At 53.1% G+C, this 184,793-nt stretch carries 156 protein-coding genes, 1 pseudogene, 1 riboswitch and 1 other annotated feature (1 of these 159 only partly in view); of the genes and pseudogenes, 95 read left to right on the top strand and 62 right to left on the bottom strand.

The annotated features are described in order from the left end of the window. Nucleotides 1–110 precede the first annotated feature (110 nt). Entirely contained in the window at nt 111–683 is a 573-nt protein-coding gene (gene yeiP / locus NMC31_RS08395; RefSeq protein WP_149462066.1) for an elongation factor P-like protein YeiP, read from the bottom strand. 150 nt (nt 684–833) lie between these two features. Between yeiP and NMC31_RS08390 the strand changes: the two genes are divergently transcribed. From NMC31_RS08390 to NMC31_RS08375, 4 genes are all read left to right on the top strand, one after another. Continuing rightward, nucleotides 834–1,088: a YkgJ family cysteine cluster protein gene (locus NMC31_RS08390; RefSeq protein ID WP_253897606.1), complete on the top strand. Its 255-nt coding sequence runs from the start codon at nt 834–836 to the stop codon at nt 1,086–1,088. 572 nt (nt 1,089–1,660) lie between these two features. Beyond that, nucleotides 1,661–6,931: a peroxidase family protein gene (locus NMC31_RS08385; RefSeq protein ID WP_253897597.1), complete on the top strand. Its 5,271-nt coding sequence runs from the start codon at nt 1,661–1,663 to the stop codon at nt 6,929–6,931. Between the two features lie 49 nt (nt 6,932–6,980). After that, nucleotides 6,981–8,723 (top strand): type I secretion system permease/ATPase, encoded by a 1,743-nt coding sequence (locus tag NMC31_RS08380; protein ID WP_253897596.1) that lies wholly within the window; start codon nt 6,981–6,983, stop codon nt 8,721–8,723. A 2-nt stretch (nt 8,724–8,725) separates the two neighbouring features. After that, nucleotides 8,726–10,051, top strand: coding sequence for an HlyD family type I secretion periplasmic adaptor subunit (locus NMC31_RS08375; protein WP_253897595.1), 1,326 nt, complete (start codon nt 8,726–8,728; stop codon nt 10,049–10,051). Here NMC31_RS08375 and setB read toward each other — a convergent pair. Next, nucleotides 10,048–11,229, bottom strand: coding sequence for a sugar efflux transporter SetB (gene setB / locus NMC31_RS08370; protein WP_253897594.1), 1,182 nt, complete (start codon nt 11,227–11,229; stop codon nt 10,048–10,050). The two genes, NMC31_RS08375 and setB, sit on opposite strands and share 4 nt — an antisense overlap. 371 nt (nt 11,230–11,600) lie before the next feature. Here setB and fruB point away from each other — a divergent pair, with 371 nt between their 5' ends. The 6 genes from fruB to NMC31_RS08340 all read left to right on the top strand — a co-directional run bounded on the left by fruB (nt 11,601) and on the right by NMC31_RS08340 (nt 18,866). After that, entirely contained in the window at nt 11,601–12,731 is a 1,131-nt protein-coding gene (gene fruB, locus NMC31_RS08365) for a fused PTS fructose transporter subunit IIA/HPr protein (RefSeq protein ID WP_253897593.1), read from the top strand. Next, the gene (gene fruK, locus NMC31_RS08360) at nt 12,732–13,670 is read left to right on the top strand and encodes a 1-phosphofructokinase (protein ID WP_108473649.1); all 939 of its coding nucleotides are present in this window, start codon (nt 12,732–12,734) and stop codon (nt 13,668–13,670) included. It begins immediately after the preceding gene. A gap of 16 nt (nt 13,671–13,686) precedes the next feature. Then, on the top strand, nt 13,687–15,372 hold the full coding sequence (gene fruA / locus NMC31_RS08355; protein ID WP_253897592.1) for a PTS fructose transporter subunit IIBC: 1,686 nt from the start codon (nt 13,687–13,689) through the stop codon (nt 15,370–15,372). A gap of 289 nt (nt 15,373–15,661) precedes the next feature. Next, on the top strand, nt 15,662–16,603 hold the full coding sequence (locus tag NMC31_RS08350) for a pseudouridine kinase (protein ID WP_253897591.1): 942 nt from the start codon (nt 15,662–15,664) through the stop codon (nt 16,601–16,603). Further along, complete coding sequence (locus NMC31_RS08345) at nt 16,591–17,526, top strand: pseudouridine-5'-phosphate glycosidase (protein WP_253897590.1); 936 nt, start codon at nt 16,591–16,593, stop codon at nt 17,524–17,526. The genes NMC31_RS08350 and NMC31_RS08345 overlap by 13 nt, the downstream gene beginning before the upstream one ends. Before the next feature lie 89 nt (nt 17,527–17,615). After that, complete coding sequence (locus NMC31_RS08340) at nt 17,616–18,866, top strand: NupC/NupG family nucleoside CNT transporter (RefSeq protein ID WP_253897589.1); 1,251 nt, start codon at nt 17,616–17,618, stop codon at nt 18,864–18,866. 22 nt (nt 18,867–18,888) lie between these two features. On the opposite strand, the gene NMC31_RS08335 is transcribed toward NMC31_RS08340, so the two are convergent. The 3 genes from NMC31_RS08335 to NMC31_RS08325 form a co-directional block, all read right to left on the bottom strand. Continuing rightward, nucleotides 18,889–19,983, bottom strand: a complete 1,095-nt coding sequence (locus NMC31_RS08335) for a sugar kinase (protein WP_253897588.1) — start codon at nt 19,981–19,983, stop codon at nt 18,889–18,891. A 2-nt stretch (nt 19,984–19,985) separates the two neighbouring features. Beyond that, the gene (gene nfo / locus NMC31_RS08330; RefSeq protein WP_253897587.1) at nt 19,986–20,843 is read right to left on the bottom strand and encodes a deoxyribonuclease IV; all 858 of its coding nucleotides are present in this window, start codon (nt 20,841–20,843) and stop codon (nt 19,986–19,988) included. Nucleotides 20,844–20,923: 80 nt separating this feature from the next. Continuing rightward, the gene (locus tag NMC31_RS08325) at nt 20,924–21,973 is read right to left on the bottom strand and encodes a YeiH family protein (RefSeq protein ID WP_149462479.1); all 1,050 of its coding nucleotides are present in this window, start codon (nt 21,971–21,973) and stop codon (nt 20,924–20,926) included. Nucleotides 21,974–22,091: 118 nt separating this feature from the next. Here NMC31_RS08325 and yieE point away from each other — a divergent pair, with 118 nt between their 5' ends. The 4 genes from yieE (at nt 22,092) to NMC31_RS08305 (ending at nt 27,076) form a co-directional block, all read left to right on the top strand. Then, nucleotides 22,092–22,961, top strand: coding sequence for a DNA-binding transcriptional regulator YeiE (gene yieE / locus NMC31_RS08320; protein ID WP_253897586.1), 870 nt, complete (start codon nt 22,092–22,094; stop codon nt 22,959–22,961). 164 nt (nt 22,962–23,125) lie between these two features. Next, complete coding sequence (locus NMC31_RS08315; protein ID WP_149462477.1) at nt 23,126–24,595, top strand: amino acid permease; 1,470 nt, start codon at nt 23,126–23,128, stop codon at nt 24,593–24,595. 337 nt (nt 24,596–24,932) lie between these two features. Further along, nucleotides 24,933–26,903 (top strand): catecholate siderophore receptor CirA, encoded by a 1,971-nt coding sequence (gene cirA, locus NMC31_RS08310; RefSeq protein ID WP_253897585.1) that lies wholly within the window; start codon nt 24,933–24,935, stop codon nt 26,901–26,903. Between the two features lie 17 nt (nt 26,904–26,920). Continuing rightward, nucleotides 26,921–27,076, top strand: coding sequence for a hypothetical protein (locus tag NMC31_RS08305; RefSeq protein WP_253897584.1), 156 nt, complete (start codon nt 26,921–26,923; stop codon nt 27,074–27,076). Between the two features lie 171 nt (nt 27,077–27,247). On the opposite strand, the gene fghA is transcribed toward NMC31_RS08305, so the two are convergent. Further along, complete coding sequence (fghA, locus tag NMC31_RS08300) at nt 27,248–28,084, bottom strand: S-formylglutathione hydrolase (RefSeq protein WP_253897583.1); 837 nt, start codon at nt 28,082–28,084, stop codon at nt 27,248–27,250. Nucleotides 28,085–28,222: 138 nt separating this feature from the next. Here fghA and NMC31_RS08295 point away from each other — a divergent pair, with 138 nt between their 5' ends. From NMC31_RS08295 to mglC, 7 genes are all read left to right on the top strand, one after another. Beyond that, the gene (locus NMC31_RS08295) at nt 28,223–29,359 is read left to right on the top strand and encodes a YbfB/YjiJ family MFS transporter (protein ID WP_253897582.1); all 1,137 of its coding nucleotides are present in this window, start codon (nt 28,223–28,225) and stop codon (nt 29,357–29,359) included. 114 nt (nt 29,360–29,473) lie between these two features. After that, complete coding sequence (folE, locus tag NMC31_RS08290) at nt 29,474–30,142, top strand: GTP cyclohydrolase I FolE (RefSeq protein ID WP_041686408.1); 669 nt, start codon at nt 29,474–29,476, stop codon at nt 30,140–30,142. Nucleotides 30,143–30,156: 14 nt separating this feature from the next. Continuing rightward, complete coding sequence (gene yeiB / locus NMC31_RS08285) at nt 30,157–31,314, top strand: DUF418 domain-containing protein YeiB (RefSeq protein WP_253897581.1); 1,158 nt, start codon at nt 30,157–30,159, stop codon at nt 31,312–31,314. A gap of 155 nt (nt 31,315–31,469) precedes the next feature. Continuing rightward, nucleotides 31,470–32,492, top strand: a complete 1,023-nt coding sequence (galS, locus tag NMC31_RS08280; protein WP_253897605.1) for an HTH-type transcriptional regulator GalS — start codon at nt 31,470–31,472, stop codon at nt 32,490–32,492. A 293-nt stretch (nt 32,493–32,785) separates the two neighbouring features. Then, nucleotides 32,786–33,784, top strand: a complete 999-nt coding sequence (gene mglB, locus NMC31_RS08275) for a galactose/glucose ABC transporter substrate-binding protein MglB (RefSeq protein ID WP_149462472.1) — start codon at nt 32,786–32,788, stop codon at nt 33,782–33,784. A gap of 102 nt (nt 33,785–33,886) precedes the next feature. Beyond that, nucleotides 33,887–35,407 carry a galactose/methyl galactoside ABC transporter ATP-binding protein MglA gene (gene mglA, locus NMC31_RS08270; protein ID WP_149462471.1) on the top strand — a complete coding sequence of 507 codons (1,521 nt, stop codon included), beginning with the start codon at nt 33,887–33,889 and terminating at the stop codon, nt 35,405–35,407. A gap of 15 nt (nt 35,408–35,422) precedes the next feature. Then, on the top strand, nt 35,423–36,433 hold the full coding sequence (gene mglC / locus NMC31_RS08265) for a galactose/methyl galactoside ABC transporter permease MglC (RefSeq protein WP_149462470.1): 1,011 nt from the start codon (nt 35,423–35,425) through the stop codon (nt 36,431–36,433). Between the two features lie 192 nt (nt 36,434–36,625). Here the strand turns inward: mglC and NMC31_RS08260 are convergent, their stop codons facing one another. The 9 genes from NMC31_RS08260 to NMC31_RS08220 all read right to left on the bottom strand — a co-directional run bounded on the left by NMC31_RS08260 (nt 36,626) and on the right by NMC31_RS08220 (nt 44,620). Continuing rightward, nucleotides 36,626–37,093 carry a DUF1097 domain-containing protein gene (locus NMC31_RS08260; protein WP_253897580.1) on the bottom strand — a complete coding sequence of 156 codons (468 nt, stop codon included), beginning with the start codon at nt 37,091–37,093 and terminating at the stop codon, nt 36,626–36,628. Nucleotides 37,094–37,139: 46 nt separating this feature from the next. Beyond that, nucleotides 37,140–38,375 carry an NAD-dependent dihydropyrimidine dehydrogenase subunit PreA gene (preA, locus tag NMC31_RS08255; protein WP_149462468.1) on the bottom strand — a complete coding sequence of 412 codons (1,236 nt, stop codon included), beginning with the start codon at nt 38,373–38,375 and terminating at the stop codon, nt 37,140–37,142. After that, entirely contained in the window at nt 38,369–39,610 is a 1,242-nt protein-coding gene (locus tag NMC31_RS08250; RefSeq protein WP_253897579.1) for an NAD(P)-dependent oxidoreductase, read from the bottom strand. The genes preA and NMC31_RS08250 overlap by 7 nt, the downstream gene beginning before the upstream one ends. A gap of 229 nt (nt 39,611–39,839) precedes the next feature. Next, nucleotides 39,840–40,298: a helix-turn-helix transcriptional regulator gene (locus tag NMC31_RS08245; RefSeq protein ID WP_253897578.1), complete on the bottom strand. Its 459-nt coding sequence runs from the start codon at nt 40,296–40,298 to the stop codon at nt 39,840–39,842. Nucleotides 40,299–40,656: 358 nt separating this feature from the next. Beyond that, complete coding sequence (sanA, locus tag NMC31_RS08240) at nt 40,657–41,367, bottom strand: outer membrane permeability protein SanA (RefSeq protein WP_015963741.1); 711 nt, start codon at nt 41,365–41,367, stop codon at nt 40,657–40,659. Between the two features lie 122 nt (nt 41,368–41,489). Next, nucleotides 41,490–42,374 carry a cytidine deaminase gene (gene cdd / locus NMC31_RS08235; protein WP_253897577.1) on the bottom strand — a complete coding sequence of 295 codons (885 nt, stop codon included), beginning with the start codon at nt 42,372–42,374 and terminating at the stop codon, nt 41,490–41,492. 126 nt (nt 42,375–42,500) lie between these two features. Beyond that, the gene (locus NMC31_RS08230; RefSeq protein WP_149462464.1) at nt 42,501–43,196 is read right to left on the bottom strand and encodes a CidB/LrgB family autolysis modulator; all 696 of its coding nucleotides are present in this window, start codon (nt 43,194–43,196) and stop codon (nt 42,501–42,503) included. Continuing rightward, nucleotides 43,193–43,591, bottom strand: coding sequence for a CidA/LrgA family protein (locus tag NMC31_RS08225; RefSeq protein WP_113857282.1), 399 nt, complete (start codon nt 43,589–43,591; stop codon nt 43,193–43,195). Before NMC31_RS08225 ends, NMC31_RS08230 begins: the two co-directional genes overlap by 4 nt. Nucleotides 43,592–43,696: 105 nt before the next feature. Continuing rightward, entirely contained in the window at nt 43,697–44,620 is a 924-nt protein-coding gene (locus NMC31_RS08220) for a LysR substrate-binding domain-containing protein (protein WP_253897576.1), read from the bottom strand. A 125-nt stretch (nt 44,621–44,745) separates the two neighbouring features. Between NMC31_RS08220 and mhbT the strand changes: the two genes are divergently transcribed. The 6 genes from mhbT (at nt 44,746) to dusC (ending at nt 50,728) form a co-directional block, all read left to right on the top strand. After that, nucleotides 44,746–46,104: a 3-hydroxybenzoate transporter MhbT gene (gene mhbT / locus NMC31_RS08215; protein WP_253897575.1), complete on the top strand. Its 1,359-nt coding sequence runs from the start codon at nt 44,746–44,748 to the stop codon at nt 46,102–46,104. Nucleotides 46,105–46,115: 11 nt separating this feature from the next. Further along, nucleotides 46,116–47,153 (top strand): gentisate 1,2-dioxygenase, encoded by a 1,038-nt coding sequence (gtdA, locus tag NMC31_RS08210; protein ID WP_253897574.1) that lies wholly within the window; start codon nt 46,116–46,118, stop codon nt 47,151–47,153. A 14-nt stretch (nt 47,154–47,167) separates the two neighbouring features. After that, a complete protein-coding gene (locus NMC31_RS08205) occupies nt 47,168–47,869 on the top strand; it encodes a fumarylacetoacetate hydrolase family protein (RefSeq protein ID WP_149462459.1) in 702 nt (233 codons plus the stop codon). Between the two features lie 8 nt (nt 47,870–47,877). Further along, nucleotides 47,878–48,522 carry a maleylacetoacetate isomerase gene (gene maiA / locus NMC31_RS08200; RefSeq protein ID WP_149462458.1) on the top strand — a complete coding sequence of 215 codons (645 nt, stop codon included), beginning with the start codon at nt 47,878–47,880 and terminating at the stop codon, nt 48,520–48,522. Between the two features lie 14 nt (nt 48,523–48,536). Beyond that, entirely contained in the window at nt 48,537–49,730 is a 1,194-nt protein-coding gene (locus NMC31_RS08195) for a 3-hydroxybenzoate 6-monooxygenase (RefSeq protein ID WP_253897573.1), read from the top strand. A 62-nt stretch (nt 49,731–49,792) separates the two neighbouring features. Further along, entirely contained in the window at nt 49,793–50,728 is a 936-nt protein-coding gene (dusC, locus tag NMC31_RS08190; protein WP_253897572.1) for a tRNA dihydrouridine(16) synthase DusC, read from the top strand. On the opposite strand, the gene NMC31_RS08185 is transcribed toward dusC, so the two are convergent. Next, on the bottom strand, nt 50,725–51,456 hold the full coding sequence (locus NMC31_RS08185; protein ID WP_253897571.1) for a class I SAM-dependent methyltransferase: 732 nt from the start codon (nt 51,454–51,456) through the stop codon (nt 50,725–50,727). The two genes, dusC and NMC31_RS08185, sit on opposite strands and share 4 nt — an antisense overlap. A 259-nt stretch (nt 51,457–51,715) precedes the next feature. On the opposite strand from NMC31_RS08185, the gene mdtQ reads away from it, so the two are divergent. Further along, a complete protein-coding gene (gene mdtQ, locus NMC31_RS08180; RefSeq protein ID WP_253897570.1) occupies nt 51,716–53,155 on the top strand; it encodes a multidrug resistance outer membrane protein MdtQ in 1,440 nt (479 codons plus the stop codon). Here the strand turns inward: mdtQ and NMC31_RS08175 are convergent. Beyond that, nucleotides 53,150–53,713 (bottom strand): DedA family protein, encoded by a 564-nt coding sequence (locus NMC31_RS08175; protein ID WP_149462453.1) that lies wholly within the window; start codon nt 53,711–53,713, stop codon nt 53,150–53,152. The genes mdtQ and NMC31_RS08175 overlap by 6 nt on opposite strands. A gap of 151 nt (nt 53,714–53,864) precedes the next feature. Here NMC31_RS08175 and NMC31_RS08170 point away from each other — a divergent pair, with 151 nt between their 5' ends. Then, complete coding sequence (locus tag NMC31_RS08170) at nt 53,865–54,452, top strand: Yip1 family protein (protein WP_149462452.1); 588 nt, start codon at nt 53,865–53,867, stop codon at nt 54,450–54,452. 179 nt (nt 54,453–54,631) lie between these two features. Continuing rightward, a complete protein-coding gene (pbpG, locus tag NMC31_RS08165; protein WP_015963756.1) occupies nt 54,632–55,576 on the top strand; it encodes a D-alanyl-D-alanine endopeptidase in 945 nt (314 codons plus the stop codon). A 266-nt stretch (nt 55,577–55,842) separates the two neighbouring features. Here pbpG and NMC31_RS08160 read toward each other — a convergent pair whose 3' ends face one another. Both NMC31_RS08160 and dld read right to left on the bottom strand, forming a co-directional pair. Next, nucleotides 55,843–56,391 carry a GNAT family N-acetyltransferase gene (locus NMC31_RS08160; RefSeq protein WP_253897569.1) on the bottom strand — a complete coding sequence of 183 codons (549 nt, stop codon included), beginning with the start codon at nt 56,389–56,391 and terminating at the stop codon, nt 55,843–55,845. A gap of 98 nt (nt 56,392–56,489) precedes the next feature. Next, the gene (dld, locus tag NMC31_RS08155) at nt 56,490–58,253 is read right to left on the bottom strand and encodes a D-lactate dehydrogenase (RefSeq protein WP_149462449.1); all 1,764 of its coding nucleotides are present in this window, start codon (nt 58,251–58,253) and stop codon (nt 56,490–56,492) included. Nucleotides 58,254–58,449: 196 nt separating this feature from the next. On the opposite strand from dld, the gene bglX reads away from it, so the two are divergent. The 7 genes from bglX (at nt 58,450) to osmF (ending at nt 69,309) form a co-directional block, all read left to right on the top strand. After that, nucleotides 58,450–60,747, top strand: a complete 2,298-nt coding sequence (bglX, locus tag NMC31_RS08150; RefSeq protein ID WP_149462448.1) for a beta-glucosidase BglX — start codon at nt 58,450–58,452, stop codon at nt 60,745–60,747. 435 nt (nt 60,748–61,182) lie between these two features. Next, nucleotides 61,183–62,520 (top strand): glycoside hydrolase family 28 protein, encoded by a 1,338-nt coding sequence (locus NMC31_RS08145; protein WP_253897568.1) that lies wholly within the window; start codon nt 61,183–61,185, stop codon nt 62,518–62,520. A gap of 66 nt (nt 62,521–62,586) precedes the next feature. Then, a complete protein-coding gene (locus NMC31_RS08140) occupies nt 62,587–64,146 on the top strand; it encodes an MFS transporter (protein WP_253897567.1) in 1,560 nt (519 codons plus the stop codon). Nucleotides 64,147–64,199: 53 nt separating this feature from the next. Then, on the top strand, nt 64,200–65,435 hold the full coding sequence (locus tag NMC31_RS08135) for an MFS transporter (RefSeq protein ID WP_253897566.1): 1,236 nt from the start codon (nt 64,200–64,202) through the stop codon (nt 65,433–65,435). A 232-nt stretch (nt 65,436–65,667) separates the two neighbouring features. Beyond that, complete coding sequence (locus NMC31_RS08130; RefSeq protein ID WP_253897565.1) at nt 65,668–66,864, top strand: DKNYY domain-containing protein; 1,197 nt, start codon at nt 65,668–65,670, stop codon at nt 66,862–66,864. A gap of 24 nt (nt 66,865–66,888) precedes the next feature. Then, entirely contained in the window at nt 66,889–68,298 is a 1,410-nt protein-coding gene (locus NMC31_RS08125) for a hypothetical protein (RefSeq protein WP_253897564.1), read from the top strand. Nucleotides 68,299–68,391: 93 nt separating this feature from the next. Beyond that, on the top strand, nt 68,392–69,309 hold the full coding sequence (gene osmF, locus NMC31_RS08120) for a glycine betaine ABC transporter substrate-binding protein OsmF (protein ID WP_253897563.1): 918 nt from the start codon (nt 68,392–68,394) through the stop codon (nt 69,307–69,309). A gap of 34 nt (nt 69,310–69,343) precedes the next feature. Here osmF and NMC31_RS08115 read toward each other — a convergent pair whose 3' ends face one another. From NMC31_RS08115 to NMC31_RS08090, 6 genes are all read right to left on the bottom strand, one after another. Beyond that, nucleotides 69,344–70,063 (bottom strand): fimbrial assembly chaperone, encoded by a 720-nt coding sequence (locus NMC31_RS08115; RefSeq protein ID WP_253897562.1) that lies wholly within the window; start codon nt 70,061–70,063, stop codon nt 69,344–69,346. Next, nucleotides 70,029–71,354, bottom strand: a complete 1,326-nt coding sequence (gene stbD, locus NMC31_RS08110) for a fimbrial usher protein StbD (protein ID WP_149462437.1) — start codon at nt 71,352–71,354, stop codon at nt 70,029–70,031. Before stbD ends, NMC31_RS08115 begins: the two co-directional genes overlap by 35 nt. 4 nt (nt 71,355–71,358) lie before the next feature. Continuing rightward, complete coding sequence (locus NMC31_RS08105; RefSeq protein ID WP_253897561.1) at nt 71,359–73,914, bottom strand: fimbrial outer membrane usher protein; 2,556 nt, start codon at nt 73,912–73,914, stop codon at nt 71,359–71,361. Beyond that, nucleotides 73,898–74,656 (bottom strand): fimbria/pilus periplasmic chaperone, encoded by a 759-nt coding sequence (locus NMC31_RS08100; protein ID WP_149462435.1) that lies wholly within the window; start codon nt 74,654–74,656, stop codon nt 73,898–73,900. The genes NMC31_RS08105 and NMC31_RS08100 overlap by 17 nt, the downstream gene beginning before the upstream one ends. A gap of 54 nt (nt 74,657–74,710) precedes the next feature. Continuing rightward, a complete protein-coding gene (locus NMC31_RS08095; protein WP_149462434.1) occupies nt 74,711–75,247 on the bottom strand; it encodes a fimbrial protein in 537 nt (178 codons plus the stop codon). 388 nt (nt 75,248–75,635) lie between these two features. Continuing rightward, nucleotides 75,636–76,466: a winged helix-turn-helix domain-containing protein gene (locus NMC31_RS08090; protein ID WP_253897560.1), complete on the bottom strand. Its 831-nt coding sequence runs from the start codon at nt 76,464–76,466 to the stop codon at nt 75,636–75,638. Between the two features lie 531 nt (nt 76,467–76,997). Between NMC31_RS08090 and NMC31_RS08085 the strand changes: the two genes are divergently transcribed. From NMC31_RS08085 to NMC31_RS08075, 3 genes are read left to right on the top strand one after another with little or no spacing between them, the layout of a single operon-like run. Continuing rightward, nucleotides 76,998–78,158: an ABC transporter permease gene (locus NMC31_RS08085; protein WP_253897559.1), complete on the top strand. Its 1,161-nt coding sequence runs from the start codon at nt 76,998–77,000 to the stop codon at nt 78,156–78,158. Continuing rightward, entirely contained in the window at nt 78,151–79,098 is a 948-nt protein-coding gene (locus NMC31_RS08080) for an ABC transporter ATP-binding protein (protein WP_253897558.1), read from the top strand. The genes NMC31_RS08085 and NMC31_RS08080 overlap by 8 nt, the downstream gene beginning before the upstream one ends. Beyond that, nucleotides 79,082–79,819: an ABC transporter permease gene (locus NMC31_RS08075; RefSeq protein ID WP_253897557.1), complete on the top strand. Its 738-nt coding sequence runs from the start codon at nt 79,082–79,084 to the stop codon at nt 79,817–79,819. The genes NMC31_RS08080 and NMC31_RS08075 overlap by 17 nt, the downstream gene beginning before the upstream one ends. Here NMC31_RS08075 and NMC31_RS08070 read toward each other — a convergent pair. Next, nucleotides 79,794–79,907, bottom strand: a complete 114-nt coding sequence (locus NMC31_RS08070; RefSeq protein WP_015963773.1) for a protein YohO — start codon at nt 79,905–79,907, stop codon at nt 79,794–79,796. The genes NMC31_RS08075 and NMC31_RS08070 overlap by 26 nt on opposite strands. Before the next feature lie 59 nt (nt 79,908–79,966). After that, nucleotides 79,967–80,698 carry a MerR family transcriptional regulator gene (locus NMC31_RS08065; protein WP_253897556.1) on the bottom strand — a complete coding sequence of 244 codons (732 nt, stop codon included), beginning with the start codon at nt 80,696–80,698 and terminating at the stop codon, nt 79,967–79,969. 209 nt (nt 80,699–80,907) lie between these two features. On the opposite strand from NMC31_RS08065, the gene NMC31_RS08060 reads away from it, so the two are divergent. Genes NMC31_RS08060 through NMC31_RS08050 form a run of 3 tightly spaced genes read left to right on the top strand, consistent with a single transcriptional unit; the run spans nt 80,908 to nt 83,825 of the window. Beyond that, nucleotides 80,908–82,593, top strand: coding sequence for a sensor histidine kinase (locus NMC31_RS08060; protein WP_253897555.1), 1,686 nt, complete (start codon nt 80,908–80,910; stop codon nt 82,591–82,593). Then, nucleotides 82,590–83,309: a two-component system response regulator BtsR gene (gene btsR, locus NMC31_RS08055; RefSeq protein ID WP_253897554.1), complete on the top strand. Its 720-nt coding sequence runs from the start codon at nt 82,590–82,592 to the stop codon at nt 83,307–83,309. Before NMC31_RS08060 ends, btsR begins: the two co-directional genes overlap by 4 nt. Before the next feature lie 45 nt (nt 83,310–83,354). Further along, nucleotides 83,355–83,825: a YehS family protein gene (locus NMC31_RS08050; RefSeq protein ID WP_149462426.1), complete on the top strand. Its 471-nt coding sequence runs from the start codon at nt 83,355–83,357 to the stop codon at nt 83,823–83,825. Nucleotides 83,826–83,910: 85 nt separating this feature from the next. On the opposite strand, the gene NMC31_RS08045 is transcribed toward NMC31_RS08050, so the two are convergent. Together NMC31_RS08045 and metG are read right to left on the bottom strand one after the other, a co-directional pair. Continuing rightward, nucleotides 83,911–84,423: a YehR family lipoprotein gene (locus tag NMC31_RS08045; protein ID WP_188016839.1), complete on the bottom strand. Its 513-nt coding sequence runs from the start codon at nt 84,421–84,423 to the stop codon at nt 83,911–83,913. A gap of 261 nt (nt 84,424–84,684) precedes the next feature. Further along, complete coding sequence (gene metG, locus NMC31_RS08040) at nt 84,685–86,718, bottom strand: methionine--tRNA ligase (protein WP_253897553.1); 2,034 nt, start codon at nt 86,716–86,718, stop codon at nt 84,685–84,687. Between the two features lie 135 nt (nt 86,719–86,853). Between metG and apbC the strand changes: the two genes are divergently transcribed. Next, entirely contained in the window at nt 86,854–87,963 is a 1,110-nt protein-coding gene (gene apbC, locus NMC31_RS08035; RefSeq protein ID WP_253897552.1) for an iron-sulfur cluster carrier protein ApbC, read from the top strand. A 42-nt stretch (nt 87,964–88,005) separates the two neighbouring features. On the opposite strand, the gene NMC31_RS08030 is transcribed toward apbC, so the two are convergent. Together NMC31_RS08030 and NMC31_RS08025 are read right to left on the bottom strand one after the other, a co-directional pair. Further along, entirely contained in the window at nt 88,006–88,320 is a 315-nt protein-coding gene (locus NMC31_RS08030) for an RcnB family protein (protein WP_149462422.1), read from the bottom strand. Between the two features lie 130 nt (nt 88,321–88,450). After that, on the bottom strand, nt 88,451–89,458 hold the full coding sequence (locus NMC31_RS08025) for a zinc-binding alcohol dehydrogenase family protein (protein ID WP_253897551.1): 1,008 nt from the start codon (nt 89,456–89,458) through the stop codon (nt 88,451–88,453). Between the two features lie 105 nt (nt 89,459–89,563). Between NMC31_RS08025 and NMC31_RS08020 the strand changes: the two genes are divergently transcribed. After that, nucleotides 89,564–90,472, top strand: coding sequence for a LysR family transcriptional regulator (locus NMC31_RS08020; protein WP_253897550.1), 909 nt, complete (start codon nt 89,564–89,566; stop codon nt 90,470–90,472). Here NMC31_RS08020 and crcB read toward each other — a convergent pair. The 4 genes from crcB to NMC31_RS08000 all read right to left on the bottom strand — a co-directional run bounded on the left by crcB (nt 90,469) and on the right by NMC31_RS08000 (nt 93,591). Next, nucleotides 90,469–90,843 carry a fluoride efflux transporter CrcB gene (crcB, locus tag NMC31_RS08015; protein WP_149462419.1) on the bottom strand — a complete coding sequence of 125 codons (375 nt, stop codon included), beginning with the start codon at nt 90,841–90,843 and terminating at the stop codon, nt 90,469–90,471. The genes NMC31_RS08020 and crcB overlap by 4 nt on opposite strands. 15 nt (nt 90,844–90,858) lie before the next feature. Further along, the gene (locus NMC31_RS08010; RefSeq protein ID WP_253897549.1) at nt 90,859–91,281 is read right to left on the bottom strand and encodes a universal stress protein; all 423 of its coding nucleotides are present in this window, start codon (nt 91,279–91,281) and stop codon (nt 90,859–90,861) included. 77 nt (nt 91,282–91,358) lie between these two features. Continuing rightward, nucleotides 91,359–91,426: riboswitch (Fluoride riboswitch) on the bottom strand. Between the two features lie 543 nt (nt 91,427–91,969). Continuing rightward, the gene (locus NMC31_RS08005) at nt 91,970–93,004 is read right to left on the bottom strand and encodes a YadA C-terminal domain-containing protein (protein WP_253897548.1); all 1,035 of its coding nucleotides are present in this window, start codon (nt 93,002–93,004) and stop codon (nt 91,970–91,972) included. Between the two features lie 173 nt (nt 93,005–93,177). Further along, the gene (locus NMC31_RS08000; protein WP_253897547.1) at nt 93,178–93,591 is read right to left on the bottom strand and encodes a hypothetical protein; all 414 of its coding nucleotides are present in this window, start codon (nt 93,589–93,591) and stop codon (nt 93,178–93,180) included. A 1,409-nt stretch (nt 93,592–95,000) separates the two neighbouring features. Between NMC31_RS08000 and thiM the strand changes: the two genes are divergently transcribed. Continuing rightward, nucleotides 95,001–95,786, top strand: coding sequence for a hydroxyethylthiazole kinase (gene thiM / locus NMC31_RS07995; RefSeq protein ID WP_253897546.1), 786 nt, complete (start codon nt 95,001–95,003; stop codon nt 95,784–95,786). Next, nucleotides 95,783–96,583 (top strand): bifunctional hydroxymethylpyrimidine kinase/phosphomethylpyrimidine kinase, encoded by an 801-nt coding sequence (gene thiD, locus NMC31_RS07990; RefSeq protein WP_253897545.1) that lies wholly within the window; start codon nt 95,783–95,785, stop codon nt 96,581–96,583. The genes thiM and thiD overlap by 4 nt, the downstream gene beginning before the upstream one ends. Nucleotides 96,584–96,774: 191 nt before the next feature. Here the strand turns inward: thiD and NMC31_RS07985 are convergent, their stop codons facing one another. Both NMC31_RS07985 and NMC31_RS07980 read right to left on the bottom strand, forming a co-directional pair. After that, a complete protein-coding gene (locus NMC31_RS07985; protein WP_253897544.1) occupies nt 96,775–98,118 on the bottom strand; it encodes an NCS2 family permease in 1,344 nt (447 codons plus the stop codon). Next, nucleotides 98,119–99,903, bottom strand: coding sequence for an adenine deaminase (locus NMC31_RS07980; protein ID WP_253897543.1), 1,785 nt, complete (start codon nt 99,901–99,903; stop codon nt 98,119–98,121). It abuts the gene before it with no gap. A 138-nt stretch (nt 99,904–100,041) separates the two neighbouring features. Here NMC31_RS07980 and NMC31_RS07975 point away from each other — a divergent pair, with 138 nt between their 5' ends. Together NMC31_RS07975 and NMC31_RS07970 are read left to right on the top strand one after the other, a co-directional pair. Continuing rightward, complete coding sequence (locus NMC31_RS07975; protein ID WP_253897542.1) at nt 100,042–100,959, top strand: LysR family transcriptional regulator; 918 nt, start codon at nt 100,042–100,044, stop codon at nt 100,957–100,959. Nucleotides 100,960–101,038: 79 nt separating this feature from the next. Further along, nucleotides 101,039–101,785, top strand: a complete 747-nt coding sequence (locus tag NMC31_RS07970) for a GntR family transcriptional regulator (RefSeq protein ID WP_253897541.1) — start codon at nt 101,039–101,041, stop codon at nt 101,783–101,785. On the opposite strand, the gene NMC31_RS07965 is transcribed toward NMC31_RS07970, so the two are convergent. Genes NMC31_RS07965 through NMC31_RS07955 form a run of 3 tightly spaced genes read right to left on the bottom strand, consistent with a single transcriptional unit; the run spans nt 101,759 to nt 104,996 of the window. After that, a complete protein-coding gene (locus NMC31_RS07965; RefSeq protein ID WP_253897540.1) occupies nt 101,759–102,715 on the bottom strand; it encodes a PfkB family carbohydrate kinase in 957 nt (318 codons plus the stop codon). The genes NMC31_RS07970 and NMC31_RS07965 overlap by 27 nt on opposite strands. After that, the gene (locus tag NMC31_RS07960) at nt 102,712–103,716 is read right to left on the bottom strand and encodes an ADP-ribosylglycohydrolase family protein (protein WP_149462410.1); all 1,005 of its coding nucleotides are present in this window, start codon (nt 103,714–103,716) and stop codon (nt 102,712–102,714) included. Before NMC31_RS07960 ends, NMC31_RS07965 begins: the two co-directional genes overlap by 4 nt. Then, entirely contained in the window at nt 103,713–104,996 is a 1,284-nt protein-coding gene (locus NMC31_RS07955) for a nucleoside permease (RefSeq protein ID WP_253897539.1), read from the bottom strand. The genes NMC31_RS07960 and NMC31_RS07955 overlap by 4 nt, the downstream gene beginning before the upstream one ends. Before the next feature lie 247 nt (nt 104,997–105,243). Between NMC31_RS07955 and fbaB the strand changes: the two genes are divergently transcribed. The 7 genes from fbaB to NMC31_RS07920 all read left to right on the top strand — a co-directional run bounded on the left by fbaB (nt 105,244) and on the right by NMC31_RS07920 (nt 112,952). Beyond that, nucleotides 105,244–106,296: a class I fructose-bisphosphate aldolase gene (fbaB, locus tag NMC31_RS07950; protein ID WP_149462408.1), complete on the top strand. Its 1,053-nt coding sequence runs from the start codon at nt 105,244–105,246 to the stop codon at nt 106,294–106,296. Nucleotides 106,297–106,580: 284 nt separating this feature from the next. Continuing rightward, nucleotides 106,581–107,735 (top strand): mandelate racemase family protein, encoded by a 1,155-nt coding sequence (locus tag NMC31_RS07945; RefSeq protein WP_253897538.1) that lies wholly within the window; start codon nt 106,581–106,583, stop codon nt 107,733–107,735. A 39-nt stretch (nt 107,736–107,774) separates the two neighbouring features. Further along, nucleotides 107,775–109,397, top strand: a complete 1,623-nt coding sequence (locus tag NMC31_RS07940) for an ABC transporter substrate-binding protein (protein WP_253897537.1) — start codon at nt 107,775–107,777, stop codon at nt 109,395–109,397. Then, nucleotides 109,394–110,431: an ABC transporter permease gene (locus tag NMC31_RS07935; protein WP_253897536.1), complete on the top strand. Its 1,038-nt coding sequence runs from the start codon at nt 109,394–109,396 to the stop codon at nt 110,429–110,431. The genes NMC31_RS07940 and NMC31_RS07935 overlap by 4 nt, the downstream gene beginning before the upstream one ends. Further along, nucleotides 110,428–111,333 carry an ABC transporter permease gene (locus NMC31_RS07930; RefSeq protein ID WP_149462404.1) on the top strand — a complete coding sequence of 302 codons (906 nt, stop codon included), beginning with the start codon at nt 110,428–110,430 and terminating at the stop codon, nt 111,331–111,333. The genes NMC31_RS07935 and NMC31_RS07930 overlap by 4 nt, the downstream gene beginning before the upstream one ends. Beyond that, nucleotides 111,305–112,168, top strand: a complete 864-nt coding sequence (locus NMC31_RS07925) for an ABC transporter ATP-binding protein (protein WP_253897535.1) — start codon at nt 111,305–111,307, stop codon at nt 112,166–112,168. Before NMC31_RS07930 ends, NMC31_RS07925 begins: the two co-directional genes overlap by 29 nt. Nucleotides 112,169–112,178: 10 nt before the next feature. Further along, on the top strand, nt 112,179–112,952 hold the full coding sequence (locus NMC31_RS07920; protein ID WP_253897534.1) for an ABC transporter ATP-binding protein: 774 nt from the start codon (nt 112,179–112,181) through the stop codon (nt 112,950–112,952). Nucleotides 112,953–113,040: 88 nt separating this feature from the next. Here NMC31_RS07920 and yegS read toward each other — a convergent pair whose 3' ends face one another. The 8 genes from yegS to NMC31_RS07880 all read right to left on the bottom strand — a co-directional run bounded on the left by yegS (nt 113,041) and on the right by NMC31_RS07880 (nt 126,789). Continuing rightward, nucleotides 113,041–113,940 carry a lipid kinase YegS gene (gene yegS, locus NMC31_RS07915; RefSeq protein WP_253897533.1) on the bottom strand — a complete coding sequence of 300 codons (900 nt, stop codon included), beginning with the start codon at nt 113,938–113,940 and terminating at the stop codon, nt 113,041–113,043. Between the two features lie 265 nt (nt 113,941–114,205). After that, a complete protein-coding gene (gene trhP, locus NMC31_RS07910) occupies nt 114,206–115,567 on the bottom strand; it encodes a prephenate-dependent tRNA uridine(34) hydroxylase TrhP (protein ID WP_149462400.1) in 1,362 nt (453 codons plus the stop codon). Nucleotides 115,568–115,775: 208 nt separating this feature from the next. Further along, complete coding sequence (gene baeR, locus NMC31_RS07905; protein WP_113857241.1) at nt 115,776–116,498, bottom strand: envelope stress response regulator BaeR; 723 nt, start codon at nt 116,496–116,498, stop codon at nt 115,776–115,778. Next, nucleotides 116,495–117,922 (bottom strand): envelope stress sensor histidine kinase BaeS, encoded by a 1,428-nt coding sequence (gene baeS, locus NMC31_RS07900; RefSeq protein ID WP_253897532.1) that lies wholly within the window; start codon nt 117,920–117,922, stop codon nt 116,495–116,497. The genes baeR and baeS overlap by 4 nt, the downstream gene beginning before the upstream one ends. Beyond that, the gene (locus NMC31_RS07895; RefSeq protein WP_253897531.1) at nt 117,919–119,334 is read right to left on the bottom strand and encodes an MFS transporter; all 1,416 of its coding nucleotides are present in this window, start codon (nt 119,332–119,334) and stop codon (nt 117,919–117,921) included. The genes baeS and NMC31_RS07895 overlap by 4 nt, the downstream gene beginning before the upstream one ends. 1 nt (nt 119,335) lies before the next feature. Then, nucleotides 119,336–122,413 (bottom strand): multidrug efflux RND transporter permease subunit MdtC, encoded by a 3,078-nt coding sequence (mdtC, locus tag NMC31_RS07890; RefSeq protein WP_253897530.1) that lies wholly within the window; start codon nt 122,411–122,413, stop codon nt 119,336–119,338. After that, a complete protein-coding gene (locus NMC31_RS07885) occupies nt 122,414–125,536 on the bottom strand; it encodes an MdtB/MuxB family multidrug efflux RND transporter permease subunit (protein ID WP_253897529.1) in 3,123 nt (1,040 codons plus the stop codon). Beyond that, nucleotides 125,536–126,789, bottom strand: a complete 1,254-nt coding sequence (locus tag NMC31_RS07880; protein ID WP_253897528.1) for an MdtA/MuxA family multidrug efflux RND transporter periplasmic adaptor subunit — start codon at nt 126,787–126,789, stop codon at nt 125,536–125,538. The genes NMC31_RS07885 and NMC31_RS07880 overlap by 1 nt, the downstream gene beginning before the upstream one ends. Before the next feature lie 277 nt (nt 126,790–127,066). Here NMC31_RS07880 and NMC31_RS07875 point away from each other — a divergent pair, with 277 nt between their 5' ends. After that, nucleotides 127,067–127,126, top strand: a complete 60-nt coding sequence (locus tag NMC31_RS07875; protein WP_253897603.1) for a type I toxin-antitoxin system Ibs family toxin — start codon at nt 127,067–127,069, stop codon at nt 127,124–127,126. Between the two features lie 108 nt (nt 127,127–127,234). Here the strand turns inward: NMC31_RS07875 and yegD are convergent, their stop codons facing one another. Beyond that, nucleotides 127,235–128,587 (bottom strand): molecular chaperone, encoded by a 1,353-nt coding sequence (gene yegD / locus NMC31_RS07870; RefSeq protein ID WP_149462392.1) that lies wholly within the window; start codon nt 128,585–128,587, stop codon nt 127,235–127,237. Nucleotides 128,588–128,720: 133 nt separating this feature from the next. On the opposite strand from yegD, the gene alkA reads away from it, so the two are divergent. Next, complete coding sequence (alkA, locus tag NMC31_RS07865; RefSeq protein WP_253897527.1) at nt 128,721–129,560, top strand: DNA-3-methyladenine glycosylase 2; 840 nt, start codon at nt 128,721–128,723, stop codon at nt 129,558–129,560. A 7-nt stretch (nt 129,561–129,567) separates the two neighbouring features. Here alkA and NMC31_RS07860 read toward each other — a convergent pair. Further along, nucleotides 129,568–132,150, bottom strand: a pseudogene (locus NMC31_RS07860) (diguanylate cyclase); the annotation flags it as partial. A 323-nt stretch (nt 132,151–132,473) separates the two neighbouring features. Here NMC31_RS07860 and udk point away from each other — a divergent pair. The 3 genes from udk to asmA all read left to right on the top strand — a co-directional run bounded on the left by udk (nt 132,474) and on the right by asmA (nt 135,650). Beyond that, nucleotides 132,474–133,115 (top strand): uridine kinase, encoded by a 642-nt coding sequence (udk, locus tag NMC31_RS07855; protein WP_015963820.1) that lies wholly within the window; start codon nt 132,474–132,476, stop codon nt 133,113–133,115. A 79-nt stretch (nt 133,116–133,194) separates the two neighbouring features. Continuing rightward, nucleotides 133,195–133,776, top strand: a complete 582-nt coding sequence (dcd, locus tag NMC31_RS07850; protein WP_253897526.1) for a dCTP deaminase — start codon at nt 133,195–133,197, stop codon at nt 133,774–133,776. 26 nt (nt 133,777–133,802) lie between these two features. Continuing rightward, nucleotides 133,803–135,650, top strand: coding sequence for an outer membrane assembly protein AsmA (gene asmA / locus NMC31_RS07845; RefSeq protein ID WP_253897525.1), 1,848 nt, complete (start codon nt 133,803–133,805; stop codon nt 135,648–135,650). Between the two features lie 121 nt (nt 135,651–135,771). On the opposite strand, the gene cbpM is transcribed toward asmA, so the two are convergent. The 3 genes from cbpM to NMC31_RS07830 form a co-directional block, all read right to left on the bottom strand. Next, nucleotides 135,772–136,065, bottom strand: coding sequence for a chaperone modulator CbpM (cbpM, locus tag NMC31_RS07840; protein ID WP_253897524.1), 294 nt, complete (start codon nt 136,063–136,065; stop codon nt 135,772–135,774). Beyond that, nucleotides 136,065–136,982 (bottom strand): curved DNA-binding protein, encoded by a 918-nt coding sequence (gene cbpA, locus NMC31_RS07835; RefSeq protein ID WP_253897523.1) that lies wholly within the window; start codon nt 136,980–136,982, stop codon nt 136,065–136,067. The genes cbpM and cbpA overlap by 1 nt, the downstream gene beginning before the upstream one ends. A gap of 162 nt (nt 136,983–137,144) precedes the next feature. Then, nucleotides 137,145–138,731, bottom strand: a complete 1,587-nt coding sequence (locus NMC31_RS07830) for a TerC family protein (protein ID WP_253897522.1) — start codon at nt 138,729–138,731, stop codon at nt 137,145–137,147. A 672-nt stretch (nt 138,732–139,403) separates the two neighbouring features. On the opposite strand from NMC31_RS07830, the gene NMC31_RS07825 reads away from it, so the two are divergent. From NMC31_RS07825 to wzzB, 33 genes are all read left to right on the top strand, one after another. Next, nucleotides 139,404–140,537, top strand: coding sequence for a polysaccharide export protein (locus tag NMC31_RS07825; RefSeq protein ID WP_253897521.1), 1,134 nt, complete (start codon nt 139,404–139,406; stop codon nt 140,535–140,537). A 6-nt stretch (nt 140,538–140,543) separates the two neighbouring features. After that, nucleotides 140,544–140,987 carry a low molecular weight protein-tyrosine-phosphatase Wzb gene (wzb, locus tag NMC31_RS07820; protein ID WP_149462384.1) on the top strand — a complete coding sequence of 148 codons (444 nt, stop codon included), beginning with the start codon at nt 140,544–140,546 and terminating at the stop codon, nt 140,985–140,987. A 2-nt stretch (nt 140,988–140,989) separates the two neighbouring features. Further along, nucleotides 140,990–143,152, top strand: a complete 2,163-nt coding sequence (gene wzc / locus NMC31_RS07815) for a tyrosine-protein kinase Wzc (RefSeq protein ID WP_253897520.1) — start codon at nt 140,990–140,992, stop codon at nt 143,150–143,152. 135 nt (nt 143,153–143,287) lie between these two features. After that, nucleotides 143,288–144,130 (top strand): colanic acid biosynthesis glycosyltransferase WcaA, encoded by an 843-nt coding sequence (wcaA, locus tag NMC31_RS07810; protein ID WP_253897519.1) that lies wholly within the window; start codon nt 143,288–143,290, stop codon nt 144,128–144,130. Between the two features lie 2 nt (nt 144,131–144,132). Beyond that, entirely contained in the window at nt 144,133–144,621 is a 489-nt protein-coding gene (wcaB, locus tag NMC31_RS07805) for a colanic acid biosynthesis acetyltransferase WcaB (protein WP_149462381.1), read from the top strand. After that, nucleotides 144,618–145,835 (top strand): colanic acid biosynthesis glycosyltransferase WcaC, encoded by a 1,218-nt coding sequence (gene wcaC / locus NMC31_RS07800; RefSeq protein WP_253897518.1) that lies wholly within the window; start codon nt 144,618–144,620, stop codon nt 145,833–145,835. Before wcaB ends, wcaC begins: the two co-directional genes overlap by 4 nt. Continuing rightward, nucleotides 145,810–147,033, top strand: coding sequence for a colanic acid polymerase WcaD (gene wcaD / locus NMC31_RS07795; RefSeq protein WP_253897517.1), 1,224 nt, complete (start codon nt 145,810–145,812; stop codon nt 147,031–147,033). The genes wcaC and wcaD overlap by 26 nt, the downstream gene beginning before the upstream one ends. Nucleotides 147,034–147,046: 13 nt before the next feature. Next, nucleotides 147,047–147,793, top strand: coding sequence for a colanic acid biosynthesis glycosyltransferase WcaE (gene wcaE, locus NMC31_RS07790; RefSeq protein ID WP_108473745.1), 747 nt, complete (start codon nt 147,047–147,049; stop codon nt 147,791–147,793). 15 nt (nt 147,794–147,808) lie between these two features. Beyond that, entirely contained in the window at nt 147,809–148,357 is a 549-nt protein-coding gene (wcaF, locus tag NMC31_RS07785; RefSeq protein WP_149462377.1) for a colanic acid biosynthesis acetyltransferase WcaF, read from the top strand. A gap of 27 nt (nt 148,358–148,384) precedes the next feature. Further along, nucleotides 148,385–149,506 (top strand): GDP-mannose 4,6-dehydratase, encoded by a 1,122-nt coding sequence (gmd, locus tag NMC31_RS07780; protein ID WP_253897516.1) that lies wholly within the window; start codon nt 148,385–148,387, stop codon nt 149,504–149,506. A gap of 2 nt (nt 149,507–149,508) precedes the next feature. Beyond that, nucleotides 149,509–150,474: a GDP-L-fucose synthase gene (gene fcl / locus NMC31_RS07775; RefSeq protein ID WP_253897515.1), complete on the top strand. Its 966-nt coding sequence runs from the start codon at nt 149,509–149,511 to the stop codon at nt 150,472–150,474. Nucleotides 150,475–150,477: 3 nt separating this feature from the next. Beyond that, nucleotides 150,478–151,017 (top strand): GDP-mannose mannosyl hydrolase, encoded by a 540-nt coding sequence (locus NMC31_RS07770; protein ID WP_253897514.1) that lies wholly within the window; start codon nt 150,478–150,480, stop codon nt 151,015–151,017. A gap of 59 nt (nt 151,018–151,076) precedes the next feature. Then, a complete protein-coding gene (gene wcaI, locus NMC31_RS07765; RefSeq protein WP_253897513.1) occupies nt 151,077–152,300 on the top strand; it encodes a colanic acid biosynthesis fucosyltransferase WcaI in 1,224 nt (407 codons plus the stop codon). A 3-nt stretch (nt 152,301–152,303) separates the two neighbouring features. Then, nucleotides 152,304–153,740: a mannose-1-phosphate guanyltransferase gene (cpsB, locus tag NMC31_RS07760; protein ID WP_149462373.1), complete on the top strand. Its 1,437-nt coding sequence runs from the start codon at nt 152,304–152,306 to the stop codon at nt 153,738–153,740. Nucleotides 153,741–153,847: 107 nt separating this feature from the next. After that, complete coding sequence (gene cpsG, locus NMC31_RS07755; RefSeq protein ID WP_253897512.1) at nt 153,848–155,218, top strand: colanic acid biosynthesis phosphomannomutase CpsG; 1,371 nt, start codon at nt 153,848–153,850, stop codon at nt 155,216–155,218. A gap of 138 nt (nt 155,219–155,356) precedes the next feature. Further along, nucleotides 155,357–156,751, top strand: a complete 1,395-nt coding sequence (gene wcaJ, locus NMC31_RS07750) for an undecaprenyl-phosphate glucose phosphotransferase (RefSeq protein ID WP_253897511.1) — start codon at nt 155,357–155,359, stop codon at nt 156,749–156,751. Nucleotides 156,752–156,760: 9 nt separating this feature from the next. Then, nucleotides 156,761–158,239: a colanic acid undecaprenyl disphosphate flippase WzxC gene (gene wzxC, locus NMC31_RS07745; RefSeq protein WP_253897510.1), complete on the top strand. Its 1,479-nt coding sequence runs from the start codon at nt 156,761–156,763 to the stop codon at nt 158,237–158,239. Between the two features lie 15 nt (nt 158,240–158,254). After that, the gene (gene wcaK / locus NMC31_RS07740; protein ID WP_253897509.1) at nt 158,255–159,535 is read left to right on the top strand and encodes a colanic acid biosynthesis pyruvyl transferase WcaK; all 1,281 of its coding nucleotides are present in this window, start codon (nt 158,255–158,257) and stop codon (nt 159,533–159,535) included. Further along, nucleotides 159,532–160,758 carry a colanic acid biosynthesis glycosyltransferase WcaL gene (wcaL, locus tag NMC31_RS07735; protein WP_253897508.1) on the top strand — a complete coding sequence of 409 codons (1,227 nt, stop codon included), beginning with the start codon at nt 159,532–159,534 and terminating at the stop codon, nt 160,756–160,758. Before wcaK ends, wcaL begins: the two co-directional genes overlap by 4 nt. Before the next feature lie 6 nt (nt 160,759–160,764). Further along, on the top strand, nt 160,765–162,156 hold the full coding sequence (gene wcaM / locus NMC31_RS07730) for a colanic acid biosynthesis protein WcaM (protein WP_253897507.1): 1,392 nt from the start codon (nt 160,765–160,767) through the stop codon (nt 162,154–162,156). Nucleotides 162,157–162,302: 146 nt separating this feature from the next. Beyond that, the gene (gene galF, locus NMC31_RS07725) at nt 162,303–163,196 is read left to right on the top strand and encodes a GalU regulator GalF (protein ID WP_253897506.1); all 894 of its coding nucleotides are present in this window, start codon (nt 162,303–162,305) and stop codon (nt 163,194–163,196) included. A 361-nt stretch (nt 163,197–163,557) separates the two neighbouring features. Next, nucleotides 163,558–164,928, top strand: a complete 1,371-nt coding sequence (wzy, locus tag NMC31_RS07720; protein ID WP_253897505.1) for an O-antigen polysaccharide polymerase Wzy — start codon at nt 163,558–163,560, stop codon at nt 164,926–164,928. Further along, nucleotides 164,918–166,150 carry an oligosaccharide flippase family protein gene (locus NMC31_RS07715; RefSeq protein WP_253897504.1) on the top strand — a complete coding sequence of 411 codons (1,233 nt, stop codon included), beginning with the start codon at nt 164,918–164,920 and terminating at the stop codon, nt 166,148–166,150. Before wzy ends, NMC31_RS07715 begins: the two co-directional genes overlap by 11 nt. Next, on the top strand, nt 166,138–167,121 hold the full coding sequence (locus NMC31_RS07710) for a stealth family protein (RefSeq protein WP_253897503.1): 984 nt from the start codon (nt 166,138–166,140) through the stop codon (nt 167,119–167,121). The genes NMC31_RS07715 and NMC31_RS07710 overlap by 13 nt, the downstream gene beginning before the upstream one ends. Nucleotides 167,122–167,125: 4 nt before the next feature. Continuing rightward, nucleotides 167,126–168,238 (top strand): glycosyltransferase, encoded by a 1,113-nt coding sequence (locus tag NMC31_RS07705; protein ID WP_253897502.1) that lies wholly within the window; start codon nt 167,126–167,128, stop codon nt 168,236–168,238. A gap of 22 nt (nt 168,239–168,260) precedes the next feature. Further along, the gene (gene fnlA / locus NMC31_RS07700) at nt 168,261–169,295 is read left to right on the top strand and encodes a UDP-N-acetylglucosamine 4,6-dehydratase/5-epimerase (RefSeq protein WP_253897501.1); all 1,035 of its coding nucleotides are present in this window, start codon (nt 168,261–168,263) and stop codon (nt 169,293–169,295) included. A gap of 1 nt (nt 169,296) precedes the next feature. Then, the gene (gene wbjC / locus NMC31_RS07695; RefSeq protein WP_253897602.1) at nt 169,297–170,403 is read left to right on the top strand and encodes a UDP-2-acetamido-2,6-beta-L-arabino-hexul-4-ose reductase; all 1,107 of its coding nucleotides are present in this window, start codon (nt 169,297–169,299) and stop codon (nt 170,401–170,403) included. Beyond that, nucleotides 170,400–171,530 (top strand): non-hydrolyzing UDP-N-acetylglucosamine 2-epimerase, encoded by a 1,131-nt coding sequence (gene wecB / locus NMC31_RS07690; RefSeq protein WP_253897500.1) that lies wholly within the window; start codon nt 170,400–170,402, stop codon nt 171,528–171,530. The genes wbjC and wecB overlap by 4 nt, the downstream gene beginning before the upstream one ends. After that, a complete protein-coding gene (locus NMC31_RS07685; protein WP_253897499.1) occupies nt 171,530–172,738 on the top strand; it encodes a glycosyltransferase family 4 protein in 1,209 nt (402 codons plus the stop codon). The genes wecB and NMC31_RS07685 overlap by 1 nt, the downstream gene beginning before the upstream one ends. Further along, the gene (locus tag NMC31_RS07680) at nt 172,729–173,136 is read left to right on the top strand and encodes a WbuC family cupin fold metalloprotein (RefSeq protein ID WP_253897498.1); all 408 of its coding nucleotides are present in this window, start codon (nt 172,729–172,731) and stop codon (nt 173,134–173,136) included. The genes NMC31_RS07685 and NMC31_RS07680 overlap by 10 nt, the downstream gene beginning before the upstream one ends. Before the next feature lie 117 nt (nt 173,137–173,253). After that, entirely contained in the window at nt 173,254–174,660 is a 1,407-nt protein-coding gene (gene gnd, locus NMC31_RS07675; RefSeq protein WP_108473768.1) for an NADP-dependent phosphogluconate dehydrogenase, read from the top strand. A 231-nt stretch (nt 174,661–174,891) separates the two neighbouring features. After that, nucleotides 174,892–176,058, top strand: a complete 1,167-nt coding sequence (gene ugd / locus NMC31_RS07670) for a UDP-glucose 6-dehydrogenase (RefSeq protein ID WP_253897497.1) — start codon at nt 174,892–174,894, stop codon at nt 176,056–176,058. A 169-nt stretch (nt 176,059–176,227) separates the two neighbouring features. Beyond that, complete coding sequence (wzzB, locus tag NMC31_RS07665; RefSeq protein ID WP_436649893.1) at nt 176,228–177,202, top strand: LPS O-antigen chain length determinant protein WzzB; 975 nt, start codon at nt 176,228–176,230, stop codon at nt 177,200–177,202. Between the two features lie 59 nt (nt 177,203–177,261). Here the strand turns inward: wzzB and hisIE are convergent, their stop codons facing one another. The 9 genes from hisIE to hisL form a co-directional block, all read right to left on the bottom strand. After that, nucleotides 177,262–177,861: a bifunctional phosphoribosyl-AMP cyclohydrolase/phosphoribosyl-ATP diphosphatase HisIE gene (gene hisIE, locus NMC31_RS07660; protein ID WP_253897495.1), complete on the bottom strand. Its 600-nt coding sequence runs from the start codon at nt 177,859–177,861 to the stop codon at nt 177,262–177,264. Beyond that, complete coding sequence (hisF, locus tag NMC31_RS07655; RefSeq protein WP_149462356.1) at nt 177,855–178,631, bottom strand: imidazole glycerol phosphate synthase subunit HisF; 777 nt, start codon at nt 178,629–178,631, stop codon at nt 177,855–177,857. The genes hisIE and hisF overlap by 7 nt, the downstream gene beginning before the upstream one ends. Then, nucleotides 178,613–179,350 carry a 1-(5-phosphoribosyl)-5-[(5-phosphoribosylamino)methylideneamino]imidazole-4-carboxamide isomerase gene (gene hisA, locus NMC31_RS07650; protein WP_253897494.1) on the bottom strand — a complete coding sequence of 246 codons (738 nt, stop codon included), beginning with the start codon at nt 179,348–179,350 and terminating at the stop codon, nt 178,613–178,615. Before hisA ends, hisF begins: the two co-directional genes overlap by 19 nt. Continuing rightward, nucleotides 179,350–179,940 (bottom strand): imidazole glycerol phosphate synthase subunit HisH, encoded by a 591-nt coding sequence (hisH, locus tag NMC31_RS07645; RefSeq protein WP_253897493.1) that lies wholly within the window; start codon nt 179,938–179,940, stop codon nt 179,350–179,352. Before hisH ends, hisA begins: the two co-directional genes overlap by 1 nt. After that, nucleotides 179,940–181,007, bottom strand: coding sequence for a bifunctional histidinol-phosphatase/imidazoleglycerol-phosphate dehydratase HisB (gene hisB, locus NMC31_RS07640; protein ID WP_253897492.1), 1,068 nt, complete (start codon nt 181,005–181,007; stop codon nt 179,940–179,942). The genes hisH and hisB overlap by 1 nt, the downstream gene beginning before the upstream one ends. After that, nucleotides 181,004–182,065: a histidinol-phosphate transaminase gene (gene hisC, locus NMC31_RS07635; protein ID WP_253897491.1), complete on the bottom strand. Its 1,062-nt coding sequence runs from the start codon at nt 182,063–182,065 to the stop codon at nt 181,004–181,006. Before hisC ends, hisB begins: the two co-directional genes overlap by 4 nt. After that, nucleotides 182,062–183,366: a histidinol dehydrogenase gene (gene hisD / locus NMC31_RS07630; protein ID WP_253897490.1), complete on the bottom strand. Its 1,305-nt coding sequence runs from the start codon at nt 183,364–183,366 to the stop codon at nt 182,062–182,064. Before hisD ends, hisC begins: the two co-directional genes overlap by 4 nt. Before the next feature lie 5 nt (nt 183,367–183,371). Beyond that, complete coding sequence (gene hisG / locus NMC31_RS07625) at nt 183,372–184,271, bottom strand: ATP phosphoribosyltransferase (RefSeq protein WP_149462350.1); 900 nt, start codon at nt 184,269–184,271, stop codon at nt 183,372–183,374. A gap of 33 nt (nt 184,272–184,304) precedes the next feature. Continuing rightward, nucleotides 184,305–184,425, bottom strand: a sequence feature (His leader region). After that, nucleotides 184,401–184,451 (bottom strand): his operon leader peptide, encoded by a 51-nt coding sequence (gene hisL, locus NMC31_RS07620; protein ID WP_113857321.1) that lies wholly within the window; start codon nt 184,449–184,451, stop codon nt 184,401–184,403. (Overlaps the previous feature by 25 nt.) A gap of 178 nt (nt 184,452–184,629) precedes the next feature. On the opposite strand from hisL, the gene NMC31_RS07615 reads away from it, so the two are divergent. Continuing rightward, on the top strand, nt 184,630–184,793 hold the 5' end (the start) of the coding sequence (locus tag NMC31_RS07615) for an SDR family oxidoreductase (RefSeq protein ID WP_253897489.1). It continues 661 nt past the right edge of the window; the window shows 164 of its 825 coding nt (coding positions 1–164); its start codon is at nt 184,630–184,632; its stop codon lies off the right edge, out of view.

Raw genomic sequence — 184,793 nt, 5'->3', positions numbered from 1 at the left:
TGCTCGCCGGGGGCGCTGCGCTTGCCCGGCCTACAAGTGAAAACAATTTGATGAATTGCACCGACCTTGTAGGCCTGATAAGCGAAGCGCATCAGGCGTAGGCATCGCGATTAGTCCGCGCGACCCATATAACGTTTTTCTTCAATATGAATACGGATTTTTTCGCCCGCGCTCAGGTATTCAGGAACCTGAATAACGAGGCCGGTGGTCAGCGTAGCCGGTTTGTTTCGTGCACTCGCAGACGCACCTTTAATGCCCGGTGCCGTTTCGACGATTTCCAGATCAACGGTCTGCGGCAGTTCCAGCGCCAGCAGCTGGCCGTCCCACAGCAGAACCTGCATATCCGGCATGCCGCCTTCAGGAATGAACAGCAGCTCTTCTTCAATCTGATCTTTAGTGAAGGTGTACGGGGTATAGTCTTCTTTATCCATAAAGACGTATTCGTTACCGTCAACATAAGAGAAGTCAACAAAGCGGCGGTTCAGCGTAACGGTATCGAGGATATCGTCGCCTTTAAAACGCTCTTCAACTTTCAGGCCGGTGCGCACATCGGAGAAACGCATTTTATACAGCGTTGCAGCGCCACGGGCGCTCGGTGACTGAATATCAATATCTTTAACAATCAGCAATTTGCCGTTGTAATTCAGCACCATACCTTTCTTAATTTCATTCGCTCTTGGCATTGCATTTATCCTGTGTACAAGGGTGTCAAAAATATCGCGTAAAAGTACTCGCGACGGGCCTTTCAGGCAAGAGGAATTGAAGGGTTTTGCTATCTTCCGCTAAAAGGTGATACTGTGCGCGCCATTGCGCCCCTGATAAGAGTCTACATTATGGAATGTCGCCCGGATTGTGGGGCCTGCTGCATCGCGCCGTCTATCTCCAGCCCGATCCCAGGCATGCCAAATGGCAAGCCTGCAAATACCCGTTGCATCCAGCTTGCGGATAATAATCTGTGTAAGATTTTTGGCATGCCGGAACGTCCTCTGGTTTGCGGGGGCCTGCAACCCGCGCGTGAGATGTGTAAAACGCATCGTGATGAGGCGATGGTTTATCTGCTCAAACTGGAAGAAGATACGCTGCCGTAACTAGATTGTTATGGAGCAATGCGTGTGTATCCCGCTCGTTTATTGAGAATATTTCTCGACAACATCAATAAATATATTCACCAAAAAAATGATTCAATCTCATTAAGTTAGCGCTCTGAAAGATATATGACAAAATGAGTATTCATCGCCCTTTTTTAATGAAAAAGTATGATACTAAGAAAGTAGTGAGCCTTCATATTTAATATTACAATAATAACGCGTGGCAACTATATTAGTCTGGTAATCAATATGAGCGATACTTTTTTATAAATTAACGTAATGACTGTTTTTTTACGTACTCACTTCTGTTGAGGCTTCAGTCTGCCTGTATATTTAATTTTCATCACCACTAGTGATTAAATATGACGGTTTCACTTAAGCATTTTGTCAGGAGATAACGCTTACCTCTCAATTATTATCTTGAGTTAACAAGATATTCATTAATGACAAAAGGGAAGTTGCAATAGTAACAGATAATTGATTTTATCTGCTCCCGCTCGCTCTTTTTCCGCCTGTCATTACACAGTGCAGGGAAAGCGCAAAACATGTTAATTAATAAAGAGGTAATGGTTATGGCCTCACAATATGATTTCACCGTCACACTGCACGATCTTGAATTTATTTTGAAGCAAATCAAGATCTCCGAAGCAGCAACCAATACTGATGGCAGTATCAATGGCGATCTCCTGCGCGACCTCGTCTCCAGCCCTCTGTTACCGTATGGGATACGCACTGTCGATGGTTCCTGGAACAACCTGTTACCGGGGCAGGAACTGTATGGTTCTGCCGATCAAACTATGCCGAGGCTGACGACTATCAACTGGGCGGATGCCGACGCAATGACCAGCTACACCCAGTTGAATGGTGCAACGGTTATTGACGCAGACCCACGTATTATCAGTAATCTGATCTCAGACCAGACCGACTCAAACCCGGCGGCAATTGAGGCGCATGAAGAACTTTCGGGTTCTCCTGGCGGCGGAACGGTATCAGATAATGGCAGTTTATCCATTCCTAACCTCTCGCCTGATATCGGTTTATCCCCGGCATTTAATGGCTGGATGACGTTCTTTGGCCAATTCTTTGACCATGGTCTGGATTTAATTCCCAAAGCGGGAAATGGCATTGTATTTATTCCTCTTCAGGAAGATGATCCATTATTTGTTCCAGGTTCCAGCACTAACTTTATGGTCCTGACACGCTCGCAGGTGGATGAAAATCATAATACCGTTAACCTGACCACGCCTTTTATCGACCAGAACCAAACCTATACCTCTCATCCTTCCCACCAAATATTTATTCGTGAATATGTCATGGTAGATGGGAAACCGGTTCCAACAGGTCATTTATTAGAAGGTGCCAACGGTGGCCTGGCGACCTGGGCGGATGTTAAACAGCAGGCAGAAATGCTGCTGGGCATTAAATTAACCGATCAGGATGTATTTAATGTTCCGTTACTGGCAACAGACCGCTACGGTAATTTGATCCTCAGTGAAAATGGGAAGGTACAAATTGTGACTACTGGCGGGCTGTTCGAGGCCAACGGCGGACCACTTCCAGCGGGAACATTGCGCACCGGGCACGCTTTCCTTGATGATATTGCCCACAGTGCGGTCCCTACCGCAGGGCTAACGGCCGATGCCGATACCGCTATTGGCGGTGCGCCGGTTGCAGGCACGTATGATGACGAACTTCTTGCCCGCCACTTTATTACCGGCGACGGACGTGGGAATGAAAACATCGGCTTAACGGCGGTGCACTCGGTATTCCATAGCGAGCATAACCGTTTGGTGGAAGAGTACAAAAACACGCTGCTGGCAACCAACGATGTCGATCTCATCAATCAATGGCTGATGCCGGATCATCAGATAACCGCGATTCCGGCGAATCTTACTTCACTGCAATGGAACGGTGAATACCTGTTCCAGGCCGCGCGCTTCGCCACGGAAATGCAGTATCAGCACCTTGTGTTCGAAGAGTTTGGCCGTACCGTGCAGCCTGCCATCGACCCGTTTGTCTTCTCGAACAGCGCGGATATTAACCCGGCGATTTTTGCCGAGTTTGCCCACGTGGTCTACCGTTTTGGTCACTCGATGCTGACGGAAACTGTTGATCGTACCAATATGGCGATGCAGGGGGATGATGTTGGTCTTATTCAGGCTTTTCTGAACCCGGTAGCGTTTAATGAATTTAATGGACAAATCATTTCTGACGACCAGGCGATTGGCGCCATTGTGCGTGGAATGTCACGGCAGGTTGGTAACGAAATCGATGAATTTATTACCGATGCGCTACGTAATAACCTGGTCGGCCTGCCGTTGGATTTAGGCGCGCTGAACATCGCCCGTGGGCGTGAAACCGGGATGCCAACCCTGAATCAGGCGCGTGAACAGTTCTATGAACTGAGCGGAAACAGCCAACTGCGGCCTTATACCAGTTGGGCGGATTTCGCCTCGTTCCTGAAAAATCCGGCGTCAATCATCAACTTTATGGCGGCCTACGGTCAGCATGAGTCGATCCTTGCCGCGTCAACCATTGAGGGCAAACGCGCGGCGGTGAATTTCCTGCTCTTTGGCAATGACACGACTTCGCCACCCGCCGATGCCATGGATTTCTTCAACAGCACCGGCGACTGGGCGACAAAAGAATCAGGCCTGAATAATGTTGATTTCTGGATTGGCGGCCTGGCAGAGCGGAAAAATGAGTTTGGCGGCATGCTCGGCTCAACCTTCAACTTTGTCTTTGAAACCCAGATGGAGATGTTGCAGGACGGCGACCGTTTCTACTACCTCAGCCGCACTCAGGGGCTGAATATGCTCAACGAACTGGAAGCGAACTCCTTCTCGGCGCTGGTGATGCGTAACAGTGACCTGGGTGCTGCCGGGTCGTCACATCTTCCGGCTCACCTGTTCCAGACGGCGGACTACATCTTCGAAGTGAACCGCGCGCTGCAAACGGATGCGGACCCGACCTGGGGCAATCCGCTGAAAGATTTGCTGACGCCGTTGCTGGTACGTCGTGCCGCTACCGGCGATGTGAATGGTGATGGAGCATCCGACGGTGCTTATCTGAAATACTCCGGTGACGGACACGTGGTGCTCGGTGGTTCCGCCGGGAACGATACCCTCATCGGCGGAAAAGGTATCGACAGCCTGTGGGGGGATGGCGGCGACGACCGTCTGGACGGGGGCGATGAAGCTGACGTGGTGCACGGGGGCGACGGAAACGACATCATTACCGACACCAACACGCCCATCGGCGGGGCAGATTTCCTGCATGGAGACGCAGGCCACGACGTTATCTTCTCCGGTAACGGAAACGATCTGATCTTCGGTGGCAGCGGCAGCGATTTCCTGTCGGTGGGCGAAGATGCACAGGAAGTCTTCGCCGGACGCGATAACGACTTCGTGCTTGGCGGCTCTGGCGGCGATGCCCTGTTGGGCAATGAAGGCGATGACTGGCTGGAGGGCGGCGATGGTTTTGATACTCTCACTGGTGAGAACTCTGAGCTCTTCTTCAACAGCACCATCATCGGCCACGACATTCTCAATGGTCAGGGCAACGACACCGACTACGATGGCGAAGCGGGTGACGACATCATGGTGCAGGGTGCCGGTATCCAGCGTAACAATGGCATGGCGGGGTTCGACTGGGCTATCCATAAGGGCGATCCTAATGGGGCGAACTCGGATCTCGGCATTCCTATCTTCGTAAACCAGCAGGAGTTTATTCTGCGAGACCGCTTCGACCTCGTTGAAGGGCTGTCAGGCTGGAAGTTCAACGACGTGCTGATAGGAACCGAACAACCTATTGGTACCGCACCTGTTCAGGGTGTGCCGCTGTCAAACAACCTGACTCAGGAAGGGGTCGATCGCATCAGCGGGTTACAGAGCGTTATCGGGGGGGCGCGAAGCAACAATCCGAATGCGGTGGTGTTTAACCCGGATAACGGCGGCGATATTCTGCTCGGCGGCGGCGGCAGCGACAGGATGATGGGTAAGGCTGGCGATGACATTATCGATGGCGATGCCTGGCTGAACGTCCGTCTGGCGGTAAGCGGCCTGGCGGGCGTCACCAGCGCCGATAGCCTGAATGAGCTGAAATCCTACATGCTGGCGGGCACCCTGAAACCGAACCAGATTACGATGGTGCGCGAGATTCTGCGTGAAGGCGCTGGAACGGAAACGGATATTGCGCTTTATCGGGACCTGAGCAGTAACTACCTCTTTACCCGCATGGCGGATGGCAGCCTGAGAGTGGACCATGCCACACCAGCAGCCGGGTTGGTCAACGATGATGGCGTCGACCGGTTGCTTAACATCGAAAAAGTGGAGTTTGGTGATGGCGAGCAACTGTGGGTCACTGCGCAGGCAGCGACCGGAAGTCTGGCCATCAGCGACACCACGCCTTCGCAGGGGGATTTACTGCGCGCCGACCTCACGAATTTGCGAGATGGTAATGGGATTGCCGCAGCGACCGTGGTCACCCTGACGTGGCAGGCACTGAGCGGAGGGCAATGGCTGGATCAGGCGACTGGCCCTGAATTCCGTGTACCTAACGGGTTACAGGGCGCGCAGTTACGCGTCGTCGCCAGCTTCACCGACCGTATGGGCGACGCCGAGCGGATTATTTCGTCGCCCACACAAGCCGTTACCCCGCGAAATCAGCCCACCACGGGGCTGCCGGTCATTAACGATTTGACCCCAACCGAGAGCCTGACGCTGACCGCCATTGTCTCCGGGATTGCGGACGCTGACGGCCTAAGCGGCGGTAACTTCAGCTACCAGTGGCGAATGAGCAATGGCAACGGCTTCGTCAACATTAATGGCGCAACCGCCGCGACCTATACGCCGACCCAGACGGTTGTTGGTCGGACGCTACAGGTGATGGTCACTGTCCGTGACGACGAAGGCAACCCGCCGGTCGTGCTGACGTCTGCGGCAACGCAGGTGGTCGGCGATCTCAACGTTGGCAACAATCAATCCAACAACCTCACAGGTACCGCAGGAAGCGACATTCTGCGCGGCGAGGGCGGTAGTGATGTGCTGTCAGGGCTGGGGGGCGATGACACGCTGATAGGCGGTGCCGGAAACGACACGCTCGATGGCGGTGCGGGCCGGGATATCCTGGAAGGCGAAGCCGGAGACGACACGCTGAACGGAGGGCTGGATGCCGACACTATGTCCGGTGGCACCGGTAATGATACCTATATCGTGGATAACCTGGGCGATGTTGTCAGTGAAGGCGTCAATGCGGGAACGGATGTGGTGGAAACCAGCCTCGTCAGTTATGTGCTGGCCGATAACGTCGAGCAACTGGTCTTCACCGGCAACGGTAACTACACCGGTACCGGCAATGCACTGGCCAACACCATGACCGGCGGAAATGGCAACGATTCGCTCTCCGGGCTTGGCGGTAACGATCTGCTGCGCGGTGGGAACGGCAGCGATCGCCTGGATGGCGGCGACGGTAACGATACCCTTCAGGGCGACGGCGGTACCGATACGCTGCTGGGTGGCGCAGGTAATGACGTTCTCACGGGCGGTGCAGGCAACGACATTCTTAACGGTGGGGCCGGAAACGACACCATGAACGGGGATGCCGGGAATGACACTTTTGCGTTCTCTGCAAGCTTTGGGCGCGACCTTATCTCCGGTTTCGACAGCAATGCGGCTGGTGGACAGGATTTCATCGACCTGCGGTTGTTAAACATCACCAACTTTGCGGCTCAGGTGCGTGTCACGACCGTTGCCGGTGATGCCACCATCACTATCGGGAACGATGTCATCACACTGGATGGGGTGAATGCCAATACCATGAGCGTCGGCGATTTTATTCTCTGATAACGCTTAAGGTACGCATCCGATATTAACCGGTTATAAGGAGAAGATTATGTCGGGCCAGCATACGCAATCAGAACTGAACAGGGCGCTGAAAGGAACTCGCTCCACTTTTACTCTGCTGCTGTTTTTTAGTTGTGTCATTAATATGCTTATGCTGGCTCCGGCAATTTATATGTTGCAGGTGTACGACCGCGTGCTGGTCAGCAAAAACACCACCACGCTGTTAATGCTTACCTTGCTGATATTTGGGCTATATATCGTCATTGGCCTGATTGAGTCGGCGCGCGCCAGCGTGATGGTGCGCCTCGGCAATCGGCTGGATGTAAAATTAAACCAGTTGGTTTTTAACGCCGCCTTTAAGCGCAAGATAATTGCCGGAGATAATAACCCGGCCCAGGCGCTGGCGGAGTTAGATCAGGTGCGCCAGTTTTTATCCGGAAACAGTCTTTTCGCGTTGCTGGATATTCCCTGGACACCATTCTATCTCTTAATCGCCTTCCTTGTGCATCCGTTGCTTGGCTACCTCTCTGCCGGGGGCATTATTATTCTGTTCGCACTGACGCTGTTTTCCGAAATATCAACAAAACGTGTGATTGAGCAGGCGCATGCGCTGACGATAAATAACGGCAGCAAACTCAATAAGCAGCTGCAAAATGCGGACGCGATTGAGGCGATGGGCATGCTCCCTACGCTGAAAAATCATTGGCTGGAGCAACACAATAAAGTGCTGGTGCTGCAAACGCAGATTGCGGATAAAATCGCGCACTTAAGCGGCCTGAGCCGGTTTGTGCGTATCCTGCTGCAATCCATCGCGCTGGGGGCCGGGGCCTTACTGGTCATTAAAGGGGAAATCACACCCGGCCTGATGATTGCCGCGTCGATCATTCTTGGGCGCGTGTTGAACCCGGTTGAACAGGTGATCGGTAGCTGGAAACAGTTTGTGCAGTTTCGCGGCGCGTGGCAGCAGTTGGCCACCTTACTGAAAAGCTATCCCGCGGCGAAAGCGGTGCTCACCCTGCCGCGCCCGACGGGCAAAATCAGCGTGGAAAATGTGTTCGCCGCGCCTCCGGGGCTGAGTTCGCCGACGCTGCGCAATATCTCCTTCCAGCTTGATGCCGGGGAGGTGCTGGGGATCATCGGCCCGTCGGCCTCGGGTAAAACGTCGCTCGCGAAACTGCTGGTGGGCGTCTGGGGTACGCTATCGGGCAAAGTGCGCCTTGATGGCGCGGATATCTGCCAGTGGGATAAAGCACTGCTCGGCCCGGCCATAGGCTACTTGCCGCAGGACGTCGAACTGTTTGATGGCAGCATCGCGCAAAACATCTCGCGTTTTGCGCTGATGGACAGTGAAAAGATCGTCGCGGCAGCGCAACTGGCGGGCGTTCACGAAATGATCCTCCGCTTTCCTCAGGGCTATGATACCCCGCTTGGCGTCGGCGGGTATCAGCTCTCCGGCGGCCAGCGTCAGCGAATCGGGCTGGCGAGAGCGGTGTATAACAATCCCGCGTTTATTGTGCTCGACGAACCCAATGCCAATCTCGACGATGCCGGCGAGTTCGCGCTGATTAAAGCCATTAATACCTTACGCAATCAGGGGCAAACCACGGTCATTATTTCTCATCGCCCGACGCTGCTTGGGGTGGTCAACAAAGTGCTGTTACTCAACGACGGGGCGATGCAGCAGTTCGGTACCCGTGACCAGGTGTTTGCCAGCCTCCGTCAGGCAAACGTTCTAAAACCGGTGGCTGAAATGGCTGAACCGTCTGCTAATAACGACCAACGCGAGGCCTGAAAATGAAAAAGCAGAACTCCGTAAACGATGATGACTGCGTTGATACCCGGATCTGGCCGCCGTTGCTGCGAGGGCTTGTGGTCATACTGTTCGGTGTCGGCGGTTTTTTGCTGTGGTCGGCAAAAGCGCCGCTTGATGCAGGGGTGGTGGCTGATGGCACGGTAACCGTATCCAGCAACCGGAAAACGCTCCAGCACCTGAGCGGTGGCCGCGTGACGGCTATCGACGTAAAGGAAGGCGATACGGTTAAGAAAGATCAGGTGCTGATACGGCTGGATAAAACGCCGCTGGAGATGCGCTACAGCGCGCTGGGCGCGCAGTATTTGTCAGCCAAAACCATTGAAGAACGCCTGCTTGCGGAACGTGATGGGCTAGAAGCCATCGTTCTTGATGCATCGCTGACACAACAGTTTTCGGGAAGCAAACGGCTGGTGGAGGCCCGCCAGCTTCAGGCGCGCTTGTTCGAAACCCGGCGCAAAACCGTACAGGACGAAGTGGCAATGCTTGAGGAAAATTTAGAAGGCCTGATCGGGCAGATAAATAACCTCAACAAAGTCAAAGGATTCCGCGACCATCAGTTTAGCCTTATCAGCCGCGAACTCGGCGCAATTCGTTCTCTGAGTGAGAAAAACTATTATCCCAAAGCCCAGATGCTGGTGCTGGAGCGGGAGGCGGCGGAAATCTCCGGCAGCATATCCGAGGATATTTTAAATATCGCCAAACTGAAGTCGCAGCAGAACGAAATCAAAATCAAACTCTACCAGGTGCGGCATGAATACGTGCAGGAGGTGGAGTCTGAATTAACTTCGAAGCAAAAAGAGCTTTCAATGCTTGAGGATGAACGTATTTCAACCCGTCACGAGCTGGATAATACGGAAATTCGTTCACCAATAAACGGTACGGTGCTGGATGTGAAGGTGAGTACTATAGGCGGGGTGATACAGCCTGGGGAACATCTGATGGATATTGTTGCGGCCGGGCAACCGCTGCAAATTGACGCACGTATACCGGTGCACGCGATTGATAAAATGGCGCCCGGATTAATGGTGGATGTTCTGTTCCCGGCGCTAAACCACGCGTTATTACCGTCAGTGCCTGCTCGGGTGCTGACCGTTTCGGCGGATCGCTTAATTGATGAAGCCACCCAGCAGCCGTATTACCTGGCGGAAGTTCAGGTCTCACGAGAAGGTGTAAAACTACTGGGAGACTACAAAATTAAAGCCGGTATGCCGGCAAGCGTCACGATTAAAACCGGCGAAAGGACCTTCCTGAGTTACCTCTTTAAACCGCTGCTGGCGCGCCTTGAGCTGGCTTTTAAAGAGTATTAAACATCTTTCACGCGCATCAGACAGCCGCTGGTGATGACACACATCACCAGCGCTATCCAGAACACCGCGTGATAACTCCAGATTTCCGCGACAACGCCCGCCAGCGACCCGGCGATGATCCAGCCGACGCGGGTCGTATTGGTGTACAGCGTGGTGGCTGAACCGGCCTGGCCTGGCATCAGATCCTGAAAATAGAGCATACCAATACCGGCGAGAATACCAATGTAGATTGCGTTAAGTAGCTGTAAGCCGAGCAGTAAAACGGGTGTGTGGACCGTCAGCATCCCGACGTAGAACAGTAATCCGCTGACGGCCGCGATACGCATTAAAAAGCGTTTGCCGAAGCGTTTAGCATAATATCCGGCAATCAACATGGTTGGGATTTCGAGGCCCGCCGCCGTGCCCATCATCACGCCCGCCAGTTTTTCAGGCAGATGTAACTCTTCAATAATAAACAGCGGCATATTAATGATGTACAGACTGTTGGTGCCCCACATCAGCGTGCAGATGGTAAACAGCAGCAGGGCATCACGACGGTTAGTGCGCGGCGCTTCTATGTGTCCGGCGGTGGTGCCTTTACCTTTATGCATGCTGGGCAGTAAAAACCAGACGATGATACCGCAGACAATAAACGCCATCGCCGCGCTGAGATACATCACCGTAAAGCCAAAGCCCATCGCCAGCGCATAGGCCAGCGGCGGGCCAATGACCCAGGCGAGTGACACCTGCGCACGTAGAATAGAGCTGAACATGACCGCTTCACGCCCTGTTTTATCTGCATGCTCGCGCGCAAGAGCGAACATTTGCGGGTTGGCGGTGGAGCCAAAACTGCTCAGAAAAACCCCGACAAACAGCAAAATAAAGTAGTTACGATTCCAGGCAAAGAGCAGGCAGGCGAGCACACCCAACAGGCAGCAAAACACGATCAGGCTTTTGCGATCGCCTTTGCGATCGGATCGCCCGGCCAGAAACTGGCTTACCAGGATGCCAATGATCGCGCTACCGGTAAAGAAGAAGCCCACCATCGCCGGGCGCGCATGAACTTCATTAGTCAGAAACAGGCTCAGGGTCGGCGTTTGCAACGCTCCGGCGATACCGGTTAAAAATGCAACAATCAGAAACGACGATGAGGTGAGATCAAACGAACGTCGGGGAGCGGCGGCAGAACTGTTTTGCATATCTCTTAATCGCTAGCGTGACAGGAGGCGGGAGTTTACGTCGCCACTCAGAAAATGAACAGTCATCTACATCAAATTCCGCACATAAAAATTAAAAAGCCATTTCAAAATAATTCTCACTCAAGCTGACGTTTTGCTGACGCCTGAAAACCTGGCGATTAAGGTGTCAGCAGTTGTGGTATTAATGCTAATAAAATGTGCTGTAGATCTAACTTTAAACATCAGAAATTCAACTTATCTTGCAGGCTGGTTAAGAAAGGCACAGACTCCATTGAAACGTTTCAGCGTCATCTGACTTTAATTCTGATATAAGGTGACGCCTTTTTTCTCATGTTGGCTGAAACGATTCAATTCAGCAGGAGAGGAGAACCATGTTCCAGTTATCTGTTCAAGATATTCATCCCGGTCAGCAGGCCGCGGATAAAGAAGAGGCTATTCGGCAGGTTGCTTCAGCACTGGTCAGTGCGGGCAACGTGGCGGAAGGCTATGTCGCCGGGATGCTGGCGCGTGAGCAACAAACGTCCACGTTTTTAGGTAATGGCATCGCCATTCCGCACGGCACCACCGACACGCGCGACCAGGTGCTGAAAACCGGCGTCCAGGTTTATCAGTTTCCGCAGGGCGTGACCTGGGGAGAAGGGCAAACGGCATATGTGGCTATCGGTATCGCGGCGAGCTCTGATGAACACCTTGGTTTGCTACGTCAGCTGACACACGTGCTGAGCGATGATTCCGTGGCTGAACAGCTGAAAAGCGCCACCACCGCTGAAGAGCTGCGTGCGTTGCTGATGGGCGAAAAGCAGAGCGAATCGCTGAAGCTTGATAACGACACGCTGTCGCTGGATGTTGCAGCCAACGATCTGGTGACGTTACAGGCGTTGAACGCCGCGCGTCTGAAAGAGGCCGGAGCGGTGGATAGCGCATTCGTTGCACACGCAATTAATGAACAACCGCTGAATCTTGGTCAGGGTATCTGGCTGAGCGATGGCGTGAACGGCAACCTGCGTAGCGCGGTGGCGGTTAGCCGCGCGGCAAGCCCGGTCAGCGTGGGTGACTCTCAGGCCGCGATGTTAATTACCGTGGCCATGGCTGACGATCAACCGACAGCCGTGCTCAGTCGACTGAGCAATCTGCTGCTGGAAAATAAAGCTGAACGTCTGCTGAAAGCTGATGCCGCCACCGTGCTGGCGCTGCTGACCAGCGACGACGCGGCAGCGGAAGACGTATTAAGCGAAGAATTTGTGGTGCGCAACGAGCATGGTTTACATGCCCGCCCGGGCACTATGTTAGTCAATACAATCAAACAGTTCAGCAGTGATATCACCGTCACCAACCTTGATGGCAGCGGTAAACCGGCGAACGGTCGTAGTTTGATGAAAGTCGTCGCACTCGGCGTGAAGAAAGGCCATCGCCTGCGCTTCACCGCTCAGGGGGACGATGCTCGTCAGGCACTGGACGCAATTGGAGAGGCGATTGCCTCTGGCCTCGGGGAGGGCGCATAAATGAGCAGACGCGTTGCAACAATCACACTGAATCCGGCCTACGATCTGGTTGGCTTCACGCCAGAAATTGAACGTGGTGAAGTTAACCTGGTACGTACCACCGGCCTGCATGCTGCAGGTAAAGGGATTAACGTTGCAAAAGTGCTGAAGGATCTGGGCATTGATGTCACCGTCGGCGGTTTTCTCGGGAAAGACAATCAGGATGGTTTTCAGCAACTGTTCAGCGAACTCGGTATCGCTAACCGTTTTCAGGTGGTGCAGGGCCGTACCCGTATTAACGTTAAGTTGACGGAAAAAGACGGCGAAGTCACCGACTTCAACTTCTCCGGTTTCGACGTGACTGCCGCAGACTGGGAACGTTTTGTGAACGATTCCCTGAGCTGGCTGGGGCAGTTCGACATGGTGTGCGTAAGCGGCAGTCTGCCAGCGGGCGTCAGCCCGGAAGCGTTTACCGACTGGATGACGCGTCTGCGCAGTCAGTGTCCGTGCATCATTTTCGACAGCAGCCGTGAAGCGCTGGTGGCGGGCCTGAAAGCTGCGCCGTGGCTGGTAAAACCGAACCGTCGTGAGCTGGAAATTTGGGCAGGCCGCAAGCTGCCGGAAATGAAAGACGTGATCGACGCAGCTCACGCTCTGCGTGAACAGGGTATCGCTCATGTGGTGATTTCACTCGGTGCAGAAGGCGCGCTGTGGGTGAATGCGTCCGGTGAGTGGATCGCGAAACCGCCGTCAATGGAAGTGGTCAGCACCGTCGGCGCAGGCGATTCCATGGTCGGCGGCCTGATTTACGGCCTGTTGATGCGTGAATCCAGCGAGCACACGCTGCGTCTGGCGACGGCGGTGGCGGCACTGGCTGTCAGCCAGAGCAACGTCGGCATTACCGACCGTACCCAACTGGCGGCCATGATGGCGCGCGTTGACTTACAACCGTTTAATTAACAGCAGGAGATAAATCATGAGAACGCTGCTGATTATTGATGCCGGACTCGGACAGGCTCGCGCCTACATGGCGAAAACCCTGCTGGGCGCGGCGGCGCAAAAAGCAAAGCTCGAACTGATTGATAACCCGAACGATGCGGAACTGGTGATTGTGCTGGGTTCAACCCTTCCGGCGGACAGCGCGCTGGTCGGGAAGAAAGTGTATCTGGGCGATATTAATCGCGCAGTCGCGCACCCGGAACTGTTCCTTGGGGAAGCGAAAGGCCATGCGCTGCCTTACGAAGCGCCTGCCATTGCGGCACCGACAACCTCCGGCGCGGTAAAACGCATCGTGGCGGTAACCGCATGCCCGACCGGTGTTGCGCACACCTTTATGGCGGCAGAAGCAATTGAAACTGAAGCTAAAAAACGCGGTATGTGGGTGAAGGTTGAAACCCGTGGTTCCGTGGGCGCAGGCAATGCCATCACCCCGGAAGAAGTTGAGCAGGCCGATTTGGTTATCGTAGCGGCGGATATCGAAGTGGACCTGGCGAAGTTCGCCGGTAAACCGATGTACCGTACCTCGACCGGCCTGGCGTTGAAGAAAACGGCGCAGGAGTTTGATAAAGCCGTTGCCGAAGCGAAGCCCTATCAACCGACCGGTCAAACTCAGGCTGCGGCCAGCGCGAAGAAAGAGGGCGGCGGCGCTTATCGTCACCTGCTGACCGGCGTTTCTTACATGCTGCCGATGGTGGTCGCGGGCGGCCTGTGTATCGCACTCTCCTTTGCCTTTGGTATCAAAGCGTTTGAAGTGCCGGACACGCTGGCAGCCGCGCTGATGCAAATCGGTGGCGGTTCAGCCTTTGCCCTGATGGTTCCGGTTTTAGCGGGCTTTATTGCTTTCTCGATTGCTGACCGTCCTGGCCTGACGCCGGGTCTGATCGGCGGTATGTTAGCCGTGAGCACCGGTTCCGGCTTCATCGGCGGTATCATTGCAGGCTTCCTGGCCGGTTATGTGGCGAAAGCCATCAGCACGAAGCTGAAACTACCGCCGAGCATGGAAGCGTTGAAACCGATTCTGATCATTCCGTTGGTGTCCAGCCTGATCGTCGGCCTGGCAATGATCTACCTGATTGGTAAACCGGTTGCCGGCATTCTGGCAGGCCTGACGCACTGGCTGCAAACCATGGGTACGGCGAATGCCGTCCTGTTGGGCGCAATCCTCGGCGGTATGATGTGTACCGACATGGGCGGCCCGGTGAACAAAGCGGCTTATGCGTTCGGTGTGGGTCTGCTCAGTACGCAAACCTACGCGCCGATGGCGGCAATTATGGCCGCAGGCATGGTGCCACCGCTGGCGATGGGCGTAGCCACGCTGGTTGCGCGCAATAAGTTCGATAAAGGTCAGCGTGAAGGTGGTAAAGCGGCGCTGGTGCTGGGTCTGTGCTTCATCTCCGAAGGGGCAATTCCTTTCGCAGCGCGTGACCCGATGCGTGTTCTGCCATGCTGTATCGTCGGCGGGGCCATCACCGGCGCTATCTCCATGGCGGTGGGTGCAAAACTGATGGCGCCGCACGGTGGTCTGTTTGTTCTGCTGATCCCTGGCGCAATCACCCCGGTTCTGGGTTACCTGCTGGCGATTGTGGCGGGTACACTGGTGGCGGGCTTGTCCTACGCGGTGCTGAAACGTGCTGACGCGGAAGGGGTAGCGAAAGCGGCGTAAGGTTTTATCTTCTTGTTAAAAAGGGCGGAGATTATCTTCGCCCTTTTTTCATGCCTCAAATAATTGTGTCCTAAATCCCATTTTTTTCTACTACATAACGCATATTGCTAATATATTTGTGATTCACTTCATATCTTTTCCATAACGCTCCTGTTGATAGCTTTACTTTGCATTCATACCTGGCCAGGATAAACACATGTTCGACAATGAACATGTGTTTATTTAATGTATTTTACGGCGTTAATAACGAACTCTGCATGAAAAGGACGAATGTGTCCGGGGGCGTTCTATGCTTGAAGATAATTATATTGTTACGATTGGTTCTGCGAACATGGATGTCGCTGGATATTCGCAAAATCAATTGAATTATGCTGATTCAAATCCCGGGAAGATAAGGTTTACACCGGGAGGTGTGGGTAGAAATATTGCGCATAATATTGCATTGCTTGGTAAAAGTTCCTGGCTTCTGACGGCTGTTGGAGATGATTTTTATGGCAAGTCTTTGCTTATGCAAACAGAATTATCAGGTGTACATGTAGATAAATGCCTGAAAGTATCTGATGAAAGTACCTCCAGTTATCTTTCCCTTCTGGATAATACCGGCGAAATGCTGGTTGCTATTAATGATATGAGCATCTCTGAATGCTTATCACCAGAATTTCTGGTGCAACATCGGGAATTTATTCGGGGAGCACGAGTTATCGTTGTTGATTGCAACATCAGCGAGGCGGCCCTGGCGTGGATTATGAGAAATCGGGGTGCAACGCCGATTTTTGTCGATCCTGTATCCGCGTGGAAGTGTGTGAAAATCCGTGACTGGCTACCCCACATCCATACCTTAAAACCGAACCGACTTGAAGCGGAAACATTGAGTGGTATACCTCTTGTCTCACGCCATGATGTCACTGCTGTCGCGGCATGGTTCCACCAACAAGGGCTACAACGACTGGTTCTGAGTATGGGGGGCGACGGCGTTTATTACAGTGACATGCAGGGTGAATCTGGCTGGTCATTGCCTCTGAAAACACACGTTGTGAACGTTACGGGCGCCGGTGATGCCATGATGGCAGGGCTTGCTGCATGCTGGCACGAAGGTTTTTCATTACCTGAATCCGTTCGTTTTTCCCAAGGATGTGCCTCGATGGCGCTCTCATCTGAATATACCAATAACCCTGAATTGTCGTTTTCTAACGTATTAGCTTTAGTGGAGAGAAAAGAATGTCAGAATTAAATATTTCATCTGATTTATTACAGATTTCACCGGAAGTTAAGCAAGCACTTGCGGATAATAAACCGGTCGTGGCACTGGAATCGACGATTATTTCCCATGGAATGCCATTCCCACAAAACGCACAAACGGCCATTGAAGTGGAAGAGACAATCCGCAAACACGGTGCGGTTCCTGCCACTATTGCTATTATCGGTGGCGTTATGAAAGTTGGGCTCAGCCCGGAGGAAATTGAATTATTAGGTCGTGAAGGGCATAGCGTAACAAAAGTAAGTCGCCGTGATCTACCTTTTGTCGTAGCCGCCGGAATAAATGGTGCAACCACCGTTGCGTCAACCATGATTATTGCTGCTCTTGCTGGTATTAAAGTTTTTGCCACGGGAGGCATTGGCGGTGTTCATCGCGGCGCCGAACATACCTTTGATATTTCGGCCGACTTACAGGAACTCGCCCATACTAATGTTGCGGTGGTTTGTGCCGGTGCGAAATCTATTCTTGATCTGGGTTTAACAACCGAATATCTCGAAACATTTGGGGTACCGCTTATTGGCTATCAAACAAAATCGTTACCCGCCTTTTTCTGTCGTACCAGCCCGTTCGAGGTGAGTATCCGTCTGGACACACCGGAGCAAATCGCACGAGCGATGGCGGTGAAATGGCAGTCCGGCCTAAACGGTGGTCTGGTTATCGCCAACCCTATCCCTCAGGCTTATGCCATGCCAGAAGAGCAGATCAATTCGGCCATTGATCGCGCAGTGGCCGAGGCGGAACAGCAGGGTGTTGTCGGGAAAGAAAGCACGCCGTTCCTGCTGGCGCGCGTTGCCGAGTTGACCGGCGGCGACAGTCTCAAATCCAACATTCAACTGGTCTTTAATAACGCGATTCTGGCCTGTGAAATTGCCAAAGAGTATCAGCGTTTGCAGTAAATCAGCGTCGGGCAGGAGGCAGTCGCCCGTCACTCTGTTTTTGAAAACCTGGCCTGTGCCAGGTTTTCTACCAGGTAAGGGTATTCATTATGGATATTATGAGAAGTGTTCTGGGAATGGCGGTACTCCTGATCATTGCATTTTTACTCTCGGTGAATAAAAAACGGATTAGCCTGCGCACTGTGGGGGCGGCGTTGGCTTTGCAGATTGCCATCGGTGGCATCATGCTCTATTTCCCTCCAGGAAAATGGCTGGTAGAGCAGGCGGCAATGGGTGTTCATAAAGTGATGTCCTACAGCGATGCCGGGAGTGCATTCATTTTTGGCTCACTGGTTGGGCCTAAGATGGATGTGCTTTTTGATGGGGCTGGGTTTGTCTTTGCGTTCCGCGTTTTACCCGCCATTATCTTTGTGACTGCCCTGATAAGCCTGCTTTACTACATCGGCGTGATGGGATTGCTGATCCGGATTCTTGGCGGTATTTTCCAGAAAGCACTGAATATCAGCAAAGTTGAATCGTTTGTCGCGGTAACAACGATTTTTCTCGGCCAGAATGAAATTCCGGCAATCGTGAAGCCGTTTATTGAGAAGTTGAACCGCAATGAACTGTTTACCGCTATCTGTAGTGGTATGGCCTCGATTGCCGGATCGATGTTGATCGGATACGCCGGGATGGGCGTGCCCATTGACTATCTTCTGGCAGCGTCATTAATGGCAATCCCCGGTGGCATATTGTTCGCCAGACTGATGAGCCCGGCGACGGAGGTGTCACAGGTAACGTTCGAGAATCTTTCCTTCACCGAAACACCGCCAAAAAGCATTATTGAAGCGGCGGCGAGCGGGGCCATGACCGGGCTAAAGATTGCCGCCGGTGTGGCGACTGTCGTCATGGCATTTGTGGCGATTATCGCGTTGCTGAACGGCATTATCGGGGGCATTGGCAGTTGGTTTGGTTTTGAACATGCGTCCCTTGAAGGAATTTTTGGCTATGTTCTGGCACCGCTGGCGTGGATTATGGGCGTTGACTGGAGTGATGCTACGCTTGCAGGTAGCCTGATTGGGCAGAAACTGGCAATCAACGAGTTTGTCGCCTATCTGAGTTTTTCACCCTACCTGCAGGCAGCCGGAACTCTGGACGTAAAAACTATCGCCATTATCTCGTTTGCCCTGTGCGGATTTGCTAACTTCGGTTCGATTGGCGTCGTAGTCGGGGCATTTTCGGCAATTGCCCCCCAGCGGGCACCTGAAATCGCGCAGTTGGGCGTAAGAGCGCTCGCCGCGGCAACGCTTTCTAATCTGATGAGTGCGACCATTGCAGGTTTCTTTATTAGCCTTGGGTAATGACAACTGTTAACAGCGCACATTACTGTGCGCTGTTTTTAAGTAGATACCAGGCGTTGTCTACTGAGAGCGTTGGGTTGTTGATACTAATGCTGGCACGCGCTAAGGCCGCGCAGGCAATGGCAAATTGTGCGCCGTCCCTGAATTCGCTTCCGTCGAGGAAGCTATAAAGCAGCCCAGCCATCAATGCATCATCAGCGCCAAAACTGTCCACCACCGGATGCGCAGGCGGCGTCAGCGCAAAGGCTTCCCCCTCTTTTTCACTACAAAAGACCGACTCGTCTTCCAGACATACGACGATGCGCTGTACGCCCTGAGCGTGCAAATCGTTAACCGCACATCGTAGCTCCTCATCATTATTGATAGCGTTTCCCCACAGGATCTCCAGTTCTCTACGTGTCGGTTTTAACGTGTGAATGCGGCCCAGCCAGCTTTTAACTTTTTCCGCTTTGAACTCTGATACCGTATCAACAAAGACTGGAATATTTCCGGCCAGCGTAAAGACCCACTCCAGCGCTTGTGGCGTCAGATTACAGTCCACGAGGATCACTCCTGCATGCGTGATCAGCTCCCGCGAGGCGTTGAGAAGTTGTGGTGTTAGCGCATCAAGTAAATGCGTGTCGTTGATGGCCAGGACCGTTTCATCTTGTGGATTGGCAATGGATAAATAGGTTGATGTATTTTGCCCATGCAAGCGAATGCAGTTCTGGGTATTCACGCCGGCCTGACGTGTTTGCTCAAGCAACGTATCACCATAAAAATCGCTACCCACCGCGGAGAGTAAATGAACATCCCGCCCCAGCAGTGCGAGATTGTGGGCGATATTACGTGCCACACCTCCGGCAGAACAGCGAATATCGCCGGGTTGGGAGGCCGCTTGCGGATAATGGATATCAGCGATCCCACGAATATCCATATTGATTGCGCCCAGCACCACGCAGTAATCCTGTTCAGTCAGAATGTAGCCTTTACCTTTGATTAACCCCTTGCGCGTGAGATCCATAATATGTGCCGCGACGCGGGAACGGCTCACCTGCAAAATGTCGGCGATTTCGTTTTGCTGGATAAGCGGGTTGCGGCGCAGAATGTTGAGGATCTGCTTCTCCCTGTCAATCATGCTTACGCCACCTCTTCAGCAACCTGCTGCGCTTTCAGCCACGCAATCTCTTCCGCCCAGATATCCGGGTTTGTGGTTTCCAGAATCAGCGGAATACCGTCAAAACGGTTATCCTGCATAATCCAGCGGAAGGCATCGTGGCCGATATTGCCTTCGCCGAGGCTGTTATGGCGATCGACACGGCTGCCGAATGCGCTTTTCGCATCATTGAGATGCATGCCGCGCAGGTAGTTAAAGCCCACGATACGTTCAAATTCGGCAAAGGTTTTCGCACATTCGTCAGTGGTACGCAGATCGTAACCGGCGGCAAAGGCGTGGCAGGTATCAATGCAGACGCCGACGCGGGATTTATCTTCTACGCCGTCGATGATGGCCGCGAGATGTTCGAATTTAAAACCGAGATTACTGCCCTGGCCGGCGGTGTTTTCAATCACGGCGGTCACGCCTTCGGTTTGCGCCAGCGCGATGTTGATGGATTCAGCGATACGTGCCAGACACTTATCTTCATCAATTTGCATCAGGTGGCTACCGGGGTGGAAGTTCAGCAGGGTCAGGCCAAGCTGCTGACAACGGCTGAGCTCATCGATAAAAGCTTCGCGGGATTTTTCCAGCGCCTCTTCCACAGGGTGGCCGAGGTTAATCAAATAGCTGTCGTGGGGAAGGATCTGCGCGGCGGTGTAGTGGTATTTTTCGCAGGCCGCTTTGAAATCATCAATCACTTCGGTTGTGAGGGGGGCGGCGCGCCACTGGCGCTGATTTTTGGTGAACAGGGCGAAAGCGGTCGCTTCTAATTCTGCTGCACGAATGGCGGCGTTGGCTACGCCGCCGGAGGCGCTCACATGCGCTCCAATGTATTTCATAACGACTCCTGTTAAACCCGCCAGAGGAGGGGAAAGCAAACCGTAATCATAGCGGGTTAACAGGGAGAAGTCGTGATGGATTATGCCATCAGGGCGTGTACCGCAAGGTTGATAGCGCCACCGCCGACGATTAACCAGATGAACAGCACCAGCGCCATCAGCATCGGTTTCGCGCCCGCTTTTTTCAGTGCACTTACGTGGGTGGTTAAGCCCAGTGCCGCCATCGCCATCGCCAGTAGTACCGTATCCAGTGTCACCAGTACATCAACAAGCGCTTTCGGCAACAGGTGGAAGGAGTTGAAAATCGCAACCACAATGAACAGTACCGCAAACCACGGAATGGTGATTTTGCTTTTCTGACCACTGCCTGCCGGAGCCAGTTGTTTTACGCGAGCTGCCAGAATCAGCAAGAACGGAGCCAGCATCATCACGCGCAGCATTTTCGAAATCACCGCCGCGTTTTCAGCTTCCGGGTTAATCGCATGACCTGCCGCAACCACCTGCGCCACTTCGTGCATGGTAGAGCCAATATAGATGCCGTACGTTTCCGGGCTGAACCAGTGTGCCAGCAGCGGATACATTGCCGGGTAAAGGAAGATTGCCAGCGTACCGAAGATAACGACGGTCGCCACTGCCACGGTCACTTTACTCGCCTCTGCTTTTACTACCGGTTCCGTCGCCAGTACGGCCGCCGCGCCACAGATACTGCTACCCGCGCCAATCAGCCAACTGGTTTGTTTATCCAGGCCAAACACTTTTTGTCCCAACCAGCAGGCCAGTAAAAAAGTACTGGTCAGCGTAAGGGCATCGGTGGCAATCCCGCTGACGCCCACTTCAGCAATTTGCGAAAACGTCAGTCGGAAGCCATAAAGAATGATACCGAGCCGCAGCAGGTGCTGTTTAGCGAACAGTACACCACCATCGCAGGGCTGCCAGATTTTAGGATAAACCGTGTTACCGATGACCATCCCCAGCAGGATTGCCAGCGTTAATGCACTGAAGCCTGCACCTGAAATAGCGGGAATGCTCCCGGCCCACAGTGCTGCCCCGGTGATGATCGCGCTAAGCGCCAGCCCCGGGAGATAATGTCTTACAGAACGATGAGGTTCGCGTAATGTGATTTCTGCCATAACCTTCTCCTTTGTCTGGGCAAAAGATTACGCCGTGCTGGTTTAAAAATAAAATTGATTATATATTTATAATTAATCGTAATAACTGGTAAGCATTGATTGAACAGGCAGGAAAGATATGCATATCACGCTGCGACAGCTTGAAGTGTTCGCGGAAGTACTCAAAAGCGGCTCCACTACCCAGGCCTCACAGATGCTGGCATTGTCGCAGTCTGCGGTCAGCGCGGCGTTGACCGATCTCGAAGGGCAACTGGGCGTGCAGCTTTTCGACCGCGTCGGTAAACGGCTAGTGGTCAACGAGCACGGGCGTCTGCTTTACCCGCGCGCGCTGGCATTGCTGGAGCAGGCAACCGAGATTGAGCAACTGTTCCGGGAAGATAACGGTGCTATCCGCGTCTACGCCAGTAGCACAATCGGTAACTATCTTTTGCCGGAGATGATTGGTCGCTATCGCCGGGATTTCCCCGATTTACCGATCGAACTCAGCGTAGGCAACAGTCAGGATGCCATTAATGCCGTGGCCGATTTTCGCGTCGATATTGGTTTTATCGAGGGGCCGTGTCATTCAGCGGATATCGTGGCGGAGCCCTGGCTGGAAGATGAGCTGGTGGTGTTTGCCGCACCGGATTCGCCACTGCTGGAAGGGGAGGTGACGCTCGCACGTCTGTCGGCACAGCCGTGGATTTTGCGTGAGAAGGGCTCCGGTACTCGCGAAATAGTTGATTATCTTCTGCTTTCCCATTTGCCGCAGTTCCGCCTGGGCATGGAGCTTGGCAACTCTGAAGCCATTAAACATGCGGTGCGCCATGGCCTGGGCATCAGCTGTCTGTCACGCCGGGTGATTGCCGAACAGCTGGAAAGCGGAAAACTTGTGGAAGTGAAGGTGCCGTTGCCGGGGCTGAATCGCACGCTGTGGCGCATTCATCATCGGCAGAAACATCTTTCTAATGCGTTACAACGTTTTCTCTCGTACTGCACCATCTCATAGGCTGTTGCCAGCTGGCGAGAAACTCGCCAGTCACAGCATGTACTGCTTTACTTATAATTGGCCGCTAATCATGAAGGTCTCTTATAACTGCGCATTTCTGCCAGAAGACGCGCTTATCGTCTGCTACAATCGCGCCTCAATTTTTGGATGGACAGTATTTTCAAATGGTTTCCGAAACTAAAACCACACAAGCGCCCGCGCTCCGCCGCGAACTCAAGGCGCGTCACCTGACGATGATCGCCATTGGCGGTTCAATCGGTACAGGTCTTTTTGTCGCATCAGGCGCAACCATTTCCGCAGCAGGCCCCGGTGGGGCGTTATTCTCATACATTCTGATTGGCCTGATGGTCTACTTCCTGATGACCAGTCTGGGCGAACTGGCGGCCTACATGCCGGTTTCCGGCTCGTTCGCCACCTATGGCCAGAACTATGTCGAAGAAGGCTTCGGCTTCGCGCTGGGCTGGAACTACTGGTACAACTGGGCGGTGACTATCGCCGTTGACCTGGTGGCCGCACAACTGGTGATGAGCTGGTGGTTCCCGGATACGCCGGGCTGGATCTGGAGCGCCGTGTTCCTGTGCGTCATTTTCCTGCTCAACTATATTTCCGTAAAAGGCTTCGGCGAAGCGGAATATTGGTTCTCACTGATTAAAGTCGCCACCGTTATCATCTTCATTATTGTAGGTGTGATGATGATTATCGGCATCTTCAAAGGCGCTCAGCCAGTGGGCTGGAGCAACTGGACGACCGGCGATGCACCGTTTGCTGGCGGCTTGTCGGCGATGATTGGCGTGGCGATGATTGTCGGCTTCTCCTTCCAGGGTACCGAGCTGATTGGTATCGCGGCAGGTGAATCTGAGGATCCGGAGAAAAACATTCCGCGTGCGGTGCGTCAGGTGTTCTGGCGAATCCTGCTGTTCTATGTATTCGCAATCCTGATTATCAGCCTGATTATTCCGTATACCGATCCGAGCCTGCTGCGTAATGATGTTAAAGACATCAGCGTGAGTCCGTTCACCCTGGTATTCCAGCATGCGGGTCTGCTCTCTGCGGCAGCGGTGATGAACGCCGTTATCCTGACGGCGGTACTGTCTGCGGGTAACTCCGGGATGTACGCATCCACGCGTATGCTTTACACCCTGGCGTGTGACGGTAAAGCGCCGCGCATCTTCTCTAAGCTGTCCAAAGGCGGTGTACCGCGCAACGCGCTGTACGCGACGACGGTGATTGCGGGGCTGTGCTTCCTGACCTCTATGTTCGGTAACCAGACCGTTTACCTGTGGCTGCTGAATACTTCCGGGATGACGGGCTTCATCGCCTGGCTGGGAATTGCCATCAGTCACTATCGCTTCCGTCGCGGTTACGTAATGCAGGGCAATGATATTAACAATCTGCCTTACCGTTCCGGATTCTTCCCACTGGGGCCGATCTTCGCGTTCGTTCTGTGCCTGATTATCACCCTGGGTCAGAACTATGAAGCGTTCCTGGCCGATACCATTGACTGGGGCGGCGTTGCTGCCACCTATATCGGCATCCCGCTGTTCCTGATTATCTGGTTCGGCTATAAGCTGAGCCGTGGAACACGCTTCGTTCGCTACAGCGAAATGCACTTCCCGGAGCGCTTTAAGAAATAATTAACGCTCATCCTAAGAAGCCCTCTTCACGCAAAGAGGGCTTTTTTTTACTCAAAATTACACCTCACCTAAGATTATTCCTGTATTGATAGAATTAAACGATTACATATTGACATAACTTTAAATAACTTAATTGATAATTGTTATCATTCTCTTTATCATCACCCGCGTTAATACTGGATGAAGCCACTCCCTCTCTTACGGTAAATCGTGACCGACATGAGGCGACAGCCACATCTGCATAAAAAAATAAGCGCTGAAGGTCAGCAGCGTGAAGCAGTCAGTGTGAGCAGTACCCTTTTGAAATAATTACGTATTCACCTCATGGAGATTTGGAATGTTCAGGTTAAACCCCTTCGTCCGGGGCGGGCTCTGCGTGTCCGCTTTGTCACTGGCGCTGCCGGTTACCGCCGCCACTGAAGGCGAACAAATGGTCGTCACCGCTGCTGCAACTGAGCAGAGCGTCAAAGATGCCCCCGCCAGTATCAGCGTGATCACTCAGGAAGATCTGCAACGCAAGCCGGTGCAAAACCTGAAAGATATCCTCAAGGAAGTGCCGGGCGTACAGCTCACCAACGAAGGCGATAACCGCCAGGGCGTGAGTATTCGCGGCCTCGACAGCAGCTACACCCTGATTCTTATCGATGGCAAACGCGTGAATTCGCGCAATGCCGTTTTCCGTCATAACGACTTCGACCTGAACTGGATCCCGGCAGATTCCATCGAGCGTATCGAAGTGGTGCGCGGGCCGATGTCTTCGCTCTACGGTTCCGATGCATTGGGCGGCGTGGTAAACATCATCACCAAAAAGATTGGTCAGAAATGGACGGGCAGCATCACAGCTGATACCACCATTCAGGAAAACCGCGATCGCGGCGATACTTACAACGGCCAGTTCTTTACCAGCGGCCCATTGGTAGATGGCGTATTGGGGGTGAAAGCCTTTGGTAGCCTCTCCAAACGTGAGAAAGATAAACAGGAATCGTCCACCACCAGTGCGACCGGTGAAACGCCGCGTATCGAAGGCTTCACCAGCCGCGATGCCAACGTCGAATTTGCCTGGACACCTACGGATAATCAGGACATCACCGCCGGTTACGGTTTTGACCGTCAGGACAGAAATTCAGATTCGCTGGATAAGAACCGTCTTGAGCGTCAAAACTATTCCCTGAGCCATAACGGTCGTTGGGATGTCGGTAACAGCGAACTGAAGTTCTACGGTGAAAAAGTCGATAACAAGAACCCTGGCAACAGCAGCCCTATTACTTCCGAAAGCAATACCATCGATGGCAAATATGTCCTGCCGGTGGGGGCGATTAATCAGTTGATCACCTTCGGTGGTGAGTGGCGACATGACAAACTGAAAGATCCGATTAACCTGACCGGCGGAACCAGCAGCGAAACGTCAGCCAGCCAGTACGCCCTGTTTATTGAAGATGAGTGGCGCATTTTTGAACCTCTGGCGCTGACCACCGGTATTCGTATGGACGATCACGAAACCTATGGCGATCACTGGAGCCCGCGCGCTTACCTCGTTTACAGCGCAACGGATACCGTCACGGTGAAAGGCGGCTGGGCGACGGCCTTTAAAGCCCCGTCATTGCTGCAATTGAGCCCGGACTGGACGACCAACTCCTGCCGTGGCGGTTGTCGTATCGTAGGGAGCCCTGATCTGAAACCTGAAACCAGCGAAAGCTGGGAAATCGGCCTCTACTATCAGGGTGAAGAGGGCTGGCTGGAAGGCGTACAGGGTAGTGTTACCACCTTCCGCAACGATGTGGAAGATATGATCAACATTACGCGTACTCCTGATGTTAGCGCCGCACCAGGCTATTCCAACTTCGTCGGCTTTGATTCCAGCGGCAAGCCAATTTTCGCCTACTACAACGTGAATAAAGCACGAATTCAGGGTGTGGAAACCGAGCTGAAAGTCCCGTTTGGCGAGCAGTGGAAAGTGACGCTGAACTACACCTATAACGATGGTCGCGATCTCAGTAATGGCGGGAATAAACCGTTGCAGGAACTGCCGTTCCATACAGCCAACGGTCGCGTAGACTGGACGCCGGTACAGGACTGGTCGTTCTATCTGGCGGCGCGTTACAACGGAGAACAGCGTGCGGTGAGCGCAACCTCGAAAACACCGGGCGGCTACACGACGTGGGACATGGGCGGTGCATGGCAGGCTACGCAAAACGTTAAGCTGCGTGCGGGTGTGCTGAACCTGGGGGATAAAGACCTGAGCCGCGATGACTACAGCTATAACGAAGATGGTCGTCGCTACTTTATGGCGGTGGATTACCGGTTCTGATTGCGCGGTAATGTCGGATGCGGCTACGCCTTATCCGATCTACGCGTGATGTGAATCCGGGTAAATCCACCAACCGCTCCGATCGTGCGGTAATGTCGGATGGCGGCTACGCCTTATCCGACCTACGCGTTGATGTGCATCCTGGCAAATCCATCGACCGCACGCACTCGTAGGCCGGATAAGCGCCAGCGCCATCCGGCAATCTCACCAACCGCTCCGATCGTGCGGTAATGTCGGATGCGGCTACGCCTTATCCGACCTACGCGTGATGTGTCTTCGGTAAATCCACTGACCACACGCACTCGTAGGCCGGATAAGCGTTAGCGCCATCCGGCAACCCACGCTTACTTCAACAAATACTGCGCATGGAAGCGCAGATGATCCTCAATAAACGACGCAATAAAGAAGTAGCTGTGATCGTAACCCGGCTGAATGCGCAGAGTGAGCGGCCAGTCTTTTTGCCGCGCTATTTCCGCGAACACTGCAGGCTGCAGTTGATCGGCCAGGAACTGATCGTTGTCGCCCTGATCGATGAGCATCGGTGTGGCCGCGTCAGCCTGGCTGGCATGTAACAACGCACAACTGTCCCATTGCGACCAGGCCGATTGATCCTCGCCCAGATACGCTGTAAACGCTTTCTTTCCCCACGGCACATTGCCTGGGTTCACAATGGGCGCAAAGGCTGATGCGCTGACATATTTACCCGGATTTTTCAGCGCCAGCAATAGCGCGCCGTGCCCGCCCATTGAGTGTCCGCTGATAGCACAGCGATCGCTGACATTAAATTTATCCTGAATCAGTGCCGGCAGTTCATCGCGAATATAGTCATACATCCGGAAATGCGCAGCCCACGGCTGCTGCGTGGCATTCAGATAAAAACCCGCGCCCTGGCCCAGGTCATAGCCGTCATCATTGGGGACATCCGCGCCACGTGGGCTGGTATCGGGCATCACCAGCACAATACCCAATTCAGAGGCAACGCGCTGCGCGTTGGCTTTAGTGGTGAAGTTCTCGTCTGTACAGGTCAACCCCGACAGCCAGTAAAGTACCGGCGGCGGCGTTGTCCCATGCGTTGGCGGTAAAAAAATGCTGAACGTCATGACACAGTTCAGCGCAGTGGAGTCGTGCCGCCAGCGTTGTTGCCAGCCTTCAAAACAACGATGTTCTTCAAGCAATTCCATGCAAGGCTCCTTATATTCACAATCAGAAATACTGGGATCATCATACAGATAATTCATTGCCGTTGAGTAACTTTCACTTCCGCATTATCTTGATATGCCGCATCATGCATATAACTTATTGTTAACAATTGGGGCGGTATGGCCTTACGAATCGCATTCAGCGGCTTTATAGTCTTAGTGGTTATCATGGGGATAGGGCGGTTTGCCTTTACGCCCCAGGTGCCATTAATGATTGCCGATAACCAGCTCACACTGACCAGTGTCGGGCTGGTGGCGGCGATGAACTATCTGGGCTATCTGATTGGTGCGTGGGATGCCATGTGCGCGCAGCGACACGTCGAGACGCGCCTGTATCTTGGCATTGCCGGGGCGGTGGTATTCACGTTGCTTTCCGCGTGTGCCGATAATGCCTGGCTGCACGGTGTGCTGCGCCTGATTCTGGGATGTATGAGCGGTTGGGCGCTTGTGCTAACCGCTGCCTGGACCAACGAACGTCTTGCGCAGTTGGGCCATGCCGGGCTGAGTGCTGCAGTGTTCGCTGGGCCGGGCGCGGGGATTGCCCTGAGCGGCCTGCTGGCGGTGTGGATCCATTCTCAGTCGCTTGCCGCGTCGCAGGGCTGGCTGCTTTACGGCCTGCTGGCGTTAGTACTGATTATCCTGGTCGCGCGCTGGTTGCCGCGGCCCGGCGCGCTGCATCCGTCGGGCATAAAGCCAGAGCCGCTGCATCTTACCGCCGACCTTAAACGTCTGGTCTGGAGCTACAGCCTGGCAGGATTCGGCTATATTTTGCCCGCGACCTTTCTCTCGCAAATGGCCGCGCAGCGCTTTCCCGGTAGCCTGTTTGCGCAGTTTGTCTGGCCGATATTTGGCCTCGCGTCGGTCATCGGTATCGCCCTGAGTATTGCGATGCGTCATGTAGGGCAGAGCCACCACCGGCTGGCGGTGGTCCTGTGGTTACAGGGTATTGGCGTGTTGTTTGCCTGGCTGATACCTGGCTTGCCGGGCCTGGCCATGGGCGCAGCGCTGGTGGGCGGCGGTTTCCTGTGCGCGGTGCAGCTTTCGCTGCTATACGGGCGGGAGCTGGCGCCGCGTCACGCCCGCTATATGGCCGGATTGCTGACTACCGGTTATGCAGTAGGTCAATTGGTTGGCCCAATGACCTCGGCGCTGTCGACCTGGCTTACGCATCGCCTGGACCCTGCGCTAGGGGGCGCGGCGCTGGCGCTGTTTATCGGCGGCATGCTGGTATGGCGACCGGAGCATGCAAGGCAGTAGCAATTGCAATAATTATCGTTACGAATACTGGATTATGTGCGCGGCCTCACGCACAATAAGTGCAAACTTTGCCCCATGAAGGGCGAAGCGCCCCACCTGCTGGAGAAAGAAAAGATGTCATCACTGAGTAAAGAAGCTGCACTGGTTCATGAAGCCCTCGTGGCCCGTGGACTGGAAACGCCGTTGCGCCCGCCGGTGCGCGAAATGGATAATGAAACCCGTAAGCGTCTGATTTCAGGGCATATGACCGAGATTATGCAGTTGCTGAATCTCGATTTGAGTGATGACAGTCTGATGGAAACTCCGCATCGCATTGCCAAAATGTATGTGGATGAGATTTTCTCTGGCCTCGATTACGCCAATTTCCCGAAAATCACCGTCATTGAAAACAAAATGAAAGTGGATGAGATGGTGACAGTGCGTGATATCACGCTGACCAGTACTTGTGAACACCACTTTGTGACCATCGATGGTAAAGCAACGGTGGCGTACATCCCGAAAGAGTCGGTGATTGGCTTGTCCAAAATCAACCGCATCGTGCAGTTCTTCGCTCAGCGCCCTCAGGTGCAGGAGCGCCTGACGCAGCAAATTCTTACTGCGCTGCAAACCCTGCTGGGGACCAACAACGTGGCGGTTTCCATTGATGCGGTGCATTATTGTGTGAAAGCGCGCGGTATACGCGATGCTACCAGCGCGACCACCACGACGTCGCTTGGCGGCCTGTTTAAATCCAGCCAGAATACCCGTCAGGAATTCTTGCGCGCCGTACGCCACCACAACTAAGCGGAGCAGGATACATGGAACGAAATGTCACCCTGGATTTTGTGCGGGGCGTGGCTATCCTCGGTATCCTGCTGCTGAATATTAACGGCTTTGGCTTGCCCAAAGCCGCCTATCTTAATCCCGCCTGGTATGGCGATATCACCTCACGCGATGCCTGGACCTGGGCGGTGCTCGACCTCTTTGCGCAGGTCAAATTCCTCACGCTGTTTGCGCTGCTCTTTGGCGCAGGGCTGCAATTGCTTCTGCCTCGCGGAAAACGCTGGATCCAGTCGCGGTTAACGCTGCTCGCTTTACTCGGTTTTATTCACGGTTTGCTCCTTTGGGATGGCGATATTCTGCTGGCCTATGCGCTGGTGGGATTAATCAGCTGGCGTTTAATCCGTGAAGCGCGCGATGTGACATCACTGTTTAAGACCGGGGCGATGCTGTACCTGGTGGGCGTCGGCCTTTTGGTGCTGTTGGGTTTGATTGCTGACTCGGGGCAGAGCCGATCCTGGGTGCCGGATGCTTCTACGCTGCTTTACGAACACTTCTGGAAGGTGAATGGCGGCAGGGAAGCTATCAGCAACCGTGGAGACATGTTGTCCGCGAATCTGCTGGCGCTTGGTGCACAGTATGGTTGGCAACTGGCGGGGATGATGCTGATGGGCGCTTCACTGATGCGCAGTGGCTGGTTGAAAGGACACTTTAGCCTGCGGCATTACCGACGAACTGGCGCATCGCTGATTGCTATTGGCATGTTGATCAACCTACCGGCGATTGTCGCGCAGTGGCAGCTGGGCTGGGATTATCGCTGGTGTGCTTTTCTGTTACAGGCACCACGCGAACTGAGCGCGCCGCTGCAAACGCTGGGCTATGCGGCGCTGGCGTGGGGCTACTGGCCGCAAATCTGTCACTCCAGGCTGGTCATCGCTATCGCCTGCGTCGGGCGGATGGCGCTGTCAAACTACATTCTGCAAACGCTTATCTACACCACGCTGTTCTATCGGTTTGATCTGTTTATGAAATTTGACCGCCTGACGCTGCTGGCATTTGTCGTGCCGGTCTGGCTGGTTAACATTGTCTTCTCACTGCTGTGGCTGCGTTATTTTCGTCAGGGGCCACTCGAATGGCTGTGGCGTCAGCTTACTGCACGCGCTTCCGGTGTTTCCTTACGTAAAACATTCAGATAACGATCTGGATCACAATCATTAACAAAACGGATGTAACCGTTTCCAGCCGTGTGACCTCCTTCACGTAGCGCTGGTGCATTCGTTGCCAGAATAGCGCTCTTCCCAGACAGAGGGTTTGGCTATGAATGGCAGCAATGCACAGCAGGGCGGTGGCGATGATCACCATTCGTGATGTGGCGCGTCAGGCGGGCGTATCGGTGGCAACGGTTTCTCGCGTTCTGAATAACAGCGCGCTGGTCAGTCCGGACACACGCGAGACGGTAATGAAAGCGGTTGCGGCGCTGGGCTATCGGCCTAACGCCAATGCGCAGGCGCTGGCGACGCAGGTGAGCGATACCATCGGGGTGGTGGTAATGGACGTCTCCGATCCCTTTTTTGGCGCGCTGGTAAAAGCTGTCGATACCATTGCCCAGTTGCAGCAAAAATATGTCCTTATCGGCAACAGCTACCATGAAGCGGAAAAAGAGCGTAATGCCATCGAGGTATTGATTCGCCAGCGGTGCAGTGCGCTTATTGTGCACTCAAAAGCCCTTAGCGATCGCGAGCTGGGTGATTTTATGGATCACATTCCGGGAATGGTGCTGATTAACCGCATCGTGCCGGGATATGCGCATCGTTGCGTGGGATTGGACAACGTGAGTGGCGCGGTAATGGCAACGCGCACATTGTTGAATCACGGGCACCAGCGCATTGGTTATCTTGCCTCCAGCCATCAGATTGAAGATGAAGACCTGCGTCGTGAAGGCTGGCAACGCGCATTACGCGAGCAGGGCATCACGGCACCTGAAAGCTGGATAGGTACCGGGTCGCCGGATATGCAGGGTGGGGAAGCCGCAATGGTTGAACTGCTGGGGCGCAATCCGGGCCTGACGGCGGTGTTTTCCTATAACGATAATATGGCTGCTGGCGCACTCACTGCGCTAAAAGATAACGGCATTGCGGTGCCACAGCAGGTTTCAGTGATCGGATTTGATGATATTCCGCTGGCGCGCTACACCGATCCGCAACTCACCACCATTCGCTACCCGATTGTTTCCATGGCAAAACTGGCGACTGAACTGGCTTTACTTGGCGCGGCAGGCAAGCTTGATGCGTCGGCAACGCATTGTTTTATGCCTACGCTGGTGCGACGTCATTCGGTTGCTCAGCGGCAATCTGTGCTGCCCGTCACTAACTGATTTCATCATGCGATGTAACCGTTTTCAATCTGTGAGTGATTTCACAGTATATTAACATTGTGCTGACTATGATGTCAGCGTTTGTAAAGGCCAAACGTTACGTCACGGTGATTAATCACTTTTTCTATAGCAGTAAAGCCGAAAGCAAGCAATAAAACGCACTATGGCGCGTTATCGACCACGGAAGAGTCATTTTACTTAAGAATAAATTTCGTCGTGCAGTAACGTTTATTTAACACTGACCGTCGACTTTTCCCATACGAACTACCCTGCATAATAAAACCGGAGATACCATGAATAAGAAGGTGTTAACCCTGTCTGCTGTGATGGCAAGCATGTTATTCGGTGCCGCGGCGCACGCTGCTGATACCCGCATTGGTGTGACGATTTATAAGTATGACGATAACTTTATGTCCGTGGTCCGCAAAGCTATCGAGAAAGACGCCAAAGCAGCGCCGGATGTGCAACTGCTGATGAACGACTCTCAGAACGACCAGTCCAAACAGAACGATCAGATTGACGTGCTGCTGGCGAAGGGCGTTAAAGCACTGGCGATCAACCTGGTTGACCCGGCAGCGGCAGGCACCGTGATTGAGAAAGCACGCGGCCAGAATGTGCCTATTGTTTTCTTCAACAAAGAACCTTCCCGTAAGGCGCTGGACAGCTACGACAAAGCGTTTTACGTCGGGACCGACTCCAAAGAGTCCGGCATTATTCAAGGCGATCTGATCGCCAAGCACTGGGCGGCTAACCCGAACTGGGATCTGAACAAAGATGGTCAGGTACAGTTTGTACTGCTGAAAGGCGAGCCGGGGCACCCGGATGCAGAAGCCCGTACCACCTACGTTATCAAAGAGCTGAATGAGAAGGGGCTGAAAACTCAGCAATTGCAGTTAGATACCGCCATGTGGGATACCGCACAGGCTAAAGATAAAATGGACGCCTGGCTCTCTGGCCCGAACGCCAACAAAATCGAAGTGGTTATCGCCAACAACGATGCGATGGCAATGGGTGCAGTTGAAGCACTGAAAGCACACAACAAGAGCAGCATTCCGGTATTCGGCGTCGATGCATTGCCAGAAGCGCTGGCGCTGGTTAAATCCGGCGCAATGGCCGGTACGGTTCTGAACGATGCGAATAACCAGGCCAAAGCCACTTTCGATCTGGCAAAAAATCTGGCCGATGGTAAAGCCGCGGCGGAAGGCACGAACTGGAAAATCGAAAATAAAGTGGTTCGCGTGCCGTATGTTGGCGTAGATAAAGAAAATCTCAGCGAATTTACCAACAAGTAATTTTATTATCTTTGGGCGCACGTGAGTGCGCCCTTTATTACCGATAAAGACCATGGCTATTTCGCGTAAATAGCCATTAAAAACCAGCAGCCAGGTAAAACTATGGTCAGCGATAATAGAGAGTCGTCGGGCGAATTCTTGTTGGAAATGAGTCATATCAACAAGTCGTTTCCAGGCGTTAAAGCACTCGATAATGTCAATTTAAAGGTCCGCCCGCATTCTATCCATGCGCTTATGGGGGAAAACGGCGCCGGTAAATCGACGTTATTAAAATGCCTGTTTGGGATCTATCAAAAAGATTCCGGTAGCATTATTTTTCAGGGCCAGGAGATTGATTTCCATTCGGCGAAAGAAGCGCTGGAAAATGGTATATCAATGGTTCACCAGGAATTGAACCTGGTACTGCAACGCTCCGTGATGGACAACATGTGGCTGGGTCGTTATCCGGCAAAAGGCGTGTTTGTCGATCAGGAAAAAATGTACCGCGATACCAAAGCGATTTTTGATGAACTGGATATCGATATTGACCCGCGCGCGCGTGTCGGCACGTTGTCCGTTTCACAAATGCAGATGATTGAAATCGCTAAAGCGTTTTCCTATAACGCCAAAATCGTCATCATGGATGAACCCACGTCCTCTCTGACTGAGAAAGAGGTCAATCACCTGTTTACGATCATTCGTAAGCTGAAAGATCGTGGCTGCGGCATTGTCTATATCTCTCACAAAATGGAAGAGATCTTCCAGCTATGTGATGAAATTACCGTTTTGCGCGATGGCCAGTGGATCGCCACCCAGCCGCTGGAAGGGCTGGATATGGACAAAATCATCGCCATGATGGTGGGCCGCTCATTGAATCAGCGCTTCCCGGATCGTTCCAATACGCCGGGTGAGGTTATCCTGGACGTGCAGAATCTGACCTCGTTGCGTCAGCCGTCGATTCGTGATGTATCTTTCCAGCTGCGTAAAGGTGAAATTCTGGGTATCGCCGGGCTGGTGGGGGCAAAACGTACCGACATCGTTGAAACGCTGTTTGGCGTGCGCGAAAAATCGTCCGGTACCATCACGCTGCATGGCAAAAAAATTAATAACCACAACGCCAATGAAGCCATCAATAACGGCTTTGCGTTGGTGACCGAAGAGCGTCGCTCAACCGGTATTTATGCTTATCTGGATATCGGCTTTAACTCGCTGATCTCCAATATCAAAAATTATAAAAACAAAGTCGGGCTTCTCGATAATTCCCGCATGAAGAGCGATACCCAATGGGTTATTGATTCCATGCGCGTGAAAACGCCAGGGCATCATACACAAATTGGCTCTCTCTCCGGCGGTAACCAGCAAAAGGTGATCATTGGCCGTTGGCTGTTAACGCAGCCTGAGATTTTAATGCTTGATGAACCGACCCGCGGAATTGACGTCGGCGCGAAGTTTGAAATTTATCAGCTGATTGCTGAGCTGGCGAAGAAAGATAAAGGGATCATTATTATTTCATCCGAAATGCCGGAACTGCTGGGTATTACCGATCGTATTCTGGTAATGAGCAACGGTCTGGTTGCCGGAATTGTTGAAACAAAAACAACAACGCAAAACGAAATTCTCCGTCTTGCGTCATTGCACCTTTAAGATCAGGGGCTCGACATGAGTGCGTTAAATAAAAAAAGCTTTCTCACTTATCTGAAAGAGGGCGGTATTTACGTCGTTCTTTTGGTTCTGCTGGCAATTATTATTTTCCAGGACCCCACCTTCTTAAGTCTGCTGAACTTAAGTAATATTCTGACTCAGTCCTCGGTGCGTATTATTATCGCGCTCGGCGTGGCGGGGTTGATTGTCACTCAGGGGACTGACCTGTCCGCTGGTCGCCAGGTGGGGCTGGCGGCGGTGATTGCCGCGACGTTGCTGCAATCAGTCGAAAACGCCAACAAGGTCTTCCCGGAAATGGCGACCATGCCAATTGCGCTGGTTATCCTGATTGTTTGTGCGATTGGCGCGATTATTGGCCTGATCAACGGCATTATCATTGCTTATCTGAACGTGACGCCGTTTATTACCACCCTTGGCACCATGATTATTGTGTACGGGATTAACTCACTGTATTACGACTTTGTGGGAGCGTCGCCGATTTCTGGCTTTGATAGCGGCTTCTCTACCTTTGCGCAGGGCTTTATTGCGCTCGGCAGTTTCCGCCTGTCGTATATCACCTTCTACGCGTTGATTGCCGTGGCGTTTGTCTGGGTGCTGTGGAACAAAACCCGCTTCGGGAAGAACATTTTCGCAATCGGCGGCAACCCTGAAGCCGCTAAAGTTTCCGGCGTAAACGTGGCGGTAAACCTGCTGGTGATTTATGCGCTGTCAGGTGTGTTCTATGCTTTTGGCGGCCTGCTGGAAGCGGGGCGTATCGGGTCGGCGACCAACAACCTTGGCTTTATGTATGAGCTGGATGCCATTGCAGCCTGCGTGGTGGGTGGCGTTTCCTTCAGCGGCGGCGTGGGTACCGTGCTTGGCGTGGTGACCGGTGTGATTATCTTTACGGTTATTAACTACGGCCTGACCTATATCGGCGTTAACCCGTACTGGCAGTACATTATTAAAGGGGCGATTATCATCTTCGCCGTGGCGCTGGATTCACTGAAATACGCGCGTAAGAAATGATTCGGGTTTAATATTGCTGACAAAGTGCGCTTTGTTTTTGCCGGATGCGGCGAAAACGCCTTATCCGGCCTACAAAATCGTGCAAATTCAGAAGATTGCAGAAATCCCGTAGGCCTGATAAGCGTAGCGCATCAGGCAATGTTGCAGTTGTCATCAGCCGCAAGGCCGGTGCAAAAACATGTCGGGCTTTTTTTATGACTTTTTCGGCTGGGGCCAACGTTCGGCGAGTAATAAACCGCTATTTTTCATCGCGTAACCAAATAGCAGCCCCACTAAAAGTGACGGGGATACCGCCTGCCAGTCACCCTGACCAGCGAAGGTAGAACACGCGCCAATAAATGTGCCCGGAACAAAAGAGAGCCACTGGCTTTTCGCCTGAATACACATCACGAAAGCCACGACACCTGTAAGTAAATAACCCAGCATGGCCCACTCAGGGGATAGCTGACTGCCGTAGATAATCACTTCTGCCCAAAACACACCACTCATTACAGTACACAGAGATATTCCCAGACCTTTCACTCCGTCCTGAGGGCAGGCGAAATAGGCAGTACAACCCAGAAACCCTGCCCAACTGAGCAGGCTCCATGTCACGGCGACCCAGCCCCAAATTCCCGACAAAATACCGGTAGTGAGGGCAATAGCGACAAGTGTACTCATGGTTAATCCCGGCCTGCATGAACAGGCCGGTCCTCGTCCTTAGAGGTTAAAGTGAAACGGCGTGCTCTTTCTCGCCAGGCTTGAACTCTACGCGTCCAGGGCTGATACACGCTACCGGACAAACATGACCGCAGAGCAGGCAGCCAACGCACTTCTCGGTGTCACAGTGCGGCGTACGGGTATCTTCATTCCATTCCATTGCCTGGTGGCCGCCGTCGTAGCAGGAAATATAACAGCGCCCGCAGCCCACACATTTATCTTCCGCAATATGTGGATAAACGATATAGCTGCGATCCAGTTCTTCCGCCGGAACAATATTGGCGTTCGCCAGACCTAACATCTCATCGATCGAATCAAAGCCCTGATCGGCCAGGTAGTGCGATAGACCGCTGCTCATATCTTCTACGATGCGATAGCCATACTGCATGATGCCGGTTGTGACCTGAAGCGTGGCCGCACCGAGGAGTAAAAACTCAGCTGCGTCTTCCCAGGTTTCTATCCCGCCGATACCGCTGATCGGGAAATCACGCAGTTCAGGATGCATGCGCATTTGCTGTATAAAGCGCAGAGCGATCGGTTTCACCGCTTTGCCGGAATAACCGGAAATGCTCGATTTGCCGTTGACCACCGGCATCCCGATTTTGCGATTCAGGTCGATATTAGTGATCGATTTCACGGTGTTGATTGCCGCAATACCGTCCGCACCGCCGCGTTTTGCCGCCAGCGCTACGTCGCACATATCACCAATATTCGGCGTCATTTTTGCCAGCATCGGCAGGGAGGAACCGCGTTTCACCGCGCGGCAATATTTTTCCACCAGTTCCGGGCTTTGACCGACATCGCTACCCATCGCATGAGAGGTCATCTGCGGGCAGGAGAAGTTACACTCGATCATATCGGCACCGGCTTTCTCAACCAGATGCGCCAGATCCTGCCACTGCTGTTCGTTTTCTCCCATGATCGAGGCGATCAACACTTTATCGGGGTAATCTTCTTTCAGCCGACGAATGGCTTCGAGGTTTTCCGCCAGCGGATGCTCAGCAATCTGCTCCATATTTTTGAAGCCGATAAAGCCGGTATCCTCTTTGGTTAAATGATCGAAACGTGGCGAAACTTCATTGGCAATAAAGAAGCCGATGGTTTTGAACACCACACCACCCCAGCCGGTATCATACGCCTTGGCGCACATTTCATAGCAGTTGCCGACCGGTGAAGAAGAGAGGCAGAACGGGTTAGGAAATTTAACGCCGCAAAAGGTAACAGAAAGATCTTTCGTTAACATGAGCACGCTCCCTCTAAATAGTGGTGAATGGACTGTGCGGCTTCCTTCCCGGTTTTCACCGCATAAACCACCGTTTTATCTCCCTGAACAATATCGCCCGCAGCAAATAGCGTCGGGTCAGATGTCTGATAATCTGTTGTTTCCACTGTATTACGCTGCACGTTCAGATGATTAAAGGCGGTAAACTGCGCATGCTGGCCGACGGCGAGAATGATTTTCTCTGCGTGCAGTTTCAGTTCGCCCGGTAAGCTAACGTGCTGGAAGGTGACCGAATGACCTGCGACGTCAATCGGTGTGAAGCCGTCAATAATGGAAACACCCAGTGCCTGAGCGCTGGTAAACTCTTTATCGCTTGCCGGGAATGCATCCAGCGTTTCACGCGCGACGCAGGTGACAGAAGGGCAGCCCAGCATTTTCAGCGTGGTGGCGACATCCATCGCCACGTCGCCGCCGCCGATAATCAACGCACTTTGAGGAATGGCAATTTCACCGTTTGCGCGGCTGGCGCGTTGTAAAAAGTCGACGGCGATTTCAACGTCTTCAGCATCATCAAAGAGTGAGAGGGAAGAACCCTGCGATAAACCAACGGTCAACAGTACCGCGCGGTGGCGAGCTTTCAGCTCTTCCAGCGTCAGGTCTTTACCCACTTCACTGTTGCATTTGATGGTTACGCCCATATCGATGATGCGCTGAATTTCGTTATCCAGCACGGCCTGCGGTAAACGGAATTCCGGAATACCGTGGCGCAACCAGCCACCGGCCTGCGCCTCTTTTTCGAAGAGCGTAACGTCATAGCCCAGATGAGTAAGCGTGACGCTCGCCTGTAAGCCCGCCGGGCCGGCCCCGACAATCGCCACTTTACCGAGCGTTTTACTGCCCGGTTGATAAACCTGCATACCCGTTTGCTGCTCAAAGTCAGTCACAAAGCGTTGCAGGCGGGCGATGTCGATTGGTTTATCGATCCCCGATCGCGAACATTCTGCCTGGCATAATTTTTCGGTTGGGCAAACACGCGCACATACGGCACCCAGCGCGTTATTTTCGCGTATGGTTTCGGCTGCGCCTTTAAAATTACGGAAATAGATGGAGCGGATAAATTTACCCGGGTCCGTTTGGGCTGGACACCCCTGGCTGCAAGGCGCATCGTGGCATAACAAACAACGCGAGGCCTCCTTTATCGCCAGCAATGGCGTAAAGGCCGGAATTAGCTCATCCAGATAATTTTGTTGCGACATATAATCTTCCTTAATGATTAGGTAAATTAAAGCGAGCGCATAACGTTATAAATAATAAAAATAACCTGTTAGCAAGGCTATGCCTGGGGATGAGCGTATTCTGTGAATCTATTCACACATAGGTTAAATAACGGGATGATTTGCAAGGGATAGCAGTAAATACTTATGCGCAAATAATAACCATTATCAAAATGATAACTGGTTATTATTTGCAATGATCTACTCACATTTATTTTTCTGCGGAATTTAACAAGCTTATCAGTCGTTGTGGCGAGGTGGGGATTAATCCTAATTGCAGGCCGAAGGGCTTAAATACTTTATTGAGTGTTTCAATCGAATTATTTATTTTATTATTTTCAATATCGGAAATGGTTTTACGTGATACGCCAACAAGCCGGGCATAAGCATCCTGTTTCATTCCCACCAGGTTGATACGCATTCGTTTCAGGGCTTCTCCCTGCGTGATATTCCCCATGAGAAGTTGCAAACTGATTGCATTCATCAGCGCGTTTCTCTCTGCGGTATCTGTTCTTTCAATATTCTCCGTAACACGAGTACGCAGCAATTTTTCCTCCTGGGCCTGTAGGTTCGGCGCTGCTACACCTGACGTTGAATAGGGTTGTCGGTTTTGCTCACGTAATCGGGCAATGGTTTTTTTGATATCGCCGTCTCTGTCATTATCTGTCATAGCAAACCCCAGCGATGTAATTTATCAGCAATAAATTGGAATCCAATGGATGGCATGGACATGATTTGTTCCGGCACGCCGCGTTCTCTGAGTACACTCCAGATACTCAATGGCATAGTCTGACTGATAGTGTAACTCGGTTATGCGCCAGTTGTTTTCATCACTGCGGGGGAATGAGATCTGGGCAATGTCGACCCACTCGCGTTGCAAAAACGCCTGTATCGTTAAATTCTCCATGATGACTCCCGAGTGACATAATGAGTGATATTTTACGCATTAATGCCATATTTCGTAATTAATGCGTAAATATTTACTCGTTAACGGGCGGTTTGGAAGGTAATGCGTAACATTCCACACATTACGGCTTCTGCAATTTCAACAATTGCTCTGGCGTGACAGCCGGATACCCCTGCGCATCCTCCGGCACTTCATGCTGTGTCGGAATCGGAATGAGTGGACCTAAAAAGCGGGGTTCGCGTTTGAAGACATACAGGTCAGCCAGTGCGCCAAACCGCGCGCCGAATTCGCGCAGGCGAACGTTCCACATATCTTTCGGTGAGGGAACAGCGTAGCACTGGGCCTGAATACCCATATGTAGCGCGATAAACAGCGCGCGTTCGCAGTGAAAGCGTTGGGTGATAATAATAAAATCGTTGGTATCGAAGACTTTACGCGTACGGACGATGGAATCAAGCGTACGGAAACCGGCGTAATCGAGCACGATATCCGCCGGGTCGACGCCGGCGGCAATGAAATCTTTGCGCATGGTCATCGGCTCGTTATAGCTTTGTAGCGCGTTATCGCCGCTCAGTAGCAGATAATTCACTTTGCCGCTGTTATATGCATTCAGTGCGCCCTGAATACGATAACGGTAATACTGGTTAATCACGCCTTTGCGGTAATACTTGGCAGTGCCTAATACGACACCCACCTGGCGGTAAGGGAGATCCTGCAGATCGTCGTAGATATACGGCGCCGTTTTCCAGCTCATCCAGCGATCGAGACCTAACACGGTCAACAGCAGCAGGCCGAGCAGGACTAACAGGCTGTAAAACACGCGCTTCAACATAAAAGGCTCAATGATGGTGAAAAGGAGTCTTCAGGCTACTTTACCCGCCGCTTAAGAGCAAGAATCAGCGTCTTAATTGCAGGGAAATTCGCCAGTTGCGGGCTCTCGCCCGCACTGAAAGATTAACCGAGAAGGACGCGGTCGATGTTCTGGCAGCCTAACGCTTTCAGCGTCGCCACCGTCGCATCCCACTGGATGAGCGGCGCATCGGCGCGTTCGGCAAGCATCGCGCGGGTAATGGCAGGATAATCATAACCATGCAGGCTTAACAGATTCAGTGCGCCCTGCAATGGCGGTAGCGTTGGGTTGAAGGCCGCGTTTTCAGCGTAGCTTCCGCTAAAAATTGTGCCGTCGGCCAGTTCCAGCGCCACGCCGGAAGGCGATTTGCTGTATGGCGTATGACTTTTATTCGCGGCTTTTATGGCAGCCTGAGTTAACGCATCACCTTCCAGTGAGTAACCGTGATTCTGCTCATCCATCAGTAACGTTTTGATGTCGAGATCTTTCGGCCCAAACGCATCGGGTAAATAATCTTTCAGCGTATGGGGCGCACGGCCCGGCAGGTTGATACGCAGCGCCAGCCCGCTGTTCAGTTCATTCATAAACTGACGGCAGTGGCCGCAAGGGGTGTAGTTGACGGTGATCGCTGCGAGAGCTTTTTCACCGCGCAGCCAGGCGTGGCTGATCGCGCTTTGTTCGGCGTGGACGGTTTGCTGCATGGTCGCGCCCAAAAATTCCATATTGCCGCCGAAGTACCAGGTTCCGCTTACGCCGCGCGCAATAGCGCCAACGTTGAAGTGGGAAAGGTCGGCGCGCGCGCAGGCAGCAGCCAGCGGCAGAAGCGCGAAGGCCAGCGCGTCTTCGTCCAGTCCTGTCGCGTTAAGCAGCGATGAGACCTGCCCGGCGCTCAGCATCGCGGAGAAATGCGCATCAGCCAGCACAGGAGCAATGGCTGTTTGCAGGTCCGCAGGCAGTTGCGAAAAAGCAGATTGAAAACGTGGGTGCATGGCGTTGCCTCGTAACAGTGTAAGGGTAAACAGTGTACGTGCCGATTACGCTTAAATGAGTGATCTAAATCTCATTATTTATGCAACACATGCAATCGTTTTGCAAAATGTGTGACTTATCGCATTTTAGCCGACGACAGAGAGAATAATCGGGAACAGGAACGGGGCGACGAGCGAGGTAATAATCCCGCACAGCACCAGCGCCAGCGAACTGAATGCGCCTTCCTGATAATCCACTTCCGCACAGCGAGCAGTCCCCAGGGCGTGCGACGCGGTTCCCATCGCCAGACCACGCGCGGCTTTGGTATTAATGCGCATCAGGTTCAGCAGGGTATGGCCAAAGACCGCGCCCAGGATCCCGACGAAAATCACGCAGACGGCGCTAATGGCTGGAATACCGCCAATACTGCCTCCGACGGCCATCGCGATAGGCGTCGTGACCGATTTCGGTAAAATAGAGGCGGCAATTTCGGGCGATGCGCCCATCAGCAGCGCCACCGAGGTACCGGTCACCATCGCCACTACGCTGCCGAAAAAGCAGATGGTGATAATGGATTTCCAGCGCGCGCGGATTTGATGCAGCTGTTCATACAGCGGAAAGGCGAGGGCCACGACCGCCGGTTGCAGCAGATCGTTAAGCACTTTACTGCCCTGGAAATAGTGATCGTAAGGCGTGCCGGTCAGCAGGAGGATGGGAATAATCACCACCATCGCCACTAACAGGGGATTGAGCAGCGGAAATTTTACCCGTGCAGCCAGCCAGCGCGCGGCAAAAAAGACCACCAGCGTCAGCGGCAACGACCACCAGATATAATGCATCATTCATCCGTTCCTTTTTGACCAACGACTTTGCGTTCGCCATGAATAATGTGCGAACTCCAGCTCACCACCAGGAAAACAACGAGCGTACTGATCGCGCAGGAGACAACAATAGGGCCAAACTGGGCGCTGAGCAGGTCGTAATATTGCATCACGCCAACGCCGATAGGCACGAACAGCAACGCCATATAGCGGATGAGAATGTAACAGCCCGGCAAAACCCACTTCGACGGCAGGATTTGCAGAGCCAGTAAGACGAACATAATCAGCATCCCGATAATACTGCCGGGGATGGTGATCGGTAGCAGCGAGGCGATAAAAATTCCCGCATACAAACAGGCGTATATCAGGACGAAAGCACGCAGGTATTGCCAGATAATATTCAGCGATTTGCTCATGTTGGTTACCCTTGATGGAACGCATTCATCATACAATTAAAGCCGGAAATGTGCTACTGATCACATCATGAATTGTGAGCATACCTGACATAGACAAGCGGAACATCAGGCATCTGACTGAAGCGGATGTGATAAATGATAAAGAAAGCGACTCAGGGCCTGCGAGGGCTGATCGTTTTTTCTCCAGAATACGCCGACGCTGCCTTTCTGCTCAATCTTCGGCAACGCCAGAATCGTGAGCTGTCCCTGTTGAGCGTAGCGTTCTGCCAGACGCAGGGAGAGAATAGAAATCATCTCGCTGCTTTGCAGCAGGTTGACGCTGACGTTCATTGACGCCGATTCAATGGTGTTCTCCGGCAGCATCACGCCGTTATCAACCAGCGCGTTATCAATACTCTGGCGGATGGGCGTGCCGGTGGGCCAGACTATCCAGCGCCAGGGTTCCAGATCCTTCCAGCTTAATCGCTCGTACGCGGCAAGCGGATGATCGGTGCGGGCAACGAAACAAACGGGTTCCGTATATAACACCTGATAATTCAACGGCAGCTCCAGCGCCCGTCCGCCGATACGTCCGACCACCACATCCACCACGCCTGATTGCAAATCATGCAGCAGTGGCGTCATCACTTTCTCTTCGATATTCAGGTGCAAAGAAGGCATTTCTTTTAGCAGAGGAAAAATCGCCTGTGATACGCAATCTGTCGCCACCGGAGAGCAGCCGATTTTCAGGCTGCCGACCAGGCCGCCCTGTTTGAAACGCTCCACCTCAAACTGGGAACGTTCGAGATCGTTGATTAACCGTTGAGCATGCTGGAGCAGTAGTTTTCCGCCTTCAGAAGGGCGTAAGCCTTTGCTGTGACGCTCGAAAAGTGTGATCCCGACCTCTTCCTCGAACTGTGTCAGCCACTTGGAAAGGGCGGGTTGGGTGATATGCATCTGTTTCGCCACCTGGGTCAGATTGCACTGCTCGCCCAGCGCGACCAGCATTTGCAGGTGATGAAGCTTCAGTTTTTGCGTCCAGTTTGCCATCAGCAATAACCTCCAGGTTATGACTCTGCATGGAAAGCCATTGTACAACGCATTTCAATTACCACAAACTTGCTACATACAAACAACAAATACAACATCTACCCTACACACCTGAGGCATATACCATGACTCAACGACGTGAACTACAAGCTCTGATTGATGCAGCCCCCATCGGCGCGCTCCAGTGGCGTGTCATTATCTGCTGTTTTCTGGTGGTGATGATGGATGGATTCGATACGGCGGCAATTGGCTTTATCGCCCCCGATATACGTGGACACTGGCAGTTAACGGCGGCAGAACTGGCCCCGTTATTTGGTGCAGGCCTGGTTGGGCTCACCGCCGGGGCGCTGCTGTGTGGACCGCTCTCCGATCGCTTTGGTCGCAAACGCGTCATAGAGTGGTGCGTAGCGTTTTTTGGCATCCTCAGTCTGCTATCCGCCTTTTCACCAGACCTTGAAACGCTGGTTATCCTGCGCTTCTTAACCGGCCTTGGGCTGGGTGGGGCGATGCCCAATACCATCACCATGACCTCCGAATACCTGCCAACTCGCCGTCGCGGCGCATTGGTAACCCTGATGTTCTGCGGCTTCACGCTCGGCTCCGCTTTTGGCGGGATCGTCAGTGCGCAACTGGTGGGCATGATTGGTTGGGCGGGCATACTGGTGCTCGGCGGCGTGCTGCCGATGATCCTGTTCTTCTATTTGCTGGTTGCATTGCCGGAATCGCCCCGCTGGATGGTGCGTCGTCAGCGCCCTCAGCCGCACATCGCGCAGTTGGTCAGTGAGATGACTAAAGAGCGCTATGACGACACCACTTTCTGGCTCGATGAGCCGACCTCGGTCCACAAGGGCAGCATCGGTCAGCTTTTTGCCGGACGTCAGCTTGCCATCACGCTGATGCTGTGGGTGGTGTTCTTTATGAGCCTGCTGATTATCTATTTACTCTCAAGCTGGATGCCGACGCTGCTAAACCATCGTGGTATCGACCTGCAACATGCGTCATGGGTGACGGCGGCGTTCCAGATTGGCGGCACGATGGGCGCAATTCTGCTCGGCGTATTAATGGACAAATTCAATCCTTTCCGGGTGCTGGCGGTGAGCTATGCGCTGGGCGCGGTGTGCATTGTGATGATTGGCCTGAGCGAAAACGGCCTGTGGCTGATGGCGCTGGCGATTTTCGGCACCGGAATTGGCATCAGCGGCTCGCAGGTCGGGCTGAACGCCTTAACCGCCATGCTCTACCCGACCCAAAGCCGCGCAACAGGCGTGAGCTGGTCTAACGCGGTAGGGCGCTGCGGTGCGATTGTCGGCTCGCTTTCCGGCGGGGTGATGATGGCGATGAACTTCTCTTTCGACACTCTTTTTTACGTGATTGCCGTCCCGGCAGCCATTAGCGCCATCATGTTGACGTTACTGACGTTAGCTGTTCGCCGGACGACAACGGTACCCAACCCGCTGCCTGCTACAGGTGTGGTGAATAAATAAGGAGAATAACAATGAGCCAGTTAAATCCGGACGTCAAAAACGAACGCCAACAATATTACCAGCATATTTCCGGGCAGAACCTGACGCCGCTGTGGGAATCACTGCATCACCTGGTGCCACAAACGCCGAACCCGACCTGCGCGCCAGCACACTGGAGTTACCAGGAAATTCGCCCGCTGCTGCTGGAAAGCGGCAGCCTGATTGGTGCAAAAGAGGCGGTTCGCCGCGTACTGGTGCTGGAAAACCCGGCGCTGCGTGGACAGTCTTCCATTACCTCATCGCTGTACGCCGGTTTGCAGTTAATTATGCCGGGTGAAGTTGCCCCGAGCCATCGCCACAACCAGTCAGCATTACGTTTCATTGTTGAGGGTAAAGGCGCGTTTACCGCCGTTGATGGCGAGCGCACTCAGATGCATCCGGGCGACTTTATCCTCACCCCGCAATGGCGCTGGCACGACCACGGCAACCCCGGCGATGAGCCCGTAATTTGGCTGGATGGTCTGGACTTGCCGCTGGTGAACTATCTTGGCTGCGGCTTTGCAGAAGATTACCCGGAAGATCAGCAGCCCGTCACCCGTAAAGAAGGGGATTATCTGCCGCGCTACGCCGCCAACATGCTGCCGTTGCGCCATCAAACCGGTAACTCATCACCGATTTTCAACTATCGCTATGACCGCAGCCGCGACGCGCTGCACGACCTGACTCGCCTGGGCGATGCCGATGAGTGGGATGGTTACAAAATGCGCTACGTGAACCCGGTAACGGGCGGCTACCCGATGCCATCGATGGGCGCATTCCTGCAACTGCTGCCGAAGGGCTTCCGCTCCCGTCAGGCGCGCACCACTGACAGCACGATTTATCACGTGGTGGAAGGCAGTGGCCAGGTCACCGTCGGCGATCAGGTGTTCAGCTTTAAAGAGAAAGATGTCTTTGTCGTGCCGACCTGGCACAGCGTGTCGTTCGATGCGCAGGACGAGACCGTGTTATTCAGTTTCTCGGACCGCCCCGTTCAGGAAGCGCTGGGCCTGTTCCGTGAAGCACGCTACTAATCAGGAGAAGAATAATGAGCAAATATGTTTTTGAACCCCAGGCCCCCGTTGCGATCCCGGTTGTTGGTAGCGAGGAACAGTTCCCGGTCCGCCGCGTCTATTGCGTAGGCCGTAACTACGCCGCCCATGCCCGCGAAATGGGCTTCGATCCGGATCGCGAACCGCCATTCTTCTTCTGCAAACCCGCTGATGCGGTTGTTCCGGTTGCCGCAGGCGAAACGTTGAATCTGGCCTACCCGGCCCAGACCGATAACTATCACTATGAGATTGAGCTGGTAGTGGCGATTGGCAAAAAAGGCAGTGATATTCCGCTGGAAAAAGCCCATGAATACGTCTGGGGTTATGCGACCGGCCTGGATATGACGCGCCGCGATCGTCAGATGGAGATGCGCCAGATGGGCCGCCCGTGGGAAATCGGTAAAGCGTTCGATAACTCCGCGCCCATTTCGCCGCTGCATAAAGCCGCTGACGTTTCCGGCGTCGATAACGCACCCATCTGGTTGCAGGTCAACGGGGAAGATCACCAGCGCAGCGATATTAAACATCTTATCTGGTCAGTGAATGAAACCATCAGCTATCTGTCGGGCTTCTTCGAGCTGCAACCGGGCGATCTGATTTTCACCGGCACGCCGGAAGGCGTTGGGGCAGTTGTGAAGGGCGACACGATTACCGGCAACGTGGACGGTTTAACACCTATCGCCGTGAAGATTGTTTGAGGTGACGGATGAAGCTGTACAGTTTTTTCAATAGCTCGGCCTCCTATCGGGTGCGTATCGCGATGGCGCTCAAGGGAATCGATTATGACACCGTCGGCGTCAATATTCGTATTGGCCAGCAAAACGCGCTGGAGTACCGCAGGCTGAACCCGGTTGGGTTGGTGCCCGCGCTGGTAACGGACGATGGCGAATCGCTGGGGCAATCACTGGCGATTATTGACTGGCTGGACCGCCATTTTCCGCAAACCCCGCTGCTGCCGGGTAACGATCCGGCGCGGATGCGGATTCTGGAAATCGTCTACGCCATTTGTTGCGATATCCACCCCATTAACAACATGCGCGTCCTGCGCTACCTGAGCGATGAGCTGAAGGTGAGCGAAGAGGATAAAAAACGCTGGTATGCGCACTGGGTCCAGCAGGGGCTGAGCGCGGTGGAGCAACTGCTGCGCCACAGCCAGTCGGGGCAATTCTGCGTGGGCGACACGCCGACGCTGGCCGATTGCTGCTTAGTGCCGCAGTGGGCGAATGCGTTACGTATGGGTTGCGATCTTAGCGGGTATCCCCGCTGTAAAGCCGTGTATGAAGCCTGTTCCGCGCTGCCAGCGTTTGTCGCTGCCGCACCCGAGAACCAACAGGACAAAATCCCGGCATAATAAGGAGAGTTATCATGGCAAAAGTGACGAGTGCAATTATTGTCGGTGGCGGGATTGGCGGCGCGGCGACCGCGTTGTCTCTGGCGCGTCAGGGCATCAAAGTGATGCTGCTGGAAAGAGCGCATGAAATTGGTGAAATTGGCGCGGGCATTCAGCTTGGCCCGAACGCGTTTTCGGCGCTGGATAGCCTGGGCGTCGGCGAGGTTGCTCGCCAGCGCGCGGTATTTACCGATCATATCACCATGATGGACGCCGTTAACGGCGAAGAAGTGGTGCATATCGAAACCGGACAGGCGTTCCGCGACCACTTCGGTGGCCCGTATGCGGTGATTCACCGTGTCGATATTCACGCTACCGTATGGGAAGCGGCGATGGTGCATCCGTGTGTCGAATACCGCACTTCAACGCACGTGGTGGATATCCGCCAGACCGACCATGACGTCACCGTGTTTGATGATAAAGGCAATAGCTGGACGGCAGATATTCTGATTGGCTGCGACGGCGTGAAATCGGTGGTGCGTCAGAGCCTGCTGCACGATACCCCGCGCGTTACCGGACATGTGGTTTATCGTGCGGTCATTGACTGCGACGATATGCCGGACGATCTGCGCATCAACGCCCCGGTACTGTGGGCAGGCCCGCACTGTCACCTGGTGCACTATCCGCTGCGTGGCGGCAAGCAATACAACCTGGTGGTGACCTTCCATAGCCGCGAAACGGAAGAGTGGGGCGTGAAGGACGGCAGCAAAGAAGAGGTGCTCTCTTACTTTAAAGGTATTCACCCGCGTCCGCGCCAGATGCTCGACAAACCGACCTCCTGGCGTCGCTGGTCTACCGCTGACCGTGAGCCCGTGGAAAAATGGGGCAACGATCGCATTACCTTAGTGGGCGATGCGGCGCACCCGGTGGCGCAGTATATGGCGCAGGGAGCGTGTATGGCGCTGGAAGATGCGGTCACCATCGGCAAAGCGCTGGCGCAATGTGACGGCGATGCGGCAGAAGCCTTCGCGCTGTATGAGTCTGTGCGCATTCCGCGTACCGCCCGTATTGTCTGGTCGACGCGCGAAATGGGGCGTATTTATCACGCTGCGGGCGTTGAGCGTCACGTGCGTAACCTGCTGTGGAAGGGCAAAACCCAGGCCGAGTTCTATCGCGCGATGGAGTGGCTCTACGGCTGGAAGGAAGATAACTGCCTGCAACCCCGCTAACAGGCTTTTAACCGATGAAAAGAGGCGCTAACATAGCGCCTCTTTTTTTACCGGGTATCAATATGCGTGTTTTACTGGCGCCAATGGAAGGCGTGCTCGATTCGCTGGTGCGAGAGCTGCTGACCGACGTGAATGATTACGACCTCTGCGTCACTGAATTTTTGCGCGTGGTGGATAAACTGCTGCCGGTAAAATCATTCCATAAACTGTGCCCGGAACTGAACAACCACAGCCGCACGCCGAGCGGCACGCTGGTGCGCATCCAGCTCCTGGGCCAGTATCCCGAATGGCTGGCTGAAAACGCCGCCCGCGCGGTGGAGCTTGGCTCATGGGGCGTTGATCTCAACTGCGGTTGTCCGTCCAAAATGGTTAACGGCAGCGGCGGCGGGGCGACGTTGCTGAAAGATCCCGAGCTTATCTATCGCGGCGCGAAAGCGATGCGTGAAGCGGTGCCAGCGGATCTTCCCGTAACCGTCAAAGTGCGGCTGGGCTGGGACAGCGGCGCGCGCCAGTTCGAAATCGCCGATGCGGTGCAGCAGGCGGGCGCAACCGAGCTTGTGGTGCACGGTCGCACTAAAGAAGATGGCTACAAAGCCGAGCGCATTAACTGGCAGGCCATTGCTGACATTCGCCAGCGCCTGACTATTCCGGTAATCGCCAACGGCGAAATCTGGGACTGGGAAAGCGCGCAACAGTGTATGGCGGTGACCGGGTGTGACGCGGTGATGATTGGGCGCGGTGCGCTGAACGTGCCGAACCTGAGCCGGGTGATTAAGTATAACGAACCGCGTATGCCGTGGCCTGAAGTGGTGAGTTTGCTGCAAAAATATTGTCTGCTGGAAAAACAGGACGACACCGGGCTGTATCATCTGGCGCGCATCAAACAGTGGCTGGGCTACCTGCGCAAAGAGTACGAGGAAGCCACGGAACTGTTTATGGCGGTACGGGCGCTGCAGGACTCCGCGTCAGTGGCGCGCGAAATCCTGCGCTGGCGTTAAGCTTTTCGGGCGCTCAGAATAAAAATCATCGGGCGCTCTTTCTCTTCATCCAGCGCCGGGTTAGCGGCGATTTGCTCAGCCGTCGGTCCCCATTCGTCCAGCGCTTCAATGATAAATCCAGCCTCAATCACTGCATTAATCCAGGTCGCGAGCTTACGGTGTTGCTTCTTAACGCCATCGGCAAACCAGTTGCTGATGCGCTCACCTTCCTGTTGATACTGGCTCACCGGCCAGTGTTTATTTCCCTGATTATCCACTACCCATTGTTGATTCGCCGGGGCGGTATAGACCGGATGCTCTGCGGAGAAAACCAGTTTGCCGCCGGGCTTGAGTGCCTGATGCAGGGTGCGGAATAAACGGTCGATGTCTATTAGATAGTGCAGAGCCAGCGAACTGTAGGCCAGGTCGAAGGTGCTGGCTGGCAGAACAAACGTTTCCAGATCGGCACGCTGCAAGGTGATATTTTCACCGGACGTCATCTCCTGCGCTTTCGCGAGCATTTTCTGCGAAACGTCCAGACCCAACACCTTCGCCGCGCCGTTATCGCGCGCCCAGCGGCAGAACCAGCCGTAGCCGCAGCCTAAATCAACAATGGTTTTACCCTGGATTTCAGGCAGTAGCGTTTGAATTTTCGGCCACTCCGGCGCGCCGTCTAAGCCTTTCACTGAGCGATCCAGCGTGGCGTAACCGGCAAAAAAGTGCGGATCGTCATAAATATTTTGCGTCATTGATAATCCCTAATTCATTCATGCAATAAATAATTATGCCCATATTTAAGCTTAAATTAAATGAGGTCGCGCGTTGTAATTCGATCTCAATCAAAAATTAAGCACAAAAGTATTTCGAAATGTAGATGACGTATTTACTGGGCGCATAAATAACATGATGTGATCACTTTATCCTGGTCATTCTTCCACACGGGTTACTAAAGAAAATGGTTTGCTTTTCTCTATTATTTGCGCCTCTTTTCAGACGCACGCAAATTCCATGAAACATTCTGTCAGAACGTTCGCTGTATTAAGCTTACCGATTATTTTTACACTTTGCGCCTGCGCGCCATCGCATGAAACCGAGGCGCGTCTGGCAAAAACGCTGCCCGTTTCACATATTGAATCGTCGCTGCCCGTGGCGCTGAAAAACGGCTGGCCGCAGTCCACCTGGTGGCACGACTATCACGATCCGCAGCTTAACGCGCTGATTGAACGCGCGCTGCGCGATGCACCGGATATGGCCGTTGCGCAGCAGCGTATAAAACTTGCGGAGGCACAGGCTAAGCTGGCCGAAGCGAAAGGTGGGCCGGAGGTGAATTTCTCCGCAGATCTGGAACGCCAAAAAATATCAGCGGAAGGGCTGATGGGGCCATTTGCTTTTGATGATCCGGCGGCGGGCACCACGGGGCCGTGGTATACCAACGGCACCTTCGGCTTAACGGCGGGCTGGAATATCGATTTGTGGGGAAAAGATGCTGCACAGGTAAGCGCGCGAATTGGCAAAGTGAAAGCGGATATTGCCGGGATGGCGCAAACCCGCCAACTGCTGGCAAGCAGTGTGGCGCGGCTATATTGGCAGTGGCAAACGGAATCGGCGATTCGTCAGCAGCTTGAACAGATTCAGAAAGAACAAAATCTGATTGTGTCGGTGGATAAAAAACTTTATCTGGCCGGTATTAACGACTCGGTGGAAGGCGTTGAAAATGATATTAATGTTGGCAAAACCGCGCAGCAACTGGCGGATATCGACGGTAATCTGAAAGAGATAGAAGCACGATTGATGGCGCTCACCAACGCGCAATCCACGTCGTTGTCGTTGAAGACGGTGCCGCTACCGGCGGTGACGTCACAATTGCCATCGCAACTGGGTTTTGAGCTGCTTGCGCGTCGCCCGGATTTACAGGAAGCGCGATGGTTGGTGGAATCCACCCTGAGCGATGTTGATGCGGCGAAAGCGGCCTTTTACCCGGATATCAACATCATGGCGTTCCTGCAACAGGACGCTCTGCACCTGAGCGATTTGTTCCGCCACTTCGCACAGCAGATGGGCGTCACGGCAGGGCTAACGCTGCCCATCTTTGACAGCGGCAGATTAAACGCGAATCTGGATATCGCCAGCACGGAGAATAATTACGCCATTGCCCGTTACAACAAAGCGGTGGTTGAAGCCGTTAACCAGGTAGCGAAGTGCGCCAGCCAGATGGAAACGCTGGCCGCGAAAAATCAGCAGCAAACTCACGTGCAACGTGATGCCGGGCGCGTGGCGGCACTCGCGCAGGCGCGGCTGAAGGTGGGGATTATTTCCAGTGCGCAGTACAGCCACGCGAAGCTGCCGGCGCTGCACGAGCAGATTACAGCTTTGAAGTTGCAGGGCGAATGGCTGGATGCCTCCATCCAGCTGACTTCTGCGCTCGGCGGCGGGTATCAGGCGTTATGATTTATCCGCGCGGCGTTTAAACCACCAGCGCAACGCCAGCACGACGGCGACGGCCAGGATAACCCAGATCCAGTGTTTTAAATGGGCATCGAGGTCATGCAGCCACGGCGCAATCACTTCACCGCCCACATAACCGAGGGTGGTGAAGATAAGCGCCCACAACAGTGCGCCAACAATATTGAGCGGCAGAAAGAGTTTCGGTGGTATACGACTGGCGCCAATCAACAGCGGCCCGATAATCCGAAAACCGTACATAAAACGGCTGCCAATGACGAAGAGATAAGGATGACGCTGAATCAGCCGTTGCGCTTTGCGGATTTTGGTGTGCTGACGTGAGTAGCGCTTCAGCATGCGCCCGCCAAAGTGGCGACCCAGCAAATAGAGCACCTGATCGCCAATCATCCCGCCAAGCGCGACCGAAATCACCACCAGCGGGAAGCGCAGTAACCCCTGATGTGCCGCCACGCCACCCAGTAGCGTCACCGTTTCGCCTTCCGCCATACTGCCCAGCACCAGCACGGCATAACCATATTGTGAAATCAGAGCCGGTATATCCATCGTTATCTTCGTTTCCTTTGAACATCTCCTTTAAGCATACACCTCTGAGCCGAAGCCGGGGGCGACGTTATTTTTTTCCTGCTCAAAAAATAATCTATTAGTGTGAATTATACTTACGTTACGTGGTACGAAGCCGTGTCGAGGAGGCGTTATGAACCATGTCTGGGGTCTGTTTTCCCATCCCGATCGAGAAATGCATGTCATTCGGAGTGAAAACGAAACTGTTTCACACCATTACACTCACCATGTTCTGTTGATGGCCGCGATTCCTGTTATCTGTGCATTTATCGGAACAACACAGTTGGGCTGGAATTTCGGCGATGGCAATGTGGTTAAACTGTCACCTGTGACGGGTTTAATCCTGGCCGTACTTTTCTATGGGGTAATGCTCGGGGGCGTCGCAGTGATGGGACGTGTAATCTGGTGGATGGCGCGTAACTATCCGGAGCGTCCGTCGCTCAAGCGCTGTATGGTGTTTGCCGGTTATGTGGCGACGCCGATGTTCCTGAGCGGTATCGTGGCGCTCTATCCGTTGGTCTGGCTCTGTGCACTGATCGGTACGGTTGCGCTGTTTTATACCGGTTATTTGCTTTATGTCGGTATCCCGACGTTCCTCAACATTGAACGGGAAGAGGGGCTGAGCTTCGCCAGTTCAACCCTGGCGATTGGCGTGCTGGTACTGGAAGTGCTGCTGGCGATCACCGTCATTCTGTGGGGTTATGGTTACCGATTGTTCTGAACCGCTCTTATGCATTGCTGGTGTGAATTATTTCGCGCCAGCAATGCAGCATTTATTCACTATTCTTTTCTGGTAGGTGCCTTGCGCTCCGCGCTATGATGACGCCCTCGCTGCATTGTCTTAGTACGCGCGGCGTCCATATTCCATACAGTGCGTAAATAACCACCAGAAAACACATCATGCAGAAATTTCGCGTTTCCCTGCTCAGCCTGGCGTTAATGCTGGCTGTGCCTTTTGCGCCTCAGGCGAGTGCTAAAACGGCGGCGACGGCCGCAGCCTCGCGCCCGGAAATTGCTTCCGGGAGCGCGATGATTGTCGATCTTGAAACCAATAAAGTGATCTACGCCAGCGAACCGGATCTGGTGCGCCCGATTGCGTCCATCACTAAAGTGATGACCGCGATGGTGGTGCTGGATGCGCGCCTGCCGCTTGATGAGATGCTGAGCGTTGATATCAGCCACACGCCGGAGATGAAAGGAATTTACTCCCGCGTGCGCCTGAACAGTAAAATCAGCCGTAAAAATATGCTGTTGCTGGCGTTGATGTCGTCGGAGAACCGCGCGGCGGCAAGCCTGGCGCATCACTATCCTGGCGGTTACGATGCCTTTATTCGCGCCATGAACGCGAAGGCTAAATCGTTGGGAATGACGCACACGCGCTATGTGGAACCGACCGGGTTGTCGATTCACAACGTGTCAACGGCGCGCGACCTGACCAAAATGCTGATTGCTACCAAACAGTATCCGCTGATTGGTCAGTTGAGCACCACGCGTGAGGATATGGCGACCTTTGCTAACCCGGCGTACACGCTGCCGTTCCGCAACACCAACCATCTGGTGTACCGCGATAACTGGAATATCCAGTTGACCAAAACCGGCTTCACCAATGCGGCGGGTCACTGTCTGGTGATGCGTACGGTGATGAACAAACGTCCGGTGGCGATGGTGGTGATGGATGCGTTTGGGAAATATACCCATTTCGCCGACGCCAGTCGTCTGCGTACCTGGGTGGAAACCGGTAAAGTGATGCCGGTTCCTGCGGCGGCGCTGAGCTATAAAAAGCAGAAAGAGTCGCAGATTGCGGGCAACCTGGCGCACGGTAAAGTGACGACCCAGGAAGATTAAGTTTAGTCGGCTTCGGCGCAGTAACGCCGGATGGCGGCTACGCCTTATCCGGCCTACCAAACCTCAGCACCACCCCGTAGGCCGGATAAGCGCAGCGCATCCGGCACAACCCGCACCGCCCCGAAGGCCGGATAAGCGCAGCGCATCCGGCAAACCCCAGCACCGCCTCCGTAGGCCGGATAAGCGCAGCGCATCCGGCACAACCCGCACCGCCCCGTAGGCCGGATAAGCGCAGCGTCATCCGGCAAACCCCAGCACCAAACCTGCTACTCCGGCAGCGTCCAGTCGCCATCATTGAGCGGGCGCTGCATGATCAACGTATCCCGCCAGTCACCCAGTTTATAACCCACACTACGTAACTGCCCGGCAATCACAAACCCGAGTTTCTTATGCAAATTCAACGACCCCGGGTTGTTGTGGCCATCGCCGACCACCGCCAGCATTTGTCGCCACGGCCCCTGTTCGCAAATCTCAATCAACCGGCCCAGCAGTGCGCTGCCAATGCCGAGCCCAGTCATGGTGGTATCCAGATAAATCGACTCTTCCACCGTATAACGATAGGCCGGGCGAGGGCGGTAGGGTGACGCATAGCAATACCCAACCACGACGCCGCGATAAAGCGCAACCAGCCACGGCAGACCGTGGTCATTGACCTTCTTCATGCGTTCGCACATTTCATCAATGGACGGCGGGGTTTCTTCAAAGGAGGCTCGCCCGTTCAGCACATGCCAGGCGTAAATAGCGGAAATTGCGTGGACGTCATCAGGCTGGGCTAAACGAATTTCAACATCAGTAGCGGCTTCGCGCGCGGACATACTCAGGTTCCTTGTGAAAAAAATCGCCGGAGAAACGTTCCTCCGGCGTCATTCACTCACTCTAATACGGCGCGAACCTGAATAACAATCCGTCTCTCTTATTTCACGGCGGGCTCGTCGGTTGGGGCCGAAACGCCAGGGTTCTGCGGTTTTCCTTCGCCCCAGTATTTCTGTTTACTGGTTTTACCGATGCCGGGGTTCATGCTGTTCGTCGGATCGTTTTCACGATAAAAACGTTTTAACGTGTCAGCGGCTTCGTACAGATGCCCAACGTTATGCTCCGCCGGATACTGCGCGCCGCGTTCGCGAAGCAGCACCAGCATTTTTTCTTTTAGCTCGTGTGCGTCCACGCCTTTTTTGACGATGTAATCCTGATGGAACACGTGGCACATAAAGTGGCCGTAGTAGAGCTTATGCACCAGTTGGCTGTCGATTTCCGGCGGCAGATGCTCAAACCACTCGGTATCATTACGACGCAGGGCAATATCCAGCGCAAGGATATCTTCGACTTCATCGGCGTGTACCGCCTGATAGCGAATGGCCGCGCCCGCCGCCGCGAAACGATGCAGGAAGGCTTTGCTACCCTCTTCGGCGGTACAGACAAAATAGCCGCCTTCCGCCTGTTTAAAGTACTCTGCCAGCCAGGCCTGCGCTTCTTCAATACCGTCGCCCGCCATTTTTAGCAGCAGGTGATGCTCATATTTATCGCGCCACTGCTTCATACGTGCAGGGAGGTGCGCCGGGAAAACGTGGCCGACTTTCTGCATAAAACGGTCGGTAAAGTGCGGCTTAAACAGCGACACTTTTTCCAGCATCGCGTCGGTGCGACCCTTCAGAGTGAAGAAGAACGGCATTTTGTCGGTGCCGAGTTTGTCGATCATCAGGAAGGTGTCTTTGCCGTACTGCTCGGCGATATCGTAAATATCACGATGCATATATTCGCCCGCCACCGGCAGGTTCTTGAATTCCGCCAGAATGTGGCGGCGAATTTCGGTCAGCACGTCCGGTTGATTCGTACCAATGTAGAAAACCTGCTGACGTTTTTCCGCCGGGAAGGTGTCCAGACGCACGGCGAAAACGGCCAGTTTACCTGCGCAGCCGGAGGATTCGAACAGGCGTTCCGGGTCTGCGTTGTAGCGGGCTGGGGTGTCGGCTTCAACATCACGTACGCGAGTGACGTAATCGTGATCGTGCGCGTGGCGGCCATCGTGGCGCACGTCGCTGTCTTTCACGCGTTCATCATCGAGTTTGCTGAGGATCTGCTCCGGCGTTTCACCCAGATCAATGCCCAGGTGGTTAACCAGCATCAGCTTGCCATTCTCGTCAATACGCGCAAACAGGGACATTTCGGTATACGCCGGGCCGCGCTGCACCAGCGACCCGCCGGAATTATTGCAGATCCCGCCGATAACCGATGCACCAATGCAGGACGATCCAATCACAGAATGTGGCTCGCGTCCCAGCGGCTTAAGCGCTTTTTCCAGAGAATAGAGTGTGGTACCCGGCCAGGCCAGCACCTGCTCGCCTTTATCGAGCAGGTGCAGCTTATCAAGACGCAGAGTGCTGATGATGACAATCTCACGATCGTAATCATTACCGCTCGGCGTAGAGCCTTCGGTCAGGCCGGTATTCGCCGCCTGCATCAGAATGATTTTATCCGCATTCACGCAGGCGTTGAGTACGCGCCACAGTTCAAGCAGTGAACCAGGGAAGACAACGGCCAGCGCGTCACCGTGACCGGAGCGGAAGCCCTTGCGATAGCGGGCGGTTTTCGCCGGATCAGTCAGCAGGTGAGCATGACCGACCAGACGGGTGAGTTCGTTAATTAGCGCTTTATTATCAGTGGTGGCTTGTGCAGACATCATTCCACTCCTTGTGGTGAGACTAATTTGTCGTCCCTAAGAATAGCGCTTTGCGGATTTATTGGGAGTACGAATGTTTCGAAAATTCAGAGAATAACCTTCGCTTTCTGCTCCTCAGCCGTTTAGGCTTATGGCAAACTGCGGTTTTTCATCAACTTTCGCCGATTGACTGGCATGGAATAAAGAGACTAACAACATGAAATGGTTATGTTCTGTAGGCGTCGCTGTGAGCCTGGCGCTACAACCCGCGTTGGCGGACGAGCTGTTCGGCAATCACCCGCTGACACCTGAAGCGCGGGATGCGTTTGTCACAGACTTACTCAAAAAGATGACGGTTGATGAAAAAATCGGCCAGCTTCGTCTGATAAGCGTAGGGCCGGATAATCCAAAAGAAGCGATTCGCGAGATGATTAAAGAGGGCCAGGTTGGGGCTATCTTTAACACCGTCACCCGCCAGGATATTCGCAAAATGCAGGATCAGGTGATGGAACTGAGCCGCCTGAAAATTCCACTGTTCTTCGCCTACGATGTGCTGCATGGCCAGCGTACCGTCTTCCCGATAAGCCTCGGGCTGGCGTCCAGCTTTAACCTTGATGCGGTGCGCACCGTTGGCCGCGTGTCTGCTTATGAAGCGGCAGATGATGGCCTGAATATGACCTGGGCACCCATGGTTGACGTCTCGCGCGACCCGCGCTGGGGCCGTGCTTCAGAAGGCTTTGGCGAAGATACCTATTTGACCTCAATCATGGGTAAAACCATGGTGGAAGCGATGCAGGGCAAAAGCCCGGCGGATCGCTATTCGGTAATGACCAGCGTGAAACACTTCGCCGCCTACGGCGCAGTTGAGGGCGGGAAAGAGTACAACACCGTTGATATGAGCTCGCAGCGCCTGTTTAACGACTATATGCCGCCGTATAAAGCGGGGCTGGATGCGGGTAGCGGTGCGGTGATGGTCGCGCTGAACTCGCTGAACGGCACGCCTGCAACCTCGGATGCGTGGCTGCTTAAAGAGATCCTGCGTGATAAGTGGGGTTTCAAGGGCATCACCGTTTCCGATCATGGTGCGATTAAAGAACTGATTAAACACGGTACGGCTTCTGACCCGGAAGATGCGGTACGCGTGGCGCTGAAGTCCGGCATCAACATGAGTATGAGCGATGAATATTACAGCAAGTACCTGCCGGGGCTGGTGAAATCCGGCAAGGTGACGATGGCGGAACTGGACGATGCCGCGCGTCACGTGCTGAACGTCAAATATGATATGGGATTGTTTAACGACCCGTACAGCCATCTTGGTCCGAAAGAGTCTGACCCGCAGGACACCAACGCCGAAAGCCGTCTGCACCGCAAAGATGCACGTGATGTCGCGCGTGAAAGTCTGGTGCTGCTGAAAAACCGTCTCGAAACCTTGCCGCTGAAAAAATCGGGCACTATCGCCGTGGTGGGGCCGCTGGCAGACAGCAAACGTGATGTGATGGGAAGCTGGTCGGCAGCTGGCGTGGCAGATCAGTCTGTCACCGTGCTCACCGGGATTAAAAACGCGCTGGGTGATAAGGGCAAAGTGGTTTACGCCAAAGGCGCGAATGTCACCAACGATAAAGGTATTGTCGACTTCCTTAACCAGTATGAAGAAGCTGTGAAAGTCGATCCGCGTTCCGCACAGGCCATGATTGATGAAGCGGTAGCGGCAGCGAAACAATCTGACGTCGTGGTGGCCGTCGTGGGCGAGGCGCAAGGGATGGCACATGAAGCCTCCAGCCGCACGAATATTGACATCCCGCAAAGCCAGCGCGACCTGATTGCCGCGCTGAAAGCGACAGGCAAACCGTTGGTGCTGGTGCTGATGAACGGGCGCCCGCTGGCGCTGGTGAAAGAAGATCAGCAGGCGGATGCGATTCTGGAAACCTGGTTTGCCGGGACCGAAGGCGGCAATGCTATTGCCGACGTGCTGTTTGGTGATTACAACCCGTCCGGTAAATTGCCGATGTCCTTCCCGCGTTCAGTGGGGCAGATCCCGGTTTACTACAGCCATCTCAACACCGGTCGCCCGTACAATGCGGATAAACCAAACAAGTACACCTCTCGCTATTTCGATGAAGCCAACGGCCCGCTTTATCCGTTTGGCTATGGCCTGAGCTACACCACCTTCACCGTTTCTGACGTGAAAATGTCAGCACCGTCAATGACGCGCGACGGCAAGGTCACCGCCAGCGTAGACGTTACCAACAGCGGTAAGCGTGAAGGCGCGACGGTCATTCAGATGTATTTGCAGGATGTGACAGCGTCAATGAGTCGCCCGGTAAAACAACTGAAAGGCTTTGAGAAAGTGACGCTGAAACCGGGTGAAACGCAAACCGTCAGCTTCCCGATTGACGTAGAAGCGCTGAAGTTCTGGAATCAGAGCATGAAATACGATGCAGAACCGGGCAAATTTAACGTCTTTATCGGCGTGGATTCGGCGCGTGTGAAGCAGGGGGCGTTTGAGCTGAAGTAAGCCCTCACCCTAACCCTCTCCCGCAGGGAGAGGGAACAGATCGTGCCAATCTGCCTGTTCTGCGCTGGTTTTCCCCCTCTCCCTGCGGGAGAGGGCCGGGGTGAGGGGCTAAACCCACCGCACCAACCAAAAATCAATCCCCATCTCCCATCAATTTCCTACTTCCGTGAACATCATCACCTTCAGCGATAACATTTCGTCGTCACCCCCGTTTTGCGCGTTCTTTTATTCCTCATCGCACATGAAAATGTGACGTTCAACGCATTCCTCTTTCCACGACCGCGTTGATTTTGTGCGCGCCATCAAAAGCTATTTATCCCCCGTCTGGCGGACGTGATGATTTTCACTATTACGTAAAAAAGCCTGGATACAGCGCGCGAGCAAAGGGCGAAAACTTCGTTAAATGCGGCTATCGAAAATTAAACAGGTAGCGCAATGAAACTCTCCCTCGAACAGGCCGGGCTCGATAACACCGGCACGCGTCCGGTTACGGCACAGTTGCAGCAGATGATTGATACCCTGGCGGCGGCTGGCGGCGGCACGCTGACCATCCCGCCCGGTATCTGGTTGACCGGCACGCTGGTGCTACCTTCCCATTTTACCTTGCACCTGGAGGCCGGGGCCTGCTTGCGCGCAAGCCCGAACGTGGCGGATTACCCGGCAGACCTGACGCAGTCTATGGCCGAGTTGTCACATATGGCGCTGTTGTACGCCCGCAATCAGCAACAGATTACCCTCAGCGGGGAAGGGCGCGTGGAAGGCAATGCGGCTGCCTGGTTTGCGCCGCAGGCGGATGCGCAGGGTTATCGCCAGCCTGCCGCGCAGCGCCCGCGTCTGCTGGTGCTGGAAGGTTGCGAGCAGGTGCGCCTTTGCGATATCACGCTGGCGGATTCGCCGATGTGGACCGCGCATCTGGTGAGCTGCAAACATATTTTCATTCATCGCTTAACGATTGATAACGACCTGGCGCTCTCTAATACCGACGCGCTGGATCTCGATAGCTGTCAGTTTGTGCATATCAGCGACAGTTACTTCAGCGCTGCCGATGACGGCATTTGCCTGAAAACCACCCGTAAAGCGCCTGCATTACAACAGCCAACCCGCCACGTGGTGGTGAACAACTGCATCATTCGCTCGAAAAGCTGCGCCATTAAAGTGGGTACTGAAACGGCGGCGGATATCAGCCATATCGTCGTCAGCAATTGCACCATTTTTGAGTCCAATCGAGGCATCGGCCTGGTGTCGCGCGATGGCGGCGTGTTCAGTCAGATGAGCTTCAGCAACATTCTGTTCGATTGCAGTCACGGTCATCCATGCCATTGGGGAAAGGCTGACCCGGTGTATCTCTCCGCCCGCCGTCGCGACCCGCAGGTTGCCGCCGGGCAGATTCAGCACATCACCTTCAGCAATATTTCCGGCATCAGTGAAGGGGCAATCAACCTGCACAGTGAAACCGCAGGCGATATTCATGACGTCACGTTCAACGGCGTTCAGCTACAGCAGGTGCAGGGCGATGCGCAGGAGCAGGGCTGCTTTGACGTTCGTCCACCGTGTAACCCGGCGAAACCGACCGGGATGGGGCTCGATAATGCCTATCTGGTGAATCCGGAAACCGGGCGTGCATGGGGCGTCGAGCTGTATCCAGGCGGGCTCCCGGCGTTGTATGCCGATGGCGTTACTGGGCTGGTGCTGCGTGAATTCAACGCTGTGCGCCCGACGCCGCTGCCTGCGGGCTGGCATTCGCAGGACGTCGTGATAGTGAACGGAAAATAAGCATTCAGAGCGGCGGCGCGGCTCTGGGGCCGCTATCGCCGGATGTCAGTTTAAGGGGATGGAAAAATGATAAAAAAAGTCAGGGAGATAAAACTCCATAACTATGTCTGTTACGGCCTGGCGGATGTGATTGGCTCGGGAGCCTTTACGCTGGTCAGCGCCTGGTTGCTGTTCTTCTTAACCACCTTCTGCGGCCTGACGCCAATTGAGGCCGGGTCGCTGTTTGCGGTCGCGCGTATTGTCGATGTGATCATGTGCCCGCTAATGGGCTACATTTCCGATAACTTCCACAAAACCTGGCTGGGCCGCCGCTTTGGCCGTCGCCGCTTCTTCCTGCTGCTCAGCATTCCGCTGGTCTCGGTGTACAGCCTGCTGTGGGTTGAAGGCTTCAATTACTGGATGTATCTGCTGGTCTACATTCTGTTTGAAATCGTCTATTCGATGATTTTGATTCCGTACGATACCCTATCGGCGGAAATGACCTCCGATTTCACCAAACGGTCGAAACTGACCAGCGCGCGTATGTATATCGCGCAGTTTGCAGGATTTACCGCTGCGTTTCTGCCAGGGCGTCTGATTAACTATTTTGGTTCCGATTCAGCGGATTCCTTCTTTTACGCCGGGGCAATTTTCACGGTGTCGTTTATGGTCGTGCTGTTCTTCGTCTATTTCGGCACCTGGGAACGCTCACTCGAAGAGATCGAACAAAGTGAGCGCACCATCGACGCCGCCGAGAAACTGCCGCTTTCCACGCGTATTTTCAATATCTACTACGACTTTGTTTCTACGTTAAAAATCAAAACATTCCGTTCCCACCTGGGTATGTATCTGGGCGGTTCCGTGGGGCAGGATATCTTTAACTCCGTCTTCACCTACTTCGTGGTGTTTGCGCTCTCTACCTCGTCGATTGTGGCTTCAAACTTGTTGAGTGCGATTAACGGCCTGCAATTCTTCGGTGTCGGCGTCGCCACCTGGCTGACCCTGCGCTACTCGCCGTCTCGCGCGTTTGCCACCCAGGCCAGCATGGCGTTAATTGCCTTTGCTTTGTTCACCTTTACCTACCTGAGCGGATCAACCAGCATGGCGCTGCTTTATCTGGCAGCAGGGATTGCGGGCCTGGCGCGCGGCGGTATCTACTCCATTCCGTGGAACAACTACACCTTCGTGGCGGATGTGGATGAAATTCTTACCTGTAATCGTCGTGAAGGGATTTTTGCCGGCTTTATGAGCCTGCTGCGTAAAGCTTCTCAGGCGCTGTCTATCTTCCTGGTGGGCGTAGCGTTGCAGATGTCCGGTTTTGTTACCGGTCAGGCGAGCCAGCCACAATCAGCTATCAACATGATCCTTGCCATTATGATTATTCTCCCGGTGATCCTCACCGCGTGGGGTATCTGGTCTGCCTTCCAGTTCAAAGTGAATGGTCGTACCCATGCGATTCTCAACGATGAAGTGGCGCGCCTGAAACAGGGGGGCAGTAAAGCGACAGTCACCGCCGAAACCAAAGAGGTTATTGAGTCGCTGACCGGCATGCCTTACGAGCAGTGCTGGGGAGATAACACCGTCGGCTGTGTAAACCGCAGCCTGATGAAAGCGAAAGAAAACGCGGTGCAGTTGAAGAGCGCGTAATTATTGACCCGCCCGGCGCACTGTGCGCCGGGCTTACTTTTTGGCTGATATTTATGACTGAACATAGCGTGTACCTTCAACAAGGGATCTGGGCGCGAATTGGCCTTCCTCGCCAGCTGCTGTGGGGCTTTATTGGCGTCTTTTTGTTTATTACCGGCGCGACTATCGAGCAAAGTTGGCTCGCGTCGCTGTTGCAACAGCGCGGCTTTGACGCACGCGACATCAGCATGATGTCGTCGGTCTTCGGCCTGTGCGTGGCGCTGGTTTCCTGGTTCTCCGGGATTGGCGCAGGCGTGCTGGGGATTCGTCGCCTGATGTGGGCGGCGACGCTGGTTTATTTTATCGGCTCGGTGCCGTTTATCTTCTGGGCGCTGCCCAACGGTGACTATCCGTTGATGGTCGCCAGTTATGCGCTGCGCGGGGTGGCGTATCCACTTTTTGCCTACTCGTTTCTGGTGTGGATTAACCAGTGCTGTGAAATGCGCATTCTGGGACGGGCGGTTTCCTGGTTCTGGATTGCTTTTGGCGTGGGCATGACCATCGTCGCACCGTGGTTTTCGGGCTTTATGATCCCGCACAGTGGGGAAACGGCTACCTTGTTGATTGGCTTCGTTTTTGTGCTGGCGGGCAGCGGATGCGCGCTGGTGCTTAACCGGGCACAGCCCGAGCGCGAGTCAGATAGTAAAATCTTACCGGCGCTGGGCGAAGGGCTGATGGTGCTGGCGCGCGAGCCGAAAATGCGCCTGGCAGTGCTGGTAAAAACCATCAACGATATCGGTAAATTTTCACTGGTCATTTTGATGCCGGTTTACCTGCCGCGCTTCGGTTTCAGCATTCAGGAGTGGCTGACTATCTGGGGGCTGGTCAATGTGCTGAATATCTTTGCCGGATACTTCTTCGGTTGGCTGGGCGATACCATTGGCTGGCGTAAAACCGTGGTCTTTTTCTCCGGCACGCTGTGCGGCGCAGCGTCGCTGGCGGTGTGTTACGCCCCTGTACTGTTCGGCAATAGCGGAGTGGCGTTGTTTGCTGCGCTGGCTATTTACGCCATCGGCCTGGGCGCATTCGGCCCGCTGAGCGCGCTGATCCCCGCGCTGCTGCCGGAAAACAAAGGAGCGGCGATTTCCTGCCTTAATTTAGGATCTGGCCTAAGCAACTTCGCCGGGCCGCTGATTGTCACGCTATGCGTCGACCCGCTCGGCGTGGAAGGTACGCTGTGGGTGATTGCGATACTTTATTTCGCCGCCAGTGTGCTGGCGATACCGTTAAAGGTGCCTCAGGAAAAATAAAGTCACTCACCTTGCTGACACAGTGCGCTTTGCCCTTGCCGGATACGGCGTAAACGCCTTATCCGGCCTACAAAATATAAATCGCGTAGGCCTGATAAGCGTAGCGCATCAGGCAATCTTGTAGCTATTACCCGGCGCGTTTGATGAATTCCTAAAAATTCTCAGCGCGCTGGATTTTCATACAACGTTGCGCCTATATATCCGCATCAGGAACGACAGGATAAGGCCAGCTATGTTCAGACAAGGATGGTTATTCGCGGGGATGTGCTTACTGGCAACCTCGGCCAGCGCTGCAGAATACGAGTATCAGTTAAAGGATGGCGAAACCGTTTATCTTTATGACGGTGATGTGCTCTCTCATTTGCCCGACGTCAATTATGTTCGGCTAAGCCGTATTGCCGATTTATCCCGCCCGGAAAACAAAGCTCCTCTGGTAAAAATTAACCCGGATTACTGGTATTGCGAAGAGAGCTGCGAGCACGCCTATGTCAGCGATGGCCACTATGTATTGTGGGCCGGAAAGATACTCCGTAACCCGGAAAATACGCCACGGGTTGACGCGGCTACGTTTCAGGCCTTCGGTGAGTTTGCGGCGGATAAAAAGTCGCTCTATTTTAACGGCGAGCGCACTGACAACAATCTCGGCGATAAGCGTGTCGATATGGCGACGCTTGAAGCCACGGAGATTTACGGGCTACTAAAAGACAAAAATAATCTTTACTTTATGGGGCGCTGGCTCGCAGACGCAACGGGATTCGAAGTACTGGCGTGGCGCGACGATGCTGAACAGGGCTCTTTACTGTACGATCCGGCACGGCATCGCGAGGTGAACGATTCTCTTGCCCGCACGGCAACCCAGGTTTTTGTTAATGGTATACCTATCAATACGGATGCGGACACTTTTCAGGTGGTGCGCTGGATGCCCGGTTCTCTGCTGATTTATCGCGATAAAAACGGCGAGCATGAATATACCATCGGCGATGAAGAGAAAAACTGCCGGGTATTTGATATTCGCTCGGATAGCGTGACCTGGCTTAAACGCCGCTCTACCGTTGGTACTCGCCATGACTGCGTGGTCGAGACGCTGGAGGGCGTCGACCCGGAATATTTTTATCGGCTGAATGAGCGCGTGGGAATTTATAAAGATCGTGTCTATCTGGTGAAATTTAGTTCACTGGAACCGGATGCGAAACTGAGCATTGTTAGCCCGAAAGAGTTTGCTGAGATTAAAAATGAGTATATTACTCCGGAGGAACGTTTTGATCTTCGTGTTTTTCTAAATGCAGATGGGCAGTTATTTCGTCAACCCCTTGGTGCGCGCGATGGCGAAGGGCTTTTACAACAATACATTCCAACATCAGGTCAATGGATACCACTGCGGAATATTACCAATGAAGAGATTGAGTTACTTATTAAAAGCTCTCGTTAACACCCGTAAAATCAGGATGATGTCATGTTAAGAAAGTGCCTTTACCTTACCTCACTGATGATGCTAATCCCAGGTGTGGCGCAGGCCTGTTCCGGTGTTTCATATTCAGCTTTCCTCTATCAAAAATCGGGTAATGGAACGAAATATGTCGTGGGAGAAAGTCGGGATGATTACAATATTCATTTCCCGGATATCCTCTTACCGCAGGTAACATTCAGTCAGTTGCGGCGGGTACCTGATGTAATTATTCATAGATTTGATTCACCTAAAAAGATTAATAACGATTTTATTATGGCCTCGGTCTATTCGCGTGAGCTGAAGCATGGCGGTTGGCGTTTTGACTGGCTAACTGATGGGCAGCATATTTTATGGGCGGGTAAAATTGTGCAAAACCCGCCGGATGCGCCGAAGGTGGATGCTGCCACGTTTCGTGCCTATGGTCGCTTTGCCGCAGACAAAGATAGCCTCTATTTTGATGGTGAGCGCACGGATGATAATCATGGTGAGAAACAGGTGGACTTTGCTTCACTTCAGTCCGTTGGCGGGATCCCTGAGGCTCAGGATGACGCCGATGTGCTGAAAGATAGTCATAATCTGTACTATCGAGGCCGCTGGATAAGCTCAGCCAAGGGTTACGTCATCCTGGGCGTAAAAAGCTGGGAGCAAAACGGGCCGATACGGCCCCGTACCACCTGCGATACGCGATATAACCCCGGCCCGTGGGATACGCTTTTCCGCACCCCAACGCAGGTTTTTCTTAACGGTAAAGCGCTGCCGACCGACCCTGATTCTTTCGCTATCGTGCGCTGGATGCCGGGTACGCTGCTTATCTATCGCGATAAAAACGGCACCCATCGTTATGCCTTCGGCAAAAATTGCCTCGATACCTTTGATATACAGAAAGATAAAGTGACCTGGATAACGCGCGACGCGTCAACCAGCGGCGACGACTGCCGTATTGAAACGTTAGAGGGCGTGGACCCTGAGCATTTTACACGTCTGAACGATAACACGGCGCAATACAAGGATTCACTCTATCAATTTACGTATCGCTCTCCGCTGGATAACACCCTGATTGTGACCAAAATTATCGACCCCGAGCTACAGCTGGAAAGGGGGTTAAATCAATATGGCCAACGTCTCTATTTCGTCGGACGCGATGATGTGCAGACTTTTGATACCGTGGGCGCACTGGTCTGGCTGAAAAAACCCGACGGAACACCTTCCGATACTTTCGCCCGTGATGATCGCTATCTCTATTTTATCTCCGACTCTATGGGAGAGATGGCGCGTATGGAAACGCGTGACCTGGATGCGGCCTACCTCAGTAAAGGTAATCATGATTTAGTCACCGTCGAAGGTAATTATGATTGGCTGAATAATCACTTTACGCCGGTCAGTGAGCTTGACGGGGAAGGCTTGAGCAGTGAGTAGCCGTTTCTGAATCTTTCGGTAAAGATGATTTTTATCAACTATGCTTTTTCCTTAATTCTCTGAAAACAACAGTAAAAGAATGAGGAAAGTATCATGTCTCACGTCAAGCTCTGGGCAGGTTCACTGGCATTTCTGGCTGCCGTGAGCCTGCCGCTTCAGGCGGCGTCTCCGGTAAAAGTCGGCTCGAAAATTGATACCGAAGGGGCGCTGCTCGGTAACATCATTTTGCAGGTGCTGGAAAGCCACGACGTTAAAACGGTCAACAAAGTGCAGCTTGGCACCACGCCGGTTGTGCGCGGCGCGATCGCTTCCGGCGAGCTGGATATCTACCCGGAATATACCGGCAATGGCGCCTTCTTCTTTAAAGATGAAAACGATGCGGCATGGAAAAATGCCCGGCAGGGCTACGAGAAAGTCAAAAAGCTCGACGCTGAGAAAAATCATCTTATCTGGCTGACGCCTGCGCCTGCCAACAATACCTGGACCATTGCCGTGCGTCAGGATCTCGCGGATAAAAACAAACTCACCTCACTGGATGACCTCAGCCGCTATCTGAAAACGGGCGGAAGCTTTAAGCTTGCGGCGTCCGCTGAGTTTATCGAGCGCCCGGATGCGCTTCCGGCCTTTGAGAAAGCCTACGCGTTTAAACTTAACCAGCCACAGTTGTTGTCACTGGCGGGCGGCGATACGGCGGTAACGATTAAAGCCGCGGCCCAACAAACCTCCGGCGTGAATGCGGCGATGGCCTACGGCACCGATGGCCCGGTCGCTGCGCTGGGATTGGTCACCCTGAGCGATCCGAAAGGTGTGCAACCGATTTATGCGCCAGCACCGGTGGTGCGCGAAGCGGTGCTGAAGGAATATCCGCAGCTGGAAAACTGGTTGAAACCGGTATTCGACAGCCTGGATGAGAAAACCCTGCAGCAGCTTAATGCCCGCATTGCGGTAGAAGGCGTCGATGCTAAAAAAGTGGCGGCGAACTACCTGAAAGAGAAGGGGCTGGTGAAATAACATTCCAGGGCGTCTGTGATGACGCCCTGAACGTTTACCCGCCTGTGGTAAGGTTTGCCTGATAGCGGCGATAGTTGCCGTCATCGGTTATCACATCATAAACCAGACGACTTCCTGAATGGAGGGAAGCAGGCCGGCTTATCTGTTCTTCGCCGTGAGGCGCAATCATCATACTGGTTGGTTTCTGCTGGCCTGGAAGATGAAGCGATAAGCTCATAAACCAGGGGGAAGGGTTCGCCACCCGCAACGTCTCTGGGCTCACGCTAAAGCGCAGCCCGCGTTCATCTTTTTCCTCTGGCGGCTGCAAGCCCGCCGGGCGAACGAATATCTTCATGCGCAATCGTAGCGGCAAAATCACTTTTTGCCCTTCGCGGCCGCTTGCCGCGTTATCGGGGGCAATCTGGTATATGTTGAGCCAGAAAAGTGTTTCCCTGTCCTCAGCCAGTCCCTGGCGAGAGGCGAGCATCAGTTTTAAAGACCGAAGCTCGCCCGGGAGCATCTTAAAGACCGGAGGAATGATCACCACCGGCGTAGGGTTCACATCCGGCGTGCTGGCAGGATTGCCATCGTCCGCCCATACCTGAATCACCATCGGCATCGCCCCATCATTAGACAGGTTCAACGAGCGGGCGACATCGCCAGCGCTAAATACGAGCCGTGTGCGATCAACGTTAACTGCGGCGCTCACCTGAGCCGAAAATACCAGCATTAACGCCACCTTACTGAAAACTGACCACCACCTGTAATTGCGCATTGACTGTTCCTGCGGTCACTGTTTGACCGCTAATGGCCTCAAGAGAGGCAGTGAAATCGCCCGTATAAGTTGTCACGGTGTCCGAGGAAACCAGCGTGGTCAGATCTTTATAGGCATACCAGCCCCGCGTATTTCCGGTGCCCATACTGGATTGATCCGGCAACAGATTCAGCGGCGCGCCGTTGCTGTTATAAATCTTAATACCCACACCTGAGGCGACCCCTTTACTGCCGTACTGTGTATCCAGCAGCCATGTCAGGCCACCGCCGGAGGTCACCAGCTTCAGCGTTCGCGCGGCAGCCACCGCGGCGGGCTGATTGACCAGAAAGCCCATGGCTACGTTGGCGGCGCTGGCGGTTGAGGCGCTGGTACTTGATATCGCGCCGGATTCACACTGCAGGCTAACGCTGAACGGAGCCTGGCTGACGTTTCCGGCCTGCAACTCGGCGACGCTTATCGTCGGTAACGGCACGCGCGCGGGATAATCACTGACCTGGCAAATCGCCCCGCGAATATAGGTGACGCTGCCGTAGCTGCCCCATGCGCCCGGCCAACCGGTATACCATCCTGAATAGTTGGAGAGACTATCCGCGCCGTCGGCCAGTGCAGGGGAGATGCCTGGCCCTTTAAAGGCGATATAACCCCGTGGTTGGGTATACGTATCGACGTAGCGCTTTGAGCCTTCGTAACCGTAGGTGGTTGAGGTGATTTTAAACATCTCATAAAGCACGTTACTGAACGCGCTGGCCGGGATGTATATATAGGTTCCGTCGTTGTACCAGTCGCTGGCGGTAAATTTGCGCGATTTCCAGTATCGGCTGTAATACTCACCGGTAGTCAGGTTGGTCATGCGAACAGCAACGTTCTTCACGAAGTCATAGTAAGCGCCGCTCACTTCAGAGGTGGTATAGGCCCCCGCATAAGTTGAGTCGCCGTTGGTAGCATAAAACTCATACAGACTGTCGGCATCCGCAACGGCGCAGCGGAACAGAATCTGATTGGCGGTATAGGGCTTATTGGTGGCGGCGGTCAGGAAACTCCCCACACCGCTACCCAGCAGTGTGCCAGAAGGCTGAAAGTTGGTGCCGCTATTCAGGCTAATGACTGCCGGAAGGCCCACGTTGCCGCTACAGGTATCGCACGCCCCTATCCAGTCAGCGGCCGTATAGCCAGCACTTTTGGCGGCTGCGGAAAGCGAACTCGCAGTGGTCACACGGTAGCAGGTGGCCCAAAGCGACGAACTGAAGAGAATACCAACGAGGATGCTCAGAATTTGAAGCCAGGCGCGCATGATGTTATTCCTTCTCGCAGCGTTGATTTAAGGTAATGATTTGCTTGTCGTCATCGGTGGGAAGTTGATATGTCACGCGGCACCGCTGATGAGCATTCTCGCCCCAACGCACCAGCAGCGAACCCGAAGCCACCGGAATTCGTGCGTAAATTTGCCCGCCCTGGCCTACCATGCCTATCAATGTGCCTTCGCCATCAAGTACGTCGGCCCCCATCGGCGGCAGAACGCCGTTGCCTGTATTGAGGTTTATCAACACCGCTTTTCCTTTCAGAGTATTGAAATTCACCCGCGCGATAGCACCGGAATAGGGCACTACGCGCTGGCTACCGCCGGTAAGCTCGGCATCCGCAGTCATTTGCTGTGTATCGAGGCTCACGTTATTAACACGATACGGTGCCAGTGAAGGCAGAATGGCGTAGCCGAAGCTGTCGACCACTGCGCCCTGGCCGTTCTGTACGCGGGCACCCTGCGCGCCATCCGCATGGATAAGCGCAAAAGTATCGCTGGTGTACGGCCCGAGTGTCACGCCGCCAGGATGCAGAACGATCGTACCCGAGGCACCCAGCCCGGTCTGACGGTAGTTATTTCCCTGGTCATAATTGGCCCGCAACGCGCCGATGCGGGTATTTTCCTGAACACCGGCACCGAACGTTGCGGAACTGCCGGTGCTGCCATCGCGATAGCGCTCATATCCGCCATACATGGACCAGGAGAAATCACCCCCTTCTCCTGAGGAGCCGGTCATCGAGACGGTGGAAGAGCGGCTTTGGCGCGTCTGGTTATAGTTCATGGCGACAGACGAACGGCTTTGCCCCCAATCGAGCGGGATGGAAACAGTCATCGAGACGGTGGTTTCGGTATACTTTTGACGGCTGCTGTCATCATCGGGATCGTTTACGCTGCTATAAAAACGCCCGTAGTCCCATGATGTGCGCTGGCGCGCAACGTTAAAGCCATAGCTGATACGCTGCCATTGATTACTGTAGCCAAGCTGCAACTGCGTAATGCGCGACTGATTATTGTAATAATCCGCTGTGCTGGCGCTCATGTTCAGCGTGCCAAAACCCCATAAGGGCTGGCTTACTGTCGCTGACAGTCGGTTGCGCTGATGCAACGTATCTGAGTAGTAATCTTCACCACTTTTGTTTTCCCGGCGAACGCCCAGCACATCCTGGAGATCGCGAAACCCGCTGGTGGAATAGCGATATGCCGCCAGCACCAGATTCGTGCCGGACGAAAACGTTTTGCTGTAGCTCAACTCGCTACGCCACCCTTGCTGACGATCGCCATTTTCAACCTGCGCATTTGACCACGTAGCGTTCATGCCAAATGCGCCGAGGTCGGTTGCCCACACGCCACCAGCCAGCCATGCCTGATACTCTTTAGCGATACGCGCCCCGGCGTTGAGCGTAAAGTTGTTATTGATGCCGTGTTGCAGCGTGCCTTCAAGAAAGTTGTTATTAACGCTGTAATACTGACGCACGCGTCCCATCGAGAGGGAATAGTGCCAGTTTCCGGGGCGGACCGAGTCGGGCACGGCAGAGTAGGGCACCGTGAAGGTCGATGTTTTACCGTTGGCTTCAACGACTTCAACCTGCAGATCCCCCTGGTTTCGGGTGTTATAGAGGTCGTTAATAACAAACGCACCGGGCGGAACGTTTGTTTCATAGATAGTTTTGCCCAACTGGCTGACGATGACTCGCGCGCTGCTCCCTGCAACTCCCCGTACTTCTGGCGCATAGCCCCGTTTGCCCTGTGGCCACATTCTTTCGTCGGTGGCAATCTTGATACCATTAAATGACAGACTGCCGAAGAGGCTGCTGTCGGTATAGCTATCGCCAAGTGTCATGATGCTTTCAAGCTGCTCAATCGGGCGTTGAACCCAGGTACGCACGCTGTTATAGCGATAAGCCCTGCCGGTTTGGTTATTATCGACATAGCGCAAATTGCCCTGATGGCGTAATTGCCACAGGCCCAGGTTGGTACCTGCGTTAATCCCGCTCCACAAATATTGATAGCGGTAGTGACTGTCGGTATTTTCATTAACCGTATAGCTGGTGTTGTGGCGTAAAAATATCGCTGTTGCGCCACTATCCCACTCTTCTGGCGAGATATAGCCGCGCGGATTGCGCACCAGTTCGGTCATGGGAATGGCGAGCTGTAACCGTAGAGTGGACGACTCGAACTGCCAGCTACCGTCTGGCACCCAGACGGTAAAGGGTTTGCAGGTTGTGGGCTCGTCGTCTTCCGACACGGTCTTAAGCTGTGCGCTTTTCATCAATGAAGCCGTCAGACAGGGTTCCGGTGCACTGTCGGTACCTTTATCTTCAAAGGTCACTTTGACCCCTGTTTTCACCAACGTGTTGTTCACATAAACATCTACCAGGTAGTTCCCTGGGGAAATATGCTGCTGATTAAACTGGCCGATATTTTGACCGTATGCCGACCCCTGAAACAGGGCCGGATTAAAATAGTAATCATCAGCTTGTGCTGCTCCTGCAACAATCAAGGCAATCAGCGAGGTAAGCCGCTTTAAGGGAAAATCAGGGGTACGTGACATCGTAGTGCTCACTGATCCTGGCGCCCTGATCATTAATCGCCGTAAGGATGACGTTGCCCCGACCCGGCAACGGTGCGCTTTTACCGTTCAGCCAAAAGGTTTCACTGGAGAAGGGCGAAACCATATCCACGTTAACCGGGATTTTGCTGCCGCCTGCTTCGACGGTCATATTGGAGAGTGATGCAAACCAGGATGATGTATTTTTTACCTGAATTCCTACGCCTTTATGACCATCGCGTACGGCCGAAACTTGCAGGCTTTTGGTGATATCTCCCGGCGCGGAGAGACCTTCCGGGCGATAAAACAGCTTCACCCGGGTACGTAGCATGATCAGCATTTTGTTTTGCTTTTGATCGCCCGCAACGTTACTCGGAGGAACCTGTAAAAAGTTGAACCAGAAAACGGATTCTCTGTCCTTCGGCAGGGGTTTCGCGCCGTTGTAGACAATGCGCACAATTTGCCCTGCTTTCGCCTGAATGCGGAAAACCGGAGGCGTCGATAAAAAGGGAACCGCATGGCTATTCTGCGGGTTAGCATCGACATTACCTTCATCAAACCACGTCTGTACAACGTAGGGATAGGTGTCGTTGTTTTTCAGTTGAACGTCTACGGAGGAAGCCTTCGCATTGTAAATAATGCGACTACCTAACATGGTGACGCTGGCGTGTGCAGTAGCAATACCGATCACGCTAATGGCTAATAGCCACAGCAAATTGCGATGAAAGACGCGCATTGAAGTCATGGATTCCTTCCGTCAAAAAAAAGGCACAGCACGGGCTGCGCCCTGAAAAGAAAGTTATTGATAAGAGACGGCGTATTGCATGGTCGATTCAACGGTACCTGCGGTCGCTTTACCGCTTGCGTAGTACTGCGCGGTATAGGTTGCAGACGCCTCTTTCTCACCCGCCGCTAGCGTGAGGTCTCCGGTGCCAGTGAATCCGTTGGTCAGGTTAATTTCGGTGCCTTTGGTGTCCAGAATTTGGACTTCAACATTGGCGGCGGTGCCGGTATTGCCCAGATTACCGTTAGTGGTCACCTGATTTCCGACGAACACGGTGGAAATTTTGGTGGCGTTTGTGGTGTCGCCGGTGCAACCGGTAAGGCCAATATCAAAGGTCACCGGGCCTGCGGTATCACCGCTCGCGGCCAGATCGCTGCTGCTCACTGTGGGCAGCAGGACAACGGGCGTCGCCTGGTTACCGTTAATGGCCACGGAACAGGTTTCGTCCGTAACTTCGCCCTGGAAAGTGATGGTGTTATCTGAAAGAGCCATTGCGTTGGCGGATACCAGCAGAGAGCCTGACAGCATAGCTAAGTAACATTTTTTCAACATGATGCGTTTCCTGTTAATCCTGAGTAGACCTGATTGCGTGTTCCATGGCTTCTGCGGGTAGCTTTAAACGCGGGTAAACGAGGTGTTGCAAACCAGCAGTAACATGTACGCAAAGGTTAAGATATTTCCTATGCTGTGTAATCATTAACTATTAACAGGTAAGTATTAAGATTAATATTCTGTTAATAATGCGAATTTGTACGTGGGTATGGTTTTTTACGCTGGAAATGTCAGGCGTCATGTTGTTGGTTAGTAAAGGTGACTTAGGTAAAATCGGCAGTGATAACGACCTGTTTGGGGAGGGATCGCCTTTCTGCTCTCGATTTAAAAGTGGAGAATTTGATCTGAGACAAAAAAGGGCAGCCAGGTGTACTGCCCTTAGGGGAAATTAATGGCTGGGCGAAGGTTTTGGTTCGTTCAGGCTCCAGCATACTTCCGCTTTATTCTCACGAAGCGAGCCGCACAACATCATATACAGGCGGGAAAGATCGTTACTGTATACTCGGAAGGTATTACTCTTAATGACCAATACATACTGGTCGCTACGACATTGCGGGTTTAACGATTGTGCATAACTCAGAATGCCCTTTTTTAAACTCTCTGTATTGGTGTTATTCGGCAAAGGGACGGAGACCATGACATCACAGTTTCCCGCTTCGCCGATGTAAATTTCCCGACGGTCTTCCGGACGATGCTGATACCAGACAGCGAGCGTCATACAAAGCGCAAGTATTGCGCATAAAAGCGTAATGATGGACAGGATTTGGATTTTCCCCGGCGAGAGGGGCGTTTTTGCCGCGACAGGCGGTACTGCCGGTGAGTCATTGTTTTTACTCATTGAAATATCATTGAAAATTTCAATGGGAGTATTCTTCTCAGGTTCGGGAAGCAGTTCAACCATGACCTGTTGATGGAACATAAAGCCCATCTTAGGTACGGTCGTGATGACCTCATCTTCCAGACCAAGGTTACGGAGTATTCGACGTAGTTTACTGATGCAATGATTAAGGTTGTTATTACTGGAAACCATCCCAAAGTCATCCCAGACTTTTTTAAATATTATCTCGCGGTTAATTACTTCCCCTTGATGGCATGTGAGTAATAGTAATAATCGCTTAGTTGGATTAGATATTTGGACCGCGTCTTCGGGAGTCTCTGCAAGAAATAATGTTCCAGAATCTGCATCAAAGATAACTTGTTTGTTAAATAAAAATCTCATAATCAGAACTCATTAAAGGTTTTCTCTTAATGCAAAGAAGAATCATCTCCTTCTGGTAGTAAAACAGTGAAAAGTCTGGCTGTTTATTTTAAATTGTAAAGTGTCTGGTTGGTATCTTAAGTTTCGGTAAGTTCGTTAGATAGACAAAAATATCATATCTGCAACATTTGTTGGCGAAATTTACTGTTTGCATGAAAAAATTAACATTTTTGTGTGGAAAAAAAAGAAAGCTTAATGGTGTTTGTTATGTAAATAAGATTTTTCTATAAATATTAAGGGTTTAATTTTTTAGTTTTGTAAATTATTAAACCGCAGGGTCAGGTGGATTTGCCATATTTTTTCTACTACGCCCAGGAGAGATTAAACAAAATGACCAGGCTAAATCTGGTAATGCGTATAAACTGAAAACTCATCATACGCGGAGTATCGGGAGGCAAGTTTGAAGTCAAAGGGAGAACATCTGTATCATTGGGAGCGACTGCTGCCCAAAAAGGCGTTGCCTGGCACCCACAAAAGGATATGACCTCTTCAATGACATCACCTTTTTGCCACAACCGCGTTCAGTTTCTGCTTGTTGTGCTGATAACAGTGGCTGTTCTGCTACCTTTCGTTAACTACGCACCTAACCGTCTTGTTTCAGGGGAATCCCTTGCGCTGTGGCAGACTGACGGGTTTCGACCGCTATGGTTGTTTGCTTTCCCCCTGCTGCTGTTTGTCCTGAGTTTTATCCCCGGGCGAGGGGCCGTTATCTCAAGCTTTGTGTTGGGGCAGGCGCTATTCACTCTGCTGGTATGGGCCGCTGGAGAAGCGGCAAGCTCTCTTGCGTCAACGGGAAGTTCCCTTGCGCGAACTTCACCCGGAAGCGGGCTCTGGCTTTGGATGTTGCTGACGTTACTTATTTGTAGTGACACATTACGCCGGTTAACATTCAGCACGCTCTGGCGCTGGATTATGCAAATACAGATTTGGCTACTGCCGATAGTGCTACTGTGGATGGGGCAGCTTGACCACCTCTCTTTGTTAAAAGAGTATGCCAATCGCCAGGATGTATTTAATGATGCGTTTTCGCAGCATCTGGTACTGTTATTCGGCACACTGCTGCCCGGTCTGCTGATTGGCATTCCTTTAGGGCTGTGGTGCTGGCGTCACCCGGCGCGCCAGACCAAAGTCTTTGCCATCCTGAATATCATTCAAACCATTCCCTCTGTGGCCCTGTTTGGTCTGCTTATTGCGCCGCTGGCCGGTCTCGCGCAACAGTTCCCGTGGCTTGCCCGTCTTGGCATTGCGGGTACCGGGCTGACGCCTGCATTAATTGCGCTGGTGCTCTACGCGCTGTTGCCGCTGGTTCGCGGCGTGGTGGCGGGTATGCAACAGGTTCCCCAGGATGTACTGGAAAGCGCTCGGGCAATGGGCATGGGGCGTGGGCAGCGTTTCTGGCAGGTGCAGTTTCCACTGGCATTGCCGGTTTTATTACGCAGCCTGCGGGTGGTCGCGGTGCAAACGGTCGGCATGGCGGTGGTGGCAGCGTTGATCGGCGCGGGCGGTTTTGGCGCGCTGGTCTTTCAGGGGCTACTCAGTAGTGCGCTGGATCTGGTGTTATTGGGCGTCATCCCGGTGGTGGTATTAGCGGTTATTACCGATGCGCTGTTTAGTTTGTGCATCGCGTTAGTGAAAGGAGAGCAGGGTGATTGAGTTTCAGCAGGTCAGTAAATATTTTGGCGACCGGGCAGCGGTAAAAGATCTCACACTGCATTTCAAAGAGGGCGCTTTCACGGTGCTGATTGGTACGTCCGGCTCCGGGAAATCGACCACCCTGAAGATGATTAATCGCCTGGAAGCCCACGATAGCGGCACCATCCGTTTCGCCGGAGAGGATATTCGTCAGCAACCGCTGCTGACGCTACGCAGACGAATGGGCTATGCCATTCAGTCTATCGGCCTGTTTCCTCACTGGACGGTAGCGCAGAACATCGCCACCGTGCCGCAGCTGTTGAAGTGGCCGAAAGCGCGTACTCAGGCGCGTATTGATGAGCTGATGGTGTTGCTGGGGCTTGAAGCCGGGCTACGCGATCGCTATCCACATCAGCTTTCCGGTGGGCAGCAGCAACGCGTCGGTGTGGCGCGTGCGCTGGCGGCAGATCCGGAAGTGTTGCTGATGGATGAACCCTTCGGCGCGCTGGACCCGGTGACGCGTGGCGCTCTCCAGCAGGAGATGCGTCGCATCCACCAGTTGCTGGGGCGCACGATTGTTCTGGTGACGCATGATATCGACGAAGCCCTGCGCCTGGCAGACCATCTGATTTTGATGGATAACGGCAAAGTCGTCCAGCAGGGTACGCCGCTCGAGATGCTCACGCATCCAGCCAGCGCGTTTGTGAGAACCTTCTTTGGCCAAAGCGAGCTGGGCGTACGTCTGCTTTCGCTGCGTCAGGTCGGGGATTATCAGCGTCGTGGCGAGCGGGTGCAGGGGGACGCTTTGCGGATATCCATGTCGCTGCGAGAAGCGTTATCACAGTTTGTGGCACAGCGGCGTCTGGCGCTTCCTGTGATGAATGAAAACGGTGAGATTAGCGGTGCGCTGCACTTCGCCGATCTGTTACGTGAGGAGGGCGACGGTGAAATTCCTGCGTGACCCTTTGCTCTGGCTGGTGCTGTTTTTCCTTGTGCTCTTACTCGGCTTGCCGCACAGCGAGCCCTTTTTTCATGCGCTATTCCCGGAACAGTCACGCCCCCTCTATCAGCAGGAAAGCTTCGTCTCGTTGACGTTGGCGCACTTCTGGCTGGTGGGCGTCTCAAGCCTGGTAGCGATTGTGTTGGGCACCGGCGCAGGCATTGCGGTGACGCGTGACGCGGGCAAAGAGTTTCGCCCGCTGGTCGAGACCATTGCCGCAATGGGCCAAACATTCCCGCCCGTTGCCGTACTGGCGATTGCCGTTCCGGTGATGGGTTTTGGCCAGCAGCCAGCGATTATTGCATTAATTCTCTACGGGGTTTTACCGATTCTTCAGGGCACGCTTGCCGGGCTGGCATCCGTTCCCGCCGGGGTAAGCAGCGTTGCGCAAGGGATGGGGATGAGCAGCGCTCAGCGACTGCTGAAAGTGGAACTGCCGTTGGCCGCGCCGGTGATGCTGGCGGGTATTCGCACGTCGGTCATTATTAACATCGGCACGGCAACGATCGCCTCGACCGTCGGCGCTAACACGCTGGGTACGCCAATTATCATTGGGCTAAGCGGTTTTAATACCGCCTATGTGTTGCAGGGCGCGGTACTGGTGGCTCTGGCGGCGGTCATCGTAGACCGCGCGTTTGAACGTCTGAGCCACAGGCTTAGCCGATACCGCCGCGAACAATGAACGAGTAGCCGGCAAGCATCACGCCGCCAATTCCGCTCACGGCCATAAACAGAAATAGCGCCACGACGGCAAGTTTAGCTGGCTTCATAGTGTGCTCCTTATGTTAATTAAAGGATTATACTGCGAAGCATGCTTGTTAATGAACCATTAATTTGTACACAAACGAATCGCGTAGCCCTGTTCCTGCCAGCGCTGAATCTGCAAAGTCTGCTGCGGAGCGGAAACGGCGCCGCACCACACCAGCAGCGTCTGTTCCGGAAAGAGGCCCGGTTGCAGTTGTGGGAGAGAATGCGCCAGCACATCAACCCGCCAGCCCTGTTCGCAGGCGACCCACCCCTCAAGCCATAACGGCGTGATATCGTTAACGTTCCAGCCGACGACCAAGGCATCCTGCCCTGGTTTTTTACGCGATGCGGCCAGAATGAGCGAAATAGTATTGATCAGCACGCCATCGAGAATACCCAGCATGGCGCAGAACGTCGATTGCGAACCGGCCAGACGCTGGCGTAATGGGGTGATGAGTTGATTCACCAGCGTGCGAGCAGGATAGTGACGCGTGCACTCTTTCAGCCACTGTCGTAACCGATCGATGCGCCCGCTTTGCAGGTAGCGCAGTGCTTCTTCCTGGCGCTCCCGCCAGTCCTGTTGCTGCTCCTTGCTACCTTCGATTAACAGCTTTTTGACTTTACTGACCTGAACGCCTGTATCCACCCAGCGTTTAATTTCGCGGATGCGCTCAATATCGGATTCGGTGAACAAGCGGTGCCCGCCGTCGGTACGCTGGGGCTTAAGCAGGTCATAGCGACGCTGCCACGCGCGGAGCGTCACCGGGGTGATGTCACACAGTTGCGCCACCTCGCCAATCGTATACCACGCCATGATAACTCCCGGGATGAATATATCCTTTTAACTGTAGACGGGTTTTCCTTCTTGCTCTGGGGTGATGGTTTTTTAGCCATTACTTAACCGCAGGAGAGAGTAAAAATGTGATTCTGACCGCTATTTCAGCTTTTTTTGCATAGCTTCAAAGAAAGTTATGTTCACTCGGTGTATGTTACGCAGCTTCATGGGTCTTGTGGTTTTCGGGTATGTACGAATTTGATCTGGTGTTGCTGCTGCTTCAGCAGATGTGTGTGTTTCTGGTCATAGCGTGGCTGATGAGCAAAACGCGCCTGTTCATCCCGCTCATGCAGGTGACCGTGCGCCTGCCGCATAAGCTGCTGTGCTACGTGACCTTCTCAATTTTCTGCATCCTCGGTACCTATTTTGGCCTGCATATTGAAGACTCTATCGCTAACACACGCGCCATTGGCGCCGTGATGGGCGGCCTGCTTGGCGGGCCGGTGGTAGGGGGATTAGTGGGGCTAACCGGAGGGTTGCATCGCTACTCCATGGGCGGCATGACAGCGCTGAGCTGTATGATTTCTACCATCGTAGAAGGCCTTCTGGGCGGGCTGGTACACAGCATGCTGGTGAAGCGAGGCCGACCAGATAAAGTCTTTAGCCCGTGGACCGCCGGGGCGATCACCTTCTTCGCCGAACTGGTGCAGATGCTGATCATTTTACTGATTGCGCGTCCGTTCCAGGACGCCTTTCATCTCGTGCAAAGCATTGCCGCGCCGATGATGGTGACCAACACCGTCGGGGCAGCGCTATTTATGCGTATTCTTCTCGATAAACGTGCAATGTTTGAAAAATACACCTCGGCCTTTTCCGCCACTGCGCTGAAAGTGGCGGCATCGACGGAAGGGATTTTGCGCCAGGGGTTTAATGAAGAGAACAGCATGAAGGTGGCGCAGGTGTTGATCCAGGAACTGGATATTGGCGCGGTGGCGATTACCGATCGTGAACGCCTGTTGGCCTTTACCGGGATCGGGGAGGATCACCATCTTCCCGGTAAGCCTATCTCTTCCAGTTATACCCAAAAAGCGATTGAAACCGGCGAGGTGGTGTATGCCGACGGTAACGAAGTACCGTATCGCTGCTCGATTCACCCACAGTGTAAGCTCGGCTCAACGCTGGTGATCCCACTGCGCGGCGAAAACCAGCGTATTATTGGCACCATTAAACTGTATGAAGCCAAAAATCGCCTGTTCAGCTCGATCAACCGCACACTGGGCGAGGGGATCGCCCAACTGCTGTCGGCGCAAATTCTGGCAGGGCAGTATGAGCGGCAAAAAGCGCTGCTTACCCAGTCGGAAATCAAACTGCTGCATGCGCAGGTGAACCCGCACTTCCTGTTTAACGCGCTTAACACCCTGAAAGCGGTGATTCGCCGCGACAGCGAACAGGCAAGCCAACTGGTGCAATATCTCTCGACCTTTTTCCGTAAGAACCTTAAACGCCCGTCGGAGATTGTGACGCTGGCCGATGAAATTGAGCATGTGAATGCCTATCTGCAAATTGAGAAAGCGCGTTTCCAGGAAAATTTACAGGTTCAACTGCATGTGCCTGACACGCTGGCGCATGTCCGTCTGCCGGCCTTTACGCTGCAACCGATTGTTGAGAATGCTATCAAGCACGGCACATCGCAGTTGTTGAGCGTGGGCGAAATTCGTATCAACGCCAGCCGTGACGGGCAACATCTGCTGCTGGCAATTGAAGACAACGCCGGGCTGTATCAACCGGACGCGCAGGCCAGTGGGCTGGGTATGAGCCTCGTGGATAAGCGCCTGCGCACGCGTTTTGGTGATGACTGCGGGATCAACGTAACCTGCGAACCCGATATTTTCACCCGTATCACCCTAAGGCTGCCACTGGAGGAGAACGCATGATTAAAGTGCTGATTGTCGATGATGAACCGTTGGCGCGGGAGAATCTGCGGGTGCTGTTACAGGCGCAGCCGGATGTCGAGATTGTCGGCGAGTGCGGTAACGCCGTGGAAGCGATTGGCGCGGTGCATAAGTTACATCCCGACGTTCTGTTCCTTGATATCCAGATGCCGCGCATCAGCGGGCTGGAGATGGTCGGTATGCTCGACCCGGAACATCGCCCTTACATCGTTTTCCTGACTGCCTTCGACGAGTACGCGGTCAAGGCTTTTGAAGAGCATGCGTTTGATTACCTGCTTAAACCGATCGAAGAGAAACGTCTGGAGAAAACCCTCGCGCGTTTGCGGCAGGAACGTAATGTGCAGGATGTCTCCGCGCTCACCGAGAATCAGGAAGCGTTGAAGTTTATTCCCTGCTCCGGGCATAGCCGTATCTGGCTGTTGCAAATGGATGATGTGGCGTTTGTCAGCAGCCGAATGAGCGGTGTTTACGTCACCAATCATGAAGGGAAAGAAGGGTTCACTGAGCTGACGTTAAGAACGCTTGAGCAACGCACGCCGTTACTGCGCTGCCATCGACAGTATCTTGTTAACATGGCGCATCTGCGGGAGATTCGCCTGGAAGACAATGGCCAGGCCGAACTGTTGCTGCGCAATGGGCAAACCGTACCGGTCAGCCGACGCTACTTAAAAAGCCTGAAAGAGGCGTTGGGACTGTAAATCGTGTTAAACTAACCGACCGCATTTTTCATTACCGAAGGCACTATGGTCAGTAACGATATTTTACGTAGCGTGCGCTACATCCTGAAAATGAACAATCAAGATCTGCTGCGTATTTTTGCGCTGGGCGACACCGTGGTCACCGCCGAGCAGCTGGCACCCTGGTTGCGCAAAGAAGATGAAGAGGGGTTTGTACGCTGCCCGGATATTATGCTGTCCTGCTTCCTGAACGGGCTGATTTACGAAAAACGCGGTCGCGATGAATCTGCGCCCGCACTGGCGGTTGAACGTCGGGTAAACAACAACATCATGCTCAAAAAGCTGCGTATCGCGTTTTCCCTGAAAACGGATGATATCCTCGCTATTCTTACCGAGCAGAAATTCCGCGTCTCGATGCCGGAAATCACCGCCATGATGCGCGCGCCGGATCATAAAAACTTCCGCGAATGTGGCGACCAGTTCCTGCGCTATTTCCTGCGCGGCCTGGCAGTACGTGAGCACGCAGCGAAAAGCTGATTACGCTTGCTGAGGTGATTACGGCGATTATTCGACTCATGTTTTGAGTCGAATAATCGATAAAATTGTGGATACCGTTTCCTGCCTACTCCTGCTTCTTAAACCCCTGTTTTAACACCATCTTCTCGGACAACAGCATTGACAGATACTGCGCATTGCAATCGGTCATTGATGTACCCGGGAGCTTACACAGCTCGCCGATATTCGCTTTGGTGTAATCAACGACGATGTTCTCTGTAACATAATCGTCCTGGTAATCAATGGTCTCCGTGACACCTGCCGCGTTTTTGTACGCGTTACTGATCTGTTCAAATCGCCGCTGTGCTTCTTCTTTATTGCTCACGCCTGCGCTGGCATAAGTCATTTTGTTGTGAACGTCCTGGCGAAGGACGACATCCCCTTTGTAGTAATAGGTCACTTTCACCTCAACGCCATTTGCGGCATTAAAAAACGTGGCTTTTTCCTCCGGCGTGTTACTGGCGGCAATGCTCTGCACATAGGTCTGCGGCTCTTTGGGTGTGTCTTTGTTGTCGCAGCCAAACAGGCTACCCGCAAGGCAGAGGGTGATAAGTGTAAGAGTAGGACGGAGTTTGCGCATGAGAGTTCCTTTTAGCAAATGCAAATTATTATCATATAGGCTAAAAGAAAAAAGCATAGCAGTACGGCATTTTTTCAGAATTCATAAAAAAAGCGCTGCCGGAGCAGCGCTGAGACGATTGATAAACGCGTCATTGCCTGATGCGCTGTGCTTATCAGGCCTACAAGATTTCTGCAATATATTGAATTTGCAATGTTTTGTAGGCCGGATAAGGCGTTTACGCCGCATCCGGCAAGAACAAACCGCGCTTTATACGAAAGGTTATTTTACCTGCTGACCCGGTTTTGCACCGTTGTCCGGGCTTAACAGGAAGATATCTTTCCCGCCAGGGCCTGCAGCCATCACCATTCCTTCAGAGATGCCGAAGCGCATTTTACGCGGTGCCAGGTTAGCGACCATTACCGTCAGGCGGCCAATGAGGGCTTCAGGTTCCGGGTATGCGGAACGAATGCCGGAGAAGACATTGCGTTTCTCGCCGCCGAGGTCCAGCGTCAGGCGCAGCAGTTTGTCAGAGCCGTCAACGAACTCGGCGTTTTCAATCAGCGCCACGCGCATATCCACTTTGGCGAAATCGTCAAAGGTGATGGTTTCCTGAATCGGATCGTCCGCCAGCGGGCCGGTGACCGGTGCCGCAGCGGCTTTCACTTCTTCTTTCGACGCTTCAACCAGCGCTTCAACCTGTTTGGTTTCGATGCGGTTGTAGAGCGCTTTGAAGGTGTTCACCTTGTGCGACAGCAGCGGCTGGGCGATGGCATCCCATTCCAGCGTGGTGTTGAGGAACGCTTCAGCACGTTCGGTCAGTGAAGGCAGTACCGGTTTCAGCCAGGTCATCAGTACACGGAACATGTTCAGCCCCATGGTACAAATAGCCTGCAGATCGGCATCGCGGCCTTCCTGTTTTGCGACCACCCACGGTGCCTGTTCGTCAACGTAGCGGTTTGCCACGTCAGCCAGCGCCATGATTTCACGAATCGCTTTACCAAACTCGCGGCTATCCCAGGCTTCGCCAATCGCGGCAGCCGCGTCGGTAAAGGTTTTATACAGTTCAGGATCGGCCAGTTCAGCAGACAGCACGCCATCGAAACGCTTGTTGATAAAGCCGGCATTACGCGATGCCAGGTTAACCACCTTGTTGACGATATCGGCGTTCACGCGCTGGATGAAGTCTTCCAGGTTGAGGTCAATATCATCGATGCGTGAAGAGAGCTTGGCGGTGTAATAGTAGCGCAGGCTATCGGCATCAAAGTGGTTCAGCCAGGTGCTGGCTTTAATGAAGGTGCCGCGCGATTTTGACATCTTCGCACCGTTCACCGTTACATAACCGTGCACGAACAGGTTAGTTGGTTTACGGAAGTTACTGCCTTCCAGCATGGCAGGCCAGAACAGGCTGTGGAAGTAGACGATATCTTTACCGATGAAGTGATACAGTTCGGCATCGGAGTCTTTCTTCCAGTAGTCATCAAAGCTTGTGGTGTCACCGCGTTTATCACACAGGTTTTTGAAAGAACCCATGTAGCCGATTGGCGCATCCAGCCAGACGTAGAAATATTTGCCCGGCGCGTTCGGAATTTCGAAGCCGAAGTATGGCGCATCACGTGAGATATCCCACTGTTGCAGGCCGGATTCAAACCACTCCTGCATTTTGTTCGCCACTTGCTCCTGCAACGCGCCGCTGCGGGTCCACGCCTGCAGCATCTCGCTGAAGGAAGGCAGATCAAAGAAGAAGTGTTCCGATTCACGCATCACCGGCGTCGCACCGGAAACCACCGATTTCGGCTCGATAAGCTCGGTTGGGCTGTAGGTCGCGCCGCACACTTCGCAGTTATCGCCGTATTGATCCGGTGATTTACATTTCGGGCAGGTGCCTTTCACAAAACGGTCCGGCAGGAACATGCCTTTTTCCGGATCGTAAAGCTGAGAGATGGTGCGGTTTTTGATAAAACCGTTCTCTTTCAGGCGACCATAGATAAGCTCCGACAGCTCGCGGTTTTCGTCGCTGTGCGTCGAGTGGTAGTTGTCGTAGCTAATGTTGAAGCCAGCAAAATCGGTCTGATGTTCCTGACTCATTTCGGCAATCATCTGCTCCGGGGTAATCCCGAGCTGCTGAGCTTTCAGCATGATCGGCGTGCCATGTGCATCGTCCGCGCAGATGAAGTTTACCTGGTGGCCGCGCATTCGCTGGTAACGGACCCAGACATCAGCCTGGATATGCTCCAGCATGTGGCCGAGGTGGATTGAGCCGTTGGCGTACGGCAGAGCGCACGTTACCAGAATTTTCTTCGCGACTTGAGTCATAATGAACATTACTTCTTATGTAGTGAAAAGGGTTTTCGATATTACCAAAAGGGGCATTATTAAGTAAGCACAAACCGCGGTCTTTCAGGTAAACTTGTTCAACGAAGTTTTACTCACAAGAACAAAGGAGTCGGGATGAGTTCTCAATCCCAGGCCACATCCCCCGAGCGCCTGCGCGCGATGGTTGCCGGGACGCTGGCTAATTTTCAGCACCCAACATTGAAGCATAATCTCACCACGCTGAAGGCGTTACATCATGTGGCGCTGCTGGATGGCACCGTGCACATTGAGCTGCAAATGCCGTTTGTCTGGAACAGCGCGTTTGAAGAACTGAAAGAGCAATGCAGTGCTGACCTGCTTCGTATTACCGGTGCGAATGCCATTGACTGGAAACTGACCCACAATGTCGCCACGCTGAAGCGCGTTAAAAACCAGCCGGGCGTGAATGGTGTGAAAAACATCATTGCCGTCAGTTCTGGCAAAGGCGGAGTCGGGAAATCGTCTACAGCCGTTAACCTGGCGCTGGCGCTGGCAGCCGAAGGGGCGAAAGTCGGTATTCTCGATGCTGACATCTACGGCCCGTCAATTCCGACCATGCTCGGCGCGGAAAATCAGCGTCCGACTTCACCAGACGGCACCCATATGGCGCCGATAATGGCTCACGGTCTGGCAACGAACTCTATTGGTTATCTGGTCACCGACGATAACGCGATGGTGTGGCGTGGCCCCATGGCCAGCAAGGCGCTGATGCAGATGTTGCAGGAAACCTTATGGCCGGATCTCGATTATCTGGTGCTGGATATGCCGCCGGGTACCGGTGACATTCAGCTGACGCTGGCACAAAACATTCCGGTCACCGGCGCGGTAGTGGTCACTACTCCGCAGGACATCGCGCTGATTGACGCCAAAAAAGGCATCGTGATGTTCGAGAAAGTGGAAGTGCCGGTGCTGGGCATCGTTGAAAACATGAGCATGCATATTTGCAGCCAGTGTGGTCACCACGAACCTATCTTCGGTACCGGCGGCGCAGAGAAACTGGCGGAGAAATACCATACCCAGTTGCTGGGTCAGATGCCGCTGCACATCAGCTTGCGTGAAGATCTGGATAAAGGCACACCAACGGTGGTGAATCGTCCGGACAGTGAGTTTACCCTTATTTATCGTCGACTGGCGGATTTAACTGCTGCCCAACTTTACTGGCAGGGTGAAGTGATCCCCGGCGAAATTGCCTTCCGCGCGGTATAAGCGATCAGGCGCATAACCCTGGCGGGTTATGCGCCCCTTTCATTAACGGTGATAGAAGATTTCGCCGTCGTAAACTTTACTGATTTTCCCGTCCGTGTCAGAAATCAGCACGTAGTTACCGCCCATGTAGGTCCAGTGCGTTCCCGCGTCTGGCGCGGGCAGGTTACGCTGCTGCCACTGCTTGATGTTGTACTGGTCAGTACGGTACATCTCCGGAACGGCGTCCCCGATGTTAAAGTGGGTGAAATCCGCGACAAACTCTTTCAGTTCATACTTCTGAATGCCCGTACCTGGAGCGGCGAAGGCGGTTCCTGCGGCCATCAGGCCAGCCAGAAGCCATAATTTATATTTACCCATTCTTTCTCCAACGATAACCAGAATGCTCAAGGGTGTAGAGTCTGCCTTTTTCTCTTAAAATTGACAGGCAGATCGACGTTCTTTTGTATCACAGAATGGGTTTTTTCGTAAAAAATGTAACAGATCGGCCTTAAAAGCCTTCCAGCACCAGTTTACCCATCGTTTTACCGGTCTCAAGCTGGCGATGTGCCTGACGAATATTCTCGGCGCTAATCGCACCTAACTTCTCGCCCAGCGTGGTTTTGATTACGCCGTCATCAATCAGCGAGGCCACGCGGGTCAGTAACTGATGCTGAGCAATCATATCCGGCGTTTCAAACATCGAACGGGTATACATAAATTCCCAGTGCAGCGAGATGCTTTTGGTTTTTAACGGACGCGCATCCAGGGTTTCAGGATCGTCAATCAGCGCCAGTTTCCCCTGTGGGGCGAGCGCTTCAATCAGCTGCAAATAGTGCTTATCCGTGTGCGTCAGACTGGCGACATGCGTCACCGCCGGAATACCGATGCGGGTAAGTTCTTCGGCGATCGGTTTGCTGTGGTCGATAACATAATGAGCCCCGGCGTCCGCTACCCATTTCTGCGTTTCAGGGCGCGATGCGGTGCCGATCACCGTCATTTTAGTAAGCTTGCGCGCCAGTTGGGTCAGGATGGAACCGACACCGCCCGCAGCACCGACAATCAGCAGTACGTCGCCTTCATTTCCGTTTTCCTGAATGCCTAAACGGTCGAACAACAGTTCCCACGCAGTGATGGAGGTCAACGGCAGGGCGGCAGCAGAAATGTTATCCAGCGAACGTGGCTTGAGCGCGACAATTCGCTCATCGACCAGCTGGAATTCGCTGTTACTGCCGGGACGTGTTAACGCCCCCGCATACCAGACTTCGTCGCCAGTTTTAAACAGAGTGACGGCTTCACCAACGGATTTCACCACACCGACAGCATCCCAGCCCAGCACGCGCGGTGTGTCGCCGCTAAACCCGGCACGCACTTTGGTATCGACCGGGTTAACGGAGATGGCTTTCACTTCTACCAGCAAATCATGGCCTGCCGCCACGGGGACGGGCAGGGTAATTTCTTCTAATGCATCAATGTTGCCGTGCGCGCCAGCCGCCTGAGTAATCGCAATTGCCTTCATAACACACCTCTGTGATGTTGAGTAAACAGTAAGAATGATACTATCCAATGATATTTGCCGGAAAAATCCATTCACGGCGACAGGACTTATCGTTGAGGAGTGAAAATGCTCAGGCTGGAAGATTTAACCCTGTTCGTGCGTGCGGCGGCATTGAGCAGTTTCAGCGACGCGGCGCGCGAGGCGGGTCTGCCACCTGCCCAGGTGAGTTCCGCCATTAAACGTCTTGAGACGGCGCTCAATATTCGCCTGTTTGCCCGCTCAACCCGTAGCCTGCGCTTGACGCCAGAGGGTGAAACCTGGCTGCCTTACGCCACCCAAATGCTGGAAACAATGCAGGCCGGGCTCCAGCAGATTCAAACGCCGGATGATGAAATTCGCGGTACGTTGCAAATTGCGGTGCCTTCGGACCTCGGGAGAAACCTGCTACTCGGTATTTTCCGCCAGTTTCGCCTGCGTCATCCGGCGCTTAAGCTGCGCATTCTTTTCTCGGACCAGGTGACGGATGTGTTTAAAGATCCGGTTGATGTCGCATTTCGTTACGGCACCAATGAGGATGCGTCGTACGTTGCGCTGCCCATCGCACCGGATAATCGCCGCGTGCTGGTCGCATCGCCGGCGTGGATCGCCAAAAATGGTGAACCGACAACGCCCGCTGATTTAGAAAAGTGTGATGCGCTGACCTATGTGCTGCGAGGTCGTTTGTTTGATCGCTGGACGCTTACTGCGAAGGGGGAAACCCACGAGGTGCAGGTGAATGGCACGATCATCAGCGATGATGCCGAAGTCATTCGCCGTCTGGCGATTGCCGGGGAAGGCATTGCCAATAAGTCCTGGCTCGACGTCAGTGAAGATGTCTTCCAGGGCCGTCTGAAATTGCTGCTGCCGGATTACGAAGGTGAATGCGTGCCGCTGAATATGATTTGTCCGCATCGCAAGCAGCTCTCGCCTGCGGTGCGGTTGTTGTATGAGGCGGTGAAGGAACGCTGTGAAGCGCTGGTGCAGCGCAGGGGCTAAACCAACGTCATCAAAAAGAATCCGGCAGCGGTCATCAGGAGCGATCCCACCACGTGAGTCATCACCGATATCATCGCCCACAGATAGTTGCCGTTTTGCAAAAGGGTGACGATCTCCGCCGAAAAGGTGGAAAAGGTCGTCATCCCACCGCAAAGACCGGTAGTGATCAGTAACTTCCATGCCGGGTCCAACTGCGGCTGGCGCAAAAAAAACGCCAGCGCCGCGCCAATAATAAAACCACCGACCAGATTAACCACCAGCGTTCCCGGCGGCAGGCTGGGGAAAAGGCTGTTGAGCTTCATCGACAGCCACCAACGAATGACACACCCGGTAGAGCCGCCAATAATAACGGCCAGTAATGAACGATACATCACGCGCGTAAATCCTTATGCTAAATGTTTGATCAGCACATCCACCGTCAGATGGTTGATGTACTCAAAGGAGTGGGAGGCGAGCAAGCCCAGCAGGCGATTGTGGTGCCCGGCGATGACCAGATCGATACGGCGATCGCGGATACAGGATTCGACATCCTCAAAGTGACGGGTCGTGACCAGTTCCAGCGTTTGTACCGGTAGCGAAACGGATTCCGCCAGCTCGCTCAACAGGGCTTTGGCCTGAATGACTTCCTGCGAAACCACATCATCCATCAGGCTGTCGGAGACATAATTGAGGGCGCGATAATCGGTGCTGATGTGCGCGATGGTTATCGTCATCGCGTTCTCCTGCGCCATTTTTGCGGCGTGATCAAGCAGGGGAATGCCATCAAGACTGCTGTTGATCAGCACCAGAGCATGGTTGTAAACAGGCATAAAAAAACCTCGTCAGGTTGCGAGGTATGCGCGGGTCTTCGAACGACAGACGGCCTGACATACCTCCATGTTAAGAGGGTATACCAGGCGTCATCAGCCCCAGCAGGGCGGTTGGGAAAGGTGGAACGCCATCACCTTTGTGAATGATTGTGGGCCGATGCCAGGGGGAATGCAAATGGTTTGTGCAGCTTGCCGCCAATGATTAGCGAGTATCGAAACGATCTCTTAAAACTGCTGAAGCTTCATGCCTGATAGATTTGCTCAATCCTCTTATCTCGGGCTTTAAGACTGGCAAGGATGTTACTCACTAAACAACCGCGAAAATATACTCACTTACGAATAATGGAGTTTAAAGAACGCATGAGTTTCTTAGATGTCTTGCTAGCCACGTTAAGCACCTTATCAAGGTTGTTTCAATATTTGCTATCTTACACTAACAACAAATGTAGTCAGGGGGGGTATTGATTTTTATTTTTGAACGTTTCAATAATCTTTCTTAGTTTAGAAGCATTATTATTCAATGGTTAAAAAAAACAGTGTAGTCTGAATGGTAAATTAAATTTGTGTGATCTGTCTTAGCAGGAGACTATCTGATTTTTCTTTTATTGGATGACTACCTGACATCACAATTACTTATTAAGATTTCTTTATTAGAGCCTCTAATTAAGAGGCCCTAAAAGAGTTTTTATTAGAAGCCAACACCAACACCAACAGAAGCACCCATATTAGAAGCAGTATCAGCAGAGAAACTGACTTTACCTACAACGTGATCATTAAAGTTAACGCTACCACCAACAGCTAAAGCGCTTTCACTTTCGTAAGTGGCAGCACCAGCACTAAACATGAATTGCTGATTGGCTTGTACTTGAGGTAAGCCAGCCATTGCCATAGCACCAGAGATACCTGCGTTTGCTTGCTTCTTGTTATTATCAACCTCATCTTTGAGTGAAGAATATTTGTTATTAGTGGCATTAAGTTTATTAAGTGCCTGGTGAACAGCTTTCAAATCAGCAGCGTTATTAGCTGTAGATGTGCTGTTACGTTTAACAATGCGTTGAGTGGCTTTGTCCTCCTGTATTTTAGTAACGGTGGTCGTGACGCCGTTCCTCCCGTCTAATCCGTTCTTACCATTACTACCGTTAACACCATCTTTACCTGCTTTCCCGTCTTTCCCATTCACGCCATTCTTACCGGCAGCGCCTGTAGCCCCGTTTTTACCGTCTATACCATCAACACCATTCCGGGGCTTGGGCTGATTCTCAAGCTGGCTAATGCGCGTTTCATGATTGGTAAACGCTGTATCATGAGCGTCTAAACGTGATTCATGTTGATGTAAAGCAGAGGTTTGCGCTGCATCATTTTTACGTTGCTCATCTGATACATCCTGAATCTGGTTTTGCAAGTCGTATCCCTGGCGTTGACGCATAGAGATTTCATCACTAATAGCAGAATAGTTAGAATTAGCTTGTTTATAAGCCTTATCTGCCGTGTCTTGTGCGTGTTGCGCTTCACCTTCTACGTGATATAGGGATGTAGCAGTTTGGGTATTATACGCATCCTGAGCGGTTTTATTGTCTTGAATTTGTTTGAAAGCCCCGTTGCTATTGATAACCAAAGAATCAATTGCAGCATCTTGTTGCTGATCGTAACTTGTCGCAGCAGCGTTAACAGAAGATACAGAAAAAGCAGTTGTAATGATAAAAGCAAGAATTGAAGTTTTCATTTTTAACAAGTCTATTAAGTGTTGAGGTTTTAAAATTAACGGTTTGTTCCACCTCCATGTGGCGAATAAATTACTAACTACAAATGTAGTTATAATGATTTTTAGAATGATACGGTCAAGGCATACAAAAATGCTCAACTGTTTTTTACGATCAGAGTTTATTTAATGGGGTTTTACTCGCCGTCACCCTTAACAACATTTAAACCGCCGTTAATTTTCGAATGAGGCTTACCCCATGACGCAGACATAAAACCGTTTGCATCCAGATAGACACCAACGATATAACCTTGTCCCGTAATTTCGTAGAAGGTAGCGTTCTTACGCTTAATCTTTGCGGGTTCATCGTTAATCATGGCTTTGGTATAACCATTGCCGATCTTCACGCTAAGCGGTTTATCCTTCCCCTTAACGTAATCATTGCCTACCAACTTAATAGCGTGAAGGGGATCAGCCACACCAGGCGCAGCCTGTTGTTCTACCTGTGAAGATTGAGCAGTCTTAGCACCTGTTTCATGATGTGGCATAGCGATAGCGCAGCCAGAAAGCAGAGCAGCAGAAACAAGAACAGCAATAATAGCATTTTTCATTTTACCTTTACCCTTTATTTAAAGAGGCTTCATGAGCCTTAATGATTTTGTAAAACCCTATATGTTGTGCCACCAACCAAATATGCGATGATTGGTAACACAACGAGAACAATACATAACGCTACACGTTCCATAACACCCTTTATACATTTTGAAAAAAGCCCTCTGTAGAGTGTAAGGGCGCTTGAACAACAATATGGGCTAGATATCATCACGGCATGATGAATCTTTAACAAACTGATAACTTATTTCGAATTGTAAATTAAGTTTACGCAGATGATTACTTACCGGTTGTAATTAGTCAACGGTCACATAGTGAGAATATTTCAATTGCTTTCTAAGAAAAACCCTATTAAAGAAAATCTTATTTCATCATATTGAGCAATACAGTAATGATAATTGTTATCGTGAAAGTGGACTAAAACGCCGGTTCTCATTACTGTTTTTTATTTTCCTAACAAATCATAAGTTTAGGTATTCGATTAAACTCTCTACAGCCCTGAGTAATTCGGGATCTTTAAATGTTATGGTGTCAGGCGTCATGCTGAAAGATTTACATTACTTATTAGTATCAGAAGTGTTCAGATATTTAATAGCGATAGGTAAAGTAACGTTTGCTTCCAAATTTTCCTTTAAGTCTTTATTTGCATAATTATATTTAATGCCCTGGTGAGTATTCTGGATTGTATATTTCAATGTGTGGCTAACCGTTAAAGTGTTAATAAATGATTTTAACTCGGTTTATACAGGGGTGTTATTAGTGAAATAGAAAGGTATACTGATTTTTGTGATGTTTCTTACAGCGCGCGCATGGGGGTTTCTCAATCAAAACAAATAGTTGTAATTTCGTGTTTAATGGGGTTATTAGCGCTGTAATTTTTAACTTTAACGCTGCTGTGTGTATGATTGAGAACAGCGAATTTATTCATTTTCGGCAATCCCGTTAAGTTGGTGTATGTGCATAGCAAGAATGGCGATAGTTGTATGCAAAAGTGGATAAATATTTCTACTAACTTTTTAGACTATATGGCATTGCTACATGTGAGTTAGTTCCTGCGATGGGAAACAGTAAATCTTCGGGCACTGGACGCATAAATAAATATAAATACCACTGCGCCTTTGCGCAGTTTTTTTCCTTTTTCACGTCACTGTGCCTCAGGAATATCATCACTTACGCCACAATTACATGGCGAAAATGATCAGGGCTAAAGCCAGGATAACTTTTTCATTCGTTCCTGCCATGCGTGAAGTAGCAATGATCGAAGGCATAGGATTTTCTCGTCAAATCCGGTACTTACCTACGCTCTATAATCCTGATAAAATAAATTAAAATATCTTTTGTAATGCCAGTGCAGGGAAGTCAGAGACCGTCAGGTCATTGCTTCTGGACGTTCTGGCAGGAGCAAACCATGCAAGCTGAGCCGCTTAGCCCTGCGCAAATCGCGCATTCGTTACATCTTTTTCGTCATCACGCCCCCCTTGTTCACTGTATGACAAACGACGTCGTGCAGACCTTCACTGCCAACGTACTGCTTGCGCTCGGCGCATCTCCGGCGATGGTGATTGATGCGCAGGAAGCTGCGCAATTCTCTGCCATTGCTGATGCGTTATTGATAAACGTTGGCACGTTAACGCAGCCGCGCGCGCAGGCGATGAAAGCCGCTGCGTTGAGTGCGAACGCGGCGGGTAAACCCTGGACTCTCGACCCTGTCGCCGTGGGGGCGTTAACGCTGCGCACGGAATTTTGCCACGATCTGTTGACCTTAAAACCTGCCGCCATTCGGGGGAATGCCTCCGAAATTATGGCGCTGGCCGGAATGAGCGCGGGCGGGCGCGGTGTGGACACCACCGATACTGCCGCCGCCGCGTTACCTGCGGCACAGGCTCTGGCGCGTCAGAAAAATACCCTCGTGGTGGTGACGGGCGAAGTGGATTACATCACCGATGGACAACGCGTTGTCGCGGTAACGGGCGGCGACCCGTTGATGACCCGCGTAGTGGGGACGGGCTGTGCATTGTCTGCGGTCGTCGCGGCAAGCTGTGCGCTACCGGGCGACAGGCTGGATAACGTTGCCTCTGCCTGCGCCTTGATGAAACTGGCCGGTAGTCGTGCGGCGGTCGATAACGGACCGGGCAGTTTTGTCCCGGCATTTTTAGATGCGCTATATGCACTGAATGGGGAGGCACTGGCATGAAACGGATTAACGCATTAACGATCGCGGGTACCGATCCAAGTGGTGGGGCAGGGATTCAGGCTGACCTGAAAACCTTCTCAGCATTGGGTGCATATGGCTGTTCGGTGATCACCGCGCTGGTGGCGCAAAACACCCATGGTGTGCAGTCCGTCTATCGTATTGAACCGGATTTTGTCGCCGCGCAGCTGGATTCCGTGTTTAACGATGTGCGCATCGACACGACCAAAATCGGTATGCTGGCAGAAACCGATATCGTTGAAGCCGTAGCGGAGCGATTACAGCGCCATCGGGTGGAAAATGTGGTGCTGGATACGGTCATGCTGGCCAAAAGCGGCGATGCGCTGCTATCGCCCGCGGCGGTTGAAACCCTGCGTCAACGTCTGCTGCCACAGGTCTCGTTAATTACGCCGAATCTGCCGGAAGCGGCGGCACTGCTGGATGCGCCGCATGCGCGTAATGAGCGTGAAATGCTGGAACAGGGGCGCGCGCTGCTGGCGATGGGGTGTGGCGCAGTGCTTATGAAGGGCGGTCACCTGGATGATACGGAAAGCCCCGACTGGCTGTTCACCCGCGACGGCGAGCAGCGTTTTACCGCGCCGCGCGTCATGACCAAAAACACCCACGGAACCGGTTGTACATTATCAGCCGCGCTGGCGGCACTGCGCCCACGCCATAGCAACTGGGGCGACACGGTGCAGGAAGCGAAAACCTGGCTTTCTGCCGCGCTGGCCCAGGCCGATACGCTGGAAGTTGGTAGTGGTATTGGCCCGGTGCACCATTTTCACGCCTGGTGGTAATAGCACATTGAAAAGCCCGTATTTGGACGGATAGCAAATGCAAAATTGCCTGATGGCGATACACTTATCAGGCCTACAGAGTGTGCACAATGCATTGAATTTACAATGTTTTGTAGGCCGGATAAGGCGTTTGCGCCGCATCCGGCAAATACCCGCACGACACCACCAAAACGCGCTTGATGAATGCCTGATTAATGGCGCACCAGCGTGGCGAAGTAATACACCAGCGGTACCGCCAGAATCCACAAGCCGAGAGGTATTTCACGCCATTTCCCGGCAATGGTTTTAATCATCACATAGAACAGCAACCCACCTGCGATACCTGTCCCGAAGCTATTAGCGATAAGCGTAATCATCACCATCATCAGTACCGGTAAGCCGTCAGTGAAATTCGCCAAATCCACCTTGCGCAGGCCGCTAAACATATTCAGGCCAATCAGGATCAACGCCGGGGCAGTGGCTTCTTTGGGGATCATCAGCGCAACGGGGGTGAACAGCAGCATCAGCAAGAACATGATGGCGGCGGCAAGCGCAGTCATGCCGGTTTTACCGCCTGCTTCCGCCGAGGCTGAGGACTCAATCAGCGCCGTTGCGGCCGGAATGCCGACCCAGGGGCCCAGCGCGGCAGCGATGGAGTCAACCATAAACGGGCGGTTGATGTGCGGCATGTTACCTTCTTCATCCAGCAGTCCCGCTTCACCGCCGACGGCAAGCGTGGTGCCCATGGTTGAGAAAAACTCCGAGGCGAAAAAGACAAACAGATAAGGCAGGAAAGCGATATTCAGTGCACCGATGATATCCACTTGTGCAAAGACCGGTGTTAATGAATGGGGCAGGGCGATAAAGCTTGATGGCAGGTGCGTGACGCCCGCCGGGATACCCACCAGCGTCGCACACAGAATCGCCCACAGGATAGCACCAGGAATACGACGTGCCTGCAGGGCAATTGCCAGAAACAGCCCGCACAGCGCCACCAGCGCACCCGGCGAAAGAAAATCGCCCAGCATCAACGCGTTGTTTTTGGCGCTTGCCAGCACCAACCCGGCATTACGAAAACCGAGCAGGGCAACAAAAATACCGATAGACGCCGTCAACCCCAGTTTGATGGATTGCGGCACCGAGCGGGTAACCACTTCACGCAGGCCAAAACGGGTGAGCAGGAAGAACAGCACGCCGGACCAGCAGGCAATTCCCAGCCCAATCGGCCAGCCAATTCCGGCGTTCCCGGCCAGCGATACGCCGACTAAGACCGAGCCGCCAATCCCCGGGCCAACTATAAACGGCAGATTGGCATAAAACGCCATCAGCAGCGTGCCGACAACAAACACCAAAATGGTGCCGGTGGTCGCCGCGCCTTTGTCCATCCCGCCCGCAGCCAGCAGTCCGGGGATCACCACCAGCAGATAAGCGGCGGCAAGAAACCCCGTGATACCCGCCAGACATTCGGTACGTGCAGAGCTTCCGCGAGCGCGTAGGGCAAAACAACGTTCCAGCCAGCTCTCAGAGGCAGGCGTATTGATTGAGTGGTCGGCCATTTAGTCGGCGCTCCTTTCCTGATGCGAAGAGTGAATAACGGGGTCAACAATCTGACGCGTTGCGCCATCGGTGAGCCCCAAATCCGTCAGATGTGGCCCGGCGTTACAGGCCAGGCAGGTGCCCTCAATGGCCTTAAATACCCGATACGGCGGCTGCCAGTCGGCAATGTCACCGCTACGCTCGCGCAGATCTCGGAATGCGGCCGCCAGGTCAGGGGCCGGTAGATCGGAGAGCATCCCGGCAATCGGCATCGCCACGTGGGCAACTAACTCGCCATGCTGCACCAGTGCCATCCCGCCGCCGCTGGCAATCAGGGTATTGGCTGCCAGCGCCATTTCTTGCGGGCAGCGTCCCAGCACCACCAGATTATGTGAATCGTGAGAGTAGCTGGTGGCGATAGCCCCCTGAAGTTCGCCCCAGCCTTCCAGCAGGGCGATTTGCGGTTTTGCCTCATGACGGCCATGGCGATGCTGAACCCAAATCAGGCTGAACCCGGTTGGGAGCACGACGCGGCCCTCGCGGATTTGCACATCAACTTCACCCCATTCGGTAAAACGTGCGCCGCGAATATGTTTCAGCCGCGCGTCGCCATGTTCAACGTCGGCGATGCGCAGGGCAAAATCGTCCGCGCTGAGCGGCGCAAGATGCATGGTATCTGGCAATGCGGGGTGACTCGCCGGCGACAGCGGCTCAATCATTGCACCATCGCGGGCAAGCAGTTTCCCGCCGACGTAGACCTGGCGTGGTCGAATCGTTTGCAGGGAATCCAGCACCACCAAATCCGCGCGGCGACCAGCAGCAATCAACCCTAAATCATCGCGCTTAAGCCGCAAAGCACCGTTGAACGTCGCGAAACGCAGCGCATCGACGGCGGGTAAACCGTGCTCAATCAACAGATTCAGCAGCGCCACGATACCGCCTTTTTCCAGCAGCATATCCGGGGGCACATCATCGGTGCAGAGAGTAATCTGCGAGGAGAGATGCGGGAGCGTCTTCAGCGCCGCCACGATATCCGGCAGCAGATAAGGATGCGAACCCCGGATTTCCAGCGTGAGACCGGCACGCAGTTTTTCCAGCGCATCGTCGGCGGAGGTGAGTTCATGATCCGACGTCACGCCCGCTGCGAGGTAAGCCTGTAACCCGGCCCCGTTCAACCCGCGTGCGTGGCCTTCAATTAGCTTTCCGCTCTGTAAGCCACAGCTAAGGATCTCCTGCATCCGCGTGCTGCCATTCAGCACGCCATGCATATCCATCACTTCCGCGACACCACGTACTTCCGGCCAGTTGAGCATGGTTTCCATCTCCGCGCCGGCGAAATCGGCTCCTGACATCTCCAGCCCTGGCGTGGAAGGGACGCTGGACGGTGCGGCGATCATCACCTGCAAAGGAAGATTGCGGCTGGCATCAATGGCAAAACGCACGCCTTCCACGCCCAGCACGTTTGCCAGCTCATGAGGGTCCCAGAAGACTGCCGTAGTGCCCTGCGCCAGCACGATTTCCGCATAACGAGCGGGAAGAAGATGTGAACTTTCCAGGTGTACGTGGGTGTCGATAAAACCCGGTGAGAGGTAAGCGCCTGCCAGCGAGTGCGTCTCGGCGGCGTCGCTTCGGCTACCGCGCGGATGCACGCTGGCAATCATGTCACCGACGATACCCACATCCGCTTCGCGAATTTCGCCGGTGACCATATCCACAATGCGGGTATCGGTAAGCAGGAGATCGAAAGGCGCGTCGCCTTTTGCGGCGTCTATCGCCCGGCGGCGAGGGGAGGCAGTAGTACACATAAATATCGTCCGGTCATTCAATATGGGCGCTACTTTACGAAGTGTGGAAGATGATGGCAAACGTTTGCCTCGCTGAAAAAATTTATCACCTGATAAGAAAAGGTTATTCTGCGACAAACGAACAATGCGAAACCTATCATGACTGAACCCTGGCAACGGCTTCCCGCACTCTCTTTAAAGCAGCTTCAATATTTTGTTACCCTGGCCCAATTGCGTCACTTCACTGACACCGCCAGTAAGCTCGCGATAAGTCAGCCGGCATTGAGCAGCGCGCTGCGGCAGATTGAAACGGTGCTGGGCGGTAAGCTGGTGAACCGGACCGCCGCCGCCGTGACGCTGACGGAGTTGGGCGTTGCCATTCTTCCTCATGCCGAGCGGGTACTGAACGTCGCTCAGCAGGCGTTCAGCGATATGCGGAAAATTGTCGAATCCGGGGGGGACGGCACTCTGCGTATTGGCCTTGTGCCGTCGGTCAGTTCGCTGTTGTTCCCGACCGTGGCTGAACGGCTGGCGCAGGCTTTTCCCCGGATGAAGGTGGAGTTTCACGATCTCACTAACGATGCGTTGGCAACGCAGATAGTGAACGGGCAACTGGATTTCGGCATTGGCGCGCTGGACAGTTCTGTCTCTCCGGCATTGCAGGTTTTCCCGGTGCTGGAGGACCCCTTTGTCGCTGTATTGCATACCGACGATCCCCTTGCTCAATCGGCACATCTCCCATGGCAGCAGCTTGCTGGCCGCGATGTGGCCGTCTTTTCCAAAGGCAATGTTCAGCGGCTGGTAGGGGCGCTGGACGAGAGTCAGCGTCTCAAGCTACATATTCGCTATCACGTTGATTACATTGAAACCCTGTACGGCCTGGTGCGCTCCCGGCTGGCGGCGGCCATTTTGCCGCAGCTTTATACCGCGCATCTCTGCGATCCACAGCTAAAAGTGTTGCAGCTTCAGCAGCCGGAACTCACGCGTACCGTCGCGTTGTTGCGCAACGCAGCACCGTTGCCGCCGCAGGTCGAGCAGGCCTTTACATTATTACAGCAAGCTGTGCGGAATGAATGAACACCATTTCCGCGTCGGGAGTAGTCTTCCGGCGTAGCGCCACCTATACTGGCTCGGGGCCCATTGCAGGGAAAGATAAATGGAACAAGCACATACACGTCTGATTGCGCAAATTACTGAGCGTATTGCTGCGGCAGATAACACGCCGCTGTACCTGAAGTTCGCAGAAACAGTGAAAAATGCCGTATGCAGCGGAATACTCGAGCATGGCAATATTCTGCCGGGCGAACGTGACCTGAGCCAGTTAACGGGCGTGTCGCGTATAACGGTGCGTAAAGCGATGCAAACGCTGGAAGATGAAGGCGTGGTCACGCGCGCGCGGGGTTATGGCACGCAAATTAATAATATTTTCGAATATTCCCTGAAGGAAGCGCGCGGATTTTCCCAACAGGTTGTGCTGCGGGGGAAAAAGCCGGATACCTTATGGGTGAACAAGCGTATTGTGCCTTGCCCGGAAGAGGTGGCTTCACAGCTGGCTGTTGCGCCGGCAAGCGACGTTTTTTTGCTTAAACGTATTCGGTATGTGGATGAAGAAGCCGTATCCATTGAAGAGTCCTGGGTTCCCGTCCAGTTGATTCATGATGTGGATGAGATAGGCGTTTCTCTGTACGACTATTTTCGCAGTCAGCATATCTTTCCACAGCGCACACGCTCAAGAGTCAGCGCGCGGATGCCGGATGCCGAATTTCAGTCGCATATCAAAATGGATGAAAAAATCCCGGTGTTGGTTATCAAACAGGTTGCGCTTGACCAGCAGCAGCGGCCGATTGAGTACAGCATCAGCCACTGCCGCAGTGATTTATATGTTTTTGTGTGTGAGGAGTAGTTCTTCGCGCGTTGGGCTGCAATCGCCGCCCCGGTGACCGACCACCCAGGACGCCACCGCGTTTCCGAGCAACACGGATTCGCCGAGCGTCCAGCCAGAAGCAAGACCCGCCAACGTGCCGCCCGCGTGGCTGTCGCCCGCGCCGATAGTGTCAACAACCGTCACAGGAAACGGTGCTGCCAGCCCCTGTTCCTCCTGGCTGAAGTACCATGCTCCCTCTTTATCATGTCGCACGATAAGCGGCGTGCCAAACGTCGCAAGCCATGCGTGACCGAACTGCCGGGTTTCCGTTGGTAAATTAAAGCGTGTGGCGGCGATTTCGGCTTCCTGGCGATTAAGCGAAATAACCGGCTTGCAGGCAATAATGCGAGCCATCAGTGCATCGGGAATATCGGCAATGCGTGGGCCAAAATCGATAAATGGCGTGACGTCTCGCAGACTTTCAAGCCAGTTAACAAGCAACTCCCCGCACGGTGACGCAAGCTGATAACCTGAAAGCGACACCAGGCTTTGTGGTGCAACTGACAACTGCGCCAGCCAGTCGTGAGTCCACTGATTTTCAACGCCGCTGAACGACATAAACGTGCGCTCGCCATCTGGCTCAACCAGCGCCAGACACCAGCCGTTATCGCCCTGAACACCGTCAATGCAACTGACAAGCCCCTCGCGGGCCAGACTATTGCGGATGATCTCAGCCCAGACACCCTGGCCGACGGGCAACGCATTATTTGCCTGCATTCCCAGACGTTTCAGCGCCACCGCAATATTCAGCGCACAACCGCCAATATTGACCCCTTGCTGGTGCAGCTCGATATCGCAGCCGCGCCAGGGAAGGGCATAAGCATCGGCAATCACGTCGATCACCGCCGCGCCGACAACCGTGATCGGCCGTTGGTTGCCTAAGGTGGCTAAACGTGACGCGAATTTCATAATGCCTCCCGTTGCTCGCGATACTGCGCCAGCGCGGTTGCATAGCGGTTAAAGTCGAGTTGGTTGACGTCATCAAGTTGCTGTTTTAGTGATGGGTCAATAGCGGAAATGCCGCCCAGTGCGCCGCAAATCGCGGTTGCCATCGCCCCGATCGTATCCGTATCACCCCCGAGGTTGGCGCATAAAATGGCACAACGGTTAGGGCAGCCCTGCGCCAGTTCAACCATTGCGATGGCGCACGGAACGGATTCAATCGTGCTGGTTCCCGCGCCGACCACCTGGTAAAGCTGCTCGCTGGCGGATTCCGTACCCTTAGCCGTGCGGACAATATTTAAGGCCAGTTCCAGACGCGCGGCGAGGGAGGCGCTAAAGGTGGTCACGCGTTTTTCTTGCGCGTGGCGAGCCACTGAAGGCAGCGAATCGACAATGGTCTGCCAGCTATCGCCGTCGATGGCGCGTGAGACGGCCCAGGCCACCACCACCGCACCGGCGACCGCAAGATCGGACTTATGCGTTGGGCTGGAAGCAAGCGCCACATCATCAATAAACTCATCGAGATTGCCCGTGGGCAGTAAGCAACCCAGCGGCGAAACGCGCATTGCCGCGCCGTTGGTGACGCCGTTGTTTTCCAGTTCGCTAACAGGCTTACCCTCACGAATCGCGTTAAGCGCAATTTTGGAGGTTGGGCCCAGCACGTTTTTGTTGAACGCGTCGAAGCCCTCCGCCCAGGCCAGAATATTACGGCCAATAAGATCCGGGTCGATCTTCCCCTGACGCTCAAGAATGGCATCGGCGAGGCACAGCGCCATCGACGTATCATCCGTGAATTCCGCGCGATTAAAGTAGCAGGCCGCATTGTTCTCGGCGGGTCCCGGCAGGAAACGGTCAATCCAGCCAAAATGCGCCTTCACGCGTGAGCGAGGCCAAAGCTCTGAAGGCATTCCCATCGCATCGCCCAATGCCTGGCCGTACAGCGCGCCAAGAATACGTTCTGTTTTCATTTCACTTCCCCTTGTGTCAGTGCAGTGTCGCGTGGGTCGTTTTGCACCTTAATGGTGGTGATCTCTTTGTCCGACTCGCGAAAGAAAATCATAAACAGCACGGCGATAACGGCGATCATGATGGCGCCGAAGCCCCACATGCCCGCCCAGTTGAAGGTCAACCCATTCACCGGCTCTTTATAAGCAAACATTTTTTCCATCATCACGCCGCCCAGACGGTAGCCGAGCAGGCTGCCAAAACCCTGGCAGCAGAGAGTGATAAGCCCTTGCGCGGCAGTTCGCATGTGTACCGGCGCTTTTTTATCCACATAGATGTAGGCCGTCACGTAATAGAAATCGTAACTTACGCCGTGGAGCAAAATACCGAGGAACAGCAGGGCGTAAGTGAAGTATTGCTCTGCACCACCGTAGACGAAGAAACCATAGCGAATTGCTGCGGTGATAAGACCAAGTAATAATACCTTTTTAATGCCAAAACGTTTGGTGAAGAACGGCAACGCCAGCATAAAGAAGATTTCAGAGAACTGCCCCAGCGTCATCCAGCCGGTCGCATTTTGCATACCCACTTCGGTGAGATACCCATTGGCAAAGATGTAGTAGAACGCCAGCGGCATCGCGAACAGGAATGAACAGAAGAAAAAGACGAGGAAGTTTTTATCGCGCAGCAGGATCAGCGCATCCAGGCCCAGCATCACTTTGAGGTCCAGTTTTCCTGTACTTTTCGGTGGGGTATCCGGCAGCATGAAGGTGAAAATCCCCAGCAGCAGCGAGCTCCCCGCCGTGATCAACAGCGGAACGTTGGTCGGTGAAATATCGTTATAGCCCATCATTTGCGGCAGAAAACCGCACACCAGGCCGGAGGCTATCCAGCCAATGGTGCCCATGACGCGAATGCGCGGGAAGTCGCGCTCGACGTCCGGCACGTTGGCAAAGGCAATGCTGTTGGTGAGCGCAATGGTCGGCATATAGGTGAGCGAGTAGGCGAGCAGCAGCGGGAAAAACCCGGCAAACGTGGTTTGCTGTGCGGCAAAATACATCAACACCGCGCCAACGAACATCAGCACCGCGAGAACTTTCTGTGCGGAGAAAAAACGGTCCGTCAGCGAGCCGACCAGAATCGGCGAGAGGATCGCCGCAATGGCCGTACAGGCGTAAGACCAGCCAATTTCGCCTGCCGTGAATCCACTCTTATTCAGCCATAGCCACAGGGGAACAAACCACGCGCCCCAGATAAACCACTCAATGAACATCATGAACGACAGCTTTACTGTAGTTTTCATCTTTAAATCCTTCATGACAGGTAAGGTACGTAGAGACAATACCACCATGTAATACCTTTTAAATACCTTTAAGGTGAAACTTTGACCGGTGTAACACTTTGCCGTCCATGAATCGTGCCAGCAGATTGCGCTTAAAAGTGGCGAGAGAATGGAAAATTCCCGTATCCACGGCCAGACTTATTGCTGCCCAAAAATTCCGGGCAGGAAATTCACGCCGACACGACGTTGGCATTACGGGAGCATCGCTATGACTGATATTACGCAATTGCTTGGCAAAGACGCCGACAGCCTTTTACAGCATCGTTGTATGACTATTCCAGCCGATCAACTCTACCTACCGGGTCACGATTACGTTGACCGGGTAATGATGGATAACAACCGTCCGCCTGCTGTACTGCGAAACATGCAGACGCTTTATAATACCGGACGTCTGGCCGGAACCGGCTACTTATCGATTTTGCCCGTTGACCAGGGCGTGGAGCACTCTGCGGGGGCGTCGTTTGCCGCTAACCCGCTCTATTTTGATCCGAAAAATATCGTTGAGCTGGCGATTGAAGCGGGCTGTAACTGCGTGGCGTCAACCTATGGCGTGCTGGCTTCCGTCTCACGTCGTTACGCGCACCGCATTCCTTTCCTCGTTAAGCTGAATCACAACGAAACCCTGAGCTATCCCAACACCTTTGACCAGACGCTGTATGCCAGCGTCGAGCAGGCATTCAATCTGGGGGCGGTTGCCGTAGGCGCCACCATCTATTTCGGCTCCGAAGAGTCTCGTCGCCAGATTGAAGAGATTTCCGCGGCCTTTGAACGCGCGCACGAATTGGGTATGGTTACCGTTCTGTGGGCCTATCTGCGTAACCCGGCGTTCAAGAAAGATGGCGTGGATTACCACGTTTCCGCAGACCTGACCGGTCAGGCCAATCATCTGGCTGCGACCATCGGCGCGGATATTGTGAAGCAGAAAATGGCCGAGAATAACGGCGGCTATAAGGCGGTGAACTTTGGCTATACGGACGAGCGCGTCTACAGCAAACTCACCAGCGAGAACCCGATTGACCTGGTGCGCTACCAACTGGCGAACTGCTATATGGGCCGTGCCGGGTTGATTAACTCCGGCGGCGCGGCAGGCGGTGAAACCGACCTTTCCGACGCGGTGCGTACGGCGGTTATCAATAAACGCGCGGGCGGTATGGGCCTGATCCTGGGGCGTAAAGCATTTAAGAAATCAATGGCCGATGGCGTGCAGTTGATAAACGCGGTTCAGGATGTCTATCTGGATGGTAAAGTCACCATCGCATAATGACCTTTCCCGGTGAGTTTTTGCCTCGCCGGGTTTACCTTTTCTCGTAACGATCCCCCTCACATTTCTTCATCCTTTTGTGAAAACAGTCACGTCCTCTCGTGCTTATGCCCAAAAAACAGTCAATCGTTAGCGGGATTTGTCCGAGGCAGGCCTCATATTTTGTGCTTAGATTATCCAGTGAAACGCTTTTTCAATTACTTAAAACCGGCTTGCCGGGAAGTGTAAGTCACAGGGTTGTGGCATCCGCAATGCCCACTATTTTGTTGTACTAAGGACACATAATGAAAATTGAATCTGTAAACGTCACTGTTTTTCAATACCCTACACGTCGAGTTTCCGACAGCGCAGGCCATTCGCACCCGGGTGCAGAAAGCCTGGCAAAAATGGCGATGCTCACGATTACGGCTGATGACGGCACTCAGGGTTTTTCGTTTGCCCCGCCGGAAGTGGTACGCCCGTTTGTGGTGAATACCTTTTTCCGCAAGGTGCTGGTCGGGCAGGACCCGTTTAACCGCGAGCGTATCTGGCAGGATTTAGTGCACTGGCAGCGCGGGAGCGCACATCAACTGACCGAGCGCGCGCTGTCGTTTGTCGAGCAGGCTCTGTGGGATTTAATGGGCCGCAAACTCAACATGCCGGTGTATAAACTGCTGGGCGGCTTTCGTGACAAAGTTCCGGCCTACGGCAGCACCATGTGCGGAGACGATCTGAAAGGCGGGCTCTCCACGCCGGAAGAGTACGCAGCGTTTGCCGAAACGCTGGTGGCGCGCGGGTATAAGGCTATCAAACTGCACACCTGGATGCCGCCGGTTTCTTTTGCGCCGAACCCGAAAATGGATATCAAAGCCTGCGCCGCCGTGCGGGAAGCCGTCGGCCCGGACATCGACCTGATGATTGACGGCTACCACTGGTACAGCCGCACTGAAGCGCTGTGGATTGGTAAAGAACTGGAAAAACTCAACTTCGCCTGGTTTGAAGAGCCAATGGAAGAGGACAGCATGTCGTCTTATGCCTGGCTTGCGGAAAATCTTTCTATTCCGGTGATTGGCCCGGAAAGCTTTGGTGGGAAGCACCACAGCCGCGCCGACTGGGTAAAAGCCGGAGCCTGCGACATTCTGCGTGCGGGCGCTAACGGCGTCGGTGGCATCACGCCGACCATCAAAGTTGCGGCGCTGGCGGAATCCTTCGGCATGGATTGCGAAGTGCACGGCAACGGTGCGGCAAGCCTGGCGGTGGTGGGGGCGATTCGCAACTGTCGCTGGTACGAACGCGGCCTGCTGCATCCATTCCTGAATTACGATGAGCCCGCGGCTTACCTGAACTCGATTGTGGACCCTATGGACGCCGATGGTTTTGTGCATCTGCCGCAGGGGCCGGGTCTCGGGGAAGACATTAATTTTGCGTATATCGAAGCCAATACCGTCAGCCACGACTGACAGATAAAAATACTTCAACCCTACAAACGGTATACACAGATGAAAAAATCTTCCCTTGCGGGCGCGTGTTTACTCGCGCTGTCGCTGATGATGGGGAGCGGGGCGGCGCTGGCGAAAACGCCCCCCGATCAGCTCATCATTGGTATGAATATGAACAACCTGCTGACCCTCGACCCGGCGGCGATGACCGGGAACGAGGTGGTGGGTATTGTCGTTAACCTTTACGACTCGCTGGTGGAGCTGGATGCCAATCAACTGACCAACGTGAAACCGGCGCTGGCGAAATCCTGGGATATCAGCCCGGACGGCAAAGTGCTGACGTTTCACCTGCGTGATGGCGTAACGTTCCACTCCGGCAACCCGCTTACGGCTGACGATGTGGTGTGGTCGATGCGCCGAATTTTGCACCTGAACCTTGCGCAGGCATCGGTGTGGAAATCCTATGGCTTCAGTAAGAAAAATATCGATAACCAGGTGAGCGCGCCCGATCCCTACACGGTGCAAATCACGCTGCCGAAGGCCAACGATCCGCAGCTGGTTATCTACTCCCTCGGCGCGCTGGGCAACCTGGGTGTGCTCGACAGCAAAACCGTACAGCAGCATGAAGCCAATAACGATTGGGGCAATCGCTGGCTGACCACCAACGAAGCCGGTTCCGGCCCCTTCATGCTGGAAACCTGGCAGGCGAAAGATGTGCTGCGCATGAAGCGCAACCCGCACTACTGGCGGGAAGAGGCCAAAATGAGCCGGGTGGTGCTGCGCCATTTTCAGGAGTCGCAAACCCTGCGTCTGATGATTGAAAAGGGCGATCTGGACGTCGCCAATAATATGGCCGTGTCTGATATCAATGCTCTACGTAAAGACCCTGACCTGACGGTGGAAGCGGTGCAGAAAGGCACGGTGTATTACGTGGCAATGAGCATGAAAGAGGCCCATTTTGCCAACCCGAAAGTGCGTGAAGCGGTACGCTATCTGATTGATTATCAGGGGATAAACAAAGCGCTTATGCCGGGATACGGTGTGCTGCACCAGCGTCCTATCAAAGCCGGTATGCCGTCAACGCTACCTGACCCTGGCTATCAGCTCGATATTCCACGGGCAAAAAAACTGCTGGCGGACGCCGATTATCCCAACGGATTTGACACCACGCTGCGCGTGCTGGCCGATCAGCCATTCCTCAATATTGCGATTGCCGTTCAGTCAACGCTGATGCAGGCTGGCATTAACGCCAAAATCATTACCGGCACCGGTAACCAGATTTATGGCGCGATGCGCGAACGCAAATTTGACCTGCTGGTGGGGCGCGGCGGCAGTGGGATGGAACCGCACCCGCACTCCAGCCTGCGTGCGCTGGTGTACAACCCGGACAACAGCGATGAAGCGCGGTTGACCAACTTTCAGGGCTGGCGCACCGGTTTTTACGACAAGCAACTGAACGAGATGATCGATACGGCGTTGCTTGAACGCGACCCGCAAAAACAGCAGGCCGACTATCAGGCAATCCAGACCCGTTATGACCAGCTCATCCCGGCGCTGCAACCGCTGTCGCAGATGGTGGATTCGGTGGTGGTGCGTAATGAAGTCAAAGATTTCCAGTCGCACCCCTCGGCCACCACGTTTTTGCGTGAAGTCTATAAAGTCAGCGAAGGAGATAAAGGATGAGTATGGTCATACTTGCGTCAGGCTCGCGCGCCCGGCGATTCTCTAAGCGATTGATGCAGGTCGCAATTACGCTATTCGGCCTGCTGTTACTCACGTTTTTCATCGGGCGCGTGATGCCCATCGACCCGGTGCTGGCGATTGTCGGACCCGATGCGGATCAAAGCACCTATCAGCAGGTTTATCAGCAACTGGGCTTTGATAAATCACTGGCGGCGCAGTTTGGTATCTATTTCAGCAACCTGCTGCACGGTGATTTAGGCAACGCATTGCTCACCGGCAAACCGGTGCTCGACGATATTATCCGCGTCTTCCCGGCCACCATGGAGCTGGCGACGATGGCGATCATTGTTGGCGCCGGGCTCGGCATTCCACTGGGCGTACTGGCGGCGGCGCGTCGTAACAGCGTTTCCGACTATGTGGTGAGAATTATCAGCCTGGCAGGCTACTCCACGCCTATCTTCTGGGTTGGGATGATGGGGCTGCTGGTGTTTTACGCGTGGCTCGGCTGGGTGGGCGGCGCAGGGCGCGTGGATTTAGGTCTGGACGGCCTCGTGCCGCGTCGTACCGGGTTAATGACCGTCGATGCGTTACTGACGGGCAACGGTACGGTGTTCTGGAATGCGATAAACCATCTGATCCTGCCTGCCGCGCTGCTCGGTTTCCATTCGCTGGCCTACATCAGCCGGATGACCCGCAGCTTTATGCTGGCGCAGTTATCGCAGGAATTTATTATCACCGCCCGCGTGAAGGGGTTAACCGAACGTCAGGTTATCTGGAATCACGCGTTTCGCAACATTCTGGTACAACTGCTGACGGTCGTCGCGCTGGCCTACGGCTCACTGCTGGAAGGCGCAGTGCTGATTGAAACCGTTTTCTCATGGCCGGGTTTTGGCTCCTATCTTACCGGCAGCCTGCTGCTGGGTGATATGAACGCGGTGATGGGCTGCGTGCTGGTGGTCGGGGTTATTTTCGTGATGCTCAACCTGCTTTCCGACATGCTTTATCAACTCTTTGATCCGAGGACAAAATCATGACCGTTTCTCTGGATACGCCGGTACGTGCAGGTGATGGTGAAGGTGCGGCGCGTATCAAACGTGCGCTACAGCGTACGAGCGGCTTTATCGGCAAGATGGCGCGGAACCCGCTGACCGCTATTGGCGGCGGGATTATTTTCCTGCTGCTGGTGGTAGCGATTTTTGCGCCGCTCATCGCGCCGTATAACCCGTTGGTGCAGGACCTCAATAACGCACTTATCGCGCCCAACGCGCAGCACTGGTTTGGTACCGATGAGTTTGGTCGCGATATTTTCAGCCGTCTGGTGTACGGCTCGCGCATCACGCTTTACATCGTACTGCTGGTGTCGGTTACCGTCGGCCCTCTGGGGCTGCTGCTCGGCGTTACCGCAGGTTATTTTGGTGGAAAGGTCGATATGGTGTTGATGCGCGTCACCGACATTTTTATCTCCTTCCCAAGCCTGGTGCTGGCACTGGCGTTTGTCGCTGCCTTAGGGCCAGGGCTGGAGCATGTGGTTATCGCGATAACGTTAACCGCCTGGCCGCCGATTGCGCGCCTGGCGCGTGCCGAAACACTCTCGCTACGTCAGGCTGATTTTATTTCGGCAGTCCGTTTGCAGGGCGCATCACCGGTACGCGTGCTGTGGCGACATATTGTGCCGCTGTGCCTGCCGTCGGTGATCATCCGTATCACCATGAATATGGCGGGGATCATCCTGACCGCCGCCGGGCTCGGCTTCCTCGGCCTTGGTGCGCAGCCGCCAGAGCCGGAATGGGGGGCGATGATTTCCAGCGGTCGCACCTACATGATGGAGTGCTGGTGGGTGGTGACAATCCCGGGGCTGGCGATTCTGATTAACAGTCTGGCATTCAATTTCTTAGGAGATGGCTTACGTGACATCCTCGATCCTCGCAGCATGTAATACGCCGTTGCTTGATGTGCGCGACCTGCACGTCGAGTTTGTTAACGGCCAGGCGGTGACCCACGCGGTGCGCGGTGTCTCCTTTCAACTGGGACGCGAAAAGCTGGCGATTGTTGGCGAATCAGGTTCGGGTAAATCGACCGTCGGGCGTGCGCTGTTGCATCTGCATCCGAAAAAATCCCGTATTACCTCCGCGCGGATGCAGTTCGGTGATATCGATTTGCAGCATGCCACGGAAGCGCAGATGCGCGGCATTCGTGGTAAGCGAATTTCGATGATCATGCAGGACCCGAAATATTCGCTCAACCCGGTGGTGTGCGTCGGCGATCAGATTGCTGAAGCATGGCTGACGCACCATCCCGGGCGTAAAGCGGAGGCGAAAGCCAAAGCGATGGAGATGCTGGAGGTGGTGCGTATTCGCCAGCCGGAGCGCGTTTACGCGCTCTATCCCCATGAAATTTCTGGTGGGCAAGGGCAGCGCGTCATGATCGCCATGATGCTGATAACCGACCCGGAACTGGTGATTGCCGATGAACCCACCTCGGCGCTGGATGTCTCGGTGCGCTTACAGGTGCTGGGTTTGCTTGACGATCTGGTGAAATCACGTGGGTTAGGGCTGATTTTTATCAGCCACGATATCAACCTGGTGCGCAGTTTTTGCGACCGCGTGCTGGTGATGTACGCCGGGCGGGTGGTGGAATCGATAGCCGCGAAAGATCTCGATAAGGCGCAGCATCCCTACACGCAGGGGTTGATCAACTCGCTGCCGGATATGCATCAGCGCCGCCCGGTACTGCCGGTGTTGCAGCGCCAGGCCAACTGGCTGACAGAATAAGGAACGCGTCATGATTGAAGTGAATAACCTGAATCTGGTGTTTGGCGAAGGTGAGAAGCGTAATCAGGTGCTGTATGACGTGAGTTTCCACGTTAAGCCGGGTGAGATTTACGGGCTGGTGGGGGAGTCGGGGTCGGGTAAAACCACGGTGCTGAAGTGCCTTGCCGGGCTGTTTACCCACTGGCAGGGCGCGCTGGCGATTAACGGCCAGCCGCTGGATCACAGCATCAGCCGGACGCGCTGTCGCCAGGTGCAAATGGTGTTTCAGGACCCCTACGGTTCGTTGCATCCGCGCCATACCATTGGCGATATTCTGGAGGAGCCGCTGCAAATCCACGGCATCGCCGATCGCGACCGACGAATCAACACGCTGCTGGATCGCGTGGGGTTAAACCGCGCCTTTCGCGATCGCTACCCGCATCAGCTCTCCGGCGGGCAGCGTCAACGCGTGGCGATTGCCCGCGCGTTGATTCTGGAGCCGCAGGTGTTGCTGCTTGATGAGCCGACGTCGGCGCTGGATGTGTCGGTGCAGGCGGAGATTTTAAACCTGCTGGCGGAGTTGCAGCAGGAGTCGGGGTTGACTTATCTGATGGTGACGCATGACCTCGGCGTCCTCGCCCACTTATGCCAGAAAGTGGCGGTGATGCAGTACGGTAAAATCCTCGAAACGCTCACCGTTGACGATTTGGTTGCCGGGAAAGCGCAAACGGATTATACGCGGATGCTGGTCAACGCCAGCCAGCAGTACACCCGCGAGATGGCGCGGGAAGTGGCAGCGTATTGAGCCATGCCGGGGGCGCTGCGCTTGCCCGGCCTGTGGGGGAGTCATTGTAGGCCGGATAAGGCGCAGCCGCATCCGGCATTATTGCAGGCTAGCGCAATAGCTGACAATCTGGCGGCAGGCGCGCGCGGAACGCATCCGATAAAATATTGATGCGAAACGTCTGCCCGCTAAGCGGCTCACCGTCAAGGTTAAAGGTCATCGAATGCGGCGAGGTGATTTCTATCCAGTCAGAGCGCCCGCGCACCAGATGCGGGTTCTCTTCCTGCTGTGTAATGGTGGTGAAAATGGCAGGCAGCAGTTCTTCCCCGGTAATCACCAGTAAATCCAGCAGCCCATCATTAATCAGTGCGTCAGGGCAGAGTGGCTGTCCACCGCCGGCCTGACGCCCGTTACCAATGCCAATCACCAGCGCATCGCCCTGCCAGTGGAAATTCTCACCGCGAATTTCACAGCGGTCAGGTTTCAGCGTGTCCATCCGCATTAACCCGTGAATCAAATAGGAAACGCCACCCAACGCCGCTTTCAGTTTTTCCGGTGTTTCGGTGGTAATGCGCGTGCCAAATCCCCCCGTTGCCATATTAATAAAGCAGGTTTTATCGTTCACGCGCGCAGTATCAATCGGCACATCGCGCCCGGAAATCGCCAGACGCAGAGCTTTCTCCAGATCCATCGGAATACCGACGCTGGTGGCGAAATCATTAGCGGTGCCGAGGGGCAGAATCCCCAAAGCCGGAGCATTATCGTCTTTCAGCTCAATCAACGCGGTGGCGATTTCATTAATGGTGCCGTCGCCGCCGCCGGAAATTACCGTGGCGACGCCAAGTTGCAGCGCTTCCTGGATATAGCGCGGCGCATCGCCTTTTTCCCAGGTGACGCGAACATGAAGTTCAGCGCCTTCTTTACGAAGGGTATCAACCGCCTGACGCAGCTGCGGATTGTCCGCGCTCTTGCCGTTGAGGATCAATAAGCTGGCGGGAAAGTTGGTCATCCTTTTTCCTCATTATTCAACGTAATAAAAGTATATGGCAGAAAAAGTATAGCGGGATAAGAAGGAGCTGATTTTCAGAAAAGGAAGGCAACAGATAAAAAATTAGCCTGCGTAAGGGAGATTACGCAGGCCAAGGAGGTGGTTCCTGGTACAGCTAGCATTTATGGGTTATGTTTTTCAGCGAAGCGATAATACCCGGAATAAACAATTAGGTATGTGATCCAATTCTAAGATTCTTCTCGCTTGCGAAATTACCCACTATGAACTACTTGCTGTGCGGGTTACGCGTCGATTCGCCGTTGAAATTGCGCATCAGCAGCGCGTAATCCAAAGCGATATCTTCCGGTACCGGCAGCCAGACAATATGACCGTCGCCCGGTGCGACCGGTTTATCGGCACCTTTGGCGTCGACCATCTGCTCCAGCGTAAAGTTTACGTTACCCTGGGGGGTCATCAGTTCCAGGCTATCGCCGACGGCAAATTTATTCTTCACCGCCACTTCCGCCAGCGCGCCTTTGCGCTGACCGGTAAATTCGCCGACAAACTGCTGGCGTTCAGACACAGAGAAACCGTATTCGTAATTCTGGTAATCGTCATGCGTATGACGACGCAGGAAGCCTTCGGTATAACCGCGATGGGCCAAACCTTCCAGGGTTTCCAGCAGGCTGGTATCGAACGGTTTGCCTGCGGCGGCATCATCAATTGCCTTGCGGTACACCTGCGCCGTGCGCGCGCAGTAGTAGAAGGATTTAGTACGGCCTTCGATTTTCAGCGAGTGCACGCCCATTTGCGTCAAACGTTCGACGTGGGCAATGGCGCGCAGATCTTTCGAGTTCATGATGTAAGTGCCGTGTTCGTCTTCGAAGGCGGTCATGTACTCGCCCGGACGCTGCGCTTCCTCAATCATAAACACTTTGTCGGTTGGCTCGCCGATGCCCAGCGTCGGCTCAACGTTCTGCACCGGAATCGGCTCATATTTATGGACGATATTACCCACCACGTCCTCTTTGCCTTCCTGAACGTTGTATTCCCAACGACAGGCGTTGGTGCAGGTGCCCTGGTTCGGGTCGCGCTTGTTAATATAGCCAGAAAGCAGGCAACGGCCAGAGTAGGCCATGCACAGCGCGCCATGAACGAAGATCTCAATCTCCATTTCTGGCACCTGTTGGCGAATTTCTTCAATCTCTTCCAGCGACAGTTCGCGGGAAAGAATCACGCGGGAGAGCCCCATCTGCTGCCAGAATTTCACCGTCGCCCAGTTCACGGCGTTCGCCTGTACGGAGAGGTGAATCTGCATATCCGGGAAATGCTCACGCACCAGCATGATAAGACCCGGATCGGACATAATCAGCGCATCCGGCCCCATATCCACCACCGGCTTCAGGTCACGAATAAAAGTTTTCAGCTTGGCGTTATGCGGCGCGATATTCACCACCACATAGAATTTTTTACCGAGCGCATGGGCTTCGTTAATGCCGAGCTGCAAATTTTCGTGATTGAATTCGTTATTGCGAACGCGCAGGGAGTAACGCGGTTGGCCCGCATAAACTGCATCCGCGCCATAAGCGAAAGCGTAACGCATATTTTTCAGCGTTCCCGCCGGGGAAAGGAGTTCCGGTTTAAACATGATTTTCTCGTTCTGATGACAGGTCAGATCCGCGTCACGGTGTGCGCGGCAGGGAGGGTTCCCATACTTTTAGGGCGGGCATTGTAGCGCTGCGGGGAGCAGGAGTAAACCTTCCCCCTGTTGCCGGATGGCGGCGACGCCTTATCCGGCCTACAGGTGAGCGGCGTCAGAACTGATAAGCACAGCGCCATCAGGCATTATGCGAGGATTACGCCATTCGGCACGCATCTGCTTCCCAGCGATATCCCACGCCATACACCGCGCGGATAAACGACTGTTCGGCGTCGAGCGCTTCCAGCTTGCGGCGCAGGTTTTTGATATGGCTGTCGATGGTGCGGTCGGTGACCACGCGATAGTCGTCGTAAAGGTGGTTAAGCAGCTGTTCGCGCGAGAAGACTTTTCCCGGCTCTTGCGACAGGGTTTTCAGCAGGCGGAATTCTGCGGGGGTTAAGTCCAGAAGACGATCGCGCCAGGAGGCCTGAAAACGGTTTTCATCGACAATCAGCGGGCTTTGCGCATCCAGCGCCTGAATATCCCGACGCGGTTTGCAGCGGCGCAGGATGGTTTTCACGCGCGCGACCACTTCACGTGGGCTGTAAGGTTTGCAGATGTAATCATCCGCGCCGATTTCCAGCCCCAGCAGGCGATCAATTTCTTCGATTTTGGCGGTGACCATCACAATAGGCACTTCTGAAAAACGGCGGATTTCGCGGCACAGCGTCAGGCCATCGGTACCCGGCAGCATGAGATCCAGCAGGATTAGGTCCGGCGGCGTATCGTGCACAAAAGGCAGAACCTGATCACCGTGGCTGATAAGCGTTGGCGCGTAGTTGGCCGCCAGCAAATAATCAATCAGCAACTGCCCGAGCTTGGGTTCGTCCTCAACAATCAAAATGCGCGGGGTGTTTTCATCTATCGGTAACTCAGTCATAACTCTCTCGATGTGTCGCGATCCAGCGGTAATTCTACTTTAATGCTTACCCCACCAAAAGGCGAATGGGCGGCATCAAGCCTGCCGCCGTGGGCGGTAACAATATTCACGCAAATCGCCAGCCCGAGGCCGGAGCCGCCGCTGGCGCGGTTGCGCGATCCTTCCGTTCGGTAAAAACGCTCGCACAGCATGGCGAGCTGTTCATCGCTGACGCCCGGCCCGCTGTCGGCGAACTCAACCGTCACGTTTTGCAGCGTTTTCCTGGCGCGGATATGCACGTCGCCGCCGCTGTCGGTGTAACGCAGGCTGTTTTCCAGCACGTTATTGAACAACTGCATCAGGCGGTCGCGATCGCCGAAGACCATCGCGCTATCGGGCAATGAAAGATGCAGCGTTAAGCCGCGGCTGGCTAAACGCTCGCGGAAAGCGCCCGCGGCAATTTCCAGCAGCGAAACGAGGTCAACGGGCGCTTTTTGATAAGCCAGCGCGCCTTCGTCAGACATCGAAAGCTGATGCAGATCGTTCACCAGTTTGGTCAGCGTGGCGACTTCCGCCTGTAAAGAGGCGACCGATTCCGGGGTGAACTTACGCACGCCATCCTGAATGGCTTCCAGCTCACCGCGCAGTACCGCCAGCGGGGTGCGCAGTTCGTGGGAGATATCGGCCATAAAATCGCGGCGCATCTGCTGATTGCGATCGAGCGTGCTGGCGAGCTGGTTGAAGTCCTGCGCCAGCCTGCCGAGTTCATCGCTGCCGCGCGCGTCAACGCGCGTTGAGAAATCCCCCGCCGCCAGTTTATGCGTGCCTTCCACCAGCCGTTTCACCGGAGCCAGCAAACCGCGCGCCAGCGGGAAGGTCGCCAACGCGGCGAGTAGCGTTGAAAGCGCGACTATCAGCCAACTGGTGCGGCGCTGTTGTTCATCGAAATTAATATCCGTATTACGCGTCAGCCGCTCTACGGGTGAGGCGATAACCGCGCCGACGGCCAGCCCATCGACGACGATCGCGCGGCGTGTGCCGTCCGGGGGAACGGGCTCGCGTGGGCCAACCAAAACGCGTTCGCGCTGATCGACAACCCAAAACTGCGTTCGCCAGCCGTGCGGCGGCATGGAAGGCCCCGGCGGCCCTGGCGGGCCCGGTGGGCGATGTTCATCATTATTATCATGCTCGAATGAGCGCAAAATCTGGAAGATGAAGCGATCGTTATTACGCAGAAAACGCCAGTTACCGTGCTGCGCATACTGCTCTGCCAGCGCGTCGCTCAGCAGTTCAAGGCGCTGCTCGTTGCCGTGCTTAATGTAATCAATAAACCCGCGCTCAAAACTGATGCGCACCGCCCAGTGCATCGTGATAAGCAACACGATACAGGTGGCGAAGATGGCGAGGAAAAGTTTTCCGGTGATCCCCGGACGCCATAATTTCACTGTTCACTCCTTTTTCGTCGGGCGATAACCACGTTTTTGGTGACGTCGTCAGGTACGCGGGCAAAAATCAGGGCGGGCAGGGCGATAATCAGCGCCATGCACAGATAGGTGTACATAAAGACCTGATGCGTGGTGCCACTGTCGGCAGCTATGTGCTGCTGGCCGAACATCCCCAGCAGTAAGCCCGCCACGGTGACGCCAATACTCATCGAGAGCTGCATGATCATCGACAGCAGGCTATTGCCGCTGCTGGCGTGTTCATCGGGCAAATCTTTCAGCGTCAGCGTGTTCATCGACGAAAAGCGGCTGGAGTTAACCATCCCCTGAATAAACAGCACCAGCGGCAGTGCGTAATACCAGCCTGCCAGCGCCGTGGCCATAAACACGAGGCTTACCAGCGCGAGGCCAATCGTGGTGGTGACCAGTACATGGCGATAGCCAAAACGGTTAACCACCTGCACCACAATGCGTTTCATCCCCATGCTGCCGAGCACCATCGGGATCATCATCAGCCCGGCGTGGAACGGCGAAAATCCAAGGCCGATCTGCAAAAAGACCGGCGTCATAAAGGGCAGCATTCCGCTACCGATGCGTCCGGCGAAACTGCCCGCCAGGCCAAGGGAAAATGTTGGCGTGCGGAAAAGCTTCAGGCTAAACAGTGCGTTGTCGTTGCCTTTGGCGTGCCAGAGATAAAACAGAATCGAGGCGACGCCGACGGCGACCAGAATCCCCAGCGTCAGGCTTGAGATGCCGAGCCCTTTCTGACCATCAAGCGCCAGCGTCAGCACCGCCATGCCCAGCGCCAGCACAATGAAACCGCTCAGATCAAAACGGCGAGTTTGCAGCGTGTAGTTGGGCATCAGCATCAGGGTAGCGATGCCGCCGATAATGCCGACTGGAATGTTGATCAGGAAGATCCAGTGCCAGGAGGCGTATTCCACCATCATGCCGCCGAGCGCCGGACCCAGCAGCGGTCCAACCTGGCCGGGCAGAGTGACGAAGGTCATCGCCGCCATATACTGCGAGCGTGGCACGATTTTCATCACCGTGAGCCTGCCTACGGGTACCATCATCGCGCCGCCCACGCCCTGCAATACGCGCGCCATCACCAGCTCATTGAGCGTGCTCGCCAGTGAGCAAAATAGCGACCCGGCGGTGAACAGGACAATGGCGGTGAAGAAGATATTGCGCACGCCCACTCTGTCCGCCAGCCAGCCGGAGGCGGGAAGCATCACCGCGACGGTCAGCACGTAAGAGACCACCACCATATGCATATGCAGTGGGCTCTCGCCCAGGCTTGCCGCCATAGAGGGGAGGGCGGTATTCACGATAGTGGTGTCCAGCGACTGCATAAAGAAGCCGAACGCCACTATCCACAGTTGCCAGCGCACGCTGGCGGGGAGTTCTGTCATTTTACTCGGTTACCGATTGTCGGGATTGACGCGAAAAACGCAGGCGCAGACGATCGAAGAACAGATAAACCACCGGGGTGGTGTACAGCGTCAGCAACTGGCTGACGGCTAAACCGCCGACAATTGTTATCCCCAGCGGCTGGCGCAGTTCCGAGCCGTCGCCGCTGGAAATCACCAGCGGTAAAGCGCCAAACAGCGCCGCCAGCGTGGTCATCATAATCGGGCGAAAACGCAGCAGGCAGGCCTGGAAAATCGCTTCTTCAGGCGACAGATTGCCGTTTCGCTGCGCCTCCAGCGCAAAATCGACCATCATAATGGCGTTTTTCTTCACGATGCCAATTAATAGCATAATCCCGATAAGCGCGATTAGGCTGAAGGGGGCATTGAAGAGTTCCAGCGCCAGCAGCGCGCCGACGCCCGCCGAGGGCAGCGTGGAGAGGATAGTCAGCGGGTGAACGTAGCTCTCGTAAAGCATCCCCAGCACAATGTAGACGGTGGCGATGGCGGCGATAATCAAAATTATCTGCGAGTTCATGGTCTCCTGGAACACCTGTGCGGTACCGGCGAACGAGCCGCGCACTGTAGACGGCACGCCAAGCTGAGTCATCGCGCGGTCAATTGCATCGCTCGCTTCCGACAATGATTTCCCGGTTGGCAGGTTAAACGACACCGTCGACGCCGCCGATAATCCCTGATGGTTCACCGAGAGCGGTGCATTAGCGGGCTGCCATTTGGCGAAGTAAGAAAGCGGAATCGCTTTGCCTTCGTTGTTAATGACGAACATTTTATCCAGCGCGCTGACGTCCTGGGTGTAGACCGGATCGACTTCCATCACTACTTTGTACTGGTTAAGCGGTTGATAGATGGTCGAAATCTGCCGCTGACCAAAGGCATTGTTCAACAGACTGTTGGCTGCCTGAACGCTGATACCGAGGCGCGACATGGTTTCCCGGTCATAAACCAGATCCATCTCGGCGCCGTTATCTTCCTGATCCGAGTTCACGTCCGCCAGTTCCGGCAGTGCCGCCAGCGCTTTACGAATTTTCGGTTCCCACTCGCGCAGGGCGCTCAGGTCGTCAGACAACAGGGTGTACTGATAGCTGGCGTTAGACTGACGCCCGCCGACGCGAATGTCCTGCACCGCCATCAGAAACAGGTTAGCTCCTGGCTCTTTCGCCAGCTTCTTACGCAGGCGGTCGATCACCTGTTGTGCTGAATCATGCCGTTCACCACGTGATTTCAGGGTGATAAACATCATCCCGCTGTTCACGCGCGAGCCACCGGTAAAGCCGGTCACGTTGTCCACCGCCGGATCTTCACGGGTAATTTTCATGAAGTCCTGTAATTTTCCGCGCATCGCCTGGAAAGAGATGCTCTGGTCAGCCTGAATACCGCCCATCAGCACGCCGGTATCCTGCTCCGGGAAGAAGGTTTTTGGGATGGCGATATAGAGCCAGACATTCAGCGCAACGGTTGCGAGGAAAACCAGACCAACCATCCGCGAGTGTTTCAGCACCCAGTGCAGGGATTTGCCGTAACCCTGTTGCAGGCCAACCAGCAAACGCCCCAGCCCTTTATTACGGGTTGGCGTATGGGCAGGCTGGCGCTTGAGCATCCAGCCGCACATCATCGGCGTTAAGGTCAACGATACCGCCAGCGAAATACCAATTGCCACCGACAGCGTCACCGCAAACTCGCGCAACAGGCGGCCCGGAAGCCCGTCCATCAGCAACAGCGGCAGGAAAACGGCCACCAGCGACACACTCATCGACAGCACCGTAAACCCGACTTCCCGGCTCCCCTGAAGGGCGGCCTGCATCGGTTTCATCCCGGCTTCGATATGGCGCGAGATGTTTTCCAGCACCACAATGGCGTCATCCACCACGAATCCGGTGGCGATAGTGAGCGCCATCAGCGACAGGTTGTTCAGGCTAAAGCCACAGAGATACATGGCGGCAAAGGTGCCTATCAATGAGACGGGAACGGCGACGGCGGGGATCAGTGTCGCGCGACCGGATCGCAGGAACAGGAATACCACCAGAATCACCAGCGCCACGGAAATCACCAGCGTTTGTTCAACTTCTTCCAGCGAGGCGCGAATCGTTGGCGAGCGATCCTGCGCAATTTGCAGGTCAATCGCCGCCGGAATGGTCTGCTGAAGTTCCGGCAGTTCGGCGCGGATGGCGTCCACCGTTTCGATAATGTTGGCTTCCGGCAGTTTGCGGATCATCAACAAAATCGCGGGCTTGGCATTGGTCATCCCGGCGTTACGTACGTCCTGCACGGAGTCAGTCACCGTGGCGACATCGCTTAGACGCACCGCCGCACCGTTGTTGTAATGGATGATTAACGGTTGGTATTCCGCCGCCGTCTTCAGTTCGTCGTTGGTCTGAATCTGCCAGCGATGAGCGTTATCTTCCAGCGCTCCCTGTGGTTTACGCACGTTGGCGTTGCTGATGGCGGTGCGCACATCATCCAGCGACACGCCCTGATTAAACAGCGCCTGTGGGTTTAGCCCCACGCGCACGGCTGGCAGAGAACTGCCGCCGACATCGACATCGCCCACGCCGTCGATCTGCGCGATGCTTTGCGCCAGTTGCGTCGAGGCGAAATCATACAGCTCACCCTGGGAGTAGGTCTCCGAGGTCAGCGTCAGGATCATTATTGGCGCATCGGACGGGTTGGCTTTACGATAGGTCGGACGGCTGGGCATGCCGCTTGGCAACAGGCTTTGTGCAGCATTTATTGCGGCCTGCACATCGCGCGCGGCGCCGTTGATATCACGATCAAAATTAAACTGCAAAATGATGCGCGTACTGCCGAGCGAGCTGCTGGAGGTCATTTCGCTAACCCCGGCAATGCGCCCGAGCGAACGCTCCAGCGGCGTGGCGACCGACGACGCCATGGTTTCAGGCGACGCGCCAGGCAGCGAAGCACTGACCATAATGACCGGGAAATCAACCTGCGGCAGCGGGGCCACCGGCAGCAGTCGGAAGCCCAGCACGCCACAGAGGGTGATGGCGATAGAGATTAAAATCGTCGCCACCGGGCGGTAAATGAAGAGTGCGAAAAACTTCATTTACGCCTCCTCCTCATGTCGCGGGAAGCGTTTTTTCAGATGCAGCGCCAGGCGGTCAAACAGCAGATAAATGACCGGCGTGGTGAACAGCGTCAGCACCTGGCTGACCAGCAGGCCGCCAACCATACCAATCCCTAACGGGCGACGCAGTTCCGCGCCGACGCCGGTGCTCAGCATCAGCGGCAGCGCGCCGAGCAGCGCAGCAAGTGTGGTCATCAGAATCGGACGGAAACGCAGGAGACACGCCTGATAAATCGCTTCATGCGGCGGCATGCCCTGTTCACGCTCTGCCGCCAGCGCGAAGTCGATCATCATGATGGCGTTTTTCTTGACGATGCCGATAAGCAAAATGATGCCGATGATAGCGATCACATCCAGTTCGCTGCCGGCAATCATCAGCGCCAGCAACGCCCCTACGCCTGCGGTCGGCAGGGTAGAGAGGATGGTAATCGGGTGAATAAAGCTTTCATACAGCACGCCAAGCACGATATACATCGCCACCACTGCCGCGACGACCAGCCAGACGGTGCTGCTGAGCGCCGACTGGAAGGCCAGCGAACTGCCCTGGAATTCGGTACGAATATCCGTCGGGAAGCTGAGCGTCTTTTCGGCGTTCATAATCGCATCGACCGCATCGCCCAATGAATAGTCGCCCGCCACGTTGAACGAAATGGTGGTGACCGGGAACTGGTCCAGATGGTTGATGGAGAGCGGGGCAAAACGCTGCTCGACTTTGGCGATGGCCGTTAAAGGCACCACACCGCCGTCGCTGCTGGTCAGACGCACGTTATCCAGCGCAGCTAATCCAGGCGTCGCTTGTGTGTCATGTTCCAGTACTACGCGGTACTGATTGGCCTGGGTATAAATAGTGGAAATAAGGCGCTGGCCGAAGGCGTTATACAGCGCGTTATCCACGTCTGCCATGGAAATACCCAAACGGCTGGCACTATCGCGATCCACGTTAACGTAAGCCACCAGCCCCTGATCCTGCCAGTCACTGCTGACGTCAGAAAGCTGCGGCAGGGTTTGCAGTTGCTCGACCAACTGCGGTACCCACAGACTCAGGGCATCGAGCGAGTTCGCCTGAAGCGTGAACTGGTATTGCGTGCGGCTCACGGTGGTATCGATAGTGAGATCCTGCGTCGGTTGCAGGTAGAGTGAGATACCCGGTACGCGGTCGACATTCTGTTGCAGGCGCTTAATCACGTTCTGCACGCGGTCATCACGCTCATCCAGCGGCTTGAGGTTGATTTGCAAACGGGCGCTGTTCAGCGCCGGGTTGGTACCGTCCACACCGACGTATGACGTCAGGCTTTCGACAGCTGGGTCCTTCAGAATGATTTCAGAAACCTGCTGCTGGCGCTGCACCATATTGGCGAAAGACGCCGATTGTGGCGCCTGCAGCGTGCCCTGAATAATGCCGTTATCCTGAATCGGGAAGAAGCCTTTCGGAATCACCACCCACAGGATAATCGATAACGCCAGGGTGCCCAGCGCCACGCTGAGCGTCAGCCACGGATGTTTCAGGACGCGGGCCAGCATATGCCCGTAACCGGCAATCACGCGGTCGAAGAAACGTTCGCTGGCGCGGGAAAAGCGGTTCTGTTTACGCAGGGATTCATGGCTGAGCATGCGCGCGCACATCATCGGTGTCAGGGTCAGCGACACAATGGCGGAAATGAGTATCGCCACCGCCAGCGTCACCGCAAATTCGCGGAACAGGCGACCGACAATATCGCCCATAAACAGCAGTGGGATCAGCACCGCAATCAGCGAGAAGGTGAGGGAGATAATGGTGAAACCGATTTCGCCCGCGCCTTTCAGCGCGGCGGTCAGCGGTTTTTCGCCTTTCTCGATATAGCGCGAGATGTTCTCAATCACCACAATGGCGTCATCGACCACGAAACCGGTGGCGATGGTGAGCGCCATCAGTGTCAGGTTGTTGATGGAAAAATCAAGGAACACCATCACCGCAAAGGTACCAATCAACGACAGCGGCACCGCCACGCCGGGAATAATGGTCGCCGGGACGTTGCGCAGGAACAGGTAGATGATCATTACCACCAGCGCAATGGCGAGCATCAGTTCGAACTGCGTATCGGTGACCGAGGCGCGAATATTGGTGGTGCGATCGGACAACACCTCAACCTTCACCGATTTCGGCAGGCTTTCGGTGAGCTGCGGCAGCATCTGACGAATGCTGTCGGCGGTAGAGATAATGTTGGCGCCAGGCTGACGCTGGACATTCATCACAATGGCGTGTTGATTGTTGGCCCATGCGCCAAGCCAAGTGTTTTCCGCACCCTGCTCAATGGTGGCGACATCGCCCAGACGCACCGGGGAGCCATTCTGATAAGCGATAATCAGCTTGCGATACTCTTCCGCTGACTGCATCTGGTCGTTCGCGGATAACGTCACGGCGCGGGTCGGGCCGTCGAGGCTCCCTTTGGCCGAGTTAACGTTCGCGCTGGTGATCGCGGTGCGCACTGTTTCACTGGTTAATCCTAACGCGGCAATGGCCTGTGCATTCAGTTTGACCCGCACGGCAGGGCGCTGACCGCCCGCCAGCGTCACCAGCCCGACGCCGGAAACCTGAGATATTTTCTGTGCCACGCGCGTTTCGACCATATCTTCCACCTGCGTCATCGGCATGGCGGAAGAGGTGACGGCGAGCGTCATGATTGGCGGGTCTGCCGGGTTCACTTTGCTGTAAACCGGCGGGTTAGGCAAATCGTCCGGCAGCAGGTTAGTGGCGGCGTTAATCGCGGCCTGCACTTCCTGCTCGGCCACGTCCAGCGGTAACGTTAACTGGAATTGAAGAGTCACCACTGACGCCCCGCCGGAACTCTGGGAGGACATCTGTTTCAGGCCGGACATCTGGCCGAACTGGCGCTCCAGCGGTGCGGTGACGGCAGACGTCATGACGTCCGGACTGGCGCCAGGGTAAAGGGTGACCACCTGAATGGTGGGGTAATCTACTTCTGGCAACGCCGAAACAGGCAGGAAGCGATAGCCGATGATCCCGGCAATCAGGATCGCCACCATCAGCAGGGTGGTGGCGACCGGGCGCATGATAAACAGGCGGGATGGGCCGCCCGTGTTGCTCGGCGGTAAAACGTGCATCAGGAGCGTGCTCCTTTATGGCCCGCGGCGGTCGCGGGTTCTGCCGTTTTGCTATCGCTGGTGGCGCTATGTGCTTCCACCACTTCCACTTTCGCGCCTTCGGTCAGTCGGTCGATACCGTCCGTTACCACGCGATCGCCTGCCGAGAGCCCGGCGCTGATCACCACTTTCTGGCTGTCCTGAATACCTGGAACCACGGTATGTTTGCTGACTTTATTCTCACTGTTCAGCACCCAGACAAAGTGACCGTCATTGCCCATTTGCAGGGCCGCAGCCGGAATCACCACCGCATCCTGTTGAGTATCCACCAGCATCCGCGCGTTAACGAACTGATTCGGGAAGAGGGCATCATCCTGGTTGTTGAAACGCGCCTTCAGCTTGATGGTGCCGGTGGTGGCGTCAATCTGGTTATCCAGGCTCAGCAGCACACCATCGCTCAGTTTCTGTTTGTTGGTGCGATCCCACGCTTCGACGGTCAGCGGTTTACCTGATTTCTGCGCATTCACCACGGTGGCAATGTCATTTTCCGGTAGGGTGAACACCAGGTCGATCGGGTGTGTCTGGGTGAGCACGACAATACCGGTGGTATCGCCGCTGGAGATCTGATTGCCGATATCAACCTGCTTCAGACCCACCCGCCCGTCTACCGGGGCGGTGATACGGCTCCAGTCGAGCTGGAGCTGTGCGCTGGCAACGGCGGCTTCATCGGCCTTAATAGTCCCCTGCGTTTCGCTGACCAGCGACTGTTGGGTATCGAGCTCCTGGCGTGAAACCAGATTGGTTTTCACCAGTTGTTGATAGCGGGCAAGATCGCGACGGGCGTTAGCCAGTGTCGCTTTGTCTTTCGCCAGTTGCCCCTGCGCCTGAGCGAGGGCAACTTTGAACTGGCTCGGATCGATTTCCGCGAGCAGATCGCCTGCTTTTACCTGCTGTCCTTCCTGAAAGTGCAGCGCCATCAACTGACCGTCTACGCGGCTGCGCACCGTCACGGTGTTGGCGGCGGTGATGGTGCCTAATCCACTCAGATAGCGCGGTACCGCTTCGCTGGTTGCTGTCGCGGCCTGAACCGGCGCAAGCGTTGCGCCGAAGCGGCCACCATGACGTCCACCGCCTGCCGGGCGCTCTCCCTGAGCAGCGGCTGCCGGGCCTGCGGATTCTGGTGTGCGATTCATCAGCCAGTAGCCTGTCACTGCGCCGGCCACAATCAGCAATGCCAGCACAACCAGCCAGCGGGATTTGTTACTGCCTTTCATTTTAATGAGTTTCTCGTCCTGAACCATTTCGCGGAATGATACTAGTTTAGTGATCGGATGGTCGGAAAAAATGGAGGAAATATGAAACACAGGGACGAATCGTCCGAATCACGGCCGCTTTGCGAGGCCGCTCGGGGAATTGACACGCAGGAAGCACAGCAGAAGGAGGCTGCGTTAGAGTGCATCCTGAATTGCTGCATTGCAGAAAAGGTGTTCAGCAGGGGGCTGAAAAGGGAAAGCCCCTCCCGAAGAAGGGGCCTTAAATAAGGAAAGGGTTATGATGAGGTCAGTCATCATACTGGTGATTCTCTTAGTGATTAGCTTCCACGCTTACTAAGACACCAGGGGGAGGGGGAAACCTCTCCCTAACCCTCACTCCTTAATTTAGGATTGCATCCAGTGGAAGTCAATGCCTGTGCGAGCCACTTTGCGACATGGCGAGCAGTTAACTAAACACCACCTGCGCCCAGCGGGCCAAACCAGCGGTGACCGAGCCAAAATCATCGCCACCGGCAATCGGAATTCCAGGCAGTTGCTCCGCCAGCGCTTTTTTGATCAGCGGAGAACGGGCACTGCCGCCGGTCAGATAGATGATATCCGGCTTTTCTGCGCTTGCGTTTAACGCCAGATGTACCTGCTCCATAATGCGCGTCAGCGGTTGGTCCAGCGCTGTCTCCAGCCCTTGCTGAGTGATAGCGGTGGCGAGTTCATCGCTGATAAACGGCAAGGTCGTTGCCACTTCCGGGCGATCGGAGAGCGCGATTTTGCTTTCTTCGGCGCTGCGCACCAGGCGGTAGCTCAGACGCTGCTGCCACACTTTGTAGAGCAGGGCGACTTTCTCTGCATCACGGGCGTCGCGTGCCAGGTCGCGCAGCATGCGGCCATTGGCGCTGCTGTAGAAATCGGTCTGCGCTGGAACATCGTTAATCGCCACCGCATTCCACCAGGGCAGAATCGGCAGGGCGATGCCTTTTTCAGTTTCGCCGCCCATACCAAGTAATGGCATCAGGCTTTTGAAGGCCAGCGCGATGTCGAGGTCGTTCCCGCCGACGCGGCAACCGCTGTGGCCGAGCAGGCTTTGTTCGCGATCAAGCTTCTCACGCCATTGTGGGCCCATCAGCAAAACGGAGCAGTCAGTGGTACCGCCGCCGATGTCGACAACCAGCACGCGCTGCTCTTTATCCAGCGTAGCTTCGAAATCGAGCCCTGCGGCAACGGGTTCATACTGGAATACCACATCGCGAAAACCAGCACGTTTCGCCGCGCGTTCGAGAATACCCTGCGCCTGCACGTTAGCGTCGTCCCCGCCGAGCCCCTGGAAGTTAATGGGGCGACCAATGACCGCCTGATCAATGCTTTCAGGTAGTTGACCCTGCGCTTGCTGGCGAATATGCAGCATCATCGCGCACACGAGGTCTTCGAATACGGCTACCTGCTGCGGCTTCAGCCCGCTGGCGCCGAGGAATGATTTTGGCGATTTGACGAAGTAGACCTCTTCCGGGTCATCGATGTACTGGCGCAAAGACGCCAGTCCGAACTGCACGCTGTTGCTCAATACGTCGATATCTTCGTCGCGATTATAGTTGACCGCCCGGCGCAGCAAGGCCTGGGTTTCATCTCCCGTGGCGGGTACCTGATGATGGCGGTAGAGCCATTCGCTGACCGCTTCGCGGGTGGGGGCACAGAGCATCGAAGGCAGCAGCGAACTGCCGTTTTCCAGGGTCAACAGATGAGGTTTTCCCTCCTGCATCACCGCCACTGAACAGTTTGCCGTACCGTAGTCAAAACCAATAAACACCTTTAAATCCCCATGCCGGTGAAGAAGGGGGGCGACTTTACTTGCATTTTTTCCTGACGACAAGTCGGAATATGATAGCAAGGAACAAAAGCCGGTTTGCCGCTATGCTGTAGGCGCAAACCGGGGAGAAAATATGTTCGAATTAACGTGGCAGGCACCTTACGACTGGCCGTGGATGTGGGGTTTTTTACAGGCGCGTGCGGTGGCAGGCATCGAGCGTTTTGAGGAAGGGCGATACACGCGCAGTTTTGAATACAACGGGCATTGCGGCGTCATCACTATGACGCCGGATGAAACGCGGCAGGTGCTGTGCGTCACGCTTTCAGAAGGCTTATTACCGGTAGCGCAGCCTTGCCTGACGCGAATCTCTCACTTGCTGGATCTTAAATGTGAGCCTCAGACAATTAATGATACGCTTGGCACGCTGGCGAGCGCGCGACCAGGGTTACGCTTACCGGGCGCGATGGATGCGTTCGAGCAAGGCGTCAGGGCGATACTCGGCCAACTGGTGAGCGTATCAATGGCGGCAAAATTAACCGGCAAAGTGGTCGCCGCGGTGGGTGACCCCTTGCCCGATTTTACCGACTTTTACCTTTTCCCACGTCCGGAACAGTTGATGAATGCCGATCCCCAGCGGCTTAAGGCGCTGGGTATGCCGCTCAAGCGGGCGGAATCGCTTATCTATCTGGCAAGGGCGGCGTTAACCGGCGAGCTGCCGCTCAACGCCCCCGAGGATATTGAGCAGGGAATGAAAGCACTGCAAAGCTTCCCCGGGATTGGTCGCTGGACGGCGAACTATTTTGCCCTGCGTGGCTGGCAGGCCAGCGATGTATTTTTGCCGGATGATTATTTGATCAAGCAGCGTTTCCCCGGCATGACGCCCGCGCAGATCCGCCGCTATGCCGAGCGCTGGCATCCCTGGCGCTCTTATGCGCTGCTGCATATCTGGTATACGGAAGACTGGGCCCCGTAAAGGCTTACTCTTTTTGTGAGAAGCGGTTTTGGACGCGCGGCATGGCATCCGGGTGCGTGCCGTAAATCGTCACCCGTCCGCGGCCATTGTTTTTCGAGGCATAGCAGGCGATATCCGCTTGCGATAACAGATCGGTCAGAGAGGTATTATTCCTGTCGATAAAGGTGATCCCCACGCTGGCACCAATATGGTGCTCGCGGCCTTCCCAGGTAAAGTGGTAGTTATTCACGCCGTCGACAATGCGCTGCGCAATATCGTGCGCGTCCTCTTCTTTACACTCCGGCAGCAGCAGGCCGAACTCATCGCCGCCAAGGCGGGCAAGAATATCGCCTTTTCGCACAAGGCTGAGCATCAGGGCTGAAATCTCGCGCAGCAGGGCATCACCGGCGGCATGTCCCGCGTTATCGTTCACAGACTTAAAGCGGTCAAGGTCAATAAACACCAGCGCATGACGTTCCTGCGCGTTATCAATGTTGAGCAGATGGCGTTTGAGATGGCTTTCAAAACTTGCCCGGTTCGCCAGATGGGTCAGCACATCATGTGAAGCGCTGTAGCTGAGCTGACGCAGCATCTCACGTGAATCGGTTATATCCTGAATTACCAGCACAGAACCGATATTTTCGCCATTCAGCGTGCTGAGTGGCGTAATGCTGTACTGAATATCAAAACTGCCGCCGTTTCGACTGTGCAAAACCAAATCGTCCTCAATATCGCTTCGGGAGAGATCTCCTGTATGGAAGTTTCCTATCAGCGGGCCATGGTCGCCGACACTGATGTGGAATACGGAGAGCAGCGGTTTATTCAGCGCATCCTGCTGGAACCACCCGCTTATTTTTTCTGCCACCGGGTTCATAAAGGTGATATTCATGTTGCTATCGGTGCACACGACGGCTTCGCCGATGGAGTCGAGCGTGATATGTAACCGCTCTTTCTCCTGGAACAGCGCTTCGTTCAGCTCTTTCACTTCGGTCATATCAATATTAATGCCGAGCAGGCGTTCTACTTCGCCCTGCTTATTCAGCACGCGGTTCGCCAGCGATCGAATATGACGAACTTTCCCCTTCAGCTTAACGCGAAACTCGAGCATCAGTGGTGCGCTGGATTTGAGCGAGTTCAACACCTTGCGGGTCGCGTTTTCGCGATCTTCCTCAAGCAGGCAGGATTCCCAAACCTGCCAGGTGGGTTTCACATGTGAAGGAACGCCGTAGAGTTCAAACATCCGTTTATCCCAACTGATTTTGTTCGGCTTGAGATCCCACTCCCAGATACCTATGCCGCCCGCTTCATTGGCAAGCGTAATGCGCTCCATCAGTCGCTGGTTAATCAGCTCGGTTTTTTTCAGTTCGTTAATGTCTTCAATCTGGGCAATAAAGTACAGCGGGGTACCGTCCGGGTTGCGTACTAATGACACGGCGAGCAGCGCCCAGACTACTTCGCCCTGACGGGTGTAATAGCGCTTCTCCATGGTGTAGGTGTTGATGTCGCCGCGCACCAGACTGTCGCGTTGACTCAGGTCGGAGTCTAAATCCTCCGGTAAGGTGAGTTCCTGAAAGGTCAGCTCGCGTAACTCATCCGGGCTGTATCCCAGAAACTGGCACAGGGATTTATTGACCTGTAACCACTGGCCTTCCGTTCCTACCAACGCCATGCCAATGGCTGAATATTCCATCGCATTGCGAAAACGCTCTTCACTTTCAACAATATGCTTACTTTCGGCGCGAAACGCGTACATCACCATGGTCATGACGTTCGCCGGAAGCAGAATCATCACAAATGGCATCCACGACGCATTGGTAACGGTATACACAACCGAGACGTGCTGCGAGAGCGTGGAGTCCGACATAATCAGCGACACCAGCATCACCGTGCACAGAAAAACCATAAACGCTTCCATACGCGGTAAGCGCACGGCGCTCCACATCAGAAATACGATGATGCAGGTATAGGGCCAGGGCATATAAATCATCGACAGTGCGCTAAGGGCGAGGGTCACGGCCAGCGTCAGCAGCGTTTCCAGCAGCAGGCGCGGGTTGCGGTGACGCAGCAGGTAATGCGGCTTAAACAGCAGCCCTAGTGGCACCAGCGCCAGTGCGCCAATGGCTTCGGAAAGCGTCCAGACAATAAACGACTGCAGCGGGTTATCACCCGGCACAAGCAGATACACCATCAGCCCGCCGACCAGCGGCGGAATCAGCGCGCTGCCAATGGCAAGGCGGATCCAGTCATGAAGATTTTGCAGCGGGTTATAGTGGGGTAAGAGCTTACGCAGCAGCAGGCCGCCCACGACGGCTTCGGCGGCATTAATCCCGGAGTAAATCAGGTTTAGCTCGTGCAGCGGAAAGAGCACCAACGATGCCGCCACATTACCCAGCGTACAGACAATGGCAATGGCGGGCCATAAGCGGCGGCTGTGGCGATAAAACGCCACCATCATGACCGACGTCGGGAACCAGAGCGGTGCCAGAAGCGCGCCAAGTTGCGTCAACTCAAGTGAAAAAAGGGTGAAAATAAACGTCACCAGACCCAGACTGGCCAGACGTAGCACAGGGTGAGTGGGAACAACGAAGACTGGCTGGGATACTTTTTTCATTACCATTTTCGCGAAGAGTGCCGCAGGGTGGTTTCAGATTTATCTGATAGTGGATGTTGCCATGCTAGTACAAAGCATTAAGAATTTATATGGGGGTAGCACATAAATAGATAGCACTGAGACCCTGCTTGCGCAACCTGACGGAACGGAAAACGTACGCTTTCGCCCCTAACGCGTGCGTGGCAGAGGAACTTTTCGCTGCCGACCCGCGCAATCCCGCGCATACGACTGGTATCGCGGTCGCGAAATCCCTATAATTGCCGCGTTTGACGCTCTGGCGTCGTCCTTCCTTATCATCCAGGTTAATCAGGTCGCAAAAATTTATGACTGATAAGTCTCATCAGTGCGTCATCATAGGCATCGCCGGCGCATCGGCTTCGGGTAAAAGTCTTATCGCCAGCACGCTGTATCGCGAATTGCGTGAACAGGTTGGTGATGAACATATTGGCGTTATTCCCGAAGACAGCTACTACAAAGACCAAAGTCATTTGTCGATGGAAGAGCGTGTTAAGACCAACTATGACCATCCAAACGCGATGGATCACAGCCTTTTATTGCAGCATCTGCAAATGCTCAAACGCGGCGAACCTATCGAATTACCGGTCTACAGCTATGTAGAACATACCCGCACCGCCGAGACGGTTCACGTCGAACCGAAAAAAGTCATTATTCTTGAAGGTATTCTGTTACTGACGGAAGCGCGGCTGCGTGAAGAGATGAGCTTCTCAATTTTCGTTGATACCCCGCTGGATATCTGCCTGATGCGCCGCATTAAGCGCGACGTTAACGAGCGCGGCCGTTCGATGGACTCAGTGATGGCGCAGTATCAGAAAACCGTTCGCCCGATGTTCCTGCAGTTTATCGATCCCTCCAAACAGTATGCCGATATCATCGTGCCGCGTGGCGGGAAAAACCGCATTGCAATTGATATTCTGAAAGCGAAAATTAGTCAGTTTTTTGAATAACTCACGCGAATTGTGTAACGTGCAGTAATCGCCTCCGCGTATCTTGTTATGGGGGCTGGTTGTACCAAAGGAGAATGGCATGCGTCTGTGTGACCGAGATATTGAAGCCTGGCTGGATGAAGGCCGACTGGCAATTAACCCGCGTCCTCCCGTCGAGCGTATTAATGGCGCGACGGTTGATGTGCGCCTGGGCAATAAATTTCGTACCTTCAGCGGTCATACTGCCGCCTATATTGATTTAAGCGGCCCGAAAGCGGAAGTGAGCGCGGCGCTCGACCGCGTGATGAGCGAAGAGATCGTTCTCACAGAAGGTGATGCGTTTTATCTGCACCCGGGCGAGCTGGCACTGGCGGTGACGCTGGAATCGGTGACGCTGCCTGCGGATTTAGTCGGCTGGCTTGACGGGCGTTCCTCCCTGGCGCGTCTTGGGCTGATGGTTCACGTGACCGCGCACCGTATCGATCCGGGCTGGTCCGGTTGTATCGTTCTTGAATTCTATAACTCCGGTAAATTGCCGCTGGCGCTGCGTCCGGGAATGCTGATTGGCGCGCTGAGCTTTGAGCCGCTTTCTGGCCCGGCTGCACGCCCTTACAACCGTCGTGAAGACGCGAAGTACCGTGACCAGCAGGGCGCGGTCGCCAGTCGTATCGATAAAGACTGAGTTAACGCTGGTCTGGTGAGGATGCCATGAGACGTATTTTAACGACGCTGATGATTCTGCTGGTGGTGCTCATCGCCGGCCTCTCGGCGTTGGTTCTGTTGGTCAACCCGAATGACTTCCGCAGCTATATGGTGCGGCAGGTCGAGGCGCGCAGCGGCTATCAGCTTCAACTGGATGGCCCGCTGCGTTGGCACGTCTGGCCGCAGCTCAGCATTTTGTCCGGTAGAATGCGTCTCACCGCACCGGGGGCAACGGAGCCGCTGGTTCGCGCCGATAACATGCGTCTGGATGTGGCGCTGCTGCCGCTGCTTTCGCATCAATTACAGGTTAAGCAGGTGATGCTCAAGGGCGGGGTGATCCAGTTAACGCCGCAAAGTGAAGCCGCACCGGTTGAACATGCTCCCGTTGTGCCGAAAGAAAACACCTTGCCGCTGGTGCCGGAAGATCGTGGCTGGTCCTTTGATATCTCTCGTCTCAAAGTGGCCGATAGCGTGCTGGTATTCCAGCATGCTGATGATGAACAGGTTACAGTACGTGACATCCGTCTGGAGATGGAGCAGGACGAACATCACGTGGCAACACTCGATTTTTCTGGGCGCATCAATCGTGATCAACGTGACTTAGCACTGGCGCTGACCGCACGTATCCAGGCTGGCGATTATCCACATCGTCTGGACGCGCAGCTCTCGCAAATCACCTGGCAACTTCAGGGCGCTGATCTGCCTTCGCAGGGCATCAGCGGTGCAGGTAGCGTGAATGCGCGCTGGCAGGAAGAGCAGAAAACCCTGAGCTTCAGCGACATCAATTTTACAGCTAACGACAGCTCACTGCGCGGCTCTGGCAGCGTGGTCTTGAGCGACCATCCGGTATGGACGCTCGATTTGCAGTCTGACAAACTCAATCTCGATAACCTGTTAACCCGTAGCGCAGCCATGACCGACGCCAACGGTGTCCAGCAGGCGCAGAGTGCGCCAAAACAGGCGCGTCCGGTTATTGCCGACAGCGACAGCGTTCCGCAATACAGCGGCCTGAAAAGCTTTGATGGCGCGATTTCGCTGGTAGCAAAACAACTGACCTGGCGCGGAATGAACTTTACCAATGTGGTGCATCAGGCGACCAACACGCGTGGTCTGTTGGATATTACCCGGCTTGAAGGCACGCTGGACGGCGGAAAGCTCTCACTGCCTGGCCAACTGGATGCCCGGGAATTAACGCCTGCGGCGGAATTCCACCCGCAGCTTGAGAATGTCCAGATTGGCAGCCTGCTGAAAGCCTTTAATTATCCTATTGAACTGACCGGGCGCTTAACGCTGGACGGTGAGTTTGCCGGTACGGCCATTGACGCTGAGAGCTTCCGTCGCAACTGGGAAGGGAAAGCGGATATCTCGCTGAAAGACGTGCGCGCGGAAGGCCTGAACTTCCAGCAACTGGTACAGCAGGCGGTTGAGCGCAGCGCCGATGTTAAAGCGCAGGAAAGCTACGACAGCGCCACGCGGCTTGATAACCTGACGACGGCGTTCAGCCTGGATCACGGCAAACTGACCCTGAGCGATATGCAGGGCGAGTCGCCGCTGCTGGCGGTTAATGGTAAAGGTCTGCTGGATCTGGTCAAAGAAGAGGGCGACATGCAGTTTAACGTCCGCGTAGTTGACGGCTGGCAGGGCCAAAGCTCGCTGGTTCAGATCCTCAAAGAGACGGCCATTCCGCTACGTGTTTACGGCAAGTGGCAGGCGCTGAATTACAGCCTTCAGGTGGATCAGGCGCTGCGTAAGCATCTGCAAAGCGAAGCGCGCCGCCGCCTGAGCGACTGGGCGGACAAAAATAAGGACAGGCAGTCAGGAAAGGATGTGAAGCAGTTTTTAGAGAGTCATTAAGACATACACCCCTCACCCCGCCCTCTCCCACAGGGAGAGGGAGAAAACCCGCGCAGAACATGTAGATTAGCACACTCTGTCCCCTCTCCCTGTGGGAGAGGGTTAGGGTGAGGGGGGAGTTCTACCATCGCTCCAGCCTTTGTCTCAGCAATTCATTTTCCCGCGCCAGCCGCGCATTCTCATCCAGCAGCGTCAACGCCACGGCGATGCCAGGCCAGTCGAGTTCCAGCTCATGACGCAGGCGCACGGCGCGATGTACCACCACCGCTGCATGGTCATCAAACAGCCACTCCTGTGCTTGCGAAACGCGCGGTTCAATCATCCCCAGCCCGACAATTTCATCCAGCTCTTCGGTTGACACTCCCGTGCGCAGACAAAATTCAGTGACGGTTAAGGTTACGGTAACGGTCGTCATTATGCTTTCCCCCATGTTTTACGCGGGTCGAAGCTGACCTGACTCTCAGCCAGTTGTTGCCACAGCGTGCGCGTTTTCTCATCCGGTTTCGGCGGCATTACAATTTTAATCACCGCAAACAGATCGCCGGTGACGGTTTTACTGACCAGCCCTTTGCCCTTAATGCGTAGCCGTTGTCCGGCCTGACTGCCGGGTGGAATGGTCAGCAGAATGCTCTCTTTTAGCGTAGGTACTTCAACTTTGGTACCCAGCGCAGCTTCCCATGGTGCCAGCGGGAGTACGATCTCCAGATTATGGCCGACGATATCAAACAGCGGATGCGGCGCGATGTGAATAATCATCCACAGGTCGCCGTTTGGCCCGCCATTTTCGCCCGGCGTGCCCTGGCCTTTGAGGCGAATACGTTGCCCGTCGCTGACCCCCGCAGGGATTTTCACATTCAGCGTTTTCGGCAGTTCCTGCTCAACCATGCCGAAGACGTTATACACCGGCACTTTATAGCTGATAGTACGCTGCTGCTCGGCCAGCGTCTCTTCGAGGAACACCGCCACTTCAATTTCCAGATCCTGGCCGCGCGACGCGCGCTGGCGGCGGGCGTGATGCGCCTGCTGACCAAACATCGAAGAGAAAATATCGTCAAAATCCTGTTGATTGTAGCTCTGCTCGTGGCCCTGCTGCTGGCGGCCAAACTGCGGATCGTTACGATGCGCCCAGAGCTCGTCATATTCGGTGCGCTTCTGCTCGTCTTTCAACACTTCCCAGGCTTCGGCGAGATCTTTAAAGCGGGCTTCGGCATCGTTTTCTTTACTGACATCGGGGTGATATTTGCGCGCCAGACGGCGGTAGGCGGTCTTGATGGTCTTCAGATCGTCCGTTGGTTTAACCCCCAGAATCGCATAATAATCCTTTAATTCCATAATGTTATCTCATTAATGAATGCGGTGGTCATGGCCCACCTGAAAAAGGGCTCGTGTATAAGCGTAGGGCAAATGTGCGCGGTAGGGCAGAAGAAATGTGCGGGAAAATTGATAGAAGACAAGAAGGTAAAAGGGCTGATTAATAATCAGCCCTTATGTGCATTACACCTCGAAGTTCAGTTCATCCTCTTCCTGCGGCGGTGGGATAATCTGGACCTTTTGCACGCGGTGGCTTTCAACCTGCAACGTTTTCAGCGTGAAGGGGCCAATTTGCACCTCTTCTCCCGCTGTCGGTACGCGTTGCAAATGTTCCATCAGCAGCCCGGCAATGGTGTGATACTCACGTTTGTCGTCCAGCGGCAGTGGAATGTACTGCACCAGATCTTCCAGTGGCATATGCCCGTTCGCAGTCCAGGTACCGTCCGGATTGCGCTGAATATCGTGGCGGGCGTCAATCTCTTCCACTTCGTTCGGCAGGTTGCCGGCGATGGTCTCCATGACGTCACTGAGCGTCACAATACCTTCCACCGAACCAAATTCATCGACTACGAAAGCGAAGTGGGTACGGGCGTTACGGAACTGTTCCAGTGCGGAGAGCAGCGGCAGCGTTTCCGGGAAGACCAGCGGCTGGCGGATAAGCGCGCGCAGGTCCAGCGGCTCATTGCGCAGGGACTGTTGCAGCAGATCAATCACGTGTACCACGCCTAACAGCTCTTCTTCATCATCGCCGCCGGTGATAACCAGACGCGTGTGCTGGTTTTTCTCCAGCAGCGCGCGGATTTCGCTTTCCGGGGCGCTGAGATCGATATGCTCAATATCGTGGCGCGAGGTCATAATACTGCTGACGGTACGTTGGTTGAGGTTGAGCACGCGCTCAATCATCATCCGTTCCTGCGGCTCGAAGATAGGATCGTCCCGATGGTCGGCAATCATGGATGCGCTATCGGCATCCAGCTCGGCGTCCTCTTTTCGCCCACTCAGCAGGCGCATCACCGTTTCGGTCGTGCGCTGGCGCATCGTCAGGTTTGCTGTCAGGAAGCGACGACGGTTGAAGATGGCCAACTGGTTCAGCGCCTCAATCATCACCGAGAAGCCAATCGCCGCGTACAGATAGCCTTTCGGAATGGCAAAGCCAAAGCCTTCTGCGACCAGGCTGAAACCAATCATGAGCAGGAAGCTGAGACAAAGAATAACGATAGTCGGGTGGCTGTTCACAAAGCGCGTGAGAGCTTTACTGGCGAGCAGCATCAGGCTGATGGCAATAATCACCGCCGCCATCATGACCGCCAGATGGTCAACCATTCCGACCGCCGTGATCACCGAGTCGAGCGAGAAGACCGCGTCCAGCACCACAATTTGGGCGACGACGCCCCAGAAACGCGCGCCGCGCCGCTGGGTGGGGTTATCGCTGTCTTTACCTTCCAGCCGTTCATTGAGTTCGACGGTGGCTTTAAAGAGAAGGAAGAGGCCGCCGAAGAGCATAATGAGGTCACGCGCGCTGAAGCTTAAATCGCGGAACACAAAAAGCGGTTTAGTGAGCGTAACCAGCCAGGAAATCGAGGCCAGCAGCACCAGACGCATCAGCATTGCCAGAATCAGGCCGGTGACGCGTGCGCGGTCGCGCTGCGCCGGAGGCAGTTTTTCTGCCAGGATGGCGATAAACACCAGGTTATCAATCCCGAGAACGAGCTCGATGACCACAAGCGTGATAAGACCCGCCCAGATTGAGGGATCGGCAATCCATTCCATACGTTGTTTAATACCTTAAGTCATATGACATTTGTCACACTTCGATCATGGATAAAGCCGGGGCAAATTGCAATGTTTCCCTGAGATTTGTCTGACGAAAAATGCCAGGTCGTGGATAATTAAACCTTATGTTTTCTCTTGTTTATTATAGCGAGTGCCAATACTTGCTGAAATAACATACCGACATTTATGATAATTCTTTTATGTCAATATAAATAAAATCCTAAAAAAACGTTTTTGTGGTGCTTAATATTATTCTTAAAAACTATTTTTAAGCCGTCGTTACCTTGCCTGCTGTTTGCATTGCTGTAACAATTCTTCCGGCATTGAATGTTAAAAGGCATGGGAACGTATCCGGCAGATATTTATGCGCCGAAAAGTTTAATGCCAGGAATAATCTTTATTCAATGTCGAAAATGTAGACTTATTTCTAACATTCTGAATTTTAGGTGATTTGGTAGCTTAAAGCCAAGGGCGGTAGCGTGCCTGAAGGCGAGATAATCAGCCTCGATTATTCTGTCAATAGCCTGCGGATGAATACAATCTTTTTTAGGATATATGCCATTTATATTCACGCACGATTAAATGCATTCTGAATGCTCAGGTAATAGAGATGTTCGGGTTTATTTAATTCGCACAGGATAATTTCTCTGCCAAAGTGATAAATAATCAATGATGAAATCCAAACTAAAATTGATGCCATTATTGGTGTCGGTAACCTTTATGAATGGTTGCACTGTCTTTCCTGGCAGCAATATGTCTACCTACGGGAAAGATGTCATTAAACAGCAAGACGCTGATTTTGACATCGACAAGATGGTGAATGTTTATCCGCTGACCCCGCGACTGATTGAACAATTGCGCCCACGACCCAATGTCGCACAGCCAAATACCTCGCTGGATCAGGAGTTAAGCAATTATCAGTATCGCGTGGGGCCGGGTGACGTGCTGAACGTCACCGTCTGGGATCACCCGGAACTCACCACCCCGGCAGGCCAGTACCGCAGCTCCAGCGACACCGGGAACTGGGTGCAGCCTGACGGCACCATTTTTTACCCTTACATCGGTAAAGTTGAGGTGAAAGGCAAAACCCTCTCGGAAATCCGCCAGGTTGTCAGCCAACGCCTGGCCGCTTACATCACCGACCCACAAGTTGATGTGAACGTCGCCGCGTTCCGCTCGCAGAAAGCGTATGTGTCCGGGCAGGTGAATAAATCGGGGCAGCAGGCGATTACTAACGTGCCGCTGACCGTTCTGGATGCCATTAACGCCGCAGGCGGCCTGACCGACATGGCCGACTGGCGCAACGTGGTGCTGACGCATAACGGGCGTGAAGAGCGCATCTCCATTCAGGCGCTGATGCAGAACGGCGACCTGAAACAGAACCGACTGCTGTATCCGGGCGACATATTGTTTGTGCCACGCAACGATGACCTGAAAGTGTTCGTGATGGGTGAAGTGAAGAAACAGAGCACCCTCAAAATGGACTTCAGCGGCATGACGCTGACCGAAGCGCTGGGCCAGGCGGAAGGGTTGGATCTCACCTCCTCGAACGCCAGCGGTATCTTCGTGATCCGCCCAACCAAAGAGGGCAACAACGGCAAGATGGCGAACGTGTACCAGTTGGATATGTCCGATGCCACTTCGCTGGTGATGGCGACCAACTTCGTGCTGCAACCGTATGACGTTGTTTACGTCACTACCGCGCCGGTTACCCGCTGGAACCGTTTGATTAACCAACTGTTGCCGACCATCAGTGGCGTTCGCTACATGACGGACACGGCAAAAGATGTTCATACGTGGTAAGCCGACATGTTTAACAAAATTCTCGTGGTATGCGTGGGGAACATTTGTCGTTCCCCTACGGGGGAGCGTCTGCTGAAAAGCCATTTGCCGTCGGTAACCATTGCGTCCGCAGGTTTAGGCGCGCTGGTGGGGAAGGGGGCAGATGCCAGCGCGGTGAGCGTGGCAGCAGACCATCAACTCTCTCTTGACGGGCATTGCGCCCGCCAAATTTCCGGCGCGATGTGCCGGGAGTATGACCTGATTCTGGCAATGGAACGCCGCCACATCTCGAAACTGCATGACATCGCGCCGGAAATGCGCGGCAAGGTAATGCTGTTTGGGCACTGGGATGATGAACGCGACATTCCCGATCCCTATCGCAAAAGCCGTGAAGCCTTTGAAGCGGTATATCAGTTACTCGACAGGTCTGCTCAACAGTGGGCGCAGGCACTGAAAGCTCAGCAGGGATAACAATGACAGAAAAAGTAAAACAGATAGCCCCGCAGACCACGGGCAGTGATGAAATTGATATTGGTCGCCTGGTGGGCACGGTCATCGAAGCAAAATGGTGGGTGCTGGGTATTACCGGCGTGTTCACGCTGGTCGGCATTATCTACACCCTTTTTGCCACGCCGATTTACAGCGCCGATGCGCTGGTGCGCATTGAACAAAATCAGGGCAGCGCGCTGGTGCAGGATATCAGCAGCGCTCTGAGCAATAAGCCGCCCGCGTCTGACGCGGAGATCAGAATGATCACCTCGCGTCTGGTGCTGGGCAAAACTGTTGACGACCTTGACCTCGATATTTCGGTTGAGAAAAACACCTTCCCGCTGATTGGCGCAGGGTGGGATCGCTTGATGGGGCGCAAAAATGAAACGGTTAAAGTCAGCACTTTTAATCGCCCGCAGTCGATGGCGGCAAGCACCTTTACGCTGGAAGTGCTGAGCCCGACGCGCTATCAACTGAGCAATGATGATGGCTTCAGCGCCCAGGGCGAAGTAGGCAAACCGCTGGAGAAAGGCGGCGTGTCACTGTTGGTGACGGCAATTGCCGCCCATGAAGGCGCATCGTTTACCCTGACGCGATTCTCCACGCTCGGCATGATTAATTCGCTGCAAAACAGCCTGAGCGTCACGGAAGATGGTAAAGATTCCGGCGTGCTGACCCTCAGCATTACCGGCGAAGATAAAGAGCAGATCCGCAAGATCCTCGATAGCATTGCGCGTAATTACCTCGAACAGAACGTGGCGCGCAAATCCGAAGAAGCGGCGAAAAGCCTCGCCTTCCTCGATAAACAGCTGCCGGTGGTGCGCCATAATCTGGATGTTGCGGAAAACAACCTTAATGCCTATCGCCAGCAGAAAGACTCCGTCGACCTGCCGCTGGAAGCGAAATCCGTGCTGGACTCGATGGTTAACATTGACGCACAGCTCAATGAACTGACCTTTAAAGAAGCGGAAATCTCTAAGCTCTACACCCGCATTCACCCTGCGTATCGCACGTTGCTGGAAAAACGTCGGGCGCTGGAAGAAGAGAAAGCACGCCTGTCGAAACGGGTGACCGCGATGCCCAAAACGCAGCAGGAAATTGTGCGTTTAACGCGTGATGTGGAATCCGGGCAACAGGTGTATATGCAGCTGCTGAATAAACAGCAGGAGCTGAAAATCACCGAAGCCAGTACCGTGGGTGATGTGCGTATTGTCGACCCGGCGATTGCACAACCGGGCGTCGTGAAGCCGAAGAAAGCGCTGATTATTCTCGGCAGTCTGATCCTCGGCCTGATGCTCTCTATCGTTGGCGTGCTGCTGCGCTCACTGTTTAACCGTGGTATCGAAAGCCCGCAGGTGCTGGAAGAGCATGGTATTAATGTTTATGCCAGCATTCCGCTGTCGGAGTGGCAGAAAGCACGTGACAGCGTGAAAACGGTGAAAGGCGTTAAACGCTATAAACAGAGCCAGCTGCTGGCGGTCGGTAACCCAACGGATCTGGCGATTGAAGCAGTGCGCAGCCTGCGAACCAGCCTGCACTTTGCGATGATGCAGGCGGGTAACAAGGTGCTGATGATGACCGGCGTCAGCCCGTCTATTGGTAAAACCTTTGTCTGCGCCAACCTCGCGGCGGTGATAAGCCAGACCGGCAAGCGCGTGCTGATGATCGACTGTGATATGCGTAAAGGCTATACCCACGAACTGCTGGGGACCAGCAACGATAACGGTCTGTCAGAAGTGCTGGTCGGGAAAGCCGATATTGCGTCCTGCGCGAAGCGCACTTCGATTAACAACTTCGATCTGGTACCGCGCGGTCAGGTACCGCCTAATCCGTCGGAGTTGCTGATGAGCGAGCGATTCAGCGAACTGATGAGCTGGGCCAGCGCCAACTATGATCTGATCCTTATCGATACGCCGCCAATCCTGGCGGTCACCGATGCCGCCATTGTCGGTCGCCACGCGGGCACCACGTTGATGGTAGCGCGCTACGCGGTCAATACCCTGAAAGAAGTGGAAACCAGCCTCAGCCGCTTCGAGCAAAACGGCATTGAAGTGAAAGGGGTGATCCTGAACTCCATCTTCCGTCGCGCGACGGGCTATCAGGATTACGGCTACTACGAATACGAATATAAATCTGATTCTAAATAAGGTGTGTTTGCCCTCACCCTAACCCTCTCCCACAGGGAGAGGGGATCGTACGGTGCTGGTTTTCTCCCTCTCCCTGAGGGAGAGGGCCGGGGTGAGGGGGAAAATGCCATGACTTTGCTTCTCCGGGGGATCCTCATGACCACAGAAAATCCATTGATCTCTATCTATATGCCGACCTGGAATCGCCAGCAGTTGGCTATCCGCGCCATCAAATCGGTGCTGCGCCAGGATTACCCGAACTGGGAGATGATCATCGTCGATGATTGCTCCGAATCATACGAACAGCTTCAGCAATTTGTCACCGACCTGAATGATCCTCGCCTGTACTACATCCATAACGACGTTAATTCCGGCGCGTGTGCGGTGCGTAACCAGGCGATTATGCAGGCGAAAGGCCAGTTTATTACCGGTATTGATGATGACGATGAATGGACGCCAAACCGTTTGTCGGTGTTTCTCGAACAAAAGCACCAACTGGTGACCCACGCGTTTCTTTATGCCAACGACTATCTTTGCCAGGGCGAAGTCTACTCGCAGCCGGCGAGCCTGCCGTTGTATCCGAAATCGCCGTTTTCCCGCACGTTGTTCTATAAACGCAACATTGTTGGCAATCAGGTGTTTAGTTCGGCGTGGCGTTTCAAAGAGTGCCTGTTCGATACGCAACTGAAAGCGGCGCAGGATTACGACATCTTCCTGCGCATGGTAGTAGCCTACGGCGAGCCGTGGAAAATCGAAGAAGCGACGCAGATTCTGCACATCAACCACGGCGAGATGCAAATCACCAATTCGCCGAAAAAGTTTTCCGGCTACTTCCATTTTTACCGCAAACACAAAGACAAATTTGATCGGGCGAGCAAGAAATACCAGCTCTTCACCCTGTATCAGATCCGCAATAAACGCATGAACTGGCGCACGCTATTAACGCTGTTTTCAGTGCGCAACGGCAAACGCCTCGCCGACGGACTGCGGGGGAAATAATCATGCTGGAAGATTTACGCGCCAATAGCTGGAGCCTGCGCCCATGCTGCATGGTGATGGCCTATCGCATCGCCCATTTTTGCTCCGTGTGGCGCAAGAAAAATGTGCTCAACAATCTGTGGGCCGCGCCAATGTTGTTGCTCTATCGCTTCGTGACCGAGTGTCTGTTTGGCTACGAAATTCAGGCCGCCGCGACGATTGGTCGCCGCTTCACTATTCACCACGGTTATGCCGTAGTCATCAATAAGAACGTGGTGGCGGGCGATGATTTTACCATCCGTCACGGTGTCACCATCGGTAATCGCGGCCCCAACAGCCTGGCGTGTCCGGTTCTCGGCAACGGCGTTGAACTCGGAGCCAACGTGGTGATTATCGGCGATATCACGATTGGTAATCAGGTCACCATCGGTGCAGGCAGCGTCGTCCTGGATAACATCCCCGACCATGCGTTGGTGGTGGGTGAGAAAGCGCGGGTGAAGGTACTGAAATGAATATTATGCAATTTAACGTTCGCCTGGCAGAGGGCGGCGCGGCAGGCGTGGCGCTGGATCTCCATCAGCGCGCGCTACAGCAGGGAATGAACTCGCAGTTTATCTACGGCTATGGCAAAGGCGGCAAAAGAAGCGAAAGCCATGACCGTTATCCGAATGTGATTAAGCATACGGCGCGTGCCACTTCGATAGCGAACCTGGCGCTGTTTCGTCTGTTTAACCGCGACCTGTTCGGAAATCTGAACGGGCTGTATCGCACAGTGACGCGCACAACCGGACCGGTAGTGTTGCATTTTCATGTGCTGCACAGTTACTGGCTCAATCTGGCGGAGGTCGTGAAATTCTGCCAGCGGGTGAAAGCACATAAACCTGACGTCACTTTCGTCTGGACGCTGCACGATCACTGGAGCGTCACCGGTCGCTGCGCGTTTCTTGACGGCTGTGAAGGCTGGAAGAGCAACTGCACGCAGTGTCCGACCCTCAGTAACTACCCGCCGGTGAAGGTCGATCGTGCCCATCAGCAGGTCGATGAAAAACGCGCGCTGTTTCGCCAGATGTTGGCGCTGGGCTGCAACTTTATTTCGCCCAGCCATCACGTGGCCGATGCCTTCAACAGCCTTTACGGCGCAGGCCGCTGTCTGGTGATTAACAACGGAATTGATGTGGCCACGGAAACCATTCTGGCCGACCTTCAGCCCAAAGTGGCAAATGCGCAGCGGCCAAAAATCGCCGTGGTAGCGCATGACCTGCGTTACGACGGAAAAACCAATCAGCAACTGGTGCAGGCGCTGATTGCCCTCGGCGATAAAGTGGAAGTACATACCTTCGGTAAATTCTCCCCGTTCAACGCGGATAACGTGGTGAATCATGGTTTCCTGACCGATAAACGCCAGCTGATGGGCAAACTCAACGGTATGGATGCGCTGCTGTTCAGTTCTCGCGTCGATAATTATCCGCTGATTCTGTGCGAAGCGCTGTCGATTGGCGTGCCGGTTATTGCGACTCACAGCGATGCCGCACAGGAAGTGTTGAGTAAATCAGGTGGGCGTACGGTCGATGACAGCGACGTTCTGCGTCTTGCGCAGCTGTCGAAAGTGGATATCGCTCAGGCTATTTTTGGGACCACGCTTACGCAGTTTAGCGCCCGTAGCCGTCAGGCCTACAGTGGCCAACAGATGCTGGAGGAGTATGTCTCGTTCTATCAGAATCTGTAGCTATCTGCTGCTACCGTTAATCTACTTGCTGGTTAACGTTAAAATCGCCCAGCTTGGTGAGAGCTTTCCGATAACTATCGTTACTTTTCTGCCGCTGCTGCTTTTACTCTACGTTGATCTGATTAACCTGAAAAAACTGATGATTGCACTCGGCGCGGGGGCAGGGCTGACGCTGTTTAACTATCTGTTCGGCCAGTCTTACGATGCCAGCAAGTACGTCACCTCGACGATGCTGTTTGTCTACATTGTGATTATTGTCGGCATGGTATGGAGTATTCGCTTTAAGGTTATCTCGCCGCATAACCACCGCAAAATTTTGCGTGGCTTTTATATGGTGATTGGCGTCATCGTCATGCTGGCAGCCGTCGAGATGCTGCAAATTATTGTCTCCGGAGGCAGTAGCCTGATGGAGACAATTTCGAAATATCTTATATACAGTAACAGCTATGTTCTGAATTTTATCAAGTTCGGCGGTAAGCGTACCACCGCACTTTATTTCGAGCCGGCATTCTTCGCTCTGGCGTTAATCTCAATTTGGCTCTGTATCAAACAGTTCGGTATCAAAACCCCTAAAGCAGATGCTATGATTCTGGCAGGGATTATTCTTTCAGGATCATTTTCCGGGGTAATGACGTTTATCCTGTTTTATTTACTGGAGTGGGCTTTCCAGTATCTGAACAAAGAGGCTATTAAGAAAAAACTGCCGTTAGCGATTATTTCTTTGGCCGTATTTTTGGTCGGCCTGGTGTTTGCTTTTCCGTATATATCGGAACGCCTTGGGGATTTGGGGACGGAAGGCTCGTCATCCTATTACCGTATTGTTGGTCCGCTGGTAATGGTCGGTTATTCACTGACCCATATTGATGGGGTTGTGCGTTTCGGATCTCTTTACGAATATGTGGCATCATTCGGAATCTTTAACGGTGCGGATGTCGGAAAAACAATAGACAATGGTTTGTATCTGCTCATTATTTATTTTTCGTGGTTCGCAGTGATATTGACGGCATGGTACATGATTAATGTCGGAAAGATGACAATTAACGCTTTTGGGAATAATCGCAATTTCCGTGTGCAGTTGTTTCTTTTTACGCCGATATCGCTGTTTTTTACCGGTTCAATATTTAGCCCGGAATATGCATTTTTAATTGTCTGTCCGTTTATTTTGCGTAAAGCGCTCAATATGGCAGACAACGGATAAGGTGGAAAAAACAATGCTGCTGAGTGTTATTACCGTCGCGTTTCGTAACCATGACGGCATCGTCAAAACCTGGCGTTCACTGGCGCATCTGGCGAACGATCCGAGCATTCAGTTTGAGTGGATTGTGGTGGACGGCGGGTCGGCAGACGGCACGGCGGAGTTTCTCGAAAAACGCAACGGGCAGTACAACTTACGTTATGTCAGCGAGCCGGATAACGGTCTGTACGATGCGATGAACAAAGGCATCGCGATGGCCAAAGGCAAGTTTGCCCTGTTCCTGAATTCCGGCGATGTGTTTCATCAGGACGTCTCACAATTTGTGCGTCAGCTGCGTAATAAAAAAGATGATGCAATGTATCTGGGTGATGCGATGCTCGATTTTGGTGATGGCACGCAGTTAACCCGTCGGGCGAAAAGCGGCTGGTATATTTATCACAGCCTGCCCGCCAGTCATCAGGCTATCTTCTTCCCCTGCGTGGGGTTGAAACAAAATCCGTATGATATGCAATATCGTGTTTCATCTGATTATGCACTGGCCGCCAAAATGTATAAAGCAGGCTATGCCTTTAAACGAATTAAAGGCCTGGTGTCAGAATTTTCCATGGGCGGCGTATCAACTACCAATAATTTACAGTTGTGTCAGGATGCAAAAAATGTACAGCGTGAAATATTACGTATGCCAAAGCTTCTGACAGAATTGTCTTATTTGTTACGCCTGCGTACTACCGGCAAAACAAAAGCCTTATATAACAAATCCTGAATATAAGGAAAAACTATGCAAGATTTATCGGGATTCTCTGTTCCGACGGGTTTTCGCGGAGCGGGCGGCATTAAAGTGCAATTATGGTGGGCGGTACAATCCACTTTATTTGCCTGGTCACCGCAAATACTCTACCGCTGGCGCGCATTTTTGTTACGTCTGTTTGGCGCGAAAATAGGAAAAAACGTAGTGATTCGCCCGTCGGTGAAAATTACCTATCCGTGGAAATTAACCCTCGGTGATTATGCCTGGGTCGGCGACGACGCCGTGTTATATACGCTGGGCGATATTACCATCGGCGCAAATTCGGTGGTTTCACAGAAGTGTTATTTATGTACCGGAAGTCATGACTTTCAGAGTCAACATTTTGATATTACCGCCACACCGATTGTGATTGGCGAGAAATGCTGGCTGGCGACGGATGTGTTTGTCGCTCCCGGCATTGAAATTGGCGACGGCACCGTCGTTGGTGCGCGAAGCAGCGTTTTTAAATCGCTTCCGGCAAACGTGATTTGCCGTGGCAACCCCGCAGTGGTGATACGCGAACGCGTTGAAACTGATTAATTTCTGATAAGTACAGAGGATAAAAACATGTCAAAAGTCGCTCTCATCACCGGCGTAACCGGTCAGGATGGTTCTTACCTGGCAGAGCTTCTGCTGGAAAAAGGCTACGAAGTGCATGGCATTAAGCGCCGCGCTTCCTCTTTTAACACGGAACGCGTTGACCATATCTACCAGGATCCGCACACCAGCAACCCGAAATTCCATCTGCATTACGGCGACCTGACCGACAGCTCCAACCTGACCCGTATCCTGCAAGAAGTGCAGCCGGACGAAGTGTACAACCTGGGCGCGATGAGTCACGTAGCCGTTTCGTTTGAATCTCCGGAATACACCGCCGATGTGGATGCCATGGGCACCCTGCGTCTGCTGGAAGCCATTCGCTTCCTCGGTCTGGAAAAGAAAACCCGTTTCTATCAGGCGTCCACCTCTGAGTTGTATGGCCTGGTACAGGAAATTCCACAGAAAGAGACCACGCCGTTCTATCCGCGCTCCCCGTATGCGGTCGCGAAACTGTACGCCTACTGGATCACCGTCAACTACCGGGAATCCTACGGCATGTATGCCTGCAACGGCATTCTGTTCAACCATGAATCCCCGCGTCGTGGCGAAACCTTCGTCACCCGCAAAATTACCCGCGCGATTGCCAACATCGCTCAGGGCCTGGAGTCCTGCCTGTACCTCGGCAACATGGATTCCCTGCGTGACTGGGGCCACGCGAAAGACTACGTGAAAATGCAGTGGATGATGCTGCAACAGGACAAGCCGGAAGATTTCGTGATTGCCACCGGTGTGCAGTACTCCGTGCGTCAGTTCGTCGAAATGGCCGCCGCGCAACTGGGTATTAAGCTGCGTTTTGAGGGCACCGGTGTGGAAGAGAAGGGCATTGTGGTTTCCGTAACCGGCCATGATGCGCCAGGCGTGAAACCAGGCGATATCATCATTGCCGTTGATCCGCGCTATTTCCGTCCTGCAGAGGTGGAAACCCTGCTGGGTGACCCGACCAAAGCGCACGAAACTCTTGGCTGGAAACCAGAAACCACTCTTCAGGAAATGGTTTCTGAAATGGTGGCCAAAGACCTTGAAGCGGCGAAGAAACACTCTCTGCTCAAATCCCACGGCTACGATGTGGCGATCGCGCTGGAGTCCTGAGTATGACCAGACAACGTATTTTTGTGGCGGGCCACCGGGGAATGGTCGGTTCTGCCATTGTCCGCCAGCTTGAGCAACGAGAAAACGTGGATCTGATTCTGCGTACTCGCGATGAGCTCAACCTGCTTGATAGTCGTGCGGTGAATGAATTCTTTGCCACCGAGCAGATTGACCAGGTTTATCTGGCGGCAGCAAAAGTGGGCGGTATTGTGGCGAACAATACCTTTCCCGCCGATTTCATCTACGAAAACATGATGATTGAAAGCAACATCATTCACGCCGCACATGTGCATAACGTGAATAAGCTGCTGTTCCTCGGCTCATCCTGCATTTATCCGAAACTGGCGAAGCAGCCAATGGCTGAAAGCGAGCTGTTGCAGGGCACGCTGGAAGCGACCAATGAGCCGTATGCCATTGCCAAAATTGCCGGCATCAAGCTGTGTGAATCCTATAACCGCCAGCACGGCCGCGACTATCGTTCAGTGATGCCGACTAACCTATACGGGCCGAACGATAACTTCCACCCAAGCAATTCGCACGTCATTCCCGCGTTGCTGCGTCGCTTTCATGATGCCGCCCAGCAGAATGCGCCTGACGTGGTGGTGTGGGGCAGCGGCACGCCGATGCGTGAGTTCCTCCACGTGGACGACATGGCGGCGGCCAGCATCCACGTGATGGAGCTGGACCGCGACGTGTGGCAGGAAAATACCCAGCCGATGCTCTCGCACATCAACGTCGGCACCGGTATCGACTGCACTATTCGTGAACTGGCGCAGACGCTGGCGAAAGTGGTGGGCTTCAAGGGGCGCGTGGTTTTTGATGCGTCGAAACCGGATGGCACGCCGCGCAAGCTGCTCGACGTTTCCCGCCTGCATCAGCTGGGCTGGTATCACGAAATCACTCTGGAAGCAGGACTTGCCAGTACTTACCAGTGGTTTCTGCAAAACCAGCAGCGTTTTCGGGGGTAACCGATGTTTCTGAGCACGCAGGATTTTGCCACCGTAGTGCGTTCGACGCCGCTTATCTCCATCGATTTGATTGTGGAGAACGCACGGGGCGAATATCTGCTTGGCAAACGCACCAACCGCCCGGCGCAGGGGTTCTGGTTTGTTCCTGGCGGTCGTGTGCAGAAAGATGAAACGCTTGCTGACGCTTTCGTCCGCTTAACGCAGGCGGAGCTGGGTCTGAGCCTGCCGATATCGGCAGGCCAGTTCTACGGCGTCTGGCAGCATTTCTATGACGATAACTTCTCCGGCGCGGATTTCTCTACCCATTACATCGTGCTGGGTTTCCGCCTGCGCGTGGAAGCAAGCGACCTGACGCTCCCGGATGAGCAACATAACGACTACCGCTGGCTGACGCCGTCGGCGCTGCTGGCAACGGACAATGTGCATGCCAACAGTCGTGCCTACTTCCTTGATGAGAAGCGGGCTGAGGTGCCAGGGCTATACACAAAATCATTCGAGTTGCATCAAGGCGGCAAGCGAGTGAATCCCCAGGAGCGTACATAAGTACGTGACTGGGGTGAATGAGCGCAGACAACGCAGAGGCAACTTGAAGGATGAAGCGTATGAAAATACTGGTCTACGGCATTAACTATTCTCCGGAGCTGACCGGGATCGGCAAATACACTGGCGAAATGGTCGAGTGGATGGCAAGTCAGGGGCACGACGTCCGGGTGATCACCGCGCCGCCGTACTACCCGCAGTGGCAGGTGGGCGAGCACTACTCCGCCTGGCGCTATCGCCGGGAAGAGGGCGCCGCGACGGTCTGGCGCTGCCCGCTGTATGTCCCTAAGCAGCCCTCCACGCTGAAGCGCCTGATTCATCTGGCCAGCTTTGCCGTCAGCAGCTTTTTCCCGCTGCTGGCCCAGCGCCGCTGGAAGCCGGATCGCATCATTGGTGTGGTGCCCACGCTGTTTTGCACACCGGGGATGCGCCTGCTGGCCAAACTCTCCGGCGCACGCACTTTACTGCATATTCAGGATTATGAAGTCGACGCGATGCTTGGCCTGGGGATGGCGGGCAAGGGTAAACCGGGCAAAGTGGCGAAGCTCGCCAGTGCCTTTGAGCGCAGCGGCCTGCATAACGTGGATAACGTCTCGACCATCTCGCGCTCAATGATGAATAAAGCCTGCGAGAAGGGCGTGCCGGAAGAGAAGGTGATTTTCTTCCCGAACTGGTCGGAAGTGGAACGCTTCCGCGAGGTAAACAGTACACACGTGGCGGTGTTGCGTGAGCAGCTTGGCTTGCCAGCCGACCGCAAACTGATTCTTTATTCCGGCAATATCGGCGAGAAGCAGGGGCTGGAAAGCGTGATTGAAGCTGCTGCCTTGCTGCGTGACAAACCGTGGCTGTTTGTGATTGTCGGCCAGGGCGGCGGCAAAGCGCGGCTGGAAAAACTGGCGCTGGAACGAGGTCTGGATAATGTCCGCTTCTTCCCGCTGCAATCTTACGACGCACTGCCTGCACTGCTCTCGATGGCCGACTGCCATCTGGTGATTCAAAAACGCGGCGCGGCGGATGCGGTACTGCCATCCAAACTGACCAATATTCTGGCGGTGGGCGGTAATGCGGTGATCACCGCTGAAGCTGAAACCGAGCTGGGGCAGTTGTGCCTGACTGAGCCGGGGATCGCCGTTTGCGTCGAGCCGGAATCGGTTTCGGCGTTAATGGATGGTATTGAACAGGCACTATTGATGCCGAAACGCAATGCGCAGGCGCTGGCCTACGCGGAACGCACGCTCGAAAAAGAGAACGTGCTGAGCCAATTTATAGCTGATATTCGGGGTTAAACAATGAGTCAATCAACACTTTTTCCGGTAGTGATGGCCGGTGGCTCCGGCAGCCGTTTGTGGCCGCTGTCCCGAGTGCTTTATCCCAAACAGTTCCTGTGTCTGAAAGGCGAGCTGACCATGTTGCAGGCGACGATTAACCGCCTGCACGGCGTGGAGTGTGAAAGTCCGGTAGTTATCTGCAATGAGCAGCACCGCTTTATCGTGGCTGAGCAATTGCGCCAGATGAATAAACTGACCGAGAACATTATTCTCGAACCTGCTGGTCGCAATACCGCACCTGCCATTGCCCTTGCCGCGCTGGCGGCAGTGCGTCGGGATACCGGCTGCGATCCGTTGATGCTGGTGCTGGCAGCCGACCACGTGATTCAGAATGAAGACGCGTTCCGGGAAGCGGTGCGCAATGCGACGCCGTATGCAGAGAGCGGAAAGCTGGTCACGTTTGGTATCGTGCCCGATCTGCCGGAAACCGGTTACGGTTACATTCGCCGCGGTGATATCAGCCCTGGTGAAAAAGATGCGGTGGCCTTCGATGTTGCCCAGTTTGTCGAAAAGCCGGATCTTGATACCGCCCAGGCGTATGTCTCCAGCGGCGAATATTACTGGAACAGCGGCATGTTCCTGTTCCGCGCCGGGCGCTTCCTTGAAGAGCTGAAAAAATACCGCCCGGATATTCTCGAGGCGTGCGAAAAGGCGATGAACGTCACTGACCCGGATCTCGATTTTATCCGTGTTGATGAAGCGGCGTTTCTGGCCTGTCCGGAAGAGTCTGTCGATTACGCGGTGATGGAACAGACCGCCGATGCGGTCGTGGTGCCGATGGATGCGGGCTGGAGCGACGTGGGTTCCTGGTCCTCACTGTGGGAAATCAGCAACCACACGCCGGAAGGCAACGTGCATCACGGCGACGTGATCAGCCACAAAACCGAAAACAGCTATGTATACGCCGAATCCGGCCTGGTGACGACCGTAGGTGTAAAGGATTTGGTGGTGGTGCAAACCAAAGACGCGGTTCTGATCGCCGATCGCAGCGCGGTGCAGGATGTCAAAAAAGTCGTCGAGCAGATTAAAGCCGATGGTCGTCATGAGCATCATATTCATCGCGAAGTGTATCGCCCGTGGGGAAAATATGACTCGATTGACTCCGGCGATCGCTATCAGGTGAAGCGGATCACCGTGAAACCGGGCGAGGGGCTTTCACTGCAAATGCATCACCACCGGGCAGAACACTGGATTGTGGTGGCGGGCACCGCCAAAGTCACCATCAACGATGAGATCAAGCTGCTGGGTGAAAATGAATCCATCTATATTCCGCTCGGCGCGACACACAGCCTTGAGAATCCCGGCAAGATCCCGCTCGATTTAATTGAAGTCCGCTCCGGTTCCTATCTGGAAGAGGATGATGTGGTGCGCTTCGCGGACCGCTACGGGCGCGTGTAGTGCGATTTGATGGCCGGATAAGCGCAGCGACATCCGGCAACTCACGATACTGAAAATAATGACCGTCACTGGTCAGGGCCAACTGTTGCCTGAAGAAAGGTAAAAACATGAAAACGTTAACCTGTTTTAAAGCCTATGACATTCGCGGCAAATTAGGCGAAGAGCTAAATGAAGATATTGCGTGGCGTATTGGCCGCGCCTACGGCGAGTTTCTGCAACCCAAAACTATTGTGCTGGGCGGCGATGTGCGTCTGACCAGCGAAGCGCTGAAACTGGCGCTGGCGCGCGGTCTGCGCGATGCCGGCGTCGATGTGCTCGATATCGGCCTTTCCGGCACTGAAGAGATCTACTTTGCGACCTTCCATCTTGGCATTGACGGCGGTATCGAAGTCACCGCCAGCCATAATCCGATGGATTACAACGGCATGAAGCTGGTGCGCGAAGGCGCGCGCCCAATCAGCGGTGATACCGGGCTGCGCGATGTGCAGCGACTGGCGGAAGCCAACGACTTCCCGCCGGTGAATGATAGTCAGCGCGGCAGCTATCAGAAAATTGACCTGCGCGATGCTTACATTGATCACCTGTTGCAGTACATCAACGTTAAAAACCTGACGCCGCTCAAGCTGGTGGTGAACGCTGGCAACGGCGCGGCAGGCCCGGTTATTGATGCCCTGGAAGCGCGCTTTAAAGCACTGAACGTCCCGGTGACGCTGATTAAAGTGCACAACACCCCGGATGGCAATTTCCCCAACGGTATTCCTAACCCGCTGTTACCTGAATGCCGCGATGACACCCGCAACGCGGTAATTGAACACGGCGCGGATATGGGTATCGCCTTTGACGGCGATTTCGACCGTTGCTTCCTGTTCGATGAGACCGGGCAGTTTATCGAGGGTTACTACATTGTCGGTCTGCTGGCGGAAGCGTTCCTTGAGAAAAATCCGGGCGCAAAAATTATCCACGACCCGCGTCTCTCCTGGAACACGGTAGATGTGGTAACGGCGGCAGGCGGCACGCCGGTGATGTCGAAAACCGGGCACGCCTTTATCAAAGAACGCATGCGTAAAGACGACGCCATCTACGGCGGCGAAATGAGCGCTCATCACTACTTCCGTGATTTTGCCTACTGCGACAGCGGGATGATCCCGTGGCTGCTGGTAAGCGAACTGCTGTGCCTGAAAGCAAAAACGCTGGGCGAACTGGTGCGTGAACGCATGGCGGCGTTCCCGGCGAGTGGGGAGATCAACAGCAAACTGGCGGAACCTGCCACGGCGATTGCCCGCGTTGAACAGCATTTTGCTGACGAGGCGCTGGAAATTGACCGCACCGACGGCATCAGCCTGGCGTTTGCCGACTGGCGCTTCAACCTGCGTTCGTCGAACACCGAACCGGTGGTGCGTTTGAACGTGGAATCGCGCGGCGACACTACGCTGATGCACGCGCGAACGCAGGATATTCTGGCGCTGCTTAAGCAGTAAGGGCCCCCTCACCCCGGCCCTCTCCCTGAGGGAGAGGGTGAAAACCCGCGCAGATGTTTACGTATGGGCACGATCTGTCCCCTCTCCCTCAGGGAGAGGGTTAGGGTGAGGGTGACGGCATATGAAAAAGGAACAACGATGACGACTCTAAAAAAGCGCGAGCGAGCCAAAACGAATGCATCGTTAATCTCAATGGTGCAGCGTTTTTCGGATATCACCATTATGCTCGGCGGGCTGTGGGTAGTGTGCAAAGCCGCGGCGCTGCCGTTTTTATATCTCCATCTGCTGATGGCGCTGGTGACGTTGGTGGTGTTCCAGATGATCGGTGGGATCACCGATTTCTATCGTTCGTGGCGCGGCGTGCGCATTACCACCGAACTGCTGCTGTTGTTGCAGAACTGGACCCTGAGCCTGGTGTTCAGCGCCGGGCTGCTGGCGTTTGATGATGATTTCAGCACCAACATCAGCGTCTGGCTAAGCTGGTACTTACTGACCACCTGCGGCATGTTGGCCAGCCGGGCGTTTATTCGCTATGGCGCGGGCGTGCTGCGTAATCACGGCTATAACAAACGCTACGTCGCGGTGGCGGGCGATCTCGCGCAGGGGCAGGCGCTGCTGGAGAGCTTCCGTAATCAGCCGTGGCTGGGTTATGAAGTGGTGGGGACCTATCATGACGCCAAACCTGGCGGCGTCAGCGCCGATTGGGCGGGCAATATTCAACAACTGCTGGATGACGCGCGCGCGGGCAAAATTCACAACGTCTATATCGCGATGTCGATGCAGGAAGAGGGCCTGATCAAAAAACTGATGCGCGAACTGGCGGACACCACCTGCTCGGTGCTGATCATCCCCGATGTCTTTACCTTCAACATTCTTCACTCACGAATTGAAGAGGTGAACGGCGTACCGGTCGTGCCGCTGTACGACACGCCGCTGTCTGGCGTGAACCGCATTATCAAACGGCTGGAAGATATTGTGCTCGCCAGCATGATTCTGCTGCTGATCTCGCCTGCACTGTGCTGCATCGCCCTGGCGGTGAAACTCACCTCCGCCGGGCCGGTCATTTTCCGTCAGACCCGTTACGGTATGGACGGAAAGCCTATCAAAGTGTGGAAATTCCGCTCCATGAAAGTGATGGAAAACGACGCGGTGGTCACTCAGGCGACACAGAACGACCCGCGCGTCACGCCCGTTGGCAACTTCCTGCGCCGCACCTCGCTCGATGAACTGCCGCAGTTTATCAATGTGTTGACCGGCGGCATGTCGATTGTCGGCCCGCGTCCTCATGCGGTGGCGCATAACGAACAGTATCGTCAGTTGATTGAAGGTTACATGCTGCGCCACAAAGTGAAGCCTGGCATTACCGGTTGGGCGCAAATCAATGGCTGGCGCGGTGAAACGGACACGCTGGAAAAAATGGAAAAACGTGTCGAGTTCGACCTGGAATACATTCGCGAGTGGAGCCTGTGGTTCGATATCAAAATTGTTTTCCTGACGGTGTTTAAAGGCTTCGTCAGTAAAACGGCGTATTGAGGAACGGGTATGAGCCTGAGAGAAAAAACCATCAGCGGCGCGAAGTGGTCGGCAATGGCAACGGTCATCATCATCGGCCTGGGGCTGGTGCAGATGACGGTGCTGGCGCGCATCATCGATAACCACCAGTTCGGTCTGTTGACCGTTTCGCTGGTGATTATCGCCCTGGCGGATACGCTGTCTGATTTCGGTATCGCGAACTCGATCATTCAGCGCAAAGAGATAAGCCAACTCGAACTGACCACTCTGTACTGGCTGAACGTCGGGCTGGGCGTGGTGGTGTGCGTGGCAATGTTTGCCCTGAGCGGGGCGATTGCCAGCGTGCTGCATAACGCGGATTTACAGCCGCTGATTCAGACCTTATCGCTGGCATTTATTGTGATCCCCCATGGGCAACAGTTCCGCGCGCTGATGCAAAAAGAGCTGGAATTTAACAAGATTGGCCTGATCGAAACCAGTTCGGTTCTGGCAGGCTTTACGTTTACCGTGGTGTCGGCGCATTTCTGGCCGCTGGCGATGACCGCAATTCTGGGATATCTGGTGAACAGCGCGGTGCGCACGCTGCTGTTTGGCTATTTTGGCCGCAAAATCTATCGCCCCGGGCTGCATTTTTCGCTGGCGAGCGTGTCGTCTAACCTGCGTTTCGGGGCCTGGCTGACGGCGGATAGTGTCATCAACTACGTGAATACTAACCTCTCGACGCTGGTGCTGGCGCGTATTCTGGGGGCGAGCGTCGCGGGTGGCTACAACCTGGCCTATAACGTGGCGGTGGTACCGCCCATGAAGCTGAACCCGATTATCACCCGCGTGCTGTTCCCGGCGTTTGCCAAAATCCAGGACGACACGGCCAAACTGCGCGTGAACTTCTACAAGCTGCTTTCCGTGGTCGGCATTATCAACTTCCCGGCGCTGCTCGGGCTGATGGTGGTGAGCAACAACGTTGTGCCGCTGGTTTTTGGTGAGAAATGGGTGAGCATCATTCCGGTGCTGCAACTGTTGTGTGTGGTCGGGCTGCTACGTTCGGTCGGTAATCCGATTGGTTCGCTGCTGATGGCGAAAGCGCGCGTCGATATCAGTTTTAAATTCAATGTTTTTAAAACCTGCTTGTTTATCCCGGGGATTATCGTCGGCGGCCAGTTGGGCGGCGCGATTGGCGTCACCCTGGGCTTCCTGCTGGTGCAAATTATCAACACCATTCTGAGCTATTTCGTGCTGATTAAACCCATTCTGGGCTCCAGCTACCGTGAATACATTCTCAGCCTGTGGCTGCCGTTTTATCTCTCTTTGCCCACGCTCGTGGTGAGCTATGGCCTGGGGTGGGTACTGAATGGTCAACTGTCACTGGCGCTACTGCTGGCGGTGCAAATCGCCGCGGGTGTACTGGCCTTTGGGGCGATGATCGTGCTCTCCCGTCACCCGTTGGTGGTGGAGATGAAGCGTCAGCTGTGCCGTAACGAGAAGATGAAAACACTGCTTCGCGCAGGCTAATTTTTTGAGGTCATTATGAAATTATTGATTCTTGGCAATCACACCTGCGGCAACCGTGGCGATAGCGCCATTCTGCGCGGGCTTTTAGATGCCATCAACACGCTGTCGCCTGAGGCTGAAGTGGATGTGATGAGCCGCTATCCGGTGAGTTCTTCCTGGTTATTAAATCGCCCGGTGATGGGCGACCCGCTCTATTTGCAGATGAAGGCACACAATAATGCGCCGGGCATGGTCGGGCGGGTTAAGAAAGTGCTGCGCCGTCGCTATCAGCACCAGGTGCTGCTCTCACGCGTCACCGACAGTGGAAAACTGCGTAATATCGCCATTGCCCAAGGCTTTACCGATTTTGTGCGCCTGCTGTCAGGCTATGATGCGATTATTCAGGTCGGTGGATCGTTCTTTGTCGATCTGTATGGTGTGACGCAGTTTGAGCACGCGCTGTGCACCTTTATGGCAAAAAAACCGATTTATATGGTCGGCCATAGTGTTGGCCCATTCCAGTCCCCCGCGTTTAACCAGATGGCAAACTATGTGTTCGGTCACTGCGATGCGCTGTTCCTGCGTGAATCCGTGAGTCTTGACCTGATGAAACGCAGCGACATTGACGCCTCGAAAGTGGAGAAGGGCGTCGATACCGCCTGGCTGGTGGATCACCACGATGAGACGTTTGACGCGAGCTACGCCGTCCAACACTGGCTGAACGTGGCACAGCAGCAGAAAACCGTCGCGATTACGCTGCGCGAACTGGCGCCGTTTGATAAGCGCCTCGGCACCACGCAGGAAGCCTACGAAAAAGCGTTTGCGGGCGTAGTCAATCGTATTATCGCCAGCGGCTGGCAGGTGATGGCGCTCTCTACCTGTACGGGTATCGACAGCTACAACAAAGACGATCGTATGGTGGCGCTGAACCTGCGCAAACACATCCAGGACCCGTCGCGCTATCACGTGGTGATGGACGAACTCAACGACCTGGAAATGGGCAAACTGCTGGGCGCCTGTGACCTGACGGTGGGTACGCGCCTGCATTCAGCGATTATCTCCATGAACTTCGGCACACCGGCAATTGCCATCAACTATGAACACAAATCGGCGGGCATTATGCAGCAACTGGGCATGCCCGAGATGGCGGTGGATATTCGCCATCTGCTGAACGGCGACCTGGAAGCGATGGCGGCAGACACATTAGGCCAACTCTCCACACTGGTGCTACGCCTGAATGATGCCGTGGCGCGTGAACGTGCTGCGGGACTGGCGATGGTCGAGTCGGTATTAACGCGTATCGGGGAGGGGAAATGAAGGTCGGTTTCTTCTTACTGAAATTCCCGCTGTCGTCTGAAACGTTTGTGCTCAACCAGATTGTGGCCTTTATTGAGATGGGCCATGAGGTCGAAATTATTGCCCTGCAAAAGGGCGATATGACCAACACCCACGCCGCATACACCCAATATAACCTCGCAGCGAAAACCCGCTGGTTACAGGATGAACCGGTAAGTACAGGCGCCAAGTTTCGCCATCGTGCAGTAAGCACGTTGCGTGGTTTGCATCGCCCGGCAACGTGGCAGGCGCTAAACATGAAGCGTTACGGTCATGAAGCGCGCAACCTGATCCTCTCGGCCATTTGCGGCAATAACGCCCAACCGTTTAGTGCCGATGTGTTTATTGCCCACTTCGGCCCGGCGGGCGTCACCGCGGCGAAACTGCGTGAACTGGGCGTGATCCGCGGCAAAATCGCCACCGTTTTTCACGGGATTGATATCTCCAGCCGCGATGTACTCAGTCACTATACGCCCGAATATCAGCAACTGTTTCGGCGGGGCGACCTGATGCTACCGATCAGTGATTTGTGGGCGAAGCGGCTACAGGGCATGGGTTGCCCGAGCACCAAAATCGCTGTCTCGCGGATGGGCGTCAACATGGAGCGCTTCGCCTTGCGTCCCACTAAAGCACCGGGTGACACGCTACAGATTATCTCAGTCGCCCGCCTGACGGAGAAAAAAGGTCTGCATGTGGCGATTGAAGCCTGCCGCCAGTTGAAAGAGCGCGGTGTCGCCTTTCATTACCGGATCCTCGGTATTGGCCCGTGGGAACGCCGCCTGCGGACGCTTATCGAACAGTATCAACTGGAAGGGTACGTCGAGATGCCGGGTTTTAAGCCCAGCCACGAGGTAAAAGCGATGCTCGATGAGGCGGATGTCTTTCTGCTGCCGTCAATCACCGGTGCGGATGGCGATATGGAGGGGATTCCCGTGGCGCTGATGGAAGCGATGGCGGTGGGCATTCCGGTGCTCTCGACCGAGCACAGTGGTATTCCGGAACTGATAGACGCCAACGCCTCCGGTTGGCTGGTGGCGGAGAATGACGCCCCGGCACTGGCGGGCAAACTCAGCGAACTGCGCCATCTTGATGAACAGACGCTGCGCCCGGTGCTGCAACGCGCGCGAAAAAAAGTCGAAACCGATTTCAATCAGCAGGTGATTAACCGCCAGCTTGCGAGCCTGCTGCAAACCCTTTGCTATTGAGGTTGCATGGATAAAAAATACTCCCGACGTCACTTCCTGTCGGTAAGCGCTTCGCTCGCCGCTGTTCCTCTGCTACATAGCCCAGCCGCTCGGGCGCTGGGGCGTAATGATGCAGTCGATATCCGCAACTATCTGGTCGGTAATGACTGGATCCGCGCATTTCGTCAGGCATTTAACGACGCCGATATTATCGACGTCCCCAGGGGCGTGATTTGCGACAATATCAACACCGGCATCATCATGCCACCGGGTAAAACGCTGCAGGTTAACGGCAGCCTTAAAGGCAATGGTCGCGGGCGTTTTGCACTGCAGGATGGGTGTAAAGTGGTGGGGGAGGGGAGTCTCAATAATATCACCCTCGATGTACGTGGTTCTGACTGTACCATCGAAGGGCTGGCGATGAGCGGCTTTGGCCCAGTGACGCAAATCTACATCGGCGGCAAGCAACAAAGAACGATGCGCAATCTCGCCATCACGCGGGTAAATGTCAGCCAGGCTAACTACGGTATTTTACGCCAGGGATTTCATAATCAACTCGACGGCGTAAAAATTACCCACTGTAAATTTAGCCATCTTCAGGGCGATGCCATTGAATGGAACGTCGCGATTAACGACAAGAATATCCTCATCTCCGATCATGTGATTGACCATATTGATTGCACCAATGGCAAGACCAACTGGGGCATCGGCATTGGGCTTGCAGGCAGTACCTACGACAACGACTACCCGGAGCATCAGGCGGTGAAAAACTTTGTCGTCGCCAATATCACTGGCAGCCATTGCCGACAGCTGGTTCACGTCGAAAATGGTAAACACTTTATTATCCGTAATATTAAGGCACGAAATATCACCCCCGAATACAGTAAGAAAGCCGGAATTGATAACGCAACGGTAGCAATATATGGGTGTGATAATTTCGTTATCGATGGCGTGGATATGGTGAATAGCGCGGGTATGCTAATTGGCTACGGCGTTATCAAAGGGAAATATCTGTCGATACCGCAGAATTTCAGGGTAAATAATGTGCGGATGGATAATCGCCAATTACCGCAAAAGCTGCGGGGAATACAGATTTCATCGGGTAACGCGCCATCTTTTGTGGCGCTGACCAATCTTGATCTGAACCACGCATCGCTGGAGATCCACAACAAGCCGCAACACATCTTTATGCGTAATATCAAGGTGATGCAACCTGCAACGCGCGGGCCCGCACTACAGCTTCACTTCGACTTACGTAAGGATGTACGCGGGAAGTTCATGGCCAAACAGGAGACGCTGCTCTCAATGTCAAATATTCATGCGGTCAATGAAAATGGCCAGCGGTCTGTGGATATTGACCGTATCGATCAGCATGTTGTCAATGTTGATGCGCTGAATTTCACCCTGCCTGAACGCTGAATTTTTAGCCGAACCCACCACTTCAGACGCATTCTCGGATTGTATCCAGAGATTTAGCGGTATTTACCCGATACTATGAGAAAACATAGTGGATCAAACATGTTTAATAGCTATAATTCATCAACCGTATATAGGTGGACACGATAATGGTTAATTTGAAAGCAGTCATTCCGGTAGCCGGGCTGGGCATGCATATGCTCCCTGCCACCAAGGCCATTCCTAAAGAGATGCTACCGATCGTTGACAAGCCGATGATCCAATACATCGTCGACGAAGTTGTTGCTGCAGGGATCAAAGAAATCGTCCTGGTCACCCACGCCTCTAAAAATGCCGTGGAAAACCACTTCGACACCTCCTACGAACTGGAAGCGCTGCTGGAGCAACGCGTTAAGCGTCAGCTGCTGGCGGAAGTTCAGTCCATTTGCCCACCGGGCGTAACCATCATGAACGTGCGTCAGGCACAACCGCTGGGTCTGGGCCACTCCATTCTTTGCGCGCGTCCGATCGTTGGCGATAACCCGTTTGTGGTTGTTCTGCCCGATATCATTCTTGATGGCGCATCCGCCGACCCACTGCGTTATAACCTTGCTGCTATGGTGGCGCGTTTCAACGAAACGGGCCGTAGCCAGGTGCTGGCGAAACGTATGCCGGGCGATCTCTCTGAGTATTCTGTTATTCAGACTAAAGAACCGCTGACCGTAGAAGGTAAGGTGAGCCGTATCGTCGAGTTCATCGAAAAACCGGACCAGCCGCAAACGCTGGATTCCGACCTGATGGCAGTAGGGCGCTATGTGCTTTCCGCTGACATCTGGGCAGAACTGGAAAAAACCGCGCCGGGAGCCTGGGGTCGTATTCAGCTGACGGATGCAATTGCCGAGCTGGCGAATAAACAGTCCGTTGACGCGATGCTGATGAGCGGCGACAGCTACGACTGTGGTAAGAAAATGGGTTATATGCAGGCGTTTGTTCAGTATGGGCTGCGCAATCTGAAGGAAGGCGCTAAATTCCGTAAAGGGATTGAGAAACTTCTTTCAGAATAAGTCATTACGCAATAACACGGATTGTTGGTGATGCAACAGAACGGCAGATGATTGTGGTTGAGAAACATCTCATTTCACAACAGCTGCCGTTTTTGCTTTTAAAAACAACAACTAAAATTAGTGATTGCGCGGTGATTTTTGACAAAAATTGCCGGATTTTTCCTTGTCTTACACAGGGATTGCGCCCAAAATAGTGGGCTGAATTGGTGGGTGAGATTCATCGCAAACGCGAAGGTTTGCAATGGGTGGCCTGCGACATACTGAATTTTGTGCAGTGCACTGGTAGCTGTTGAGCCAGGGGCGGTAGCGTGTAATACCTATAATACATGTTAATAGGTTTATGTTGAAGGTTTGAAATTTTATGAGACCGCTATTTTATTTTTACTCTATTCTTGTTTTGATTATCTCTGCAACTATATACTCTATTGGAAGCGAAGTAAATATTTCGATTTACTTCGCTATCATATCATTTATTTTATTAGTATATTTTTTATATAAAATCGATGGTTATTTCTCTTTAAGCGTGTTACTCCCTATAACATTCGGGGTTTTTATATTTGGTCGTCATATTTCATATATTCTTTCTGGGCATGAAATTGATGTTTATAGAGTAGGGTTTTTAAGCTCCGATATTTTAAGTAGCAATGATTATAATTACTGGACTTTCATTTCTACTAGCTCTATTTTTGTTTTTTCAATGTTATCTGTTTTTGTCAAAAATATTTTTGGTATAGATTATAGAATTTATAAGTCGATAAATAATGGTTATGCGAAGAAAAGTCCAATTGTAAGCTTGCTATTATTCTTAATTAGTGTATTAACTGCATTTGTTTTTGTGGAGATTTTTGAGTTTACAATTAGGTATGGGTATGTTGGTATTTATTTGTACAATATGCAGATGGCTGAAAATCCGACCTTGATTGGAAAGTTATACTTCTATTCAGGCTCATTGCTATATCTGCTAGTGGGTTACTCTTTGGTGTTTAGCCGTAACAAAAATGAGCTTAAGATAATTCTTTCATTGATATTAATAAAATCAATTTTTCTTGCTGTAATTGGACAGCGAGGACCTTTCCTATGTTCAATATTGTTTATGGTTTTGTTATATACACAAGTTAGGAAGAATAACTTGATAAAGATTGGAGCCCTGTTTTTCTCTTTAGCTTTGTTAGCTCAGGTGTTAAATTTATTTAGAGGCACAGGGCAAGAGATAAATGGTATATTTGATGCTTTTTCTCGATTCTTTTATGAACAAGGGATTAGCTTTTATATACCCTATTTGTCTTCTCAATATAGCTTCCCCACAATTGCGTCGATACAGACATTGCTACCGGGAACAAAATTCATTTATGAAACATTTAGTGGCGATGAACTGACGCTATTAGACTATAACTTCACGAACGCACTGACGTATTACGTGAACTATAAAGCATACCTTGAAGGCGCCGGATTAGGTTGGAGTGTCCTTAGTGATTTCCAAAAAATAATAGGCGGGGATTTCGGTATCATAATAGGAATGGCTGCATTAGGATTATTTACAGGATATTGTGAGTCCCAAAGGTCAGGACGGAATGCAAAATTTTTGATTTATTCCATTGCTATCCCATTTCTATTTCTTCCCAGGGCTAGTATAGCTAGTATTACACCAATTATATTATTGTGTTTTATTGTAATGATTTTTCGTGAGGTTTCAAAAATTAAGACATATGGTTGGAATATAAATGAACGGTAAGTTGAAAAAGAATGTATTATACTTGACTGCTCTTCAGTTTTTTAATTATGCTGCGCCATTAATACTTGTTCCTTATCTTATCTTTCTTTTGGGTACCGAAAAATATGGATTGATTGCTGTTATTTTAGGCATAACACAATTTTGCTATGTTATTACTGAGTTTGGATTTGCACAGTCATCAACTGCAAAGATTGCAGAAAATGTTAATGATAAAGAAAATGTGGCATTAATTAACGGTGCAGTGATAATAATTAAAATTATATTATCTCTAATCTGCGCTATAATGTCAGCGTTGTTTATCTTATATCAAGGATATGGCGGTGGCATTCTTTTGCTTGGAGTAATGTTAATTATCTTATCTCAAGCCTTACAACCCATATGGTTTTTTAATGGTATTGAGGACATGGGGAAAATAACGGCATTTACTCTTTTATCTAAAAGTTTATATTTTATTTTATCTGTAATAGGTTTGCTTTTCTTAAAAGATATTAATATCGTAATTTATAGCATGGCAATAAGCACTACCGTAGGGACTGCATTAAGCTATATTCTTCTGTATAGAACGGGGTATAATATATTATTGCCTGGAATTACTATATTAGTTGAAGAATTTAGATTCGCGAGACAGTTTTTTTGGGCTCGAGGAGCTGTTTCATTATATACCTCACTATGTACAATTATCGTAGGTGCTGCAGGAGGGATTCAGTCAGCGGCCCTTTTTTCAGTATGTGAACAAATATACAAAGCAGGTAAGGCACTAACAGCACCTTTGTGTCAAGCATTATATCCTTATTTAATTCGTACAAAAGATTGGAAAGTTTTTTTTAAATTTTTTACTATTACAAGCTTAGTAATGTTTTTGGGTTGTATATTTGTAATGCTAATATCCAAATTCATATTAAATACTATATTCCATGTAGACGCGAGAGAATCTGTTACAACACTAAAAATATTATCTATCACCGTATTTATAAGCTTTTTAGGGGTATATTTTGGGCATCTTGCATTAGTACCACTAAATAAAATTAAGGTGGCCAATAATTCGGTATTAGTAGGTGCGTTTTTCTTTGTCATTGTTAATTTAGTATTATATCAATTTAACCTTATCAGTCCCATAAGTATGGCTGGAGTTATATTTTTAACTGAGTTAATAATTACATTAATAAGAGTTATCGCATTTTATATAGCATATCAAGCGGAGAAGAATAAGTGTCAAATGTAGATTTTGTAATCCCATGGGTGGACGGTAAAGATCCCATATGGCAATCTGAATTATTCAAAATCTGCCCTGAGAGAAAAAATAAATTTGATGCTGAACGATACCGTGATTGGGATTTATTGAAGTTTTGGTTCCGGGGTGTGGAAAAAAATGCCAGTTGGGTCCGGAAAATACATTTTGTAACATTCGGCCATATTCCTTCTTGGTTAGATACTTCTAATGACAAAATTAATATAGTTAAACACGAAGACTTTATTCCTAAAAGGCACTTACCATTGTTTAGTGCGAGCCCAATTGAAATTCATATTAATAAAATACATGGTCTCTCAAATAAATTTGTTTATTTTAATGATGATATGTTTATAACAGATTCTATAGCAGAATCAGATTTCTTTAGACATAATCTACCTTGTGATACGGGCGTGTTTAATGCCATTACACCTGGCGGAATATCTCACATGATGCTAAATGATTTAGAAGTAATTAAAAAATATTTTTCCAAGCGAGTTGTAATTAAAAAAAATCCATTTAAGTGGTTTAATGTTAAATATGGCAATAAGGTCTTAAGGAATATTGCACTATTACCATGGCCTGGCTTTACGGGGTTTTATGAACATCATCTACCTCAAGCATATTTAAAAACTATATTTGATGAGGTATGGGGTAAGGAAAAGGATATTTTGACTCAAACTGCAGAGTTAAAATTTAGATGTGACGCACAGCTTAATATATATCTTTTCCGGTATTGGCAACTTTGTACAGGAACATTCTACCCAATAAATTATAATAATAATGGGTGTTATTTCTCATTAAGTGATGAAAGTGTTGAGAATATTTGTTTTTCAATTCGAAATAAAAAACATAAGATTATTACCATTAATGATAACGAAGGTTTGAATTTTGAATATTGTCAGCAGAAATTGATTTCTGCATTTGAAGAAATCTTACCAACTAAATCATCTTTTGAACGATAATATAATGCTACTAATAAATGCTAGTAACTTGTATGTGGGAGGAGGGGTGCAAGTTGCTATCTCTCTGCTCGAGGAGTTTTCAAAGCTAGATAGAGACTATGTTTCTGTGGTTTCACCTGTTGTATTTGAACAGCTATCAATAAAAGCTAAAGAAAAATGTATATTAATTAATACAACCCCATCGAAAATCTTAAATTTTAAAGGACGTAGAGAGTTAGATAAAATAGTTCTTGATTTCAATATTCGTACTGTACTTACAATATTCGGCCCTAGCTACTGGTCACCCAAAAATGTTGTTCACATTGTTGGATTTGCTTTACCTTGGCTAATTTATGCAAATAAAAATATGTTTAGTATCTTATCCTTTAAGGAGAAACTAAAAACATTACTTCTTAGTCGATTACAACCATATTTTTACAAAAAAAATGCAGATTTTATAGTTACAGAAACAAAGGATGCATCAGATAAAGTTAAAAAATTACTATCATTCAAAGATTGTGATGTTTTTACCATATCTAATACCTTAAATGCGATATTTAAAGATACTATATGCTATGATTATTCGATAGAGTCGAAGCTTCCTAACAAGAATGATGGTGATTATTGGTTGTTATCGATTTCACATGATTACCCTCATAAAAATATGCGGATAATATATGACTTGCTTGAATTGTTACCTGATAATTACAAATTTATAACTACTTTACCCTGTTCCTTTACTGATGGACTATCGGATGCTCACAAAGAAAGAATAATAACACTAGGCAGAGTTAATAGTAATCAATGTCCGGTACTTTATCAAAAATGCGATGCAATGTTTCTCCCAACCTTATTAGAGTGTTTCAGCGCTTCTTATTTAGAAGCTATGTTTATGAAAAAAATTATTATCACATCAAATCGTGATTTTTCTCGGTCGGTCTGCGAAAAACATGCCTTTTATTTTGACCCTTTAGATCCGAAAGATATAAGTGATAGTATTTTAGATGTTTCCAGAATGAGTACATCAAAAATTGAAAATGTCTTATTATCAGCTTATATTCATGGTGAGACATTTCCTACTGCAAAAGAAAGAGCTAAAGCATATTTAAGTTTGATTGATAAAGTTAAAAAAAACTAATATAGATAAGAATGAGGTTTTTATGTTTAAAAATAAAGTGTTATTAATTACAGGCGGTACTGGATCATTTGGAAACGCTGTACTTAATCGTTTTTTAGACACGGATATTAAGGAAATAAGGATTTTTTCTCGAGATGAAAAAAAACAGGATGATATGCGGAAGAAATATAATAACGCTAAGTTAAAATTTTATATTGGTGATGTACGCGATTATTTCAGCGTACTTAATGCTTCTCGAGGCGTCGATTTCATTTATCATGCCGCTGCATTGAAGCAAGTACCTTCTTGCGAATTTCATCCGATGGAAGCGGTTAAAACGAACGTGTTAGGTACCGAGAATGTTCTTGAGGCTGCAATTTCTAATGGAGTAAAGCGAGTTGTTTGTTTGAGTACCGATAAAGCTGTTTATCCTATCAATGCTATGGGTATTTCCAAGGCAATGATGGAAAAAGTAATGGTTGCTAAATCGCGCAATGTGGATGGTTCAAAAACAGTTATTTGTGGTACACGTTATGGCAACGTAATGGCGTCTCGTGGTTCAGTTATTCCATTATTTGTTGATCTTATTAAAGCTGGTAAGCCCATGACGGTAACTGATCCTAATATGACTCGTTTCATGATGACTCTTGAAGATGCTGTCGATTTGGTTCTATATGCATTCGAACATGGTAATAACGGCGATATTTTTGTTCAAAAGGCACCTGCTGCGACCATCGAAACGCTCGCTATCGCTCTTAAGGAATTGCTTAATGTAAGCGAGCATCCAGTGAACGTAATTGGTACGCGCCATGGTGAGAAACTTTATGAAGCTTTGCTCAGTCGTGAAGAAATGATTGCTGCGGTTGACATGGGGGACTACTACCGTGTACCGCCAGATCTTCGTGACCTTAACTATGGAAAATATGTTGAGCATGGTGATCGTCGAATTTCTGAGGTTGAGGACTATAATTCCCACAATACTGTACGATTAGATGTCGAAGGGATGAAAACCTTACTTCTTAAATTACCTTTCATGCGTGCGCTGTGTGAAGGTAAAGAGTATGAGCTGGATTCATGATATGAAAATACTCGTCACAGGAGCTGAAGGTTTTATCGGTCGAAATCTATGCTTTCGTCTCCAGGAAGCAGGATATAATGAACTGATTAAGATCGAACGCAATACCTCATCAGAAGACTTGGAGTATGGTCTGAAGCAAGCAGATTTCATTTTCCATCTTGCCGGTATCAACCGCCCCAAGAATGAAAGTGAGTTTGAAGAGGGGAATAGTAACCTTACGAAATATATTGTTGATATTCTACAGAAAAGTAACAAAGCTATTCCTGTCATGCTAAGTTCATCCATACAAGCTGAATCTGATAATGCGTATGGGAAGAGTAAGGCATCTGCAGAAAGAATTATTCAACAGTATGGCACCACAACTCAAGTACCTTATTACATCTATCGCTTACCAAATGTATTTGGTAAATGGTGCCGTCCTAATTATAACTCTTTTGTGGCAACATTTTGTCATCGTATTGCGAATGATGAAGGTATTACAATTAATGACCCGTCAGCAGTTGTAAATCTGGTATATATCGATGATTTTTGTACAGATGCATTAAAATTACTATCTGGTAACGTTAATGCAGGCTACAGAACATTTGGTCCGATTTATTCTGTTACGGTTGGTGAAGTCGCTCAACTCATTCAGAGATTCAAAGAAAGCCGTCAAACATTGATTACTGAAGATGTGGGCGAAGGGTTTACCCGTGCATTGTATTCAACATGGTTGAGCTATTTGTCACCAGAACAATTTGCCTATACGGTTCCTTCTTACAGCGATGACAGAGGCGTATTCTGCGAAGTACTCAAAACGAAAGCTGCTGGGCAGTTTTCATTCTTTACGGCACATCCAGGAATTACACGCGGCGGTCACTATCATCATTCTAAAAATGAGAAATTTATCGTTATTCGCGGCAGTGCTTGTTTCAAATTTGAACATATTATCACTGGCGAGCGATATGAGCTTAATGTTTCATCTAATGAGTTTAAAATCGTAGAAACGGTACCCGGATGGACACATGACATTACTAACAATGGCTCAGAGGAGCTTGTTGTAATGCTTTGGGCAAATGAAATATTTAATCGTTCAGAACCAGATACTATAGCGAGAGTTTTATCGTGAAAAAATTGAAAGTCATGTCAGTCGTTGGGACTCGCCCTGAAATAATTCGACTCTCCCGGGTTCTTGCGAAATTGGATGAATATTGTGATCACCTTATCGTCCATACCGGGCAAAACTACGATTATGAACTGAACGAAGTCTTCTTCCAGGATCTGGGGGTCCGTAAACCTGACTATTTCCTCAATGCCGCAGGTAAGAATGCAGCAGAAACCATTGGGCAGGTCATCATTAAAGTTGATGGGGTTCTTGAGACAGAACAACCAGAAGCGATGTTAGTGCTTGGAGACACCAATTCCTGTATCTCGGCAATACCGGCGAAGCGCCGCAAAATACCGATCTTCCATATGGAAGCGGGTAACCGTTGTTTTGACCAGCGAGTGCCAGAAGAGACTAACCGGAAAATAGTCGATCACACCGCTGATATTAACATGACTTATAGTGATATTGCTCGTGAGTATCTTCTTGCGGAAGGGATCCCTGCCGATCGAATTATTAAAACCGGTAGCCCGATGTTTGAGGTTCTCACTCATTACATGCCGCAGATCGATAGTTCTGATGTTCTTTCTCGTCTGAATTTAACCAGTGGTAACTTCTTTGTTGTCAGTGCTCACAGGGAAGAAAATGTCGATACGCCTAAGCAACTGACGAAACTGGCAAATATTCTCAATACTGTAGCTGAAAAATACAATATGCCTGTCATTGTTTCGACGCACCCGCGTACCCGCAATCGTATCAACGAGAATGGTATTCAGTTCCATAAGAATATTGTACTGCTCAAACCATTAGGTTTTCATGATTACAACCATCTGCAAAAACATGCGCGAGCTGTTTTATCGGATAGTGGGACTATTACAGAAGAGTCATCAATCATGAACTTCCCTGCCATCAATATTCGTGAAGCACATGAGCGCCCGGAAGGTTTTGAAGAAGGGGTGGTAATGATGGTTGGCCTCGAATCTGAACGCGTTCTGCAAGCACTGGAGATTATTGCGACACAGCCGAGGGGAGAAGTACGTTTGCTTCGCCAGGTGAGTGATTACAGTATGCCTAATGTCTCAGATAAAGTTGTGCGTATTATCCATTCATACACTGATTACGTTAAGCGGGTCGTCTGGAAACAGTACTAATGAAACTTGTATTAATCATTGATGATTATTTACCCCATAGCACACGTGTTGGGGCTAAGATGTTTCATGAGTTAGGCCGGGAATTGTTGCGAAAAGGCCATGATGTTACGGTAATTACACCTGATATCAATCTGCAATCCGATTATTCGATTGACATGATTGAAGGTGTCAAAGTTTGGCGTTTTAAAAGTGGCCCGTTGAAGGATATTGGTAAAATTCAGCGAGCAATAAACGAAACGCTTTTATCCTTTCGCGCATGGCGCGCACTGAAGCATCTGATTGAACAAGATACCTTCGATGGCGTGGTCTATTACTCCCCTTCTATTTTTTGGGGGAGTTTAGTTAAAAAGATTAAACAACGCTGCCATAGCCCGGCGTACCTTGTCCTGAGAGATATGTTCCCGCAGTGGATTATCGATGCAGGCATGTTGCAGGCCGGTTCACCAATAGATCGATATTTTAGATATTTCGAACAAAAGTCTTATCGACAGGCTGAGCGTATTGGGCTGATGTCTGATAAAAATCTTGAGATTTTTTGTCAGACTAATAAGGGCTATCCTTGCGAAGTATTACGTAACTGGGCCTTGATGAGCCCAGTCTCAGTGAGTGATGATTATCGTTCGCTTCGTAAGCGCTACCACCTGGATAATAAAGTTATTTTCTTTTATGGCGGCAATATCGGGCATGCGCAGGATATGGCAAATCTGATGCGATTGGCGCGCAGTATGATGCACTATCCCAATGCCCATTTCCTGTTTGTTGGGCAGGGTGATGAAGTTGATTTAATTAACTCACTTGCTGCCGAGTGGAAGTTGACCAATTTCACTCACTTACCTTCAGTAAACCAGGACGAGTTTAAGCTAATTTTATCTGAAGTGGATGTTGGATTATTCTCTCTTTCATCTCGCCATTCTTCACATAATTTTCCAGGGAAATTATTGGGTTATATGGTTCAGTCCCTCCCGATCCTGGGGAGTGTCAATGCCGGTAACGATTTGCTTGATTTGGTGAATGCTCACAAGGCAGGGCTGATTCATATTAATGGTGAAGATGATAAACTTTTGGAGTCTGCACAATTGCTTTTTAATAATTCAGCGTTAAGAAAGGAGTTTGGGCATAACGCTAATGATTTATTAACCTCTCAATTTTCGGTTGAATCGGCAGCACATACTATCGAAGTCAGACTGGAGGCGGGAAAATGCGTTTAATTGATGGCAGTATACTGGATGAACTTTTTCGCAGTGCAGAAAATTCTGAACGTTTACGATCTCATTATTTATTGCATGCATCTCACCAGGAAAAAGTTCAGCGCTTACTCATTGCTTTTGTTCGTGGTAGCTACGTTGAACCCCATTGTCATGAACTACCCCATCAGTGGGAAATGTTTGTTGTTATGCAAGGCCAATTAGAAGTTTGTTTGTATGATGAAAATGGGAAAGTGCAGAATCGATTTTTAGTTGGAGAAGGGAGTGAAACGTGCGTCGTAGAATTTGCCCCTGGCGACATTCACAGCGTCGAGTGCCTGTCTTCAAGAGCCCTAATGATGGAAGTCAAAGAGGGCCCATTTGATCCCTCAAGAGCAAAAGCGTTTAGTCATAGGGCTTAAGAACTCCCGACAGTATGGCATCTTCCGCTATCTACTTTTACTTAACCTGAGTTACCATCTTAGTCACATTCAAGCCGTGCATAAGTGCATGGTGACCACACCTGACAGGAGTACATAATGTCTAAGCAACAGATCGGCGTAGTCGGTATGGCAGTGATGGGGCGCAACCTGGCGCTCAACATCGAAAGCCGTGGTTATACCGTCTCCATCTTCAACCGCTCCCGTGAAAAGACAGAAGAAGTTGTTGCCGAAAATCCAGGCAAAAAACTGGTTCCTTATTACACGGTACAGGAATTCGTCGAATCTCTTGAAACCCCACGTCGTATCCTGTTGATGGTGAAAGCAGGCGCGGGCACCGATGCTGCAATTGATTCCCTGAAACCGTATCTTGATAAAGGCGACATCATCATTGATGGTGGCAACACCTTCTTCCAGGACACCATTCGTCGTAACCGTGAACTCTCTGCTGAAGGTTTCAACTTCATCGGTACCGGTGTTTCCGGTGGTGAAGAGGGCGCGCTGAAAGGCCCATCCATCATGCCTGGTGGTCAGAAAGAAGCCTATGAGCTGGTTGCTCCAATCCTGACCAAGATTGCTGCGGTTGCTGAAGATGGCGAACCGTGCGTGACCTACATTGGTGCAGATGGCGCGGGTCATTATGTGAAAATGGTTCACAACGGTATCGAATACGGTGATATGCAGCTGATCGCAGAAGCTTACTCTCTGCTGAAAGGCGGCCTGAACCTGTCTAACGACGAGCTGGCGACTATCTTCACCGAGTGGAACGAAGGCGAACTGAGCAGCTACCTGATCGACATCACCAAAGATATCTTCACCAAGAAAGATGAAGACGGTAACTATCTGGTTGATGTGATTCTGGACGAAGCCGCTAACAAAGGTACCGGTAAGTGGACCAGCCAGAGCTCCCTGGATCTTGGCGAGCCGCTGTCCCTGATCACCGAGTCCGTATTCGCGCGTTATATCTCCTCTCTGAAAGATCAGCGTGTTGCAGCGTCTAAAGTGCTTTCTGGCCCGAAAGCAGAACTGGCTGGCGACAAAGCGGCTTTCGTTGAGAAAGTTCGCCGCGCGCTATATCTCGGTAAAATCGTTTCTTACGCGCAGGGCTTCTCTCAGCTGCGTGCAGCGTCTGACGAATACAACTGGGATCTGAACTACGGCGAAATCGCGAAGATCTTCCGTGCTGGCTGCATCATTCGCGCACAGTTCCTGCAGAAGATCACCGATGCCTACGCTGAAAATGCCGGTATCGCGAACCTGCTGCTGGCTCCGTACTTCAAAAATATCGCTGATGAGTATCAGCAGGCGTTGCGTGACGTGGTTGCCTACGCTGTACAGAACGGTATTCCGGTGCCGACCTTCGGCGCTGCGGTTGCCTATTATGACAGCTACCGCTCTGCGGTACTGCCGGCTAACCTGATTCAGGCTCAACGTGACTACTTCGGTGCGCATACTTATAAACGTACTGATAAAGAAGGTGTATTCCATACCGAGTGGTTGGATTAATCCTAAATAAATAATAAAAACCCGGCAATGCCGGGTTTTTTTTGCGCGAAATTCTTATTGCTTTATGACCCTGTCTTAAGAGTAACTTAATATTGACCGTTTATTCTCTCTGAAGAAAGTCCGAATTGTTTGTAATTCTATTGCAGTGAATACGCTTACGAGTTAAAAAATTTTAAACGTATTGATGTGATATCACATTATAAATAATTAAGTTTATTCTGAGAGAGTAAAATGAAAGTTACCATCTCTGGTACAGGCTATGTCGGCCTCTCGAACGGCCTGTTGATTGCGCAACACCACGACGTTGTAGCGTTGGACATCATTCCTTCACGTGTGGATATGCTCAATGAGCGTGTCTCGCCTATTGTGGATAAGGAGATCCAACAGTATCTGCGTTCAGGGGAGCTGCGTTTTACCGCAACCACTGATAAATACCTTGCTTATCAGAATGCTGATTACGTCATTATCGCGACGCCAACGGATTACGATCCTAAAACTAATTATTTTAATACGTCCAGCGTTGAGTCAGTTATTCAGGATGTCATTGAGATTAATCCGCAGGCCGTCATGATTATTAAATCAACGGTGCCGGTTGGTTTTACGGATTCGGTGAAGAAAAAATATGCCACCGATAATATTATTTTCTCTCCAGAGTTTTTGCGTGAAGGCAAAGCGTTGTACGACAACCTTCACCCGTCACGGATCGTGATTGGTGAGCGTTCAGAGCGTTCGGAACGTTTTGCTCGTATGCTCCAGCAGGGGGCGATTAAGCAGGACATCCCGACGTTGTTTACCGATTCGACGGAAGCAGAGGCGATTAAACTTTTTGCCAACACCTATCTGGCAATGCGCGTTGCTTACTTTAACGAGCTGGATAGCTACGCGGAAACTCTGGGCCTTAATTCCCGCCAAATCATCGAAGGTGTCTGTCTTGACCCGCGTATCGGCGATCACTACAACAATCCCTCCTTTGGATATGGCGGCTACTGTCTGCCGAAGGATACCAAGCAACTGCTGGCGAACTACCAGTCGGTGCCTAACAACATCATTTCCGCGATTGTTGACGCTAACCGCACGCGTAAAGATTTTATCGCTGACGCGATTCTGGCGCGTAAACCGAAAGTTGTCGGTATCTACCGTCTGATTATGAAAAGCGGCTCTGATAACTTCCGCGCCTCCTCCGTACAGGGCATCATGAAACGCCTGAAAGCGAAGGGGATAACGGTGATAGTGTACGAACCGGTGATGAAAGAGGATGAATTCTTCAGCTCACGCGTGGTTCGCGATCTGGAGGCGTTCAAACAAGAAGCCGATGTTATCGTCTCTAACCGTATGGCAGAAGAGTTAACGGACGTAGCAGAAAAAATTTACACCCGCGATCTTTTTGGCAACGACTAATTCAAATCATTGACAAGCTGAATGCCTTGCCCGATGGGCGTTCAGTCTTTTTTCTTATTCTTTTCAGGTTTCTCTGTTTTTGGTGAAAATCCTATAGAAATTCGGAATGGTCCAGGTAAACTGATGCCCTCGTGGATATTTCTGTTCGGATGTCACTAAGGTTTATATGATTCAAGATAACAATAATGGGCGCAACGGGTATGAGCGTGAGTCGGAGCAGATCGACCTGATCGATTTGTTGATGCAACTCTGGCGTGGCAAGTTGACTATCGTCGTGTGCGTCATCGTCGCCATTGCCCTTGCTGTCGCCTACATCTTTTTAGCGAAAGAGAAATGGACCTCGACCGCTACTATCACGCGTCCGGATGCGGCGCAGATCGCGACCTACCATAACGCTATCAATACTCTCGATTCATCGATTACCTTGTCTGATGTTCAAAACCAGGTCATTAACCGTTTTAATTCTGCATTTATCGCTTTGACTGAAGCGTTGGACAATCAGGAAGAACCTGAGAAGTTGACTATTGAGCCGTCTGTTAAGGGCCAGTCATTGCCCCTTACTGTGTCTTACGTCAGTGACTCAGCCCAGTCCGCTCAGCGCGGTGTAGCCGAATACATCCAGAAAATCGACGAACAAATCGCTGATGAGCTGGAACTTGACCTTAATGACACCATCAAATTGCGTGTGATGAACATTAAGGACGACCTGGAAAACCAGGAAACCGTCGCTCAGGAACAAAAAGACCTGCGTATCAAGCAAATCACCGAATCCCTGAAATATGCGCAGAAAAGTAACGTCACCAAACCGCAGCTTCAGCAGACGCAGGACGTGACTCAGGAAACCATGTTCCTGTTAGGTACCGAAGCGCTGGGCGCAATGGTGGCTAACGAAGCCAGCCGACCGCTGACCTTTGGTGCCGGCTACTACGGTTTGAAGAAAAACCTGCTCGATATCGAGAAACTGAAAGTCGACCCGAAAACCATTCACGTCTATCGTTACGTGATGAAGCCGACGCTGCCAATCCGTCGTGACAGCCCGAAACGTGGCCTGACGCTGGTGCTGGCGGTGCTGCTGGGTGGGATGATTGGTGCCGGTGTTGTACTGGGCCGCAATGCGCTGCGTAACTACAAACCGAAAGCGTAACGCTTATATCAGATAACAAAAAACCGGGCTCGCCCGGTTTTTTTACGTTTGATGAAACTTTACTGATGACGTTTTCGCAGGTTCTCAATCACCGTCGTTAAATCGAGATCCTGATCCTGCAACAGCACCAGCAGGTGATACATCAAATCCGACGCTTCATTGGTCAGCTCAAAGCGGTCTTTCACCGTTGCTGCCAGCGCGGTTTCTACGCCTTCTTCACCCACTTTTTGCGCGATGCGCTTGGTGCCGCTGGCATACAGGCGCGCGGTGTAGGAGCTTTCCGGGTCAGCGGTTTTACGCTCGGCCAGCAGTTGTTCCAGTTGATACAGGAACAGCCACTGGTGGCTGGCGTCGCCGAAGCAGCTGGAAGTGCCTTTGTGGCAGGTTGGGCCAATCGGGTTGACCAGCACCAGCAGCGTGTCGTTGTCGCAGTCGGGCGTGATGCTCACCACGTTAAGGAAATGGCCGGAGGTTTCCCCTTTGGTCCACAGGCGTTCTTTGGTGCGCGAGTAAAACGTCACTTTGCCGGACGACTGGGTTTGCGCCAGCGCCTCTTTATTCATATACCCCAGCATCAATACTTCACCGGAGACCGCGTGTTGCACAATGGCGGGCATCAGTCCGTCGGTTTTTTCCCAGTCCAGTCGTTCAGTTAACATACCCGTATCTCCACGCCCTGTGCGGCCAGGTACGCTTTTAATTCACCAATATTAATAATTTGCTTGTGGAATACCGAGGCGGCCAGCGCGCCATCGACATCCGCATCGCGGAAGGCTTCGAGGAAGTGTTCCATTGTGCCTGCGCCGCCCGAGGCAATCAGCGGAACGTGGCAGACTTCACGCACTTTTTTCAGTTGCGCCAGGTCGTAGCCATTACGCACGCCATCCTGGTTCATCATGTTGAGGACGATTTCACCTGCGCCGCGTTTTTGCACTTCCTGCACCCAGTCGAGGGTTTCCCATTGGGTGACACGGGTGCGGCTTTCGTCGCCGGTGTATTGATTAACATGATATTTTCCACTGTCGGCGTCAAACCAGGTATCAATTCCGACCACGATGCACTGCACGCCAAAGCGATCCGCCAGGCGGGTAATCAGCTCCGGGTCGGCCAGCGCCGGGGAGTTAATGGAAATTTTGTCCGCACCGAAAGAGAGAATTTTCGCCGCATCGTCGATGGATTTGATGCCACCGGCGACGCAGAAGGGGATATCAATCACTTCCGCGACGCGAGAAACCCAGCTTTTATCAACAACACGGCCATCGCTGGAGGCGGTGATATCGTAAAATACTAATTCGTCTGCACCTTCGTCTGCATAGCGTTTTGCCAGCGGGACGATGTCGCCGATAATTTCGTGATTACGGAACTGCACGCCTTTGACAACCTGACCATCGCGTACGTCCAGACAGGGGATTATCCGTTTTGCCAGCATTGGATGGCCTCCGTTACGGTGAATTTATCTTCCAGCAGTGCGCGTCCGACAATCACGCCGCGCACGCCGGTGCCGCGCAGGGCGGCGATGTCAGCCAACGAACCAATGCCGCCGGAAGACTGAAACGCCACTTGCGGGTAGCGAGCGCAAACTTCTTCATACAACGAGACGTTAGAGCCCGCCAGTGTGCCGTCACGCGAAATATCGGTGCACAGTACGTGTTGCAGACCAACCGGCAGATAAGTTTCGACCAGTTCTTCCAGCGTGACGCCGGAGTTTTCCTGCCAGCCGCTCACCGCGACTTGCTTCGTGCCTTGCTCATCAATGCGTACGTCCAGCGCCAGCACCAGGTGCTCCGCGCCAAAGCGGGTAAACCAGCCTTTAACGATTTCTGGCGATTTTACCGCCGTCGAACCAACAACCACGCGCTCAACGCCTGCATCAAGTAGAGCGGCAACATCGTCTTCGGTACGCACGCCGCCGCCAACCTGTACCGGTACGTTCACGCCCGCAACCAGTTGTTTCAGCAGCGGGATCTGGCGCAGTGTCGGGTCTTTCGCGCCGGTTAAATCGACCAGGTGCAGCACTTGTGCGCCCTGAGCGGCGTAATCCTGTAAACGCGGCAGTGGGTCGTTACCGTAATCGCGCTGTTGGGCGTAGTCGCCCTGATGCAAACGCACCACAGTGCCATTAATTAAATCTAAAGCTGGAATGATCATTACATCTCCAGGAAGTTTTTCAGCAGTTGCGCCCCGGCTGCACCGGAACGTTCCGGGTGGAACTGCACACCGTAAAAGTTATCTTTCTGCACTGCGGCGGTGAACGGTTCGCCGTAGTTACACTGTGCGATGGTATACGGGTTCACCGGCATGGCGTAGCTGTGAACGAAATAGAAGTACGCGCCATCTTCGATACCCCGGAACAGACGGTCGCCCGCTTTCGGGTAGACGCGGTTCCAGCCCATGTGCGGCAGCGGCAGGCCGAAGTCGGTCATTTTCGGTACATCCTGGTCAATAATGCCCAGCAGGTCGACGCCGTTACTTTCTGCGCTACGGCTACCGAGGATTTGCATCCCGAGGCAAATGCCCAGCACCGGTTGGGTACAGGCTTTAATCAGTTCGACCAGTTCACGCTCGCGAATCTGGTCCATCGCTGCCTGCGCGGTCCCCACGCCTGGCAGAAACAGTTTGTCGGCGCGCAGCACCACGTCCGGGGCGCGGCTTACCAGCGGATCATAGCCGTGGCGGCTGATGGCGGACTTCACCGAGTTCAGGTTGGCGCAGCCGGTATCGAGGATAACGACGTTCATCACAGCACTCCTTTTGAGGAGGGAAGGGTATCGCCTTCCACGCGGATCGCCTGGCGCAGCGTGCGACCAAAGACTTTGAACAGACTCTCCACGCGGTGGTGATCGTTTTTGCCTTTGGTTTTCAGATGCAGTGTGACGCCCATGGTGTAGGAGAGCGAGCGGAAGAAGTGCTCGATCATCTCGGTGCTCAGGTCGCCCACACGCTGGTAGTTGTACTCGGCTTTATACTCGAGGTGCGGACGCCCGGAGATATCCAGTGCGCAGCGTGCCAGGCATTCGTCCATCGGCAGGACAAAGCCGAAACGATTGATGCCGCGTTTGTCGCCCAGCGCCATTTTTAACGCTTCGCCCAGCGCCAGCCCGGTGTCTTCCACCGTGTGGTGATCGTCGATATACAGGTCGCCCTGTACGGCAATCTCCATGCGAAAGCCGCCGTGGGTGGCGATTTGGTCCAGCATGTGGTCAAAAAAACCGACGCCGGTGCTGATTTTGCTGCCGCCTTCACGGTCGAGCCAGACTTTAACGTCGATCTGTGTTTCTTTGGTTTTACGCTCAACGTGCGCGTAGCGGTCGCGGCGAGTGAGTTGCGCGCCAATCGTCGCCCAGTTCAGCGTGTCGCGGTTATAACGCAGGCCGATGATATCCATGTTTTCTGCCAACTGGATATCGGTGGCGCGGTCGCCAATCACGTAGCTGTTGGCTTTTTCCATTACACCATCGGCCAGCCAGGCGGTAACCAGCTTCGTTTTCGGCTTGCGGCAGTCGCAGTCATCTGCCGGGAAGTGCGGACAAATCAGCACGTCTTCGAAGTTAACGCCCTGCGAGGTGAAAATCTGCATCATCAGATTATGCGGGCCGTCAAAATCCGCCTGCGGATAACTGTCGGTGCCCAGCCCATCCTGATTGGTGACCATCACCAGCTTGTAGCCCGCTTTTTGCAGGGTCAGCAGCGTCGGAATAACGTCCGGTTCAAATTCCAGTTTCTCGAAACGGTCAACCTGGAAATCGCTCGGCGGCTCTGCAATCAGGGTGCCGTCGCGGTCAATAAAGAGAAACTTCTGGGTCATACATTCTCCGCATTCAAAGCGTCAATAACGCGCTGGCTCTCTTCGCGGGTGCCGATGGTGATACGCAAACAGCCGCTTAAAGAAGGTTGTTTATTCTGGTCTCGTAAGATAATGCCCTGATCCCACATAGATTTAAACACTGCGCTGGAAGCTTTAATGCGCACAAGAATGTAATTGGTTTCAGAGTTGAAGACCTGCTCCACGCAAGGGATGCCATCAAGGTTCGCCACCAGATACTGACGCTCTGCCAGAATTTGCGCCACGCGTTCGCGCATCGCGGTGATGCCCTGCGGCGCCAGCGCCTGCGCGGCAATATCAGCAACCGGTGTGGAGAGCGGATAAGGGGCAATCACTTTCAACAGAAGGGCGATAACCTCTTCGTTCGCCAGGGTAAAACCACAACGAAGGCCGGCGAGGGCAAAGGCTTTGGAGAGCGTGCGCAAGATCACCAGATTGGGGTATTCGTTCAGCCAGCCTGCTAGCGTCGCCTGCGGACAAAATTCAATGTAGGCTTCATCGGCAACCACCAGCGCTTTACCGCGCGTCATCTCCAGCAGCGTGCGGAAATCCTGCGGGTTTATCAGCTGCCCGGTTGGGTTATTCGGGCTGCAAACGTAAACCACTTTCACGCCGTCGAGCTTATCGGCGATACCAGGGAGATCGAGCTGCCAGTTTTCCAGCGTCGGTACGGTGCGGCACTCTACGCCAATGGTTTCGGCGCTCACGCTGTACATGCCGTAAGTCGGCGGGCAGTAAAGAATTGCATCTTTACCCGGTTCACAAAACGTGCGCACCAGCAGTTCGATGCCTTCATCTGCGCCACGGCTGACCAGCACTTGTTCCGGCTTTACGCCTGCATAGGCGGCGTAGTTTTCAATCACCGCTTTTGGCTGACATTCCGGGTAGCGGTTCAGCGTTTGCGCGGTAAGCTGAAATTCGACCGGCGTCGGGAACTCGTTGGCATTGAGCCAGACATCGCCTTTGCCGCCCAGGCGGCGAGCGGACTGGTAGGGCGTCAGATTACGCACATTCTCGCGGGCTAATTCTTCAATGCTCATGCTTGCTCCTTCAGGGCGTTTACGCGCAGGGTGACGGCATTTTTGTGGGCGGTCAGCAGTTCGGCTGCGGCCAGCGTTTCAATGGTGGCGGCGAGAGACGCAAAACCGTCGCGAGAGAGTTCCTGCACGGTCATGCGTTTCTGGAAATCCGCCAGTCCCAGGCTGGAGCAGGTTGCGGTGTAACCGTAGGTCGGCAGCACGTGGTTGGTGCCGGAGGCGTAATCCCCCGCTGATTCCGGTGACCAGTCGCCAAGGAAAACCGAACCCGCGCTGGTGATTTGATCGACCAGTTCACGCGCGTTACGGGTCTGAATGATGAGGTGCTCCGGGCCGTAGGCGTTGGAAATTTCCACACACTGAGCGATGTCGCGAGCGACAATCAAACGGCTGGCGGAAAGCGCCTGACGCGCGGTGTCGGCACGCGAGAGATCCGCAAGCTGGCGTTCCACGGCTTCCGCCACGCCACGCGCGATGTTGGCATCTGGCGTCAGCAGGATCACCTGTGAATCCGGGCCGTGTTCCGCCTGCGACAGTAAATCGGCGGCGATAAAGTCTGGCGTTGCGCCACTGTCGGCAATCACCAGCACTTCAGACGGGCCAGCAGGCATATCAATCGCCGCGCCATCAAGGCGCTGGCTAACCTGGCGTTTGGCTTCGGTGACGAACGCGTTGCCCGGGCCAAAGATTTTATCAACCTTAGGAACTGACTCGGTGCCGAGTGCGAGCGCGGCAATGGCCTGCGCACCGCCGACTTTAAACACCTCTTTCACGCCGCATAGCTGTGCGGCATAAAGAATTTCATCAGCAATCGGCGGAGGAGAACAGAGCACCACTTTCTGGCAACCGGCGATACGCGCGGGTGTCGCCAGCATTAATACGGTGGAGAAAAGCGGCGCGGAGCCGCCCGGAATATAAAGGCCCACCGAGGCGATAGGGCGCGTGACCTGCTGGCAGCGCACGCCCGGCTGAGTTTCGATATCCACGCCCGGCAGAATTTGCGCGGTGTGGAAGGTATCGATATTTTTTACCGCGACGTTCATCGCGGCTTTCAGTTCATCGCTCAGGCGGTTACTGGCCTCGGCGATTTCCTCTTCAGTGACTTTCAGCGCGGTCACGTCGGTTTTATCAAACTTCGCGCTATATTCGCGCAGGGCACGGTCGCCGTTTTGCTTAACGTTATCCAGGATCTCCGCGACGGTGCGCGTAATGCTGTCGGAAGCCGAAATCGCCGGGCGCATCAGCAGCGCCTGCTGCTCTTCCTTATTACAACCATTCCAGTCGATCAGGGTGTTAAAGCTCATGGTCGTTACTCCATCATCTTCTCAATCGGCAGCACCAGAATCGAGCTGGCACCCAGCGCTTTCAGTTTTTCCATTGTTTCCCAGAATAGGGTTTCGCTGCTCACCATGTGCATGGCTACGCGCTGTTGGTCGCCCGCCAGCGGCAGAATGGTTGGACGTTCGGCACCCGGCAGCAGGGCGATCACTTCATCCAGACGTTCGGTTGGGGCGTGCATCATGATGTATTTCGATTCGCGCGCCTGAATAACGCCCTGAATACGGGTCAGCAGACGGTCAATCAGCTGCTGTTTGGCTTCGCTCATTTCGCCGTCGCGCTGGATAAGACAGGCTTTAGAGCGGTAAATCACTTCCACTTCACGCAGTCCGTTGGCTTCAAGCGTTGCGCCGGTGGAAACCAGGTCACAAATTGCATCGGCGAGGCCAGCGCGCGGGGCGACTTCGACGGAACCGTTCAGCAGGCAAGATTTAAACGCGATGCCTTTCTGGTCGAGATAACGTTTGAGCAGGTGCGGGTAAGAGGTGGCAATACGTTTGCCGTCCAGACCTGCCGGGCCATCCCAGGCTTCGTCGACGGCGGTAGCCAGCGACAGGCGACAGCCGCCGAAATCAAGACGACGCAGGGTGAAATAACGTGGGTCTTCGCCTTGCGCACGGCGGCTCAGCAGCTCTTCTTCCAGCACGTTTTCGCCGATGATGCCGAGGTCGACCACGCCATCCATAATCAGCCCCGGAATATCGTCGTCACGCACGCGCAGAATATCGATAGGCATGTTCTCCGCCATCGCGATCAGGCGCTGAGTGTGGAGATTGATTTTAATGCCGCAACGGGCGAGTAATTCGCGTGAATCATCGCTCAGGCGACCTGATTTCTGCATAGCTATGCGTAAACGGCTGTTATCTAACATTCTGATTTCCTCTTACCCTGCTGAATTTAGTTCAAAAAAAAGCCCCCGGAAGAAATCTTCCGGGGGCTCTCTTGCGTTCATGCACCACTGGAAGATCTAGACGTCTCCCAGCACACATCGCCTGAAAGACTAGTCAGGATGATGGTGATGATGGTGGTGTTTAAATTGAACGCACATAATTAATTTCTCGTTGAATGAGTATTCACTTGATGTCTTTTAACCTAGCCCACTTTCACCGTTGAAGGCAAGGGGTTTTTTCAATCTTTAAATCATTTCATATTCACAGTATAAATTGTCAGTTCTCGCAGGCTGGCGTAGCCTTATAGAAGAAGGATAGCCAGAAACCAGGAGAGCAGGCATGAAAAAGGTCGCGATTGTCGGATTAGGTTGGTTGGGCATGCCGCTGGCGCTGGCGCTGACGGCGCGTGGGTGGCAGGTTACCGGCAGCAAAACGACGCAGGATGGAGTGGAAGCGGCGCGGATGTGCGGCATTGACAGTTACCCGTTACGCCTTGAACCGCA

This window comes from Pseudocitrobacter vendiensis (assembly GCF_943590815.1).
In the GTDB taxonomy this organism is placed as follows: domain Bacteria; phylum Pseudomonadota; class Gammaproteobacteria; order Enterobacterales; family Enterobacteriaceae; genus Pseudocitrobacter; species Pseudocitrobacter vendiensis.
Note: the sequence above shows the minus strand (reverse complement) of the source record. Positions and strands in the feature narration are given on the sequence as shown.

Bases quoted from the DNA above. Each gene is read 5' to 3' on its own strand.
- NMC31_RS08100 (WP_149462435.1), bottom strand. From the start codon at position 74,656: ATGACTTCAATGCGCGTCTTTCATCGCAATTTGCTGTGGCTATTAGCC.
- NMC31_RS08230 (WP_149462464.1), bottom strand. From the start codon at position 43,196: ATGATGCATTATATCTGGTGGTCGTTGCCGCTGACGCTGGTGGTCTTT.
- NMC31_RS07920 (WP_253897534.1), top strand. From the start codon at position 112,179: ATGATTGAAGTGAATAACCTGAATCTGGTGTTTGGCGAAGGTGAGAAG.
- NMC31_RS08175 (WP_149462453.1), bottom strand. From the start codon at position 53,713: ATGGATATACCGGCTCTGATTTCACAATATGGTTATGCCGTGCTGGTG.
- apbC (WP_253897552.1), top strand. From the start codon at position 86,854: ATGAGTTCTCAATCCCAGGCCACATCCCCCGAGCGCCTGCGCGCGATG.
- NMC31_RS08335 (WP_253897588.1), bottom strand. From the start codon at position 19,983: ATGATTGACAGGGAGAAGCAGATCCTCAACATTCTGCGCCGCAACCCG.
- yeiB (WP_253897581.1), top strand. From the start codon at position 30,157: ATGGAACGAAATGTCACCCTGGATTTTGTGCGGGGCGTGGCTATCCTC.
- NMC31_RS07935 (WP_253897536.1), top strand. From the start codon at position 109,394: ATGAGTATGGTCATACTTGCGTCAGGCTCGCGCGCCCGGCGATTCTCT.
- NMC31_RS08325 (WP_149462479.1), bottom strand. From the start codon at position 21,973: ATGGCAGAAATCACATTACGCGAACCTCATCGTTCTGTAAGACATTAT.
- NMC31_RS08065 (WP_253897556.1), bottom strand. From the start codon at position 80,698: ATGGCGTGGTATACGATTGGCGAGGTGGCGCAACTGTGTGACATCACC.
- gmd (WP_253897516.1), top strand. From the start codon at position 148,385: ATGTCAAAAGTCGCTCTCATCACCGGCGTAACCGGTCAGGATGGTTCT.
- metG (WP_253897553.1), bottom strand. From the start codon at position 86,718: ATGACTCAAGTCGCGAAGAAAATTCTGGTAACGTGCGCTCTGCCGTAC.
- asmA (WP_253897525.1), top strand. From the start codon at position 133,803: ATGAGACGTATTTTAACGACGCTGATGATTCTGCTGGTGGTGCTCATC.
- NMC31_RS08135 (WP_253897566.1), top strand. From the start codon at position 64,200: ATGACTGAACATAGCGTGTACCTTCAACAAGGGATCTGGGCGCGAATT.
- NMC31_RS08140 (WP_253897567.1), top strand. From the start codon at position 62,587: ATGATAAAAAAAGTCAGGGAGATAAAACTCCATAACTATGTCTGTTAC.
- NMC31_RS08130 (WP_253897565.1), top strand. From the start codon at position 65,668: ATGTTCAGACAAGGATGGTTATTCGCGGGGATGTGCTTACTGGCAACC.
- NMC31_RS07895 (WP_253897531.1), bottom strand. From the start codon at position 119,334: ATGACAGAACTCCCCGCCAGCGTGCGCTGGCAACTGTGGATAGTGGCG.
- NMC31_RS08295 (WP_253897582.1), top strand. From the start codon at position 28,223: ATGGCCTTACGAATCGCATTCAGCGGCTTTATAGTCTTAGTGGTTATC.
- cdd (WP_253897577.1), bottom strand. From the start codon at position 42,374: ATGCACCCACGTTTTCAATCTGCTTTTTCGCAACTGCCTGCGGACCTG.
- NMC31_RS08045 (WP_188016839.1), bottom strand. From the start codon at position 84,423: ATGCGCAAACTCCGTCCTACTCTTACACTTATCACCCTCTGCCTTGCG.
- setB (WP_253897594.1), bottom strand. From the start codon at position 11,229: ATGCAAAACAGTTCTGCCGCCGCTCCCCGACGTTCGTTTGATCTCACC.
- trhP (WP_149462400.1), bottom strand. From the start codon at position 115,567: ATGTTTAAACCGGAACTCCTTTCCCCGGCGGGAACGCTGAAAAATATG.
- mglC (WP_149462470.1), top strand. From the start codon at position 35,423: ATGAGTGCGTTAAATAAAAAAAGCTTTCTCACTTATCTGAAAGAGGGC.
- hisG (WP_149462350.1), bottom strand. From the start codon at position 184,271: ATGTTAGATAACAGCCGTTTACGCATAGCTATGCAGAAATCAGGTCGC.
- pbpG (WP_015963756.1), top strand. From the start codon at position 54,632: ATGCAGAAATTTCGCGTTTCCCTGCTCAGCCTGGCGTTAATGCTGGCT.
- yieE (WP_253897586.1), top strand. From the start codon at position 22,092: ATGCATATCACGCTGCGACAGCTTGAAGTGTTCGCGGAAGTACTCAAA.
- gtdA (WP_253897574.1), top strand. From the start codon at position 46,116: ATGAGCCAGTTAAATCCGGACGTCAAAAACGAACGCCAACAATATTAC.
- wzb (WP_149462384.1), top strand. From the start codon at position 140,544: ATGTTTAACAAAATTCTCGTGGTATGCGTGGGGAACATTTGTCGTTCC.
- yeiP (WP_149462066.1), bottom strand. From the start codon at position 683: ATGCCAAGAGCGAATGAAATTAAGAAAGGTATGGTGCTGAATTACAAC.
- NMC31_RS08030 (WP_149462422.1), bottom strand. From the start codon at position 88,320: ATGGGTAAATATAAATTATGGCTTCTGGCTGGCCTGATGGCCGCAGGA.
- NMC31_RS08380 (WP_253897596.1), top strand. From the start codon at position 6,981: ATGTCGGGCCAGCATACGCAATCAGAACTGAACAGGGCGCTGAAAGGA.
- maiA (WP_149462458.1), top strand. From the start codon at position 47,878: ATGAAGCTGTACAGTTTTTTCAATAGCTCGGCCTCCTATCGGGTGCGT.
- ugd (WP_253897497.1), top strand. From the start codon at position 174,892: ATGAAAGTTACCATCTCTGGTACAGGCTATGTCGGCCTCTCGAACGGC.
- fruK (WP_108473649.1), top strand. From the start codon at position 12,732: ATGAGCAGACGCGTTGCAACAATCACACTGAATCCGGCCTACGATCTG.
- wzc (WP_253897520.1), top strand. From the start codon at position 140,990: ATGACAGAAAAAGTAAAACAGATAGCCCCGCAGACCACGGGCAGTGAT.
- wbjC (WP_253897602.1), top strand. From the start codon at position 169,297: ATGAAAATACTCGTCACAGGAGCTGAAGGTTTTATCGGTCGAAATCTA.
- cirA (WP_253897585.1), top strand. From the start codon at position 24,933: ATGTTCAGGTTAAACCCCTTCGTCCGGGGCGGGCTCTGCGTGTCCGCT.
- NMC31_RS08070 (WP_015963773.1), bottom strand. From the start codon at position 79,907: ATGAAGCCAGCTAAACTTGCCGTCGTGGCGCTATTTCTGTTTATGGCC.
- NMC31_RS08315 (WP_149462477.1), top strand. From the start codon at position 23,126: ATGGTTTCCGAAACTAAAACCACACAAGCGCCCGCGCTCCGCCGCGAA.
- hisB (WP_253897492.1), bottom strand. From the start codon at position 181,007: ATGACCCAGAAGTTTCTCTTTATTGACCGCGACGGCACCCTGATTGCA.
- hisD (WP_253897490.1), bottom strand. From the start codon at position 183,366: ATGAGCTTTAACACCCTGATCGACTGGAATGGTTGTAATAAGGAAGAG.
- NMC31_RS07705 (WP_253897502.1), top strand. From the start codon at position 167,126: ATGCTACTAATAAATGCTAGTAACTTGTATGTGGGAGGAGGGGTGCAA.
- cpsG (WP_253897512.1), top strand. From the start codon at position 153,848: ATGAAAACGTTAACCTGTTTTAAAGCCTATGACATTCGCGGCAAATTA.
- NMC31_RS08095 (WP_149462434.1), bottom strand. From the start codon at position 75,247: ATGTTGAAAAAATGTTACTTAGCTATGCTGTCAGGCTCTCTGCTGGTA.
- hisA (WP_253897494.1), bottom strand. From the start codon at position 179,350: ATGATCATTCCAGCTTTAGATTTAATTAATGGCACTGTGGTGCGTTTG.
- NMC31_RS08185 (WP_253897571.1), bottom strand. From the start codon at position 51,456: ATGACGCAAAATATTTATGACGATCCGCACTTTTTTGCCGGTTACGCC.
- NMC31_RS08020 (WP_253897550.1), top strand. From the start codon at position 89,564: ATGCTCAGGCTGGAAGATTTAACCCTGTTCGTGCGTGCGGCGGCATTG.
- NMC31_RS08375 (WP_253897595.1), top strand. From the start codon at position 8,726: ATGAAAAAGCAGAACTCCGTAAACGATGATGACTGCGTTGATACCCGG.
- cpsB (WP_149462373.1), top strand. From the start codon at position 152,304: ATGAGTCAATCAACACTTTTTCCGGTAGTGATGGCCGGTGGCTCCGGC.
- NMC31_RS07680 (WP_253897498.1), top strand. From the start codon at position 172,729: ATGCGTTTAATTGATGGCAGTATACTGGATGAACTTTTTCGCAGTGCA.
- crcB (WP_149462419.1), bottom strand. From the start codon at position 90,843: ATGTATCGTTCATTACTGGCCGTTATTATTGGCGGCTCTACCGGGTGT.
- hisH (WP_253897493.1), bottom strand. From the start codon at position 179,940: ATGAACGTCGTTATCCTCGATACCGGCTGCGCCAACCTGAACTCGGTG.
- fruA (WP_253897592.1), top strand. From the start codon at position 13,687: ATGAGAACGCTGCTGATTATTGATGCCGGACTCGGACAGGCTCGCGCC.
- mglB (WP_149462472.1), top strand. From the start codon at position 32,786: ATGAATAAGAAGGTGTTAACCCTGTCTGCTGTGATGGCAAGCATGTTA.
- NMC31_RS07940 (WP_253897537.1), top strand. From the start codon at position 107,775: ATGAAAAAATCTTCCCTTGCGGGCGCGTGTTTACTCGCGCTGTCGCTG.
- wcaA (WP_253897519.1), top strand. From the start codon at position 143,288: ATGACCACAGAAAATCCATTGATCTCTATCTATATGCCGACCTGGAAT.
- fnlA (WP_253897501.1), top strand. From the start codon at position 168,261: ATGTTTAAAAATAAAGTGTTATTAATTACAGGCGGTACTGGATCATTT.
- NMC31_RS07945 (WP_253897538.1), top strand. From the start codon at position 106,581: ATGAAAATTGAATCTGTAAACGTCACTGTTTTTCAATACCCTACACGT.
- NMC31_RS07930 (WP_149462404.1), top strand. From the start codon at position 110,428: ATGACCGTTTCTCTGGATACGCCGGTACGTGCAGGTGATGGTGAAGGT.
- NMC31_RS08125 (WP_253897564.1), top strand. From the start codon at position 66,889: ATGTTAAGAAAGTGCCTTTACCTTACCTCACTGATGATGCTAATCCCA.
- NMC31_RS08260 (WP_253897580.1), bottom strand. From the start codon at position 37,093: ATGAGTACACTTGTCGCTATTGCCCTCACTACCGGTATTTTGTCGGGA.
- NMC31_RS07830 (WP_253897522.1), bottom strand. From the start codon at position 138,731: ATGGAATGGATTGCCGATCCCTCAATCTGGGCGGGTCTTATCACGCTT.
- fcl (WP_253897515.1), top strand. From the start codon at position 149,509: ATGACCAGACAACGTATTTTTGTGGCGGGCCACCGGGGAATGGTCGGT.
- wcaE (WP_108473745.1), top strand. From the start codon at position 147,047: ATGCTGCTGAGTGTTATTACCGTCGCGTTTCGTAACCATGACGGCATC.
- NMC31_RS07985 (WP_253897544.1), bottom strand. From the start codon at position 98,118: ATGGCCGACCACTCAATCAATACGCCTGCCTCTGAGAGCTGGCTGGAA.
- NMC31_RS08170 (WP_149462452.1), top strand. From the start codon at position 53,865: ATGAACCATGTCTGGGGTCTGTTTTCCCATCCCGATCGAGAAATGCAT.
- NMC31_RS07715 (WP_253897504.1), top strand. From the start codon at position 164,918: ATGAACGGTAAGTTGAAAAAGAATGTATTATACTTGACTGCTCTTCAG.
- thiM (WP_253897546.1), top strand. From the start codon at position 95,001: ATGCAAGCTGAGCCGCTTAGCCCTGCGCAAATCGCGCATTCGTTACAT.
- folE (WP_041686408.1), top strand. From the start codon at position 29,474: ATGTCATCACTGAGTAAAGAAGCTGCACTGGTTCATGAAGCCCTCGTG.
- NMC31_RS07955 (WP_253897539.1), bottom strand. From the start codon at position 104,996: ATGAAAACTACAGTAAAGCTGTCGTTCATGATGTTCATTGAGTGGTTT.
- NMC31_RS07975 (WP_253897542.1), top strand. From the start codon at position 100,042: ATGACTGAACCCTGGCAACGGCTTCCCGCACTCTCTTTAAAGCAGCTT.
- NMC31_RS07685 (WP_253897499.1), top strand. From the start codon at position 171,530: ATGAAACTTGTATTAATCATTGATGATTATTTACCCCATAGCACACGT.
- NMC31_RS08390 (WP_253897606.1), top strand. From the start codon at position 834: ATGGAATGTCGCCCGGATTGTGGGGCCTGCTGCATCGCGCCGTCTATC.
- NMC31_RS08060 (WP_253897555.1), top strand. From the start codon at position 80,908: ATGTACGAATTTGATCTGGTGTTGCTGCTGCTTCAGCAGATGTGTGTG.
- NMC31_RS08350 (WP_253897591.1), top strand. From the start codon at position 15,662: ATGCTTGAAGATAATTATATTGTTACGATTGGTTCTGCGAACATGGAT.
- NMC31_RS08115 (WP_253897562.1), bottom strand. From the start codon at position 70,063: ATGCGCAATTACAGGTGGTGGTCAGTTTTCAGTAAGGTGGCGTTAATG.
- NMC31_RS08340 (WP_253897589.1), top strand. From the start codon at position 17,616: ATGGATATTATGAGAAGTGTTCTGGGAATGGCGGTACTCCTGATCATT.
- wcaL (WP_253897508.1), top strand. From the start codon at position 159,532: ATGAAGGTCGGTTTCTTCTTACTGAAATTCCCGCTGTCGTCTGAAACG.
- nfo (WP_253897587.1), bottom strand. From the start codon at position 20,843: ATGAAATACATTGGAGCGCATGTGAGCGCCTCCGGCGGCGTAGCCAAC.
- NMC31_RS08250 (WP_253897579.1), bottom strand. From the start codon at position 39,610: ATGTCGCAACAAAATTATCTGGATGAGCTAATTCCGGCCTTTACGCCA.
- NMC31_RS08195 (WP_253897573.1), top strand. From the start codon at position 48,537: ATGGCAAAAGTGACGAGTGCAATTATTGTCGGTGGCGGGATTGGCGGC.
- galF (WP_253897506.1), top strand. From the start codon at position 162,303: ATGGTTAATTTGAAAGCAGTCATTCCGGTAGCCGGGCTGGGCATGCAT.
- NMC31_RS08225 (WP_113857282.1), bottom strand. From the start codon at position 43,591: ATGAGCAAATCGCTGAATATTATCTGGCAATACCTGCGTGCTTTCGTC.
- NMC31_RS07770 (WP_253897514.1), top strand. From the start codon at position 150,478: ATGTTTCTGAGCACGCAGGATTTTGCCACCGTAGTGCGTTCGACGCCG.
- NMC31_RS07960 (WP_149462410.1), bottom strand. From the start codon at position 103,716: ATGAAAACAGAACGTATTCTTGGCGCGCTGTACGGCCAGGCATTGGGC.
- NMC31_RS08000 (WP_253897547.1), bottom strand. From the start codon at position 93,591: ATGAAAAATGCTATTATTGCTGTTCTTGTTTCTGCTGCTCTGCTTTCT.
- mdtC (WP_253897530.1), bottom strand. From the start codon at position 122,413: ATGAAGTTTTTCGCACTCTTCATTTACCGCCCGGTGGCGACGATTTTA.
- hisIE (WP_253897495.1), bottom strand. From the start codon at position 177,861: ATGTTAACTGAACGACTGGACTGGGAAAAAACCGACGGACTGATGCCC.
- thiD (WP_253897545.1), top strand. From the start codon at position 95,783: ATGAAACGGATTAACGCATTAACGATCGCGGGTACCGATCCAAGTGGT.
- dld (WP_149462449.1), bottom strand. From the start codon at position 58,253: ATGTCTGCACAAGCCACCACTGATAATAAAGCGCTAATTAACGAACTC.
- cbpM (WP_253897524.1), bottom strand. From the start codon at position 136,065: ATGACGACCGTTACCGTAACCTTAACCGTCACTGAATTTTGTCTGCGC.
- cbpA (WP_253897523.1), bottom strand. From the start codon at position 136,982: ATGGAATTAAAGGATTATTATGCGATTCTGGGGGTTAAACCAACGGAC.
- fruB (WP_253897593.1), top strand. From the start codon at position 11,601: ATGTTCCAGTTATCTGTTCAAGATATTCATCCCGGTCAGCAGGCCGCG.
- NMC31_RS08305 (WP_253897584.1), top strand. From the start codon at position 26,921: ATGCGGCTACGCCTTATCCGATCTACGCGTGATGTGAATCCGGGTAAA.
- wcaI (WP_253897513.1), top strand. From the start codon at position 151,077: ATGAAAATACTGGTCTACGGCATTAACTATTCTCCGGAGCTGACCGGG.
- dusC (WP_253897572.1), top strand. From the start codon at position 49,793: ATGCGTGTTTTACTGGCGCCAATGGAAGGCGTGCTCGATTCGCTGGTG.
- sanA (WP_015963741.1), bottom strand. From the start codon at position 41,367: ATGTTGAAGCGCGTGTTTTACAGCCTGTTAGTCCTGCTCGGCCTGCTG.
- NMC31_RS08050 (WP_149462426.1), top strand. From the start codon at position 83,355: ATGGTCAGTAACGATATTTTACGTAGCGTGCGCTACATCCTGAAAATG.
- alkA (WP_253897527.1), top strand. From the start codon at position 128,721: ATGTTCGAATTAACGTGGCAGGCACCTTACGACTGGCCGTGGATGTGG.
- osmF (WP_253897563.1), top strand. From the start codon at position 68,392: ATGTCTCACGTCAAGCTCTGGGCAGGTTCACTGGCATTTCTGGCTGCC.
- wcaF (WP_149462377.1), top strand. From the start codon at position 147,809: ATGCAAGATTTATCGGGATTCTCTGTTCCGACGGGTTTTCGCGGAGCG.
- btsR (WP_253897554.1), top strand. From the start codon at position 82,590: ATGATTAAAGTGCTGATTGTCGATGATGAACCGTTGGCGCGGGAGAAT.
- wzxC (WP_253897510.1), top strand. From the start codon at position 156,761: ATGAGCCTGAGAGAAAAAACCATCAGCGGCGCGAAGTGGTCGGCAATG.
- NMC31_RS08205 (WP_149462459.1), top strand. From the start codon at position 47,168: ATGAGCAAATATGTTTTTGAACCCCAGGCCCCCGTTGCGATCCCGGTT.
- baeR (WP_113857241.1), bottom strand. From the start codon at position 116,498: ATGACTGAGTTACCGATAGATGAAAACACCCCGCGCATTTTGATTGTT.
- mglA (WP_149462471.1), top strand. From the start codon at position 33,887: ATGGTCAGCGATAATAGAGAGTCGTCGGGCGAATTCTTGTTGGAAATG.
- NMC31_RS07965 (WP_253897540.1), bottom strand. From the start codon at position 102,715: ATGAAATTCGCGTCACGTTTAGCCACCTTAGGCAACCAACGGCCGATC.
- dcd (WP_253897526.1), top strand. From the start codon at position 133,195: ATGCGTCTGTGTGACCGAGATATTGAAGCCTGGCTGGATGAAGGCCGA.
- NMC31_RS08245 (WP_253897578.1), bottom strand. From the start codon at position 40,298: ATGACAGATAATGACAGAGACGGCGATATCAAAAAAACCATTGCCCGA.
- stbD (WP_149462437.1), bottom strand. From the start codon at position 71,354: ATGCGCGCCTGGCTTCAAATTCTGAGCATCCTCGTTGGTATTCTCTTC.
- wcaJ (WP_253897511.1), top strand. From the start codon at position 155,357: ATGACGACTCTAAAAAAGCGCGAGCGAGCCAAAACGAATGCATCGTTA.
- wzy (WP_253897505.1), top strand. From the start codon at position 163,558: ATGAGACCGCTATTTTATTTTTACTCTATTCTTGTTTTGATTATCTCT.
- mhbT (WP_253897575.1), top strand. From the start codon at position 44,746: ATGACTCAACGACGTGAACTACAAGCTCTGATTGATGCAGCCCCCATC.
- mdtQ (WP_253897570.1), top strand. From the start codon at position 51,716: ATGAAACATTCTGTCAGAACGTTCGCTGTATTAAGCTTACCGATTATT.
- hisC (WP_253897491.1), bottom strand. From the start codon at position 182,065: ATGAGCATTGAAGAATTAGCCCGCGAGAATGTGCGTAATCTGACGCCC.
- wcaB (WP_149462381.1), top strand. From the start codon at position 144,133: ATGCTGGAAGATTTACGCGCCAATAGCTGGAGCCTGCGCCCATGCTGC.
- yegS (WP_253897533.1), bottom strand. From the start codon at position 113,940: ATGACCAACTTTCCCGCCAGCTTATTGATCCTCAACGGCAAGAGCGCG.
- preA (WP_149462468.1), bottom strand. From the start codon at position 38,375: ATGTTAACGAAAGATCTTTCTGTTACCTTTTGCGGCGTTAAATTTCCT.
- NMC31_RS08005 (WP_253897548.1), bottom strand. From the start codon at position 93,004: ATGAAAACTTCAATTCTTGCTTTTATCATTACAACTGCTTTTTCTGTA.
- udk (WP_015963820.1), top strand. From the start codon at position 132,474: ATGACTGATAAGTCTCATCAGTGCGTCATCATAGGCATCGCCGGCGCA.
- NMC31_RS08385 (WP_253897597.1), top strand. From the start codon at position 1,661: ATGGCCTCACAATATGATTTCACCGTCACACTGCACGATCTTGAATTT.
- NMC31_RS08145 (WP_253897568.1), top strand. From the start codon at position 61,183: ATGAAACTCTCCCTCGAACAGGCCGGGCTCGATAACACCGGCACGCGT.
- wcaC (WP_253897518.1), top strand. From the start codon at position 144,618: ATGAATATTATGCAATTTAACGTTCGCCTGGCAGAGGGCGGCGCGGCA.
- NMC31_RS08025 (WP_253897551.1), bottom strand. From the start codon at position 89,458: ATGAAGGCAATTGCGATTACTCAGGCGGCTGGCGCGCACGGCAACATT.
- NMC31_RS07980 (WP_253897543.1), bottom strand. From the start codon at position 99,903: ATGTGTACTACTGCCTCCCCTCGCCGCCGGGCGATAGACGCCGCAAAA.
- NMC31_RS08085 (WP_253897559.1), top strand. From the start codon at position 76,998: ATGACATCACCTTTTTGCCACAACCGCGTTCAGTTTCTGCTTGTTGTG.
- wcaK (WP_253897509.1), top strand. From the start codon at position 158,255: ATGAAATTATTGATTCTTGGCAATCACACCTGCGGCAACCGTGGCGAT.
- hisF (WP_149462356.1), bottom strand. From the start codon at position 178,631: ATGCTGGCAAAACGGATAATCCCCTGTCTGGACGTACGCGATGGTCAG.
- NMC31_RS08105 (WP_253897561.1), bottom strand. From the start codon at position 73,914: ATGTCACGTACCCCTGATTTTCCCTTAAAGCGGCTTACCTCGCTGATT.
- NMC31_RS07885 (WP_253897529.1), bottom strand. From the start codon at position 125,536: ATGCACGTTTTACCGCCGAGCAACACGGGCGGCCCATCCCGCCTGTTT.
- gnd (WP_108473768.1), top strand. From the start codon at position 173,254: ATGTCTAAGCAACAGATCGGCGTAGTCGGTATGGCAGTGATGGGGCGC.
- NMC31_RS08010 (WP_253897549.1), bottom strand. From the start codon at position 91,281: ATGCCTGTTTACAACCATGCTCTGGTGCTGATCAACAGCAGTCTTGAT.
- NMC31_RS08160 (WP_253897569.1), bottom strand. From the start codon at position 56,391: ATGTCCGCGCGCGAAGCCGCTACTGATGTTGAAATTCGTTTAGCCCAG.
- fghA (WP_253897583.1), bottom strand. From the start codon at position 28,084: ATGGAATTGCTTGAAGAACATCGTTGTTTTGAAGGCTGGCAACAACGC.
- NMC31_RS07970 (WP_253897541.1), top strand. From the start codon at position 101,039: ATGGAACAAGCACATACACGTCTGATTGCGCAAATTACTGAGCGTATT.
- NMC31_RS07880 (WP_253897528.1), bottom strand. From the start codon at position 126,789: ATGAAAGGCAGTAACAAATCCCGCTGGCTGGTTGTGCTGGCATTGCTG.
- NMC31_RS07825 (WP_253897521.1), top strand. From the start codon at position 139,404: ATGATGAAATCCAAACTAAAATTGATGCCATTATTGGTGTCGGTAACC.
- NMC31_RS08220 (WP_253897576.1), bottom strand. From the start codon at position 44,620: ATGGCAAACTGGACGCAAAAACTGAAGCTTCATCACCTGCAAATGCTG.
- wcaM (WP_253897507.1), top strand. From the start codon at position 160,765: ATGGATAAAAAATACTCCCGACGTCACTTCCTGTCGGTAAGCGCTTCG.
- fbaB (WP_149462408.1), top strand. From the start codon at position 105,244: ATGACTGATATTACGCAATTGCTTGGCAAAGACGCCGACAGCCTTTTA.
- NMC31_RS08345 (WP_253897590.1), top strand. From the start codon at position 16,591: ATGTCAGAATTAAATATTTCATCTGATTTATTACAGATTTCACCGGAA.
- galS (WP_253897605.1), top strand. From the start codon at position 31,470: ATGATCACCATTCGTGATGTGGCGCGTCAGGCGGGCGTATCGGTGGCA.
- NMC31_RS08090 (WP_253897560.1), bottom strand. From the start codon at position 76,466: ATGAGATTTTTATTTAACAAACAAGTTATCTTTGATGCAGATTCTGGA.
- wcaD (WP_253897517.1), top strand. From the start codon at position 145,810: ATGTCTCGTTCTATCAGAATCTGTAGCTATCTGCTGCTACCGTTAATC.
- bglX (WP_149462448.1), top strand. From the start codon at position 58,450: ATGAAATGGTTATGTTCTGTAGGCGTCGCTGTGAGCCTGGCGCTACAA.